This is a genomic window from Caballeronia sp. SBC1 (genome assembly GCF_011493005.1).
Lineage (GTDB): Bacteria > Pseudomonadota > Gammaproteobacteria > Burkholderiales > Burkholderiaceae > Caballeronia.
Genome location: NZ_CP049156.1, coordinates 228,927 through 459,612 on the forward strand (window position 1 = coordinate 228,927; position 230,686 = coordinate 459,612).

Below are 230,686 nucleotides of genomic sequence, written 5' to 3' on the forward strand. Positions count from 1 at the left end.
AAGGAAAGTCAAAATAACCGTAATAGAGTTCGCCAATATTGCGTTTTTGTGATTCCCGGTATTGCCGATGCCTGCTTTTTGCCTAGAGTAAGGGCGCCAGTGCGCGTTCTGCGTCGTTCTTCGAAATTGCCATGCGTTGCGCGAAGCTTTCCACCTGATCGTCGGCGATCTTGCCGACCGAGAAGTACGTGCTCTCCGGATGCGCGATGTAAAAGCCCGACACACTGGCCGCCGGCAACATGGCCAGCGACTCGGTCACCGTCATGCCGATCTCGTTGGCTTGCAGCACGTCGAACATGTCCTGCTTCACCAAATGATCTGGGCACGCCGGATAACCCGGCGCCGGACGAATCCCCCGATACTTTTCTTCGATCATCGCGGCGTTGTCGAGTGATTCGCCGGCCGCGTAACCCCACAGTTCACGACGCACGCGCGCGTGCAGTGCTTCGGCGAAGGCCTCGGCGAAACGATCGGCCAGCGCTTTCAGCATGATCGCGCTGTAGTCGTCGTTATCGGCTTCGAACTGCTTCTCTCTCTTGTCGACGCCCAGGCCCGCTGTCACCGCGAACATGCCGATGTAATCCGCCACGCCCGAGTCCTTTGGTGCGATGAAATCCGCGAGCGAGCGGTTGGAACGCTGTACGCCATCCACGATCGGACGCACGGTTTGCTGGCGCAAGTTACGCCATGTCATGGCGACTTGCGTGCGGGTATCGTCGGTATAAATTTCGATGTCGTCGTCGTTCACCGTGTTCGCCGGCAGCAGCATCACCACGCCGTTCGCCTGCAGCCAGCGGCCCTGGATGATGCGCGAGAGCATCGACTTGCCATCGGAGAAAACGCGCCGCGCGGATTCACCCACGATCTCGTCGTTGAGAATGGCCGGATATGCGCCGGCGAGATCCCAGGTCTGGAAGAACGGCGCCCAGTCGATGTAGTTCGCCAGCTCCGCGAGATCGTAATTCTTGAAAATGCGCCGTCCGATGAACGTCGGTTTTTTCGGCTCGTAGCTTGCCCAGTCGAGTTTCGTTTTGTTCGCGCGCGCTTCGGCGTACGTAACCATGGGCGTCGCCTTGCGGTTCGCGTGCTGCGTGCGAATGCGTTCGTAGTCCGTCTTGAGGTCTTCGAGGTATTTCTTCGCGCCATCGTCGGAGAGCAGGCTCGACGCCACCGATACCGACCGCGACGCATCCGGCACATAGACCACCGGACCATCGTAATGCGGGGCAATTTTCACTGCTGTGTGCACGCGTGAAGTGGTTGCGCCGCCGATCAGCAACGGCGTTTGCTTGTCGCGGAAATAGGTGTCGCGCTGCATTTCTGACGCAACGTAGGCCATTTCTTCGAGGCTTGGCGTAATCAACCCCGACAAGCCGATGATGTCCGCGCCTTGCTCCTTCGCCATTGCGAGGATGGTGGCGCAGGGCACCATCACGCCCATGTTGACCACTTCGAAGTTATTGCACTGGAGCACGACCGAGACAATGTTCTTGCCGATGTCGTGCACGTCACCCTTCACGGTCGCGATCACGATCTTGCCCTTCGGCCGGACGTCTTCGCCGGCGTCGGCCATGCGCTTCTTTTCTTCCTCGATATACGGAATCAAATGCGCCACGGCCTGCTTCATCACGCGCGCCGACTTGACCACTTGCGGCAGGAACATTTTGCCCGCGCCGAACAGGTCGCCGACGATATTCATGCCGTCCATCAACGGCCCTTCGATCACGTTGATCGGCCGGCCGCCTGCGGCTTCAATGCGCGCGCGCACTTCCTCGGTGTCTTCCACGATGAAGTTCGTGATGCCGTGAACGAGCGCATGAGCGAGGCGTTGATCGACGGGCTGGTTGCGCCACTCGAGGTTCTCTTCTTTCTTCGCGGCGCCGGTTTTGAATTTATCGGCGATTTCCAGCAGACGGTCCGTGCCGTCCTCACGACGATTCAGCACCACGTCTTCCACGCGTTCGCGCAGTTCGGGATCGAGATCCTGATATACGCCGAGCTGACCCGCGTTCACGATGCCCATGTCCATGCCCGCCTGAATCGCATGGTAGAGGAACACGGTGTGGATGGCTTCACGCACCGGGTCGTTGCCGCGAAACGAGAAGGACACGTTCGACACGCCGCCGCTGATCTTTGCGTACGGGAGGTTTTCCTTGATCCAGCGCGTGGCGTTGATGAAGTCGACGGCGTAGTTGTTGTGCTCTTCAATGCCCGTGGCGATCGCGAAGATGTTCGGATCGAAGATGATGTCTTCCGGCGGGAAGCCCACTTCGTTCACGAGGAAATCGTACGAGCGCTTGCAGATTTGCGTCTTGCGTTCGTAGGTGTCGGCCTGGCCGTCTTCGTCGAAGGCCATTACGACCGCGGCGGCACCATAGCGTCGGATCAGCGTGGCGTGATGGCGAAACGCGTCTTCGCCTTCCTTCAGCGAGATCGAGTTCACGACCGCCTTGCCCTGCACGCATTTCAGGCCCGCTTCGATCACTTCCCACTTCGACGAGTCGATCATGATCGGCACGCGCGAGATATCCGGCTCGGACGCGATCAGGTTCAGGAACCGGACCATGGCCGCTTTCGAATCGAGCATGGCCTCGTCCATGTTGATGTCGATGATCTGCGCGCCGTTCTCAACCTGTTGTCGCGCGACGGCGAGCGCCTCGTCGAACTGGTTGTTGAGGATCATGCGTGAGAACGCCTTCGATCCCGTCACGTTGGTCCGCTCGCCCACGTTGATGAAGAGCGAACCGTCGGTGACGTTGAACGGCTCGAGGCCGGAAAGGCGCATGGTGTGATCGGTCATGGTGTCTCTGGGCGTTGCAGCGTGATTGTCTTGTCGAGGGGCTTGGGTGTCGTATCTGGCAGTCAGGCTGCTTCACGATAATGCGACGGCCACTTCCTTGGCTTCACGTCCGCCAGTGCCTTCGCGATTTCCGCGATATGTTCCGGCGTCGTCCCGCAGCACCCGCCCGCCAGATTCACGAGCCCCGCCTGCGCAAATTCCTTCAGCAAGCTGGACGTGACATCGGGTGTTTCATCGAAACCTGTATCGCTCATGGGATTCGGCAAACCCGCATTCGGATAACACGATACGTATGTATCGCAGAGCTTCGACAACTCGGCGATATACGGCCTCATCAGCGCCGCACCCAACGCGCAGTTCAAACCAAACGTCAATGGCCGCGCATGACGCAGCGAGTTCCAGAACGCCTCGACCGTCTGCCCCGACAAGATGCGCCCAGAAGCATCGGTGACCGTGCCCGAGATCATGATGGGCAGCAGTTCACCCGTGTCCTCGAACAACTGATCGAGCGCGAATAACGCGGCCTTTGCATTCAAGGTGTCGAAGATGGTTTCAACCAGGAACAGATCGCAGCCCGCATCCATCAGCGCCTTCGCCTGCTCGTAATAGGCCTGGCGCAGTTCGTCGAAGGTCACGTTGCGCGCGGCCGGATCATTCACGTCCGGCGAGATGCTCGCAGTCTTTGGCGTCGGTCCGATCGCGCCCGCGACAAAGCGCGGCTTGTCCGGCGTCGAGTACTTGTCGCAAGCCTCGCGCGCGAGTTTCGCCGACTGCATGTTCATTTCGACCGCCAGCGATTCCATGCCGTAATCGGCCTGCGCCACGGTCGTCGCGCCGAAGGTATTCGTCTCGAGAATGTCCGCGCCGGCAGCCAGATACTGGTCATGAATCTCACGAATCACATGTGGTTGCGTGATCGACAACAACTCGTTGTTGCCCTTGATATCGCGGGGATAATCAGCAAAACGTTCCCCACGATACGCCGCTTCGTTGAGCTTGTAGCGCTGGATCATGGTGCCCATCGCGCCGTCGAGAATGAGAATGCGTTGTTGCAAAAGAGCAGGCAACACGGCGCCGCGCGTGTATGGGCGGCGTTCTGCGGCAGATTTCGGGGCGACAGTTTCGCGGGACGGATTCATGATCGACATGGCTCCAAACAGGCTGAAATAACCTGACATTGTATCTGTAGTAGGGCACGACCGCTTTCTTATGGCGCTTTGCAAAACACCGGCAATCAAGCGCCATGAACAAAAAACCCCGCCACTTTCGTGGCGGGGTTTTTAGGGGTGTGTCGCTGGGTGTTTCTTACCGCTTGGCCAAGCTACAGCGCGGAGTACAGCGCTTAATGGAGGATCACCGGCTGGTTCATCAAGATGTCGAACTGGCCGAGAAACTCGTCCACGTCCTCCAACGATTGTTCTTCCTGCATCAACTTCTGGACATGCTCGCGAAAACGCGCCGCGAGTGCGCCGTCAATGAAGATTTCACGCTGCATGGTCTTGTCCACGATCTCGTAACCCCCCGCTTTCATCGCGAGATGATTGTCCTGCGGCGGGAATTCGACTACACAATAGTTAGGGCTGTTGTAGATCATTTGCATGGCGACACTCCTTATTCCTGTTTGCCCGTAAGGCGTTTCACCGTCTTACATTGAGCGTTTGGGTTGGAATTCAAGGGGTGGCCTCGACGTTGAGACCGAAAGCCCATCGAGGACCTTTGTTAGACATTCTCTCGCAAAAATGTTTCCAGAAGTGCCGTGAAACGCTGTGTTTCTTCTACTGGGGACAGATGTGGCGCGTAAAGTATTGCGAATCTTGCATTCATGATCGAATCCGCCACCGTTTTCGTCTGCATCGGCGGCAATGACCCGCTGCGGCGTTTTAATCGATGTCAATTGGCCTCTCGGATCGAAATCGCGGATCGCTTCGGCGACCTTGGCGAAACCTTCAACCGATGTACTTACAACCACTTCACCCCGTGCATGGCGGCTTGATCGGTACGTTCATACTGGCCCTGTTGAGAAGCAGCATCAGTTCGGGATCGAACTATCCTCACACATCCGCGCACGCTCTCGCATCACCTGTTTAACGGAGTTTTTCGTCAAATCTTTACCTTCTTCACATTACCCGGCCTGACTTAAGCCTGCGTTAAAACGAGCAGGCATCAAGGTTTATCGGATCCAGGCGCGGCGGGTGTTGCATTCGCTGGTGTTGCATCTTCAGACGCATCCGGCGTGCCTGCACCGGATTGGCCCTGCGTGGCGGATGGCGGCTGCAGCTTGCCGCGCCAGAGCATTTCGATCTGCATGCCGTTCGGCTCTGTCTGCAGAATACGCACGGGCAACCAGCCCAATGTGGGCGCAAGCCAGATGTCCAGGCGCCGGCGATCACCTTCGCGCCGTGGCAGGCGGGTGAAATGGCGAGCCTCTACGTTGCCGTCAGCAGTCTGGACGTTTTCATCGCCGACGGTTTCTATCGGCCAGATCTCGTTGCTGTCGTTATCGGCAACACTGAATTGACGTACTACGCCGGGCTTGTAGGTATCGGGCGAGCCGCGCACCAGACTCGACAACTGCATGACAACGCTGAAACGGTCTTCCGCGCCATCGGCGAGCGGCTGGTTGTTCGGTGTGCGTGTGTAGACCAGTTGCTTCGTGGTGCGATCGAAGACAGTGATGTCGGCGGCGCGGCGGCCACGCTGCTCCGAGTATTGCTCGGGTGCAATGCCGAAACCGTCAATATGGCCTTTGCTGGAATACACATACGGTCCGACGAACGGCAAGGGGATGGACACGACCATCTCGTAGTGCTGGCCGTCGTTGATCCAGTGGATATTGCCGACCTGGTTCATCACGCCGTTGATCCGCGTGTCGTAACGAAGCTCGCCCGAAGGCGGGACGTTGAATTTATCGCCGGTTGCGGCGGCTGCGGCAGCGGCTGCTTGAGAGGCTGCAGCGTCACTTGCTGCTTTCGCGGCTGCTTGGGCTGCTGCTTGGGCCGCTTGAGCTGCTTGCTCGGCCTGAGCTGCTTGTGCTGCCTGCACCGCTTGTGCCGCCTGCACCGCTTGTTCAGTTTGCGCTGTCGTGATGGCGTGCGTCGGTCGGGGTTGCGGCGCCGGCTTGGGCTTGACCACGGGCGGAGCCGGCGCGACAGGCTTCGGCGTTTGCGCTATCGGCTTGGGCGTCAGCAACTCGACTTGCACCGGCACATGTTCAGCCGGCTCCGGATTCGACGCGCTCCTGTTCCTGTCCACCCATCGCCCCGCGACCCAATGCAGTGCCAGAACAACCAGAAGCACGGCCAGCCACACCACCCATCGAAGGGAATGGTCGGCGGATGAATTGTCGGACGATGCGCCGGAAAGGGCGCGACGGCGGCGAAGCAGGGAGTACGGCATCGGCTAGCTCGGAAACGCGCGTGGTCGGGCAGGCGGTAAAACACTGCCCGGGGAACAATCGGCAACGATCATGACAGAACGCGAATGATCAGATGGACAAGCTAAACGCGCACGAAAGCGAAACGCGCACGAAACGCATATGACTCCCGGGCACGCGACGATGTTCCGCGCTCGCGAAGCATCGTGCGATCCTCAAGTCTTACCGTTCGCCCGGCTTATACCCGAGTTCGTAAGAAAGTTGTCCAGCGCATTCTCGCAAGGCGGTGTCAATTTCGCCGCCCCAGCGGGTATCGAATGATCCTTCGTGGCCAAGCGCAATCAACCCGAGCGCGAGATCGCCTGTTGAGTCGAACACCGGCGTGCAGAACGCATGGATGGTCGGCAGCAACATGCCCTCCACCCGCGCCGCGCCGTGTTCGCGAATCTCGGCGAGCACCGGTTCAATGTCCGCCATTGACTGTCGCGTGGCGGCGAGTTCGCGATCGAGCATAGCTTGCGTCTTGCTGCGCGGCAGCCACGCAGCAAACAGCAAACCCGTCGCCGATGACAACAGCGGCATGACATCGCCCAGTTTCAACGAAGCCTTCGCGGGATAGCTCGACTCCATCCAGTGCACGACCGTCGGCCCCTGATTGCCCCATACCGCGATCCCCACCGTCATATCCAGGCGATCGCGCAATCCCGTCAGCGCGATGCGTGCGAGCTTTACTCCATCGACACGAGCAAGCCGTGCCAAACCCATCTGCAACGCGAAACCACCAAGCTCATAACGCCCGGACACCGGGTCCTGCGAGACTGCGCCAAGCCGCAGGAAACTCACCAGGTAACGATGCGCCTTCGCCGGACTCATGCCGGCGCGCTGGGCGAGATCGCGCAGCATCATCGCGCGCGGCTCGTTCGTCAGCACGTCGAGCAAGCGGAAGCCGACTTCGATCGACTGGATGCCGGAGCGGGATTTTTCCTCGGCGATGTCGGTAGTGTCGGAGGAATCTGCGAGGCCGAGGGCATCGTCGGCTTCCGCCTGTTCGGATAAGGGCAACGCGGACGAACCGGGACGGCTGGGAGAGTGCATGGAGAAATCGATAACGGCGCGAGCCGGTTCACAAAACAAGGTTAGGTCGGAGGCGCGCGAGCGGCCTGAGTGGCGGCAGTCAACCGCTGAGGGAACGGCGGGTGCGACCCCATGGAAACGGCAACCGGCAAAAGCCGTCACCGCTCAAAACGGCCGTCCATCAACTCTGCAAACGAACCGGCAAACGCAGCGAACCATTCCACCGCCTCAGCCCGAATCATCCCAAAACCTCCCCGACATGATTCACCATCGTAAAATAGATTTCCTCCATCGTCACTAAACGTACAAAACGGTTTATGAAACTTGCCACGCTGAAGGACGGAACCCGTGACGGCCAACTGGTCGTTGTATCGCGTGATTTGCGCACGGCGGCCATTGCCGAAGCGATCGTGCCGACGCTGCAACGCGCGCTGGACGACTGGACTTTTTACGCGCCGCAGTTGCTGGACCTCTCGGATTCGCTGAACCAGGGCCGCGCGCGCCACTCGTTCGCCTTCGACCCCAAAGCCTGCATGGCGCCGCTTCCCCGCGCGTTTCAGTGGGCCGACGGTTCCGCTTACGTGAACCACGTCGAACTCGTGCGACGCGCCCGCAAAGCGGAAATGCCGCCTGAATTCTGGACCGATCCCTTGATGTACCAAGGCGGCGGTGACGATTTTCTCGGACCCACGGACGATATTGTGTGTGCATCGGAGGCCTACGGCATCGACTTCGAAGCCGAAGTGGCCGTCATCACGACCGACGTGCCGATGGCCGTCAAACCCGCCGACGCGCTCAGGCACGTGCGCCTGCTGATGTTGGTCAACGACGTCTCGCTGCGCAATCTGATCCCCGCGGAACTCGGCAAAGGTTTCGGGTTTTTCCAGAGCAAGCCGGCCACGGCGTTCTCGCCGGTCGCGGTCACGCCGGACGAACTTGGCGAGGCGTGGCGCGAGGGCCGTGTGCATCGGCCGATGATCGTGCACTGGAACGGCAAGAAAGTCGGCCAGCCCGATTGCGGCACCGACATGGTGTTCAACTTCGGCGAGCTGATCGCGCACGCGGCCAAAACCCGCAATGTGCGCGCGGGATCGATCGTCGGTTCGGGCACGGTGTCGAACAAGGATACGAAGCGGGGTTACTGCTGTATCGCCGAGAAACGCTGCCTGGAGACCATTGAACACGGTGTGCCCACAACGGAGTTCATGAAGTTCGGTGACAGCGTCAAGATCGAAATCTTCGACGAAGCGGGCAAGTCGATTTTTGGCGCAATCGATCAGTCGGTCGTGGCGCTGAACGAGTAACCGACGAATTAGCGACGCCGCCAGTAAGGGGTTTCGCCCGATGCGCTCACATGCTGCGCCGCCCTACACTTAGCCGCATTGCGCCGAAACGCTTACAAAAAACTGCGTCGGCGCACCCATAACAAGGAGACTTCGATGCAGTCAGGCGGCAGATGGGGAACGGCGTTCAGGCAGTTGGCGGCGGGTGTTTTGATCACACTTTCAACGGTAGCCTGGGCGCAGACGCCGCATGTGAAGATCGGGCTGGTGTTGTCGTTGACGGGGCCGGCGGCGTCGCTTGGCATTCCGGCACGCGACACCGTCGCGCTGCTGCCGAAGGAAATGGGCGGGCGCCCGGTGGACTACATCATTCTCGATGACGCCTCCGACACAACGCAGGCCGTCCAGACCACGAAGAAGCTGATTTCCGAAGATCACGTGGACGCGATCATCGGTTCATCGATTACGCCGAACTCGCTTGCCATGATCGATGTGGTCGCCGACGGCCAGACGCCAATGATCTCGCTCGCGTCTTCATCGAAGATTATTGAACCCGTGGATGCCAAGCGCCACTGGGTCTTCAAGACGCCGCAAACCGACGCGATGATGGCGTCCGCCATTGCCGAACATGCCAGCAATCACGGCGTGAAAACGATGGCGTACATCGGCCAGGCCGACGCGCTCGGTGAGACCTTTTATGCAGAGGTAGCAAAGTTCGCGCAGCTCCACCACATCACAATGGTGGCGAACGAGCGCTTCAACCGGACGGACACGAGCGTGACCGGACAGGTGCTGAAAATCATCGCGGCGAAGCCGGACGCAGTGGTGGTCGGTGCAGCGGGAACGCCCGCCGCGCTGCCGCCGAAAACATTAAGAGAACGCGGTTACAAAGGCACGATTTATCATAACCACGGCACGGGCAATCGCGACTTCCTGCGCGTGTGCGGCGCGGATTGCAACGGCACGTTCTTGCCGGCGAGCCCGGTGCTGGTAGCGTCGCAACTGCCCGACGATCATCCTGCGAAACATCTCGCGCTCGAGTACATCAAGCTGTATGAAACGAAGTACGGCGCGGGTACAGTTTCGGCATTCGGCTCGTATGCTTGGGACGCGGGCATGTTGCTGAACCGCGCGGTGCCGATTGCGTTGAAGGCGGGCGCGCCGGGCACGCCCGAGTTCCGTGGCGCTTTACGCGATGCGCTCGAAAACACGAAGAATTTTGCGGACTCGAACGGTCTCGTCAACATGACGCCGAACGATCATATTGGTCTCGATCAACGCGCCCGCGTGATCGCGGAGATCGAGAACGGCAAGTGGATCTATCAACCGCGTTGATTTTCGTTTAGCTGAGGCACGGCCATGAGCGACCTTTCCCTGTACTCACATTACACGTCGCTGGAATTACGGCGGCACGACCACGGTGTGCTCGAAATCGTGATGAACGGCGCGGGCGCGAACAAAAGCGGACTCGCGACGGCGGACGCGAACATGCATCGCGAACTGGCGGATATCTGGCGCGATATAGATCGCGATCCGGACACGCGCGTGGCGTTGATTCGCGGCGAGGGCAAGGGGTTTTCGGGCGGCGGCGACCTGGATCTGGTCGAACAGATGGCCTCTGACTTCGAGGTCCGCGCGCGGGTCTGGCGCGAGGCGCGCGATCTCGTTTATAACGTGATCAACTGCAGCAAGCCGATCGTCTCGGCGATGCACGGGCCGGCGGTTGGCGCGGGACTGGTTGCAGGTCTTCTCGCCGATATTTCGATTGCGGCGAAAACCGCGCGCATTATTGATGGACACACGCGGCTTGGCGTGGCCGCTGGCGATCACGCGGCAATCGTGTGGCCGTTGCTGTGCGGCATGGCGAAAGCGAAGTATTACCTGCTGTTGTGCGAACCGGTGAGCGGCGAGGAAGCGGAACGTATTGGGCTGGTGTCGCTCGCGGTGGACGAGATCGAACTGATGCCGAAAGCCATTGAAGTCGCGAATCGTCTGGCGCAAGGGTCGCAGACGGCCATCCGCTGGACGAAATACGCGCTGAACAATTGGTTGCGAACGGCAGGACCTGCCTTCGATACGTCGCTGGCGCTCGAATTCATGGGCTTTTCCGGGCCCGATGTGCAGGAAGGCGTCAAGTCGCTGCGTGAGCGGCGCGCGCCGAATTTCCCGGGCGGATCGCCGTTTTAGATCTGCATCGACCAATTTGTGGTTTCCCCTCTACCCGATACGTACCCGCAGCATCAAGGAGAAAGTCTCATGGCCGATACGCCCGGTGGTACGCCGCCCTTTGGAAGCTTCCCAGGCATGACCGGTTTCCCTCAGGGCGACATGATGGAAAAGATGTGGGACATGATGAAGCTGAACCCGTTCGCGGCCGCCGCGACACCGGGAGGGTCTCCGTCGCTGTCCATGATGTCCGACATGCTCGCGCCGCTTACGAACGTGGAAGAGCTCGACAAGCGCATCAAGGATATGCGCGCGGTGGAGCAATGGCTCAAGCTCAACCTGAACATGCTGCAATCGGCTATCCAGGCGCTGGAAGTGCAGCGCGCGACGCTTGCCACGTTGCGCGCGTTCGGTGCGTTCGCGCAGTCGTCGGTGGAGAAGGCTTCATCGCCGGCGCCATCATCGGTTACTTCCGGGTGGCCAGTGCCGCCAGCGGAAAAGCCGAAGGCGGAAGCGCAGCCGCAGCCGGACACTGACGCGCCAAATGAAGCCGGCGTGAACGACGCTTCATTCGATCCTTCGGGCTGGTGGAACATGCTTCAGTCGCAATTCAACAGCCTTGCGACCTTGGCGATGGCGCAACAACATGCCGGCGCGGCGACGCCGAGCATGAGCACGGATGAAGACGAAAACGGCGATGACGACGATAACGATGTAGAACCGCCCGAAGCCGACGCGCCGCCAGACACTGACGCGCCACCAGCGGCCAAGAAAGCCGCAGCGAAGAAAGCGCCTGCCAAGAAAGCGGCACCGCGAAAGAAGCCGCTTTGATCCTTGCTATCCATGCTTCAAGCGGCGTGGCGATACGGTTGAAACGCTAACCTATTGCGCTGCGCCGTTGGCGAGCAACTGGTTGCGCAAGCCCGGCGCCGATGTGCGCGGATCGAGCCAGATCGAGAAGAATGCGCGAGCGAAGTCGTCGCCGGGAATAGTGCCGATGACTTTATCGTCGGCATAAAACGTCGTGCCGCGTTCGGGCACGAATACGCCAATGACATGATCTCCCGGCTGCACGTCCGGGAAGATCTTTTCCATCTGCTCTTGCCATTGCGCCGTCTGTGCCTTGCTGGCGACCTTCAGGTCGTCCATTTCCTCGCGGCCTCTTTTGGCGATCGCGGCGCCCTTGAACGCACGCCCATATTCGATATCCAGCGCAAACGGCCGCGCGGTCAATTCCTTGCTCGACAGACCCGTCGGCCCAACAAACAGCTTGGCGTCGTAGATATGAAAACCGTACATGCGCAACTCGCCTTCGCCCTGCACGCGCGCTTGCGGAATCGTCTGGCGTACGACCGGCGCGGCGTCAAAGGCAAACGCCTGCAGCGGCAAGACGATCAGGATCAGCGCGAGCGCGGCGGCTCTCGCAATCAGGCGTGCTCCAGCGTGAACTGGATGACGTCGGTGTTCGAGTGCGCGAACGCGGCCTCGCAATAACATAGGTAAAAGTCCCACAAGCGGATGAATCGTTCGTCGAATCTTTGTGCGCGGATCTCGTCGAGCCGCGCAACAAACGCGTTGCGCCACATCCTGAGCGTGCGTGCATAGTCGCGGCCAAAGGAGAACTGGTTGACCACTTTCAGCCCGTGGCGTTCCGCCGATTGCACGAACACGGCAGGCGAAGGCAGCATACCGCCTGGAAAAATATACTGCTGGATAAAGTCGGTGCTCGTCCTGTAACGCTCGAACAGCGCGTTGTCGATGGTGATCGTCTGCACGCATGCGCGCCCGCCACGCTTGAGATTGCGCTTGATGCATTCAAAGTAGCTTGGCCAATATTCCTCGCCCACGGCTTCGAACATTTCTATCGATGCAATCGCGTCGAACTGGCCGTGGGTATCGCGGTAATCCTGCAGGCGAAGATCGGTCTGGCCGCTGAGCCCCGCGTCTGCCAAACGCTGCTGCGCGTAAGCCAGTTGTTCCGTGGACAGCGTCAAGCCGGTCACGTTTGCTTTCGCCTCGCTTGCGGCGAGTTGCGCAAATCCGCCCCAGCCGCAGCCGATCTCCAGCACGTTCAGGTTGACGCCATCGAGCTCCAGTTCGTTCAACAACCGCCGGTATTTCGCACGTTGCGCATCGTCGAGCGTCTGGTCCGGCGAGCCGTCGAAGAGGGCGCTCGAATAGGTCATCGTGCTGTCGAGCCAGAGCTTGTAGAACGCGTTGCCGAGGTCGTAATGCGCGTGGATATTGCGCCGGCTGCCTTCCTTTGTGTTCGCATTGCGCAGATGCCGGAAGCGATTCGTCAACTTGCCGAACCACGAGCCGTAGACTACGGCCTCGATCGTCGTGCGGTTACGCACCATGATGTCGAGCAGCGCGGCGAGATCGTCGGTATGCCAGTCGCCTGCCAGGTAGGTCTCGGCAAAACCTATATCGCCACTCTTCAGCGCCGCTGCGCACACGTTCCAGTTGGTCAGCACAACACGCGCGTAGGGAGGGTTGCCGGGGGCGTCGGCGGCTTGTCCGAAGCGGCGCGTGGTGCCGTCGGGGAGGTGGACATCGAGCACGCCGTATTGAAGCTGGCCCAAGAGGCTGAGCACCATGCGCGCCGCCGCGGGTTTGCGCCACGCGCGATGAGTCCGCAGCAAGGGCCGGATGAACCACGATGCAACCGGACTGCGAAGCGATGAAGAAGAGGAGGGCTGTGTCGACATTTGCAAGTCACCTGGTCGGCAATTCGGCCCGCTCGTGCGAGACGTTCGCAGCCGGCGGAGTGGGTTTGCTCATGAACGGCACGCGCTTGAAGAACAGCTTCAGCGCCTGCCAGTGAATTTTCGCGACGACGCCGAACGTCATCAGCGGATAGCCGAAGAACACGCGCAGCACGTTGTGGGCGTCGAGCGGACGTGCGCTCCCCGCAATGCTGGTCAGCAGCAGCGGACCGTCGCCGTCGTCATAGTCGATGCGCGCGAGGGAGCGCAGCGGCTTACCGCGTTTCGGCGATGCAAACATGAAGCGGAACGTGTAATGCCCTTGCACCTTGCAGAACGGCGACACGTGGAAAACCTTGGTGACGGTGAGCGGCGAGCCGTTCAGGACGCCGCTGCCTGGATCGAGCAGATAGCAATGGCGCTCGCCGAAGGTGTTGTTCACTTCGCAGACCACGGCGCGCAACGCACCGTCTGCACGCTCGCAAAACCAGAAGCTCACCGGATTGAACACGTAGCCCAGCACGCGCGGGAACGTGTGCAGGAAGATCTCGCCGGTGGCGTCGTGGATGCCGTTTTCATGCAGCATCGATTCGATCCATTGAAGCGATGTTTGTCCATCGGCACCGTGGTCGCTATCGTAAAAGCTTAGTAAGCCGAATCGATTGGTCGCGAACAGGCGCGAGTCGCGTTGAGTACCTTGGGCCAATCTTGCAGCGCGAGCGCGCAGCGGTAGCCGTAACGTGTAGACGCCGTAGGAGAACGCGTTGCGTGCTGGGCGCAGCCGCTTGTGTCGCACGGACCCGACGAGCAGCAGGTCGGGGGCATCGAAGGATTGGGGGGCGGGCGTACTCATGCTGCAAGCGCCTGTGCGTTGTGGCTCAATGCCGCGATGGCGGTCAGCTTCGCGGCCGCTTCAAGCCCCGACTTCAGGCCGTCCTCGTGGAAACCGTAACCGGTCCATGCACCCGCGAACCACGTATTGCGTACGCCTTGCATCGATGGCAAAGCGCGTTGAGCCTGGACGGCGGCTTGATCGAAAACAGGGTGGCTGTAGGCGAACTCGCGCATCACTGTTTCGCGGCGCGGCTCACGCACCGGATTCAGCGAAACGATGACTGGCGTCTTGAACGGCAACGGTTGCAGCTTGTTGATGAGGTAATGCACGCATAACTGCGGCTCGCCCCCAAGCTCGCCGGTGCGGCTCTCGTAGTTCCATGCCGACCATGCGCGTTGCGCCGGCAACAACGAAGCGTCGGTATGCAATACCGCGCGATTCGGTTCATAGCCGATCGCGCCGAGCGTCGCCGATTCGTCGTGCGAGGGATCGGCGAGGAGGGCGAGCGCTTGATCGCTATGACACGCGAGCACGACGTGATCGAAGTGTTCCAAACCCCGCGCGCTATCGATCTCCACGCCATGCGCGCTGCGTCTCACCGATGTCGCGGGCGCACCGACGCGGGCATCGCGGATTACGGGCAGCATGCGCCGCACATATTCGCGCGCGCCGCCGTTGACGGTGTGCCATTGCGGCCGGTCGTTGACCTGCAGCAAGCCGTGGTTATGACAAAAGCGAATCAGCGTGCCAATGGGAAACGCCATCATCTGCGATGTGGAGCAGGACCAGATCGCACCGATCATCGGCAGCAGGTACCAGTCGCGGAAAGCCGTCGAAAACTTTTCGCGTTCGAGAAAAACGCTCACCGGCTCGGCGAGTTGAACGTCCTTGCCAGCCAGAGCCAGCGCGGTGGTCGTGCGGTTGAAGCGGAGGATATCGGCCAGCATGCGCAGGAATGACGGGCGCAGCAGATTGCGGCGCTGCGTGAAGACCGTATTCAGGTCGCTGCCCGCCCATTCCAGCCGACGGTCCGTCAGCGAGACGGAAAACGACATATCGGTCGCGGTGGTTGGGACGTCGAGTTCTTCGAACAGCTTCACCAGGTTCGGATAAGTACGGTGATTGAAGACCAGGAAGCCCGTATCCACGCCATGCGTGATGCCATCGAGTGTCACGTCCACCGTGTTCGTGTGACCGCCAAAGTAGCCGTTGGCCTCGAACAGCGTCGCGTCGATACCTGCCTCGGCCTTTGCCAGCCGGTACGCGCACGCCAGCCCAGAAATCCCCGCTCCAATTACCGCAACTTTCATGACGTTGCTCCGTGTGTCTTTGTCTTTTGTGTCGACTGCCTGATGGCTCTGACGGCTCTTTGTCTGGAACTACCGGCGGCGGCTCATGCCGCGTTCAAGGTGATTTACGCAATCCCGGTCGCGATGGATGCACGTGGCCGGAATTAAACGATCACTCGTTGACGACGTTTTGTCCAACATAAATAAGAATTTTCGTCTATATTTAATAATGTTTCGAATTGCCGGTAAAGTCCATAGATATACGGCTTGTGGCGATTTTTAGTCCATTTGTGAATCTATTAATTCAAGAGTTTGTCCATGACAAATACATCAGAAACCGGTCTACCCTTGAACGTTGCGGTGGCTGGCGGGACAGAAACCGGAAGCCCAGCGCCGGTGAATCCCGACCCAGCGGGCACGGCGGAGGACAGTGATGTGACGGGCATCGCGGGCGTCGGCATTGGTATTGGAGCGATTGCTCACGAGATCGGGCTCACGAAGGACACGTTGCGGGTCTGGGAGCGGCGTTACGGTTTCCCGCAACCGTTGCGATCTTCAGGCGGCGAGCGGCTCTACCCGCAGGAGCAGGTGACCAAGCTGCGTCTGGTCAAGCGTTTGCTGGATGCAGGGCACAGGCCGAGCAAAGTTTTGCCGCAATCCATCGCGCGGCTGCGGCAACTGGCTGAAGATTCAGGCGTGGGGCAGGATGCGCCGGACGTTGAACTCGACCGGCTCGTTGAGTTGCTGCGTGTAGGCCGATACGACGACTTCCGCTTCGAACTGCTCAAGCGCGCCACGCGCGAAGGGCTCGCGCGCTTCGTTCTCGACGTGGCCGCGCCGCTGTCGGCGAGGGTGGGCAATGCATGGGCTGCAGCCACGCTGCAGGTTTATCACGAGCATCTGTTCAGTGAAGCCATGCAGGTCACGCTGCGCTCGCTGATGCGCCCGCTATGCGAGGCTTTGCGCGGGCGCGGCACGCACCCGCGGGTGCTGCTCACCACGCTGCCGGGCGAGGGGCACGGGCTAGGCATCCTGATGGCGGAGGCCATGCTCGCGCTCGCCGATTGCGAGTGCATGGCGCTAGGAACGCAGACCCCGCAGCTAGACATTGTGAACGCCGTTACGGCCCATGAAATCGAGATCGTCGCGCTGTCGTTCGCTGCTTCCATGCCTGTGCAGGCCGTGATCAACGGACTCACGGAGTTGCGTGCGGCGTTGCCGCCGAAAGTGGCGATCTGGGTCGGCGGCAGCAGTCCCGCATTGCGGCGCAAGCTCCCTGACGGCGTGTTGAGCGTCGCGGGACTTGAGCCGATTGAAGCGGCTGTAGCGGAGTGGCGTCATAGCGCCATGCTATGATCGATGGGCAGTTTGCTGCATCGTCCCTGCATTGTCCCCTTCGCATAAGGGTTGACATCAAGGTTGACGCAGAGGTTGATGCAGCGAGGCCACTCAGGCGTGACCAGGGGCACAATTTATGGTCTCGCCGAGGTGTGGCGTAAAACATGTTGCGCCTTGCGCCTGTCACGTGCAAAAGGCATGCTTCACGCGGCGCACGCAGCAGGTTAGCCGCTGAGGGTTGGCAAGAGCCTCGCCAAGGAGCAGGGTTTACAAAGTATCAAAAAAGGCTTTAAACGAGCTTCATCACAGCTCGCGCTTCGTACTTACCTCAGGCACAGGGTTCGCTCCTCACCCACGGTAGACATTGCAATGCGGCTTGCGCTGCGCGTTTGCAACGGGCAAAAAGTCGCAGAGGGACGCGACAGGCGCTTCTTTACCGTTTTTGCATCTAAGCGCCTGATTCCCGCGTAAAATTGAAAGCTTCGCTGCTGGCCGCGCGGATTTCCGCGCGTAGCCGGCTAAAGTTACAACAGACAGAACTGTCGCACTACGTTGCAAACCAGGGGTGGACTATGAACACGATGCTTTATCCGGAACTGTATAAATCGCTGGAATCGGTTCGTTGGGACATGGAGAAAGATATTCCCTGGGACAAATTCGACTCGGCGCTGCTCACCGACGAACAAGCCAAGACCATCAAGATGAACGCGATCACCGAATGGTCCGCGTTGCCCGCCACGGAAATGTTCCTGCGCGACAACCACAACGACAGCGATTTTTCGGCGTTCATCAGCGTGTGGTTTTTCGAAGAGCAAAAACATTCGCTCGTGCTCATGGAATACCTGCGCCGCTTCAAGCCTGAAATGGTGCCGACCGAAGCAGAACTGGATGCCGTTCGCTTCGAGTTCGATCCTGCTCCCCCGCTCGAAACGCTGATGCTGCACTTCTGCGGCGAGATCCGCCTGAACCACTGGTACAGGCGCGCGGCCGAATGGCATACGGAGCCGGTGATCAAGCATATCTACGAAACCATTTCACGCGACGAAGCACGTCACGGCGGCGCGTATCTGCGTTACATGAAGAAAGCGATGACGCAGACCGGCGATATCGCGCGTGCCGCGTTCGCGAAGATCGGTGTCCTGATGGCTTCAGCACGGCGCACGGAAAAACCGTTGCATCCGACCAATCTCCACGTAAATCAGGCGCTGTTTCCGCGCGACACAATCCAGTCGCGTTTGCCGGACCCGGAGTGGCTCGAACACTGGCTCGACGAACAAATTCGCTTCGACGACAGTTGGGAAAAGAAGGTTGTCGAACGGATCCTGCATAACCTTTCCATTCTGTTCGAACGCTCGTTTGCCACGGCGCAGGAATTGAACAGGTATCGCAAGGAAGTCGTGCTGCGCCTGCAAGCTGCGCAAGGAACTGCACAAGGCGCGTCGCAACTGCCGGCCTGACGGGAATTCCAACTTGTTGTTCTGAACAGCCCGCTGGCTTTTGACCGGCGGGCTGTTTTGTTTGTGAAGGGGGCGTTTCATGCGCAACGCGCTTGAATATGCTTGTGCGCCGCTGTGCGTATAAACGCGCGCCGGCACGCGTGGCACACTACGGTCCTTCTGAATCCCTCATCGTTGACAGACATGCCCGCTCCTTTCGAACGCAAGATCATGACGCGCGACGCGCTCGCTGCTGTGCGCCCGCAATTCACGTCGCCGGTAGTTTTCACGAACGGCGTTTTCGATATCCTGCATCGCGGCCATGTGACCTATCTCGCCGATGCGAAAGCGCTAGGTGCAACGCTGATTGTCGGCGTGAACAGTGACGCGTCGGTGCGCATGCTCGGCAAGGGCGACGACCGGCCGATCAATCGCGAAGACGACCGCATGGCGCTGCTGGCCGCGCTCGAAAGCGTGGATTGGGTGGTGAAGTTCGAGGAGTCAACGCCGCTGGAGCTGATCGGCGAACTGCATCCGGACGTGCTGGTGAAAGGCGGCGACTACGACATGGACAAGCTGGCGGAATCGGCGTTGGTGCGGAGCTGGGGCGGCAAGGCGCTGGCCATTGCGTTCGAGCACGATCGCTCGACGACCGCGTTGCTCAAGAAAGTGCGCACGCAGGGCGCAGAGAAATAAGCGCGTCGCTGGAAAACAGTTTATTGCGTGAGTGGCGCCGCCTGCACGGCAGCCGCGGGCGCGGGACCACCGACCACGGCCTGATCCGCGGCTTCTTCGGGGCTGATCGGGCGAACCCGTACCAGTTCCGGGTGGACTTGCCGGTCGAGATGTTGCGGTTCGCGTCCGCCGGCCGCCGGAAGCGGTCCGAAAACGCCTTGCACGACAACGAACATCAACAGGTTTGCCAAAAATAAAAGGGCGAGCAGCCAGCGCAACATGGAAAGCGCTCCATCAATCAAGTGAACGGGAAACGGCGGCTTCGCGAGCGATCAATGCAAGCCCCGCGAGCACGAGGGAGTCGTGGCGAGTATGCGGCACCTTGAGCGCGCCCGCCACTTCGCTGGCGCCACCGCCGCTGAGAATCAGGCGTACGTCGTTGTTCCAAAGGGCGCGCAGATCGTGCCACGCACGTTCTATCAAACCGGCCTGCGCGAGCAGGCATCCCGATGACAACGCCGTACGCGTGTCGGTCGCGAAAATACCCTGCGATGAACTGATCGCGCGGCGGGCGGTGTCGGGCAACAGCGTGGGCAATTGCGCCGTGTGGGTGCCGAGCGATTGCATCATCAGCAGCCAGCCGGGGGCGATCAGACCGCCGGTGAAGGTGCCATCGGCGAGCAACGCTTCGAGCGTCGTCGCCGTGCCGATGGTGGCAATCAGCAAGTTTTCCCCGGGATACGCCGCGTGCGCGCCGATCATGCCGCACCATCGGTCGCTGCCGAGCGCCGCTGGTTCCGTGTAGCGATTCGTTACGCCCGATTGTTGCGCCTGCGCGCGTACGATCGTGCGGGGCAAGCCGGGCCAGCGCGCATCAAGAAGCGTTGTAATCCGCTCGCCCACGCGCGGCCCCGCCACGTTCGAAATCCACACGCCTGCGGGTGTCGGCAAGCTGGACCAATCGGCTATATCCGTCAGAACGGTTTCGACGTCAACGTGTTCAAACGCGCCGCCGTTCAGCGTTTCATGGGCGGCGCTTACCAGCGACCACTTGATCCGGCTGTTGCCTGCATCGATAAGCAGAAACGGTGCACCACTCACGGCCGCTGCTCCGCGAGCCGCAGCGAGACGTCGCCAGTGGTGGCGGTCCTTAGACCCGTCGGCGTGTCGATCTGCAACTGGCCGTTATCGTCAATACCAACCGCCAGGCCACGCGCCACTTCCACGCCCTGCTCAAGCAGCACCACCTCGCGTCCCGCGTAGGCGTGCGCGGCGAGCCACTGCTGGCGGAAGGGGCGGAAGCCATCGGCGGCAAAACGTGCGAGGGTGGCATCGAGCGCGTTCAGGACGGCGGCGAGGGTATCGGTGAGATTCGCTTCGGGCCACGCCCGTGACAACGAGGCAGGTGTATTACCCGGCACGGGAAGGGCGTTCCGGCGTTGGGCTTCATCGAGTTCGGCCGCCAATTCCGCCGCGCCGTGCAGATTGATGCCAATACCAATCACGACCGCGCTCGCTCGCGGCGTATTCCACGCGGTTTCGATCAGGATGCCGGCGAGCTTGCCGTCGTCGAGCAGGATGTCGTTCGGCCATTTCAGCGCGAGTCTCGCCGATGCCGCCAGCGGCAAGCCGTTCAGCGCTTCGAGCACCGCCGTGCCTACCGCGAGGCTCAGGCCCGCGAGCCCTTCAAGCGGCCGTGGCAGCACGCAGGCGATGGAAAACAGCAACGCGTTGCCCGGCTGCGCAACCCACGTGCGGCCCCGGCGGCCCCGGCCGGCCGTCTGCAAGTAAGCAACACGCACGAAAGGCGTGCCATCGGCGGCCTTCAGCGTCGAACGTGGCGAGAACGAGTCGGGCGCCGACGATGACGCTGACGTCTTGTTGCGAGGCTGCTCCTTGAGCTGCGCCATGAGGTCAGCATTCGTGGAGCCCGTTTCATCAACGATCTCGATCGGCCAGTCGCGCACCGGCCGCGCGGCGAGCGACATCAGCCGGTCGCGGTCGATACGCCAGGCGGCGTCGAGCGGGAAAGACGAGTTGGATGAGTTCATATCCGCATTGTAGCGATCTGTCGACCGGCAGCCTTGACGGGGAAACACCCACCCCGATCGTTGCACCGTGCCCGGGCGCCGAAACCCTGGCCGCTTGGCTAACGCCCCACCTGGTCGAGATTCCATCACGTACCTTCGCTACAATGGCTTCTCCCTCCCCCTTACCCGGAGCGTTTTCACGCCTTGAACTTCGACACTCCGCCCGGCCTGTTGGTCGAGTCCGGCCAGCAGGGCAAGCTTGTCCGGCTTTCCGGCCAGTGGACGGCGTTCGCACTGGCGCGTGATCACGCGAGCACCAAGCGCGGCGCGGTGGACCGGCTGCGCAGCGTCGGGCAGGAAGCAATCAGGCAGTGGGACCTCCTGCCTATCGAACGGCTCGATCACGTCGGCGGACAGGCTCTGTGGCGCGTGTGGGGCAGGAAGTTGCCGGAGCGCGTCATGCTCTCGGACACGCAAAGGGAAATCTTCGAAAGGGTCGCGTTGCTTGACGCGAATCGTGAAGAGCCTGAACAGATTGATCGTAGCGATCCCATCACGCGCCTCGGCCTGATGCTGTTCTCGTTCTTCGAGCATCTGTACGGTGGCCTCGCCATGTTCGGCGGCTTTGTGCTCGACCTGATCGGGCTGGTGCGACGCCCGAAGCGCATTCCGTGGACCGAAATCTCCGCGAACATTTATAGCGCGGGCACACAGGCGCTCGGCATCACGGCGCTTGTGGCGTTCCTGATCGGCATCGTGCTGAGTTACCTGTCCGCGCAACAACTGCGCATGTTCGGCGCGAACCAGTACATCGTGAATATTCTCGGGCTTTCGGTAATACGCGAACTTGGGCCGGTGCTGTCCGCCATCCTGGTCGCCGGCCGCTCCGGTTCCGCCATTACTGCGCAGATCGGCGTGATGCGTGTGACGGAAGAGCTCGATGCCATGCAGGTCATGGGCATTCCGCACGGCCTGCGGATCGTGCTGCCGCGCGTGCTGGCCCTCGGCATTGCCATGCCGCTGCTGGTCATGTGGACCAACATGGTCTCGCTGCTCGGCGGCGCGCTGGCAGCGAAGCTGGTATTGGGTATCGATCTGTCCTTCTTTGCGCGCTCCCTGCCCTCGGTCGTGCCGATCGCCAACCTGTGGATCGGGCTCGGCAAGGGCGTGGTGTTCGGCATGCTGATCGCACTGGCCGCGTGCCATTTCGGCTTCCGCATCAAGGCGAATTCGCAGAGCCTGGGCGAGGGGACAACCACCTCGGTGGTGTCGTCCATCACCATCGTGATTCTCGCCGACGCCGTGTTCGCCATCCTCTTCCAGTCGGTGGGGCTCTGATGTCGGCTACTCTCGCATCCGCCGTTCGCGATAAACCGATGCCCGTCACCGCCGAGCCGGTGATCGAAGTGGTGGACGTGACAAAGCGCTACGGCCGTACGGTGATCCACGAGCATCTGAACCTCGAAGTGCGGCGCGGCGAGATCCTGGCGTTGCTAGGCGGGTCGGGCTCCGGCAAGACCACGCTCGTGCGGCAGATGCTCGGGCTGGAGTCGCCCACGTCCGGCACGATCCGCGTGCTCGGCGACGAGTGGGCGAACATGAACGACGAAACCGCGCGCATCCTGCGCACGCGTTCCGGCATGATGTTCCAGCAGGGCGCGCTGTTCTCGTCGCTGTCGGTGTACGACAACATCGCGCAGCCGTTTCGCGAACTGGGCAAGATTCCGGAGGACCTGATCCGCGAGTTCGTGATGCTCAAGCTCGAGATGGTCGGGCTGTCGTGCAAGAACATGAGCAAGATGCCGTCGGCGTTGTCGGGCGGGATGGTCAAGCGCGTGGGGATTGCACGGGCCATCGCGCTCGAACCTGAACTGCTGTTTCTCGATGAACCCACGGCGGGGCTGGACCCGAAGGCGTCGGACGAATTCGTCGACCTGATCGCCACGCTGCACCGGGCGCTCGGGCTGACCGTGGTTCTCGTCACCCATGACCTCGACACCATGGTCGCGCTGTCCACGCGCGTAGCAGTGCTGGCCGAGCGGCGTGTGCTGGTGGCAGCTCCCGTAGAAGAGGCGGTGGCTGTGGATCACCCGTTTATTCGCGAATATTTTCTCGGGCGGCGCGGCAGGCGCGCGTTGCAGGCGCTGCCGCCCGAGCGCCGTGCAAAATTGCCGGCCGTCGCGCTGGAAGACGCTCCATGCCGTCCCGCGCTTTAACCGTTCCCAGCGGTCTTGCGGACATGTTTCCGGGCGGCTCTCAGGTAAGAAAGCTCTGGAAGGTCGTAGTAAAAAAAGGAACCTGCTGATGGAAAACAAATCCCATGCGTTCTGGGCCGGTCTGTTCACTATCGGGCTGTTGGCCGCTATCGGCCTCGCGGTGTTCTTTTTCAATGTGGACCGCACCGTGCGCGTGCCGTACGACCTCGTCGCGCGCACCAACGTGACGGGTTTGTACACTGACGCCGACGTCCGGTATCGCGGGCTTGGCGTGGGCAAGGTGACGTCCATCAAGTTCGATCATGAAAATCCGGGGCAGATCCGCATCCGCATTGAGGTCGACAAGAACGCGCCGATCACGCAGTCCACGTTCGCTACGCTCGGTTTTCAGGGCGTGACGGGGATTGCATTCGTGCAACTCGACGATACCGGCAAGAATCCCGCGCCGTTGCCCTCATCCGCGCAGAAGGTGGCGTCGCTGCCCTTGCGTCCGGGCTTGTTCGACCAGTTGCAGCAACGTGGCGACATCCTGATCAAAAAGTTTGAACGACTTGCCGACGATGCAGACAGATTCATGTCCGACGACATGCGCGATCAGGTGCAGCAGACCGCCAAAAGCCTGCAAGGCGCGGCAGACAGCATTGCTGTGTTGAGCAAGCAGGTCGGCCCGGTGGCGCAGCAACTGCCCCGAACGCTGGATCAACTGGATCGCACGCTCGCATCGACCAATGCGCTCGCGAACAGCCTGAGCCGGGCGGACGGCCCGTTCGTGACCAACATGAACAAGGCGGGTGAGGCGGCTGAACGCGCCGGCCTGGTGATGAACGAAGTCAATGAGTCGTTGCAGGAGATGGCCGCGCGGGTGGGCTACGAGACCTTGCCGCGCGTGAATTCGCTGGCCGACGACGTGGGCAGTGCGGCGCGCTCCGTGGATCGTGCCGCCGAAACCTTTAACCGGAATCCGCGCAGCGTGCTGTTTGGCGCGCCGCAGCCGGCACCTGGGCCTGGCGAGCCGGGTTTCCAGTGGCCGTCGGCCCCATCGAAATGAAGCCGCGAATGAAGTCGCACAACATGGCGCAGAACCATCGGCATCGGGTTCGCTGCCCGCAGAAATTTGGCGGACTAGAGTTCGGTGTCCAAGCGCTTTTGATCATGAAATAGGGAACTGTGATGCCACACACGATCTTGCAGGCGATGCGCTTATCCAAGCGTGCTGCGCGCCCGCTGCCGCGGGCGCGCTCCGGTTTTATCAGCCTGGCCGCCGTCACCGTTGTTGCCGTACTCGCGGGTTGCGCGTCGGGACCGCCCGCGGCCGTGTCGAATATCCGCTACGACCTGGGCGCGCCCACGCCTCTTGGCAACACCATGAACATGCCGCCGGTGAAAGTGCTGGCGGTGAGCGCAGCGAAAAACCTGGATACCGACGCGTTCGTGTATCGCCTGAAATATGCCGATGCCCAGCGCACCGGCAGCTATGCGGACAGCCGCTGGACCATGTCGCCGGCGGAGTTGCTCACGCAGCGCCTGCGCGCGACGCTGGCCTCGCGCGGCCCGGTGCTCACGGGTGCAGACCCGGTGCGCGCGCCCACGTTGCAGGTCGATCTGACGGACTTCGAGCAAGTCTTCGATGCCCCCGAGCAAAGCCATGGCGAGGTCTCGGCGCGGGTGACGTTGTCGCAGCATGGGCAGGTGGTCAGCCAGCGCACGTTCATCGCGCGGGCGCCTTCGTACACGGCTGATGCCGCCGGTGGCGCGCGTGCGCTCGCCGCCGCTTCCGATGACCTGATCGCGCAAATGGCGGCATGGCTCGGCGTGCAGCCGCTGGTTGCTTCGCAGTGATAGCCGTGAACGCCTCGAACGTGTCCGGTACCGTCTAGTGATTGCTACGTATGTCGACGGGGCGCGCTGCGCCACACCGCAACAACGAGGGCGGCGCGCATGAGTCTCAAGCACTGGCAGCGCCGGCCGTCCGCGCTTTCGCGGCAGGCTCTGGCGGTTTACACAATGCTGGTGGTCTACGGATCGCTGTATCCGTTTTCGGGCTGGCGTTCGCAGGGAATCGGTCCGTTCGCGTATCTCACCGATCCGCTGCCGCAATATCTCACCGCGTTCGACGTCATCACCAACGTGCTCGGTTACATGCCGTTCGGTGCGCTGGCCGTGCTTGCGCTTTATCCGCGCTGGCGCGGCGCGCTTGCGGCGGGCGTGGCGTTTATCGGCGGGGCGATGTTGTCGGGCTCGATGGAAGCCGTGCAGACCTATCTTCCCACGCGCGTGGCGTCGAATCTTGATTTGGCCGCAAACGCCCTCGGCGCGCTGCTGGGCGCGGCGCTCACCGCGCCCGCCACCAGCATGCTGCTCGACCGGGGCTTGCTGCGGCGCATGCGTTTCATGTGGTTCGAGCGCGATGCCGCGTACATGATTGGTTTATCCGGGCTCTGGCCGTTTGCCGCCATGTATCCCGCGCCGTTCCTGTTCGCTGTTGGGGATTTGCCGCGCGTGCTGTGGCTGAGCATCGACCCGGTCATGCAGGACGCGCTGCTCGCGTGGACGCCTGCCGCGTGGAACGTCGCGGCCTGGCCGGCGCACCTGGGCGCCAAGCTCCCCGACGCCGCCTGGGAAACGCTCATCACCTCGCTCAACCTGTTTGCCGCGCTGGTGCTGGCCACGTTGCCAATGCGCACCCGCGCGCCGCGCGTGCGGCTGCTGCTCGGACTGGTGCTCGCGACACTGGGCGCGAAGGCCGGCGCGACGTTCCTGCAATCGCGCTCCGGGCTCACGCTTAACTGGGCCACCGACGGCGCCATAGCAGGCATTGCGTTCGGAACGCTGGCGGGTGTGCTGTCACTGCGATGCTCGCGGGCGTGGCGCGCGACGCTGGCCGGTCTTGCGCTTATCGTGGCGCTGGTGCTGGTGAATCTTCTGCCGGTCAATCCCTATTTCGATATCGTGCTCGCCGACTGGCGCCAAGGGCGTTATCTGCATTTCAACGGCCTTTCGCAGTGGCTTGCGTGGGTGTGGCCGTATGCCGCACTTGGCTGGCTGGCATCGACTGCGGAGCGTGCATTTCTGGCCCGGCGGCGTCACGGCGGTGAAAAGCGACGGTCGTTATAATCGGCTCAAAGCAACACAAAAATCCCACGACATCAAACATCTTCCGGCCAAGCTCATGGACCCGTTCTACAAGTATCACGTGTTCTTCTGCCTCAACCAGCGCGACCCCGACGCCGCACGCCCGAGCTGCGCGAATTGCAATGCCCAGTCCATGCAGGAGTACGCGAAAAAGCGCGTAAAACAGCTCGGGCTCGCGGGCGACGGCAAGGTCCGCATCAACAAGGCCGGTTGCCTCGAGCGCTGCGAACTGGGGCCCGTGGTCGTCGTGTATCCCGAAGGAACCTGGTACACGTATGTGGATGAAGCGGATATCGATGAAATTGTCGATTCGCATCTGGTCAACGGCAAGATCGTCGAGCGTTTGCTGATCGATCAACCCGTGGTCTGAGGACTCACGCAATGAACGCACAGACCGACAGGTTTCTGATCGACGGACCGGTGGGCAAGATCGAAGTCGCGCTGGATCGTCCCGCCGACGGCACCGCTACAAGAGGCATTGCGCTCGTTGCGCACCCGCACCCGTTGTTCGGCGGGACGATGGACAACAAGGTCGCGCAGACGCTCGCGCGCACGCTCGTGCAGCTTGGATACATCACGTATCGCTCGAATTTTAGGGGCGTGGGTGAAACGCAAGGCGAGCACGACAATGGCACGGGCGAACGCGACGATCTGCTGGCCGTGGTCGCTCATATGCGCGCGCAGCCGGGCCAAGCCGATGTCCCGCTGGTGCTCGCCGGTTTCTCGTTCGGCACCTTTGTGATGTCGCATGTGGCGAAGCACTTGCGCGAGTCGGGCGAGACCATTGAGCGGATGGTGTTCGTGGGGACGGCGGCGAGCAACTGGCAGGTGGCCGAGGTGCCGGACAACACGCTCGTGATTCACGGTGAAGTGGACGAAACCGTGCCTATCAGTTCCGTGTACGACTGGGCGCGGCCGCAGGAATTGCCGGTGGTCGTGATTCCCGGCGGCGAGCATTTCTTTCATCGGAAGCTGCATGTGCTGAAGAAGATTATCGTCGACGCATGGCGTTGAGTTTTCTTCGGTTTTACGCTTTACCGAAACAAACCTTCTGTTGAATCAACGCGCGGCGCGAGGCTTTCAAAGGCTTTGCGCCGCTGCCGATTTTATCCTTCTTTTCACGAATCCCCGGCACATCCAGCCACTTTCGCGGCAAAAGCGGTTTGGCGCACGCGTATAATGGCGCAGACTTTTGCGCGACCGACTGTCGGTTCAGCGCTCGCCGTAGCGCATGCGGCACGTGTCCGGCACTGAATTTTGCGGGCACGCAAAGCGCATGCGCCGCTCGAGTATCGAAGCGCGCGGAGGTCAGTCCAGCGAGCGTTTTATGTCGCGCCGGCGGATTAAGGATTCAACCGGGCATTCGCCGGGTTTGTCTTGGGTTTTAAGTGTTGCGTGCTTTATGTCGCGGTTTGAAGTTGCCCGTCATTCAGGGCAGTTCGAATGCGATTCAAAAGCGGTCAAACGAAAACCGATGCAACCCAAGCGGTCCCGATTGGTCCAATCAATCCGCTATCGTGCGACGTGCGCGACGTCCGACAATGTCGTCACTCAAAGCGCTCTACTGGACTGACCCTCCGCCTGTACAACCCGTGCGTTGCGTGTTTCCTTGAAGGGAATGCCTGACTCGCCGATGTTTTTTCTGCCGATCCGAACCTATGCGCTTTTCCCCTTCAAGCTTGTCCTTCGTCGCTCCTTCTGCCATTCACCGCGCTGTCACTGCCGCCATCGTTTTGCCCGCGACGCTTGTCGCGGCGACTGCGTTTGCGCAAGTGCCGCCGCCCGATGTCACGGCGCGTTCCTGGGTTCTCGTCGATGCCACCAGCAATCAGGTGCTTGCTTCCGGTAACCCGGACGAGCGCTCGGAGCCGGCGTCGCTGACCAAGCTCATGACCGCTTATCTCGTCTTCGACGCGCTCAAGTCGAAGAAGATCAACATGGACCAGACGGTCATGCCGAGCGAAGCCGTGCGCCGCGTGGGCACGGACGAGTCGCGCATGTTTATCGAGGCGAACAAGCCGGTGACCGTGCACGATCTCGTGTACGGCATGATCATCCAGTCGGGCAATGATGCGGCTATCGCGCTGGCTGAACTGGTGGGCGGCAGCGAGTCGAACTTCGTCGCGCTGATGAACGCGGCGGCGAAACAGATCGGTATGAAGAATACCCATTTCGCCGATGTGAACGGCATGCCCGACCCGCAGCACTACACCACGGCGGGCGATCTGGCCGTGTTGTCCACGCGCCTGATCCGCGATTTTCCCGAGTACTACAGCATTTTCTCGGTGAAGGATTTCACCTACAACAAGATCAAGCAGCCGAACCGCAACCGCTTGCTGTGGATCGATTCCACCGTTGACGGCTTGAAGACCGGTCACACCAAGGCTGCCGGTTATTGCCTGATCGCCTCGGCGAAACGTCCGCTGGATGGTGTACCCGACGCCAACCGCCGCCTGGTCGCCGTCATGATGGGCGAGCCGAAAGAGCACAACCGGGTGCAGGACAGCCTGAAAATGCTGAACTACGGCTATACGGCCTATGACGCATTGCGCCTGTACAAGGCGGGTCAGGTGATCGAGTCGCCGCGTGTTTACAAGGGCACCGAAAACCTGGTGCAGGCGGGCGTGGAGTCGGATCAGTACATCACCGTGCCGAAGGGCATGGGCGACAAGGTGAAGCCGACGGTTACGCACAACGACACCATCGTCGCGCCGATCAAGAAGGGCCAGCAGATCGGCACGGTGAAGATGATGGCGGACGGCAAGGAAGTTGCGCAGTTTCCGCTGGTCGCGCTGCAGGACGTGCCGCAAGCCGGTTTTGTCGGCCGGACGTGGGACTCGCTGCTGATGATGTGGCAAAAGAAGAAGTAAGCTGAAGAAGTAGGCAGTCAGGCAGGGCGGTGGTTGGATTTATGTGATCCGGCTCCATCTACGCCTGCTGTAAGACGCCCGGGTGGACCGGGCGTCCTGTGATGGAGAAACACCATGAGTTCACCCGATATCGACGCCCTGTTCGATTTTCCCTGCGATTTTCCGATCAAGGTGATGGGCGCGACACATCCGGAATTCCGAGATGCCGTCGTGACTGTGATCCGCGAATTCGATGACCAGTTCGACATTGAGCGCATTGAAACGCGCCCGTCCTCGGGCGGAAAATATACTGGCCTGACTATCACCGTGCGGGCGCAAAGCCGCGCACATCTCGACGATATCTATCGCGCGCTGACCGGTCACCCAATGGTCAAAGTGGTACTTTGAGCTTGAGTTGAGGCTCGGCCGCGAGTGGCTGCATAGGTGCATCGCAGGCAGCCGGCGTGCACTCGTAGAGTTGCTTGAAGCGTGCGATTTCGTCGAAGAGCCAAGTGCGAAAGACCTGCACGCGTTGCGTTCCCAGCAACGCGGGCGGGCAGACGAAGTAGTAGTTCCACGGGCTCGGCCCGTCAATATTGAACAGCCGCACGAGCCGGCCCGCCACGATTTCATGCATGGCAAGCGACCGGCGCACGAGCGCAATTCCCTGGCCTTGAATGGCCGCCTGCAGCAAATTCGACGAATCCTCGTATAAAACCCCGCGCTTTGGCTCAGGACAGTCCACGAGCCCGGCTGCATCGAACCACGGTTTCCAGAGTTCGTCGTGCGAGCGCAGCAGAGGCGCGTCGGCCATGTCGGCGGGCGTGCGGGGCAGTTTGCCACCGCAAAAATTCGGCGAACACGCTGGGAAAAACACTTCATCGAGCAATTCTTCCGAGTGCAATCCGGCATATTTGCCCAGGCTGCTGAATCGGATGGCGACGTCCACGTCGTCGCGGGTGAAATCGGTAAGTGTGTTGGTTGAGAGCAGTTCCAGGTTGATTTCCGGATGCTCTTCGATAAACCCGCCGATCCGCGGCGTCACCCAGCGTGCCGAAAACGACGACAACATTGACACCACCAGCCGCCGGTCCCGTTCACCCGAGCGCAGGCGACGCGTGGCTTCAGCGAGGGCGGAAAGCGTGGCGCGAACCTCGGTGGCGTATTGGCGGCCGATGTCCGACAGGCGTACGCGTTTGCCGTCGCGAGCGAAGAGCGTGACGCCGAGATCCGCTTCGAGCGCACGGATCTGGTGGCTGACGGCGCCATGGGTGACGAAGAGTTCGTCGGCGGCGCGTGAAAAGCTTTCGTGACGCGCGGCGGCTTCGAAGGCGCGCAGCGCGTTGAGGGCGGGGAGTTGTCGGAGGTCCACGATCGTTCACTCTCGAATTGCATATGTGAATTTATCTCACAAACCGAAGAAAATTGCTCGTTTTGCTGAAAGGCAAGCTGAGCCTAAGCTTTAGCCATCAAGACGATTTTTGGCGGAGGCTGTCATGCGAGAAATATCCACAAGCATCACGTTTGAGATTGGTGACGGAGAGACTGTGCCAATGAAGATTGGCCGCAGTGTCAGGTTGGTCGTTCAAGGTGCGCCGGTGTGGGCCACGCGTAGTAACGATACGGAAGATTACTGGCTTGTGCCGGGTGAATGCCTGAAGCTGCGTGAGCGCGAACGGTTGTGGCTCAGCACGGAGAAGGGGCGCACCGCGCAGGTGGTTTTCACGTTGGCGCCGCGGGCCGATCAGCGGGCGATTGGATGGCTGACGCGCCGGTTCGAGAAGCTTGCGGGGCGGTTCAGGTCGGGGTGGAGGACGGTTTAAGAGGGTTTTTCGTTCGCACTGGCGTTTATAGCGGTTTAGTTCGCACAGGCGGTCTGGGATTGGGCAGGCGGCTGGGTACGGGGTTTAGCGGTCGGAATTGATGCGGGTCGCTGGCTCCCCAGTCGCTAAGTCCCGAAACCATCCCCTCAAAAACCGTCCACCGGCGCGAGCTGCCGAACTTCGGTAAACTATCGGGACTATGTCCGCCCAGCCGGTAATAACTCTCCATTCAGCATCAATAGATCACTCCGTTCCTAGCGTTTTGGCCCCCTCGGTCATTTTCCGCTGGCGCGGCCTCGAGCCCTACACACAAAGTTTCGACGCCATGCGCGCTTTCACGGACACGCGCACGCCCGAAACGGTTGACGAAATCTGGCTCGTCGAGCATCCGCCCGTTTTCACGTTAGGACTGGCCGGCGATCCCGCGCATCTGCTTAATCCCGATAGCGATATCCCGCTTGTGAAAGTCGATCGCGGCGGTCAGATCACGTATCACGGGCCGGGACAAGTCGTCGCGTACCTGCTGCTTGACCTGCGCCGCCGCAAGCTCATGGTCCGCGAACTGGTACAGCGGATTGAGGCCGGCGTGATCGAAACGCTTGCATCGTATAATCTCGCAACGGAGCGCAAGGAGCGCGCGCCGGGCATCTACGTCGCGCCAACGCCGTCGCAGCTCGCCCACGCGGGCGCGAAGATCGCGGCACTCGGGCTGAAAATTCGCAACGGCTGCAGTTATCACGGTGTGAGCCTCAACGTGAAGATGGACCTGCAACCGTTCCTCGCGATCAACCCGTGTGGCTACGCCGGACTCGAAACCGTCGACATGGCAACACTCGGCGTGAGGGCAGAATGGAACGACGTGGCTCAAATGCTGGCTGAAAACCTCACTCACCATATCGGCGGCCATCGCGCGACCGCCGCCCAACCGCAGAACGGCGTGGCCGTCTGAATGGACCGACCGAATGACTGACGTAACCGGAAATCTGGCTGGCAGCACCGCTTCATCAACCGCCGCTGCTGCGCCCTACGACGCCACCGCCAAACAGAAAGCGCAAGCAAAGACTGCACGCATCCCGATCAAGATCATCCCGATCGAAAAGCTGAAAAAGCCGGAATGGATTCGCGTGAAGGCTGCAACGGGCAGTTCCCGATTCACCGAGATCAAGCAAATCCTGCGCGAACACAACCTTCATACGGTCTGTGAAGAGGCGAGCTGCCCGAATATTGGCGAATGTTTCGGCAAGGGCACCGCGACCTTCATGATCATGGGCGACAAATGTACGCGTCGTTGCCCGTTCTGCGACGTGGGCCACGGCCGCCCCGATCCGCTCGATGCGGACGAACCGCTGAACCTTGCACGCACGATCGGTGCGTTGAAGTTGAAATATGTGGTGATCACGAGCGTGGATCGCGATGACCTGCGTGACGGCGGCGCGGCGCATTTCGTGGAATGTATCCGTCAGGTGCGTGAGCATTCGCCCATGACGCGCATCGAAATTTTGACGCCGGATTTCCGTGGCCGTCTGGATCGCGCAATCGGGATTTTGACCGCCGCGCCGCCAGACGTGATGAACCACAATCTCGAAACGGTGCCGCGTCTGTACAAGGAAGCGCGTCCGGGTTCGGATTACGCGCATTCACTCAAGTTGCTGAAGGACTTCAAGGCGCTGCATCCGGAAGTCTCGACCAAGTCCGGCCTCATGGTCGGCCTGGGCGAAACGGAAGAAGAAATTCTTCAAGTCATGCGCGACCTGCGTGCACATGACGTCGACATGCTGACGATCGGCCAGTATCTGCAGCCGTCCGAGCATCATCTTCCGGTGCGTTCGTACGTTCACCCGGATACTTTCAAGATGTACGAGGAAGAAGCGTACAAGATGGGCTTCACTCACGCGGCCGTTGGCGCGATGGTGCGTTCGAGCTATCACGCGGATCAGCAGGCTCACGACGCGGGCCTGGTTGGCGCGATCTAAGTCTTCTGGCTTGGCTGGTACGAAAACCCACGGAAACGTGGGTTTTTGCGTTTTGAGACCTCTCCGATTGCCCGGAACGCGCGACTCTGCCAGAAGCGGTTTCGATGTGCCCAAAACCTCGGGAAAGCCCGTAGACAAAGCTTCTAAGGGATAACCCGAGTGCCGTCCGGATGGTCGGACGGTCCAATTCCCGAATTCCGGAAACGCGGATTTTCGCGGCTTCTTGCCTGCAAAAAACCCTTAAAAATCAACGCTCAACGCGAGTCAAAAACTGGCATCGACCTTGCAATATGAAGGGCTGGCCAGACAGGCCACAAAAAAGACAGGGAGACGATTCAATGCAACCCATCCCATCCAGCTTCGCCTGATTTTGCCGACGCCAGACGCGCATCGCCGCAGCCTAGCGCCGGCGCGTTTTTGTCTCACCCCTTTGCCATTCGCCGACCATGCCCGCAACCACCGTGACCACCGTGAAGAAACCCTTTTATAAAGTCCTCTATGTGCAGGTGCTGTTGGCGATTGCCATCGGCATCGCGCTCGGGCACTTCTATCCCGCGCTCGCCACCGAGATGAAACCGCTCGGCGATGGGTTCATCAAGCTCATCAAGATGGTGATCGGCCCAATCATCTTCTGTACGGTCGTCACCGGCATTGCCGGCATGGAAGATATGAAGAAGGTTGGCCGCGTGGGCGGCAAGGCGCTGCTCTACTTCGAAATCGTCTCCACTTTCGCGCTCGTGCTCGGCCTCGCTGCTACGCACATCTTGAAACCGGGCGTGGGCTTCAACATCGATCCGGCTACGCTCGACGCCAAGGCAGTCGCCTCGTACGCCGCCAAGGCGCACGGCCAGACGACCACCGATTTCCTGATGCATATCATTCCGGACACGATCTCGTCGGCGTTCGCACAAGGCGAAATCCTGCAGATCCTGCTGGTCGCGCTGCTGTTCGGCGCGGTGCTGGCGACCGCGGGTGAGAAAGGCCGCGTGGTGACGGGCTTTATCGAAAGCTTGTCGCATATCCTGTTCGGTATCGTGCGCATCATCACGAAGCTGGCCCCGATCGGCGCGTTCGGCGCAATGGCGTTCACCATCGGCAAGTACGGCATCGGCTCGCTGGTGCCCATGCTCAAGCTGATCGGTACGTTCTATCTGACGTCGGTCGTGTTCGTGGTCGTCGTGCTCGGCGCGATTGCACGGCTGGTGGGCTTCAACATCTTCCGGTTCGTCGCGTACATCAAGGAAGAAATGCTGATCGTGCTGGGCACGAGTTCGTCAGAAGCTGCGTTGCCGCAACTGATGCTCAAGCTCGAAAAGCTCGGCTGCTCGCGCTCGGTGGTGGGCCTCGTGGTACCGACCGGTTATTCGTTCAACCTCGACGGCACCAACATCTACATGACGATGGCCGTGCTGTTCATCGCCCAAGCGACGAACACCGACCTCACGTGGACGCAGCAACTGACGCTGCTCGCCGTGACCATGCTGACGTCGAAGGGCGCAAGCGGCGTGACCGGCGCAGGGTTCATCACGTTGGCCGCAACGCTCGCTGTGGTGCCGACCATTCCGCTGTCGGGCATGGTGCTGATCCTTGGTATCGACCGCTTCATGAGCGAGTGCCGCGCGCTGACGAACATCGTGGGTAACGGCGTGGCGACGGTCGTTGTATCGGCGTGGGAAAAGGAACTGGACCGCAACAAGCTGCGCGATCAGCTCAAGCACGGCGCGGTGGATACCGAAGCCGAAACCGTGTCCTGATTGGGCGAAGCAGCGGCTCATGCAAGCGCGCTGCTTTCCCGGCATTCGATATTCACGCGAAAGGGATCAACAGCAATGAAAGCGGCGAAGCATTCGGTGGCGGATGCTTCGCCGCATCCGTTTACGAAGAGTGCGGCGGAGGCGGCGGCGAGAGCGTCGGAGAAGGCGTCCACGGAAGCCGCGTTCGAAGCGGCGCGTGCCACAATTGGGGCTCCCTATCGTCTGGAACCCCTTCACGTGACGCGGCGTTTGGTCGTTTTCCTGCTTCTTCTCGCGGCGCTCGCCGGCGTGTGCGCGCTGACGTGGAGCATCGCGTGGCAACGCGGGCTCGACGCGTTGCGTCAAAACGCGGCGGCGCGCGTCGACCGCACGACGGCCGAGCTGAAAAGCACGCTCGACCGTTACGAATATCTGCCTTATCTGCTTTCGCGCCATCCGTTCGTGCAGGAGGTTCTCGCCGATCCGAACCCGCAATTCGCCGCACGCGCGGACCGTTATCTCGCCGACCTGAACACGCGCGCGCGTGCCACGGCGACGTACATCATCCAGGCGAACGGGCGCTGCGTGGCGGCGAGCAACTGGAATGGCCCGGATAGTTTCGTGGGCGCGGAATACTTGTTCCGGCCGTATTTTGTCGATGCCGTCAAAGGCGGCACCGGCCGTTTTTTCGGGCTCGGCACCATCTCACGCGAGCCCGGTTATTTCATCTCGCAGCCGGTATTCAAAGAAGGTACGCGGGACATTATCGGCGTGGCGGTGGTCAAGCTGAATCTGGAATGGCTGCAAGGCGCCGATGCCTCCGAGCCGCTGCTCGTCACCGACGATCACGGCGTGATCTTCCTGTCCTCAGTGCCGGCGTGGAAATATCACACGCTGCGGCCGCTGCCGAAGGATATCGAGGCGTCGGTGTATTCCGCGCGGCAGTACGCGCAGCATCCGATCACCGCGCTGCCGATCACCATCGTGCGCACGCTCGAAGGCGGCGCGCAAATCGTGCGCGTGGGAGGCGGCCGCGACGCGCCGAGTTTTCTCGCCACGCAGCGCGCGCTCGGCGAGCCCGATTGGCATTTGATGACGATGGTGTCTCTTGATCCGGCGGTCGATGCCGCGTGGAGCGCGACGATTGTGACGGCGCTGGTGTTCGTCTCGCTCTGTTTGTTCGCGTTCTACTGGCGCATGCGTCGTGTACGTGTGCGGGAAATGATTCGCAGCCGCGCGCTGTTGCAGACCGCCTATGCCGAGCTGAATGAGCGTGTGGCGGAGCGGACGGCGGATTTATCGGAAGCGAACGCGTTGCTGATCAAGGAGGTGAGCGAGCGCACGCGGGCTGAACAGGACTTGCGGGCCGCACACGACGAGCTGATCCAGGCGAGCAAACTGGCCGCGCTGGGGCAGATGGCGGCGGGCATTACGCATGAGTTGAACCAGCCGCTTGCCGCGTTGCGCAGTTTCTCCGACAACACCCGCGTGCTGATCGAGCGCGGCGATCACGTGGCGGCGCACGAGAATCTCGAGGCGATTGCCGCGTTGACGGAGCGCATGGGAAAGATCACGAATCAGTTGAAGTTGTTCGTCGCGAAGGCCCGTCCGAAAAACGCGCGCACCGATGTTGGCCGCGCGTTGCGTAACGTGCTCGCCATGCTGCAGCCGCGCATGAAGAACGTAGTGCTCGCCTTCGATGCCAACGAGCGCGCCGATTCCAGCCCGCCGCTGTATGTGCGCTGCGAGGATCTGCGGCTCGAGCAAATCCTGATCAACCTGATCGGCAACGCGCTGGATGCGGTCGCCGCGTGCGATGTTCCTCGTATCGAGATTGAGTTGGTGAGGCACGAAACAACCGTGAATATCGTGGTGCGGGACAACGGGCCGGGCATTCCACCCGATGTCCTGCCGCGTCTTTTCGAGCCGTTTTTCACGACGAAGGAAATGGGCCACGGATTGGGCTTGGGGTTGGCGATTTCATCGGCTATCGCGCGGGATTACGGCGGCACGTTGGTCGCGCGTAATCTGATCCCGCAGATGGAAGTGGATGGGCCGGAGGGCGGCACGCAGGCTGACGCGGATCGCTCGCACGGGGCAGAATTCGTGATTACGCTGCATCGAGCGTGACGAGAACGCGACCTTAAAGCGATCGGCGCAGCGGCACGCTCCACATGCTGAGAAAATGCCGTAACGCCCGGCGTTTCGCGCCGAAAGCGGCAACACGAAGCAATACCCCGCAGGAGTAGAAACCCATGACCGCAGGCCTTCAGGTGATCTTCATCGAAGACGATGAACTGGTACGCCGAGCAAGCGTGCAAAGCCTCCAGCTCGCCGGCTTTGATGTAACCGCGTTCGGCAGTGTGGAGGGGGCGTCACGCCTGATCGATGCCAGTTTCCCCGGCGTGATCGTGAGCGATATCCGTCTGCCGGGCGCGAGCGGCCTCGACCTTCTGGCTCAATGCCACGAACGGGCGCCCGAAGTACCGGTCATTCTCGTGACAGGCCACGGCGATATCTCGATGGCCGTCCAGGCCATGCGCGACGGCGCGTACGATTTTATCGAAAAACCATTCGCATCGGAGCGGTTGATAGAGGCAGTTCGCCGCGCGCTGGAGCGTCGCACGCTCGTGCTGGAAAACCGCGCTCTGCGGCGTGAGCTTGCAGGACAGAGCAGCGTGGCGCCGAGAATCATCGGACGCAGCCCGGCGATTGAGCAGGTGCGCAAGCTGATTGCGAACGTCGCGCCCACCGATGCCTCCGTGCTGATAAATGGGGATACCGGCGCCGGCAAGGAGCTGATCGCGCGGAGCTTGCATGACCTCTCGCCGCGTCGAGACAAACCCTTTATCGCGGTGAATTGCGGCGCATTGCCCGAGCAGATGTTCGAATCGGAAATGTTCGGCTATGAGGCCGGCGCGTTTACCGGTGCGCAGAAACGCCGTATCGGCAAGCTGGAACATGCATCAGGCGGCACGCTGTTCCTCGATGAAATCGAAAGCATGCCGCTCGCGTTGCAAGTGAAATTGCTGCGCGTGCTGCAGGACGGCGTGCTGGAGCGGCTGGGCTCGAATCAGCCGATTCGCGCGAACTGCCGGGTGATCGCGGCCGTGAAGGGCGACATGACGGAGCACGTCGCGGCAGGCACGTTCCGACGCGATTTGATGTACCGGCTGAATGTAGTGACGATCACGCTGCCGCCGCTCGCTGAGCGCCGTGAAGACGTAGTGCCGCTGTTCGAGCACTTTTTGCTCGATGCCGCTGTGCGTTACGAGCGCCCGGCGCCGTTGCTCAGCGACCGTCAGCGAGCTGAACTGATGCAGCGCGACTGGCCGGGCAATGTGCGTGAACTGCGCAACGCGGCGGACCGGATGGTGCTGGGTATCATCGATGAAACCGGTGTCCCGCTCGATGCAGCCACGCAATCGCTCAAGGAGCGTACGGAGCAGTTCGAGCGGGCGGTGATCGGGGAGGTGCTGGAGCAGTGCGGCGGTGTGGTGGCCGCAGCGGCCGACCGGTTGCAGCTCGGCAAGGCCACGCTCTACGAAAAAATCAAGCGCTATGGACTGGCGGCGAAGGGTGAGGTTGACCGGTAAACGGAGGCGCTGTTTCTGCGTATTTTTTTAGCTTCTGTCGGGTGTCACCAATACTGAAAAATGCGTCGTTGAATTTAAGGCGATTTTTCGGGAAGAGTGGCACCGAGCGGCCAGCACGTGCCGAGGAAAGTGAAATATCCGTCGCGCACGGCCGCAGTAAGTAAACAAACCGCCGTTTTCTCATTGGCGCGTTTGGACTCTATAGTCGGTCGCAAGCCAGCGGCCAGCTTGCCGCGGTCAGCGATGGGCACGGACCGGCCACTTTCAGCCATTCGACAACGACGCCTGAAGTGCCGACAATGTAGCGTTCATCGATTGCATCTTGCTACCACCGGTTTATCAACATACGCCGTAGCGAAAGCTGACTGGCCCTTGTGAATCGACTAATCCGAATTCCGTTTTTTTCGTAAAACCCGGACTAGAACCGCGTAAAGCAACAAAATGACCCCGAAAATTTTGGCTATTTCAAGTTCTATGCGAAATTCGCGCCAAGAAGATTCATGGCGATCTAACACAGAGTGCGCAGGGACTTCCGGATCATAGAAAGCTGATACGGTCGTACCATTAGACCTTGAGGTTGCGCTTTGTCTAGCCGCGTCCGCCGAATCAAACCATCTTTTCTCGTACCCAGTCGTAAACGTGCGGCTATCGCCTCGATACTGATGGCCATTGACACTATACGAATAAAACCAAAATGGGTACCACGACACGCGGCCACGAAGTCCCACAGCCTCCACATCTGATGAGATGATTTCGGCGTTGGTTTCCTTCCAGCCTTGTTCAGCGTTCGCCAGTGCGCGCCGTTGTTGGATGGGTACAGCGAGCAAAATAGAAAATAGTATGTAAAGCCCGATAATAATGAACGCAGGGATTAAAAATGTCTTCGTTCTTGGCTTGGTTTTCGGAGGACCGCCCTCGGGGCGAAGCTCGTTCGCGGTCGTTGATAGAGTCTTCGACCCATTCTCGATTCTTGGCTTAATAAATTTAAAATAAAATCCGGTCGCCGACAGCAAGCTCGCGCAGAGATAAATTGCCATGATAGACAGAGGGGCGAGATGATTCGCTCTTCCGTAGAACAGAATCGCTACTAGGGTAAATACGTTGCCTGAAAAAACACCGAAATACGCGAATTTCGTAATTTTATCCATATGTCCTAACGCGGAAACGAATCTAAATATGAATAACGGCTGTATTTCAAGAAACTTTACACAGGCAGATCTTGGAACGGTTGACTAGCGTGGCTGCCGTGGCAGCGAACGTCTGCAATTTAGAAAGTCAACCGTCGCCTGTGGGTCGATCAGCGACGGTGGCGGACGGCCGAGTCCTCGGGGAAAGTGTCGGTCGCCCGGATTTCTGCAAGAATTGTGGCAGAAGCTTTTCACTTACTTGGCACAGTTTTCACTTTCTGTGGCACCCGACAGCTCCCCACAAAACAAAACGCCCGCTGATTCATCAGCGGGCGTTTTGTTTTTAACCGTGTAACGCGTCAAGCCGAACCGGCCGGTCTCAGGCAGCCTTCAGCGCTTTATCGAGAAGCGCATCGAGTTCCGAGAATGTCGGCTCACCCACGTAACGCTTCAAGATCTTGCCGTCCTTATCCACGACAAACGTAGTCGGCGTCAATTGCACATTGCCGAACTGCTTTGCGGCGCTGCCGTCGTCCATTGCAACCTTGAAGGGCAGGTTGCGCGTTTGCGCGTAGTTGGTCACGTACATCGGCGCGTCGTATTTCATCGCCACCGCGACAAATTCCAGGCCACGGCCCTTGAAGCGGTTGTACGTGTCGACCATGGCCGGCATCTCTTTCATGCAGGTTTCGCAGTCGGTCGCCCAGAAGTTGATCAGGTAGACCTTGCCCTTGAGATCCGTGGATGTCGAAATCTTCTGGCCCGACAACAACGTGAACGTGGCATCCGGAACGCGTTGCTGACCGCCGAACGCAAAATAGCCGGTGCACGCAATCACGCCGGCGATAACCGCCATCACGATGTAGCGCAGCGGGCTCTTGCTGCGTCCCGGTGAAACCTGTGAATTCTCTGACATGGAAACCTCGAGCTTGCTCGGTTCTTACTTGGTTGGTACTCGGCTGTTGGTACTGGGCTTATTCGCAACAACGCCAGCGTGACTGGATGGACCGCATTTTAGCTCCAATCTCGAAAAAGCGTTCTGCGTGCGGTTTGCTGTGGGCCGTTTGCAAGGCAGGGCGCTATCTTCTTTGAAAGCCGCCGTTTTGGTCACCGCCAACGGTTTCAGCACCGGCAGCGGATAATCATGCTTTTTTCCCAGCTTTTCTCATGATCCGATCTTTTCACCGCGCCTTGAAATCCGCCGTTCTTTATACCGCCTATACCGCAGTGCGTTCCCTGCGCACGCTACTCAGGTCAGCCGCTTCGACCACTACGCTTTTGTTCACCGCCGCTGCGCTGCTGGCCTGCACGCCGGCCTACGACTGGCGCACGATCCAGAACAACGACGACGCGTACGAAGTTACCTTCCCGGCGAAGCCGCGCTCCGACGCGCGCGATATCGACGTAGCCGGCAAGCCGATGCATATGAAGATGCAGACGGCCGAGGCGGGCGACGCGGTATTTGCCGTCGGTACGGTTGATTTGCCTGATGCCGATCCGGCGACCCAGCGCGCTGCGCTTGATTTTCTTCAGCAAGGATTGGCACGCAATCTCAACGCCGCGCCCGCTGCGCACCCTGTTGACATTGAAGTGGCGGCGGGCGGACATTTGGCCGGCGCGGAAATCACTGTCAGCGGCACAAGCGCCAACGGCCAGAAGAGCGAAACGCGTCAGATCCGGGCGCGTTTCATTGCCAAGGGAACGCACGCTTACCAGGTCGCGATTGTCTCAACCAAGATGCCGCCGCCCGATCAAATCGATCAGTTTTTCTCCTCCTTCAAACTTTTTTAAGTATTTGCACCGAAGCGCAACCATTCGTTCGCCGGTATTTCTCAAATTGAACGACACCGCGCAAACGTTTCGGGCATGAGAAATCGCACAAGCATTTACAGCTAAAACTAGGATTTATCTCAGTTTTTTGAACTATCCACAGAGGCTGTGGATAACTTTGTGGAAAACATCGCCGCGACCTCGCCAAGCGCCCGTCCGACGCGGCTTTCCTTACTTTGCCTTGATTCAGTGCAGCCTAAAATAGGTAATAAAATCAATGGCCTGCCGATCATTGCCAAAACGGATGTTTGATCAGATGTTAGCGAAACCAAGAACGATGCAGTGTGCATAAGTCAAGTCTTGACAGGCGATTTTTCTTTTTTGGGGTCTCGGGATTTCGGTGGTGGTTTATGCAGTAGCAAATGCTCGTCGATATTGAATCGCTTCAGCGAGGTGAGTCGCGGTCGGTGAATCGGCCGCAGCGAGATCGGCGATCGTACGCGCCACCTTCAGAACCCGGTAATACGCGCGTGCCGACCAGCCAAAACGTTCACCGGCTTCGCGGAGCAGGGCTTCCCCAGTGGCATCGAGCCGGCAGACCGCATCCACTTCGCGTCCGTCCAGCTCGCGGTTCGTCTTTCCCTGCCGTTCGAGTTGCCGGTCGCGTGCGTCGGCGACCCGCCGTGCAACGGTCGCGCTGGTTTCGCCAATCGAGGCACTTCTCCCCGACAATTCCGCCGGAGACAACGCGGGTAATTCGATCTGGATATCGATGCGATCGAGCAGCGGCCCGGATAATTTGCGCAGATAACGCGTGGCGACGTCGGGTGTGCATCGGCAGCGGCCGTTCGGATCGCCACGCCACCCGCACCGTTTACATGACATGCCATGGACACACGGTAAGCCGTTGATTTGTTTAGGTTTGTACGGTCTTTCGGATGTCCACGCTTCGGGAGGGAAAGTGTGGACATTTCTTGATACGTCTGTCCATGGATTGATTGTCGACGCGCACCAAATGGTCAGGCGACTTCAACGGACAGAACAATTGTTGTCCGCTCGGACATCCGACTTTTGCGACCAAAGGATTGGCCGCCATATCCTTCTGCCACGCTGGAGTCGAGTCTCGCCTGCCCTTCAGAAACGCACCTGCGAACGCCATCATCGGCGAGCCGACCGCAGACATGTTCACTTTTGGACCCGCCTACTAGGGCGACCGCCCCAAGCAGGATGCGAAACTTGGTCTAAACCGTCCGGCCACCATTTTTTCGCAGAGTTTTTCGCGCGGGTTTTGGCGTAGTTTTACGGGCAGTCTTCCGCGCCGTTTTACCAGCGTTCGACTTCACAGCTTCAAAATTCAAAATCGCTGCCTCAAGGTCGCTGACTACCTTATCAAGCGTTAGGCCAAGCGCTTGCGACCAATTTCTTAATTCGATGGCGTCAAGTCGGCGTTCGCCTCGCTCACATTTCCCGACAAATGACTGGGTAAGGTCCAACCGTCTCGCCAATTCGACTTGCGACAGTCCAGCCGCTTTCCGTCCTTCCCGCAGCGTGGACAACAGGAGAGCGTAATGCTCCGTGTAAATGGACTTTTGCACGAGGGAGACCGAGGTGTCAAAACGGCGACAGCTTGCAGTCCATCTACGAATAGTCCAAAATCGACTATAGTCGAAAATCGACTATTTTCGCAGGACACCCTTGTCCAAGAGCGATACCTACGACGGATCGTCAGCATGCAGCGGAAGATCCATTTCACGCTATACGAGGCAATTATGGAATCCCGGAGCAATGCAAGGCGTAGGAGCCTGATGACGCGTTTGGAGGACAAAATGCGAACTAGCGTTAGCGAAACAGCACCCAAGCCCCCGCCCGGTATAGCGTCCCAGACGGCCGACGTCGAGTCGTTAGACATTTTGGAAGTGCTCTTTCTCCTCTGCAAGAAAGACGGACTCGAAGTAGCGGGCGACCCGAGCCGCGCATTTGCGCATTTTGATTTGGAAACCGGCAAGCTTCGCGTTTACGCAAGAGACACAACGGCGGTTGATGTTGCGTCCGACCCGGAGGCATCCATGCTCGCGGCGCTCGACTATGCGCAAGTGCAGGGGGCTAGCTTCGAGGCGAATGATAGAACTGCCGTGTGCACTATTAAAGGGGTCACAGCTCATGGCCACACCTATGGGGAAGCCGCGGTGCGAGCTCTTGCCAAGCTGAAGCTTTCGTCATAGTCCCGAGCACTGATGCGGAACGAAATGGCGCGAGCCTTTGTGTCAGCGGCAAAGTTCAAACCTTAAGTTCGACGGTTTTTAGGATCACGAGAACGACACCGGCCCCTAACTAATTCCTGCCACCATGAATGTAACCACGACCAAAGGAGCGTCAACGCCACGGCGGCCTCGCCGAAAGCGAGGCACTCTTTCGCCTGAAGAAGCGCGGCTCGCACAGATAGACCACGCGATTGATTGTGCTGTTGTCGCTGCTTTGTTGGTTGACCCTATAAGCTGGAACGCGCTTCTCGAACTCTCCGACGAGCAGCTCGGGCGCATGTTTAAGAACCGACTGTGGAAAGTCATTGGCACGTCGACGATACTGAACCTAGACCTACCTTCGATGCGTGATGAGGGCGAGAAACTGCGCAAGGGCGTTAGCCGCAAATCGAAACTAAGAACAAGTGAACACCCAATACGGAGCGCGTTGACAAACTCCGGGGGTTACGACCTCGTGCATCAAGGGAAGTTGCTCCGCGTGGCCGACTACCTTGGGGCTGCAGATGTCACAGAAAGGAAACTAAGCAAATCCCTCGCTTCTAGGAAAGTCTTTAGCATTGAGCTCGAAGGAGAGGTGTACATCCCCGGATTCTTTCTGTGTCCCATGATCCATCACAACGACTTCGCGAAGGTCATACGTGGCCTTGGTGATACGTCCGGTTGGGACAGGTGGAACTTTTTTACCACTCCGATAGAGTCGCTTAGCGGTTCGACGCCGCTTCAATTTCTCGCGGTTAACAAGGTCAAACCTGTGCAAAAGGCGGCCGATGAATTCGCGAAGGGCTGAACGCAACTTCTATCGGAGCCATGGAACAGATACTAGAACTCGTTCTCCAAAATCTACCGCTTCTGTATGTGCCAGCAATCGGTGCTGTTCTTGCTTTGGAAGTTTTGCGCATCAAAAAACATTACGTCAATCACGGATACATCTTCCGTCGCTCAGGGGCTTCATCGCACAAGCATCATCCTTCGTACTTTGCAACGAGCAACATGCCTACTGAAAACGTACTCGACTTGGAGATTGCTCTGCGCAAAATTCACGAACTCGCTCTCGCGGATGGGGACCTTGGCCATGAGTATTGGCACCAGGTGGGGCAACTCCTTCGCCGAGCGGCTGGCATGCAAGCGCAGATAGATGCGCTCAGCAAAGAACTAGAGCTTTGTCAGGTGAAGCAACGCAAGCGACACTGAGATGGATATTTTTTCATGGTAAAGATGCCCAATACTGATACGCAAATTCCGGCTGACGACATCGCCGTGAGCAGACTTCTCTCGAAGGTTTTGCGACACGAACCCGAGATGGTTGCGGATTGCGGCAACTCGCGGGGGAGCGCAGAGATGAGTGCACCCTAACGCAACATCCGGCCGACAGAAGTGCATCCGGTCGAAGCCTGCGTCCATTCGTCGGAACGCCGGGCACCTCGAAGAAAGTACGGGTAGTGAGCTGGAAACCCAAGGATACAGCCCAGGTCCGATGTTCCGAAATCTGGGCAATTCGAGGCGCGGGCTGCCGCGGTGTATCGAGAACCCCTGACATCTTGCGCAAGTAGGTCAGCCGTTACCGTTGCGCGCCCCACGCCTGAGGTCAGATTCGGTTTGAAGAAGCTCGGCGACGGTCCTCACCGGACAAAAGCTCGCCTACAAACAAAAAAAATTCACGCCGATAAAGTCCAAGCACAGACACGAGATTTTCAGATTTTTCGGATACGAGCTCTTTAAATATCCGACTTTGGCCATTTCATGCAGCCTCTTTTTGCTTATACGAACAAGTCTAGCAACTGCGGACACTGAGACATCCAAATTCTGGATTGCTCTCACCAAATTGTTTGGCGGCCTCAAAAGCGAAGTGCAACACCTATCTCGTATAAGGTGTCGCAATGCCCGAAAAAATTTCTTACCAACAACTTCAGCCTGAAGAACGCCTGATCATTGCAAGCTTGCATCTGCAGGGTTCAAGTATGCGAGCCATGGCTCGCATACTTGGGCGCTCGCCGGGAACTATCAGCCGCGAGTTAACGCGAAACAGCTCTCCTGTTGGCTATGCATCAGTGCCTGCTGCAGCGCTTTGCAGCGCGCGCCGCAGTGCGTCACGCCCTCGGGCCAAGCTTTGCCCGCAAAGTGTCTGCTGGCGCATCGTTCTCACCCTGCTTGAGTGGAAATGGTCGCCTCAGCAGATATCGGGCACACTGAAGCGCATGTATCCAACCGACTCGACCCAGCACGTCTCGCACGAAACCATCTACACGGCTATCTATGCTCAGCCGCGCGGTGAACTGCGCCGCCAACTCATTGCCTGCCTGCGCCATGGCCACAGCACGCGCATGCCACGCACGCGGGGCACCGACCGGCGCGGACAGATTCCCGACATGGTCAGTATCCACGTGCGCCCGCCCGAAATTGAAGACCGACTGCTGCCAGGTCACTGGGAAGGCGACTTCATCAAGGGTGCGAACAACCAATCCTCTGTAGGCGTTCTGGTCGAGCGCACCAGCCGCCTGGTGCTGCTTGCCAAGATGGAGGACGCCACCGCCGCTTCAGCGCTAGCGGGCTTCTCCGCCAAACTCAATTCGATTGTGGCGCCCTTACGGCAAAGCTTTACTTACGACCAGGGCAAAGAAATGTCGCGGCATAAGGAGCTGGCCGCCGCCACCGGCGTGAATGTCTACTTCTGTGACCCACATAGCCCCTGGCAACGTGGAACCTGCGAGAACACCAACGGGTTGCTGCGCCAGTATCTGCCTAAAGGCACGGACCTATCGGTCTACAGTCAGGAAGAACTCGACGCGATCGCCGACAGTCTGAACAGCCGCCCGCGCGCCACTCACGCGTTCCATTCGCCATTCGAGGTCTTCGCTGCGACACTTGCCTCAGCAAGCCAACCTCAAGGCTCTAAACACTAGCCCCTCCTGTTGCGCTTCGGTTTGAAACCGCCTTTCATATTCGAAGAGGCTACTTTAAATGACGTGCAGCTCGGAAATTACCATTGGCGGCTATGAACTGGATGTATGGAGACGTTCCTACACCTTGTGGGAGCGTTTCGAGAAACGAGACAGAATCATACGTTCGCGCAAGGGTTTCCTCAGTAATGGTGAAGAGAGAATCGTGGTGGACTTTGTATATTCGATAACCGCCGAGGTTCTTCGCAAACGTCTTGGACGCGCAGGTTTCTCATGGAAGACATTGGAACAGGAGTTCCTAACGTTTTACCAGGCTACTTGCCAGAAAGGGGGAACGTTGTTCTTCAATCCGTATCCTGACGCCGAAAAAGCACAGGCTCGCGCTGAAGCGTTCCGTGCCGCAACGCTCGACGATTGGCTCGAGGCTCTCGCCAAAGCGGTCAAGGGGAACGTCACACGCGTTCGACGGAACGCTGGGGAGGTCTTTCATCCCACAAATATCTTGGTCGACATCATCACGGGTTCGGACCGTCCGGATGAACGTGAACTGATGACGGAGCATTGTCTTCTTGGGTTTCCGTGCCGCTCAATCGACAACATGGCGACAGCGCTGCTGGAGGTCTTACCGGGAGACGCATTTTGCGAGCAGGAAGTAACGATGTTTGTTGAACACCAAGGTGACATCACTTTCGATGACATGCGAGTGCGGACACCGAAGTTAATCGTCACTCAGGATGTGTCTTACGACGACATCTAGCATCACGCATTTCAGCGATGTCATCCTGAATTCAGGACATGGTTCGACTCGTCAAAAGAACGAGAATTCAGAGCGCCGGCGCTTCAGACGATTGAGCACGGTCTTTCGCAAAAGAGCGCTCTTCAGCAATTGAACAAAAGGAATTTATATGCAATGTGTTGTAAACGCCACCATCGGCGGCTACCCTATCGCGAGTACCGCTGACAGCTACAACCAATGGTACTTTCTGCCAGAGGACCGACTCATCCGTTGCCGGCAACGGAGTTGCGACAGTGTCGATGTCGAGTGTGTGTATTCAGTAACGGCGGATACGCTTCGTCGGCGTCTCGGCCGTGCCGGCTACAACCGCGCTTCGTTGGAGGAAGAGTTCCGGGACTATCATGACCAGATTCGCTGCAGGCGAAGAGGCGATAGGGATAACCTGCATTTCACCGGCGAATTCGCTGAAGTTTACGCAGAAGCGTTCATATCGGCTTGGTCGCTCGACGATTGGCTCGATGCGCTGGCAAGGGCGGTTAAGAATGGAGTGACGCACGCTGGACGAGCGACGGAGGGGTTCAGGCCGACAGGTAATCTGCTGGTAAACATCATCACCGGTCCGGACCAACCGGAGCTTTACGGAATGGAACTCGAACACGGCCTCCTGGGATTTCCTTGCAGCAGCTTGAGGAACTTGGCAGTGGCATTGCTTGAGGTCACTGCGGGAAATGCAGCGTGTGAGCTCGACGTGACATCGTTCATCCAGCATTGCGACGATTCTACTTTCGATGACATGCTCGCGCGACGAGAGGGATAATTGGACTCAGCGTGCGCGATCAACATCGCGCACGTTTTTTCTTTGGTTGGAATGAAAGGTACATGGCCGAGCTTATGCAACTCGTAATAGTCGGGGTCGTCAGTCGGCGAGGCGAAACCCCAGATGCCATTTTCGCTAGACGTACCTCAACCATCGAAAAAATCGCTGGGGGCCAACCAGTGGCCAAGTCGCAACGAGGAGGTCTGCCGGGCCCCCTTGGGACGGAGCGTCAGTGACCTGCTAGGCAACGGTTTCGATAAGTCCGAGCAACATGGGTTGGAAGCCTCCAGAACTCGAGTCCAAATTTGGCTTCTTCGATGCAGTGTAAAATCTCAAATGCGCGCTCGCCACATCGCCAGCCACCCTGTTGTGCAAATCTGAGTTCCCGCTTGAGTTTCCTTTTCCGAAGTTCTGAGCAAATCCATTCGGAGGCCGCGTCTTCATCGCGCGGACGTGCCGTCAAGGGCAGAGCCATCATCATTTCAGCATTCGCTTCATCAAAGGCGTGACAGGCAAGCAGTTCCTCGACTTCACGCAATACATCGACGGCAGTCCGTTGGCGTGTTTCAGCCACTGCATGCCAATGAGGATATTGTCTCGTTACGGCCTCGATTACCGTCTTGAGTTCGAAGTCCCGCCAAAATCGCAGAAGCGGCCGATATGCGTAATCGAACGCGAATTGGAGGTTGCCTACATTGACGTGACCGTCATTCATTTGGCAGTCGACCATGAATCCGACAACATCTTGGGCAACTTTTTCGTAGAGGTTTTCGATAGCTTGCTGCGCTGGTTCTGCGGTTTGCATTTTAGTTCTGTTCATTTGCAACGTTTCGCTGACTTGAAGAGGAAAAGAAGTGACTTGTTGTGAAGGGCGCCGAAAGTATAGAAGCCGCATACCTGCATGATCCGTACACCGCATTGCGTGGCGCGCCCTCCTCGCGACACGAAAAGGCGCAACTCGACTAGGTGTCGAATTAACCTGATTTTGATGACGCTTGTTGTTTCGTCATGACCATCGGTGGAAAACGCAACCATCTCGCGCGGCGAACTCAAACATTGCTTGAGAATCCTTGTAGAAACCATAGAAGTCGTCGTCCTCTAGCGCTCGCGCCCGCTCGTCCCACTCAGCGAAATCCGCGACTAGCTTTGCCGAGGCAATTGGACCCATGGTCCCGTTCCCAACCCATCGAAACATTTCGCCAAACGGGTCCGGGTCATCCGAGCCGGGCATCCGCCAGTCGTATCCGACCAAACCTGCAAGCTTTTCCAAGTCTTCATTGAGGACTCTTTCCTTCCCGAATCCGAACCACGCATCTTCTTCGTACATATACGTGGCTCCGACTTCTAGGCCAGTGTAGAAGTAAGGCCATATAGTGTTTCCATCTGCCTCAACTGCATCATGGTCGAAGTGCAAGCTTCTGAAATCGTCGTCGAGGACGCCGGCGAATTTCTTAAGTCCACGACATGCCACAAAAAATACAAACACTATTTAGGCTCTTTTGAAAACTCAGTGGGTAATGCGGCTCAGCGGGCATGCGCGTTGAACGCGGTGAAGTTAAGTTTTCCGGCAATGAGAAACAAGACCGTGCGCATGGTTTCAAAGCGTGCATATCCACGAGCCTTGCGCTTTGCTGCCTGAAACAGGCCGTTGATGGCCTCGATGAAACCGTTGGTCTGACGGGTCTGGGTCCAGGCAACGATTCCATCGAAATGTCTGCGAACCAAACGCACGACATCCTTCATGGGCTCGACCTTGGAGCGCATGACGTTGGTGCACCACTGATGCAGCATCTCGGAGACGACGTTGATTTGTTTGCGCTCGAGAATGTCGCGCAATTGTTCTCGGTAAAGCCAGGCTCGGGCGGTGCGATTGGTCGTGTACTGACTGACCAACGCCTCAAGGTCGGTGAGTTGCGCAAGGTTCAGTTTGTCGGCGTCCTTGAGCAACGTCCAACGCATGCCTTTAAGCTGAGGGTCCAGTTTCTGCTGCTGCCGACGTACTGTGTCGAGCGCCTTGGACGCGTGAGCGACGACGTGGAACTTGTCAAAGGTCACTCGCGCTTCGGGGAGATGCTCATTGACGCCCTTGATGAAAGCCGGCGACATGTCGATGCTGACCGAGCTCACTTGCTCGGGCGAGCCGCCGTGTTCGCTCAGGTAGGTGGCCAAGCGCTCTATCGTGCTGGCATCCTTGCCTGTGGTGACGAACGCGACCCGCCGCGCCTGCATGTCGGCGACCAGCGTCAGATACTCATGACCGCGACGGTACGAGGTTTCGTCAATCGCCACGGCCGTCACACCCGACAGGTCGGCGGCCGCGAGTGCCAGCTCCACATACCGCGAACAGATGGCATGTACTCGATGCCACGACAGATTGACCGCGCGTGCAACGGCGGCGAACGGCATCTGCTGCGCGAGCATCAGCACTAACGCCTCGAACAACAATGTGAAGCCGCTGAGCTGGCCCACCCAACCTGGCTCAACCAAACGCACTGAACCATCGGGCAGGCGCACCCTGGGCACCCGCACTTCGAGGAAGCACTCGTGCTGAAAGAAATTCAGATGCCGCAGGCGCTTGATTTGCGTGTCGTGCACGGGATGCTCGCCGGCAACCCCGGCATAGCTAAATCGGCTGCCTGCAACGAAGTCAACGGCGATGTTGAGCTGCCGCTGAGCAGCATCGAAGTCAACACTTCGGACATACCAAGGAGCCGTGATACCGAGGGCGGATTCGAACAATTGATTCGTCATAGCTGATTGGCTTTACATGGGTGATTCCCGCATTCTGCCGCAATCACCCATGAATCATCTTACTGGGTGAGCGCGCCTCAAGGGTTCGCTGCGCCGGGCTCACGCCCGCCCTTGACCCGCCAAACCCACCCACTCCAAATTCAAAAGAGGCAAAAAAGCTAGATGACGAGAAGGCGCCGACAATTTGACGCCAGCTTCAAGCTGGAAGTGGTGAGGATGATACGAGACCAAGGGTTACCGGTCGGTGAGGTTTGCCGGTCGATGGAGCTTGGAGAGACGGCTGTGCAGCGCTGGGTGGCCCAGTACGATGCCGAGTGCAGTGGGGGTGCTGGCGTGGGCAAACCACTGACGGTCGAGCAGCAGCGTATTCGGCAACTTGAAATGGAGAACCGGCAACTGCGCGAAGACGTGAGCCTGCTAAAAAAAGCGTCGGCCTTCTTTGCGCGGGAACTGAAGTGAGTTACCGCGTGGTAGCTCGCTTGCAAGAGAAGGCCGTATCGGTCAGTCACGCTTGCCGCTTATTGCAGGTGAGCCGTTCGGGCTACTATGCTCACCGGCGTGCAACGCCCAGTCCAAAGCGCTTGCAGGAACGAACGCATGTCAGGGCCGCGTTCACCGCCAGCGGCGCGAGCTACGGCAGCCGGCGTGTGATGCATGCGCTACGCGGGCAAGGGCTGCGTATGGGCCGCTACCGGGTGCGTACGCTGATGCGCGAAGCGGGTTTGCGAGCGAGTTGGAAGCGCAAGTTCGTCTCGACCACCGATAGTAAGCACACGCTGCCCGTGGCCGAGAACGTGTTGAACCGGCAATTTGAGGTGGCGCAGCCCAATCGTGCGTGGGTGTCGGACATTACGTATATCCGTACGGCTCAGGGCTGGCTGTATCTGGCCGTCGTGCTGGACCTGTACTCACGCAAAGTGGTCGGTTGGGCAATGGCGCCCACCATGCCGGCCGGGTTGGTCATCTCAGCACTGAGTATGGCACTGCAGCAGCGCTGCCCACCACCGGGACTGGTCCTGCATTCGGACCGGGGCAGTCAGTACGCGAGTGTCGAATACCAGGCTTTGCTCAAACAGCATCACGTGGTTTGCAGCATGAGCCGCAAGGGAAATTGTTGGGATAACGCGGTGATGGAAAGATTCTTCCTGAACCTGAAGATGGAACGCGTGTGGCAGCGCCGGTACGCCAACCACGACGAGGCACGCAGCGACATCAATCAGTACATCGTCGGCTTCTACAATCCCGTGCGCCTGCACTCGACTTTGGGCTATCTGTCGCCCGCGGCCTATGAGGCAAAATCGACAGAGGAACAACCTATCTGCCTGTCTAAAATAACTTGACCACTACATTGAGCTCTCTGGAGGAATTTGCGGCTCAAGCAATGGGCAAGCGCTTTAATCAGATAGGCTTAGCGAAATTTCCCGGACGAAAGGAAAGTTATCGAAATGACCTTATGGAGCGAGTTCATGGCTACTTTGAGGGAACGACGCTAGAAGTTCCGAGTACCCGAGGAATTTACGAGATAAGCTCGATTCTGGTGTACGGGGGAAGTTGGGGCGCGGGAGATTGAAGGCGGTGGAGGTTTTAGCTGAGAATCTGATTGTCGAAGTCGGAAACTAGCAAACAACAAACCATCCACCATGAGCAAGTTTAAAGAAAAAGAAGTCGTTGGACTATCGGGAGTCGGTTTGGGGCTGGACGAATTGGTTCGGCACGGAGCTCGGCAGGTGATTCAGCAGGCAATCGAAGCGGAGTTGTCGTCGCTGCTGGAGCGGTTCGAGAACGTCAAGACACTGCACGGGCAGCGCGCCGTGGTGCGCAACGGTTATTTGCCGGAGCGCGAAGTGTTGACAGCCGCCGGACCGGTCGTGGTTAAGGTCCCCAAGGTTCGAGATCGTTCAGGATCAGGCGTGAAGTTCAATTCATCGATTGTGCCGCCCTATGTGAGGAAGTCCCCGCGCGTGAGTGCAGCGCTGCCCTGGCTGTATTTGAAGGGCATCTCGACGGGCGACATGAGCGAGGCGCTGAGCGTGCTGCTGGGTGAGGACGCCAAAGGCTTGTCGGCGAACGTGGTGAGCCGCCTGAAGGCGCAATGGGCCGAAGAGCATGCCAACTGGAGCCGGCGCGAGCTATCGAAGTCACGATATGTCTATTGGTGGGTCGACGGCATTCATACCGGTCTGCGCAGCGAGAATTCAGACGGCCAGTGCCTCTTGGTAATCATTGGCGTGACGCCTGAGGGCAAGAAGGAACGTGTGGCGATCGGCGACGGGTATCGGGAGTCGAAAGCCTCATGGCAAGAGCTCCTGCTGGATCTGAAGGCGCGTGGCTTGCAGGCGGGGCCATTACTAGCAGTCGGCGACGGCGCGATGGGCTTCTGGGCCGCGTTGGAGGAAGTGTTTCCAACGACGCGCGCTCAGCGCTGCTGGTTTCACAAGATGGGCAACGTGCTCAATGCACTTCCGAAGGCTCAACAGGGCCGCGCCAAGGCGGATCTGCAGTCAATCTGGATGGCAGCAACACGGGCCGACGCGTACGTCGCGTTCGACCGGTTCGTGACGATCCACGCGGCCAAGTATCCGAAGGCGACGGACACGCTGAAGAAGGATCGCGAAAGCTTGCTCGCGTTCTACGACTTTCCGGCTGAGCACTGGCAGCATTTGCGAACGACCAATGCGATTGAGTCGACGTTTGCCACGGTACGTCACCGTACTTCGCGTACGCGCAATTGCGTATCGCGACCCACCTTCCTCGGTCTTGCATTCAAGCTGATCGAGGAAGCCGAGAAAACCTGGCGCCGCATCAACGGCCCCGAACAGATCAAGCTGTTGTTGGAGGGCTTTGCCTTCAAAGACGGTGAACCGGTGCAAGACGATCGACCGGATCAGCAGAAACTCGCCGCTTGAAATCGCCGCTTATCAAACTGCCCGTACACCACTCTTGACCATATCTCGGAATTTACTTCTGCTCAGAGCTCATCACTGCAGCTTTCATTCATGTAGGGATAATTGAGCAATCAGCGGCTGTGGTATTTACGCCGGAAACATTCTCGCCTAGCGACATCGCCAAAGACAAAGCGTTTGGATTCTTCTGCGGTTACGTGAAATCCACTCCCGGGTACGTTGTTCCAGATGGGGACTTTTTCAGGAGCAACGTATAGTTAATTGCGTCATTGCGGTCAGAATGAAACCGTCAGCGGTTTCAAGCCTCTCCGGCGGCGCCATCACACCTGCGTTGTTGATCAATGCATGAAGGGGACGTTCCTCCGCAAACTCGCGGCGCGCGAACTCCCGAATCGATTCAAGAGAGGCAAGGTCTAGGGTTGCCAGCTCGGCACTGGCAGTGGGCACGTCGGTCCTCAGAAGGGCTAGTGCTGATTCTCCGCGACGCTGATCACGGCAGGCCAGGATGGCGTGCGCCCCCTTCTGCGCCAATACCCGCGCCGCGTGATAGCCGATGCCGCTGTTTGCTCCGGTCACCAGGACTCGTTTGCCGTCCAAGGATGGGATTTCTGCCGGCGTCCAAGTTCTTTTCATATGGGATTTGCTTCAGGCATCGTGGTTAGGAAAACCAGCGTAACAATGTCATAAGCCACCCGGTCTGTCGAACACGTCAACGTCGTCAATATCGTGCGCGACGTCGAGTTCGCTTCGCAAAATTTTTGCCGAGATTGGCCGCTCAGAGCAGCAAGCTTTTCAAGTGGATACCCAATAGCGGAGGATCATCGCCGCGATGCCATCGTATACTGAGTGCAGTTCTACTTCTTGGACTGCCGCGTGGTTGGTCGGGCAAACAACGGCAGCGACCACGGGATACCCCGGGACTGTGGGATAGTCTTGAGACCCCGGGCGGAGTGGCGAAGTTAGCGCTCCGAGGCGAACGGCTGACGGGCGACGCTGGCTTCAGGGTGCATCAGACGATGCTCGCGAGTTGGGTCTGAAGGCTCTCTGCAGGATGAGGGCTGGGCTCAACTCCACCAGGATGCATCTCTGAAAACGGAGCATGCATCTTAAGGGTAGATCTCAAACCTAAGATGGTGAAACAAGGGCGTAATAGCCATGGAGAAACAGAGGTTGTTTGTGCGGTTTCTGGTTGTCGTTCAAGTCGGTTCCTGAATTCTGCGCAGAGAGACTCTAATAAAATGGCCAAGTCGACCAAGGGCGATTGGCCGAGGCTATCTCTTAAGATGACTCGGCTGCGCATATAACAAGGGAACCACATGGGTAGGTCAGTTCATCAGTCGCTCGAGATCAGGGACACCCTCTCAGAACGTATCTCGTACGATTGCGAGAAATCAGAGGAAGGTGGTACGGATGTCTATTTTTATCTAATGCCGCCTTCAGGCCACGTGATCGAGCATGGGGCAAGGGCACGAGTGCTCCACGTCGCGCCGGATATGCTTACAATTTTCCCGTTCATGACATCGTCCTCGGGTTATGGTTACGAGCCTAAGTACAGTGGGCTCGACCGAGTGTGGCGCGACAATCTGGATGAGAGACGCGCGACAATCAAGTTGAGAATGTCGCGGCAGAAATGATGATGCCGATGTTGATTGACGCTGGCAAGCGTTTATTGATTGACGTGCGGCGTTGATTGACGCGGGCGAGTGGGTGTCGCGCGACAATCAAGCTGAAGCGATCAGTCGATGAGGATTGCTGTGTAATTGTGACGCCGCAGGTATTCTGGCTGCACGACAATCAGATGAGAATGTGGTGGCGTGGAAGGTGAATCCGGGGTTGATTGACGCCGGCTAGCTTTGCCTGCGAGCCGCGCGTCAATCAGGATGAGAACAGCGGGTCATTCGGTGAGGTCGATGCCGTGCTGATCCTCCTGTGTCGGTGGCACGCCAACGTTCTTTGGTGTCGCTCGACTGGCCGGGCGTCCCGGTCCCTGCTGCTTGCGCTGCAGGGCAGTACGGCGACGGTAGCTTTCGACGTTCAGCTCAAAGATGGTCGAGTGATGGACCAGCCGGTCGACGGCGGCCACCGTCATGGCCCGGTCGGGGAAAACCTTGTCCCATTCGCCAAACGGCTGGTTGGCCGTTATGCAAAGGGAACGGCGCTCGTACCTGGCGCTGATGAGCTCGAACAGCACTGACGTCTCTGCCTGATCCTTGCTGACATATGCGAAATCGTCCAGGATGACCAGGTCGAAGCGATCCAGCCGGTTGATGGCGGACTCCAGCGCGAGCTCGCGGCGCGCGACCTGCAACCGTTGCACGAGGTCGGTAGTGCGAGCGAAGAGGACCTTCCAGCCCTTCTCCAGCAGGCTCAGTCCGATGGCCGACGACAAGTGCGATTTGCCCCCTCCGCTCGGCCCCAGAAGAATCAGGTTGGTGCCGTTACGCAACCAGCCGTCGCCCGCGCAAAGCGCCGAGACGTGCGCGCGCGACACCATTGGCACCGCGTCGAAATCGAAGTTCTCCAGTGTCTTGCCCGGCAGGAGCTTGGCGTCCCTGAGGTGACGTTCGACTCGGCGTCGATCGCGCTCGGCGATCTCGTGTTCGGCCAGCGCCATCAGCAGGCGTGCTGCCGGCCAGCCTTCCGTGTCGGAGCGCTCGGCAAAGCTGGACCAGATCTGCTTGATGGCGGGCAGCCGCAAATCGTTGAGCAGCAGCGACAAGCGGGTGGCGTCGATGTCGAGATTCATGCCGTCACCTCCGTTGCCATGTCAAGCAGGGCTTCGTAGTCGCTCAGCGCGGCGAGCTGGATGTTCACCTCTGGCATGCTGCTCGTCGGCTTCGCTTCGAAGCGCGAACACAGTGCGTCGAGATCGGGTAACCGTCCATCGTCCAGGCACTGTTGCAGCGCCTTGGCCAGTTGGGCTTCGCAGTTGTGCTCGTGGGCCAGGCTGAGCAGTTCTACCATGGTCCTGCATGCCTGACGCTCCGGGAGCTGCTCGAGCAGGCGATCGAAGCTCAGGCGATACGCCTCGCGCGGAAAGATCTGATCGCGGTAGACCAGGTTGAGCAGTGCCATGGGCTTGCGGCGCAGCGCGTGGATGACGTGCCGGTAGTTGATGACATGGCCGTGCTTGCCCTTGGGACCCGCACGGCCGCGCTGCAGTGTCATCAGGGCCGTACTGCCCAGAAACAGCTCCAGCCGGTCGTCGTACAGGCGCACGCGCAGGTGATGGCCGATCAGCCGGGACGGGACGGTATAGAACACCTTGCGCAGGACGAAGCCGCAGGTGGTCGTGACGTACACGCGCGTTTCCTCGTAGTCACACGTACGCTGGGCCGGAAGCGGCTGAAGCAGTGCCCGCTCGAGCTCAATGCGTTTGCCATTACGCGCGTTGATTCGACCGACGATCTCGTCGATGAAGCGGCGATAGGAACCAAGATCGTCGAAGTCGTGACTGCCGCGCAGAAGCAACGCATCACGCGCTGCGCTCTTGAGGTGGCCATGAGGGCTCTCGATGGAGCCGTTCTCGTGGGCAACGCCACGGTTGTTGCGTGTGGGCTGCATGCCGTAGTGGGCGCACAGCGCATCGTAACGCGTGGTCAGATCCTTGCGCGCGTCGGCATCGAGATTGCGGAACGCCGCCGACAGGCTGTCGCTGCGGTGCTCGCGCGGCGCGCCCCCGAGTGCCCAGATGGCGTTCTGCAGCCCTTCGGCCAGCGCGACATAGCTCTCGCCGCCGAGAATGACGTGAGCGTGCTCAAAGCCCGAGCAGGCCAGCCGGAAGTGATAGAGGCGGTGGTCAAGCGCGACACCCGCCACGGTGACGCCCAAGCTGTCCATCTCGGTGAAGTCGGACAACCCGAGACGACCGGGTTCGTGTACCTGACGGAACATAACGTCATGCTCCTCGCCATGGAGTGCGCGCCAGTCGCGAATACGGCGCTCCAGTGTGCGGCGCACGTTGCCCGGAAGGTCGGGATGGCGCCGAAGCATCTCGTCCAGTACGGCTATCGGCCGGATGCCGGGAGCGCACTGGAGCAGCGGCACGATCTCTGTGTCAAAGATTGCCGCCAGGGGATCGGGACGGCGACGCGCACGTGGTGCCTTCTTCTTCGATGGCAGTCGCCGGTCCTGATCGATGCGATAACCCGTGGCGGCGCTGAACCCGGCGCGCGCAGCCGCTTGAGCTGGTCCTTCCTTGAGTCTGTACTTCATGAAGAGCCTCATCTGATGGTCGTTGATGTGTCGGCCGGGCAACTCAGCCTCCCTTCGCTACATGGAAGAGCTGTTCATACCCGATTTACCGCGACCACCGACAAGGCACCCCGGCAGCGGGGCGGACTCCTCGGCGCGGCGTTGCGGCAGCGGTTCTGGGCTACGCCCTCCACCGCTGCCGCAACGCCAGTACTCTCATCCTGATTGACGCACGGCTCTCATCTTGTTTGACGCGCGGCAACCGAGTATGTATCGCGCAACGCCGATCGGGTCCATATGAAGAGCCAACCGAGCACGGTGAGGTTGAGGCGCTTTTGGAAAGCCTTCCGGACTGGCTTGAGCGCAATCCGCTGAACGGCCTTGGCTTTACGAGCCAGGATCGATTTATACCCACCACCATTGCTGGGCTAGCTCGGCGCGTTGTCGTGATCATTGGCGGTGGCGACGCCCCGCCATCCTTTGAAGATGACCTTTACGTCATCACTGAGCTGTATCTGAAGCAGCTCGTTAGAAGCATGCGCTCGATCTCATCAAGGCACCAGCGACAGGCCCGCACGCAAAAGCAACTTTTCGCCCACAACGCGCTTCTGACTTCTGTCGATCGAGAGAATTTCCCGCCGAGAAAGCCGAAAGTCAGCGCGGAAATGATATTCGAGATGGTCAAGATTGGCCGGGTGAGCGCCGACATCCCGAAGGCAGCCCGACGCAACGTAATTAATCTCGTGGCAGACAACGCCCAGGCTATCGCAAAGGACTCACCTGAGACACTTTACGAACTGGTGAGCAGGATCGAGACCGCAACGCTTCAGGAGATGATCTCCAAATATGAAGAGAAGCTCGGGCAGGATCTGAACGAGACGAAATGGCAAAGCTTCTTTGAAGCCAACACCTTCATTCTTTCAATGGCCTTCGCGGTGCCGACCATCTTCGTACGCGCGACGCCATATGTCCATGGCAAGCGCGTCACTGGCCACGGAGGAAAATACTCCGACTTTCTGATGCGCGGTCAGGGCACAGGCAACGTGGCCCTCATCGAAATCAAGGCGCCGGGGACGAAGCTCCTTACACCTTATCGCTCTGAACAACAGGGTCCGTCGCCCGAGCTAACCGGGGCGATAACCCAGGTGCTTGGTCAGCGTCGTAGGTTGATTACCGGCTGGGCAAACCTGAAGCTCGACGACGACGGCACGCTCAAGGACACCGAGGTCTACTCGCCTCAAGCGGTAGTGCTCATTGGTACATTACCGGCGTCGAAGTTAGATCGAGAGCCTTTCGAAACGTTCAGGCAAGTCCTGAAGGACATCACCGTCCTAACTTTCGACGAACTACTGGCGCGGTTGAAGTACCTCCACGACGCTCTCACGGCAACGCCGATCGCCAAGGCACCATCGGATTCAGCTCCACCGTGGCAATCTTAGTCACACGTGGACTACAGCAGGCAGAGAGCTCACCCCCTCTGACTTTGTGACCTGTTTCTGCTTCAAGTCTGCATAGTGCTTGTGCAACGTTCGCCGGCGATCGTCGTAGAATTGTCACCTTTCGGCGTAATGGCGCCGGGCATTTTCGCCGTAATGACGCCACCGGAAACGAGCAATTGGAGGGTTCGAACGGGGATCAAGGTTGCTTGATTTTGCCTCCTTTTGCAAGCTCGGTTCTAGGTGACTCGACGCCCGGTTTTAGTCCGCGATAGCTCTCGCCGTCGAGGACGATTTTGTGGGCACCATGACGCAAGCGGTCAAGGGTTGCCGCGCCGATCATCTTGTTACCTGGGAATGCTTCACCCCATTCCGGGAAGTCCAAATTGGAAGTTAAGATCGTGGCCGTGCGCTCATAACGCTCGGCGATCAGGTCGTGGAAGTCTTCATCGTCCGGCGAACGCAGTGGCTTGAGTCCGAAGTCGTCAATGATCAGAAGTGGAAGCTTGGCGAGATACTGGAAACGGCGGTCGTAGGTGCCCACGGCCGCCGCGCTGCGTAGACTTGATAGCAATTGGCTTTGCGTAGAGAACAAGACATCGTGTCCTTGCCGCGCAGCTGCATGTCCCAGCGCTTGTGCGAGATGACTCTTGCCAGTCCCACACGGGCCGGCGATCAGAACGGCTACTTTCTCGTCGATGAATCGGCACGTGGCCAGATCGTGGATGGCGGCTCGATTCAAACCTGGCAGCCGATCGAAGTCGAAGCCTTCGAGTGTCTTCTGGCTACGGAAGTTGGCGCGTCGCATGCGCAAGCTGAGTTTCTTGTTATCGCGCCGGGCTACTTCATCATGGATGAGCAGCGAGAGGAATTCGGTGAAGGCGAGCTTGCGATCAATGGCCTCGCGGTTGCGCGCTTCCAGCGAATCGAGGATGCCAGACAAGCGCAGTTGTTTAAGCAGTGGAGTCAGTTCAGGAATGGGATGCATGGCCGGCCTTATTGGAGAATGGTTTGTGTATTGCGGCAGAAACGGCCCCCTTCGGTGTAGGTGCTCGCCAGCGCATCAAAGGCGTTTAACAGCGTCAGCTGATCCAATCCCTTTTGCAGAATGGTCTTAACTGCCGTGTAATGCGGCGTGCCGTAATGGTTGGCGCGCGAGCAAGCAGCTTCGAGTCGAATCGCGCCGTATTTCTGTTTGAGCCGCAACACGCCTTGCACCGAGCGCATCTTGATTAAGACTTTGTCGCCGAAGAGCGCATGAACCAGGGCGTAGCAGGCAGGCCCGATCTGCTCAGCAGTTGCCAGACACCATTGAGTGTCCTGCAGTTGCCACGCTTGAGCAGCGGATGGCAGATGATCGTCTACGGTGCGGCGGCCCCCCGGACGGGTAAGACGCACGTGGGCGGCAACCGATTCCTGCCCGCGATAGAGTGTCACCATAGTGTCGGTCGCCTTGAGCCACAACTCCTGGCCGACCAGTCGATACGGGACCGAGTAAAAACTCTGCTCGAACTGAACGTGAGCGTCGCGATGCACCTTCCCCTTAGCCCACACCGCAAGCTCTGGTGGGACGTCTGGCAAGCTGCTTAGCAGGCTTCGTTCGACTTCCGCGAAGCGTTTGAGCGGCATCTCGCGGGTGGTCCCGTGAATGCGGTTGCCGGCCTCGTTCATGACCCAAGCGTGTATCTGGCGGTTGGCGTCAGCCAGACCGCGGAACTCCCGCAGTGGCAAGAAGCCTCGCTTTACAAATTTGACGCCCGATTCCACGATTCCCTTTTTTTGCGGATCCCTTGGCGGGCATGCATCGATCTTGAAACCATATCCTTCTGCGCACTCGCCATACGCGCGTTGCACTTCGGGCTCGTAATAACACGCCCGGGTGATCGCACATTTGCAGTTGTCGATGATGACCCGGGCCGGCACGCCCCCAAATGCCTCAAAGGCGCGCCGATGACATCCCAGCCAGGTCGCTACGGTTTGGTCTCGAACAAACTCGACATATTGGTGGCGCGACCACGCCAGGGTCATGACGAAGAACCAAGTCTTATGGATCTCGCCGGTGAGCGCGTCGGTCATCATCGGGCCGGCGCCGAAATCAACTTGCGCGGCTTCGGCCGGCTTGAACTCCAGGCGCAGCGGCACGTCGGGCGTGTGCGAGGCGTCTATATGCAGAAGGAAACGATAGACCGAGGAATAGCTGCCGCTGTATCCGTGGTTGCGAACGAGCGTGGCGTGGATCGTGGTGCATTGAACGCCGGTTGCCCGCCACTTGCTGATCTGCTCGCGCCACGGTTCCAAGGTTGAGACGCAACTCGATGGTAGCGGCGCCTCTTTGCGATCCAGGAAAGCGGCCATTACGTGTTCGTCGGGTAAAGCCGCTTCACGCGCCAACCATCCGTTCTTGGCGGCAATCTCCCGCACCTGCGCAATCTTCTTGCGCCCCATGGTCTTCGATCGTGCGATATCCCGGTCAGAGTCGCCTCGGCGCATGCGCACCAGGATCTGTCGGTATTGGTACATCTCGAACCTCCGATTGGCCACGGCCTCTCCCGGCAAAAGGCCGGCAGTCTAGCCGATCAATGAAAGTTCGAACCCTCGTTGCTCGTCATCCGGGTGGCGCCATTACGCCGAAAAACGACTGGCGCCTTTACGCCGAAAACGTCGTGGCTCCATTACGCCGGAAATCCGGTGGCGCCATTACGCCGAAAACGAAATGGCTCCTATATGCCGGAAATTCACAAGAATACGGCAACATCATCCACCAGATGGCTACGCGACTGTTTTTTGTGGCGATTGCCCGGTCAAACATCGAAGCCCACTCCGTGTCAAGGTGCTAGGTGCTAGGTGCCGAACTCGTTCGAAGATTTTCCCTGAGGCCACATCAGCAATGAGTGGGGCGCAAGTCCGTGCGGGCCCGCTGGGTCATCACCATTTCGGCTCAAGGCCAAATATTTGGCCCTCATACGTGCCGTCGTCCTTGGGGGGGATGCGTTCCGACCTACGGAGGATTTTATGCGACGCCGCGCGCAGCTATGTCCACCTCCGAAACGGTGATCTGTACAGACACCGGTCCATTGACCGTGAACAAGCCACCGCGATGATGGACTTTCGCGGCCAGCGCCCCGAGCACCAAGGTCGGAAAAGCGATGCAGAACAATGAGATCTCAAAGTGGATACCCAAATGCGGGTCTCATGACCATGGCGTCGCCGTCCTCAAATCGAGACTGCCGCGCGGCTGGTCGGGCGAACAACGGCAGCGGCCACGGGATACCCCGGGACTGTGGGATAGTCTTGAGAACCTGGGCAAGGTGGCGAAGTTAGTGCCTTGAGACGAACGGCTGACGGGCGACGCCGGCTTCAGGGTGCATCTCGAAAAACAGATGATGCATCTTGAGGTCTGATGTCAAACCTAAGGTCGTGCGAAAAGAACGGACTATCCGTGGAGACGCCGAACGTACAAAAGTACCAGAACGGAAATGCAGGTCGTTGAGATAGGGCAATACAGTTTCAAGGAGGCGTATCGAAAAGCTTGCGCGCCCGAATTAGCAGGTGCATATCCTTCGCGAATGCGAAAAATGCTCTCTCGAGCGCCGCCATGTCACCGTTGCAGATTACCTGAAGAATCTCCGGGCTGACCTCGCGTCCGAATCGATGTTGTGAGCCATTCGGCGGATAAAGAGGTTCGTCCAACGCTAACGAGAGAACCCGCATGGACAGAAGCTGTTGTCGTGTGGGCGCTGCCGTCGTCGCCCATTCGTCCGCATGCCGTACGTTATTTGCCGACGCGACGATGACCTGCCCGAAAGAACAACTGCCGTAACGCGGCACCGCCTCATCCCATTCCGCCGATGTAGCTTCGAGATCGGCTCGCAAGGACTGGAGCGCGTTCGACATCGCAATTACGATGGCACCGGCATAGACGCCGCGCGCGACCTCTTCGGCACCCATCGCATCGTTGATACGGTGGAACTCATCGTAGTCAGAGCTGTTCATCGGATGCGGTGATTTCTTTGAAGCATCCTTGAATAGAGTCTCAAGCTCGCCTTCCAGCCGTTCACGGTCCGCAGCCGACGGGAACACAGCGTGGAACATCACGTGCATCACCGGATAGTTGAATCGCCACCAGTTGACCAACCGAAAGAGCGCACTGTATTCGGGGCTGTTGACCATGATGTCACCCCGGCGCGTGGTTGCAAGATCTCCGTCAACAATCTTCCAGTCACCCGGCGTCTGCAGGAAGCTGATGTCGTTGCGATCGATCACTTCGTTGTATTCAGGTACGGCAGCAGTAGGCAAGTGCTGTTCCGGCATGAGAGCGTTGCTATCCTGTTTTTTGAAGAACTAACGGGCCTCACGACATTTACCCGCCATTGAATCTGATGCGGATCAGGCTAGTCGCGGGTTAGCGTGGTTGCGCGCTGGTCAGGCCGGATTTCGGGAAAATTTCACGAGATATCCACGTTTTTTGGTGCTGGCTTCACGTTAGGAGGCTTCTATCGGTCAATATTTAGCCGCCTGTGGTTAGTCTCCCAGTCGCAGTGAGCAAGATCTCACCGCCTACGAACAGGCTGTCTCTTAGAAGCCTGCAGCTCTCGCGACTTGGCGATTATCGACGATTCGCACTTTAGCACCGGACGGCGTCTCGTGGCCGAATCCAGGTCCTATGCTGAACGGATAATCGATCCGCCGCTGGTCGTCGGCGTCCGGCTCAGTTCGACCCATCTCGGCCGTTGCAGGCGTAGCAAATGAACGACGAATTCCAAAAGTACAACGGCCATCCCTCGCGCCGCGCAAGCAGGTATTTCACTGTCATCGCCGGGAGCTAAGTTGCTTTCATACGGCTCTAATTGTCAAACCGGCAGCGCCAACTTTAGGCTTCTCCAAGTGACGGCAAGGACTGAGCCGCGCGGGTCAACAGGACGTTACCGTACACGCGCATTGCAAGGGAATACTGAGGGACGTCTCCAAAGTGTCGGGCAACAGCATCGTTCGCTTTTCTCGTAGCGTCAAGAACGGTGTCGCCCTCCTCCCAAGCTCTCATGAACGGATCGAGCCAGTTGTAAGTAACCAGCACGTTGAGCGGCCAAGGTGACGCGATTACCGCCTGGCTGCCTCCGTTCAAAAGTTGTTTCGGCAGGCTTGTGGTTGAGTTGTCCCACGGATTCTTGTCAATGCGCCCACCACTGCACACAAAAAGAATGACTAGCTCGACTCCCTCTAGCGCGCCAGCCAGTGCAGAAGGTGCCTCCACAAGCCCTTCGTCATCACGGATGCTATGTAGGTAACGTCCATCACTGCCGAGCCCCCCGTGCGCAGTCACCACGGCGAGCCCTGCATCTTTCATGTCACGTGGAAGCCGTTGGCCGGTGTCTACGGCGAAACCGAACGCATCAAAGCTTCCGCTGAGACGGCGTAGTGCCACGTCGAGCGTCTTTGCAGAGGCAGGCTCCTGTGCCTCGACGCCATTACGGCCGTCCGGTTTAAGGGCATCTTCGAGCTCAGAGTCCAGCCGCGCTGAAATCCAAGCCTTGTATCCAGTCTTCCGGGAACGCTGCGCCGCTCGAGCCGTGGCAAGCCAGGTCAGCGAAGGCACGGCACCGATGGAACTTTGCGTTCCTGCGAGGAAGCTGAAGCCACCATCGTCAGGCTGCATGACGACTAGGTTGGCCGTCAATTTTTGAAGCATAGGTTCCGCGACAACGATTAACCTTCGAGTTCGTGGAAGACGAATGTCCAGTCTTTCCATTGTGAGGTAGAAGATGTTGTTGCCGTCGCGGCGGTCGATCGTTCCATACTGCCTCGGAAACTCAGCCGACCACGTATCAAAGCGCCGCCGGAACGCTAGGTCGTGGCGCGGCTGGTCTATGACGCGAACTATGCGGTCGGCGACGTTGATGACTACGAGTTCGCCTTTGTCGTCCAAGGCCATGAACACAACGTCGCAGCCGGCGTCATTTACTTCACAGGCGTACTGCGTCGCCCAGTCCACCGTCATCACAGGGGCGTCGGATGGGCGCTTTACTGTTTGGTCTGCAAGCAACTCGATCGCGAACACCAACTCGGAAGCGACAGCAACGCCTTGAGTACCGGCGCCCAAGAGGCGTCTCGCAGCCAGCCCGATGTACGCATAGTCGCGAGCAACATCCGCGGCAAAGGCCGCGGGTTGCACTTCGTTAAACATAGCCAGAACGTCGGCGGCGGAGGGTTTCTCTGCAGACATGGTCTTGATTGTGCTGGCGTCCTTTCTCCCAACTTCTAGAAGCGCAGTATCAAGAGTTGCCCGTGTGGCCGACGGCACCACGCCGCCCGCAGCTTCGACCCTGGCGGCAGCTTGGCCGAGTAGCACTGCAAGGGGAAAAAGGCGATTCCTATCGCCGAGCGCATTCTCAGTTGCCTCGGCGACTTTCGCGAGAAGCTCTTGCAGTCCTTCCAGGGAGGCCTTGTGAGCCTGCATGAGCTGCAATCCGAGGTCGGCGGCAACAACACGGGAGTCGGTGACCGGGTCAAACCCAAGGTCTCCGAGAAGTTTCTTCATCGCGGGAAGGAAGTGCCGAGAGAGCTCGACGAGACCAAGATCACGCAGGATGCGGTGGATGGTGTACACCTCTTGCCACAGGTCCGCCTTCGGGACGGCGACGTCAGTCGCGAGCGCACAGGCCATGCCAACAAGCGCAGTGACGTGATTGCGGCAACGGTGATAGACATCGGCAAAAGCAGCCCACGCCAGCCGTTGGCGAAGCAACGAGGTCTGCCCCATCAGCAAAATTTGTTCTGCGAAATCCCGTGCACGCTGGAACTGACCTGCCGTCGCAAACTGCGACGCAAGCAATCGCATCAAGCGAATATCGTCGTCGCGCTCCTGCGTCGTGTGAGGACACATCGCGCAAGCGATAAAGACAAGCTTCTCCATAAAGTCTAGGTCAGCGTCCTCTCCCTGCTGTCCACTCGCTCGTTGAGTCAACTGCCCGATTGCGTGCACAACGTCGTCCGGGGACGCGATGATCAACTCTCGAGGAATGACGGTGACCCCGGGCTCACCACCACCGATCTCGCCCATCCAGTGGATTGCGTTGGCTATGGAAGCTTTCACCTCCTCGTTGGACAAGTCGGCTTTGGCCTCAGCTGGCATTGCCTCCGCGTATTCCAGCGCAACTCCGCGTTCTGCTAAGTCAAGCATGGTCAACGCAATGAGAGGTACGCCTTGATCTCCACAGGACTCGACGGACAAAAGAGACGTGAGGTTCGACCTGATGCCATCGTCGGACGGATGGCGACCCAAGAACTCGAATACGGACTGAAAGAGCCCCCGGTAGTAGTCGATCGCTTCCTTTGGCACCGACTCCCTGAGCATCATCGACCGAATACAGTAAAGCAGCACTTGGGTGGCTTGTCTTCCATAGACCTCTGACGAAGTTATGACGCTGGCTGCGTAGGCCGCCTCCCGGAACCGGCCGGCGCTTCTGGCGTGTACTGCACAGCAAACGACCGCGAGCTCCAGCCATTTTTGCCCCCAAGCTTGTGCTACCTCGATGGCCGCGTCGTAGTCTGGCTGGATTTCCGACAGTCGTTTCTGCAACTCTAGGTGATTTGCAGTGAAGCCCGCAGTTGTGAAGCGCTGCTCGTTCTCAGACTTGGCTTCTTGGCAGTTCATTAGAAGACGACGATCACGGTTCTCCTGGAGTCGTTCGGACCCCGGCACAAAGGCTTCCAAACGAGCATCGAACCTCGCGATGCGGTCGTTGTCTTCGAGCTGAGTGGCAACCTCCAGCGCCTCCTCGAGCCACATGTGGTCGCCAATACCATCAGGGCCGCCAGGCAAGAGTTCTTGCGCCAAGTCCTCGTCGCCGGCATGCACCGCGAATTGGGCGACTTGGATGGCGACTTCGGCCGGAAGTGACGGCAGGTGTGGCTGGAGTCGCCTGAGAACCTCCAGCGTGTCACCTTTTCGTCCCGTTCGGTTCACAAGCTGGACGAGCATATGCAGCTTGGTCCCCTCGGAAAGGTCTAATCCATCCAGTTCCGCGACCACCTCTTCAAGCCGACCTTGAACTGCCATGGATGTCCAGACCTCGCTACGGATGGCGAGGACCGCCTCCATGTCGCCTTCATAAGTCAACTCAAGGACGTAGCATTCGTCTACCGAGAGAAGCAGTTGCCTATTTGCTGACTTTTGCGCGGGAATTTCCCGCACGTGCACGAGGGCATAACTGCCCATACGTTGGACAGCTGAGACCAGTTGACTGCACAGCGAGGTCACGTGTGGTGTCCACCGGTCCTCAGGAAGCCGCGTGGCAGTTGCCCCGAACGCAACCGGCAAGCTAACCGTGGAGTCTCTAAAGCGGCTTGCTTCGGTCACCGCGATGAGTCTGCGCTCGCCCTGTTCCTCGACCATGCGAACCAAATCTGCGACAACGAGCGAGGGAGCGTGCTGCACCCGGACAATGCGCTCTAGTACCTTCTTCTCTTCGTCGTCGACAGGAAAGCCGCGCAGTTCTTCGGCTGCTGTCAGTAAAGCAGAGAACACCGATTGCTCGGTGACAGTCGTCGCTTCCGCAGGCGGAAGCAGGATGGTGGCGCCTCTGAATATTTGACGCCCCTCTTTGTCGGCTGCGCCCATGAGTAGGGTGGCAATGATGCGGCCAACGACCTCTCGCAAGGAGCCACCTATAACGAGGTCAGCGCAGCCCAGATTGAAACCTTTGCCGAACAGCACCGCTGGGTCAAAGCCTTGCAACGCACGCTCTCGAGCTTTTTTTTCAATCACCTGGGTTTCCTTATCCTTTTGTCTATGTCTGGATTGTTGTGGGCTACCCTCAGGCGCGGCGTCTTGGTGAGCCCTTTGCATTATTGGGAGCAACAAACCGGATCTGGACACTGGCCGTAGCTTTTTCAATAATCCGTTGCTTCGACGTGTTGAATCCGCAGTCTATAGCGGTCGTTCAGATTTTATCTTCAATGACGGTTCATGGCCGCTATGCGCCGGCCCGGTAAGAGCCGGCCTTCAGCGCATCGCTGCACCTTTGCCAGATGTGCCCGACGAGCGGGCTTTGATAGTTCAGCGTCAACTCGTTGGTAAATAGCGTAAGCGCATCCGATTGACGCACTGCGTGTGAAGCGGTCAAGTGCTCGCGGGACAACTTTAGCGCCATTTATCCAAGCATGAGCCGGTCAAGCCAGCTCGCCGACATCATGTTCCTAGCCAGCCAATACGTCCCGATTCGACGACGTGGTCGACGCGCCATGTTTTCGTCAAAGCGTGCGATCCCAGCGCACTCGTCACTAAATAGCAAAGTAGGTGGGTTCGCGCCGCTGGGCTAATCGACTGTCTTGGGCGTGGCATGTTTGATTCAGACTCCGGCGAAGGTGACGGGATAAGGTAGGAGCATGTTATCGACACTCGCGCGCGCGATCCACGACGACGTACGCAACAATGATGACCAAGAACCGAATTTATCGTCGCATCCTCTGACAATCGCCGTTCAGCGGGCTTCTACAAGCACATCGTGGCGGTCGTTCGCCCGGCATATGGAAAGGACCGGTGCGGCCATGAGCGAGCGGTCATGGCCGCACCGGATCCCCGATGACTCGCCGGAGTCGACCGAGAAGGGACTGTCGCGTCTCGCGAAAGCTGCGGTTCGGGCTCAATACGACTCGCCCCGTTTCAGGCATCGTCAAGGCTTACCCAACGGCGAGCAGCGCGCTGAACTGCACGCTGGTTGCTGAGCGTGGAAATTGAGGTAAAAAATTCTACGGCTTTCTCGTTCTCCCGTGTGATCTCAAATCCGAGCTTCCGATGGAAAGCAACGGACAATCGGTTGTGCCGAGCGCCGTTAGTCAACGATAAAGCGCAGCGGCGTCATGTCGCGTTGATGTGCGACCGACAAGCTCGTCTTCATCACCTGTAGGAAAGCTGACTCCATTCGTCATCACGGCACTGTCCCAGCGAACATTACGCGGTAGGCCCAGCTTAGCTGCCATCCGTCGGTCGCAACGGAAGTCGCGAGCGTGTCAAAATTGCCGTCGCAAATTTTCAGGTAGATCGACGAAAGGTATATCTGCAACATAGGGGCCTTCCAACACGACACACGGAGCACGACATGAAGAAGGCCCAGGCTCTCACTCAACAACAGCGCAACTATCGCGCCAATATGCTCAACGCAAACCCAGGTACGAGTGGCACCAATCTGATCAATGCCAAGGCGCATGGGAATCGTGGGAAGCAGTTAAACCCAAACCTGCAAGCCGGCGCCGACGGACAGGGACGTCCCCTTTTCCAGACTAAGCCCCGAAAGAAATGAATAACAGCAACGTTGGCTATCCAACGCAAGGCGACGTCATACGCTTTCTGTACAAGGCATTCGGCGTGCTCCCGGAAAAGCGCGATCCGGCGTCGGAGTTGGATGAGCGGCAGCGAAAGAATCTTCAGAAGGCGCTCGAACGTCTCGCTGCCGAAGATGGGACACTCGAAGAAAATTTCGGGGAGATGATCCGTCAACTTGCTTATTTGGTGGCAGGCTACGTTCAATCCGATGGGCTGAATCTTGCAATTGGCGAGGTGCTGTTTGATCTGCTAGACGGATATGCTCAAGTGTTTCGGGAGGACGGCACGTATCTCTCGAAGCGTGAAACCATGCGCTGGTTAGTCCTTGAGCGATGGGCTCCTGCAGCGGCGGTCGCTATCGCGAGACAGGTAACGCGATTTGGTCTTCGGTATTTCGCCGTCCTTTTTCCTGGCGAAGCGACTTGGTTCTTGCCCGATCTTGAGGGCGAAAAGCCGCTATCGCCGCTGACGAAGGTAATGCGCTGGATCTACGAAACGGAGAATGTGTCGCAGACGCGTTTCCACTATTCTCAGGGTGACGCCTGCGGAACCGAGATCGCTCGCGAGCGGGATTTGGAGAACGCGCAAAACTGGACCAGCGGCCGCAATTTGCCCTCAGCGGCGGCGTTGCGTTGGACGTTCGGCCGTGCGTTCGACGCGCTGCCCGACACGTCCGATGGCAGCGATTCAGCCCGAAATTCTGTACGCCGGGAAGGCGCGCAGATGGCGCTGTTTCTGGCACGGGGCGCAACCTATGTGACGTCAGAAATAAGCGACCACTTCGGCCGCGAGTTTCTACAGCGCGTCTGCACGGATTTCAAGCGCATATTGAGTCTTGCGCTTGAAGACAGCTTGCGGGCTGAGGCCTTCATCGCTGAACTTGCGCAGCGAGAGAGTATCTCTCCTCGCGATCCACAGTTGCGCGATTATGCGGTCGATTGCTGGAACAAGGAACTCGCGTTTCGCACGCGAGAGGCTAGCGCCGCACTGATAGAGCTTCAGGCAACCGAAAAACAGGGTAATGGGGATGTCGATAAACTTGTCCGCGAATATGGTGCATTGGCCGTGTTGCCCGCGATTGAGTACCTTCGCGCAGCACCGACCCACGAGGTGCCGCCTACATTCCTCCAAGCGCTGTTCGACGGTTTGACACTCACTGAAGACGCCGACCTAACTAACGATCGCATTGACGCTTATGCTGTTAAGTTAGAGGACTGGGGAGCGGCATTGATGTTGCCGTGGATGGTCCCGTGGCTGCGCTTTCAGGTTTTCTATCGCAAGGAAGATCATCCACAGGCGTGGGACTGGATCTCAAAAGCGTATGAAGCTGCCCGCTATCGGGCCGGTAAGCGTCAATATCAGATAGTTAACCACTATGTCGAGCTCGCAGCAAAAATGAACAAGAAGCGGGACTTCAAAAAAGGCGTGGGATGGGCGCGTTACATCGGCCTCTCAATTCGATGGTTGCGCGATAAGGAACTAACCGATGAAAATATCGATTTCGCGATGGAAGTTCTTAGACGCTCTCGATATAGCGGTTAGTGCAAACAGCCGGACGCTTGCGTCCAAGGAGGCTTTCGGTCGGGGTGGCCAAGCGGACTGAGTGGCGATTGGCCTTGCCGATAGGCGCTCAGTGCTCATCGCGGAACGGCAGCGCCGCCGATCATCGCAATTCGGTAGGGCAGCTTGACCGAGGACGCCTTGATAGCCGATAAAAAAACATGAAGGCTTCCCATCGAGTCATATAGGTGTACGTCGACTGCACATCACACCGATTACAGATCAAAGTTTGTGGGCATCAGAATAATGTCGCGGACGGGCAGACCTCGCTTTCGAGTCAACAGGACAACGATGGCGTCTGCCACATCGCTTGCTTCGATAAGACTTCGCGATTCTTGGTTTCCTTGAACTTCTCCTCCGGCCAGTCCGCAAGCAGTGACGATTGGCGAAACCCAACCCGTCCGTATCGGTGCTTGATAACTTGGCGGCGTACGGTTCGTACCAAGCAGTTGATGGCCCACTTCGACGATGCGTAAACGGGCTCCCAAGGCGTCGGGAAGTGGGCAGCCAATGAACTTGTGAAATTGATGTCGTCCATCATTCGCTCAATCATATGTGGCGGTGCATCGTGAACATTTTTTCATGATGACATTGACATGGAAACTTAGCATTCGGCAACAACCGCCAATGTAGCCGCATCAACCAGATTGCCACCCCACATATATGCCGGCGTTAGCGTGCTGAATATCGAACTGACGCGCCGTCTCAAGCACGCGCGGGCGAGCGTGGCACGGACCGGGGCGAGCAAATCGATGGCGAGCGATTGCCCCGTCATCATGGTTGTGACAAATCTTGCTCAGTGCTTGCTGACATGCGCCCCTTCTGCGCGAGCACCGCAGTCGAGACGACGTCTCGATAGGTATGTTCAAAAATAGGGACGGCACATCCTTAGAAGCGGTGCCGCTGTCCACAAGCTGACGACTCGTCGTCGGACTGCGCTCGATCGATCTCACGCTGCATTCCTGCGAATTACGACGGGCCCGATTCGGCGAATTCGCGCTTTCCATCAGTAGCATTTTGGCGGCGCGGGTTGTGCGTAACCTACCATTTTGCTATTCTGCGCAACACCCCGATAAATCAGGCAAATTATGGTCCGATGTCATTTGTCCGTCCTAATGGGCCGCGACAAGCTCCGCATCTCCGATGTCTCGCGACTAACTGGGTTGAATCGCAGCACGGTGAGTTACCTGTACAAAGAGACTGCTACGCGCCTGGATGTGGCCGCGATTGATGCCTTGTGCCGACTGTTTCAATGTCAGGTCGGGGACCTGTTTGAATACGTACCCGATTCCGACGGGAGTTCCGCATGACGCTCAGCGCATCTCGATGGCACGTCATTGCCGAATCCAACTTCTCTTGGGAACGCGAAGCTCTTGAATGGCTGCGGGCCAACCTACCTGACCGCGATTCGTGGCACGTCTGGACGAACTTCGAGTTCATTGACGACGAGGGCAAGGTAAGCGAGGTCGACGCGCTGGTCCTGTCGCCTGCGGGACTGTTCCTGGTGGAGATCAAGAGCCGGCCCGGGGTGCTCCGCGGTGACACTCATAGCTGGACGTGGACCACGGACGGACGGTCGTCCACTTACGACAATCCACTGATCCTCGCCAACCGCAAAGCGAAGCGCCTGGCCAGCTTGCTGCGTCGCCAGCCGGCCATCGTTAAGGCGAAGATCCGGTTGCCCTTTGTGGAGCCCGCCATTTTCCTGTCATCCAGCAGCCTGGCATGCCAGCTAGAGGGCTTGGCCAGGAGCGCCACGTTCCAACAAGGCCGGCCGGGAGCACTGGACGATCCCGGCATTGTCGGCGCATTGAGCAACGGCATCACCACGAAGCCGACCACGCCAGTCGACGCCACGCAGGCCCGCGCCATTGCCAGAGGCCTGGCTGAGGCAGGCATTCGCCCGTCCAACAAGCATCGCCAGGTCGGTGACTACAGGCTGATCAGACTCATCGCCGAAGGAGAAGGCTTCCAGGACTGGGAGGCCGGCCACGTCAGCATCAACACCGTGCACAGGCGTGTGCGCATTTACACGGTTGCCACAGCTTCCAGCCCGGAAATTCGTGCGGGCCGACTGCGTCAGGCTCGCCGGGAGTTTGAAGTCCTGGAGGGCATCGATCACCTAGGCATCCTGCGCGTCAAGGACTACAAGGAAACTGAACTTGGCCCGGCGTTGATTTTCGATCACGATCCGAAGGCGGTTCGGCTGGACCACCTGCTTCGTGAAAAGGGCAAATCACTCACCGTCACACAGCGGTTGCAGTTAGTTCGTGACATCGCCGAAACGCTGAAGTATGCCCACGCCAATCGTCTCTACCACCGTGCTTTGGGTCCGCAAAGCATTCTCGTGCACGGCGCGGACAGCGGTGCCATGCACCTGCGCCTCATGAATTGGCAGACTGCCTCGCGCAACATTGGCAGTTCTGCTGCGCCCGAGAACATTCACCACACAACTGGGACACGCCACGTTGAGGATTACGTCGAAGATCCAGGACTCATTTACCTAGCGCCTGAAACCACGCGGGCTGACCCTGCACAAGGCGCTAGCCTCGACGTGTTCTCGCTCGGCTGCATAGCCTTCTACATCTTCACCGGGCACCCTCCGGCGGAGTCAGCGCTGGATCTGTCAGAGAAGCTTCGCGTTCGTCATAGCTTGAGGCTTTCGGACACGATGGACGGTTGCGGCGCCAGGCAGCAGGACCTGATTCAGTTCGCCACCTCGCCTGATCTGCTGACGCGTTATGACACAATTCAAGGTTTCCTCGACGACCTCGACCTGGTCGAAGATGAACTGACCACGCCGGACCCGGAAGTCACCGTGGATGCGAGCATCGCCAGCACAGGCGACCGGCTCGATGGTGGGTTCACCGTTGTCAAACGCATGGGGCGTGGCTCCTCAAGCGATGCCTTGCTGGTGCGCCGCGACGGCACCGATGACGAGGCGGTCCTCAAGGTGGCTTGCGATGTCGCTCACAACGATCGCTTGGTTGCTGAGGGCGAAGTGCTTGGCCGCCTGCACCACCAGAATATCGTGGCTCACCGCGAGACACTCACGGTCGCCGGGCGGACCGCGCTGCTACTCAAAAGCGCAGGCGCCAGGACCTTGGCGGAGAAACTCAAAGACGAGGGGCGTCTGTCGCTCGACATGCTGCAACGCTTCGGCGAAGAATTAATCGAGGCCGTCAGCCATCTTGAATCCGAAGGTGTAGCGCACCGCGACATCAAACCCGAGAACATCGGCATCTCCGAGAACCGTAGCGGAAAGTTGCAGTTGGTCCTATTCGACTTTTCGCTGTGCCGCACGCCGGCCGACAACATTACGGCCGGCACCCATCCCTACGTCGACCCTTTCCTGTCGCTGCGCCGGCCGCCGCGTTGGGACCTCTACGCCGAGCGCTTCGCCCTTGCAGTCACGCTTTACGAGATGGCTGTCGGCCAGCTGCCGGTGTGGGGCGATGGCCAAACGTCGCCGGTTATGCTTGACGTGGAGGTCACGATCGAGAGAGATGTCTTCGACCCCGTCACGCGCGAAGGTTTTGCCAGTTTCTTCGAGAGGGCTCTCAAGCGCGACTTCCGCGAGCGTTTCGATAATGCCGAGGACATGCTCCGCGCATGGCGCGCTATCTTTTCGGAGCGGCAGACAGTCCACCCTAGCGAAGCAGCGTCCGCCAGCGTCCTGGCAGCGATTGCCCTGACAGCCACCCCGCAGACTACGATGGCAGAGTTGGGCTACAGCTTGGAGGCCCAAGATGTACTTGAGCGTATGGGCGTGCACAACTCTCGCGGGCTGTTGGCCGTGGACCGCATCCGCTTTCGATACCTCAGGGGCGTCGGCGACAGGATCCGCAAGGAAATTCAGCTGACGGCCAAAGAACTGGCGCGCCTGCGGCCCGACCTCACCCAAGGCCGAACCGCCGCGTACGACGCCGACGAAGAGGTCCAGGATGCGGTCAGCGTCAACGAACTGGCGGCCCAACTGATGCCCCGTCGCCCGGCGGGCGATGACCGGCCTGAAGAAGCGGCCTTGGCGCACTATCTGGGCCTGGACGATGCGGTGAGAGCCGGTGCCTGGCCAAGCCTTGGTGACGCCGCACAGGCCGGCGAAGTGGATCGCGGCACGCTGACGGCGACCCTGATCAAGGCCCGGGAACGGTGGCTCAAGAACCCGGCCTTCACGGAGCTGCGTCACCAGATTGAAGCGCTTGCGCGCGGCCAAGGCAATGTGATGAGTGCGCAAGAAGCCGCGCTTGCTCTGCTAGCTTTGCGCGGCTGCGCTTCACAGGATGACGCTGAGCGACTGCGTCAAGCCACCGCTGTCCTTCGTGGCGCGGTGGAAGCAGAGGCTCACCTCGATCGCCCTCGCTTCGAGGCGTTCGACCATCAACCGTCCATGCTGATCGCCACCGCCGCAGCGTGGGCCGACTACGCGCGTCAGTTGGGCACTGCAGCAGACGCCTGCGCACTGGCGGACCCTTTGTTGCCGCCCGCTCGTGTGCTTGAGATGCTGGAAGGCGTGACCCTGCCAGCAGCCGAACAGCTCGGCGGTACCGTTGCCACGCCGCTGACACCCACCCGCCTGCTGCGATTGGCCGCCTCGACGTCCCGTAAGGCCGCTGTCTCTAGCCGGCAAGAGATTTACGCTCGTGGCATGGCGCCTATCCAAGCACTGCGCCAGTCTCTGGGTGCCTTGGTGGGCGCTCCTGAGCTTCGTGTAAAGGACGTCCAGGATCGCGTCCGTGGCCGATACCCCGAGGCATCCCCATTGCCTAATCGTCCCGGTCTTGATCGGCTGCTGGAAGAGGCAGGCGCGCCCTTAACCTGGGATACCACCGCGGCAGATGGAGGTGGCGCATACAGGCTGGCCACCTTGGGGCGTGGGCAGACGGCAGGCACCACTACTCAGTTTTCTCGCCACACCACCTCGCTGACAACCCATGTAATGGGGGATGGCGATGCGGCCCTTGCCTTTGCCGTTGAGGAGCGCCTCGTGCGTTCACTGGACCAAGGCGGCATGCTGGCGCTGACGGTAGATCCGCGCATCGCGCGTCACGCGGAGGGCGAGTTACTGCATCGCTTCGGCAATGTTGCCAAATCTTCCATTGACGTGAAGCGCGTTAACTTCGACGCGCTCCTGCTCGCGTCCTTGCGTGAACAGGCTCAGGCCGCACGGGTGGACTGGAGCGTTGTTCTCGAAGCCGATGCCGCTGACCGCAGTAGCCGTCATTGGATTAACCTGCAACGCCTGGTGCAGCGTGCAATGCCGGCGGTAAGAGCCGCGTTGCTGAACAGCCCCTCGCCCATCCTGCTGGTGTGCGTCGGGCTCCTGGCCCGCTATGAGTTGATGAACATCATCACCGAGCTGGAAGAGCACGCCGGCCGGCCGGGTCACACGCCCAGCGCATGGGTGCTGCTGCCCTCCAGCCACGAGGGACTGCCTGTCATCGACGGCACGGCCGTGCCCCTAGTCAACAACATCAACAATTCCCGCGCCCTGGCATTGCCGAAAGCTTGGATCGAAAACAAACACCGGGCCAAGACGGGCAATCGTGCCAGCTTGTCCGCAGCTGGAAAAATTCCACAGTGATCAACGCTCCCCAACTGCTGTCCGACCTAACCAAGCTGCTCAAACGCCTAGAAGGCGATCTGCGGCAACGCATCCACGAGGTCCCTGAGCTCAAGATCAGCCTGCAAGCCGAATGGCAGGCTGCCCGCGATGCGGACCGCTCTGCCGAGACATTCGAAACCTGGGCTGACCAGGTCATCATCCAAGCGGGTGTGCATTGGCTTTTGAGCTGTGTGTTCTTACGCTTCATCGAGGACAACCAGCTGGTCGATCGACCCTGGCTGGGCGGTACGCCCGAATCAGGCCGTCTGGCGTTGGTACGCGATCGGCACGAGGCATACTTTCAGGCCCACCCGCTGGAAACCGATCGCGACTACCTACTGTCCGCGTTCCGCGAAGCGGGCGCGCTGCCGGGCCTGCACACGTTCTTTGATGAGGATCACAATCCGGCCTTCCGCATTGGCATCAGCGGCGATGCAGCCATGGCGCTGCGTCAGTTCTGGCAGCAGGTGGACCCGAACACCGGGTCGTTGCTGCATGACTTCACTGACCCGGCCTGGAACACCCGATTTCTGGGTGATCTTTATCAGGACCTGTCCGAGGCCACGCGCAAGCGCTACGCGCTGCTGCAGACGCCGGAGTTCGTCGAAGAGTTCATCCTTGATCGCACACTGACGCCGGCTATCCGCGAGTTTGGCTTCCGCGAGGTGCGCATGATCGACCCCACCTGCGGATCGGGCCACTTTTTGCTGGGAGGCTTTCATCGCCTGCTGGCAGAGTGGCAACGGAACGAGCCCGGCCGTAACCCGGTGGACCTCGTGCAAAAGTCGCTGGACGCCGTGGCGGGAGTGGACCTCAACCCCTTTGCGGTCGCCATCTCCCGTTTTCGCCTGTTTGTGGCTGCTTTGCAGGCATCTGGTGTGCAGCATCTAGCCAACGCGCACGACTTCAAGGTTTCGGTTTCCATCGGCGATAGCTTGCTGCATGGCACCCGTTTTGCCCTGAAGATGAGCCAGGACCTGTTCGATGCGGCCGAGAGTCATGCCGAGAGCGGCCTAGCCCATGCGTATGCCAGTGAAGACCTGAGCGAAGTGCAGCGCATCCTAGGTCGCCAATATCACGCGGTGGTGGGCAATCCTCCCTACATCGTTGTCAAGGACAAGGCGCTCAATGCGGCATACCGGCGACAGTACGCCAGTTGTCACATGAAGTATTCGCTTGGGGCGCCGTTCACCGAGCGCTTTTTCGAGCTGGCGGTATCGGCGGCGGATGGGTGCAATGCGGGCTATGTCGGCCTGATCACCGCCAACTCCTTCATGAAGCGCGAGTTCGGCAGCAAGCTGATCAAGCAGGTGCTGCCAAGGCTGGATTTGACTCACGTGGTGGACACTTCAGGCGCCTACATCCCGGGACATGGCACCCCCACCGTCATCCTGTTCGGTCGACACCGTCCGCCGGTGGATGAGAGAGTGCGCACAGTGATGGGCACCAAGGGCGAACCTGGCACACCGAATGAGCCGGCGCAGGGGCTGGTCTGGAGCGCAATCCTTGGGCAGATCGACCGGGTTGGCAGCGAGAGTGATTTTGTAAGCGTGGCGGACACACCGCGGGCAACCTTTGGAAGGCATCCGTGGAGTATTGGCGGAGGCGGCGCCGCAGAAGTAAAGGAACAACTTGAGGGCACACGATCAACGATGAGTGAGGTTGCAGAATCAATCGGATTCGCGAGTTTCACCGGCACCGATGATGTGTTCAGCGCATCGGCATCGGCCTTCAGGCGCAAGGGGTTTCCGGAAAAAGCCATTCGTTCGTTTGTTTTGGGCGACGCAGTACGTGACTACCAGACCGGATCTGACGACTTCGCCTTTGCCCCTTATCACGAAGATTTATCTCCCTTTTCACTGGAACGAGAAAGTCAATGGGGTAGAGCCATGTGGCCCTATCGGGCTAGCTTGGAGGGCGTTGTCTCCTTCGCGGGTAAGACAAGGAAGGAGTGTGGAGATCAGTGGTGGACGTGGTATCGCTGGGTGCCGTCTAAGTATCGTGACCCACTGGCAATTACCTTTGCTTTTGTCGCTACGCACAACCACTTTGTCCTCGTTCGTGGCGGAAAGGTGTTCAAGCAGTCAGCGCCGGTGATTAAGCTGCGTGATAACAGCAACGAGGCTCAATACCTTGGCTTACTTGGACTACTAAATTCATCGGCCGCGTGTTTTTGGCTAAAGCAAATATTTCACAACAAGGGAAGTACGGTAGACCAGCATGGAGCCAGACAACGTACCGATGCGTTCGAAGACTTTTACGAGTTCACAAGTACTGGACTAAAGAACTTCCCTGTTCCTGTCGACCCTCCAGTCGACATTGCCTCCCGTTTAGACGCGCTCGGCACGAGTCTGATTTCCATTCGACCCGGCAATTTCTTAACGAACACCTTGCAGCCCACTCGGGCTTCCCTTGATCAAGCTCGTAATCGAGCCTCCCAACAGCGTCGCCAAATGATCGCACTACAGGAAGAGTTGGACTGGCGCTGTTATCGTCTTTACGGCCTGCTTTCGACCGACGTTGCGGTGGACGATGTGTATTTATCCGACCCGGTGGAAGTAGCGCTGGGAGAGCGTCCCTTCGAAATCGTGCTGGCCCGCCGCGTGGCCGCCGGTCGTGAACAGACTACGTGGTTCGAGCGCCACGGTTCTACGCCAATCACCGAAATCCCAGCACATTGGCCCGAGAACTATCGCCGCGTGGTGGCCCGCCGCATCGAGCTGATCGAGCACGACAAATCCATCGGCCTGATCGAGCGGCCGGAGTTCAAGCGTCGTTGGAACTCCCCTCGTTGGGAAGACCAAGAACAAGCCGCGCTGCGCGACTGGCTGCTCGCTCGGCTCGAAGCACCAGCACTGTGGCCAGCCATTGCCAATCAACCGCCCCAACTTTGCAGCACCACCCGCCTGGCCGACGCTGTTTTGCGTGACGAGGAGTTCATGCAAATCGCCTCGTTGTACGCGGGCCATGCCGACTTCGACCTGCCTCAGTTGATAGCTGAATTGGTGGCTGAGGAAGCCGTGCCAGCGCTGCCGGTTCAGCGCTACACCGACACCGGCCTGCGCAAACGCGTCCAGTGGCAAGACACCTGGGTCCTGCAGCGCCGCGAAGACGCCATCGACGCCCAAGTCGTGGCCGACAACGCCGACAGCTGGCGTGCCGAGTTCGCCGACTCTGCCCGCACGAGCTTCGGAAGCGACACCACCGAAGAAGCACGCGCCTGGATCGAGAAGAAGCTGGCCGACGAGATCAAGCGCCGCCAGGACGAGCGCAAGGCCAACGAGGTAGGCACCATTCCCGTGCCACCTAAGTACCAGAACAAGGACTTCCTGAGGTCCGACTTCTGGCGTCTGCGCGGCGGCCTGGATGTACCCAAGGAGCGCTGGATCAGCTACCCCGGCTGCGAACGCGGCTCCGACGGCAGCCTGGTCATCGCTTGGGCCGGCTGGAACCACTTGCAGCAGGCCACGGCACTGGCCGGCTACTACATGGACATGAAAGACAGCGAAGGCTGGGACTCGACGCGGCTGCAGCCCTTACTGGCCAGCTTGCTAGAACTGGTACCCCTGCTTGAGCAGTGGCACAACGAACTGGACCCGGTGTTCGGCGAGCGCATGGGCGACTACTACCGGGGCTTCGTCAGCCAGGAAGCTCGTGAGATCGGCTTCACACTGGACGATCTGCGCGCATGGAAGCCCGTCGTGACGACGGCAAAGCGCGGTCGTCGCAAAGTCGCCTGATCGCTCGCAAGAACATAGAGGAATACAACAATGACGCTGCTTAAAGACCTCATCGCTATCCCTGAGCGCGTGCACCAGGGCGACTTCGTTTTGCAACTCTCCAAGGGCGTGACCGAGCCCGAGCAAACCCTGCGTGACTACGTCGTCACGCCGCAACTGGTAGATGCGTTTACGAACGCGCTGGGCTTCATCCAGCAAGCAGTGGAAACCGGTGGCAGCAAGGCTGCCTACCTGCATGGCAGTTTCGGTTCCGGTAAGAGTCACTTTATGGCTGTGCTGAACCTGCTCCTGGCAGGCAACGCCCAGGCCCGCGCGACCCCTGAACTTGCCGATGTAGTGGCCCGCCATGGTTGGACCGACGGGCGCAAGTTCTTGCTGGTGCCGTACCACATGATCGGCGCGCGCGACATGGAATCTGCGATTCTCGGCCAGTATGCCGAGTTCGTCCGCAAGAAGCATCCGGATGCGCCGGTGCCAGGCTTCTACCTGGCGGAAGGTTTGTTCAAGGATGCTCGCGAACTACGCGACCGCATGGGGGACGACTCCTTCTTTGCCAAACTTAACGAGGGAGCCGATTACGGTAGCGGCGGAGGCGGTGGCTGGGGCGCATTCGAGAGCGGTTGGGACGCCGTTGCCTTTGAAGCTGCAATGCTGGAGGCTCCCAACGGCGAGGAACGCTCGCGCCTGGTGGGCGACCTGATTACGCAGTTCTTCTCGGCCTACAGGTCCCTGGCAGGTAGTGGCGAGTCGTTCGTGTCGCTCGACGATGGCTTGGCCATTATGAGCCGTCATGCCAAAGCCTTGGGCTACGACGCCGTCATCCTGTTTCTAGATGAGCTGGTGCTGTGGCTGGCCAGCCATGCCGCCGACATCAACTTCGTTAGCCGCGAGGGCACTAAGCTGGTCAAGCTGGTAGAAGCCACAAATGCCGACCGGCCGATCCCGCTGATCAGTTTTGTCGCACGACAGCGTGACCTGCGTGACTTGGTGGGTGAGAACCTGGCGGGCTCGGTCCAGGTGCAGTTCAGCGATGTGCTAAAGCACTGGGAGGCACGCTTCCACCGCATCACCCTGGAAGACCGCAACCTGCCGGCTATCGCCGAGAAGCGGGTGCTGCGCCCGATGGATGAGGCTGCACGGCAGACGCTGCAGAGCACGTTCGACGACGTGCTGAAAATCCGCAAGGACGTGCTGGATACTCTGTTGACCACCACGGCGGACCGGGAGATGTTCCGCAAGGTGTACCCGTTTTCGCCGGCTTTGGTCCAGACCTTGATTGCCGTATCTGCTGCCCTGCAACGGGAGCGCACGGCGCTCAAGCTAATGCTGCAACTGCTGGTGGATCGTCGAGCAGATCTTGAACTTGGCCAGCTGATTCCCGTGGGCGACCTGTATGACGCCATCGCCGAGGGCGATGAGCCCTTTAGCGAAGGCATGCGCCTGCACTTCGAGAACGCCAAGCGTTTGTACAACCAGCGCCTGTTGCCCATGCTGGAACGGCAGCACAACGTCACCTGGGAGGCCATTAAGCTGGGCCAGGCCGACCCCGCAGCGGCGAAAAACCTGCGCAACGATGCCCGTCTGTTGAAGACGCTGCTACTCAGCGCTCTGGTGCCGGAAGTCGAAGCATTGAAAGCATTGACCGGCCCTCGATTGGCGGCTCTGAATCACGGTACGTTCAAGTCGCCGATTCAGGGACGTGAGGGTGCAGACATTATTCGCAAGTGTCGCGATTGGGCCAGCGAGATCGGAGAGATCAAGATCACCGAAGACTTGCAGCCAGTGATCTCGCTGCAGGTGACCGGCGTTGACATCGAGCCGATCCTGCGCGCGGCCGAGGCGAATGACAATCCGGGCAATCGCCGCAAGCGGATTCGTGAAGCGCTGTTCAAGGAACTGGAGATCGCGGACACGGGTGACCTGTTCAACACCTACGAGTTCAACTGGCGCGGCACGCGACGTGAAGTCGAACTGCTGTATGAGAACGTCCGCGAAATGACTGATGAGCGTCTGCGTGGTCGGTCGGGCACGTGGACGGTGGTGCTGGACTTCCCGTTTGACGATCGGAACTTTGGCCCGGCCGACGATTTGGCGCGACTCACGGAGTATCGGGGAGGGGACACCAAGACCTTGTTGTGGATTCCTTCCTTCCTGAGCAACAAGGCATTGGCGGATCTGGGTCGCCTGGTCGTGCTGGACTATATCCTTCAGGGTGAACGCTTCGAGACCTATGCCAGTCAACTGTCGTTCGTGGACCGGGTGCAGGCGAAGGCCTTGGCCCGTAACCAGCTTGAGCAGCTACGCATCAAACTGCGTTCGCAGTTGGAAGTGGCCTATGGTGTCAGCACCGAGCCCCGCGACGCCGTCACCAATCCTTTAACGGCAGACCAGCAGTTCCGTTCGCTGGACCCGACCCTGTCGCCGCGGCCACCGGTGGGCGCAGACTTCAAGTCGGCGTTTGACAGTCTGCTGGGCCAGTTGTTCGCCCACCAATATCCGGCCCATCCCGAATTCGACACGGAGATCAAGCCAAACGTTATTCGCAAGATCTGGCCAGAGGTGCAGAAAGCCATCGAAGCACCGGGCCGGCGCGGGCTGGTTCAGGACGCCGGCCTCCGCAAGCTGGTGCGTGCGGTGGTGAACCCCTGTCATTTGGGGCAGATGGGCGAGACGCACCTTTTGATCGAACCGCATTGGCAATCGCGCTTCTCGCAAAGCCATGCCCGCGACGGCGGCGGTCCCATCACCGTGGCCAAGCTGCGGCAGTGGATCGACGCTCCAGCGCCTATGGGGTTGCCGCTTGAGTTGCAGAACCTGATAATCCTCGCCTTCGCCGCTTCAACCAACCGTCGCTTTACGATGCGCGGTGGGCCGTTCGAGCCCTCGGTGGATAGCTTGCCTGATGAGCTGGAGTTGCGGGAGCAATCGCTGCCCAACGCCGACCACTGGCAGATCGCGCTGCAGCGAGCGTCCAGTTTGTTCGGCCTGACCTTGGGCCAGACGCTCAATGCAGCCAACGTGGGTAAGCTGGTGGACGAGGTGAAGCAGCAGGCCGGCGAAAAGCGGGATGTGGTGATGCGCTTGGTGGTCGAGCTGCGAGACAGGTTGGCCCGCTACACAGCCGGCGCCACGGGAGCTCGCAAACAAACCGCTGAGTCTGCTCAGGCGTTGTTAGCCGCGCTGACCCAAGCTAGTGAGGCTGACATTGTTGCATCGCTTGCGACGGCAGATCTGCAAACATCAGAGGCCGCGATCGGCCGTACCTTGGGGCAGGCGAAGCCCTGTGCTGATGCACTGACTTCGGGCAATTGGCAGCTCTTCGATGGGGTGCGAAATCTGCAAGACCATCGGGCTGAGGCAGCGCAGATTATCGCGAAGCGCCTAGCCGAAGTGCTGACCAGCGACGAGCACGTGATCGCCTTGAAAGGCCGGCTCGATGAACTGGGGCGCGATGCCATGCAACTGCTGACTGCTCCCGCCCCTGCGCCGACCCCAGTACCTGCCCCCAGTCCCACGCCGGGTGTGCCGGCAACCACAACGGCATTTGTAACGATCTCACCGCTATCAGGCAATTTGGAAGAGCAAGTGGTGGATGAGAAGCAGGAGTTGCACTTGAGCGGCGCGGATGCAGTGGCTGCGCTGGAAGAACTGAAAACCCGCGTGGCCAACGAACGTGACCTTGAGTTGACACTTAGCTGGCGCCTGCTGCGCAAGGGAACTCAGCTATGAGTTTATCAACGCCGCAGATCACGGCACAGCTCGAACGGGTATTGGCGAGCGATCCGACGGCCCAGGCCATCGCGATTCGCGCGGAGGCGAGGCAAGTTTGGCCCGATGTTGTCTCCCATCATGGCCGGCAATTTCAGCTGCGTTGGTGCGAGTCGTCGTTGGCCATCCGCGAAGCTCTGTGCAAATTCGAGCTTCAGGATTCGGTCGCCTTTGGTATGGTCGTCATCACACCTTTGTCGACGCACGAAGTTGGTGAAGACATCGCTGCGCGGCTGGCCCGAGCCCGGGTTTTCCAGCCGGAAGGATGGGACATCGTTCGATCGATGTTCGAGGCCAAGGATACCGATGCCCGGCTAGGCAGATTTGCGTGGATGCCGCAAGCATTGATCGATGGTGCGTCACAGGGGGCCTATCAGCCTGTAGCCAATGGATTCCTCGATCTGGAGACGGCTTGGCGAGAGGTGCTCACGCGGTTTCTCGGGATCGAGTCGGCACGGCCTGACGCCGTGGCTTTGCTCCGGTGGTCGATTACCCCGGACGCGGATCCGCGGCTGGATCCCTTGCCCGTATCGATGCGATCGGACATCGTTTCCTGGCTCGCAGAAACTGCCGGCGTGGCGGGCGCCATGGTGCTAGGTTGCGTTGAAGCGGCCCGCACAAGCGATGCGCTGCCTTTGGGACTAGTAAGTGGCGTCATCTTCGCCGCCGATGGTGAAGGACAGGCCGCACTTGGCCAGGCCGCGATCCGCCTTGAGCGCTTCGTCAACGACAGGCACGTTGGCGTCGCTGAAGGCCGGGCGTGGGCTGCCGCAGCGGAACAATCGGTTCGGAGCTTGGGCTTGGAGGCCTGTCGGGCCACGCTGGATCGTGCAGATGCCTTGTTGCGTGATCTTCGCATTTCCGAGTTTGCACAGCTGAGCGATGTGCTTCCGTCGGCGCTTGATCAGCGCCTGACGGACTTCGCTCTGGCGTTGAGCGCTCACGCGGTCGAGCCCAGTGAGGCGAATCTCCAGCAAGTGGAGGTTCAGGCCGATCGAGCGCTCAAGCATGCACAGATGAACGACCAGAAGACGCGCATGGAGCGCGTCGAGATGGCGCGACGCCTGGCGCGTTGGCTGCTCAGCCCGATGGCCTCTGGAAAAACACTGCCCGACTCGATCGAATGGCAAGCCGACCAGGGCGCCTATGTCGACTGGGCCAGGTTCAGGCTCTTGGGCGGCGACGAGCTGACTGAACTGTCTGACGCCTATGCTGCATGCCGCAAGGCGGTCATCGCGCGACGCGACGCGTTCGCCAAGCCATTTGCCCACGCTTTGGTGCAATGGAATACACATACGTCGACGGACAGTGGGCGCGTCGTTCCGCTTGAGCGAGTTCTGGACAGCGTGCTGGCACCGATCGCGGCAGCGCAGCCGACGCTATTACTGGTGATGGACGGCTTAAGCAACAGCATTTTTCGCGAGCTGTTCTCGCGGGTGGCCGGGCAAGGCTGGACAGAGCTGGTGCCGACGGCACTGGGCAAACCTTTGGTTGGCGTCGCAGCGGTCCCGACCGTCACCGAGGTGAGCCGCGCCAGCTTGTTGTGTGGTCGGTTGACGATTGGCACGCAAGGGCAGGAGAAACCGGGATTCGCAGCTCACGCGGCCTTGCTGGCACACAGTCGAGCTGAACAGCCACCGAAGCTCTTTCACAAGGGAGACCTCGCTGATGCTGGCAATCTGTCTCCAGAAGTCCGGGCCGCCATCTCGAATCAGCGCCAGCGCATTGTGGGCGTGGTCTACAACGCAGTCGACGACCACCTCAGCGGTCCCGACCAACTTAACCAGCGCTGGGCTCTGGAAGACCTTCGGCACTTACTACCCTTGTTGCGGGAAGCCCGGGAAGCCAGGCGCGTGGTGGTGATCACAGCGGATCACGGCCACCTGCTGGAGGATGGGACTACGCTAGTTCCTGGCGGTGAGAGTGACCGTTGGCGTCCGGGCAAGACCGCCGCGTCATCACAGGAAGTTGCTGTCAGCGGCGGACGGGTAGTCACCAGCGACGGTTCCCACGCGGTGGTCTGCCTGTGGGGAGAAAGCAGCCGCTATGCGGGTCGCAAGAATGGCTACCACGGCGGGTTGTCGCCGCAAGAGGTTACGGTCCCGCTGAGCGTGTTTGTGCCTGTGGGGGCCAGCCTTGCGGGTTGGAGCCCTGCGTCACCGAACCAGCCAGAGTGGTGGGAGCTTCCGCCCATCCTACAGCCCAGGAAGCCCGCAACTGCGGTGCAGCAGCCGAGACCTACACGAAAGAAGCCGGCGGAGATCGAGGCGCAGCCTGGACTGTTCGCACTGGTCGATTTGCTGCCGCCAGCGACGCTGGAAGCTGCCGCCTATGACTGGATCGGCGGGTTGTTGTCCAGCCCGATCTATGCGTCGCAACGGCAACTGGCAGCACGTGTGGCTTTGCCGGACGACAAGATGAGACTGCTGCTAGAGGCGCTCGCCGAACGTGGCGGGAAGCTATCCCGGACGGCATTGGCGAATCGGCTTTCGCTTGCCGAGGTGCGCATCGGCGGGCTGTTGAGCGCAGTTCGGCGCATGCTGAACGTAGACCAGGCAGTGGTACTCACCGTCGACGAGACTGCTGGCTCGGTCGAACTCAACATTGCCCTGCTGCAGCAGCAATTCAAGTTGCCCCGTCAAGGAGTCGCCCGATGATCAGTGATGCACGCAGAGAGGATATTGTCAGCGCGCTACGCCGCGGTACTGTGCCAAGCAGCGGCCTGGATGCCCTGGCCGTAGGCATTGAAACCTTTGGGCCAACGCTGACCGAAGAGCTTGAATCGGTGGCTTCCGGGCGCGGTGGGTTCAAGGCAGTGCGTGGCGAATACGGCACCGGCAAGACGTTCTTTGGCCGCTGGCTGCAAGAGCGCGCCCGCTCGCGAGGCTTCGCGGCGACCGAAGTTCAGATCAACGAAAGCGAGACGCCGCTTCATCGGCTAGAGACCGTCTACCGGCGCTTGGTGGAACACCTCGGCACTGCTGACATGGCCAGCGGCGCATTCAGAGGCGTGATCGACGGATGGTTCTACGCCCTGGAGCAAGATGTCCTGGCTGACTTAGAAGTGGACCCGGAGGATGCCCAAGGCTTGCTGCAGCGCACGGATGCGCTGATGGAAGCGCGACTCAACGTTATCAGCAAGACGGCGCCGGCATTCTCGGCAGTGCTGCGCACTTACCGGCAGGCATTGGCCAACAACGACGGCATGCTAGCCGACGGCCTTATCAGTTGGCTGGCCGGCCAGCCCAACGTGGCGGCCAGCGTGAAGCGCGCAGCCGGCATCAAGGGCGACTTGGATCACTTTGGCGCAAGCAATTTCCTCGTTGGCCTGCTCACCATCTTGCGGGACAGCGGCTTTGCCGGGCTTGTGATGGTACTTGATGAGGTGGAAACGCTTCAGCGAATGCGCACCGATACGCGCGAAAAGGGTCTTAATGCGCTGAGGCAATGGATCGACGAGATCGATGCAGGCCGCTACCCAGGTCTATATCTAATCATCACCGGAACCCCTGCTTTTTTTGATGGCCCGCAAGGGGTCCAGCGGCTTGCGCCGCTCGCCCAACGGTTGCATGTGGACTTCGGTACGGACCGCAGATTCGACAATCCTAGAGCGGTTCAGATCCGGTTGGCGCCTTTCGACCACAGCGCACTGCTGTCAGTGGGACGTCGCGTGCGTGACATTTACGCGGAAGCGCGCGAACACGAGCAGCGCCTTCGAGCCGTTGTCGATGATAGCTACCTGGATGCCTTGGCGCGAGCTGTGGCGGGTGGTCTTGGGGGGAAGGTGGGCGTGGCGCCGCGCCTGTTTCTGAAGAAGCTCGTCGCAGATGTCCTTGATCGCGTGGACCTGCATGCCGACTTCGACCCGCGCCAGCACTATTCGCTGACCTTAGCCGAATCTGAGATGTCTGCCATCGAGCGTGCGGCGGCGAGCGCCAGCTCCGTGGATGACATTGAGCTGTGAGCGAATTCGAGCAATTGCACCCATCCCTCCAGTACCACGTGGTAAACACCTTGGGCTGGAGCACGCTGCGCCCCACGCAGTTGGCTGCAATCCCGCCGATACAAGCCGGTTTGCATTGCCTGCTATTAGCACCGACAGCCGGTGGTAAGACAGAAGCGGCCGCCATCCCCATCCTGTCACGGATGCTGAAGGAGTCCTGGCCTGGTACGAGTGTCCTCTACATCTGCCCTATCAAGGCCCTACTGAACAACCTTGAGCATCGGCTGACCCACTACGCAGGACTCGTCGGTCGCACGGTGGAGGTCTGGCACGGCGACGTGTCGCAGTCACGCAAGAAGAAAGCGCTGAAAGAGGCCCCGGACATCTTGCTGACAACGCCGGAATCGCTCGAGGCGATGCTGATTTCCGTCAGAGTGGACCGCCCCAAATGGTTCGGCAATCTGCGTGTCGTGATTGTCGATGAGTTGCACGCCTTCGCCGCTGATGACCGTGGCTGGCACATGCGTTCGGTGCTGCATCGGCTAGAGCACTACATGGAACAACCGCTCCAGCGAGTCGGCTTGTCCGCGACCGTCAGCAACCCAGCCGAGTTGCTGGACTGGTTCGCACCCGTTGGTGAAAGGCGTGTGGTCGGTAGCGCCTCGGTAAGCACCGATGCCGATGTCACCATTGACCACGTGGGCACGCTTGAAAACGCCGCGACGGTGATTTCACGCTTGCACCGCGGCGAAAAGCGCCTGGTGTTCTGTGACTCACGCAGCAGCGCGGAGCAACTGAGCAGCATGCTGCGAGCGAAGCAGGTGCGAACCTTTGTTAGCCATGCGTCGCTCAGCGCGTCCGAGCGCAAGCAGGCCGAAGCTGCATTCGGTGAAGAAAAGGACTGCGTAATTGTTGCGACATCGACGCTGGAACTCGGCATCGATGTCGGTGATTTAGACCGCGTTATTCAGATCGACTCTCCCTCGACCGTGTCGTCGTTCCTGCAGCGAATGGGTCGCACGGGTAGACGAGCAGGCGGCCGGCGCAATTGCCTGTTCTTGACGACTAGCCGAGATGCCTTCATGTTGGCGCTGGGCATCACGCACCGCTGGTCTCAGGCGTGGGTCGAGGCCGCGAGGCCGCCAGAAGAGCCTTGGCACATCGCTGCGCAGCAGATTCTCGTGGCCACATTAGAACGAGGCGAATGGCCCGTTAATGAAATGATCGCGCTTTTGGCGCATTGTTTCCCTGAGCTGCCGCCAGATGGAATCAGATTGCTCGTCCATCACATGATCCACGAGGTTTATCTGGATAGTGCGCAGGGCCTTGTCCGCATTGGATCGCGTACTGAACGCGAGTTCGGCCGAGGCCATTATCGAGACTTGCTGGCCTCATTCAGCGGCGCCCAACTTTTGACCGGGCGGTTCGGCAGTGCGGAGGTCGGCTATATCGACCCGACGGTGCTGATAAGTGAGGCTCGTCCCCGCCTGCTCTTGTTGGCCGGTCGCAGCTGGCTTGTCAATGAAATTGACTGGGGCAAACGTACAGTCTGGCTGGAGCCCGCGAAAGAGGGTGGCAAAGCTCGGTGGATGGGCAGTGCGCGCAGCTTAAGCCAGATGGTTTGCCAAGGCATTCGCGCCGCACTTGCCAATGGCGCACCGCCTGCCGTGGTTTTATCTCAGCGGGCAAAGATCGAGTTCGCAGCCTTGGAGGAAGAACTGGCAATTTCGCCGGATGCGCATTTCATGTCAAGGCTTGAGGAAGGACAGGCGCGCACTTGGACGTTTGCAGGCACGAAAATAAACCGGACCTATGCCCGGGCTGCTGGTAATGGCGGAGCGCGCATCAAGTTTGATGCACTGAGTGTTCAAGCGCCAGTGGCGGCTTTGCAGCTTGGTCTCAGTCGGGACGCGGCCTTACCACTGACAGGTGAAGAGCAAAAAGCTTTTGCCGACGCGATCAAATTCGCCTCCGCTGTCCCATCCGACTTACTTCGCCGGACTATTCTTGCGCGAAATTTTACGATACCCGTTGCCGAACGACCAAGCGTGGAGGATTAGTCACAGGAGCCAGTCATGGGTTATGTATTCACGAGGAAGCAGTTGTACGAGCTAGTCTGGACCGGTCCAATCACAACGCTAGCAAAAACGCTTCTTATCTCCGACGTGGGTCTTGCGAAGGCGTGCCGGCGCGGCGACATTCCACTACCCCCGCGTGGTTACTGGGCGAAGCTGACCGCCGGCAAGTGCGTTGCACGCCCTCTGCTACCGCTGCGTGCGCCGGGCGCCTCCGATCGAGTGGAGGTGGGGTCTGGACAGCCTCGGTTGTTCCGGCCGGATAACACCGATGGCAACGATGACGGTGTGGAACGTGACGACCCGCCGCCCGAGCCCCCGGTCTACGACGAGGCCCTAGACGCAGTCGAGGCGCGGATCCGTCATGCACTGCCCGCTAAATTCAAGTTTGCGCGTGGCCTCGACAACGCACACCCGCAGATCGCGCGGCTGCTCCGCGAAGATGACGAACGCCGCGAGGCGATGACCAAAACCAGATACGCGTTTGACAAGCCGCGCTTTGAGAGCTACTTCGAGCAGCGCCGGCTGGCGTTTCTGAGCAATCTGTTCCTGCTGCTGGCCCGGGTCGATGTGCAGGGATTGGTTCGGGGACGGGAAGCCCGCGAGCTAAGCGCCCATGTCGGTGACCAGCACGTCAAGCTGAAGGTGGAGACGCTGGCAAGCCTGCGACCCCGCAAAAGCCACGCTCATGAAAAGAAGAATGAACCGATGGCGATCGAGGTCGAAGTCGCTCGCTGGCAGCATGGTGAGCGGGAAGAACGGCTGTTCTGGAGTGACGGCGAAGACGGCAAACTAGAAAACCGGCTGCAAGAGATCAGTATTGCGATCGTACTGGTCGGCGAGCGGCAGTACCGCAAGGCGCGGCAGTTCTCCTACGAATGGGACAGGCGCAGCTTTGAGGAAAAGATCGAACGGGCCCGGACAGCCCGGGAAGAGGCCGAGCGGCAGCAGCAAGAAGCGCGTCAGCAGGCCGAAAAAGACGCAATTTCCAGCTTGCTATCCAAAGTCAGCGCACATCACCAAGCGCAGCAGATTCGCGCGTATGTTGTTGCGACTACCACATCACCGCACGCAGTCCAAGGTCGGGCGTTTGACGGAGAGCGTGAAGCATGGGCGCGCTGGGCGCTGGCTGTGGCGGACCATCTCGATCCCTTGGCGCTAGCATTGCCTGTAGATTCCGGCGGCCGTGCGGGATCACTGGAATCGGACAATCCAGAGCACCAGACTCACGCGTCAGATGGTTCGGCTCCGAACGAGTGCGAGTGTCACTCAAGTAATCGAGCCGATACTGATCGGACCAAAACCGACTCTCGCAACCGATGAGAATTGTGCGTTCCATTCCAACTTTGAAAACGCTTGCCAACTACAAAGCCGCAGCTCAGAGTCCTAGAAAAAACCTAGCTAAGCAACACGGATATGGTGTCTAGCTCAAGGGAACACAATGGCAGCTAGGTGCGAGGATGAGTGTTTGGCGGTGAATTCGGTCAGATTTTCCTGCAGCCAAGGAGCGAGCCGGTTCGGTACGTCTCGGGTTGATTTCAGTACCCCCGTTCCGTCGTTATAGATGAAGTCCTTGTGGTTGCGGATCAGCCGACCTGAGCGAATGAGGTCCACGATGAACGTATCTCCAAACCAGCAACTGAGCAAGTGTTCCCGTGGCACGTCATAGACATCGATGTACGTCTTCTTGTGCGTCATGATCTCGTAAATCTCCGCCGCCATGAAGAGGAGGAAAATGCCGTCACGGCATTTGCGGTAGCTCAGCGGATCGCTGATGACCAAACGAAAGCAATCGACCTCGAAGTCATTCACCTTCGAGGCAACCAGAAAGAAGTGCTCGTAGTTGCGCCTTTTGTGGTCCACGACGTCGTCGATGGCGTCCAGCTCGCGCAGGCTGCGCCCGGCCGGAATGATTATGCTGAGCTTCTCTCCGCTCGCGTTGGCCCGCTTGACGAGTTCATAGGCTCCTCTCAGACTTCGGCGCCATTCGGTTCCCATCTCCGCACCCGGTCCGTTGTTATAGATGTGCGCGCAGGACCCGTCAATCCACTCGCCACTGACCCAGAACTGTTCGGCGACGTATCGAATCAATTCCTTGTCGGCGAACTCGGCAAGGCTCAAACTGTTCGAATAGATCGCGCGGCTCATGCCGAAAGGCTTGAGTGCCTGCACTGCATCGGTATTCCTCACGTCGTGCTCGGAGAAAAGACTACGTAGGTGCTGCCCTGGAACATCGGCGTCCAGCAGATAGGGCCGGATAGACGATCCAATTTCACTTTCTAGTCTCCTATAAAAAGCCTCAATCTTGGCGGAATCGGCCGCCGCAACAAGGATCTTGAACAGATCGCCTAGGTCATAAATGTCCTGATCAGGATCGAAGCTGAAAGCACCTTGTGTGCGGATAATTCGATGGCTATCGTAGGTGCCTTGCTTGTCGCCGAGGATGATGAATTTCAATTTGGAGTAGGTGCGTTCCAAGCCGTGCGCAAAGAACTTCTGCTGCGTCTCGACGATTTTTGTCGTGTGCGACGAGATCGTGACTTGAATGGCGCAATCCGCCCCCGACGAAGCGAGGTCGACGGCGGGAAAGCTGGTCTCCAAATTCAAATTGACGAGGTCCTTGTAGCCGAAGACGATCTCCGCGAGATCTCTTGCTAAGGGCTCACCAAAGATTGCGACATCCAAGAGACGAGCCTTCGACTTGAGCTCGATGTAATGTTTATAAGCGGCCAAATAGATCGCAAGGCGATCGGCAAGAGCTTGCGTGGAGTTCATCGGTGTAAAGGTGCTGATAAATGAAGCCTCGCCGAAGCGCTTCGATTCTTGATTGCTGAACAGGATCAAGCAGGACGTTCGACCTCGCAGACCCAACGGATTTTGACGCGGCAATTGTCCCTACGCCATTGCCTGATTGTAGGAAACTCCACGGGCCACCGCGTCACCGTCGCCTTCCCGGCTCTATGGCAAGCGTCTTCTGGCTAACTCATGCATTCAGACCTTCTTTTCTTCGGCGGTCGCCTACCTCTTTCAATCTAGCTGCCAGTCGGTCAACCGTCTTTCCTAGTGTCTCGATGTCCGCAACAAAATCGTCGGGCTCGGGCAACGGCGGCGGAGCCTCAGCGCCCCCCTCATGCGTGAAAGATGAGCAGCGCGACATCCCTTGGGATACGGCCTGAACATCCTCGTCGGCGACAAGGACGGAATTCAAACGTTGGGTCTCCACTGAACGACGGAAACGCTTCACCGCTTCGTTAAACAGAAGGTCCTCGACGACAAGCTCCCATGTGTCCCGCATTCGGCGGTACCCCTGTCTGACCAAACTGTTGTAAGCCTCGTGATCGTGATCTTTCTCAAGAGCCCTTCGGGCTTTTGCACCCAAAGCACGAAGGTCGTTAACCCTCGCGTCAAGCTTCTTTGCTTCAAACGGAAGGCTGTTGCTACTATGACCTTTGCTTTCGCCTGCAGCAAATACATGACGCTCAGAATACTTCGCGCCGTACTTTTTGGCGAAATCACGCAACGACCAGGCGAACGCGAGGTCGTGGGTAAAAACAATAACCTGTCGTGCTTTGGCCTCTTTTGCGAGACGTATTGCGATCCGATCTCTGCGGACGTGGTCGAGGGAAGAGACGGGGTCGTCAAAAACGATTCCTGAACTCTCTCCTTCAATACCTATCTCCGCCAAGAATGAAGCCAAGGCAATTGTTCGTTGCTCACCCTCGCTCAGAACCACAGAGGGTTTGAGCTTCGCAAAAGCCGCCGGCGCGGCGAGCTTAAGTTTTTGCATTCGCGCGCCGCGTTGCCCGGACATTTCAAGGCCAACCAGTGCGACGGGCAGTCCGAGCGCCTTGAATTCCTCCGCGAGACCAGCCTGCAACTCAGCAGTCACCGTCTTCTCGTAAAGCTCGTTCATCTTTTTTGTGACGCCAGCGGTTCCACATGCTCTGATGGTTTCGCTATAGGCGTGATCCCGCTTCATCGCAGCTATGCAATCAAGCACGTCGTCGAGAAGCTCCTGTAGTTTCTGACGGGCTTCAAGATCGGCAAGTCGAGCAGACTTTGACTTCCGCTCCTCCGGCGTAATAGCCTTCTCAAGCTTCACCGCCTGCTCAATCTTATTTTCCCGGAGAATTTTCACCGCGGCCAAAGGCGAAGGAGCAAGCGCAACGAGCGGGCTGAGCACGCGTTTGGGCGCCATTTCGATGACAGACTGCTTCCTGATAGCGAGGTCGGCAACCCATGTCCGTATAGCCGATGCCAGCTCAGGCACATCTTCCGTCAACTCATCGAGGAGCGCTGCGTCAGATGGGAATGCATCGAAATTGGTGGCCGCAATAGACTTATATAACGCAGCAGCTACTTGCCGGTGATCGCTATACTGCTTCTGTGAATCTGCCTCCAGAAACTGCACAAATCCTTTCAGACGCTCACTTGCTTCTGCAGAAAGCGACTGCTGACATAGCACACACTTCGCATCGTAGTGGGGGCCTGGAAATTCATGTCCCGGATACGCGGAATCGGCTGCGAATTTGATTGCGCTCCGGACCAAGACTTCCCACGGATCGGTGCCCGTCCCAGCGAGTGCGGCACCTCCCTCAGCGAGCGATGCCGAAGCAAGCTTCGAGGCTGTTTCCGCAGCGATGAGCTGCTCGAAAGCGAGACCGAGCTTGGCTAAGTGTCCATCCGAAAGAGTCCCCTGCAAAGCAGCGACCTCGTTCTCCAGCGTTTGCAGGCGGACTGCGAACCGGCGCAGTGCGACCGCTTGCTTTGCCGGGTCTTCATCGAGCAGGAGCTTTACGAGTAGTTGCCGCTCCAGTTCCTCTTCGGCATTGATGCCTGCTTGGTCCTCAACTGTTTTCACCGCGGTCGAGTGCTTGAGTGATGCGATTAGCTTTCCGACTACCGTGTCGCCTTGAAGGGTAGCGAGTCTTCGCATATCAAATTTTTCTCTCTGAGCCTCATCTTCAAGAAGTCTTTGAACGCGCTGAAGTCCTAATGCTAGGTCGCGTAAGACGTCGAGGCCATAGGGAATAAACGAAACCGCCGCCTGATCATCCACGAAAACGCGAGCGCAATGACTATCGAACACTGCAATTCTTGATAGAGCAGCCGGCGCCGGCCGCCCGTCGTCCACCCAGTCACCGAACTCCATCTTCCCGTTAATCTCCCACTCAAATTCCGCCTGAGCTGGGCCCGCTTTCCCTCCGGAGGAGAAAACATTGGGATGGATGCCCTCAGTGTTTCGGGCGCGACATGCCTTTTTCAAAGCACGGGCATATCCCGACTTCCCGGCGCCGTTGTAACCATAGACGATGGTTAAACCTAACGGCTCAAAACTTATTCCATCAGGCGATCCAATGGCGTTCAGATTCGTTGGCGAACGAATGGCGGTTAGGCTAACGGTCAATTCGTCCTTTGCTACCGCCGGCAGCGAATCTGGCTTGAGCGGTTGCGCCACACGCCCATGCGGATCTTTGAAGCCGTGCTTGGTTTTCAGTAGTGCAGCAAGGTCTGCGATGTCTTCGTCGCCAAGCGTTCCGTGAGCGAAGAGTCGACCTATCGCGTCCGACATCCAACCCGGCTGCTCGCTCGCCCACGCTGCAATTTCACCAATTATCAAAATTTGCCCCCGGATCTGTAGTTTTTTCTTATGACGATTCTGCCACAGCAAAGGGTAAGGAAAACGTACCTCTCAATCGGTGCGCACGGAGTTAAACATATGTATATGCCGATCGAGAACGAAGCCGCATCGATAGTCCGATGACTAACGTCCGCACGACCAGAGCGAAAAGGTAAGCGCAGACGTCACAGCCTAAGCTCGCCGCGAAGCTAACCACAACAAGAAAATGCGCGACCACCGGCCGCGCATCGAGAGAATTGAAACCTGTCCTCAGTGAATGATTGTCTGCCGGAAGACCGGTTGTATGAATATTCCACGCCAAAGTGAACAGGGATTCCACGGCAAAAAGAACACGAATTCCACGGCAAAGTTAATGCCGATTCCACGGCAAAAAGAACAGGGTTTCCACGCCATCGCGAACAGGAATTTGAGGTGGCGGCGACGCGGGTCAACGGTGGCACGATCGACAGTTTTGTCGGGAGTGCCGAATGGCAAATGTCAGGTTGACCATGCGCAAAATCAGGGAAGTGCTGCGGTTGCATTTCGAGTGTGACCGCAATCAGAGGGAAATCGCCGACGCGGTGGGTGCCTCGACGACGACGGTGTGGCATTACCTGCGCCGCACGCGGCTGGCAGGGCTGAGCTGGCCGCTGCCACCGGAACTGCTGACAGACGACGCGGCGCTCGAGGCAAGGCTGTATCCGCCGCCGGCGCGGCGCGAGCCAACGCGCGGCATGCCGGACTGGCCGACGGTGCATCGCGAGATCGGCAGGAAAGGCGTCACGCTCGATCTGCTGTGGCAGGAATACAAGGCGCAGCATCCGGACGGCTGCGGCTACAGTTGGTTCTGCAAGGCTTACCAGGAATGGGCACAGCGGCTTCCGGTCACGATGCGGCAAACGCACGTGCCGGGCCAGAAGCTGTTCGTCGACTACTCGGGCAAGAAGCTGGGCATCATCAACCCGGACACCGGTGAAATCCGCGAGGCCGAGTTGTTTGTCGCTGCGCTCGGCGTGTCCGGCTTCACCTTCGCGGAACTCACGTGGACCCAGCAGTTGCCAGACTGGATCGGCTCGCACGTGCGCGCCTTCGCGTTCTATAACGGTCTGGTCGAGATACTGGTCCCTGACAATCTAAAATCGGGCGTGCACAAGCCGGGGTTTTACGATCCGGACATCAATCCAACCTACCAGGAAATGGCTAGGCATTACTCCGTGGCCGTCATCCCGGCTCGCAGTAAAAAACCGAGGGACAAGCCGAAAGCGGAGCTGTCCGTCCTCCTGGTGCAGAGATGGGTCCTCGCCCGCCTGCGCAACCAGCGCTTCTTCAGCCTGGGCGAGGCTAACCGGGCGATCGCCGCGTTGCTGAGTGATCTGAACAACCGGCCCTTCAAGAAGCTGCCTGGCTCACGCCGTAGCGTCTTCGACGAAATCGATCGCCCGGCACTCAGGCCGTTGCCCGAGCAGCCCTATCAGTACGCGGAGTGGAAGGTCGCGCGTATCGGCCCGGACTATCACGTCGAGCTAAATCAGCACTATTACTCGGTGCCGTATCGCTACGCGCGCGAACAGGTTGACGTGCGCCACACGATCAACACCGTCGAGATCTTCCATCGCGGCCAACGCATTGCCGCTCACGGCAAAAGCGCTCGCCGTCGTTACCACACCACGATCGACGCGCACATGCCGCCGGAGCACTTGGCTGTTGCCAAGGGCTGGGATCCGGAGCGGCTGCGCAACTGGGCCGCCGACATCGGCCCGCATACGGCAGCCGTCATCCAGCACCTGCTGGGTGCCCGCAAGCATCCCCAGCAGTCGTATCGCACCTGCCTGGGTGTGCTGCGCATGGGCAAGGACTACGGGCGCGACCGGCTCGAAGCTGCTTGCCGCCGCGCCATCGATCTGAAAGCGCCGAACTACAAGTTCATTGACTCGACGCTAAAGAACGGCCTGGACCGGGAGCCCGAACCCACTACCGTGCAGGCCGACCTGCCGCTTGTGCATGCCAATGTGCGCGGGCCTTCGTACTATCACTGAAGCTGAAAGGGAGTCTATATGCTGCATCATCCCACTGTCGACAAACTACACGCGCTGCGCCTGCCCGGCATGGCGGCGGCGCTTGCCGAGCAACAGTCCCAGGACGGCATTGACCGGCTGGGCTTTGAAGAACGTCTGGGGCTGCTGGTCGAGCGTGAATCCAGTGAACGTGACTCGCGACAAACGGCGGCCCGGCTGCGTCGGGCCAGACTGAAGGTCCCCGACGCGTCGCCCGAGGACATCGACTATCGCACCCCTCGCGGCCTGGACCGGGCGCTCACCGCCCGGCTGCTGACCGGTGAGTGGCTTCGGGAGAGGCAGAACCTTATCCTGGTTGGTCCGACTGGTCTCGGCAAGAGTTGGTTGGGCTGCGCCTTCGCCATCCAGGCGTGCCGCCAGGGGTTCTCCGCCTGCTATCTGCGCGTGCCGAAACTAAACGACGAACTGGCGATTGCACACGGCAGCGGGCGCTATGCGCGATGGCTCGCACAACTTGCCAAGACGGATCTCGTGATTCTCGACGATCTGGCAATGGCGCCGCTGACCGATTCCGCGCGGCGCGACCTGCTGGAGGTGCTCGATGACCGGCACGGACACCGATCCACGCTGGCCACCAGCCAAATTCCAGTGGAGCACTGGCATGAGGCAATCGGCGAACCCACCGTCGCCGACGCGATCCTTGACCGACTCGTGCACAACGCTCATCGCATCACGCTCGCGGGCGAATCGCTACGCAAGACGCGCAGTCGATTGACCGCAAAGCCGCAGTCCGAGTAAAAAGGTAAAGGTCCCGCGTCGCTACGCTCCGCTTGTTCGCGATGGCGTGGAATCCTTGTTCACTTTGCCGTGGAATCACGATTCACTTTGCCCTGGAATGGCTGTTCACTTTGCGTGGAATACGCAGGTTGTACGCGCATCGGCATTTCCACCAAGTTATCGGCGTCGACGCAAAGCTTGAAGCGCGCCGTGAGCAATAGATTCACGAATACCCGATGCAAAGGGACTCCCTCAATGTCGGTTTCCGCTTGTCGCTCAAGAATCCCGCTCTGAGCCAAAGCTGCCATACCATCCCAAAGAGTCTCGCTTGACGGAGCTGCCGCATCCCGGAATTCCTCGTTGCGATAAGCGCCTTGCGGCACTCCTGGTTTGAGAAATACCGAGTGCCCCGGCTCCCCGGGCTGACCTCGAACGTTGAACTGAACCAAAGCTTGCTTTGCCTTTCTCCATTTCTCTATCGCAGCCCACACTTCCGGGTCCGTCATGTCAGTGAGCCAGTAAATCTGCACATCGTTCACTTGCACGCGGATGCTCTGTACCAAGCCTTGTCGTAGCCGGATGGTCCCGAATCCAAAGTTTCCTCGCCCCTCTTTCGTTGCGAAGCAATCCGCATCGGAGGATGCGACCGGGCACATCAGCACTGGCATGTCGCCGGGCAGACCGATTGCCTGGTTCGGTCTGGACTCGAACGATTGGAGGAGTTCCAAGCGTCCAATCGCGATGAGGCTGGGATTCATATCGAATACTTCGATGCCGTTCATTATGTGTTGCCTACCGTGTTTGATTAGCCTGTGGCACGACCGTCGTGCCTCCACTGCATGTCCGCCGCCCGCGAGTTCGGTCCTTTGGGACCTGCCGCGTTGACAGCTGATTGCTTACTCGTATAACGCGCACAAGCGTGGATGAAATCGCTCGGAAGCATGGCAGCACTACGAGAACCGCTGTTCAGACCAAAATTTGCTGTCTGACTAGAGAGATTTTATTTCTCGATGAGCGGCTGCGACCTTCAAGTTTTTGCTGCCCTTGGTGCGCGTGCGCTGCAATCGATACGGCGCGACACCAACAATCGACATACATAAAACGATCTGTGACCTCGGCGTACTTCCATGCGCGCATTTCAGAAGGCTCCGTTGCGTCAAGCCTAAATTTATTGTGAAAGTCAAGCGGAAATTAAAACTCAAGGCTAAAAGGCTTTGCCGCCAAAAGTTTTGTATATCAAGGAATGAATCTTTTGATTCGGTCCGGTTTGCAAGATGTGATTTCTATCTTATAAATTCCAACTCGATTTTAAATGACGGCAGATTTTTTTAATGAATGATTAAGGCGTACATCATTGTTTTTTATCGAATTTCGAGTTTAAAAATTTTTCGACGCCTATTACACATCGAACCTAACTAGCCATTGCTTGATATACGTTGTTTCAAAGACACGTCGGTCGAAAATATTGAAAAAATAGATTACTGTGTCTTTGAGGGTGGTGCATTGGGCGTTGCCGGTGGAAATGCTCTAAACTATTTTTAATGTAATAGGTGTCGAATTGAGAGGAAGTCAATGATGAAAAAACAAGCGAGATCTCGTTTCCCTGCTTCAAAGCGCTTTCGCGGCTTGTGCTTCGCGACGCTCAAGATGACAGCTGGGAAATTTCCAAGGAACCTGCCCTCGAATCAATGCATCGCCTTAGCACGGCCACTCCTACTTTCGTATGACATCGCGGGCATCGGTGAACGGGTTTGTGGATACCCAATTGCCTTCGGATCATGCGCGCCAGCCGCACTGCTCCGGGCACGACGTCTGAATACGAGTCGGTTGAAAGGAAACTCGGATTTGCTTGATACCACTGTGCGATGATTGACCAAAAAAATCGATATATAGAAAGATCCTAATGGCTCGTGTTATCTACATCAAGTATCAGCAGCAATGCGTTGCAGGCGTAACAGAGACAGACATCGATTGGCAAGACCTGAAGGAAGCGGCGGTCGACGATTTTCCTCAAATCTGTTGGGCAGATGGGGCGGTGTGGGCGGAAGCCAATCTTTGGGCTCTTCATATGGCTGCTCTCCAACGGAAGTTGAGGACAATTGTTAGCGCAATGACTAATTTGCTTACTTTTGCTAATTGGCTCGAGTCAACTAATCTTTCATGGTGGCACTTCCCAGACCTCGAAAAAGAGCGTTGCATTTTTAGGTACCGTAAGGCACTGACGGACATGCGTGATGACGGGCAATTCGCTCCAAGCACAGCGACTCAGCGGATGAATACAGCGCTTCGGTTTTATCTATGGATCTACAAGGTCGGTCTGATTTCCGAATCTGCACCTATGTCCGAGGTACCAGTCGTTGGCGTTCAGGTGGCCGATCGATTCGGCTTTGATGATTCGATGAAGCCCGATGTCGTTGCTGAGCTCGCGATTAAGAATAGGGGTGTCGTCGGTGGCGTCAAACTTGAGGACGGAGTGCTTCCTGTTAGCGCTGCTGACATGGCCGTTATATTGAAATGGGCAAAAAAGCATGCGTCAGAGGAGCTGTACCTAATCTTGTGGATTGGTTTCTGGACTGGACTCCGAATTGGGTCAATTCTCGATCTAAAAAAGCAAACTATTGAAAATGCAATCTTTGACCGCGAAATGGGTATCTATCAACTTTCAGTTGGGCCGAGAGCTCTCCCCCGCGTCGACACGAAGAATGATGCGGACGGACAAGTCCTCATTCCTCACGACTTGCTGCGAGCGCTACGAGCTTACATGTGGAGTGGTCGTCGTTTGTTGAGGGAGGGAAAGGCGAGTGAACAGGTCCGAAATCATCTATTTATTACTCGTTGCGGAAATGCCTACAACCAAGAAGCTTCCAAAGCAATCTGGGTAGAAATGCATCGACTGCGAAAGCTAGCTGACGCACAAAATTTTGTTCCGTTTTTTGGGTTTCACATCCATCGGACAAGGGCGACCTTCGCGACCGAACTTATGAGACTTGCTCTGAAACACATGGAGGTGGCAGATGCCGTGCAGTTTGTAAGAAATGCGCTGCTACACGTTGACGAAAAGACTACGTTTGATTACATCAATTTCATCCACACGCAAGGAGAGTTAGTCCACGTTTTTGACGAATTTAACCAGCAGTTTATGGGATGTTGGGGCGGTGCAAAAGATGCGGAAAGGTGAAGAAATTCAGAGTTTGGTTGTTCCGCTTCCGTTGGGCACGCACGGCGTACCATGGAACTTGCATGTCCTCTTATACATGGGAGCAGCAAAGCTGAAGAGAATGAAGGCAGAGGAATTTATCGAGTGCGCCGACGTCGGGCAGTTTCGCGTTAATCGAATGCCAATGGTTCGAGATTTTTACAGCGTGATCTTGGCCAAGATTCTTTTAAAATCCACCTCGACGGTCATAAAGTATCTAGAAGTGCTTTGGCACTTCTACGCTTGGTGTGATTCGGGCAACCAGGACGTGATATTTGATAATGTCATTCAATTATATCGCGAATACGCGGAAAAACTCTGGCATCGCCTGCACGTGAAAAAGGAAATTTCCGCTGGAGTGGCTTATGCGCACGCTCGGATGATGGCGGAGCTAATTGTTAGAGCTAGAAAAAATGACGACTATGAAAAGGGTCGTGATTTACTGCGTCGGACCAGGATAACGCCGCCAAAAGGAAATAAATGGGTCCTCGGTACCGAGGCACAGAAACAAAACCCATCAGAGGTGAACAAGTTTGGGCATGTGATAGCGACCATCGCACGTGCTTTGGATGTGCAAAAAATTCGGGGCGCCCTGCCATTGGAAATTACTTTGGAGGATGGCCGCCGGCTCACAATTAGGGGCGGTTTAAAGGACGACGACATAAATTGGAAATCGCGAGAGTCCAAAGGCGCGCGCCATCACGAACGATTTTCTGATAGGCGTGACGAGCTTGAGGACGGAATTCTTTTGACAGATGCTCGAGGAAGGGCATCAATCCTGAATCTCAGGGTTGATGTGGAACTTCTGATATTCATCTCACAGACCAGAATGCCGAAGAAGCAAGCCTCGATGCTGAGGCAGGAAGATTATCGATGGAAAAAATCGGCAGATGGGTTCGACGTCTACAGAACTTTCAAGGGCCGACGCCATGGCGAAGCCATTTTCCACTGCTATGGTGAATACCGTAGCCATTTTCAAACGTACATTAATTGGCTCAACGAGTCTGGCCTAAGTGAGGTAAGCGATCGGCTATTCCCCTATCTATACGACGGGAAAATCCCTTCTTCAGTAAAAGCGCCAAGCCTTGAATCAATTAAAAGCCTTCTTCGGCGGTACGGGATTCCGATGTTTGGGACGACCGTCTTGAAAACACACATTAATAACTGCCTTCTCCGCAAGAACGTACCGAGAAAGGTTGTCGCGTCTGGAGGTGCTCATTCGTTGCCTACCAATCTTCGTCACTATTCGAAGCCGAATCATCAAGAAGCTGCTGTTCAAATCAGTCGCTACTTTAAAAAAACAGATCCGTCGATAGTGTCACCCGCAGGTGCTCCATGCGAAAAAAATAAACATCTGCCGAAATCTATTCCTGACGTTGACCATGGTGCTATTGAAAGTGATTGCGTGAGTGCAGATGGTTGCTTATTTTGCTTTTACCATCGAGATATCCTAAACGCCGATTATTGCTGGAAACTTGCATCGCACGCAAAGTTGAAGAGTTTGGAGTTGAGTCTGTCAAAGGTCGCTGCGAAAGGAGTGGTACATCCCGCCGAGAGGGTAATTGAGCGCATTAATAAAAAGATACAGGAAATAAGTGACGCCTCGGAGGATGGCGCGCGCTGGGTAATTTCCGCACGCGATTCCATTCGTGCTGGTCGTTATCATCCATTTTGGAGTGGTTCAATTATTTTGGCGGAGACTTTATGAAAAGCGTCCCGGTATTGAGTGGTTTGAAAATAGAGTCGCTAATAGTTAAGGCGGATTCCGCAAATTTTTGCCCTCCCTCGTGGCCGATTTCCGACGACTTTCCTGTGATAATCGATAAAGACGAGAATGTGATCACTCGCTTTCGGGACCTCGTGTGGAATCTGACGCCTTGGACGGGTATAACAAAGACATTGAATTTTGGACCGGCATCCCGGTCCGGCAAGGGTGATGGAATTAATGCTAGAAATTCGAGAATCTTTCAGGACGTGGCCGGGTGGTGGCTATGGGGAGACAACCCGGTTCAAACTGGAAAGACCTTGGTTTACAGATTTGATCTAATTAAGCCGATTTTCGTGGGTTGCAGCAAAGCTGGAATTGACGCTACAGACCTATGGAAATACCCACTGGTTGTAAGAAAAATTGCAAAAAATCTGCCAGAAGCGGCGGTTCAGATTTTGATCCAAATTTGGCTGGCCCGAGAAAACTTGGGTTTCTCGATTGTTGATGATGATAGTCTAGCGGTTTTTGTTGAATTGGCGAAGCCGAGAGATTCTAGCCAAACTCCGTATATCCCGCCTCGGATTTGGGAATACCAAAATTTGCGCGTTCGGCAATGCTTGGATGAGTACCTCGAAAACAGGATCGCGATAGAAAAATGTTATGAATTTTGCTTGCGCGCATACTTGAGGAACTCAGATGGGTCGTTTTCAAACAAGATTTCGACGCATAATCTTCCTTTTCTTTCTGATAACCATGGAAAGAAGTCAAAATCGGGTTTTAAGTTTTTTGGTTCTTTTCGACGAGTGGCAAGAAAGTTTGGGATTTCGGATGTTCTCGATAAATGGGTGAACACAAGTGATAAGAACGGTGTTAAGTCGTTGGCGTCCTACCTTAGTTTGGTTAATGAAGTCGGTCTTATTTATGTGATGGATTCTTCATTTATGCGGTCGTATGAAGCGGAATTCCTTCGCACCGACTGTTATTCAGTTGAAACGGATGAGTTGGGGGACGAGGTGCATCTCTTGGGAGGAATTACCACGAAGACGGTCAATGATCCGAATGCAAAATGGATCGCTTCGCCGAGCGTGGCTATTGCCGTCGAGGCCTTGACTAGCGTAGCCAGGCTGCATATGTCTGGCGTGAAGCACTTTCCAAGCGTTCGAATCAATCAAACACTTATCGACAATCCTTATTTATTGTCGCCAGCGTATGCTCCGTGGTCGCCTTCTACGTTCAAAAGAAATTCTGCACGAAAGCAGTGTGTTGGTTATGAGCAAGTGATGAAGCGTTGGCCAAAACTTCTTGCGAAGGAACAGCTTAAAATTTCAAAGGAAGATTTTGAATGGGCTCGCAAGATGACTTTAAAATTAGATTCAAGGAAAATTGCGCTTGGTAAAACATGGCCTTTGGCGGATCATCAGCTTCGGCGTACCGGGGCAGTCAATATGTTGGCATCAGATATTGTTATGGAATCTTCCATTCAGTATCAGCTAAAGCATTCCTGTCGAATAATGACAAGATATTATTGTCAAAATCATTTCAAATTAAAATCATTGCTTGTTGATGAAGCGAAAGCGTTTTTTATGCAGGCGAGCCTGCAATCTCTCGTTCAGGAATTTCAGAAGCTTTCTTCAAATAATTTTATTTCGCCTTACGGTGAGAAACGGAAAGAGCAGATTTTATTGCCTCTCACTGAAAAGGATGCGATCGCGCTTATGAGAGACGCGAAAGCCGGAAAGATCAGCTTCCGAACGACATTCTTTGGTGGGTGCGCCAAAACGGGAGAGCCTTGTCCGATGGGGGGAGTAAGCAACGTTAGTTTGTGTATGGGATATGGCGATAAAAAGCCATGCAGCGACGTTTTGTTGGACAAACAAAAGACGCAGCGGATAGAAGAATTACTACGCAGCTTGCGTTCACGTAAGGCTGTCGCTGTGGAAGGGTCGGATCTGCACGCCGCTATCTCTTACAACATTGAGTCGACACGGAGAGCCCTCGATGCCATCGCCGCCAGTTGATGAAGGAGCAGCTAAGAAAGTCCCGAGCAAGGCTGAGACGCGCTTCCGGCAGGCTTTTGTGCGATTGCAAACAGGAAGCCCTGTCATCCTTCCAAAGGGTTCTCGGGTTTCACAAAACAACGTGGCGCGGGAGGCTGGGCTTGACTCCACGGCACTGCGTCGCAGCCGCTTCCCTGGCCTGGTCGATGACATCCAGGAATGGATTGACGCAAATTCCGATAAGCAGGCGGCAACATCGGTTCGTCAGCAGACCGTCGAACGCAGGGGGCGGAACAAATCGTTGAAAATTCAACTTAAGGAACGAACTGATGAGCGAGATCAAGCAGTTTCGAAGCTCGTTGACGCTCACCGCCACATTCTGACGCTCTTGATGAAGATCCAACGGTCGGCTGGAGAACTGCCTGACGAGGCTTCCGTTATTGAGTTGCGGTCTCGGCGGAAAAAGCGTTCCTGAAGTCCTGCCAATAAACCTGCGTTCTATTTTTAGCGCGTCAATAAGGAATTGAAGGCTAGTCGATTGACTGCGTTGAACCACTGGAATGTCATCGGTGATCCATGTAAACCGTGCTGTCTCAGATGCTTATGTAAACCGTACAGCCGCACGGGCAGGGATTCATGGCTGCGACCAATTGACACGCTGCCGGAAAATCGGCCTGATGCGCAGCGCGCGAAATAGTGATGCGGCCAGCCTCTAGCGGTTCGCGCAGCGTTTCGAGCACTTTTCGGTCGAATTCGGGCAGTTCATCGAGGAACAGCACGCCGAGATGCGCCAGCGTGATCTCGCCGGGTTGCGGCGGATTGCGTCCACCTACCAGCGCAACAGAACTCGACGAATGATGCGGCGCGCGAAACGGGCGCTGGCGCCATTGCGAGGGCGAAAATCCGAGCATGCTGGCGGAGAGAATGGCCGCGGACGACAACGCTTCGTCATCGGTCATGGGCGGTAGAAGGCTGGGCAGCCGCGCGGCGAGCATTGACTTGCCCGCGCCGGGCGGCCCGACCATCAGCAGATGATGCCCACCCGCCGCCGCAACCTCGAGCGCGCGGCGTGCGCCGGGATGGCCGATCACATCGACGAGATCGGGCAACGGCGCACGCCTGCGCAGCGGGGAATCGGGCGCCGCGCCGCGGATAGGCGTAAGACGGCCGTCGACCGAACCACTGAGGTGTGCGCACAAAGCGGGCAGATCAGCAGCCCCGAATACATCGATACCCGGTACCAGCGCCGCTTCCGCCGCGCTCCCCAGAGGCAGATAGATTTCGGGCATGCGGGGATCGTTATCGCGGATGGATCCGCCCTCGAGCGCCGACCCGGCGCGCGCATATTGCCGTGCCGCGCCGCAGGCCATGGCGAACGCGCCGCGCATTGGCCGCAGCGCACCGGTCAACGACAACTCCCCGGCGAATTCGCGATGCAGCAGCGCTTCAGCGGGAATCTGGCCGCTCGCCGCAAGAATGCCCAATGCGATCGGCAGGTCGAAGCGACCGGATTCCTTCGGCAGGTCGGCGGGAGCGAGATTGACGGTAATGCGGCGAACCGGGAAATCGAAGCCGCAATTCTGGAGTGCGGCGCGCACCCGATCGCGGCTTTCGCGAACTTCTAGATCGGGCAAGCCGACGATTGAAAACGAAGGTAATCCATTGGCGAGATGAACCTCTACGGTCACCTCGGGCGCGCGCCCAGGGGCGGGCGCGCGGCTGCGCACCACGGCAAGCGACATGATTTTTCCCCGCTGCCCTTGCCTCGCTGATTCGAGGCGCCGGCTTAATAATCCAACATCACGGCTCGCTTAGCCGATGACACGCTTTAGAACATATGGACGTCAGTCCTGGGCACTTGACGAACCGGACGACGGTCCGCCGCCCAGCTTCGCTTCAAGTTGCGCGACGCGTTGTTCCAGTTCCTCGAGCCGGGCGCGCGTACGCACGAGCACTTGCGTCTGGGTATCGAATTCTTCACGCGTCACCAGGTCCAGCTTCGAAAAACCCTGGGACAGCATGGCTTTCATATTCCGTTCAATGTCCTTCGCCGGCGAATTCTTGAGCAGCTCGCTCATTTTGGCCTGGAAGTCATTGAATACATCGTTCGGTTGTTTCATGCGGATTTCCTCTTGCGCACCATAAAAGTGCATTCATTGTTAGCTCAGTGCCCCGGCAAACCGGATGATCCATTTTGGTGCGCATCCTGACGCACCGCGAGAACCGCGACACATCCGCGCAGCATGATGCTGCGCTTTGAAACACACCTGCTTGCCTGAACCTTGCATGCACTCTAGCAACGTTCAACGGTGCGCGCCAGCGAACGCAGCCGTTGCTGGCCATCCGGTCTACGCTCGCGCATTGCATGCCCTGCGAGCCCGTCGACAGGTCGTGAACACGCGCATGGCACACGAGTTGCATATGTGCCCCGGGCCTTGTCCGTGCGCGCTTTTCCGGGCGGTCGGTAACGCGGCGTGGCGCATGAGTCGCCGCTCGCGACGGGCATGACGCAAGGAGGAATCAGGCATGGGACCAGATTAAGGCGCTAAAGCGCCAACCCTGTTCGACACACAGCGAGGGATACATGAAGCTCATTACCGCAATCATCAAGCCGTTCAAGCTCGACGAGGCACGCGAAGCGTTGTCGGCTATTGGCGTCTCGGGCATTACCGTGACCGAGGTAAAAGGCTTCGGCCGCCAGAAGGGCCACACGGAGCTGTATCGCGGCGCCGAGTACGTGGTCGATTTCCTGCCAAAAGTGAAGATCGAAGCGGCGGTCTCCGACGATCTGGTCGACCAGGCCATAGAAGCGGTTGAGCGTGCGGCCCGCACGGGCAAGATCGGCGACGGCAAGATATTCGTCACCCCGATTGAACAAGTCATTCGCATTCGCACCGGCGAGACCGGCGCGGACGCTCTCTAAGAAAAGACACGGCGATAAGAGGAAACAGCAGAATGCGTAAATTATTGATGTCCTTGTTGATAGCGGGGTCGCTGCTGGGAGTAAGCGCCGGCACCGTGATGGCGCAGGATGCATCCGCGCCGGCGGCTGCATCCGCCGCGGCTTCAGACACGACCGCAGCAGCGCCTGCAAGCGCACCCGATACAGCCAGCGCGGCAATGGCAGCATCGGCGGCCGCTCCGGCTTCCGGCGCATCCGAGGCTGCACCCGCTGCACCGACGGAACCGTTCTCTGTTGACTCGTCGAAGATCAATTCCGGCGATACCGCCTGGATGCTGACTTCCACCGCGCTCGTGCTGTTCATGACGATCCCGGGCCTCGCGCTCTTCTACGCGGGCATGGTCCGCAAGAAGAACGTGCTCGCGACCGTGATGCAGAGCTTCGCAATCTGCTGCCTGGTCACGATCCTCTGGACCGTGGTGGGCTACAGCCTTGCGTTCACGCCGGGTAACGCGTTCATCGGCGGCTTCTCGCGGGTGTTCCTGCACGGCATGAACTACATCCACGGCGACAAGGCGACCACCCTGACCGTCAGCCATCTGGCTCCGACGATCCCGGAATCGGTCTACTTCGTCTACCAGATGACGTTCGCGATCATCACGCCGGCGCTCATCGCTGGCGCGTTCGCCGACCGGATGAAGTTCTCGGCCATGCTGGTATTCATGGGACTCTGGACAATCATCGTCTACTCGCCGATCGCGCACATGGTCTGGGAACCGACGGGCTGGCTGTCGGCTGCTGGCATCCTCGACTTCGCAGGCGGCACGGTGGTTCACATCAACGCCGGTATTGCAGGTCTGGTGTGCTGTCTGGTGCTCGGCAAGCGGGTTGGTTACGGCCGCGAAGTCATGGCGCCGCATAACCTCGTGCTCTCGCTGATCGGTGCTTCAATGCTGTGGGTCGGCTGGTTCGGCTTCAACGCGGGTTCGGCAGTGGCGGCTGACGGCCGTGCCGGTTTCGCGATGCTCACGACGCAAATCGCTACCGCGTTTGCCGCATTCGGATGGATGTTCGCCGAATGGCTGGCCAAGGGTAAGCCTTCGGTGCTCGGTATTATCTCGGGCGCGGTTGCAGGTCTGGTGGCCATTACGCCGGCTTCGGGTTACGTCGGCGTGACGGGTGCAATCGTGATCGGTATTGCGGCTGGCGTGGTCTGCTTCTGGTCGGCAACGTGGCTCAAGACGAAGCTCGGCTACGACGACTCGCTCGACGCGTTCGGCGTCCACGGCGTGGGCGGTATTCTCGGCGCGCTTTTGACTGGCATCTTCGCGGTCAAGGACATTGGCGGCTCGGACGGCAGCATCCTGCTGCAAGCCAAGGGCGTGCTCACCACCCTGGTCTACAGCGGCGTGGTCAGCTTCGTCCTGTTGAAGGTTATCGACATGGTCATGGGTCTGCGTGTCACAGAAGAAGAGGAACGTGAAGGCCTCGACGTGACGTTGCATGGCGAACACGTCGAATAAGAAGTTTTTTCGATGGGGTGACGCCCGGCGCGAGAGGTCGCGGCGTCGTCCCCATAACCGAGCGCAAGCTATAGCAGCAAGGCTCCGAGACAAGCGCAGCGTTTTGCCCGCCCACTTACCGGCGGGCATTTTTTTGTCCCGTGTTTCGTCCCATTTTTGTGTGAGGTAACTGTTTCTGGTCGGCAGGATAGGTGCAAACAGCGGCACGAACCGTGCGAATAGGCTTGGGAAAAGGGAGTTCATACCCAAATACGTGGGGCGTTTGTTCTACAATCTTTCCTCTTAAGTCCGCGAGTCATCAATGGTTCCGCACCTCGTTACGGCTTTAAACGGCCCCTTGCTCGATCTCGAGCGGAAGATACTCGACGCGACGCCGTCCATCGAACGCTGGTTTCGGCTGGAGTGGCAAGAACACACCCCGCCTTTCTATTGCTCGGTCGACCTGCGCAACGCCGGTTTCAAGCTCGCTCCCGTCGATACCAACCTGTTCCCCGGCGGCTTCAACAACCTGCCGGTGGAAGTGTTGCCGCTTGCCGTGCAGGCCGCAATGGCGTCGATCGAAAAGATCTGCCCCGACGCGAAGAACCTGCTCGTGATCCCCGAGCGCCATACACGCAACGCGTTTTATCTTGAGAACGTCGCGCGGCTCGCCACGATCATGCGTCAGGCCGGGCTGAATATCCGCTTCGGCACGCTCGATGAAAACATTCACGGACCGGTCACCATCGCGCTCGCCGACGGGCAGAAGATCGTCCTGGAACCGCTTGAACGCACGCCGCGCCGGCTGGGCTTGAAAAACTTCGATCCCTGCTCGATCCTGCTGAACAACGACTTGTCCGGCGGCATTCCGCCCGTGCTGGAAAACCTCCACGAGCAATATCTGCTGCCGCCGCTGCATGCGGGCTGGGCCGTGCGCCGCAAGTCGAATCACTTCTCCTGCTACGACGACGTCGCGAAGAAGTTTTCGAAGCTCGTCGAGATCGATCCGTGGATGATCAACCCGTATTTCGCGCACGTTGAAGGCGTGGACTACGAGGCGCGTACCGGCGAGGAAGCGCTGGCGGATGCGATCGACGGCGTGTTGAAGAAGATTGCGAAGAAGTATAGGGAGTATGGGATCAGCGAGAAGCCGTATGTGGTGATCAAGGCCGATGCCGGCACCTATGGCAAGGGCGTCATGACGGTACATGATGCATCCGAGGTCGCCGCGCTGACCAAGCGCGAGCGCGTGAAGATGAACGACGCGAAGGATGGCCTCGAAGTCCACGACGTGATCGTGCAGGAGGGTGTGCATACGTTCGAGCGCGTGGAAAATGCAGTCGCCGAGCCGGTGGTCTATATGATCGACCGGTATGTGGTGGGCGGGTTTTATCGTGTGCACGATTCTCGTGAACGTGACCAGAATCTCAATGCGCCCGGCATGCATTTCGTGCCGCTCGGCTTCGAGCATACGGTCTTGCCCGACGCCCACGCGAAGCCCGGCGCTGCGCCGCCGAACCGCTTTTATATGTATGGCGTGGTGGCGCGGCTGGGGTTGCTTGCGGCGTCGGTGGAACTGGAAAAAACCGATCCCGAAGCCATTCAGGTCTAAGCTTCACCCCATCACGACGGCCGCACGAAATTGCGGCCGTTTGCACTTCAGGCGCGAACGCGCGCGACGTGTTAAAAATCGCGTATTGCAGACCGCTGTCTGCCGCCGCCTATTGAATAAACCAAGGCCGAACGGCCGCTCTGGACGCTTATGGATATCCTTTTTATCGCCGATCCGCTCGGTCATTTCAAGATCTACAAAGACACGACCTACGCGATGATGGCCGAAGCCGCGCGTCGTGGACACACGATCTACGCGTGCGAGCCGCAGCATCTGGCCTGGATTGGCGGCAAGGTGGAAGGGACTGTGCAGCGCGTGACAATCGTCGGCGACGAAGCTGATTCCGCGCGCTCGCCGTGGTACGAAGCCGCCGCGCCGGAGATCCTCGATCTCAGGCATTTCGGCGCGGTCGTGATGCGCAAGGACCCTCCGTTCGACATGGAATACGTCACGTCCACGTGGCTCCTCGAACTGGCGGAGCGTACCGGCGCACGTATCTTCAACAAGCCGAGCGCGATCCGCGATCACTCCGAGAAGCTGGCGATTGGCGAGTGGCCGGAGTTTGTCGTGCCCACGCTGGTTACCCGCGATGCCGCGCGTCTGCGATCTTTCCACGCAGAACACGGCGACGTGATCCTGAAGCCGCTCGACGGCATGGGCGGCATGGGCGTGTTTCGCGTGAAGGCTGACGGAATGAACCTCGGCACGATCGTGGAAATGCTCAGCGACAATGGCGCGCGTAGCGTCATGGCGCAAAAGTTCATCCCGCAAATTGCCGATGGCGACAAACGCATCCTGATCATCGGCGGCCAAGCCGTGCCGTATTCGCTTGCCCGGATTCCGCAAGGCAACGAAGTCCGCGGCAATCTGGCCGCGGGTGGATTGGGCCGCGCACAACCGCTCACGGAAAACGATCGCCGAATCGCAGAAACGCTGGGACAGACGCTCTTCGATCGGGGCTTGCTGCTGGTCGGCCTGGATGCCATCGGCGACTATCTGACGGAAGTGAACGTGACCAGTCCGACGTGCTTCCGCGAAATCATGGACCAGACAGGTTTCGATGTAGCCGGCATGTTTATCGATGCCTTGGAACGAGCGGCCGCAGCTCAGCAATAAGCTTGGCAATAAGCTTAGTAGGTGAGCGGGAAGCGAGAAATTAGAGGCGGCTGTCGAAGAAGGCAGTCCGGCCGTTGATTTCTCCCGGACTGTTACAATCTCCCCCTCATGAGATTCGTTTCGTGGTGCGATCCGGCCCCGAAATTGAAAGTGGAAACTTGCTGCAGTGCATAACGCTGCACATAGCGTGCGAAATCCGACTAAGCTTAGGTAGTGGCGTTTGTTGATATTTCTGCATACGGATCGATGTTGCTGTCGCGTTTTGCAGTGCGTTTTACAATGTTTGACATCGCAATTTGGCACATATAACAGCAAGTTCCCACAATTTCCGACGCATCTCGTCGTTTTGGGGCAGCACACTCTGACATGGCTGGCATTCTAATCATTGCGCACGCTCCGTTCGCTTCGGCGTTACGTGAGTGCATTACCCACATTTACGGCGGTTTGCCCGCACGCATTGGCGCGATCGATGTGAAGCCGGATTGCGACCCCGTCGAGGTCCGTGCGTTTGCACGCTCCGAAATCGACCGTCTGAAGGAAGAAAACGGTGCGATCGTCCTCACGGACGTGTTCGGCGCAACGCCTGCGAATATTGCGCAAAGCCTGGCAAGCGGCAGCGTTCGCGTGCTCGCCGGCGTCAACTTGCCCATGCTGGTGCGCGCGGTCTGTTACAGGACCACGCCACTGGACACGCTGGCTGAAAAGTCGCTGCAAGGCGGATCGAAGGGCATTCAGGAACTGGACGCCTCTACGCCCGCCAACCCTTGCGCAATGGCTAGCGCCGCAGCTGCTGCCGTGGCTAATTGCGCTGCGGGCGCCGCGGCGACCAGTTGCATGCCCGCCAAGGTGGCAAGTCACTAAGTCGCGGCTGGGGTGAGTTGCGTTGCCCCGCTGGCAGCACCGCTGCCGCACGTTAAGAAAACCGTTAAAAGCTTTGACCCAGCTGCATCGCGTCAGCCCTTTCATTTAGCGCCCGGAGCATCATGCTGCAACAGGAAACAACTATCGTGAACAAGCTGGGGCTGCACGCGCGTGCTTCGGCCAAGCTCACACAACTGGCAGGAAACTTTCAATGCGAGATCTGGATGAGCCGCAACGGCCGCCGGATCAATGCGAAAAGCATCATGGGCGTGATGATGCTCGCGGCGGGAATCGGCAGCACGGTGACAATCGAAACCGAAGGCTCCGACGAAGCCGAAGCAATGAAGGCCATCCTTGCACTCATCGCAGATAAATTTGGCGAAGGACAATGACGTTGTCCTGCCAGCAGCACTGAAAAGAAGCCGCGCATCGACGCGGCTTTTTTGTGCCTGCAGTCATGGCGCTGACATGGGTAACGCCGATACATCACGCCGGTACATCACGCTGACATACGGCGCAATAAATTGGGTCATTTTGTGACGAAAACTTGCTGCACCGCAAAGGGTGCCAAATCGCGTTCGAATTTATAATGGTGCGCGGATCGAATCGCCAGCCGGTGGTCGAGAAAACCGTGAACCACCCATAACTACAGAGAGGTGCGCGTGTCGTTCACGCTGCATGGAATTCCCGTTTCGCGCGGTATCGCCATTGGCCGCGCGTATCTGATCGCGGCGGCTGCACTCGATGTCGATCACTATCTGGTCGAACCGGATCGCATCGACAGTGAAATTGAACGCTTTCACGCAGCGCAAGCGCAGGTGCACGCGGAGCTGGACGCTCTGCGCGACGATCTGGCTGCAGATGCCCCCAGCGAGATGGGCGCGTTTATCAACGTCCACTCCATGATCCTGAACGACGCCATGCTCGTTCATGAAACCATCGACCTCATTCGCACGCGCCGCTACAACGTGGAATGGGCGCTGACCGAGCAGCTGGAAATCCTGAGCCGCCATTTCGACGATATCGAAGACGAGTATTTGCGCGAGCGCAAGGCCGATATCCAGCAAGTGGTGGAGCGCGTGCTGAAGGCGCTGGCCGGTGCACCGTCCACTGCCACGCTCGTAGTAGACGGCGCGGCGACCAATGGCCACAACGACATGATCGTGGTCGCCCATGACATAGCGCCCGCCGACATGCTGCAGTTCAAGACCCAGGCGTTCAAGGGTTTCGTGACGGATCTCGGCGGCCGTACCTCGCACACGGCTATCGTGGCACGCAGCCTCGGTATTCCGGCGTCGGTTGGCGTGCAGCAGGCGAGTACGTTGATCCGGCAGAACGACTTGATCATCGTGGATGGGGATCACGGCATTGTCATCGTCGACCCGGCGCCTATCGTGCTGGAAGAGTATTCGTATCGGCAAAGTGAAAAGGTGCTTGAGCAGCGCAAGCTGCAGCGCCTCAAGTTCTCGCCGACGCAAACGTTGGACGGCACCAAGATCGACTTGTGCGCGAACATCGAATTGCCTGACGACGCCAAGACGGCGCTGGACGCCGGCGCAATGGGCGTGGGCCTGTTCCGCAGCGAATTCCTGTTCATGAATCACAAGGACGAGTTGCCGGAAGAGGAAGAGCAGTTCGCAGCGTACCGGCGCGCGATCGAGCTGATGAAGGGCCGGCCGGTGACTATTCGCACGATCGACGTGGGTGCGGACAAACCGCTTGAATCCATGAGCAGTGGCGACGGTTACGAGACGGCGCAGAACCCGGCGCTGGGTTTGCGGGCGATCCGCTGGAGCCTCTCCGAGCCGCAGATGTTCATGACGCAATTGCGGGCTATCTTGCGGGCGTCGGCGTTCGGCCGCGCGAAGATCCTGATCCCCATGCTCGCGCATGCGCAGGAAATCGACCAGACGCTCGACCTGATTCACGAAGCGAAGCGGCAGCTTGACGACGCCGGTATTGACTACGATCGCAACGTGCAAGTCGGCGCGATGATCGAGATTCCGGCGGCGGCGATTGCCGTGCGTTTGTTCCTGAAGCGGCTGGATTTCCTGTCGATCGGGACCAACGACCTGATCCAGTACACGCTTGCAATCGATCGCGCCGACAACGCCGTCGCGCATCTCTATGATCCGCTGCATCCCGCGGTTTTGCACTTGATCGCGTTCACGCTGCGTGAAGCGAAAGCGGCGGGTGTTCCAGTCTCCGTATGCGGTGAAATGGCCGGCGATCCGTCCGTGACACGGCTGCTGCTCGGCATGGGTCTCACCGAGTTTTCGATGCACCCAAGCCAGCTGCTCGTGGTCAAGCAGGAGATCCTGCGGGCGGACTTGAAGGCGTTGCAAAAGCCGGTCGCGGACGTGCTCGCCGCGTATGAACCCGCGGAGTTGCTCGCCGCACTGGCGGTGCTTCAGAAGGTCTGAGCGAGGCCGCGCTCGGCGATGAGTTTATCGACGACGCGCATCACAAACTCAGGGGTGATCACCGCCGTACATTGAAACGGTTGTGTCTTGTCGAAGCGGCGGGGGCACCACCCGAAATTCTGGGCATCGAACTCGGTGGTCATGTCGTTGAAGCAGCTGTTGCAGCCGTGAAAGTTGATCACGCGATACGGCGTGCGGAACTCGGTCGACGGATGCGAAAAGCCGCTGATCATGACCACGGGCGTGCCTGCGGCCCATGCGAGCCACGATAGTCCACTTCCCAATCCGATAAAAAAATCCGCGTGATGCAACAGGCTCATGCGTTCCTGCAGCGGGCGGTTGCCGGTGAAATCCTCGGCGCCTTCCGGCATCAGGTTCATGTAGTCGGCGTTGCCGTATTGCTTGTCGCGGTCAATGCATAGCACTCTGTAACCGAGCGTTTTCAGATGCTCGATCAGCGTCGGCCAGCCGCGCGGATTGTTCCAGTACTTGCATTGCGCGGTGGACTGAGTCGCGATGCACACATAGCGCTCGGCAATCGTGCGCGTCTTGTCCGCGATGACCACATTCGGCCGGCGTTCCTCACACGGCACGCCCAGCAGATACGCCATCATGTCCTGCATGTTGCTCACGCGCGGATCGGTAGGCTGATGATCGCGTTCAGAGAATGGCTTTAGCAGGCCGAGGTAATACGTCGCGTAGTACGTGTCGTTCCGGCTATCGAGTTCGGCGTCTGTTGCAATATGCAAATGCGGATAACCGTCGCGATAAAGCGGCTGCAAATGCTGGCCCAGCGGCATATATAGTTCGCACTTGTGTTGTTCGCGGAATGCATCAATGACCGGCAGCCATGCGAGCGAATCGCCCAGCGCGAGTGGTTGCATGCGCAATCGAACTTTCTGGTTTGTTGCATCGAACGCGTGAGAGAACACGAGCCGATGGCCGTCGAATACTTCCAGCAGGAAACGCACGAAATACTTGCGCCGGCTGGTGATCACCTCGTTGGCTTCCGCGGCTTCGTCCAACAGGACATTGAACGTGTCCAGGTCGGTCATCCTGACGCGCCAGCCGTCTACAGGCACTTGCACGCGGCAGCCGTAATTGAAATCGTAGAGGATGCCTGCGGGTCCCGCGAGCACGGGGAGGCCGGGCCGAGCGAATTCGGTTTCGGTCCTGCCGCGTTGCGTGTGCCGGGTTTCGGTCTCGTTCATTCGTCTCTCCAATGGCGTCAAAAGCGTAGAGGCCAAGATAGGCTGGCCCGGTGCTTAGGAAAATTGGAGAACTCTTAAATTTGAGACGGCGGCGCGGATGGATCTTCGCGGTGTAAGTGGATGGGGCTTTTGGCATGGTCTGCCATCGACCTTGAACAGACTATTTCTGTGCGTGCGTTCCGCACACCGGGCACGTTGCCTGTCGTGCGATGCGCATCGTGTTCCATTCCATGCGCAACGAGTCGAGCATCATGAGACGGCCCTCGAGCGTCGTACCGAACCCGCCGATCACGCGTAGCGCCTCGGCCGCCTGCATGGTGCCGATGATCCCGACCGTCGGCGAGAAGACGCCCATTGTCGAGCACGCGACTTCCTCGAACGCTTCATCCGGCGGGAACACGCATGCGTAGCAAGGGGATTGCGGCGAGCGGAAGTCGAAGGTGCTGATCTGGCCGTCGAAGCGCAGCGCGGCGCCTGACACGAGCGGCACGCCGTGGGCGAAGCACGCGGCGTTGATCGCGTGGCGAGTGGCGAAGTTATCGGTGCAATCGAGTACGACGGTGGCATGTGGGACGTGGGCGTCGAGCCACGCTGCGTCGGCACGAACTGCGGCTGTAGTGACCTTCACGCCGGGATTCAGCGCGGCGAGTGTATGGCGGGCGGAATCCACCTTCGGTTCACCAACCGATGCGCTCACGTGCAGGATCTGGCGCTGGAGATTGGTGAGATCGACGGAATCGGCATCGACCAGCGTGATCTCGCCAACGCCCGCCGCCGCCAGATACATCGCAGCCGGAGACCCGAGCCCACCCGCACCGATGATGATGGCGTGTGCATCGAGAAAGCGCTGTTGCGCTTCAATGCCGATTTCATCGACGAGGATGTGTCGGGAATAGCGGAGAAGCTGATCGTCGTTCATCAAGCGCTCAAGTAGGCTACGACCGCAGCGCGTGACAGCATTGGGCCGGCACAGTCGCGCGGTCGCGAAGCCACTATTTTAATCGTGTGTCGAGAGGCGTTGGCGCTTTGCTGTCGATCAGGGTTCACGTGTTGGGTGGAGTTAGCGCTTACTCCAGCTCCATAACGCGCTGCTCCGGTCCCATGCAATCACAGGATGGTGGGGTCAGGCCGAGGGCGGAAGTGTGACGCGAGGGGGACGGGGGAGTACGACTGGCGGGGCACCTATGTTGTGCCGGAAGACGGTAACGAAAATTCCTTGCTACTTGCTACTGAATCAGTCGGCGCAGACTTAAGCCCGCGCCGACTGAAACCGAGACAAAACTTACTGTGTAGCCGAAGCGGGTACCGGTGCAGATGCCGGCGCCGGCGTAGCGTCGGCACCCGGCACACCTGACGCAGGCGTTGCATCCGCCCCGGGTGTAGCCGGCAACGCTGGCTTGACAACAATAGGGGCCGAAGCCGACGGAGCCGGTTTTTCCTCCGCCAGCTTCCTTTCGGAATAAGACTTCGATTCCTGCACTGGCTTGCCTTCGAGCTTGTTCAGCGCTTGCGTGAGCATGAAGTCATCGGCCGTGCCGAACTCGACAGGCTTGCGCTCGCGATCCTTACGGCGTTGCTCCGGCGTCTTCTTGTCGTTTTGCTCTTCAAGAATCCGCAGTTGCTCGAGCCGGTCCGCTTCGCGCGCCTCCTGTTCCTTCTTCTCGTTCGGGTCCTGCGTATTGGCCAAGTGGTTCGAATAATCCACTTCGCGTGTGACGAGCGCGTCGTCCGGATCACCCTCTGCGTATTGATCGACCGGAACATCCGGGCGGATGCCCTTGTTCTGGATCGACTTGCCGCTCGGCGTGTAGTAATACGCGGTGGTCAGGCGCAACGCGGTGTCTGCAGTCATTGGCCGGACGGTCTGAACCGAGCCCTTGCCGAACGTGGTTTTGCCGACAATCAACGCGCGATGATGATCCTGCAGCGCGCCCGCGACGATCTCGGACGCCGACGCGGAGTACGCATTGGTCAACACGACCATGGGCACCTTCTTGAAGATTTCCGGGAGGTTCTTCAGCGGATCGGAGTCGAAGGAGGGCAGGCGATAGTTGTCGTAGGTATCGCGGAAGGTCTGCTTCGCGTCCGCGATTTGTCCATTCGTCGACACCACCACGGCGTTATCCGGCAGGAACGCACCGGCTACGCCGACCGCGCTCTGCAGCAAACCGCCGCCGTTGTTACGCAGGTCGAGCACGAGACCCTTCAGGTCCGGCTGCTGGCGCGCGAGATCCTGCAGCTTCGCGGCGAGATCCGGCACGGTGCGTTCCTGGAAGCTCGTGATCCGGATGTAGCCGTAACCCGGCGCCGGAACCTTCATCTTCACGCTCTGCACGCGGATGATTGCGCGCGTGACCGTGACCGGGAAGGTCCGGTCGTCGGTCTTGCGGAAGATGGTCAGCGTGACCTTCGTGCCAGGATCGCCACGCATTTGCTTGACGGCGTTATCCAGCGTCATGCCGCGTACCGGCTTGTCGTTGATGCGCGTGATCAGGTCGCCCGGACGAATGCCGGCATGAAACGCCGGCGTATCTTCAATAGGCGAAATCACCTTGATCAAGCCATCTTCCGACGAAATCTCGATACCAAGGCCCGCGAAGCGACCCTTGGTCTGCTCCTGAAGCTCTTCGTAATCGGTTTTGTCGAGGTATGACGAATGCGGATCGAGGCTCGACACCATGCCCTTGATAGCCGCGGTGAGAAGCTTTTTATCGTCGACCGGCTCGACGTATTCATGCTTGATTTGCCCGAATACTTCGGCAAACAACCGCAATTGATCGAGCGGGAGAGGCGCGGTGGCGGCTTGCTGGGCGGATGCGGAGAGTTGCAGCGTTGCAAATACGCCGGTAGCAAGGCCCGCGGCGATCAGGCCGATGTTTTTCAGGTTCTTTCGCATAGAGTCTGTTGCGGTCGGAAGCGGATTAGGCTGCGTCGTGGTTGACTGGGCAGTATAACTGCAAGCCCCGGACCACGACTTAAACGCAGCTTAAAGGGCTTCGCAGGAAAATGAATGGGCGGGTTCTTTTTGTGTGCGGCGGTTTCCAAACCACTATTATCCGCCCGCAAATGTCGGGCCCAGTTTAAAGGTAATTCGCAAAGGGCGAAATCGGACGGCTTATTTTCGCGCGTTCGGACGATAAATGCTGGTGAGCCGGAGGAATCGAGAGTGCGCGCTCGCTTGGCCGGATGCCGGCCAAAACCTGGACTGTGCCGGCTGAGAGCGTGAAGTTGAGCGTTGCCACCGCGTTAAAGCCGCGCCGCGAGGCGCTCAAATCAACGGTACTGCAAGCGAACGGGCACGGCTAATCCCACTGTGCGATCCATCCGGTGAGCGCCACGAGCGACGTGTCAGCGAGGAAAACACCGGGCGCTGCGTCAAGCCAACGGTCATGAGTGCTGGATCAGCGCACCCGCAACCGTCGGTCATTCTCGAAATAAAGCCCTTAGCCTGCCTTCCCTTGTTTCGCCACCGCCGCTTGCGCCTTGGCGATTGCCTCAGGGTCGCCGAGATAATAGTGCTTGATCGGCTTCAGGTTTTCGTCGAGTTCATACACAAGCGGCACGCCGTTCGGGACGTTCAGGCCAACGATGTCGTTGTCGGAAATACCGTCAAGATACTTGATCAGCGCACGCATGGAGTTGCCGTGAGCGGCAATCAGCACACGCTTGCCCGACTTGATGGCCGGCGCGATGGACTCGTTCCAGATGGGCATTACGCGGGCGACCGTATCCTTCAGGCATTCGGTCAACGGCAACTGCTCGCGCGGTACTTTTGCATAGCGAGGGTCGTTGAACGAGGTGCGTTCGTCCGACGGATCGAGTGCAGGCGGCGGCGTGTCGTAGCTTCTGCGCCAGATCAGCACTTGCTCGTCGCCGTACTTCTTCGCGGTCTCAGCCTTGTTCAGACCGGAGAGTGCACCATAATGCCGCTCGTTCAGCCGCCACGAATGGACGACCGGCAAGTACATTTCGTCCATCTGGTCCTGCACGTGCCAGAGCGTGCGGATCGCGCGCTTGAGCACTGACGTGTACGCCAGGTCAAAGCTGAAGCCGGCTTCCTTCAGCAGCAGGCCAGCCTGTTGGGCCTCACGGTTGCCTTGTTCTGTCAGGTCGACGTCGACCCAGCCTGTGAATCGGTTTTCCTTGTTCCACGTGGATTCGCCGTGGCGGATGAGCACTAGCTTGTACATGATGTCCGTTGAAAGGTCGGTTAGTTAGGAAGCGGCAAAAAAGCTGGAAACTGGCATCGATTCTGTGCGGCAACGCGTTCTGGCGCAACTCGGCCGATTGGCCGAGGCCATCGCGGAGGATGGTTATTTTATAATGGCTGGATTGTCCCGATTTTTTTCGACCTTTCATTTTTCCACACTCCCAATCCGGCGGTCCCGACGTGAAGTTTTTCACCGATTACACCAACCTTGTTCTTATCGCCGTCGCCCTCATTTCTGGTGGGTTGCTGCTTTGGCCGACGATTGCCCGGCGCGGCCGCGGAAGTGTTTCCGCACCCGAGGCCATTCAGCTGATCAATCGGCGTAACGCTGCCGTGATCGACGTGCGGCCGGCCGCCGAGTATTCGAAAGGGCACCTGCCGGCGGCGCGAAACTTCGAGATTTCGGAGCTTCAAGCAAAAATTGGCCAGATCGCGAAGAATAAGAGCAATCCGGTCTTGCTCGTGTGTCAGACCGGCCAACAGTCCCAGAAGGCGAGCCAGATCGTGAGCGCCGCCGGCTATGCCGAAGTCCACGTATTGCAGGGCGGACTGGATGCCTGGCAAAAAGCCGGCATGCCGGTCGTGAAACAAGGAGCGGTAAAGTGAATAAAGTGATCATGTACAGCACGCAGGTGTGCCCGTATTGCCAGATGGCCGAACGTCTACTAAAGTCGCGCGGCGTGGAAAACGTCGAGAAGGTGCTGATCGACCGTGATCCGGCGCGGCGTGAAGAAATGATGACGCGTACGGGGCGCCGTACGGTGCCGCAAGTGTTCATCGGCGAGACGCATGTTGGCGGTTACGACGATCTGTCCGCGCTCGATCGCAAAGGCGGCCTGGTGCCGCTGCTCGAGGCCGCCTGAATACACGTTGCGGACGGTCGGGCCGGGCGCGTCGGCCCGAGTGCGTTCGCAGCACAATTAAGCAGCCCGCTGCTTTTAGCCGGAAAAACCGGAAAAGCCACAGGCAGCACATTAAATAATCAAGGGAAACAACCATGTCTGACGACAACAACCAACCGTTCTTCAACATCCAGCGCATCTACTTGAAGGACATGTCGCTCGAGCAGCCCAATTCGCCGGGCATCTTCCTCGAGCAGGAAATGCCGTCGGTGGAAGTGGAAGTGGACGTGAAGGCCGAGCGCCTGGCGGAGAGCGTGTTCGAAGTGCTGGTAACGGGCACCGTGACCGCGAAGGTGGCTGACAAGGTCGCGTTCCTGATCGAAGCCAAGCAAGCCGGTATTTTCGATATCCGCAACATTCCCGCTGATCAAATCGATCCGCTGGTCGGCATTGCGTGCCCGACCATCCTGTTCCCGTACCTGCGCTCGAACATTGCCGACGCCATCACCCGCGCCGGTTTCCCGCCGATCCACCTCGCCGAGATCAATTTCCAGGCGCTGTACGAACAACGTATTTCGCAGTTGTCGGCAGCCCAGGAAGGCGTGGCCAACGGCGCGACGCTGAACTAAATCCCGCATATTCCGGAGCCGGGCATGCAAGTAGCCGTTCTCGGCGCCGGTGCGTGGGGCACCGCACTGGCTGGCCATCTGGCCACTCGCCACTCTACGGTGCTCTGGGCGCGCGATCGCGCGCTCATCGAGTCACTGTCCCAAACGCACGAAAACGAGCGCTATTTGCGCGGCATAACGCTGCCCGCAGCGCTTCAGTACGACCCTGATCTCGCTTCGGCCCTGGCCCACGGCGCAGCCGAAGATGCTCTGTGCGTGGTTGCAGCACCGGTCGCGGGTTTGCGCGCGTTATGCCGCAACATGCGCGAACAGGGTATTGTTCCGGCGCATATCGTCTGGTTGTGCAAAGGCTTCGAAGCTGACACGCAATGTCTGCCGAACGAGGTGGTAGCGGCCGAATTGCCGCAGCACGCGAGCAACGGCACGCTTTCCGGGCCGAGCTTCGCGCGCGAAGTCGGGCTGGGTTTGCCGGTGGCGCTGACAATCGCGAGCACGTCGACAACCCTTGGTGAGCGGACCGTTGCCGCGTTTCACCACGGCGCCATGCGCATTTATACGGGCGACGACGTAATTGGCGTGGAAGTGGGCGGCGCGGTAAAGAACGTGCTGGCCATTGCAACCGGCATTGCCGACGGCCTTGGCCTGGGCCTGAACGCCCGGGCCGCGTTGATTACGCGCGGACTGGCCGAGATGTCACGCCTCGGCGTGGCTTTAGGCGGCCGTGCGGAAACCTTCACGGGCCTGACCGGGCTCGGCGACCTGATTCTCACCGCTACGGGCGATTTGTCGCGTAATCGCACGGTCGGCATGCAGTTGGCAACAGGCCGTTCGCTCACCGACATTCTCGCGGCCCTCGGCCATGTGGCCGAGGGCGTGCGATGCGCGCGTGCCGTGCTGGCGCTGGCGGAGTCTCACGGCATAGAAATGCCGATCACGCACGCGGTGTGTCACGTCTTATTCGAAAACGTGGCCCCGCGTGACGCGGTTCACGCGCTGTTGAGCCGTGACGCAAAAGCGGAGTGACGTTCTCCGGCGCGCGAAGACGGCACGAATGCGGCGCCAAGACTATTCACCGCCCTCGAACCCTGTCTGACGCCATGCTTCGAACGTCACGATCGCCACCGTATTCGATAAATTTAAACTCCTGTTCCCCGGTCGCATAGGCAAGCGCACGCGCCGGTCATTCGTGAACTGCGTGAGCACTGCATCCGACAGACCTCGGGTTTCGGCACCGAAGACAAACCAATCGCCTGCCTGGAATGTATGCCCGAAAAATGGCGTTGAGCCGCGCGTGGTGAACGCAAACATGCGACTCACGTCGGGCGCTTCCGTTTTGAGGAACGCTTCCCAGTTCGCATGCACATGCATCTGCGCGTACTCGTGGTAATCCAGACCGGCGCGGCGCATCTTGGCGTTGTCGAGGGGGAAACCGAGCGGTTCGATCAAATGCAGGCGGGCGCCGGTATTGGCGCACAGCCGGATCACGTTGCCGGTATTCGGCGGAATTTCAGGTTCGACCAGTACGACATTGAACATTAGCGATAACTCGTGAAAATTAGTCTTGCGGCGTGCGCAGCGCGACGAAGTTGGTGACGCGCCGCGCGCCAGCGGCTTTCAGCGCAAAGGCCAGCGCGTCGAGCGTGGCGCCGGAGGTCATGACGTCGTCGACGATTCCCACGTGCTGGCCGCGAATCTCTCGCAGCACCGTGAACGCATTGCCGACGTTTCTGCGCCGCGTATCAAGATCGAGCTTTGCTTGCGGTGCCGTGTCTCTAATACGCTCGATCAGCGTTGCGTCAGCCCGCGAGCCGAGCCGGCGCGCAAGCGGATTCCCGATCGACCACGCCTGGTTGTAACCGCGCGTCCTCAAGCGCCGTGGCGAGAGCGGCACCGGCGCGACGACATCCGGTGCTGCTGCGTCAGTGCTCTCAAATGCGGCCTGCAACTGGCGCGCAAACTCGTCGGCCGTTGCCAGCCGCGCGTGGAACTTGAGATCGAGCGCGAGTGTATCGAGTGGCGCGTGATAATCGGCCAGCGCGATGGTCGCGTCAAAATGCGGGGGCTCCGCAATACACCGCCTGCAAGGCAAATGCGCACCACTCGCTCCACGCTTAGCGCCAGTGGATGCGGCCGACGCCGCAGCAAGCACCGGCACGGGCAAAGCACAAATCGGGCACCGTGTGCGCGTCTGGTTCCAATACTGTTCATCGCAGCCGGCACACAACACTTTCTGCGACAAATTGCCACACAATGCGCACTGACTGGGCAACGCGATGTCGCGCATCTGGCCAAGCCGCCGCAGCGCCGTGGCAGAAGCCGCGCGTAGCGAGCCTGGACCGCACGATACGACACCAAACCGTAGCTTCATACGTTCGATCCAAAGAATGCGTGGCATCGTAAAAATCCACCCTGAGTGAGCGGACGAAGCGGACGACCGCGCAGAAGAACCGGCGGGAACCGTTGCGCTGCCTGGTTTGGCTGAACGTTTCAGGAATCGACCGAGTATACTTCGCACTCTTAGAAAGTAGGTTGTCATGTCCCCAACTCCCGCCAATGCTGGCCGTCCAGCCTACGATTCGCGCCGTTTGCAGCGAATTTTCGACCGTCGCGCCGCGACGTTCGATGACGTCGCGTTCCTGCCCCGCGAGATCGCGCAGCGCATGCGCGAGCGGCTCGACTACATCAAGGTAACGCCCGTGCGCGTGCTCGACGCGGGCTGCGGCATGGGCGCCGACCTGCCAGGCTTGCGCGAGCGTTTCGCCGACGCGTCGGTGCTCGGCATGGATTTGTCGGCAGCTATGCTGGCCCGGGCGAACCAGGCCGAGACGGCCGAATCCGAGGCCAACGCTGGCTGGCGGCGGTTTCTTCCCGCCACGCTGGGCAAGGCGTTCGGCGCGCGCGGCCCGCAACTGGCGCAGGGCGACTTCGCTCACCTGCCATTTGCTGCAAGCGCGTTCGAGATGCTCTGGTCGAATCTCGCGCTGCACTGGCACGCGCGGCCCGACCTCGTATTTCCCGAGTGGGCAAGGGTACTCAAGGTGAACGGCCTGCTGATGTTCAGCACCCTCGGTCCCGACACGCTGAAAGAGCTCAGCGGCGCGTACGCGCAGGCGGAAAAATCACTGGGCCTGGCGCCGCAGCGCCACACCATTGAATTCGTCGATATGCACGATCTCGGAGACATGCTGGTCGAGAGCGGTTTCGAGATTCCGGTGATGGATCAGGAGGTGCTGACGATCACGTACAAGTCGCCGGAATCGCTGCTGAAGGACGTGCGCCGCTGGGGTGCTTATCCGCGTGACGCTGCGCCGCAAACGCATGCTCGCGCGTTGCGCGACGCGCTTCACGCGGCGCTCGAAGCGCGCCGGCGCGAAGACGGCACGATCCCGCTGACCTTTGAAGTGATCTATGGTCACGCATGGAAGGCGGCGCCCCGAATGACGGCGGAAGGGTACGGTATTGTGAGGCTCGAAGACATAGGACGAGGCTCAAAACGGAGCAAGTAAACCAGTCAAAAAGGCCTTTCTCACCCCTCGAATACGCGCGTTGACAAGCATCCAAAAGGATGCGGCAAAAGGGCGCAGAGGCTTGTGCGGCTTGGCTTTGCGCGCGCGCCACCTTGCTTGTGGATGCTGGGCAACGCGCCTATAATGCGTCAGTTTGTCGCCGGGCTGGCATGAATTTGGGCGCATTCCTAGTGATTGGCAGCGGCAATAGGTGTACAGGCAGCGAGCAAGAAACTAGTTGGAAGCGGTCAATAAGCAGGCAATAAGCAGGCAATAAGCAAAGCAGGTGAAGAGCGGGTAAGCAGCACGCGGCGCGGGTGAGACAAATCTGACGCGGGAGACGGCGATGCAAGCAACGGATCTGCCGATGGACACCGAACCGGTCGTCAAGGACTGGTTGATCAAACGGAACTGTTCTGTCTCGCCACGGCAATTTGTGGCCTTCTACGTGTCGCTTGCACTGTTTTCGTTGCTGATCGCGAGTTTGCTGGTTTGGGCGGGCGCTTGGCTGGTGCTGCCTTTTACAGGTATCGAGTTGCTGGCGGTTGGTATCGCGTTCGTCATTTATGCGCGGCATGCTGTCGACTACGAGCGGATTCTGCTGTTTCACGACCGGCTGCTGGTCGAGCGGATGGATGCCGAAACGCTCACGCAGATGGAGTTCAATCCGCGCTGGGTGAGAGTCGAGCCGGGGGCAACGCCGAGAGATCCGGTGAGGCTGGTGTGGTGCGGGGAGTCGGTGCCGGTCGGGATACATCTGGCGCAGCATCGTCGCAAGCAGTTCGCCGCTGAGTTGCGCATGTGGCTGAGGCGCTGCGGCTGACGGTCTGAAAATGCGCCGTCTGAGCGCATTTCCGAGGTCCAGACTGCAGCGCTGCGCAAAAAAGCACGGAATCGGGAAGTACCCGGAAACTATGTAACGCAGGAAGCAAGCTGGAAATAAGCAGGAAGCGGCACGTAGCAAGCGGCACACGCATCGACACGCGCCGCCGAGTAGATCGTTTCCAGAGGAGGCGATGCATGCGTCGGACGGGTGCATACGGGGGTCGAGGGTCTGAATGGAAATTTTGGGTAAGGAAGCTATGAAAACAATCAAGCGAGCCCTGTCGGGCGTGCTGGCGTTAAGCGGACTCCTGTTCGCCGGCGCAGCCCTGGCGGTCAACGACAGTCCCGGCGGTCCTGGAGTGAACGAACTCAACTTCCAGACGCCGGTGACGAAGATCGCCGAAGAGCTCTACGGCCTCCATACGTTCATGCTGATCATCTGCACGGTGATTTTCCTCGGCGTGTTCGGCGTGATGTTCTATTCGGTCCTGATGCACCGGAAGTCGAAAGGACACAAGGCTTCGAATTTCCACGAAAGCACCACCGTCGAAATCATCTGGACGATCGTCCCGTTCGTGATCGTCGTGCTAATGGCGCTGCCGGCCACGAAAGCCGTCGTCGCGATGAAAGACACCACGAACGCCGACTTGACCGTGAAGGTCACCGGTTATCAGTGGAAGTGGGGCTACGACTACGTGAAGGGGCAGGGCGAAGGCATCAACTTCCTGTCCACGCTCTCCACCCCGCGTAGCGAAGTGAACGGCCAGACGCCGATCACCGACCTGTATCTGCAGGAAGTCGACAACCCGCTCGTGGTTCCGGTCGACAAGAAAATCCGCATCATCACCACCGCCAACGACGTCGTCCACTCGTGGTACGTCCCGGCGTTCGGCGTGAAGCAGGACGCGATCCCCGGCTTCGTGCGCGATACGTGGTTCAAGGCCGAGAAGACTGGCACGTTCCGCGGCTTCTGCACCGAGTTGTGCGGCAAGGAGCATGCGTACATGCCGGTCGTGGTCGAAGTGTTGTCGGCTGACGACTACACGGCGTGGGTCGATGGCCAGAAGAAGAAAATGGCCGCCAGCGCCGACGATCCGAACAAGACCTACACGATGGACGAGCTGAAGGCGCGCGGCGCGCAGGTCTATACGTCGAATTGCGCGGTTTGCCACCAGCCGACCGGCAAGGGCGCAGGCCAGTTCCCGGCGCTCGATGGCAGCAAGATCGCCAATGGCCCGATCGCGGACCACGTGAGCATTGTGCTGAAGGGCAAGGGCGCGATGCCGAATTGGGGCGCGACGTTGAATGACGTCGAGATCGCTTCGGTGATCACGTACGAACGCAATACCTGGGGCAACCATACGGGCGACATCCTGCAACCTCTGCAAGTCGCCGATGCACGTAACGGCAAGATGCCCGCAGGCGGTGATCATCTGGCGGGCGCAGGCGCTGCGGCCGCTTCGGATGTCGCGGCGAGCGGTGCGGCGGCTGGTGCGACGAGCGGTTCTGAAGCAGCAAGTGCGGCTCCGGCGGCCTCTGCTGCGCCGGCGTCGGCTGCGGCGTCGGACGCTTCGGCGCCAGCGGCTTCGCTGCCGGCGAGCGTGTATTTCGAGACGGGCAAGAATGCATTGCCAGCGGACGCCGCCAGCGCGATCCAGGCTGCAGCCGATTACGCGAAGGCGCATCCGGACGCAAAGCTGACGCTGTCAGGTTTCACCGACGCAACCGGCTCCGCCACGAAGAACGCCGAACTGGCGAAGACGCGTGCGCAGGCCGTTCGCGACGCGCTGAAGGCTGCGGGCGTAGCGGAAGACCGCATTATTTTGAAGAAGCCGGAAACGATCACGGGCGGTGCTGACGCGAGAGAAGCACGGCGTGTAGAGATCAGTCCGGCCGCCTGACGGTCGTACCCATTCGGCCAGCTTCTTTCTGAAAGGAAGCTGGCGTAGCGTAACGCCCAAGTGCCGCAGTATTCGCTTTAGGAGATTGTCATGTCTAGCATCGGACACGATGTAACCGCGGGCCACGAACATGGCCACGCTCATGATCACGATGAGCACGCGCACGAACTGCCGTACGGCTGGCGTCGCTGGCTATTCGCGACGAACCACAAGGACATCGGTACCTTGTACCTGTTGTTCTCGTTCATCATGTTCCTGTCGGGGGGCGTGATGGCGCTGATGATCCGCGCCGAGCTCTTCGAGCCTGGCCTGCAGATCATGCGTCCCGAGTTTTTCAACCAGTTGACCACCATGCACGGCCTGATCATGGTGTTCGGCGCGATCATGCCGGCGTTCGTCGGCTTCGCGAACTGGCAGATTCCGCTGCAGATTGGCGCGTCTGACATGGCCTTCGCGCGGATGAACAACTTCAGCTTCTGGCTGCTGCCGGTGGCCGCCATCCTGCTGATCACGTCGTTCTTCGTTCCCGGCGGCGCGACTGCTGCTGGCTGGACGTTGTATGCACCGCTCTCCACGCAGATGGGCCCGGGCATGGACTTCGCCATTTTCGCGATCCACTTGATGGGTGCGTCGTCGATCATGGGCGGTATCAATATCGTCGTGACGATCCTGAATTTGCGCGCGCCCGGCATGACGCTGATGAAGATGCCGATGTTCTGCTGGACCTGGCTGATCACCGCCTACCTGTTGATTGCCGTGATGCCGGTGCTGGCAGGCGCGATCACCATGGTGCTGTTCGATCGCCACTTCGGCACGTCGTTCTTCAATGCAGCGGGCGGCGGCGATCCGGTGATGTACCAGCATATCTTCTGGTTCTTCGGGCATCCCGAGGTGTACATCATGATCTTGCCGGCGTTCGGGATCGTGTCGCAGGTGATCCCGGCGTTCTCGCGCAAGCCGCTGTTCGGCTATAGCTCGATGGTGTACGCAACGGCATCCATCGCGATCCTCTCGTTCATGGTCTGGGCGCACCACATGTTCGCCACCGGCATGCCGGTGACGGGCCAGCTCTTCTTCATGTACGCGACCATGCTGATCGCGGTGCCGACGGGCGTTAAGGTGTTCAACTGGGTCGCCACCATGTGGCGCGGTTCGTTGACCTTCGAATCCCCGATGCTGTTCGCTATCGGCTTCCTGTTCGTGTTCACCATGGGCGGTTTCACGGGCCTGATCCTCTCCATGGCGCCGCTTGATATCCAGATGCACGGGACTTATTACGTGGTGGCCCACTTCCACTACGTGCTGGTGGCGGGTTCGCTGTTCGCGCTCTTCTCCGGGTGGTACTACTGGTCGCCGAAGTGGACCGGCTGGATGTACAACGAGACGCGCGGCAAGATCCACTTCTGGGCGTCGATGATCTTCTTCAACATCACCTTCTTCCCGATGCACTTCCTGGGCCTCGCCGGCATGCCGCGTCGTTATGCGGATTACCCGGCGCAGTTCACGGACTTCAACCAGGTTGCGACCATCGGCGCGTTTGGTTTCGGTCTGGCGCAGGTGTACTTCCTGTTCGCGGTGGCATTGCCGGCGTATCGAGGCGGTGGTGAGCTGGAGAAAGCCGAAGACAAGCCATGGGATGGCGCCGAAGGTCTGGAATGGACCATACCGAGCCCGGCTCCTTTCCACACGTTCGAGCAGCCGCCGCACGTAGAGTGAAATACCGGCAGCGTGTCCCGTTGCGTTGATATTGAAGCAAAACGGGACGCGCGCCACGCAGGACAATGACAGCGAAGCGCATGACTAGCGGAATAAAGCCTGAACGGATGACCCGGAATTCACAGAAGCAACGCACGCCCGAGCAAATTCGGGCGAGCAACAAGCGGCTCGGCCTGATCCTGATGGCAGTGGCCGCGGCGTTTTGCCTGGCCGCGATCATCGATCAGTACGTGCGTTCGAGAGGTTAAGGAACGTGGCGACGCCTGAGGAAACCAAGGAAGACCGCGCGTTCAACCGTTCGATGATGGTCAAGCTGATTGTGGTGGCGGTCGCCATGTTCGGTTTTGGTTTTGCGCTGGTGCCCATGTATCGCGCGATCTGCTCGATTACCGGCATCAACAATCTTGTGCAGCGCGACGTGGGCGCACGGGAAGCGAAGAATACGCAGGTGGACATGAGCCGCAAGATTTCCATCGAATTCGATGCAAACGCGCGCGGCCCATTGCAGTTCAAGCCGGAACAGAACACGCTGGACGTACATCCGGGTGAAGTCATGACGGTGATGTACGAGGTGACCAACCAGCAGGCACGTACGGTTCAGGCGCAAGCCATTCCGAGCTACGCGCCCATGCAGGCCACCGAGTACTTCAAGAAGATAGAGTGCTTTTGCTTCACGCAGCAGACGTTGAAGCCGAACGAGACCCGGCGCATGCCCGTGGTGTTCGTGGTGGACCCGAAGCTGCCCAAGGATGTGAAGACGATCACGTTGTCGTACACGTTCTTTGAATTGACCGCGCCTGAGTCGGTGTCGCGAAGCGGTACTTAGCCAAGGGCTGCGCTTCCGGCAAGCACGCGCGGCAGGTTGTGCATGAGCCGCGCCAAGCGGCGGAGATGTGAGATGGTTGAAACACAAAAGCAGGCGCCGAAGAACAGCTTTCTCCGGTTGCTGAAGGCGGTTTTCTGGTCGTTCTTTGGCGTGCGCCGTCGCCGCGACCTGGAAAGCGATGCCTCGCTGAATCCGCTGCATCTGATTGCAGCCGGGGTTATCGGGGCGGTGCTGTTTATCGTCGTGTTGCTGGTGGTGGTGCGGGCGGTGGTGGGATAAACGCCAGTGGCGTTGCTGCGGAAGGATCAAGCGGCGGCAGTGGCCGTAAAAAATTCAAGCAACTGGATCGAAGTGGAGAATCAATAATGAGCGGTCAAAACGAAAGCCCGTACTATTTCGTCCCGCAGCCGTCGAGGCATCCGATCATGGCCGCCACCGGCCTGCTGATCGCGATGGCTTCGCTGGCGTCGTGGGTCAATGGTGAATCATGGGCGCCGATCACGTTTGTCATCGGCCTGCTTTGGCTGCTGTACACGCTGTGGCACTGGTTTGGAGACTCCATCGGGGAATCCGAAGGCGGGATGTACGGCAAGAACGTCGATTTGTCGTACCGATGGAGCATGAGCTGGTTCATCTTCTCCGAAGTGATGTTCTTCGGGGCGTTCTTCGGCGCGCTGTTCTATGCGCGCGAGATTGCGCTGCACCAACTCGGCAGCCTCGATTACAAGCTGATCTGGCCGGATTTCACCGCCGTGTGGCCGAACAGAGGCCCGGCCGGACTGGTGTCGCACTTCCGTTCCATGACGCCGTGGCCGCTGCCGACGATCAACACTGCGCTGCTGCTGAGTTCAGGCGCGACGCTGACCGTTGCTCACCATGCGCTGCGCGAAAATCATCGGAACAAAACGATCATCTGGCTGGGCGCGACCATTCTGCTCGGTATGTGCTTCCTGTTCTGCCAGGGTTACGAGTATTTCCACGCGTACAACGAACTGAACCTGACGCTGACTTCAGGCGTGTACGGCTCCACGTTCTTCCTGCTGACGGGCTTCCACGGTTTCCACGTGTTTCTCGGTGGCACCATGCTCACCGTGGTTCTCGTGCGGGTGATCCGCGGGCACTTCACAGCGGAGCATCACTTCGCGTTTGAAGGGGCCGCGTGGTACTGGCACTTCGTGGATGTGGTGTGGCTCGGGCTGTACGTGGTCGTGTACTGGTTGTGAGTGTTCAGGCGGGACGGATGCGGCGGATTGATCCAGCCGTGTCCGGTCTGGCAGGATGGTTTGAAGTCGATTGAAAAAGATGCTTTGCAAAGCGCCGCCTCGACCTGACTCGGGCGGCGTTTTGTTTTTGAATGCGGCTTGGCGGAATGTTGAGGAAGGAGTTTCCTGCGCGGTTTTGTCGCAGCGTTGAGTGCAACGGCCCGCTAGTATTCCGCGATCGAGGGCGAACCTTCGCTCTGCCGGAAGGCCCAACCTACGCGTAGCCTCAGACGTCATCGAGACCTTACTTAGCGTCCGAGCGGAATTCCGGTGGACTGGATCCAGCCCATCCAGTGTGCGAACAGGATGAAGAGGAACAGCGAGATCGACAGCCCGACCCGCATGGCAAGCGACCACACCATGCGCTTGGTCTTGCCCTTGTCGGTCATCATGAAGTACAGCGCCGAACCCAGGCTCGCGATGATGAGAATGAATGCAATGGCGACGAATATGTGCATGAAAACAGCCAGTTGGCCTATGAAGTTCGATCTGTCAATTATCGCACCGCAGGTAACATGCCGCGTGGGCGTTCAGGTTTTCATCGGTGGAAACGCGGTATGAAAATTCGTTTCTGGCCGACGCTGATCATCCTGATCGTCATGGCGGTCACCGTGCGCCTCGGCTTCTGGCAGCGCGACCGCGCGCATCAGAAAGAGCAGTTGAACGCGCGGATTGTGGCGTTTGAAAACGCGCCCGTGCAGCGCGTGGGGGCGACGCCGGTGGCGTTGAAGGACATCGAGTTTCATCGTGTGCTGGCGCGTGGCACGTTCATGCCCGATCGGGTCGTTTATCTCGACAACCGGCCCTACAACGACCAGCCGGGCTTTTATGTCGTGATGCCGCTCAAGCTCGATGGCGGCGGGGTGGTCCTCGTGAACCGCGGCTGGTTGCCACGGAATCTGGCGGACCGCACGGGCATTGAGCCGTATGACACACCGTCCGGTGAAGTCGAAATTGAAGGCATTGCGCGGGCGAATGCGTCGCAGGCTTTCGAATTGGGGCACGGCGGCTCCGCTGCGCAGCAACAAATTCGGCAGAATCTTGACGTCGCTGCGTACGCCGCCGAAACAGGTTTACCGCTGCAACCGTTCGTGATCCAGCAATTGAACAATAGCGGTGACAAGCTGGTGCGTGACTGGCCGGCGCCGACCATGGGCGTAGATACCAACTACGGCTATATGTTGCAGTGGTGGGGCATGGCGCTTGCCGCGCTCGGGTTCGGGCTTTACGCGGCGCGGCGTGCGGCGAAGAATGAAGGGAAGAAGGACGAAGAAAAGAAGGACGAAGAAAAGAAGGACGGCGACGGGCAGAGCGCACCGGAAACGCTGGATGGGAAGGCTTGATCCGAAGGCTTGATCCACTAACCTAACAACCTCGAGCACGACGGACTGGGCCGGGAACGGACTGCCGTGTGTTCGCGTCAGGTGGGTTTAACCGAAAGTGACAGGCAGGTGCGCGCTCGGCCTGAGACCGGGTCCGGTCGCCAGCCACGAAGCAGGCGCCCCGCGCTTGAACGAACGCATCGCGCGAAAAGAAGTACGCGATGCCGCAAACGAATAGAGGCAACATTTTGTCCATGCAAACTCCCCGACCGTCCGCGTCTGCCATTCACAAGGCGCGTGCCCAGCAGCAGGACCGCACGCCCGGTTCATGGAACAAGGGGCGCTGGATGCTGATCCTGCTCGCGGCCGTCTGCGCGGCGCCGGTCCTCGCGTCCTACTTTATGTACTACGTGGTCAAGCCGACCGGCGGCACCACAAGCTATGGTGCGCTGATCGAGCCGCAACGGCCGATTCCCGACCAACTCGTCGTCACCGACGAACAAGGCAAACCAATGCCGCTCACCGCTTTGCGCGGCAAATGGCTAATGGTCACGGTCAACGGCGGTGACTGCAACGAGCAGTGCGTCACGCGCCTCTTCTTCATGCGGCAGGTGCGCGCACTGCAATCGGGGGAACGTGAACGGGTGGTCAACGTCTGGCTTCGTACCGATGACAAACCGGTCTCGAGCGTGATCCGCACGGCTTATCCACAGCCGGACACCCGCATGCTGGTCGCCGACCCCAAAGCCGTGGCGGCGTGGCTGCCGGCGGGCGCGGATTCGCAACTCACCGATCACATCTTCCTGGTCGATCCCAATGGCAATCTCATGATGCGGTTCCCGAAGAATCCCGAGCCGGAGAAGATCAAGGCGGATCTGGCGAAGCTGCTGAAGTGGTCGCGGATCGGTTGAGGACGAACTAAGGACGAGTTGAGGACAGTGCACGCATGACTTACGTTTTACAACTTGGATTGATCGGCATCTGCATTGCGTTGTTGCCGCTTTCGTACGTGTGGGTGAAAGCCGACGACAACAAATTTCGCAAGCTCGTCTGGCTCACCACATTCCTGACGCTCGATCTCGTGATGTTCGGCGGTTTTACGCGACTGACCGATTCGGGCCTCGGTTGCCCCGACTGGCCGGGTTGTTATGGCACGTCGTCGCCGTTTATTGCGCATGCGGCCATTAGCGCTGCCTACCAGGCGATGCCGACGGGACCGGTGAGCATCGGTAAGGCGTGGATCGAAATGATCCACCGTTATTTCGCCATGGCGATCGGCGTGTTGATCATCGCGCAGGTTCTGATTGCATGGACGGCGCGTTTCAAGCGCCGGCCGCTGCACGTGTCGCCCTGGTGGCCGACCGGGATCCTGATGCTGATTGTGGTGCAGGGCGCGTTTGGCGCCTGGACGGTCACCATGAAGCTGCAGCCGGTCATTGTGACCACGCATCTGTTGCTCGGGCTGGCGTTGCTCGGCTCGCTCGGCTGGTTGGCCGCACGCCTGACGCCGATTCCTGCCATCGATCCCGCCGCCGCTCGCTGGCTACCCGCCGCGCTCATCGGATTGGTGCTGCTGGTGGTTCAGATCGCGTTAGGCGGCTGGGTCAGCACGAACTACGCGGTGCTCGCCTGCACGGACTTCCCGCTATGCAACGGCGCCTGGATTCCGCCGATGAACTTCGAGCACGGCTTCCACCTGTGGCGCGCGCTCGGGATGACTGGCGACGGCGATGTCATCTCGCAGGACGCGCTCGTCGCGATTCACTGGACCCACAGGACCTTTGCGGTTGTCGTCGTGCTGTACACGTTGTGGCTCGCGGCGAAACTGCGGCGATTTGAGTCGTTGAGAAAACCCGCCAACGGCATCATGATCGTGATCGTCGTGCAGTTCCTGACGGGATTGTCGAACATCCTGCTGCAGTGGCCGCTGCCTATTGCCGTGGCCCACAACGGCGGGGCGGCCATCCTTTTGCTGCTGCTCGTTATGGTAAACTTTCGAATCTCTTCCAGCCGTCCCGGCCACGTTGTGGGGTCGTCTGCCACCGCTGTGCGCGACGCCGTTCCCGCATCACTCCCGCGCCAAGCTCCGTGAGTTTCTATGGACAGCACCACACTGATTTCCCCTTCCGGTAGCCGCCTCTCGCAGTACATCGCGTTGACCAAACCGCGTGTGACGCAACTCGCGGTTTTCTGCGCGGTCATCGGCATGTTCCTGGCCACGCCAGGCATGGTGCCTTGGACTGTGTTGATCGGGGGAACCGTGGGTATCTGGTTGCTGGCTGGGGCCGCGTTCGCCATCAACTGCCTGATGGAACAAAAGATCGATGCAATGATGCGCCGCACCGCATGGCGTCCATCGGCACGCGGTGAAATCACGCCCGCGCAGATCCTGCTGTTTTCGGCGGTGCTCGGCGGCGCGGGCATGTGGACGCTCTACACGTTCACGAATGCGCTGACCATGTGGCTGACAATCGCGACGTTTGTTGGCTACGCGGTGATTTATACGTGCTTGCTGAAACCTGCGACGCCGCAGAACATCGTGATCGGCGGTGCGTCGGGTGCCATGCCGCCAGCGCTTGGCTGGGCCGCTGTCACGGGTCATGTACCCGGAGACGCGTGGATTCTTGTCCTGATCATCTTCGTGTGGACGCCGCCGCATTTTTGGGCGCTGGCGTTGTATCGGCGCAAGGACTACGAGAACGCCGGCTTGCCAATGCTGCCGAACACGCACGGCGAGAAATACACGCGCCTGCATATCCTTCTGTACACGGTGATCCTGTTTGCCGTGACCATGATGCCGTTTATCTCCGGCATGAGCGGTCTGCTCTATCTCGCGTCCGCCGTCGTGCTTGGCGGCATTTTCCTGGGTTATGCGTGGAAGATTTATCGTGAATATTCCGATGCTCTCGCGCGCAAGACCTTTCGGTTCTCCATCGTGTATTTGTCGCTGCTGTTCGGCGCGCTGCTCGTGGATCATTACGTGCGGACGGTGATCGGTTTATGACGTTTTCAGTTCGGGGAATCGTTTTCTGGTTGGGATTGGTTTTGGCCGCCGCGCTGCTCGCAGGATGCGACAGCAAACCGGCGTTCACGAATCTCGACATCACGGGCAATACGCAGTTCGGCAGCGAATTTTCGTTGCCTGACACCAGCGGCAAAACGCGCACGCTGGGTGACTTCAAGGGCAAGGCCGTCGTGCTGTTCTTCGGCTATACGCATTGTCCGGATGTCTGCCCGACCACGCTCGCCGAACTTTCGCAGGCGCTGCAAAAACTCGGCGATGACGCCAAGCGCGTTCAAGTGCTGATGGTCACCGTTGATCCCGCACGCGATACCGCGCCGTTGCTGGGTGAATATGTGTCCGCGTTTAGCCCGACGTTCATCGGCTTGCGTCCCGCTGACACAGCCGAACTCGTCAAGATCACCAAGGATTTTCGCGTTTATTACGCGCAAGTTCCGGGCAAGACAGCCGGCGAATACACCATGGACCACACGGCTGCGAGTTATGTCTTTGACCCGCAAGGTCGGCTCAGGTTGTTCGCACGCGATGGGCAGGGCGTGGACACGTGGGTACACGATCTGAAGTTGTTGCTCGATTAAGCGGACGCTTGCTACCAGTGTTGCCAAGGCCGTTTCAACTCACGTTGAAACGGCCTTTCTCATGGTTGATTCCAGCTTCGAACCTTTCTGGAAGGCCGGCGGAGGATAGCGGCCCCGCTCACGGCGATGGCGGCAAATTCAGACCCGGTGCGAGCCGTGTGGCCTTGAACTCGATGATGTCGTAGTGCACGAGCCGCTGCTGCGAGAATGGGTCTTCCGCAATGATCGCGTCAAGCCGGTCACGCTCCATGGCCGCCGCCAGGATAACGCCGCCGTCGCGCGGCACTTGGGGTCCCGCGATAATAAACGCCCCTGCGTCGAACTGCCGTTCGAGATAGAGGCGATGAGCGTCGAGCGCGTCGTCGATTTCAGCGAGCGCGCCGGTGTAGCGTAGATGAATGACGTACATGGGCGATTTCAACCGATAGAGAACGGCCCTCAATCTTAATCCCACGCGGTCGGCCCAGTGCGCAGGCTTTAGAAGGCGCAGGGTTCTTTCAAGCATTTTCCCCATTCCCCTTGGCCACTCAATTCCTCGAAACCAAACGGTTTCAGAAGAGGTGCAATCGGAGCCGGGTTCAATTCGGTCGCGCAGACGATGCGGTCATACCCGGACTCTGTCGCAAAGCTTACGCACGCGCTGACCAAACGGCGAACGGCACCACGGCTGCTCACACCTGGTTCCACGAACAACGCCGCCAGCCGCGCGCTCCCGGCTGGCATCCCTATCAGCAGGCTCGCGCCTACGCCGACCCCGTCGCGCTCGGCGATCCAGCAGGCGTTGCGCAGCGGATCGGGTGCGGTCAGGTAATCCGCTACGACCATCGCGATGCGCGTTTCCCGCTCACGTTGCGCTTGTATTCCACCGGGAGCGAGCTGCGCCTCACGCTCGACAATCCAGCCAAAATCACCGGGCCGCGGACCGCGCAACCGGACGCGCGGTGCGTCGCCAGGAGGGGAGAGCAGGCGCTGGACGCATCCCATCGATTCGATCAGTTGCGCGCGTTCTTCCAGTGTCATTGCGTCCAGCGTGGCCGATACGTCGTCGCGCACGTGCGTACTTCCCGCAGCCAGCGCCGTCTCTCCGGTCGGGGTCAATGAAACCTGGTGACGGCGGGCATCGCCAGAAAATGGCTGCCGTTCGATTAATCCGGCGCACTCGAATTGCGTCAGCATCCGACTCAGATGACCGGTATCGAGCCCGAGCGTGCGCGAGATATCCGCCGCCGTGCACGTGCCGGCATGCATGACAGCAAACAGCACACGCATTTCTGTCAGCGACAGCGCGCTGTTTTCCACTAACTCATGTGGTGCCCTCACGTGGCACGCGTAAAACCATTGGAAGCGGCGTACCGCATCCGTCAGGCCGTCGCTCATGGAACTGCCCATATCCACCTCGCTCTCTCGTTTTTATGTCGTCCGCCGTTTCCCCCGGCGAATCGATCAAGACTATTGTGCCGATAAAAAGCATGATCGTGCCAAATAGGACGAACGACATCTCTTGCAGCGGACGAAGGGCGTCTATAGTGTGTAGACCAGTCGCGTCAAAGTGGGCTGTATTCAAGGGTAATCACTAATACGAACGAGCTCGCGAAATAAATTTGAGATGCGTTCAACCTATTGATAATTAACAAGTTTGTTCGATGTCAGGCAATTGATTTCTGAAATTGACTGGTATTATTTTGGTTATATAATGGGCTCGCCAAAGACATCAACTTTGTGACCATTCTTATGCACAATCGGTTAGCTGAACGATCGTAAAAATTGGTCGCAAAGTGTCAATCAAGGTGTCCGGCGGGCATCCTGTTCCAGTGCTGTTCGTGCGGTAAGCATCGCGCCAGAGTCCGGCCACTATCGGATCGGCGAGACGTCGAAACAGGCGTCGCAAAACAATTCCAGGGGCGAAAAGCGCCATCGCGGGGAATCGCTGAGGATTATTTCACCGGCGAATTCCGGCCTGCTCGCAGCGGGTGCGACGGTTGATTGAGCCTCATCACGCGCGCAGCGCGCGCCGCCAGACGCGCCTAATGCACGCTAAGCCGTACGTTTCACGAGAGAGATTCATGCTGAAAGGAAACATCCTGACGACCGACGGCTGGATATACGGCTCGGTCGCGTTTGCGAACGGACGGGTGACCGCGCTCGAAGGCGCGCGCGTGGACCCGAAGACTAATGACGCGCCGTATATCCTGCCCGGTTTCGTCGACTGCCACGTGCATGGAGGCGGCGGCGCGGACATCATGGAAGGCGGCGACGCTGCAAGCACGGTCGCGCGCGAGCACGCGAAGCACGGCACGACCAGCATGCTCGCCACCACCATGACCGCTCCACGCGACGAACTGATGGCGGTTGTCGCCGGTCTCGGTGAACAATCCATCCGCCGCGCGTCCGGTGGCGCCAGGGTGCTCGGCGTGCATCTGGAAGGTCCGTATATCAATCCCGGCAAGCTCGGCGCGCAGCCGGATGCCGCAGCGGTTGCCGTGCGTGACGAAGTGCTGAAGTACTTGTCGCTTGCGCCCATCCGCGTGGTCACAATTGCGCCGGAAATCTCCGGGCATATGGAAGTAATCCAGGAAATGGCGGCGCGCGGCGTACGCGTGCAAGTGGGCCATTCGCTCGCCACCTACGAAGACGCCGTCAATGCGCTAAAACACGGCGCTCGCGGCTTCACGCACTTGTTCAACGCCATGTCGCCGCTACATCACCGCAATCCCGGCGTAGTGGGCGCGGCGCTCGCGCATGCCGAATATGCTGAACTGATCCCCGACCTCCTGCACGTGCATCCCGGCGCAATCCGCGCTGCGTTGCGCGCCATTCCGCGCCTGTATGTGGTCACCGACAGCACCTCGGCTTCCGGCATGCCCGACGGCGAATATCGCCTGGGCAGCCAGCACGTCACGAAGTGCATGGGCGGCGTGCGTCTTGCCGACGGCACGCTCGCGGGCAGCACGCTGACCATGGATCAGGCGTTGCGCAATCTTGTCTCTATCGGCTTGCCGATGGCGGATGTTTCCAATCGCCTGTCACGTTACGCCGCCGATTATCTCGGCCTTGAAGACAGAGGCCGGATCGCGCGTGGCGCGTGGGCGGACCTCGTTGTATTCGATCGCGAACTTGCGTTGACAGCAACTTATGTAGAGGGTGAATCAATTGTCGAATATGCTTGATGAGGCGCTGGCTTCCGCCGACGTGGTGGTTGCCCAGCTAGCCGATACTTCCCACATTGAAGCACTCGCCGCACGGCTCGCCGAAGAGCCGCGCCACGTTGCATTGACCGTTGCGCGCGGTTCATCGGATCACGCCGCCAGTTACTTCGCAGGCCTGACCATGAGCCGCATTGGCGTGCCGGTCGCTTCGTTGCCCATGTCGGTTGCGACCTTGCAGCAAGCGCCTTTGCGCGTGAAAGGCCAACTGGCCGTGGCGTTCTCGCAGTCGGGCAAGAGTCCCGACCTGATCGGCACCATGCAGGCGTTGCGTGCCGCCGGCGCGCTGACCGTGGCTGCCGTTAACGCGCCCGGTTCGCCGCTCGCCGAAGCGTGTGAGTGGAATCTGCCGCTGCTGGCCGGGCCGGAATTATCGGTGGCCGCGACTAAAAGCTACATCGCAATGTTGTCGCTTTCGGCGATCGTGATTGCGCATGTGCAGAAAGACATTGAATTGCTGAGTGCCTTGAAAACGCTGCCCGACGCGTTGCGCGCGGCGGGCAAGCTCGACTGGTCGTACGCTGTCGATGAACTGAAAAACGTCGACCGCATGATCGTGATCGGCCGTGGACTCGGCCTCGCGATTGCCCAGGAAGCCGCGCTGAAGTTAAAGGAAACATCGGGCATTCAGGCCGAGGCGTTCTCCAGCGCGGAAGTGCGGCATGGACCAATGGAGCTTATCGGCGAGGACTATCCGTTGCTCGTTTTTGCACCGCGCGGTCCGGAGCAGGCTGGGTTGATCCAGCTTGCCCGCGACATGCGCGCGCGTGGCGCACGCGTGCTGCTCGCCGCGCCCGCCGATGTGCCCGAAGCCACGTTGCCGCTGGTCGAGACTGCCCATTTCGCGCTTGATCCAATCGCTGCAATCCTGTCCTTCTATGTGATGGCCGATGCCCTGGCGGCCGCGCGCGGGCGTAATCCCGACGCGCCGCGCCATCTGGCCAAAGTCACCGAAACCCGTTAATAGAGAGTCATCCGATGCGCCGTGCCGAGGAGTCCCTGTTGAATCATTCCCCTGAAAACCCGAACGATTTCGTGTTGCTCGCGCCCTTCACCGGCCCGATGGTGCCGCTCGCCGACGTCCCCGATCCTGTGTTTGCGGACGGCATGTTCGGCGATGGCATTGGTATCGATCCGCTGTCAGGCGAGCTGCTCGCGCCGTGCGATGGCGTCATCACGCATCTCGCGCGCACCCATCACGCGGTGACTCTGCGCACGCCGCAAGGCGCGGAAATCCTGGTGCACATTGGTATTGATACGGTCGAGCTTGCGGGTAAAGGTTTTACGCCGAAGGTCGAGCAGGGCGCCAGCGTGCGCACCGGCCAGGTGCTGATCGAGTTCGACGCCGACTACGTCGCGCAGAACGCACCAAGCCTCGTTTCCGTGATCGCGGTCGCCAATGGCGACGCGTTCGAGGTGGTCGACCGCGCTGGCCGCGGCATGCTGAAAGCGGGCGAAAGCCAGTTGCTCGTGCTGCGCGGCAAGGGCGGCGTGAAGGCAGACGCGGCCCGCAGCGACTCGAATTTTACCGACGAAGCGCGCCGCAACGTGACGCTCGCGCACGCCGGTGGTTTGCACGCGCGGCCCGCTGCGCGCGCCCGCGAAGCGGCGCGTGGTTTCGACGCCAAGGTGGAAGTGCGTTTCAACGGCCGCAAGGCGCCGATTGAAAGCGTGGTCGGTTTGCTCGGCCTCGGCGCAGGCGAAGGCGCGACCGTTGAATTGCTCGGTGTAGGCGCGCAAGCCGCGGCGGCGGTCGAAGCCGTCGCAGCGGAATTGCTGCGTGAAGCGCATGGCGAAGTGGAAGAGAAGCCGGCGCGTACGCAGTCTCCCGCGCCGCTCGCGGTCGCACGCGATCCCGGCAAGCCGCTCGATCCGAATACGATCGCGGGCGTGTGCGCATCGCCGGGAATTGCGGTCGGCAAGCTCGTGCGTTGGGACGACAACGACATCACGCCGCCCGAGCAGGCAACCGGAACATCGGCAGCGGAAAGCCGCTTGCTGGACAAGGCGATTGCGACCATCGACGCCGAACTGGATGAAACCGTCCGTACTGCTTCGCAACGCGGTGCGGTCGGCGAAGCGGGCATTTTCGCCGTGCATCGCGTATTGCTGGAAGATCCCACGCTGCTCGACGCCGCGCGCGACCTGATCAGCCTGGGCAAGAGCGCCGGGTTTGCGTGGCGTGAAGCGATTCGCGCGCAGATCGTGTTGCTGTCGACTATCGAAGACACGCTGCTGGCTGAGCGTGCCGCCGATCTCCGCGATATCGAAAAGCGCGTACTGCGCGCGCTCGGCTATACGAACACGGCAGCGCGCGAATTGCCTGACGAAGCGGTGCTCGCCGCCGATGAATTCACCCCCTCCGACCTGTCATCGCTTGATCGTACACGCGTCACGGCGCTGGTGATGGCACGCGGCGGCGCGACGTCGCATGCAGCGATCATCGCGCGCCAGATCGGCATCCCGGCATTGGTCGCGGTCGGCGACGCACTGCATGCGATTCCCGACGGCACGCAAGTCGTGGTCGATGCATCCGCCGGTCGGCTGGAGCACGCACCGACCCAACTCGATGTGGAACGCGCGCGCCTTGAGCGCCAGCGTCTCGCGGGCGTGCGGGAGGTGAACCGCCGCACGTCGCAGGAAGCGGCAGCAACACGCGACGGCCGCACGATCGAAGTGGCGGCGAACATCGCGACACTTGATGACGCAAAAACTGCTGTCGACAACGGCGCAGACGCGGTCGGCCTCTTGCGCACCGAGCTGCTGTTTATCCATCGCAAGTCGGCCCCCACGGCAGATGAGCACAAGGAAAGCTATCAATCGATTGTCGGCGCATTGAACGGACGTACGGCGATTATCCGCACGCTCGACGTGGGCGCGGACAAGGAAGTCGATTACCTCACGCTGCCGCCCGAAACGAACCCGGCGCTGGGCTTGCGCGGCATTCGCCTGGCGCAAGTGCGCCCTGATCTCCTCGACGACCAGTTGCGTGGTCTGCTCGCGGTGAAACCGTTCGGCACGGTACGCATTCTTCTGCCTATGGTCACCGACTCGGGCGAACTCGTGCGCTTGAGAAAGCGCATCGATGAACTCGCGGCGGAAATTGGCCGCACCGATCCCATTCAGGTGGGCGTGATGATCGAAGTGCCGTCGGCGGCGCTGCTGGCCGACCAGCTCGCTCAACATGCGGATTTCCTGTCGATCGGCACGAACGATCTCACGCAATACACGCTCGCAATGGACCGTTGCCAGGCCGATCTCGCCGCTCAAGCCGACGGTTTGCATCCGGCTGTGCTGCGCCTCATCAAGGCAGCCACAGACGGAGCAGCCAAACACGGCAAATGGGTTGGCGTATGCGGCGCGCTCGGCGGCGACCCGGTCGCGGTGCCCTTGCTCGTGGGACTGGGCGTGACGGAATTGTCGGTGGATCCGGTTTCGGTTCCCGGCATCAAGGCGCTTGTGCGCAAACTCGATTACCCACTGTGCCGTCAGCGCGCTGAGGACGCCTTGGCGCTCGAATCAGCACAGGCAGTAAGAGCAGCAAGCCGCGAAATCTGGCCGCTGGACTAACACGTCCGTCCGGCAGCCGGTCGTTGCGGTTATCGCGTTTATTAGTAAAAAAGCTTCGATCGACAACATGTTGTATCAACACGATCAACGACAAGACACTTATCTCTGGAGAACCTGATGGACGCTAACCTGTTTGCAAAAATGCAGCGTCTCGGCCGCGCGCTGATGCTGCCGATTGCCGTGCTACCGGTGGCCGGGCTGCTATTGCGCCTCGGCCAGCCGGATGTCTTCAACATCAAGATGATCGCCGACGCTGGCGATACGATCTTTTCGAACCTGCCACTCTTGTTCGCCATCGGCGTGGCAGTTGGTTTTGCGAAGGACAATAACGGTACGGCCGGTCTGGCGGGTGCGATCGGTTACCTGATCGAAATCGCGGTGATGAAGGACATCAACGACAAGCTCAACATGGGCGTGTTGTCGGGGATTCTCGCAGGTTGCGTGGCCGGGTATCTGTATAACCGCTATAAAGACATCAAGCTCCCTGAGTACCTCGCGTTCTTCGGAGGGAAACGCTTCGTGCCGATTGTCACGGGGGTGACCTGTCTGGTGCTCGGCATCATACTTGGCTATGTCTGGGCACCGGTCCAGGCGGCTATTGATGCAGCCGGCGGCTGGCTGACCGGCGCGGGCGCGCTGGGTGTCTTCGTGTTCGGCGTGCTGAACCGGATCCTGCTGGTGACGGGTCTGCATCACATCATCAACTCGCTTGCATGGTTCGTGTTCGGTTCGTACACGCCCCCGGGCGGCGGCGCGGCGGTGACGGGCGACTTGCATCGTTTCTTTGCCGGCGATAAAACGGCAGGCGGTTTCATGACGGGTTTCTTCCCGATCATGATGTTCGGCTTGCCGGCAGCCTGTCTGGCCATGTTCCACGAAGCACCGAAGGAACGTCGCGCAATGGTCGGCGGCTTGCTCTTCTCGATGGCGCTGACCGCGTTCCTGACGGGCGTGACCGAGCCTATCGAATACACCTTCATGTTCCTCGCACCGGTGCTGTACGCGATCCACGCGGTGCTGACGGGCCTGTCGCTCGCCATTTGCTCGGCGTTGGGCATTCACCTCGGCTTCACGTTCTCGGCCGGCGCGATCGACTACGTGCTGAACTATGGTCTCTCGCAGCGCGGCTGGCTGGCGATTCCGGTGGGCCTGGTCTACGGTGTGGTCTATTACGGCCTGTTCCGCTTCTTTATCCGCAAGTTCAACATGGCAACGCCGGGCCGTGAGCCTGCTACGACCGATGCAGAAGTCGAGTCCTATGACAACACGGGTTTCGTTTCCCCGACAGCCGGTGCTACCGTGCCGCGCGCAGTACGCTACATCGCTGCTTTGGGCGGTGCGTCGAACCTGACGGTCGTCGATGCCTGCACGACCCGTCTGCGTCTTTCGGTGGTGGATTCAGGGAAGGTGTCGGAACCCGAGTTGAAGGCGATTGGCGCGCGTGGTGTGTTGAAGCGCGGCGCGACGAGTGTGCAGGTCATCATCGGGCCGGAAGCCGATCTCATCTCCGATGAAATCCGCACCGAACTCGAACGGTCGTCCACACGCGGTGCAGCGCCGGTTGCGTCCACTGCGGCGGCTGTTGCGCCGCTGGCTGCGGTTCCAGCAAGTGAACAAGGTCCGCTCGATCCCGACCCGGTGCGCTGGCTTGCCGTGTTTGGCGGCGCGACCAACGTGGCGTCGCTCGATGCTGTCGCAGCTACGCGCCTGCGGGTGGTGGTGCGCGATCCTTCATCGGTTGATCGTCAGCGCTTGTCGACACTCGATGTTGCGTGGGTTTCCGCCGATACGTTCCACATTGTCGTGGGCAACTCGGCTGATCGTTATGCAGCCGCCATGGCGAAGCGTCTTTCGCCGGGCGGTGGCGCGTCACCATTGCCGGCGTAACTTTGTTGGCAGCAACGTGCTTATGGCGGCTGGGGTTTTGAAACCTTAGCCGCTGATCACGCGACTTTATCTGAACAGATGAGGTCGCGAGTTTCAAATTCCTTCGATTTACTTCAAGACCCGGCATGGCGAAAGTCATGATCCGGGTCTATTATTTGTTGCTCAAACATTGAGCAAACCTAATTAATTCATGTTGGGTAACGGATTTCGTATTCGTTTCTTTCTCATTGCGTATTGTATGCAGGAAACCTGGTTTTTGACTCCGTCGTTACTAATTGATTAACAATACTAATTAATTAACAAAAATCGAGAAACCGATTGCAACTTTGTTTCGCTTCTTCTACCCGGAGTCGTTCATGAAAACAAAAATCGTCGTGTGGATCATGCTTATGCTGGTTGGCAGCGTAGCTCACGCCAGCGCGTCGTTCTCGGTGCAATGTGCGTATTCTCATACGCTTCCAGACGATCCCATTGTTTATCCAGGAAGGCCGGGAGAAGCAATGGTTCACGATTTCTTCGGCAATACAAAATCAAATGCGTTCAGCACTTACGAGTCGTTGAACAACAATAAAGTGACCACCTGCAGTTCGAACGCAGACGTGTCGGCGTACTGGGCGCCGCAACTTAAGAGGGCGTACGGAGTGGTCTCCCCGATGTATCAGAAGACCTATTACAAGAATGACCAGCCGGTGGTTCCTATCCACCAAATTCCGCCAGGATTGGAGATGCTGGCAGGGAATCACATGGGCACTGCCCCCAATCCGCATGTCAACTTCTTGTGCGCGGGCACCGGGGGCTACACAACAACGATGCCGAAGACCTGCCCCGTGACAAGCCCCGGTGCGTCGTCGCAACTCAATATCTCGGTGCATTTTCCCGACTGCTGGGACGGCCACACGCTAGCGCCAATCCTTGGTGCCAACAAGAGCACGCGGATGAGCAACCTCATGAAAGCGGCGAACGGCGGGCTTAACTTCGCGTATCGAAACCCCGACGGCACTTGCCCCAGTGCGTATCCGGTGAAGATCCCCGAGTTGCAAATCAACCTGGCTTATGACCTCGGGACCGATCCGGATCTGTCGAACGCGCAATTGTCGCTGGACCCCGTCTTCGAGAACGGTAAATGGGTACCCCAATGGGGCAGCATGTATACCGCCCATGGCGACTTCTTCAATGCATGGCACGTAGAGACGATGAAATACCTCATCGATATGTGCATGAACAAACCCGAAGTCGGAGGGAGCTGCGGCAGCGGCATTCCCGTCTATTATTCGGCGGCCAGCGCGAACGTTCAGCTGGACAGCAAAGGCCCGGCTGATCCGTCGGGCACGACGTTCGTGTCTGATCCTGACAACGTGATCCTGATCAAATTTCCGATGCCGGAGCATCTCGATGACTATCCCTACGCCAAGTCATATTTGCAGACCCTGGGCGGGAATACGACCGATGACTCGGCCGTCATGCTCAATCTCTATGCCGCAACGACTGATTGGGACGACACGGAGCATTTGCCAAACGCGGCGGCCTGCAGTACGAGCCAGGGCATTGGCGGGATCTATCTTGATAACGTGCAGCAGGTGCGGACCAACGACATCAGTGGGTATATTGCAGCGCTAAAAGCCGCTGGGGCGAAGGAAGTGGGCCTCTGCATTCGCAACAGGACGGGCAAGACGGTCAGCTTCTCGTCGCGTAGCGGTTCATGGACACCGGGCCTTTACCTGAAGTAAGGGATTTCCAACGATACCGGAGCGTTTCGGGCAGCTTCAGGCCCGAGCCGCTCCGGCTGCCGTTTACAGCTGCGACGTTCAACGCCCTCGCATTGTCGCATCGTCAAATTCTCAATTAAATCCGATTATCTCAATAATAAGAAACCAAAGTATTTAAATAAATTAAACATTAATCTGCGACAACAAGACGCATCGAATAAACACAAAAGATTTTTCGAGAAAGTTGCATTAAATTGGCGCTTGAAATCGCGCTACCCTTCGCCCGAGGCTGATTAAAAGTCTAAACGTAATATCTCAAAAACGTTGAAATCGGGCAAGGTATGAAACAAAAATCCGGGTCGGGGTTTTGCAAGCGGTTAGCAATTTTCCCTGCTCTTCTTCTGTCGGGATGTGGCCAGATGGATCTACTCGATCCTAAAGGCAGCATCGGACTGGCTGAGAAGAATCTTATTCTTACGTCCACGTACGCCATGTTGATCGTGGTGGTGCCGGTGATCTTCCTGACGCTGCTGTTTGCGTGGAAATATCGGCAATCGAATACATCGGCTGAATATTTGCCGAAATGGGCTCACTCCACCAAGATTGAAGTGGTGATCTGGCTCGTTCCGAGCTTGATTATTCTTTATCTCGGCATATTGACGTACAAAAGCACGCACGCACTCGATCCTTATAAGCCGCTTGTCTCTGAGGTTAAGCCGATCAATGTTGAAGTTGTCGCGCTCGACTGGAAATGGCTTTTCATTTATCCGGATCTGGGTATTGCGTCGGTTAATCGGATTGAGTTTCCCGTTGGTACGCCGGTGAACTTCAAGATCACGTCAGATTCGGTGATGAACTCATTTTTCATCCCGCAATTGGGTGGTCAGATTTACGCAATGGCGGGCATGCAGACCAAGCTGCATTTGATCGCCGATGAAGCGGGCGATTACGCCGGTATCTCTGCGAATTTCAGTGGTCAAGGTTTCTCCGACATGAAATTCCGCGCCGTGGCAACCACGCCTGAAGAGTTTGCCGCCTGGGTGGCGAAGGTGAAGTCATCGCCGAGTCAGCTCGACGGCGTCAACTATGCAGCCGTTGCCTTGCCGACCGAAAAACACCCGGTCCAGTACTTCTCGAAGGTCGACGCGAATCTGTTCCAGAGCATCGTCGCGAAATACAACAACGGGCATGCTCGCAACATACCCGACCCGATCTGCCGCACGAAGGGATAAGCCATGTTTGGAAATCTGTTGGGAAAATTAACGCTGGCGGACATACCGTTCGACCAGCCAATCATCATGGCCGCGGCGGCGTTCATGGCCCTCATTGTGGTGGCCGTGGTCGTCGGGCTGACGTGGTTCAAGAAGTGGGGCTATCTGTGGAGTGAATGGCTGACCTCAGTCGATCACAAGAAGATTGGCGTAATGTACATCGTGGTGGCGGTGTTAATGCTGCTGCGCGGTTTTGTAGACGCGCTCATGATGCGCACGCAACTCGCGCTCGCCTCTAACGGGCCAGGATTTTTGCCGCCCGAGCATTACAACCAGATCTTCACGGCGCACGGCGTCATCATGATTTTCTTCATGGCGATGGCGTTCATGATCGGCTTGATGAACATTGTCGTGCCGCTGCAAATTGGCGCACGCGATGTCGCGTTCCCGTTCATCAACTCGCTTAGCTTCTGGATGACAGCGCTTGCCGCCATCCTGATCAATATCTCGCTGGTGATCGGGGACTTTGCGCAAACCGGGTGGCTCGCGTATCCGCCGTTGTCGGAGCTGCAATTCAGTCCAGGGGTGGGCGTCGACTACTACTTGTGGAGTTTGCAGCTGTCCGGCATAGGAACGTTGCTCACTGGCGTCAACTTCTTCGTGACCATCATCAAGATGCGCGCACCGGGCATGACGCTCATGAAGATGCCGGTGTTCACGTGGACGTCGCTGTGCTCGAACGTGCTGATTCTCGCCACGTTCCCAATCCTGACCGCGACGCTCGCGTTGCTGGCGCTCGACCGCTACCTCGGCATGCATTTCTTCACGAACGAGGCCGGTGGCAACGCCATGCTGTATCTGAACCTGATTTGGGCCTGGGGACATCCGGAGGTGTACATCCTGGTGCTGCCGGCGTTCGGCATCTACTCGGAAGTCGTGGCTACGTTCGCGAAAAAGCCGTTGTTCGGCTACAAGACGATGGTCTACGCCACGTGCTCGATCATGGTGTTGTCGCTGCTCGTCTGGCTGCATCACTTCTTCACGATGGGGTCCGGCGCGAACGTGAATGCGTTCTTCGGGATCATGACCATGATCATTGCCATTCCGACCGGCGTGAAGATCTTCAACTGGCTATTCACCATCTATAAGGGGCGGCTGGAGTTGTCATCGCCGGTGTTGTGGACAATCGGCTTCATGATCACGTTCACCGTTGGCGGCATGACGGGCGTGTTGCTGGCCGTGCCGGGCGCTGACTTTGTGTTGCATAACAGCCTGTTCCTGATCGCTCACTTCCATAACGCGATTATCGGCGGCGTGGTGTTCGGGTATCTCGCCGGCTTCACGTACTGGTTCCCGAAGGCGTTCGGTTTCAAGCTGAACGAAACGCTTGGTAAGTGCGCATTCTGGTGCTGGTTCGTAGGCTTCTGGACTGCGTTCATGCCGCTGTACGTGCTCGGTTTCATGGGTGCGACGCGCCGCATGAATCATTACGACACGCCGGGATGGCAGCCGTACATGGTTGTCGCGTTGATCGGTGCGCTGATCCTCCTCGTCGGCGTGGTGTTCCAGATCGCTCAGGTGGTTGTCAGCGTCGTGAAACGGAATTCGCCTGCCTACAAAGACGTCACCGGCGACCCGTGGAATGGCCGCACACTCGAATGGTCGACCAGTTCGCCGCCGCCTGTCTATAACTTCGCGGTCGTGCCGGTGGTCCATGAACTCGACGCGTTCGCACACATGAAGGAACGCGGCCGCACGCGCCACGCACGCGAGGATTACCGCGACATCCACATGCCGCGCAACACGAGCGCTGGTCTGTTTGTTGGGTTGTTCAGCCTGGCTGTCGGTTTTGCGTTGGTCTGGCACATCTGGTGGCTGGCAATCGCGGGGCTTCTGGGCGTGGTCGTCACGCTGATCCTTCGTAGCTATAACAACGACATCGACTACACCATTTCCGCTGAAACCGTCGCCGGCATGGACGGCTCGCCGACGCCGACGTCAGCGCGGACGCTGGACCTGCAGGAGGCACTGTAATGCTGCAAAAAACCATCCCACTTGATTTGCAGGGATCGCACGATGACCATGGCGCGTCGAATACCGTGCTGGGGTTCTGGGTGTACCTGATGACCGACTGCATTATCTTTGCGTCGTTGTTCGCAGTGTTCGCCGTCATGGGGCACCAGTTCGCGGACGGTCCTTCAGGTAAGGACGTGTTCGAGCTTCCGGGCGTCATGCTCGAAACAGCCATCCTGTTGGTGAGCAGTATCACGTTCGGCTTTGGCATGCTGGCCGCTCACAAGGGCAAGTCGACCGCACTGCTGGCGTGGCTCGGCGTGACGTTCTTGCTGGGTGCTGTGTTTATCGTGCTGGAAATCCACGAGTTCAGCATGCTGATCGCGCAGGGTTACGGACCCGATCGCAGTGCGTTTTTGTCGGCGTTCTTCACGCTGGGCGCAACGCACGGCTTGCACGTGACGGTCGGCCTGATCTGGATGGCGGTCCTGGCCATCCAGGTGATCGGCAACAAGAAAGTCACCCAACGCGATCTGACGCGCCTCACGTGTCTCAGCCTCTTTTGGCACTTTCTGGACATCGTGTGGATTTGCGTCTTTACCTTTGTTTATCTGACGAGCGTCGTATAAATGGCAAACGCACATTCAATCGATACCGGCGCGGGCCACGGCAGCGTGCGCTCGTATGTCATTGGCTTCGTCCTGTCGGTCGTGCTCACGGCCGCCGCTTTTGGACTGGTCATGCAGCAAGCGTTGGGGCCGACAGAGTCGGTCATCGCCATCGCCGTGCTCGCGTTTATCCAGATCCTCGTGCATCTGGTGTTTTTCCTGCATATGAACACGTCTTCATCGCAGCGATGGAACCTGCTCTCGCTCGGATTCGCCGTGCTGGTGGCGGTGATTCTGATCGGCGGGACGTTGTGGGTGCTGCATAACGTCGGCGCGCACATGATGTCGCGCTAAGTCGCAGAGGGTCTGCTGGCTGAACGCCAAGCGGCGCCAGAGGGAAACCTCTGGCGCCGCTTTTTCATTGGTGCGTGTCAGGTACGTCGCATATAAGCAAATCGAGCGAATCGCGCAGGCAAAGAAAAGCCCGCCGTCTTTCGACGGCAGGCTTTCAACTCTTCTCTACGCACCGCTTATGAATTTCTCACGAATCGCTAAAAACTCAAGCGGCGAATCTCCTGTGCTAATCGCTCAAGCGTACTCGTGCAGCGCCGTGCGCATTTTCTTCATTGCGCTGGCTTCGATCTGGCGAATCCGTTCCGCCGATACCCCAAACTCGTCAGCAAGTTCATGCAGCGTCTTGCCACCCGAGCCGTCGTCTTCCACTTCGAGCCAACGCGCCTGAACGATCCGGCGGCTGCGTTCGTCGAGCGATTCGAGCGCGGTCGACAACCCCTCGCTTTGCAGCTTGTCGAACTGACGCGACGCCAGCACGTTGGTCGGCTCATTGTGCGAGTCGGCCAGATATGCGATAGGCGCATACGATTCCTCGCCGTCGTCGATCTGACCTTCCAACGCGATGTCTCCGCCTGAAAGACGCGTTTCCATCTCGGAGACTTCCTCGCGCTTCACGTTCAGTTCTTTCGCCAGGCTATCAACCTCACCCGGCGTGAACGCGTTGTGGCCGGTCTTGTGGCTGCGAAGGTTGAAAAACAGCTTGCGCTGCGCCTTCGTGGTTGCCACTTTCACCGTGCGCCAGTTGCGCAGGATGTACTCGTGAATCTCAGCCTTGATCCAGTGCATGGCATACGACACCAGCCGCACGTTCTGTTGCGGATCGAAGCGCTTCACGGCCTTCATCAGGCCGATATTGCCTTCCTGAATCAGGTCGGCGTGGGGTAGCCCATAACCCAAATAATTGCGGGCAATCGATACCACCAGGCGCAGGTGCGACAGCACGAGCTGACGCGCGGCGTCCAGGTTGTCGTTCTCACGGAATTCGGTGGCGTACTGACGTTCTTCCGACGGCGTTAGCATCGGGATCCGGTTGACAGCCGAAATGTAGGCGTCGATGTTGCCGATCTGGCCAGTCAACATGGACGACTGCGCAAACGTCAGCGCACCTGCCGAAGCGGCCTTGGCCGGCGCCGAGTGTCCAGTATTCGGGAGGGTCATCGCATTGGTCACGCTTGTGTGCTCCTTATCAACAAAAAACCCGATGAGAAACCGGGTTAGCCACGATATTAGCACTCTGCCATTTCGAGTGCTAAGGATTAGAGAGCCCTTGTGTGTCCAAGTTCCCATACGCTATTAGAATCAACGCTCCAATAGCCAATAAGTGCTTTCCCGGACTGTTGCACACCGCGAAACGGTGTCACTGTCAAACTTACCGAAAGAAATTTGCAAGATTTCGCACGATTTACGCGCTAATCAGGATTCGACGAAACTTAACTCCGTGTTTCGCCCGTTCAGCAGAACTCTTCCGAGCAGTTTTTTGAGACCGTCTCTAAAATGACGGCTTGCTGCGTTGGTGGCGAGCCCATCTTGTGAGAATCCAGCCGCGGAGTATTCATGCAGAAAAACAAAAGTGTCTGGCAAAAGCGCTCTTTCTACGGTGCCTTGTTTGGTGCGCTGGTCTTGGCTTCGGCCGCTGCCCACGCTGATCAGTTCGGCGTACAGATTGCCGGCGGGGTTGCCGACCATGACGTCCGGAAGGCAGATGTCGGTGCGGTCTGGGACCCCAACTGGACCTGGTGGGAAATCGGCGGTTTCCACTTCACTGTTGTGGGCGAAGCGCACGTGGCCTACTGGGATATTCGCGAAAGTCAGGCTTCGAATCCGGGCATCTGGGAATTTGGTCTCACCCCGATGTTCCGCTTCATCAAGAGTTCCGGATGGTTTCGGCCCTACGTGGAAGCCGGTGTAGGCATACGGCTCCTGTCACATGTTCGCGAGACCGAGACGCGTACCTTCTCTTCGGCCTTTCAGTTCGCCGATGTCGTGGGCGTAGGGGCTCAATTCGGCGCACATCAAAACTATCAGGCAGGCTTCCGGTTTCAGCATTTATCGAACGGCGGTATCGAACACCCGAATCCTGGTATAAATTTCAGCCAGATATATTTGCAATACAACTTCTGACGGGGACCGCGTCCATCGGTTCCTCTAGCGCGAAAGGAATCGACAGATGCCGGCACAACCTATCGATACGCCCATCGAGGCGATCCGCGAACTCGAGCGCGAGCGTTTCCGTGCGATGGTCGACGGTGACGGCGAACTGCTGGACGCGCTGCTGTCGGAGAACGCCAGCTATGTTCACACCAATGGCAAGCGCGAGACGAAGCGTCAGTTTATTGATGCGATCATGGCGGGGCGCCGGCGCTATCGGCAGATCGAGATCCAGTCGCAGGATGTGATACCGGGCGGACGGGACACGTGGATCGTTTATGGGCGCGCGTTGCTCGAGATGGAGTCGAAGAACGGCGCCTTGCTGTTTCCCATCGCGTACACGGCCATTCATATTCAGGTCGATGGGCAATGGCAGTTGCTCGCGATGCAGGCAACACGCGTGGCGCTGGATTAGCACCGGTTCGACGCCGTTCGGTCGGGCGTCGCGGTTCGGCCGGCGGATCGGCGCCTTGTGAGCGCCGGTCGCCATGCTGATACCGGTTGTCGTGTTTTATCGCCTGCTTCGCAAATTTCTGCCGCGCTGATTCGGCTGGTTTGGGAAAGCGACGCTGGCACCATCACCGGGCATTACCTATTTTCCAAGCCAACTTCAGCGCGTCTCACCTCCTAGCTACTGCCCACTACTCGTTACTGGAAAGCCGCGGCCTCACGCCGCTACCGCTTCGCTTTCCACTTCCTTGCTCCCGGCCCAGCTCACGCGATTTACCGCGCTGACGATGGCATCGACGACTGCCTGAATCGCGTTCGCATTCACCGCGACGCCGAACCGCATCGCCTGATCGTCAATCCTGCAGCCGATGAACACCGCCGTCTCACCCTTCGCGGTCGTGGTGGTTTCAAACGATGTCACCTCGATCGCCACATTCGCAACGCTGGCTACCGTCGCAGCGATTGCCTGCGCGTGCGCCTCGTCGGCAACTGCGGAGACGGGCAGCTTCACGTGGCGTCCATCGAAGTGCAGGGTCGAGGCATCCGTCCGCGACGCCGGCCCTTGTGCGTCGAAGTATTCGCGCTTGAACAACGCGCAAATGGCATCGCCGGAGACTTCCGCGCCGGAGGCGTCGGCGACTTTCTGCACGACGTGGCTGAATTCGATCTGCACGCGGCGCGGCGGCGTGAAGCCCAGCCCGCGTTCGAGCAGATACGTCGCGCCGCCTTTGCCCGACTGGCTGTTCACGCGAATCACGGCGTCGTAGCTGCGGCCAAGATCGGCAGGGTCGATGGGGAGATACGGCAGGTCCCACACCGTGTCCGCTTCGCGCTGGGCGAACCCCTTGCGGATGGCATCCTGATGCGAGCCGGAGAAGGCCGTGAACACGAGATCGCCGGCGTACGGGTGACGCGGATGCACGGGAATCTGGTTGCAGCGCTCGACCACGCGGCGTACGCCGTCGATATCCGAAAAATCCAGACCGGGGTCGATACCCTGCGTGTACAAATTCATCGCGAGCGTGACGAGATCCACATTGCCCGTGCGCTCGCCGTTGCCAAAGAGGCAGCCTTCCACGCGATCTGCGCCGGCAAGGATCGCGAGTTCCGCGGCGGCGACTGCCGTGCCGCGATCGTTATGCGGATGCACAGAGAGCACGATGCTGTCGCGGAAACTCATGTTGCGATCCATCCACTCGATCTGATCGGCGAACACGTTCGGCATGGCCGCTTCCACGGTGGCCGGCAAATTCACGATCATCTTGTGGTCGGGCGTTGGGCGCCACATTTGCGCGACGGCGTCGCAGACTTCGCGAGAAAACGAAAGCTCGGTCATGCTGAACGTTTCCGGCGAATACTGGTAGATCCAGTGCGTGCCGGGGCGCGCGGCGGCGCACTCCTTGATGATGCGCGTGCCTTCCACGGCGAGCGCCTTGGTTTCTTCCTTGGATTGCGCGAAAACGATCTTGCGAAACGACGGTGCAATGGCGTTGTACAGGTGCACGATCACCCGGGGCGCGCCTTCCACTGCTTCAAATGTTCGCTCGATGAGTTCGCGGCGCGACTGCACGAGCACTTCAATGGTTACGTCAGCGGGAATGCGTTTTTCCATGATCAGCTTACGTACGAAGTCGAAATCCGTCTGCGATGCCGACGGAAAGCCCACTTCGATTTCCTTGAAACCCACCGCCGCCAGCATCTCGAAGAATTCGAGCTTGGCTTCAATGCTCATCGGGTCGATCAGCGCCTGGTTGCCGTCACGCAGATCGGTGCTCATCCAGATGGGCGCGCGCTCAATTGTGCGAGTGGGCCATCGGCGGCCGTTGAGGTTGACCTGGGGGAAAGGGCGGTATTTCTCGGAAGGGTTGCGCATCATCATCGTGGGCCTCGGCTGAACGCGTTGTACGCGTGAAAGCGCAGTCGTTGCGAGGCGGAGGAGTGGCCGGTGGCTTGCCGGCATCGTTCCGATGCGCGCTGTTCAGGTTCGCGACGTGCCATGGCGTGGGTGACGCCGGTGACGAACGTGAACGATGCAAATGCAGCGTGCATGTGATCCTCGCGTTTTCGATCCGTGGATGAACGGACGAAAGCAGACGACTACGGGTGGTGAAAAGGGAACTGCAAAAGGGGAACTACGAAACTGCGGGAGGGACCGCGCGAGGAACGCGCGGCGCCACGTTTAGCGACTTACGCTAGACGTAGCGATAGGGGCCGCGCTAGGCGACCCTGAGTAATTCGAAGGGAGGGGAATTGGGTAAAGCTCATTTCTGCACATTAGCGTAGGGCGCGCGCTTTTGTCAACAGAAACGCTTTCTCGACTGAAGAATGCTTTTGCGAATGCCCTACCGCCTGACGATATCCGCAATCAACTCCGCCTGACGCGCGAGCGCGGGCGGGATAGGCGCTTCACCGCGCAGCACGGTTTCGATCCAACGGGCGGTGGTCGCGGCATCGAGAGCCTCGGGCAACGCCACCACGGGCGCGTCCGGCGAGGAGCGCTCGGGCGATATGAGCGTTTCCGCGTGGCCGTCGTGGAACCAGTCCACCTGCACTTGCCGGCGCGTGTCCGCGACCGCTTCGCCCTCTGTCCCGCGTGCGAGCAGGGCGCCGCCAGCGGCTGCATCGGGATGCTCGGTGAACAGTCCCGTCAGGCTCTCGCGATACTCCGGATGCGTGTAGTTCACCAGCCGCAAACCGGGTTGCGCGAACGGTTGCAGGATCTTGACCAGCGTATGCGTGGAATTTCTCACGCCCATGATCCGCCGGATCGCGAGCAGGCGCGCGAGCTTGGGCGCGAGCACGGTGATCGGCGCGAACGCCAGCCGCCGAGAGGCGAGGTTGTCCTCGATTTCATCGTGGGAGGTGGATTCCGGAATGCCCAGCTCGGCGAAAATCGCGGCGCTCGTTATGCGCCCTGGGTCAGTCGTTACGCCATGCACGAGCACGGGCACACCGTCCCGCGCGAGCAGCATCGCGAGCAGCGGGGTGAGGTTCGGCTGCTTGCGCGCGCCGTTGTACGTGGGGATCGAGACAGGGCGTGCGTGGTCGCGGCCGTTCTGGATATGCAACGGTTCGAACGAGCAATGCGCGGCCGCCAGCATCGCAGCCAGTTCTGCGGCGGTCTCGCCTTTCACCCGATACGCGAGCAACACGGCGCCGAGTTCGAGATCGGAGACGCGATTGTCGAGCATGGCTTCGTAGAGGGCGTACGTGTCCTCGCGGGTCAGCGCTCGCGCGCCGTTCGGCCCGCGGCCGATTTCCTTGATGAAACGGGCGCACGGGAAAGGGGCTCTGTCGGTCATTGATTGGTTTGTCTGAGCGGCCTGCGTACGGGTAGCTGAATCGCCTCTACGCGATAGGCCGCTGCAATTCTGGAAATACAGGAATCACATTCAGTACCGCATTTGAGCCGGGCTTGCAAGTCGCCGAACGGTTTGGCGGATCGTTTTCGGGGCGCTTGCCGCTCATTTCGATGATCGTGGGCTTAGGACCGCCCAACGGGAATCGCAGACCGTGCGGCGCGCTCATGCTTGCTTTACTGCGCGACGCGTTGGGGCTCATAGGCCGTTCAGCCGAATCGCGATGCGCAACTGTGCACGTTAAACTTGAGGTTCAGGTCGATGCTTCATCAAACAGGAGAAAACGCAATGAGTCACGTATTTGCTCCGGCACCCGCGGTCGCAGTGCCTGTCGTCGGTTCCGGCGACCAGTTTCCCGTTCGCCGGATTTATTGCGTCGGTCGGAACTACGAGGCGCATGCGCGCGAGATGGGGCACGACCCCGATCGTGAACCGCCGTTTTTCTTTGGTAAGCCCGCTGACGCCGTGCTGTACGTCGCGCCCGGTGCGACCGGCGAATTCCCGTATCCGTCGCAGTCGAAGAACGTGCACTTCGAGATGGAACTCGTGGCGGCGATCGGCAAGCAAGGCAAGGACATTCCTGCCGATAAAGCACTTGATCACGTCTACGGCTACGCGCTCGGCCTCGACATGACGCGCCGTGACTTGCAAGCCGAAGCGAAGAAGCTAGGCCGCCCGTGGGATACGGCGAAGGGCTTCGATCATTCGGCGCCGCTCGGTCCGATTCATCCGGTAGCAAAAGTTGGGCATCTGGAAAAAAGCGCGATCTGGCTCACCGTCAATGGCGAAGAGAAGCAGCGATCGGACATCTCGCAACTGATCTGGTCCGTGGGCGACACGATCGCGTATCTGTCCACGCTATTCGAGTTGTTCCCGGGCGACCTCATTTTTACCGGTACGCCTGAAGGCGTCGGCGCCATTCAGAAGGGCGACCTGATGAAGGGCGGTGTCGACGGAATCGGAGAGTTTTCCGTGCGCGTGGTCTGACTATAAAAACGGAGGGGACCCATGAAGCTATACAGCTATTTTCGTAGCTCGGCGGCGTATCGCGTGCGGATCGCGCTGAATCTCAAAGGACTCGCCTATGAGTACGCGCCTATCCATCTTCTGCGCGACGGCGGGCAACAACTGAAGCCGGACTATCGCGAGCTGAATCCGGACGGCATCGTGCCCACGTTTATCGACGGTGAAAATGTGCTTACGCAGTCGCTTGCGATTATCGAATATCTGGAAGAGACGCATCCTGAGCCACCCTTGTTGCCGGGCATGCCATTGGATCGGGCGTTTATCCGTTCGGTCGCGCTTCAGATTGCGTGCGAGATCCATCCCGTCGACAACCTGCGCGTACTGAAGTATCTGAAGCACACGCTGAAGGTTGGCGACGAAGCGAAAGACACGTGGTACCGGCACTGGCTGGAATCGGGTTTTGAGTCGCTTGAAAAGCGGCTCGCGAACGACTCGCGCGTGGGCACGTTGTGTTTCGGCGATACTCCCACGCTCGCCGATCTGTGCCTCGTGCCGCAGGTGTACAACGCGCGACGCTTTAATCTCGATATGAGCCGTTATCCGACGATCGAACGTATCGCCGATCATGCAGCGCAAATCGATGCGTTCGCGCGTGCCGCGCCCGGACAGCAACCGGACGCCGAATGACGACAGCAGTTTTTCTATCCGGCGCCGGGCTTGGCGCAAGTCTGATTATCGCGATTGGTGCTCAAAACGCTTTTGTGTTGCGGCAAGGCTTGAAACGGCGGCACGTGGGCTGGGTCGTTTTTATCTGCGCGCTGATCGACGTATTGCTGATCGGGTTGGGTATTGCCGGGATGGGGGCGCTCATCGCGCGAGCGCCAGTGCTGCTTGGGGTGATTCGATGGGCGGGAGCGATGTTTCTGCTCTTGTACGGCTTGCGGGCTTTTCACGCGGCGTGGAAGGGACCGGGGCATTTGCACGCCGAGAACGGTGAATCACAGACGGCGTTAAAAGCGATATCAACGGTGCTCGCTTTATCGCTGCTTAATCCGCACGTTTATCTCGATACCGTCGTGTTGCTCGGCGGCATTGGTGCACGTTACGGCTGGCCGGGGAACGCGTGGTTTGCCGCAGGGGCAATGTGCTCGTCGATCATCTGGTTCACCGCGCTTGGGTACGGTGCGCGCTTGCTCCAGCCGTTGTTCGAGAAAGATATCTCGTGGAGGGTGCTCGATGTGATCGTGGGGATTGTGATGTGGTGGATTGCCGCGGCGCTGATAGTGTCCCGATAGCGCGTGGCCACGGTCTGGCTGAACGCCAGGCCGCGGCACCGGTTTAACTTCCGAGCAACGCGTCCGCGAATTCGTCGGCGCTGAACGGCTGTAAGTCCTCGACTTTCTCGCCCACGCCAATGAAGTACACCGGGATCGGCCGCTGCCGCGCAATGGCCGCGAGAATACCGCCCTTCGCCGTACCGTCGAGCTTGGTCACGATCAAACCCGTCAAGCCCAGCGCATCGTCGAAAGACTTCACTTGGGCGAGCGCGTTCTGGCCCGTGTTTGCGTCGATAACCAGCAGCACTTCGTGCGGCGCGTCGGGCTGCGCCTTTGCGATCACGCGCTTCACCTTGCGCAGTTCTTCCATCAAATGAAGCTGTGTGGGCAGGCGGCCCGCTGTGTCGGCCATCATCACGTCGATCTTGCGGGCACGCGCGGCGCCGACCGCATCGAAGATCACGGCGGCTGCATCGCCGCTTTCCTGCGATACCACCGTCACGTTGTTGCGTTGTCCCCATACCGTGAGCTGTTCGCGTGCGGCAGCACGGAAGGTGTCGCCGGCGGCGAGCAGCACGGACTGGTCGAAGCGCTGCAAATGCTTGGCCAGCTTGCCAATGCTCGTGGTCTTGCCCGCGCCGTTCACGCCAGCGATCATCATCACGAGCGGTTGGGCGCGACCGAGCATCAGCGACTTCTCGAGTGGCCGCAGCAGGTCTGCGAGCAGCGAGCGCAGTGCGGCCTTGACCTGCATCGAATCGGTAAGCCGTTCGCTGCGTACTTTTTCACGCAGCGCTTCAAGCAGATACTCGGTGGCATCGACACCGGCATCCGACATCAGCAGCGCTGTTTCAAGTTCCTCATACAAATCCTCATCGATCTTTGCGCCGATGAAAATCCCCGTCAGGCCCGAACTGGTCTTCGATAGCCCGGTTTTCAGCCGCGTGAGCCACGAACGCTTCGCGTTCGGTTCGGGTTCCGGCGGCGGCACGATCACGACGGTTTCTGCCGGCGCCTTCCATTGCGATGCCGTGCGGCCCTGCCAGTAGGGTTTGGCTTCTGGCGTGGTGGCTGCGGCGGGGCTCGCCGGAAGGGGTATTGCGCTCGCAGGCGGGGCTTGCGTCAGCGGCGCGGGCGTTCCTGCAGTCGCTACACCGGGGGCTTCCGTGTGCGTCGGCTGGACTACCTTGGTCGTTGACGCTACCGGCTGCTCTTGCGTAACCGGCGTTGTAGCGTGCGGCAGCGAAGCGCTCGATGCAGACAGGGGCGCGCCTGCGGGCGCTCCGTTATCTAGCGGAGAGTCTGAGGCGTGAGGCGCGCTCTGAGCCGAATTCGCCGATGAAGCTGAAACCGATCCCGATCCTGAACCCAATCCGCCAAGGTCAGCCGGACGCGCCGGCCGGTCAAGCGATTTCACAGGAGCGCTGGATGGCCCGTTTTCAGCCGTGGACCCCGTCCCACCCGCCGGTGCGTCCGGCATCCGCTGCGCACCGGCAGCGAATCCCGTACCCCGCAATGGCGTTCCCGAAGCCCGATCCGTCACCGCAGCGCCTTCCCGCGCGGTTTCAACCGGCTGCGCCGGCGAACTCGCGTGCCGAAGCCCTTCAGCGTCTTCGGTTTCGTTTTCCTCGGGCTTATCGGTATCGGTATCGGTCGATTTGCCTATTAATCGTTTGAAAAAGCTGAACATGGTCTGCAGTGGTGGGGGTGGCGCGTTCTATCGATGCCGTCGCAACCGCGTTCCTGCGTCGAGCGGACGCAAAACACAAACAATACGCGAACGCAAAGGTGGCGATGGCTGCCGTGCCGCGAAAAGCCGCCGGAAACAGCGGGAAGAGCCGGGCGTGTGCGCAAAACAAGCGAAAGACGCGTATTTTATCAGCCGCCACCGATCGTAGTGTCCGCGCCGACGGCGACCCCTGCATCGGGCACGGCAGGGCTGTGGTAACGTGCCCGCATCGGCGAATGCGAATTCCTGCAACCGATGACATTTTCACCCGGCCCGCGCGGGTCATCCCGCCGCCTATACCCACGATCCACGCGCCACGTACGTCCATGTCCCGTTCCTCGATCACCCGCACATTAGAGCGCAGTCCCGAGCGAAATCGCGAACGCAGCGCCGAGCGTACCGCCGAGCGCGCACCAAAAGTCCGCGAAGCAGCGCCATCGCGCGGCGGCAAGGCGCATTCCATCCGAATCATTGGCGGCGACTGGAAGCGCACACCGCTGCCCGTTCTGAGCCTGGACGGGCTGCGGCCGACGCCGGACCGGGTCCGCGAGACGCTGTTCAACTGGCTGGGCCAATCGCTCGACGGTAAATGTTGCCTCGATCTCTTCGCCGGCAGCGGCGCATTGGGCTTCGAAGCGGCGTCGCGCGGCGCGCTACGCGTGCTGATGGTGGAACGCAGCGGCCGCGCGGTCGCGCAACTGAAGGCGAACCAGACGCGCCTGGCCGCGAAAAACATCGAAATCGTGGAAGCGGACGCGCTGCGGCTCGCCGCGGGCCTCGCGCCGAATTCCTTCGATGTCGTGTTCCTCGATCCCCCTTTCGGCGATACCACCATGCTGCAGCGCGCTATTGAACTGGCCGTGCCACTGGTATCGCCGGGGGGCGCGCTGTATATCGAATCGGGTGAACCCGTCGATCCCGCGCAAACGCCGGCGTTGTCCGGATGGGCGATTACCCGCGAAGGCAAGGCTGGCGCGGTCCGCTATCATTTGCTGCAGCGCGAAAATGAGGAATAATGCGCGTTCCCAAATGTTGGCGGGCAATGTCCGGCCGACGGCGGACGGGGTCTGATGGACGTAGCGGGCGACGTGGTATCGGCGGTCTTGTCGATGCTGGCATCGGCCCAATCTGTAGCGAAAGACACACCAGAAGAAGTATCAGAAGAGGAGATGCCCCATGGTTGTAGCCGTTTATCCCGGAACGTTCGACCCGCTCACGCGCGGTCACGAAGATCTCGTGCGACGTGCATCGAGTATTTTCGATACGCTGGTGGTCGGAGTGGCAGATAGCCAGAACAAGAAGCCGTTCTTCAGTTTGGCGGAACGGCTGGATATAGCACACGATGTATTGGGCCATTATCCGAACGTACAGGTGATGAGCTTCAAGGGGCTGCTGAAGGATTTCGTGCGCAAGAACAATGCGCGTGTGATCGTGAGGGGCCTGCGCGCCGTCTCCGACTTCGAATACGAATTCCAGATGGCGGGCATGAACCGTTATTTGCTGCCCGACGTCGAAACGATGTTCATGACGCCATCGGATCAATATCAATTCATCTCGGGCACGATCGTGCGCGAGATCGCGCAACTCGGCGGCGATGTCAGCAAGTTCGTGTTTCCCTCGGTGGAAAAGCGCTTGCAGGACAAAGTTGGTCCGATCGCGCAAGACCCAACGGTGCCGTAAGCGTTTCAGACGCTCACTCATGTGCCCACTAAGGTGGACACTGAAGTGGGCACTAAGCGCGCTCATCCAGGGCGCGCGGGCACCGAAAAAGCCGGCTGAGATGCCGGGCGAAGAGAGTAAAGCATGGCCCTGTTCATTACCGACGAGTGCATCAACTGCGACGTGTGCGAGCCCGAGTGCCCGAACGACGCCATCTCGATGGGTATCGATATCTACGTGATCGACCCCAACAAGTGCACCGAATGCGTCGGCCACTACGACGAACCGCAATGCCAGCAAGTGTGCCCGGTGGATTGCATTCCACGCGATCCCGCGCATGAGGAAAACGCCATCCAGCTGATGGCGAAATATCACGCGTTGATGAAAGCGAAGGGCGCTTGATTTAACGTCAAGCGTCAGGCATCAAGCGCCCTCAACAAGCGCCGCCTCAGAGCAGTGCGCGCAGCCCTGCCAGCAACGTGTCGCAGTCGGCGTCAGTGCCGATCGTGATGCGCAAATGCTGGTCGATCCGCGGCGCCTTGAAATGCCGCACGAAAATCTCCTTCTCCTTCAAGCGCGCGGCCAGCGTGGCGGCGTCGTGTTCCAGATGGCGCGCGAATACGAAATTCGCAGCCGACGGCACCACATCGAAGCCTAAAGCCTGCAAGTCCGCCGTCAGCCGTTCGCGGCTAGCGATTACCTTTGCGCAGGTTTCGCGAAACCAGTCGTCGTCTTCAACGGCCGCGATTGCTGCGGCTTGGGCCAGCCGATCGAGCGGATAGGAATTGAAGCTGTCCTTCACGCGTGTCAGCGCCTCGATCAACGCCTCATGTCCTAGCGCAAATCCCACGCGCATGCCCGCCAGTGAACGCGCCTTCGACATCGTCTGCACGACCAGCAAATTCGGATTTTCATCGATCAACGTCACCGCCGATTCCGCGCCGAAATCCACATACGCCTCATCGATCACGACAACCGAATCCGGATTCGCCGCGAGCAGCACCTTGATTTCGGCGAGCGGCAACGCGCGGCCCGTCGGTGCGTTCGGATTGGGGAGCAGCACGCCACCGTTAGGCGCGCGATAGTCGTCCACATCAATACCGAAATCCGCGTTGAGCGGCATGACGTCGAGCGCTACGCCGTATAACTGCGCATACACGGGATAAAAGCTGTACGTGATATCGGGAAATCGGATGGGCTTGTCGTGCTTGAGCAGCGCCTGGAACGTGTGTGCGAGAACCTCGTCCGACCCATTGCCGACAAACACTTGCTCGACCCGCAGGCCGTGATGCTGTGCGATGGCCGCGCGCAACGCATGCGCTGTCGGATCGGGATATTTACGGAGCGAATCACCGTCCTCGCCGAGTTCGCGTCGGATTGCATCGACCACGCGCGGTGAGGGCGGATAGGGGTTCTCGTTCGTGTTGAGCTTCACGGGACGCTCTAGCGCGGGTTGTTCACCCGGCACATACGGCGTCAGCTTATTGACGATATCGCTCCAGAAACGGCTCAAGGTTCGCTCCTTAATTGTCCCTTACTTGTCCTTTCGGGACGGGATGATGCGAGTTCACTACTGCTTGCTACGTTGCGTTCAGCCGTTGCGATGCAGGTTCATCATCGCACGCTCCATCTCGTCGTTGATGGCGAACGGCATGACGGCGAGCGCGCGTTCTATCGATGCATCGATGACGTCCTGCTCCTCGCGCCGCGGCGGTTTCAGCACAAAATTTGCCACATCCGGTTTCGCACCGGCTCGGGAGGCTTCGGGAATGAGGTCACGCGGATGCCCGATGCCGATCCGCAACCGCCAATATTGCTGCACCGACAAATGCGCGGAAATGTCCTTCAGGCCATTGTGGCCGCCGCTGCCGCCGCCGAGTTTCAGCTTCACCGTGCCGGGCGGCAGGTCGAGTTCATCGTGCGCGACCAGGATCTCGTCCGGCAAAATCTTGAAGAATTGCGCCACCGCCACTACCGATTGCCCTGACCGGTTCATGAAGGTTTGCGGCTCGAGCAGATGAATCTCCTGGCCATTGAGCCGGCCGCGGCCGTAGTGCCCGTGAAACCGGCGTTCGTCACGAAGCGACGCACCGGCATCGCGCGCCAGTTGATCGACGAACCAGAAGCCGGCGTTGTGACGGGTCGCGGTGTATTCGGCGCCCGGATTGCCGAGCCCGACGATCAGTTTGATCATGTTCAATCTTGGCGGCGTAGTGATTTCAACCGCACCAGAAAAAGGCCAAAAAAAACCCGCCGGAGCAGAGCAACGGCGGGTCACTTCGTCCGCTCTTGTGGGCGGACCCGAGCGGACTCAAGCGGACAGGTTTCAGCCAGACTTATGCAGCCGGCTTGTCGCCTGTGCTCGGAGCAGCAGCGCCACCCGTAGCAGCTTCGTCGGACACGACGGCAGCCGGGATGGTCGCCGAAGCGATCACCGGGTTTTCCGCGTCGAGGTGAGCGACCAGCGCCACGCCCTTCGGCAAAACGATGTCCTTCACGTGCAGCGTGTGACCAGCTTCAATCTTCGCCAGATCGAGTTCGACGAATTCCGGCAGGTCAGCCGGGAGACATTCGATTTCGACTTCGTTCAGAACGTGCGAGATCACCGCGCCACCAATCTTCACAGCCGGATTCGTTTCTTGATTCAAGAAGTGGACCGGTACTTTGGTGTGCAGCTTCTTCTTCGAATCGACACGTTGGAAGTCAACGTGCAGAACCATTTGCTTGAACGGATGGTATTGCACATCGCGCAGCAGAACCTGTTGCGACTTGCCAGCGATTTCCAGGTCGAGAATCGACGAATGGAACACTTCTTTCTTCAGCGCGTGCCAAAGGGCGTTGTGATCGAGTTCGACAGCCTGTGCTTCAGCATTCGCGCCATATACGATACCCGGGGTCTTGCCCGAGTTACGCAGGCGGCGGCTCGCACCCGTACCTTGCAGATTGCGCTCAAAAGCGACTACTTTCATGATTCAACTCCATAATCTGCCCGCGACCAGGCAGTGAAAATGGGGCTGTCCGCGTGTTCGCGTTCAGCCCCAGAGCAGCGGTTCAGGCCTTCGTTCGCCTGAACCGATTACGCAGCCCAGCAGAGTTTTGACGCCCCGCTTAACCGCAAATACTTTTAACCTTCCGCGAATAGCGACATCACCGAGTCGCCGCGACGGATACGCGAGAACGTTTCGGCCAGCAATCCCGCGCTCGACAGAATACGCACCTTCGGGCACGCCCGGGCTTCGTCGGAGAGGGGAATGGTGTCGGTCACAACCAGTTCGTCGAGTTCCGATGCCGAGATCCGCTCTGCTGCGCCACCTGACAAAACCGGGTGCGTGGCATACGCGAAGACCTTCGTCGCGCCGCGTTCCTTCAAAACCTGTGCTGCCTTGCAGAGCGTGCCGGCGGTGTCGACCATGTCGTCCATGATCACGCACGTGCGGCCTTCCACTTCGCCGATGATGTTCATCACTTCAGCGACGTTCGCCTTCGGGCGACGCTTGTCGATGATCGCGAGATCGGTGTTCAGTTGCTTAGCCAGTGCCCGGGCGCGGATCACACCGCCCACATCAGGCGACACCACCAGCAGATTCTCGTAGTTCTGCTTGCGCAGATCGCCGAGCAGCACGGGCGTGGCGTAGATGTTGTCGACCGGGATGTCGAAGAAACCTTGAATCTGGTCGGCGTGGAGGTCCATGGTGATGACGCGATCCACACCGGCAATTTCCAGCATATTCGCTACGACTTTTGCCGAGATGGCAACGCGAGCTGAACGTGGACGGCGATCCTGGCGGGCATAACCAAAGTACGGGATGGCTGCAGTGATCCGGCCAGCGGATGCGCGCTTGAGCGCATCGACCATGATCATGAGTTCCATCAGCGTGTCGTTGGTCGGTGCGCAGGTGGACTGCAGCACGAACACGTCCTTGCCGCGCACGTTTTCCTGGATCTCGACCATGATTTCGCCGTCGGAAAAACGGCTAACCATTGCCTTGCCAAGCGGGATTCCAAGGATTTTGACGACTTCCTGTGCAAGCGCGGGGTTCGCGTTGCCAGTGAATACCATCAGGCCGTCACTGCTCATCGTGCACCTGTTCTGGCTGGGGGCGAGAGGAAAAACGCGAGAAATTTTGGCAGGGGAAGAAGGATTCGAACCTTCGCATGCTGGAATCAAAATCCAGTGCCTTAACCAACTTGGCGACTCCCCTACACTAACTTTGAGTCTTGTCGGGCAGCGTAGGACAAACCCGGCAAAACAAAACTTTACGACGCGAAAGCGAAGAGAGGATGCGAATCCAGGCTTTCGGTCACTGTGCTCTTCCAGCTTGCCGGGAGTTTGGCTTGCGCCATCTCAGCTTCGGCTTTGCTACGAAAAGCGGCAAACACGCTCGCTCCAGATCCGGTCATTCGCGCAGGTGAAAGATTCGAAAACCACTCCAGCACCTGGGCTACTTCCGCGTACTTCTCAACCACAACTGTCTGCATGTCATTTCGGCCGAAGCTGTCAGGCCAATCTGCGTCAGAACTATGTTGTGCAAGGAAGTCCGTAATTGTGAGGACTTTTGAGTCCCTCGTCAACCCTTTCTCTGAAAAAATCGCAGCGGTTGGAACATGCACCGCAGGACTCACCACCAGAAAAAACCGCTTCGGCAACTCGACGGCTTGCAGCGCTTCGCCAACACCTTCCGCAAAAGCATTCTGCCCGAAGATGAAAAACGGCACATCGGCGCCGAGCTTCAACCCCAGATCCTGCAACGCTTCCCGCGGCAAATCCACGCCCCACAAGCGATTCAGGGCGAGCAGCGTGGTCGCGGCGTCAGAACTGCCGCCGCCGAGACCGGCGCCCATGGGCAGTATTTTATCAATTTCTATGTCTACGCCAAGGGGGCTGCCCGTTATTGACTGCAGCAGACGCGCAGCGCGCACAACAAGGTCATCCTCCTCCGGTACGCCCGGAACATCGGTTTTACGCGTGATCACGCCGTCGTCGCGACGGGTGAAGTGCAGCCGGTCGCCCCAGTCGAGCAACTGGAACACCGTCTGCAACGCGTGATAGCCGTCCGGGCGGCGTCCCGTGATATGCAAAAACAGATTGAGCTTGGCCGGCGCGAGACAGTTGCGCAGCGAAGCATCGGCCAGCGGACGCGCTGAGCCCGGCGATGAACTCGATAAAGATGACTGCATGCGGTTGAACTAAAGCGTTACTGGTCGAGGACGAGCTTGATGTCGAGCGGCGGTTCGGCGCGCGACAGATTCAGGCGCTTTACGCCGGTCGCAGGGGCGTCGGCGTAGGCCAGGTAGTCGATGGTCCAGCCGTCCTGCTTGATTTCCTTCAGGCGGCCATTTTCCGACGACGAATCCATGGTCGTGCGCGCTCTTGAGGTTGGCGCGGGCGACGGCTGCAGCCAGTACCGCAAGCCTTCCACTGGCAGCGCAAAACCCAGTGTCTTGCTCATCAGCTCGGAGACGTTATCGGCGGTCTGCGGCTCGCGATTCGGTAGTTCGAGCGTGGCCGATGACGGCGACGACGTCACGATAGCCAGCGTTTGCCCAAGCGGATTACGCAATTGCAGCGTGACGGTGTCTCCGGTTTCCTGCCAGTCGAAGTTGCCGTATGCGTTGCGCTGCTGACCGGTCTGGTCGTTGTACTGGACCGCGAACCGGCCGTGATAAGCACGGCTGGTCTGCGCCGTGACTGCGGTAGCTGCATTCGATGTAGTCGGCACGCGCGGTTTGATCGCGCACCCCGACATCACCACCACACCTGCTGCCATCAGCGCCAGCGCGCCGCGACGCGCGCGCTGGCCGCTCAGGAAATTCGTTGCAATCAAGTTCAAAGGTCGTTCACCTGGAATCGTTTGAGCGTTTTCAACAATGTGTCGTTGCCGGGTTCGAGCTTCTGTGCCTGACGCCATGTATTGCGCGCCTGGTCCTGCTGCCCCGACTTCCATTGCACTTCGCCGAGATGAGCGCCAATTTCGGCATTCGGCTGAAGATCGTACGCTTTCTTCAGGATGGTGGCGGCTTCCGCATCATTGCCCATCCGATACTTCGCCCAGCCGAGGCTGTCCATGATGAACGCGTCATTCGGCGCAAGTTCCACCGCCTTCTCGATCAGCTTTTCCGCCTCGTCCAGCCGCTCGTTGCGGTCGACGAGCGAATAGCCGAGCGCGTTATATGCCTGCGCATTGTCCGGCTGCTCTTTCATCAGCTTGCGCAACTGCGCTTCCATGGTGTCGTAATGGCCGTTCTTCTCGGCCGCCATGGCATAGTCGTAGGCAATGTCCGGGTCATCGGGGAATGCCGTGGATGCCTTCGCCAACGCAGCTTCCGCCTCTGGATAACGCTGCGCCTGGAAGAGGATCGCGGCGTCCGTGCGCGCGAGCAGCGCCAGGTCGCGAGGATCCGATGTCTGCAGGCTGCCCAGCAACTGGCGCGCTTCGTCGACCTTGCCGTGCGAGGCGAGGATCTGCGCGCGCGTGACCTGTGCCGGCAGATACTGCTGGCTCGCACGCGGAATCTTGTCGAGCCACTGGTTCGCGGCCGCGTCGTCTTTCTTCTCCAGCGACAACTGCGCGAGATAGATATAAGCCTGCCCCGGATCGGCGCCCGGCGTGCTTTCAGCGGCCGCCGCGTATTGCTTCAGGTAATCCTGCGCCTTGTCCGGCTGTTTCTTCTGAATGTTGATCAGCGCGAGCGCCATCAGCGGCGTCAGATCTTTCGAATCATTCTTGCGCATGATTTCGAACTGCTTCTGGGCGTCGTCGAGACGATCCGACGACAGATACAGTTGCGCCAGCGCAAGCCGCGCGTCGTGCGACTTCGGATCCTTCTCCAGGTACTTCTCGAACGAAGCAATACCTTCGTTGCGTTCGTTCGGCCCCATGCGCGCAAGCGCCAACGCAGCAGGCAAGTAGTCGGGCTTCAATTTCAGCGCTTGTTCAAGCGATGCCTTCGCGCCCGGCTGGTCGTCGGCGGCAATTTCCTGCCGGGCAATTGCCAACTGCGTTTCCGGCCGGTCCAGATCGTTCTTGACCAGATCCTTCAGCACATTCAACCCGCCTACGCGATTCGGTCCGCGCGAAAGCAGGATTTGCAGCGAAAGGATTGCGTCACCACGTTGCTCGGCAGGTATTTTCGCGAGCTCGGTCGTGAGGATCGGCTTGGCGTCGTCGGGCTTGCCGGAGAGGATCAGCAGCGACGCGCTCAACTGCGCCGCGCGTTCCGAATTCGGTGAGAACTGCTGCCAGAGTTGGACGGCCGTCAGCGCGTCGTTGGGACTTTGTGCGGCAATCGCAATCTCGGTCGCGCGCTGCGCGAAGCGTGGATCGTGCGTGTCGCGAGCGAGGGCGAGATAAGTTTGATAGGCCGGCGCTGCCTGATTGCGTTGCAACGCGACCTCCGCCGCGAGCACCTGGAACACGATCTGGCTGGACGCAGCGACATTCGGCAAGTCCTGTACTTCCTTGCCCGTGGGCGGCGCGGTGATCAGGTCCGCTGCACTGATGGCGGACTGGTCGTCGTCAGACGCTGGAAGTTGCGCGGGGTCCTGCGCGTAGGCAGGCGCAAGCGCAAACGCTGCCACCGCGAGCGCCACCGCGGCCGCGAGTTTGCTCGGGTAGACCGGCTTACCGCGTGTAGCGCTCGTTCGAGCGGTCGCTGCACGCTGCTTCGAAAACAACTTTACGAAGGACAAGTTCATGGAAATCCGATCAATGTTTCAGTCGATTGTAACGCGCTCGCTACAATACGCGCACATCCCACAGCAAGTTACAGACCAGTAAAACATGCCAGAGTTGCCGGAAGTCGAAGTAACCCGACGCGGGATCGAACCGTTCGTCGCCGGACGCCGGGTTGAGCGTGTCGATGTCCGTACACCGGCGCTGCGCTGGCCAATTCCGCCGCATCTCGCAAAGACGATGAAGGCGCTGAAAATCGAAAAAGTCGAGCGGCGCGGCAAGTACCTGTTGTTCGAAACCTCCGAAGGTTGGCTGATCGTGCATCTGGGCATGACCGGGACGCTGCGGGTATTGCGTAACGTGCCGCGGCCGCCGGATGCGGCGAAGCATGATCATATCGACCTGATCTTCGATGATTTCATTTTGCGCTTTCGCGATCCGCGGCGCTTTGGCGCAGTCCTCTGGCATTCGCGCGCAGATGGCGACGTGCTCGACCATCCGCTGCTGGCAGGCCTGGGCGTGGAGCCATTCACTCCAGAGTTTTCCGGCGCGCTGATGTACCGGCAAACGCGGGGGCGCAAGGTGTCCGTCAAGCAGGCGTTGCTCGCGGGCACGATGGTCGTCGGCGTGGGCAACATCTATGCGTCCGAGAGCCTGTTTCGCGCCGGCATACGGCCCACGGTCGCTGCCGGGCGCGTCTCGCTCGTGCGCTACGATCTCCTCGCCGACGCCGTGCGTACAACGCTTGCCGCAGCGATCGAAAAGGGCGGCAGCACGTTGCGCGATTTCGTGGGCAGCAACGGCGAATCGGGCTATTTCCAGCTCGATTATTTCGTCTATGATCGCGCGGGTTTGCCGTGCCATGTTTGCGGAACGGCCATCAAACAAATCGTGCAAGGCCAGCGATCCACGTACTTTTGCCCGCGCTGCCAGCGCTAGCTCCATGCTCCAGCTCACTGACTTCTCCACGCGCCTGATCGCGTGGCAACGTGTTCACGGCCGTCACGACCTGCCGTGGCAAAACACGCGCGATGCCTATCGGATCTGGTTGTCCGAAATCATGTTGCAGCAGACGCAGGTATCGACTGTGATTCCGTACTACGCGCGTTTTCTCGACCGTTTCCCCGACGTCAACGCGCTCGCCGCCGCGCCGCTCGACGACGTCATGGCGCTCTGGGCTGGCCTCGGCTACTACTCGCGCGCGCGAAATTTGCATCAATGCGCGTGCGTTGTATCGATGGAGCATGGCGGCGAGTTTCCCCGCGGTGTAGATGAGTTGGCTGAACTGCCGGGTATCGGGCGTTCGACGGCGGCGGCTATTGCGTCGTTCGCGTTCGGCGCCCGCGCGACCATCCTCGATGGCAACGTGAAGCGGGTGCTCGCGCGGGTGTTTGGTATCGACGGATTTCCGGGCGAAAAGCGCGTGGAAAACACGATGTGGACACTCGCCGAATCGCTGCTTCCCGACGCTGCGCACAAGGACGAAGTCACCGCGTACACGCAAGGTTTGATGGATCTCGGCGCAACGCTGTGCGTGCGTGGCAAGCCGGATTGCGCGCGCTGCCCGTTTGCCGCCGATTGCGTGGCGAACGTGACCGGACGGCAAAAGGAATTGCCCGCGTCGCGCCCAAAAAAGACGGTGCCGACGCGCAAGACCTGGATGTTGGTGTTGCAGGACGGGGATAGCGTCCTGCTTGAGAAGCGTCCGCCGACGGGCATCTGGGGCGGTCTATGGAGCCTGCCGGAAGCAGAGAATGAAGACGCGCTCGCGGCAGTCTCACATAGCTTTGGCGGGTCGGCCGAGCTTCAGCGGTTGAGTCCCTTCACGCACACGTTCACGCATTTCAAGCTGGATATTGAGCCGCGTCTCGGGCGGGCGACCGGTGTGCCCGACGCTGCTGATAACCGGACCGTGTGGGCGCCGCTTGCGAATATCGATGCGTACGGCGTGCCTGCGCCAGTCCGCAAACTGCTTGATGCGCTGCAGGGTTCGCTGATTTGATATGACGCGCTTCTAAAGCCGCTTCAAAGTAGTTGATGCTGCTGCATATAGTGATGCACGACATCGATTCGCGCGGCCGCGTCTTCAAGCTCCATCAGCTTTTGCCGGGCGCGCATGGGGATCGGCAGGATCTCGGATAAACGGTTGGATACCCACGTCGGATCGTCGAGAAGGAAGGGCTCGGTGAATGGCAGGTCCTTCGGCTCGCGCGCTTTGATTGCATCGATGATCCGCTCCAGCACTTCCGCGCACGCACCGAACTTCAGCAACGCTTCCGCGTCGTCCATCGGCGTGTCGTCGCCAATGGTTTCCGCTACGCCCACGAGCAAATTGCTCGGCTCCACACGATGCGACAACAGTCGAAACCGTGTCGTGCCGCGCGCCTGCACCAACAACATGCCAAACGTGTCCACGTCGCACTGCGTGATCTCGGCCAGGCAACCGATGTTCTCAGGCACCGACGGGTCCCCCGGCGACGCGATCTCATTACCGCTCTTCAACAAGCACACGCCGAACGGCGTGCCTTCGCGCAAGCACGCACGCGCCATATCGAGATAGCGGGCTTCGAAGATTTTCAGGGGAAGGTGGCCGCCCGGAAACAACACGGTATGCAGCGGAAACAACGGCAGTTCGGCGAGAAGGGGATTGGTCGACATCGCGCGCTTCTTTAAAAAGGCCGCCCGAAGGCGATCAGGTTTGCATGGGCGCGACGTGTCCATCCACATCGATGGGCGCGTCGCGATGCCGCACAATCACATTAGCCTTGTCCCCGAAGCGCGCGGCGAGCGCCTGGGCGATGAATACAGAGCGATGCTGGCCGCCCGTGCAGCCGATAGCCACCGTCAGGTAACTACGGTTGTCGTCACGAAATTGCGGCAGCCATTTGGCGATGAACGTGCCCACGTCGTCAATCATCTGGTGGACCATCGGCTGGGCGGACAAAAAGTCGATAACGGGCTGGTCCAGGCCCGTCAGCGGTCGCAGTTCGTGGTCGTAGTAGGGATTCGGGAGCGTACGGACATCGAAGACGAAATCAGCGTCGAGCGGCACGCCGCGCTTGAATCCGAACGACTCGAACATCAGCGTGAGCCCGGCCGTTTCCTGCTCTATAAAACTTTTCACCCACGCGCGCAACACGTTCGCCCGCAGGTTGCTTGTGTCGATCTGATGGCCGAATTCGGCGAGTCCCGAGACGAGCTCGCGTTCACGTTCGATCGCTTCACCCAGCGACGTCAGGACGCCCACGTCGGCATCGTGACCCGGCGAACCCGACAACGGATGGCGGCGGCGGGTCTCGGAAAAGCGCTGGATCAGCGACTGCGTACTGGCGTTGAGAAACAGTACCCGCAGGTCGAACGCTTGCGACAGGTCCTTGATGATGGCAGGCACTTCGTCGAGCGAGCGGCTCGAACGTGCGTCGATAGCAACGGCCAGACGCGGCTGCCCCTGACTGCTGAGATACGCCGCGAGCTCGGGCAGGAAGCGCGGCGGCAGGTTGTCGACGCAGTAGTAGCCGGCGTCTTCGAGCGCGTTCAGGGCGACAGATTTGCCGGAGCCGGAAATACCGGTAATCAGAATGATGCGCATGAATAGGGACTCGTTCGCTCGAAGCAAAATACGCAAAAAGTTCGGGTCCTGGCGGCTGGGTGCTAGAGCCGCCGGCCTCACCAGCTCAATCGTTCAGATCAGCTTGCCGGGGAACTGGCTCTCGGGGTCCTGCATCGCAAGGCGCTGACGATCCATGAAGTCGCGGAGGGTATCGATACCCCGCAGTTGCAGGATCGTGTTGCGCACCGCCGCTTCCACCAGCACCGCCAGATTTCGGCCTGCAGCCACCTGGATAGTGACCTTGCTGATCGGCAAACCGAGCACGTCGACCGCCTGGCTTTCCAGTGGCAGCCGCTGAAATTCACCGTCTGGACGACGCACAAGCTGAACGATCAGCTTGAGTTTCATTTTCCGCCGAACGGCGGTTTCCCCAAAGATGGTCTTGATATCCAGCAGGCCGAGGCCGCGGACTTCCAGCAGGTTTTGCAGCAGCGGCGGGCATCGCCCTTCGACAAAATCCGGACCGAGGCGCACGAAGTCTACGGCGTCGTCAGCGACAAGACCGTGACCGCGGCTGATCAACTCGAGCCCGAGTTCGCTTTTGCCGAGACCGGAGTCGCCGGTCAGTAGCACGCCCATGCCGAGGATGTCGAGGAACACGCCGTGCAGCGTGGCGCGCGGAGCAAGAATCCGCGACATATAGAGGCGCAGGCTGTCGATCACCGCGGCCGCGGACATGCGCGTGGTAAAGAGCGGGGTGGACGAGCGAGTGCAGCGCAGAACCAGTTCCGGGGGCGCGCCGACCTCGCCCGCAACCACCAGGAACGGTGGTTCCAGCGCGATCAGTTCAGCCATGTTGCGCGACCGGTCTTCGTCGGACTGACGCTGGTAGTAGTTGATCTCGGCGTCGCCGAGTACCTGGATACGGTTGGGGTGAATCAGGTTCAAGTGCCCGACGAGATCGGCGCTGGACGTTGCATTGGCGACCGTTTCAGTCGAAAAGCCACGCTCCCAGCCTTCGTGACCCGTCAGCCAGCTGAGTTTCAGCGCGGCTGCGTTGTCGTCGAAAATGCTCTGGGCGTTGATGCTGGACGTATCCATGAGGGCCGGAACTCCGAGAGAGGCCGCGAGCATGGGGCAATTGAAGAGCCGGATTTGGTCTCTTCAATGCTCCGCTCAATAGGACTGATTGTGCGCTAGAAGGGCCGGCGGCGCGAGAGGGCCGTTCGGCCTGGTCTCACGCCGGGTCGGCTCAACTCCCCGGCTTCAAGTCCAGCACGAGGTCTGGCTCGGGAGAGCTCAGGGCTGCCATTGCGTGAGCACCTGATACAGTGCCTCACGGTTTTCTTCAGTATTCAGGCGTTCGCGTGCATCCCGGTCGGAAAGCAGTTGGGCTATTTCCGAGAGGATTTCGAGGTGCTGTTGCGTGGCCTGCTCGGGAACAAGCAGAAAGATCAGCAGCGACACGGGTTGCCCGTCCGGCGACTCAAAAGCAATTGGCTCAGCCAGGCGCACGAAGGCGGCGAGCGGATGCTTCAGGCCCTTGATGCGTCCGTGGGGAATGGCCACACCTTCGCCGAGACCGGTCGAGCCAAGGCGCTCGCGCGCAAAGAGATTGTCGGTGACGATACTGCGGCCAATGCCGTTCTGGTTCTCGAAGATCAGGCCCGCTTGCTCGAATACACGTTTCTTGCTGGTGACGGACAGTCCGAGGACGACATTTTCGAGGGGAAGAAATTTGGCTAAACGATTCATGTTGGCAGGCAGATGCGTGGCCTGAATTCTCCTCATCGTGGCGGCTGCAGAACCTGCACGAAACGCTCACGGCGATTTTGGTAAGGAATGCGCGGGAGATCAAAGTCTCGCTTCACTCCGATTAACAACCCCGGTACCCGGTACTAACCTCGGTACTAACCGGACCATTATAGAACAGCGCAATCAGCGATGGTGCGGCGCGCCATACGCTGGATACGTTTGTTACGCATAACGCAACGCTTGCTGTTTTGCTCCAACTCACCGCGGTTGTTGCAAAAAACTGCCCGAAACCGGTGGTGACAAAAAAAGCCGCCTGCTTTCAGGCGGCTCGTGCCGACTATCGGACTGATGGGCTCCGGCCAACATGGTTCCGGAATCCGGCGCATCGAAAAAACCTCCAGCCGATGCGCCGTTCAACCCATTTGAATCATTCCTCTAACCGTTCACAGTACCTTACGGCGCCGGAACTTCGCTTTCCTGCGGTTCGTGTCCGTACTTCATTGTGGCGTGTGCGTGGCCCTGGATCTTGTCCTTGTGGCGAAGCACCTGCCTGTCCAGCTTGTCGACCATCAGGTCGATGGCCGCGTACATATCAACGTCACAACTCTCGATGAAAATGTCCTTGCCCTTCAGATGCAGGTTGATTTCGACCTTTTGCCGCTTGTCCTTTTCCCTATGATTGTCGACCGAGAGGACCACACTGCCATCGATCACCTGATCGAAATGCCGAAGCACTCTATCCAGTTTGGTGATCACATATTCTCGCAACGCAGGCGTCAATTCGAGATGGTGTCCACTGATCTGCAGATTCATAGTTGCTCTCCAAGCTAATGGCCGCCTGGTCGTTATCACGCTGCTCAAACCGGTCGCTGCTTGCCCGTTCGTGCTCATTCAATTGAACGGCGGAACGGATCGGGACGCATCGGCCGGCTCGTTCGCGCTTTCGCGACGCGGCCGGTAAAGGCCCGCCGCAACATGCAGCGGGCTACAGAGACTTTCGCAAGTTCACTGCCGGAATTTTCAGAGCTTCGCGATATTTGGCGACCGTACGGCGCGCGACCACGAATCCCTGTTCTGCCAGCAACTCTGCGATGCGGCTGTCTGAAAGAGGAGATTTTGAGTCTTCGGCTCCTATCAGTTGCTTGATGAGTGCCCGGATCGCCGTGGACGATGCCGCGCCACCCGTGTCGGTTGAAACGTGCGATCCGAAGAAGTACTTAAATTCCAGCGTCCCGAACGGGGTCAGCATGTACTTACCGGTTGTCACACGTGAGACAGTGGATTCGTGTAAACCCAGCGTATCAGCAATCTCCCTCAAAACCAAGGGCCGCATTGCAATTTCGCCATGCGCAAAAAAGTTCTTTTGACGCTCCACAATGGCCTGCGCAACGCGAAGAATCGTCTCGAATCTTTGTTGAATATTCTTGATCAGCCAGCGCGCTTCCTGCAGCTGCTGACGCAACGAACCACTGCCCGGGTCGCCGCGATTGTTGCGCAAAATATTCGCGTAGAGGTGATTGATGCGAAGCCTTGGCACGATTTCCGGATTCAATTCTGCCGTCCAGCCGCTGGACATCTTGCGCACCAGGATGTCAGGAACGACGTAGTCAGCTTCGCTCTTTCCGAACACGGCGCCGGGGAACGGTTCCAGAGAGCGGATCAGCAAATGGGCGTCGCGCAGTGCGTCGTCCGAGGCTTTGAGCTGCTTGCGCAAACGCGTGAAATCGCGTGCCGCGAGCAGTTCCAGATGGTGCATCACAATATCGAGCGCCAGGGTACGAATAGGCGTTGGTTCAAGCCGTAACAACTGCAGCTTCAGGCATTCGGATGCCGAACGGCCGCCCACTCCCGGCGGATCGAAACTCTGCAGCAACGCGAGCGCCGCGCTCAGTTCGTCGACATCGACTTCCAGTTCATCCGGCAGATCCGCCTTCACTTCCTCGAGCGACGACGTGAGGTAACCGTCTTCATCGAGCGATTCGATCAGGAATGTGATCAGCGCACGGTCGCGCTGATTCGCCTTCGTCATGCGCAGTTGCGACGCCAGGTGATCGCGCAGGGTAGTGGTGGATTCGTGGATTTGCAGCGGCGGCAGGTCGTCGTCGTCCGAACCGCTATTCGAGCGGCCGTAATCTTCCAGATTCCACGAGCTCGAATCCGGTCCGTTGTCCGACGAACTCATGCCGTTGTATTCGTCTACGCCCTGGGGCTCACCGTTTTCGGAACGGTCAGTCGTGCTCGTGCTGCTGCTCGACGACGTGCCGTTGCTCATCATGGAATCGGGTGCGTTCACCGATGCCCCCGCCGAGGTGATCAGCGAGCCGTCCGCCGCCACGCGTAGCGGGCTGGTGGTCCAGTCGTCCTCGTTCTCGAGCAGCGGATTTTGCGCGACAGCCATCGCGACTTCCTGCTGCAACTCAAGCGTCGACAGCTGCAGCAGCCGGATGGACTGCTGCAGTTGTGGGGTCAGCGCAAGATGCTGCGACAGGCGAAGTTGGAGGCTGGCTTTCATGGCAAGGTTTTAATCATTGTAGAGAGTTTGCCACGGGCGCGACACCTCGCGGGGATCGACCAAAAACAAGTGCCGCCTCGCGGGCGGCACGTAAGATTTGCTGGCGGCGCGGGACGCCGTCCTCAGCGGTGTTGCAAGGGCCGAAAGACGCTTGGCCCCCGCCGTCACATGCGGAAATGTTCGCCGAGATAAACGCGCCGCACGCTCTCATTTTCGATGATATCGCTTGGCGCGCCCGCTGCGAGCACGCTGCCGTCGCTGATGATGTACGCATGATCGCAGATGCCGAGCGTCTCGCGCACGTTGTGGTCCGTGATCAGCACGCCAATGTTGCGCTGCTTCAGGAACTTCACAATTTTCTGGATTTCGAGCACGGCGATTGGGTCGACGCCGGCAAACGGTTCGTCCAGCAGGATAAACGCCGGATTGGTCGCGAGTGCGCGGGCAATTTCCACCCGCCGCCGTTCGCCGCCCGAGAGCGACAAAGCCGGGTTTTCACGTAGATGCGCGATCTGAAGTTCGTCCAGCAACGCTTCCGCGCGATCCGTAATGCCCTGTTTGGAGAGCGGCTTTTCGTTCTCGTCCGTCTGCAGTTCAAGCACAGCACGAATGTTCTGCTCGACGGTGAGCTTGCGGAACACGGACGCTTCCTGCGGCAAATACGAGAGCCCGAGACGCGCACGCTTGTGAATGGGCAGCAGGCTGATCGACGTGCCGTCGAGCAGGATTTCGCCTGCGTCCAGCGGCACCAGCCCGACGATCATATAGAACGACGTTGTCTTGCCTGCGCCGTTTGGTCCGAGCAATCCGACGACTTCGCCGCTTTTCACGTCGAGCGAGACGTCTTTCACGACCGTGCGCGAGCCGTAGCGTTTTTTCAGGTTGCGGACGGTGAGCGAACTGCTCGTGCCGGCCGGCTTACGGTGAGGCATGGCGGGCGAATTCACGGCTGCTGCGTTCCTTGCATCTTGGTGGACGGCGTCAGGGTGGCCGGTGCGCCGGTCAGCGGCGCGGCGCCGCCGTTGCGCGGAGCGAGCATGGCGCGCACACGGCCAGTCGGGTTGCCTGGACCGGCGACGTCAGGTCCGGCTTTCGCTGTATAGAAGTCTTTCTGGCCGTCGTAGGTAATCACGCTGCCGTGCACTTCGTCCTGGATTTTAGTAAGGCCCACGAGGCGGCGCACAACAGCGCGCGTGGTCAGCGTGGTGAGATCCTGCTTGCCGTCGTAGTCGATCCGCACCGCATTGCCTTCGATATATTCGTCGAGGCCGTCGCGTTTCTGGCGGAAATACGAGAGGTTGCCGCCGGTAGATGTGCCGGTTGCGTATTGATACCCCTGCGGATCCTGCGTCACGTCGACACGGTCGGCCTTGATGATGATCGTGCCTTTGGTCGCGACAACGTGGCCCGTGAAGATGTTGACCTGCTTCAGGTCGTCATAGGTCATGTTGTCCGCTTCAATATTCAGCGGCTTGTCGTTGTCGGCGCGTTCGGCGTGTGCGGCTGGGGCAAATGCCGCCAGCGGCAACGCTACGCATATTGCCGTGATCCCGAATTGCACGATACGTGCGGCGCGGCGCAAAAATGCAGCGCGCGCTGCGCACAGACGGCCGGATTCGGGTCGGAGAAACGGTTTGTTCATGCAGTCACACTTGAATGGATTAAGCGCAATTCGTCGGAACTGCCGGGGTTATTTGGATGAGGTGCCGAGGGTATCGGAAGCAGCGATCTGGCCGCGTACCGTCCCAAAAAGCTTCATTACCCGGGTCGCGTTGTTGTAGTTCATGCCGTCGCCCGTCATCACGGACGGACCGCGCTGAAGTTTAACCGGCTTTTCTGTTTCGATGACATCGTCGTTCACAAGGATGCGAAAGTGCTCGGAATCCGCTGTCATCTGCGGGTCGCCGTAGCCCGCCACGCGCAAAATGTGGGCATTCTCGTACAAGTCGACAATCGAGACGTCGCCGTTCACCGTGCCGCGCTCGGACGTTGCCGTCACGGTCGGCCGCAGCGGCTGGAACATGCGCATTGCGGGTTTCGTGAGGTCGCTGACTTCATCGTCCTCGTAATGCACCATCGAAATCGCGGTCAGCCGATACTGCGTTGTGCCCGTGGTGTCGAGTTCCGAAACCGAAAAGTTCGTCGCGAAATAGTCGGGCGTGTGCTCCTTCGGGCGCTCCGGTTCCTGGGGCTTGGGCAACGTGGCCTGCAGCAGCCAGTAGGTGATGGCTGCCAGCGCAGCCAGTGCGACCAGCGGCAGCGCCGACGTCAATTTTTTGGGTCGTTGCATGGGATTCAGGTTCCGATAGCCGCGGCAAGCAGGCCGTCGTAGCGATTCTGGGCGCGCAGGATAGCGTCGCAGACTTCACGCACCGCACCTTCGCCGCCGCGCTTGGTGGTGGCGAAATGCACGCGGTTCAGCACTTCCTCATGCGCGTTGGCGGGAGCGGCTGCGAAACCGCACAGCCGCATCACGGCGAGATCGGGCCAGTCGTCACCCATGTAGCCGCATTCGGTCGCTGGAATACCCGTGGTTTGCAGCAATTCGGCGAGCGCGATAGTTTTGTCTGCGACGCCCTGATGCAGGTGCGTAATGCCGAGTTCACGCGCCCGTGCCGCGACAATGCCGGAGTTGCGCCCGGTGATGATCGCTGTCTGCACGCCCGCCGATTGCAGCATTTTCACGCCGTGACCGTCGAGCGAGTTGAAGGATTTCATGGCGTCGCCGTCAGCGGTGAAAAACAGGCTTCCGTCGGTGAACACGCCGTCGACGTCGAAAATCATCAGTTTCACGCGGCTCGCGCGGTCGTGCGCGTTTTCCGTCACGGCAATGTCCGGCGTGAAAGACAAGGTCGACATCAGATTACCTTCTTGGAAAAGAGGTCGTGCATGTTCAGGGCGCCGATCAGGATCGCGTTTTCATCGACGACCAGCATCTGATTGATGCGATAACGCTCCATCAGTTCCACTGCTTCCACCGCGAGATGGTCCGGACCGATCGTACGCGGATGACGTGTCATGACATCGATCAGCGGCAGCGCACGGAAATCGCCGTCACGCTGAAGAATCCTGCGCAGGTCGCCGTCGGTGAAGATGCCTTCCACATGACGCTTTTCGTTGACCACAGCCGTCATGCCCATGCGCTTGGCGGTGATCTGGAAGAGGGCGTCGGAGACGGTTGCGGTCAGGGGCACTTCTGGCACTTCCGGCCCGATGCGCATCACGTCGCGTACATAAGTGAGCAGGCGCCGGCCGAGCGCGCCGCCCGGATGCGAGCGGGCGAAGTCGTCGGGGCCGAAACCGCGGGCGTCGAGGACAGCGACCGCGAGTGCGTCGCTCAACGCGAGCACGGCGGTCGTGCTGGCGGTTGGCGAGAGATTCATCGGGCAGGCTTCTTTGTCGACGTGCGCATTCAGATGCACGTCGGCCAGTTTCGCGAGGCTTGATTCCGGCCGCCCGGTGATGGCAATCAATTTTGCCCCGAGGCGCTTGATGATGGGCAGAATGGCAACGAGTTCCGAGGTTTCGCCCGAGTTCGACATGGCGATAAACACGTCGTCGGCGGTCACCATGCCGAGGTCGCCGTGGCTCGCTTCAGCCGGATGAACGAAGAAGCCGGGCGTGCCGGTGCTCGCGAGCGTTGCCGCGAACTTGCGGGCAATATGCCCGGATTTGCCGATACCCGACACCACCACGCGGCCCTTGCATCCGAGCAGGAATTCGACGGCGCCGGTGAAGTTATCGTCGAGTTGTGCGGACAGGCCGCGCACAGCGTCGGCTTCAATTTCGAGCACGGTGCGAGCCAGCGCGAGTGCCCGGTCGCCATTGATTTTCGCTATCATGCGCGAAGTATAACAAAGGCATCTTTGCGCCGCGCCGGACACGGGGCGGCTTTCAGCCGCTCATCCGCCCCCGAAAGGCCGTGTGTTTTGTTGCGCGCAGCGCTTCTGCGCGTTAAAAAACACAAGATCCGGATGTGCTCCTCGAGCCGCCATCCGGCAACAAACGAGGACGCTAGACGGATGACTTCCCCGCTTGAAATGACGTTGCTGTTGCTGCTGTGTTCAGTGGCAGGGGTCGTCGTATTCCGCTTTTTCAACCTGCCGCCCATGTTGGGTTACCTGGCGGTCGGGATCATTGTCGGACCGCACGCCGCCGGCATCGCGCCGGATAGCGACCGCGCGCAGCATCTCGCGGAATTCGGCGTTGTGTTCCTGATGTTTTCCATCGGGCTTGAATTCTCGTTATCGAAATTGCGTTCGATGCGACGCATTGTGTTCGGTCTCGGCGCCAGTCAGGTCGCCGGGACGATAGCGATCGCGGTCTTGATCGGCTGGATCGCGAGGTTCTGGACGGACATGTCGTGGGAAGCAAGCATTGCGCTGGGCGGCGCATTGTCGATGTCGTCCACTGCCATCGTTTCAAAAATGCTGGCCGAACGGCTTGAACTGGAATCCGAGCATGGCCGGAACATCTTCGGCGTGTTGTTGTTCCAGGATCTGGCCGTGGTGCCGCTGCTGATTATTATCGCGGCGTTCGGCAACGGCAATTCGAAGGAGCTGGCGTTTTGGCTGGCACTCGCCGCCATCAAGATCGTGGTCGCGTTGACGGTGCTGCTGTTCATCGGTCAGAAGTTCATGACGCGCTGGTTCAATATTGTCGCGCGCCGGCGTTCGCAAGAACTGTTCATGCTGAACCTGCTGCTGGTCACGCTGGGCGCGGCGTTCATTACCGATAAATTTGGCCTTTCGCTCGCGCTCGGCGCGTTTATCGCGGGTATGTTGATCGCGGAAACGCCTTACCGGCATCAGGTGGAAGAGGACATCAAGCCGTTCCGCGACGTGCTGCTCGGGCTGTTTTTCGTGACCACGGGCATGCTGCTCAATCCGCGCGTGATCTGGGAACACCCGTTTCTCGTGGCGTCGTTTTTCATCCTGCCAATTCTGCTGAAGGCCGTGATGATCACCGGCCTCGCGCGGCTGTTCGGCTCGCCGCCGGGCGTGGCAATGCGTACCGGCCTCAACTTGGCCCAAGCCGGTGAGTTCGGTTTTGTGCTGCTGAACCTGATTCTCGACAAACATCTGGTCGAGCCGGTGCTGCTGCAAGCCATTCTTTCGTCGATGCTCCTTTCCATGCTGGCCGCGCCGTTCATCATCCAGAACGCCGACCGGATCGTCCTGCGGCTTTCATCGACTGAATGGTTGCGGCAGTCGTTGCAAATGACGCGCATTGCGACGCAAAGCATCAAGCAGAGTGGCCACGTGATCATCTGCGGCTACGGCCGTGCAGGGCAAAACCTGGCGCGGATGCTGGAACACGAGGGGTTGTCGTACGTCGCGCTTGACCTGGACCCGGATCGGGTTTCGGCGGCCGCGGCGGCGGGTGAAAGCGTGGTGTACGGCGATGCCGGACGGCGCGAGGCGCTGGTCGCAGCCGGCATACATCGCGCGGCCACGGTCGCGATCACCTTCGCGAACACGCCGTCCGCGTTGCGCGTGCTACACAGCATCCACGAGCTGGAGCCCACGTTGCCCACCATCGTGCGTACTGTCGATGACGCCGATCTGGAAAAGCTGATTGCGTCGGGCGCGACGGAGGTGATTCCGGAAATCGTGGAAGGAAGTTTGATGCTGGCGTCGCACACGCTGGTGCTGATGGGCGTGCCGATGCGGCGCGTGGTCCGGCGCGTGGAAGAAATGCGCGACGAGCGTTACAGCATGCTGCGCGGTTATTTTCACGGCGCGGATGAAGACGACGATGAGCGGCGTGAGCAGGTCCGGCTACAATCGGTTCCCGTCGATGAAAACGCCGACGCGGTCGGCCGTACGCTCGACGAGCTTGGGCTGGTGGGCGACGGAGTGGAAGTGACGGCTATTCGCCGGCATGGGATTCGCGGCGTGGCGCCCGATCCGGACACCAAGCTGCGCGCAAGCGACATTGTGGTGCTGCGCGGTTTGCCCGAAGCGTTGCAGCAGGCGGAAGAACGGCTGTCGCGCAATCGCCGTGCGGGCGCGGTAGCTTGACGTTGTCCAGGAGCCATCATTCATGTCTGAGTTCGCAGTGCCCTCAGTACCGAATTTATCCAATCCAGCCGGTTTTATCCGGGAGCGGATTCGCACTGTGCCGGACTGGCCGCAACCCGGTGTGCAGTTCCGCGATATCACGCCGGTTTTGCAGGATCGGCGCGCGTTGCGTACGCTGATCGACATGCTGGTGCAGCGTTATATAGATGCACGAATCGACACGATCGCCGGGCTTGATGCGCGGGGTTTTATTATCGGGCCGATTCTCGCTTACGAACTGAGCCTGGGTTTTGTGCCGATTCGCAAGAAGGGCAAGTTGCCGTTCAGGACGTTGTCGCAGTCGTATGAACTTGAATATGGCAGCGCGACCGTCGAAATTCACGAAGATGCGTGCAAGCCGGGCGAGCGGGTGGTGCTGGTTGACGACCTGATCGCGACCGGCGGCACGATGATGGCCGGCAAGATGTTGCTCGAACGGCTTGGCGCGGTGGTGGTCGAGGGGGCCGCGATTATCGACTTGCCGGAGCTTGGCGGGTCGACACTTCTGCGTGAGTCGGGTTTGCCCCTTTATACGGTCTGCGAATTCAGCGGCCACTAATTTCTCTGAGCCATGCCCAATTTCCTTTTGTTTCTCGCGGCTTCCATTGCTATTACCGTGGCGCCCGGTCCGGACAATCTCCAGGTGCTTGCGCGCGGTATTTCGCAGGGGCGTGCGGCTGGGCTGGTGGCGGCGCTTGGATTTGCAGCCGGCATTTCGTTTCATACGACGCTTGCCGCGCTTGGGGTGGCAGCGTTGCTCAAGTCTTCCCCGATGGCGTTTGAAGCGGTCAAGCTGGCCGGCGCGGCTTATCTGGTCTGGATTGGCATCAAGGCGATTCGCAGCAAGGGTTTGTCGAGTGCGCACGAGCGGCCTAGCCAGCCGTTGGCTGTGGTGTTTCGGCAAAGTGTGATCGGCAATTTGCTGAATCCGAAAGTGACGCTGTTTTTCATCGTGTTCCTGCCGCAGTTCGTTAATCCGCATGGCGGGCAAAGCGTCATGTTGCAGATGTTCGAGCTCGGCGGCGTGTTCATGTTGCAGACGGTAGCGGTGTTCTCGGTTTTTGGCGTTGCCGCCGGGATGATTGGCGCTTATTTGAAGCGGCGTCCGAAGGTGGGCGTGTGGCTCGACCGGCTGGCCGGGGCGACGTTTATCGGGCTGGGGATTCGAGTGGCGCTGAAAGATTAAGAGGCGTTTCGTTCGCACTTGGGCGGGGGATTACTTCGGGGTGCTCGGGCCATTGACCCCGATCACCAAGCCTGAACCCCGGCCTGCTGAGAACGAAACCCCCTGTACAATTTCCGGCTTTCCGCCGCCGGAGCCCATCATGAGCTTGCCTGCCATCGTCGCCGCGCGTCGTTTCGATGCTTCGGCGCACCTGCCGTTTTACATCGACCGTGAACGGGTCGGCTGGATTCGCCGCACTGACGCGCCCGCGCTGCACTCGTGGCCGGATGTGTTTCATATCGATCAAACGTCGATCCGTCTCGCCAATACCTTCTCCGATCTCAACTCGCGCAGCGCCGCGCTCGGCGCAGTCATCGGCATGCTGGCCGCGGACGGCCGCATTCCCGGCTGGCGCAACGAAACCTACGCCATCCGCAATGCCTTCGACGCCGAGCCGCTTGCGTTCATCGAACGGGCGGCTTCGCGGTTCTTCGGCACAATGACGTACGCCGTCCATCTGAACGGTATTGTTGAAGAGCCAGGCCGGGCGCCGGAACTCTGGATCGCCCGGCGAAGCGAAACAAAAGCGACCGATCCAGGCATGCTCGATAACGTGGTGGCGGGCGGTATCGGCTGGGGAATGGGGATCGAGGAAACGCTCGTGAAGGAGTGCTGGGAAGAAGCGGGCATGCAGACGCAGCTTGCTGCCAAGGCCATTCGCGGGCGCGAATTTTACGTGCTGCAATCGCTGCCCGAAGGCACTCAGGCAGAGTTGATTTACGTTTTCGACCTGACCTTGCCCGCCGATTTCGCGCCACGCAATCAGGATGGCGAAGTGGGCGAACACCGGCTCGCCCGTATCGATGAAGTCGCCCGATGGATTGAGGAAGGCGCCATGACGGTCGACGCGAGTCTGGCCACCCTGGATTGCCTCCTGCGCCGTAACTGGATAGACGAAGAAGCGTGCGAGGGCATGCCGGCGATTTATTTACCGCCGCTGTTTTGAATACGCAGTGAACACGCGTTGAACGTGCTTTGAAACATCTCAAAGGAGTATCGGTTCATGTCGACCGAACATAGTTTTATCTTGAAGTTGTCGTGTCCGGATCGTCCCGGCATTGTGCACGCCGTGTCTGGATTCCTGTTCGATCTCGGCAGCAATATTCTCGATTCTGCGCAATTCGGCGACAGTCACACCGGCGAATTTTTCATGCGCGTGCACTTCCAGCAAGTTGGCGGCGACCCCGGCCTCGTTGCGTTGCGTACATCGTTCAGCACACTCGCCGATGAGTTCGGCATGAAGTGGGAACTGCACGATGCGTCGGTGAAACCGCGCGTGATGATCATGGTGTCGAAGATCGGGCATTGCCTGAACGACTTGCTGTTCCGGTATCGCACCGGTCAACTCGGAATCGAAATTCCGGCGATCGTTTCAAATCATCGGGACTTTTATCAACTTGCCGCTAGTTATGACGTGCCGTTTCATCATCTGCCGTTGATCGCGTCCACGCCCGAGGGGAAGGCTTCGCAGGAAGCGCGGGTGCTGGAAATTGTCGATCAGCACAAGATCGATCTTGTCGTGCTCGCGCGTTATATGCAGATTCTGTCGCCGGAAATGTGCGCGGCGCTCAATGGCCGGGCGATCAATATTCATCACTCGTTCTTGCCGAGCTTCAAGGGCGCCAAGCCGTATTACCAGGCGTTTGATCGCGGCGTTAAGTTGATTGGTGCTACTGCGCATTACGTGACAACGGACCTTGATGAAGGGCCGATCATCGAGCAGGAAGTGGAGCGCGTGGACCACAGCATGGCGCCGGATCAGTTGACGGCGATCGGGCGTGACGTGGAATGCGTGACACTCGCGCGGGCGGTGCGGTGGCATGTTGAGCACCGGATCGTGCTGAACGGAAGCAAAACAGTCGTGTTCAAGTAGGAGCGTTTTGGGCTTGGACTGAAGGGATTTTTCCGCTGACCTTCAAGCCCGAAGCCACTTGCTCCGCCGTCGGCCGGCGCGAGCAAAAATCCGGCCGTTAAACCAGCCTCAAATAAACCAGCTCGCGCTTGAGATAAGCATAAAAAATTGGCGCGGCAATGACCCCGGGCAGTCCAAAAGCGGCTTCCATTGCGAGCATGGCCAGCAGTAATTCCCAGGCGCGCGCCTCGATCTGCCCACCAATGATCCGTGCATTCAAAAAGTATTCGAGTTTGTGAATGATGATCAGGAAGGCCAGCGAAGCCACAGCGGTCCCGAACGACACCGACAATGAAATCCCTACAATAATCGCGTTCGAGACCAGGTTGCCGATTACCGGCAACAATCCGACGATAAACGTCACCATCACCAGCGTCTTCGACAGCGGCAGCCGCTCATGAAATACCGGCAGCGCAACCAGCAAATACAGCGCTGTGAACGTTGCGTTGATCGCGGAAATCTTGACCTGCGCGAAAACGATCCGGCGAAACGCCTCTGAGAAGCGCGTCACGCGCGTTACGAGCGCGGTAGAAAGCGGCAGCCGATGCGTCGTCCGCGGTACACCCACCGCGATAATCGCGCCCACGATCATGCCGATCAGCACATGCCCAAACCCACGCGCCGCGTCTTTCCCGCCTTGCTGCAACATGGCGGCGTGCGTTTGCATCAGTTGGGTCGCCTTGTCCTTCATCTGTTCTGCGTCGACAGGAAGGTAGTTCGCGATCCAGTCGGGCACCTGCAGGCGAGCATGCGACGTGAGCATCATCAACTGATCGAGAAGCTTCTGGACGCTCGGTACATCGCGCTGAAAATGATCGATGAGCAAGATCGTCCCGCCCGCCAGCCCCCACGATCACCGCCGCCACGATCACGACCGCGACCCAGCGCGCACGTCCACTGGTCATGGTCTTTTCGATCAGGGGCGCGATCATGTGCACGAGCTGATACACGAGCATTCCCGCCAGCAGCGCGCCGAGCAACTGCAAATGCAGCACGAAGAACAAACCGGCGAACGCGGCGATATAGCTGCCAATCTCGACCGCCGACAACTTCGGCATGCTCATGTCGCTCGTCAGCCGGACGGGCCGGACAGCGGGCCTGCTTTCGGCCGCTTCGTTGCGCTTTGCCATGAATCCTTCAGTCTCCTGCCGCTAACGGGTTATGGACTGCCGCGGCCCGGACGGCGCGCGGCTCATAGTGACGATGCGGGCGAATCTGTCACGCGGCCGATCTCGGCCTTTGCAGCAAAGGCGCAAGATACCGGCCTGTAAAACTGGCCTTCGACTGTGCGACGTGCTCTGGCGTCCCCTGCGCGATGATCTGGCCGCCACCGGCACCGCCTTCCGGACCGAGGTCGATGACCCAGTCGGCGGTTTTTATTACATCCAGATTATGCTCGATGATTACGACAGTATTACCTTGATCTCGCAGCCGGTGAATCACTTCGAGCAACAGAGCGATATCGTGGAAGTGCAGGCCGGTGGTCGGCTCGTCGAGAATGTATAGAGTCCGACCCGTATCACGCTTGCTCAGTTCCAACGAAAGCTTGACGCGCTGAGCCTCGCCGCCCGACAGCGTGGTCGCTGACTGACCGAGCCGGATGTACCCGAGACCCACGTCGAGCAAGGTTTTCAGCTTGCGCGCGACAATTGGCACGGGCTTGAAGAACTCGTACGCGGCTTCCACAGTGAGGTCGAGCACCTCGTGGATATTCTTGCCCTTGTACTGGACATCGAGCGTTTCCCGGTTGTATCGCTTACCGTGACAGACGTCGCATGGTACGTAGACGTCAGGCAAAAAGTGCATTTCGACCTTGAGCACGCCGTCGCCCTGGCACGATTCGCAGCGTCCGCCCTTCACGTTGAACGAGAAACGGCCGGGATCGTAGCCCCGTTCCTTCGACGCCGGCACGCCCGCGAACAACTCACGAATTGGCGTAAAGAGGCCGGTGTAGGTCGCGGGATTCGAGCGCGGTGTACGGCCGATCGGCGATTGATCTACGTTGATCACCTTGTCGAAGTGTTCCAGCCCTTCAATTGCCTCATAAGGCGCGGGTTCGGCGGACGAACCGTACAGATGCTGGGAAACGGCGTGGTACAGGGTGTCGTTGATGAGCGTGGATTTGCCCGAGCCGGACACGCCCGTCACGCAGGTCAGCAATCCGACCGGCAGATCGAGCGACACGCGTTTCAGATTGTTGCCGTACGCCTCCGTGATCCGCAGCCGCCGTTCGTCCGGCGGCGTGCGGTCGGTCGAATAGCTGATGCTCCGTTTGCCCGACAGATACTGTCCGGTCATGGAATTCGGGTCATTCTCGACGTGCTTCGCCGATCCTTGCGAGACAATCTCGCCGCCGTGCACGCCCGCTCCCGGCCCCATGTCGACGACGTAGTCGGCCATGCGGATCATGTCTTCGTCGTGCTCGACCACGATCACCGAATTGCCGATGTCGCGTAAATGCTTGAGCGTGGCGATGAGCCGGTCGTTGTCGCGCTGATGCAAGCCGATGGACGGTTCGTCGAGTACGTACATCACGCCCGTCAAGCCGGAACCAATCTGCGACGCCAGCCGGATACGCTGCGCTTCGCCGCCGGAGAGCGTCTCGGCGCTGCGTTCCAGCGACAAATAATCCAGCCCGACGTTGTTCAGGAACGTGAGCCGCGCGACGATTTCCTTGATGACCCGATCGGCGATCTCGCCCTTCGAGCCATCCAAGTGGAGCGTCTGGAAATAACCGAGCGTCTCGCGCAGCGGCCAGCCGCTCACTTCGTAAATGGCCCGCGCATTCTCGCCCGTGCCGAGCTTGACGTTGCGCGCCTCGGTCCGCAGCCGCGTGCCTTCGCACGCCGGGCAGGCCTGATTGTTCTGATACTTCGCCAGTTCCTCGCGGACCGCCGCCGAATCGGTTTCCTTGTAGCGGCGCTCCAGACTCGGGATGATCCCTTCGAACGCATGCTCGCGGACCGTCGTGCGGCCGCGCTCGTTGATGTACGAGAACGGGATGACCTCTTTGCCGGATCCGAACAGCAGGACCTTGCGGACGTTTTCGGGTAGATCTTCGAATGCGCCGTCGATATCGAATTCGAAAAACGACGCCAGGCTTTGCAGCATCTGGAAGTAGAACTGGTTGCGCCGGTCCCATCCCTTCACCGCGCCCGCCGCGAGCGACAGCGACGGATGCGCGACTACCCGCTTCGGGTCGAAGAATGTGATCTGGCCCAGGCCGTCACATTCAGGGCACGCGCCCATGGGATTGTTGAACGAGAACAAGCGCGGCTCGAGTTCCTGCAGCGAGTACGAACAGATCGGACAGGCGAACTTCGAGCTGTACAGATGCTCTTTCTCCGAATCCATTTCGAGCGCGATCGCGCGGCCATCGGCGAGACGCAGCGCCGTTTCGAAGGATTCCGCGAGCCGTTGCTTCATGTCCGGCCGCACTTTCAACCGGTCGATAACAACGTCGATAGTGTGTTTGTCGTTCTTCTTCAGCTTGGGCAGCGACTCGATCTCATAGATCTTCGCCACGCCTTCGTTCGCTGTGCCCCCGCCCGAACGCACGCGAAACCGGATGAAACCCTGCGCCTGCATGGCCTCGAACAATTCGAGATGCTCACCCTTGCGATCCGCGACCACGGGCGCGAGGATCATCAGCTTCGTTTCCTCGGGCATGGCGAGCGCGGCGTCGACCATTTGCGACACGCTTTGCGCTTCGAGCGGAATGTGGTGATCAGGGCAGTGCGGCGTACCCACGCGGGCAAACAGCAAGCGCAGGTAGTCATGAATCTCAGTGACCGTGCCGACGGTGGAGCGCGGATTATGCGAAGTCGCTTTCTGCTCGATCGAGATAGCCGGCGACAATCCTTCGATCAGGTCGACGTCCGGTTTCTCCATCAGTTGCAGGAACTGACGCGCGTAGGCGGACAAACTTTCGACGTAGCGGCGCTGACCTTCGGCGTAGAGCGTGTCGAACGCGAGAGACGATTTCCCCGAACCCGACAAGCCCGTAATCACGATCAGCTTGTGACGCGGCAAGTCGAGACTGATGTTCTTAAGGTTGTGGGTGCGAGCCCCACGAATACGAATTTCTTCCATGAACCGGGCGGAAAGTAAGGGGGCTAAACCTGCTACTATAACGACTTTTCGAGGGCGCGTTGCCCGCGCTCATCGGCGTCAATCAAGCGTGCGGCGGGGTTGCGAAGGGTGTTGGCGGATTGCCGATAGCCCATTTAAGCGGCGCTCGGGCAGTATCCGCGCGAGTTTTGCGGGTTGCATTGGCGCAGGGTTGAAGCAGGTCCAGGCGCTCAGCCACCCGTCTCATATAGTGCCGTTCTGGGCAACCACAAGGCGGCCGTGCTTGAGTTCCGCGTCCGCGCGCACGGCCAGACGCGTTTCCACATTACCTCGTCCCGATGTCCAATCCGTCTGCTACGTCCACACGTTTGAGCGCGCCAGAGTTGCGTGCAACCGTGTCGCTTGCCGCTATCTTCGCGCTGCGCATGCTCGGTCTCTTCATGATCATGCCGGTGTTTTCGATCTACGCGAAAACCCTTCCCGGCGGCGACAACGTGCTGCTGGTCGGCATTGCGCTCGGCGCTTACGGCGTGACGCAATCGCTGCTGTACATCTTTTATGGCTGGGTCTCGGACAAGCTCGGGCGCAAGCCGGTGATCACGTTCGGGCTGATCGTGTTCGCCATCGGCAGCTTCGTGGCGGCGGTCGGCCATTCCATGACATGGATCATTGTCGGCCGCGTGATCCAGGGCATGGGCGCGGTATCGTCGGCGGTGATCGCGTTTATTGCTGACCTGACCACGGAAGAAAACCGCACGAAAGCCATGGCCATGGTGGGCGCGAGCATTGGTGTCTCGTTCGCGGTGGCCATTGTCGGCGCGCCGATCGTGTTTCAGTGGGTCGGCATGAGCGGACTGTTCACGCTGATCGGATTTTTATCGATACTCGCGGTCGGCGTCGTGATCTGGGTCGTCCCGGACGCGCCCAAACCGCCCGTGCACGTGAAGGCGCCGTTCGCCGAAGTGCTGCACAACGTGGAATTGCTGCGCCTGAACTTTGGCGTGCTCGTGTTGCACGCCACGCAAACCGCGCTGTTTCTTGTTGTGCCGCGCATTCTGGAAGCGGGCGGTTTGCCGGTCGCAGCCCATTGGAAAGTCTATTTGCCCGTGATGGGCCTGGCGTTCGTCATGATGGTGCCGGCTATTATTGCCGCGGAAAAACGCGGAAAAATGAAGGCCGTGATGGTCAGCGCCATAGGTCTTATCCTGATTGGCCAGTTGTTACTCGGCGCCGCTCCGCATACCCTGTGGTCAGTGGCCGCAGTTTTGTTCGTGTACTTCCTGGGCTTCAATGTGCTGGAAGCGTCGCAGCCGTCGCTCGTCTCCAAACTCGCGCCTGGCACGAGAAAGGGGGCGGCGGCAGGCGTCTACAACACAACGCAGTCGATCGGCCTGGCCATTGGCGGGGTGATCGGCGGCTGGCTGCTGAAGGTAGACGGGCAAAGCGCTGTATTTTTCGCGTGCTCAGGGTTGGTTTTTGCATGGCTGATTGTGGCGGCGAACATGAAACCGCCGCCGCAGAAAGTCCGGCGCACCGCTTAAGCAGTTTTAGTTTCTAGTCGGGCGTGTTTCGCCGTGTTGGCGAAATTTTGCGCGCAGCGTGGTGCATGAGGTTTGCGGGTTTGCAGGTCTTGCTGAACAGGTCGACCGCAACCGCGTGTCGCGTTGTGAGCGCACCGCATCAGATCAAATTGAATTGAATCAACAGGAGAAATCATGGCATCCGTCAATAAAGTCATTCTCGTCGGAAATCTGGGAGCCGATCCGGAAACCCGCTATCTGCCGAGCGGCGACGCCGTGGCCAACATCCGTCTTGCCACCACGGATCGCTTCAAGGACAAGACGTCCGGCGAGATGAAGGAGCTGACGGAATGGCATCGCGTGTCGTTTTTCGGCCGGCTGGCCGAGATCGTCAACGAGTACCTGAAGAAGGGCTCGTCGGTGTATATCGAGGGCCGGATCCGTACGCGTAAGTACACCGATCAAGCCGGCGTGGAAAAGTACGCGACCGAGATTGTTGCTGAACAAATGCAGATGCTGGGTGGACGCAGCGGCGCAGGCGGCGCAGGCGGCGGTGGTGGCGATGAAGGCTACAGCCGTGCGCCTGCCGAGCGCAGCGGCGGCGGTGGTGCTAGCCGAGGCGGTGCTGCGGCCGGACGTCCGGCAGGCGGCGGTAGCGCTGGCGGCGCAGGCCGGCCGAGCGCGCCGGCGGGCGGCGGTTTCGACGAAATGGACGACGATATTCCGTTCTAGATCTGCGTACCGCAGTTTTCGCTGCGTTTGACTTAAAAGCCCGCCTCGTGCGGGCTTTTTGCGTTGTGCGCAGGCCGAGATGACGATCGACGGTCGGGGGCGTTCAGCGCACCTTGCCCGGGTCGATGCAGCTCGACAGTTGGTATCGGGAAAATAAGCGTTGCAATCGCGCCACGTGCCAGCGGGACAGCACGCTATCGCCGAAAAATAAAGACCAGGGAAATATGTCCGATATGGAAACCCAGGACGTCTCTGCGTTCACTGCGCATGGCACCAGCGCGCGATCTCGGATGAAGGTAGCTTCTAGTCTATTCGCCACCCGAAATAACCGGTGCGCGGACAGGTGATCGTGCCATTGCCGTGTCGAGTTTCAACTAAGCCCAATTTTGTTCACCACTCAATCAGCAGGTACATATTGCCGTAATCCGGGCGGTCGCTACATTGCGAATATAGAAACGAATTCGAGCATAGTTTCTAAAACCGAGAGGATTAGGATAATTCGTATAGAGCTGTCGGGTATTTGAAAACTACTCTGACCCACGTTGAAACCCGCGCGATGCAGCTTTTATCCACAAGCAATCCATTGCAGGAAACAGCCAGGCAACGCAGCGTGCCGACCCTCGTCGCAATAGGACAAGTCTTGTATTGCCGCGCTGCGCAGCGGGAACATTGAGAGTGTTCCTATATAGAGCGGCTGATCGCCGTGTTCTTATGTGCAACAGCGCATTACCAAATTGATCGTTGCCAGTCGGCGCGGATTCAACCCGAAGTGCAAACGAAAAAACTGAGAGGCGGCATTGAAACTGCGAATCGTTCTGGCAGACGATCATCCGTTCGTTTTGCTCGGCATTCGAGCGACGTTCAGCATGGATGAAAATCTGGAGGTCGTGGCCGAGGCTGCAAGCGCTGCAGAGTTATTGAGGCTGCTGGCGTACACCCCGTGCGACGTGCTGGTGACCGACTTCGCCATGCCCGAGCAAGGCCTGCAGGCGGAAGACGGCCTGCGGCTCATCAAGCGTTTGCGGCGAGACTGGCCGGCCATCAGCATTGTCGTGCTGACCAGCATGAGCAATGTCGCCATCCTCCGGTCAATCCTGGCGGCCGGTGCCATGAGCTTGCTCAACAAAGTCGAGTCCATGGACGAGCTTGCCGCGGCAGTCAGGTTTGCGGGTGTTGGACGCCGTTACCTGAGCACGTCGATTGTCTCAGCGCTGGCAGTAGCGGGCGCCGAAACCGACGCATTGGGAGAGGGTCCGCGCCTTTCGCCGCGGGAGATTGAAGTCGTGCGAATGTTCGCGAGCGGTTTGTCGATCACGGAGATCGCGCGTTTCATGAAGCGCGATGTCCGCACGATCAGCCGTCAGAAGCGCGACGCCATGAGCAAGCTCGGGGTTCAGAACGATCCGGGATTATTCGCGTTTGCACGCGCGCACGGAATGACGTGATGGTTGGGATTGCGAAAGGCTTTCGGAGGCATCTTATGTCGATGACGGCGCGGATCAACGATCCTTCAGCAGGCTGTGTAAGCACCGGTAAATTGAAACCCGCCGCGAGCGGACGCATCACCTGGGCGAATTTCAGGTTAAAAGAGGTTAGTAAATGATTGCGTTCACTCAACGAATCAAATTAGCGGTAGCGGACGATCATCCATTAGTTATTCTTGCCATCGAGCGCCTGATCGCTAATGTGCAGAACATTGAAATTGTGTGTCGCGCGCAGGATTCAACCGGGCTGGTGGAAGCACTCGAAACGCAGGAATGCGACGTCGTCATCATGGATTTTTACATGCCGGGCGGCGAGCATGGCGATGGTATCGACTTGATCAAATACATCGTCGAACATCATCCGAAAGCGGCAATCGTCGTGTTATCCATGACAACGGATGCGGATCTCATCGCGCGTGCACTCGATGCAGGCGCCAACGCGGTGGTCAGCAAGCAGGACAGGCTCGAGCTTATCTACGTGGCGATCGTGACGGTGCTCGCGCACGAGGATTATCTTGGACCGTCAGTGCGCATACTGCTCGCGGATGCGAATTCGGCAAACCGGGTGGATCTCATTCGACAGAAACTCACGCGCCGCGAGCTTGACGTCATTGCCCGCTATGCGCGCGGCGGCAACGTCACCGAAATCGCGCGCGAACTCGGCCGCAGCGTCAAGACAATCAGCGCGCAAAAATGCGCCGCCATGCGCAAGCTCGATTTATCGACGGATGCCGAGCTTTACCGGTTTGCATTTGACAGTGGCCTGGTGCAGGCACAACGACTGGGAGTTTAGCCAACGGCATTAGAAGCCGTCGCGATACAAGTAAAAATTGTATCGATCTGGCCCAGGAGACACGTGGGCCATCACGTACCAGGCGCATAAAACAAAAATGGATTCGAAAATCCGGATTATCGTGGCGGACGATCATGCGGTCGTGCGAGAGGGAATCCGCATCTGGCTTGAGCGAGATCCCCGAGTGGAGGTTGTGGCGACAGCCGACGATACCGAATCGCTCGCAGACCGAATAGACAGCTTTCCATGCGACGTCGTGATATCCGACATTGGCATGCGGGGCATCAACGGCGAAAACAATGCCATAGCGTTTCTACGACGTTTCTTGCGGCAACCACAGCGGCCGCGAGTGATCATTGTGACCATGATCGCGCAGCCCCAAATGCTGGCAGGGTTGCTGGACCTGGGCGTGGACGGCCTGGTCGACAAGCGCGATTGCATGGACGCACTGAACCAGGCGGTTATCGAGGTGATCGATGGCGGACGTTTCGTCTCGACGCACGCGGGAGCGCTTCTGGGCAACGAAATGGTCAATGTCACCGGCCGCGCCGGCGTACTGAGCGCCCGCGAGTGGGAGGTTTTACAGTTGTACGCGAGCGGCTTGTCGCTGATCAGCATTGCGCAGCGTCTGGCGCGCAGCGTGAAAACCATTGGTACGCAAAAGCGCAGCGCGATGCGTAAGCTTGGGCTGAGAAGCGAGCTTGAACTGATCGATTATTTGAGACAAATCGGCCTCGCTTAACGTCGGAACCACGTCGACATTTCCCTCTAAGCGCCACCGCCAGAACAACACCCGCACCGAACAAACGCCCACTGTTTCTCAGAAATGTTTAGGAATGCTCTGATTAAGTCGGTGTGCCTTTCACTCCAGACTTAAACGCTTTACTTCGCCAACGCGCGTGACCGAACCCACCTCTTTTGTGCGGTCCGGCGTGCATTGGCTGAGGGCGAATTTCAGACGGGGTGATGGCATGTTCAAGAAACTGATAGGCGAGTGCGTGGGAAGCTTTTCGCTTGTCTTCTTCGGCTGCGGCAGCACCGCGCTCGCGAGTGGTTATTTTCGCCCGGACATGGGACTCGTTTGCCAGGCTGTGGCCTTCGGCCTCGCTGCAACCACGCTTGTCTACGTTCTGCGCCCCGTTTGCTCCGCTCATTTCAATCCCGCGGTCACCGTGGGTTTCGCCATTGCCAACCGGTTTCCCGTGAGGGACTTGGGTCCAACCATAGCCGCTCAGGTCGTGGGAGCCACCGCCGGAGGGTGGCTCTTGTATGTCGTTGCAAGCGCACGCCCGGGAATCTCGCCCGATCTCATCGCGTTCGGCGCCAATGGTTACGGGGCTCATTCGCCCGCCGGATATCAGCTGCACGCCGCGCTGATCGTCGAGGCGCTGATGACCTTCGTGTTCGTCCTCGTGACTCTCTCGGTCGCATCCGGCAGGCGCGCGCGTTTCAACGACGCCGCGCTGATCGGGCTTTCGCTGACGTTGTGTTCCCTGCTCGCCATTCCGGTGACAAACGCGTCTTTGAACCCGGCTCGTTCCACCGGCGCCGCGCTCGTGGTGGGCGGCTGGGCCCTGGATCAACTCTGGCTGTTTTGGGCGGCGCCGCTCGCGGGCGGCGTTCTGGCCGGCCTCATCCATCCCATGCTCCAGCGCAGCGCTTCGAGTAAGAGCGAGCCGCAGACGCGCGTTGGCCGGATCGACAGCGCGCTCGACAAGCAGCTGTCGTAACGAGCGCGCACATCATGTCCTCCCCCTCCATTCGCCGTCTGATTCGCCTGATGACGCTGCTCGTGCTCGTATGGGCCACATCGAGCGTTTCGGCCGAGCCTTTGCGCGTTGACCGCGCGAAGGCAACTACCCAAGGCTATTCGACGCTGATCCGCGAAGAATTCCCGGCTCGCCGCTCAGAATCCATGCCAGCAAGCAGCGGCCCTAAACAGTCGCAGACGTTGAGTTTAAGCGCCGACGAACGCGCCTATTTGCACTCGCTGCCACCTCTTACGCTGGGCGTCGATGGCAGTTGGGCGCCATTCAGCTATGTGGATTCCCGCGGCGAGTCGAGTGGCATCGCAATGGCATACGCAACGTATTTATCGAAGGCGCTCGATATCGATTTCGAGCAGCGTGTGTATCCCGATTGGGCCGGTGTGTCGAATGCGTTTGCTCGTGGCCAGATCGACATGCTCACGACTACCGAGCGCGAGACGCCGCGTCTTGCTGGCGGAATCTCGACCGGATCGGTGGCGGACTATCCACTCGTCATGGTCGGGCGGTTGGGCGAACCTGTGACGAAGGGTATCGAGGAGGCGTTGTCGTGGCGGATCGTGGTGACGGCGCGTCTGGCGGCTAGCGGGCGGCTTGGCAACTTGCCGCCGAGCGCCGCGCTTATCATCGCTCCCACTCTGAGCGCCGGGCTGGATCGCGTGGCGCGGGGCGAAGCGGATCTGTTCGTAGGTGATCTCGTTGCCGCCGATATCGCGCTCGCCGCGCGTTACGAGGACGAACTGAAGATCATCGGGCCGGCCGGCAACTTCGAGCATATGAGCTTCGCGCTGCGTCCGGAATTCAGCCGGCTCGTGCCGTTGATCGACCGTGCGTTGAGCGCTATGCCTGACGCCGACAAACAGCGCATCCTCGCCGTCCGCCAGGCAGCGCTCGACCCGCCGGCAAGCGGCTGGAGCGTCAACGCAATGCGTCTTTTACCCGCGCTGATTGCTATTGGCGTGGTGCTGGCGGTCACGTTGCGGGCGTTCGTTCTCCTCCAGCGCGAAATGGCACGGCGAGTGGAAACGGAGCAGCGTCTCGCTACACAACTCAGTTTCCAGCAGACCATGATGGAGGTTGTGCCGTATCCGCTGATCGCGAAGGACCGGGAGAATCGCTACATAGCGGTGAATCGAGCGTTCGAAAAGACGTTGGGGCTGAGGCGCGAGGACATCATCGGGCGCACGACGCTCGAGGTTCAATCGTGGGGGCCCGATAACAGCCAGCGGCTGCATGATCTGGTGGGCATGAGTATCGCGCACGGGCGGCGCGAGCAGGTCGAAATCGACTTTTACAATCGCGACGGCGCGCCACGTCATGGGCTGTTCTGGACCGGCGCGTTCGCGGCGGCGAACGGGGCAATGGCGGGTGTCGTTGGCACGATGGTCGACATCACCGATATCCGCGACGCTGAAATGCGCGCGCGCGAAAACGAACGCCGCCTGCACGACGTCACGCGCTCGTTGCCGGCCGTCGTTTTTCAGTTGCGGCGCGCGAACGATGGGTCGTACAGCTTCCCGTACATCGGCGGCGATACGCGTCATTTATTCGGCGCCGATCTCGCTACGCTCAGCAACGACCAGGTGGCTGGTCTATCGTTGATTCACGCCGACGACAAACACCGTGTGCTCGACGCGATCGAACGCTCGGCGCTCACGCTTGAGCCGGTTCACACGGAGTTTCGGTCGGTAGCCGATAAGGGCCGCCGCTGGATTCGTGCAGATCTCGTTGCGCATCGCGAGGCAGATGGCGTGGTGGTCTGGAATGGCTATTGGGTCGACGCCAGTGTCGAGCGTGCGCGCGCTGACGAACTCGCCGCGGCGCGCGATGCCGCAGAAGCGGCCTCGCGCGCCAAGGACGATTTTCTTGCGATGATGAGCCACGAGATTCGTACGCCCATGAACGGCGTGCTCGGATTGGTGGAAGTCTTCGAGACCACGCCGCTCAATCCCGACCAGTCGCAGATGCTCGGCATGATCCAGGATTCGGCGAGCGCATTGCTGCAGATTCTCGACGACCTGCTCGACTATTCGAAGATCGAGGCAGGGCGTCTCACCATCGAGTCGATGCCGATCGACCTGCGTGAACTGGTCGATAACGCCATTGGTTTGCTCGCCGGACGTGCACACGAAAAAGGATTGCGCGTGCGGGTGGATGTATCGCCGGATATCGCCGCAAGTGTGCGTGGTGACAGCGTGCGGCTGCGGCAGGTACTTTTCAACCTGATAAGCAACGCCATCAAGTTCACGATGAAAGGCGAGGTCACGCTCTCGGCGAATCTGGTTAGTGATACGGACGGTGTTCAGACCGTGGAACTGATCGTGGAAGACACGGGCATCGGCATTGCGGCCGACGCGCAGGCGAGCCTGTTCGAGCCGTTCGTGCAGGCGGAATCGTCCACCACGCGCCGCTTCGGCGGCACGGGCCTCGGCTTGACTATCTGTAACAGGCTGGTCGAACTGATGGGTGGAACGCTGGAGCTGCAAAGTCAGGTAGGCGTTGGAACGCGAATGATCGTGCGGCTCGACATGCCGATAGAAACCACCAACTATCAGATCGATGGCTTGCGGGGCAAGAGCGGGATTATCGCTATCGACGATCAGCGGGTGGCGCGCGCGCTGGTCGACTATGGTCAGGCGCTCGGCCTCAAGCTGACAATCCGGTCTCGCGATGACGCAGCGCTGCGTGATCCGCATACCTTCGACGGCATCGATCTCGTGTTTCTCAGCGAAACTCATCCGGAAGCGCTGCCGCTGAAAACGCGGGTGATTCACGTCACGGAAAAACCGAAACCCACGGGTTATCGCATTTTGGACAACGACATTCGCGTAAGCGTCAATCCAATCTCCTGGCGCGGCCTGGGCGCTGCATGCGTGGCCGCGTTGACGGGGTTGCCGCAGCTTGTCTCGCGTGCGACCCGCGATATCGAGACGAACAACGAGCCTCCCGATCGCGAGCGCGCAATCCGCATGGGGCGGCTTGTGCTCGTCGCGGAAGATCATCCGGTGAACCAGGAGCTGATCCGCCATCAACTGGCGCTGCTGGGTTTTGCGTGCGACGTGGTGCAGGACGGCGTTGAAGCACTCACAGCGCTCAAGCAGACGCGTTACGGCTTTCTCATCACCGACTGCCACATGCCGAACATGACCGGGTATGAACTGGCGCGGCGCGTGCGCGCGAGCGAACTGGGGTTGTCGAAGAGATTGCCCATTCTGGGCATTACCGCGAGCACCGCGCCCGAGGAGTTGTCCATGTGCCGCGAAGCCGGCATGGACGACTGCTTCGTCAAGCCCACGCGACTCGTCACCTTGCGTGACCATTTGAACCGATGGCGTGTAATGGACAGCGGATCAGCGGCGCCGGAACCGGTTGTTATCGAGGAGCCGAATGTTGAGACCTTGGAGGTAGAAACCGATGAGGTCGATCTGGACTACATGACGCAACTCTGGGGCAGTGAGACCACGGTGAAGGCATTGCTTGACGCATTCGTGTCGTCGTTCCGCGATGATCTCGACACGCTGAGGGCTTTGCTCGACGGCGGCAGCGTCGCGCAGTTGCGCGAGTGGCATCACCGGGTGATCGGAGCAGCTAGCGTGTTGCAGTATCGGCCGTTGCAGATTGCGCTCGATGGGTTCCGGCGCGATCTCGTCGACAAACCGGACGGCCTTCGACGCCAGGATGGCGCCGCGCTGATCACGCGCTGTGAGGTTTTGCTCGAGCGGATTGAAGCGCAATGCGCGGAGCTGGCGTAATAGTTTGCGGATCGGGGTGAGGGCGGTTGGCGCAACACTGGTCTCTTGCTGGATGGCCAAAACGTATAATGATCGAGCGCTGAAGTTTCAATCAAGCGCTACATACAAAACGGGCCGGTTCCAACACATGTTGGAACCGGCCCGTTTGTTCGTTATGCCTGCGCTTTCCAGCTTGTCAAAACAATGCGTTCATGGCCGAGTCCTTCCTGAAATGCGCGAGCGCGAAATCAACAAACGAGCGTGTTTTGGCGGACACGTGACGGCGTCCTGGATATACCAGCGACACTTCTTTGTCCGCGTTACTCACCGCGTAATCAGTGAGCAAACGCACGAGCGCACCCTGTTCAAGATCGTCCGCGACATGGCTTTCCGGCAGTGCTGTGACGCCCATTCCTGAGAGCGCGGCTTGTCGAAGCATTTGCGAATTGTTGACCGTGTAATCCGGGTCGATAACGATATCTTCGTCCTCACCGGTCGGGCCTGTGAACGACCACGTGGACCCGTGTATGTCCGCTGATGGCGACAGGAACGCGTGGGCGACAAGATCAGCGGGCCGCAGCGGGACGCCGTGTTTCGCGAGGTAATCGGGTGCCCCCACAATAACCGGCGTCACCTTGAACAAGGGCCGGTTAATCAACGTGCCGCTGTTCACCATGCGCGGCACGACAATCCCGACATCGAAACCCTCATCCACCAGATCCACTGGCCGATGCAGCAGCGTTAGACGCAACTTCACGTTGGGAAACGCCTCGCGAAACTCACACAGCAGCGGCGTGAGTCCGAACAATGAGAACGACGCCGATGCCACGAGCTTCAGTGTGCCGGAGGGATCGAACGATGTTTGCGACACCGTGGATTCAATCGCCTCGACCTGCTCTATCACCGCCCGGCAGCCTTCGGCGTATGACGCGCCGGCTTCGGTGAGCGACACGCTTCGCGTTGTACGGTTGAGCAGTCGCGTATTGAGGTGCGCCTCGAGCAACGCGACGTAACGTGTGATGACAGCGTTCGATAGTTCGAGCGCTGCCGCAGCCCGGCCAAACGACCCGGTTTCAGCGACCTTCACGAACACGCGCATGGCTTGAAGATGATTCATTGACCGACCGATGAACAAAGAGTCGCCCCGCGTAAGTGACGCCTCGGGGCCGAAAAGACACGCGTGAGGACGGTCTTTGCCAAGCTCCCACTCGCGTGCGCGATTTTAATCCGGTGGGGCTACCGGTGAAATAGGAATAGGACTAAAGGGGAGCAAAGCGAGCTTGTGTCGTGCGGTTGCTACTGTCGCAACTCTGCAACGCGTGCAACTAATTAGGTATCCGGAGGTTAATTAGAGATAGCTGGAATGCCTGATGGAGCAAGCGTTTGAGCGAAAGGAAACCGTATTTTTCGACTTATTCAAAAAGCCTTTTGTGCGTGTGTTGATGGTTCGGTTAAAAGCCCGCGCCCTAAACTTTGGTTCAGCCGAATCACGGTGTCCGGTGAAGACCGGAAACGAGTCGCCTTGATGTCACGCAGGAAGGCTTCGCGTTATGCAACCAGTCGAGTCGTCAGACTCATTAAAGGGATCACACATGAAAAAGACTCTGATCGTCGCGGCCGTTGCCGCTTCTTTTGCGACCGCCGCAAGTGCGCAGAGCAGCGTTACGCTGTACGGCCTTATCGATGCTGGCTTCAGCTATGTGAACAATGAAGTTGCTCCGAATACTGCCAAGGGCAGCGCCGCAGCATTCCGCGTGTCGAGCGGCAACATCAACGGTAGCCGTTGGGGCCTGAGGGGCACGGAAGACCTCGGTGGCGGCATGAAGGCAATCTTCACGTTGGAAAGCGGTTTCACCATGGGCGACGGTTCGGCGCTTCAAGGTGGCCGGGAGTTCGGTCGTCAGGCATATGCTGGTATCTCAACTGCTCAGTTCGGTACCGTAACGCTCGGTCGCCAGTATGACTCCTTGGTCGACTATCTCGCCCCAATGACGGCTACCGGTAGCTGGGGTGGCACGTACTTCGCGCATCCGCTCGACAACGACAACGCGAACAACTCGTTCCGCGTCAACAACTCGGTCAAGTACCAAAGCGCGAACTACTCCGGCCTCACGTTTGGCGGCCTGTATGGCTTCTCGAACCAGGCTGGTGGATTCGGTAACAACCGTGCTTACAGCGCGGGCGCACAATACGCGAACGGTCCGTTCAAGATTGCAGCGGCTTACCTGCAACTGCAAAATCCGAACTCCAATCTCACCGGCGGTGCGATGACGGACAGCGGTGCTGGGACGAACTTGGTGGCGAACGCAGCGAGTGCGTCGGTGCAGACGCAGCGTACGTACGGTGTTGGCGCGAACTACGCGATTGGTCCGGTGACAGTCGGCGGTGCATGGACGCAAAGCCGCTTCCAGTTCGCAGTGGGCGATTCCACAGCGCGCTTCAACAACTATGAAGTGAATGCACGTTATGCACTGACGCCGGCATTGGCACTTGGCGCAGCGTATACGTACACCGACGTGAAGGGCTACACCACGGGCGCGAACAACAACGGCCACGAGAAATTCCACCAGTTCGGTTTGCAGACCGACTACTCGTTGTCCAAGCGCACGGACATCTACGCGGAAGGCGTGGTTCAGCTTGCTAAGCAGGGTGCCGAAGCACAGATTTACAGCACGGGCAACTCAGCCGCTCATGGCAACCAAGTAGTGGTTACGACGGGTATTCGTCACCGCTTCTAAATTGCTGAAAGTTTGACGTTGTAACGAAAAGGCGCCGAGAGGCGCCTTTTCGCATTTCCGGTCTCGTATCGGCTATCTGGATTCATGGGTAAAGGCGGGGCGCGCAAAATGCACTACTATGGCGCGTCGATGAGCCTGTGCTTATTACTCTCGTCCTTCGCGGCGGTAGGCAGACGATAAGCAGACGACTCGTCCACTAGTCAGTCACCCAAGGGAGAGCAAACATGTTCACGAGATTCAGTCTGCGTAACAGCGTGTTGGGTTTGAGCGTGGTGTTGATGTCGTCCGTTGCGTCAATGGCATCGAACTCAGCGTTCGCCGATACCGTCGCTTTGCAAGCGAACCTGCAGCCGTCGAGTGAAGTGCCGCCGCGCGTGAGCAAGGGGCACGGCGTGCTGAAAGCCACCTTCGACACCACGACCAAGACGCTGCAGTGGACCATCACGTACGCCGATTTGTCGGGTCCTGCGACCATGGCCCATTTCCACGGCCCTGCGCCCGTGGGACAGAACGCGAAGGTGCAGGTTGCTATCGACAAGAACGCGCTGCCTAGTCCTATCACCGGGCAGGCTACGCTTTCGGAGCAACAGGCCACTGATCTGTTGGCCGGCCAGTACTACTTCAATATCCATACCGAGCAGAACCCGACGGGAGAGATTCGCGGGCAGGTCATGCCGGCGAACTGAAGTCATCCGGCAAATAGCGCGGCTCTAGTGACACACGGCATGACATACAGCTTCCCGGGCGATCGTATGATCGACGATCACCTAAAAGAGGAGCCGCGATGAGTTGGCAAAGCGAGCTGGCGTGCTGGGTTTTACGGCGCTGGACGCGTCCCGAGACGGCGAAGCCGGGAATTGATGCCGCCCGCGCCCGCGCGATAACGTCAAAACGCGTATGGTCACCGAAGGTCCCCGCTGGCTGGCGCCTCGTTGAGCGGTATGGCGAGCATGATGCGCCGTTGCGCGGCGAATGGCTAACGCCTGAGAAGCCGTCTGATATCACGATGCTCTATCTGCACGGCGGCGGGTATTACTTCTGCTCGCCCGCTACGCATCGGGGGATCGTTTTCCCTTTTGCAAGGCGCTCAGGCGCGCGCACTTTTTCCCTCGACTACCGGCTCACGCCGGAACACCCGTTTCCGGCGGCGCTGGATGACGCGCTGGCGGCGTATCGAAGACTGGTGGCCGATGGCGTGTCGCCTGCGCGTTTGGTCATCGCTGGAGATTCAGCAGGCGGTGGACTTGCACTGGCCACGTTGCTCGCTCTACGCGACGCGGGCGACCCGCTGCCGGCCGGCGCGGTGATGTTTTCGCCATGGACGGACCTGGCGGCGACCGGCGCGTCGATCACGACCAACGAGGGCCGCGATCCCATGTTCCACGGCAGGGCGTTCGCGCCGGTGGGGAAGTTTTATGCGGGAGAAACCGACGTGCGTCATCCGTACGTGTCGCCGCTATATGGGCGGTTCGGCGGATTGCCGCCGCTATTTTTCCAGGTCGGCGATACCGAAGTGCTGTTCGACGACTCCACACGCGCAGCGGAGAAAGCCCGCGCGGCCGGCGTGCGTGTAGAACTCAACATCTGGCCGAAGATGCCGCACGTCTTCCAGATGTTCGCGCCGTTCGTGCCAGAGGCGAACCGCGCGCTGGAGCAGGCGGCGGAATTCGTGCGCCGGGTGACCGCTCCGCAGGCCGTGGAAACACCATAAACAAGCTAGCGGTTCACTTCCCGCTCGCTATATCGATGGTCTGAAAAGCGCGCTCGACCGCCAGTTGCCCGTATTGGCGCTCCAGCCGGCGCACGGTGAAATGTCCGTGCGCCATCTGCTGAAAGTGATCGATGAAGACCGTATTGACCATGGCGCCGAGCACTGCGCCGATTGCCGGGATTGACTTGGCGGCGACTTGCTCGCTCACCTGCACCGAAAACCGCGACGCCACCGTCTGCAAGAATTTGAGCAGCGCGGTCGAACCGTGTGCGCTCAATCCCTTCGACGCAATCTCGCTCGTCGCTTTCGATACCGACTGCGCGAGCGTCCCACGCACGATGAAATAGCCGATATCGGCGGCATCGTCGCTCGAACTCGGGCCGCCCATGCCGAGCACCATCAAACATTGCAACTGGGTATCGATCAGATGCACGTCTTCGCCCTCGCTGCGCGCAATGTCGCAAATCGAGCGAAACATCAGCGTCGTCGTGACGGGTAATTCCACCGGCAGCGCGAACAGTCCAAACGCGCCGCCGGCCGCTCCCGTGGTCGCGACCGCCAGCTTGTGCATCAGGTTGTGCGGTTTTTCGGGCGGCAGCACAACGCCGTCGACCGTACTTTTGCTGAGCGTGCGCAATGCGAGTTGCAGGCATTTCTTGAGCGCGGCCTGCGTTGCTTCGTCGACTTTTTCCTGAGCGACGTTCGGCATTTTCGACATCAGCTTTTCGATGGGCGAGCCGACCAGACTCGCGAGTTTCATCGTGAGCGAGGGGCTTTCCAGCGCCTCTTTGGCACGGCGCAAGGTCGCGAGATCTTCCTGCGAGAGGGGCGAAGCGGCGATGGGCGTCGGTTCCATGGCAATTTTAGAAAAGGTTAAGAAGGCGTCTGGCCTTGGATTAGAGCCTTTCGCCGTGCTATGATTCCCGTTCTGTTGACTAGTCAATCATTGCGGTATCAAAAAATGGCCGTCCATACTGCCGAGCATCACTCAGCGGGGCAAGTGCTCCCGTTTCGCGAATCGCTGATGGCGATGCTGGGCGTCTGCTTCGTGACCATGCTGGTCGCGCTCGATCAAACCGTGGTCGGCACAGCGTTGCCCACCATCGTCGCCGAACTCAGGGGTTTTGACCTCTACGCCTGGGTCGCCACGTCGTATTTGCTCACGTCCGTCATCACCGTGCCTATTTTCGGCCGGCTTGGCGACTATTACGGGCGCAAACCGTTCGTGATTGCGTCCATTGTCGTGTTTACCGTCGCATCCGCACTTTGCGGCCTCGCCAACAACATGCTTTTCCTCGTGCTCGCGCGCGGCCTTCAGGGCATTGGCGGCGGCATGCTGGTTGGCACCGCGTTTGCCTGCATCGCCGATCTCTTTCCTGACTCCGTCGTGCGCCTTCGCTGGCAGGTGATGATGAGTTCGGCGTTTGGTATTGCAAACGCGGTCGGTCCGTCGCTTGGCGGGATTCTGACCCAATATTACGGCTGGCGCTCCGTGTTCTACGTGAATTTGCCGGTCGGTTTGCTGTCGGTGTTTTTCGTCTGGCGCTTCCTTCCGCATCTTCGGCACGTCAAGCATGAAGGCAAGATGCGTCTGGACTGGCAAGGCGCGGGCCTGATCGCGATTGCGCTCGGTTCGCTGCAATTGTTTGTCGAAATGCTGCCGAAGCATGGGCTGTCGGCGCAGTCGCTGATGCTGCTCGTTGTTAGCGTTGCGTCCAGTTTCGCGCTTTGGAAGTGGGAACGGCGCTGCGATTACGCCATTCTTCCCATCGATATGTTCCGCAACAAGAGTCTGTCCGCGCTCTTCACGCTGGCGATTCTTGGCGGTTTCAGCATGTTTTCGCTGCTGTTTTACGCGCCTCTGCTGTTTCAGGGCGGTTTTGGCATGTCGCCGAAAGACGCCGGCCTGATGATCACGCCGCTGGTGGTGTTCATTACGATCGGCAGTATTGTGAACGGCCGGATCGTGACACGCGTCAAGAATCCCAACGCAATGCTGTTCGTCGGTTTCGCGCTGCTCGCGCTGGCGTGTCTCGGCGTGGTGATCGCCACGCGCTCAATGCCGCGTCCGTTGTTGATGACGTTCATGGTGCTGGGCGGAATGGGGCTGGGTTTTGTCATGCCGAACCTCACCGTGTTCGCGCAATTGACCGCGGGAAGGGAACATCTGGGGATTGCGACGGCGCTGCTGCAGTCGCTGCGCATGATTGGCGGGATGATCGGCACGGCGCTGACGGGCACGCTGATCAGCCACCTGTACGCGAGCGGCGTGCATCTTTCACTCGATAAAGACAACGCGACTCACTGGTTCAGCGATCTGAGCGATCCGCAGATTCTCATCAACCACGACGCTCAAACCACGCTGCTTTCGCAACTCGCGGCCGCGGGTCATAACGGCGCGATGCTGCTTGAATCGGCACGCGAGTCGCTGGTTGCGGCCATTCACATTGGTCTGGCGGTTGCGGCGGTTGTAGCGGTGCTGGCCGTATGGCAATCGCGTCGCGTACCGCCAATACGATTGAAGGGCGCGAAGATTGAACCGGCGGTCATGGCCGAATGAGCTCAATAGCAGACAGTAAGCACGCGAAGAGCCCCGCGGGTACAAACGACGCGCAAACGCGCAACACCGAAGCAATCAGCATTAAAGCAGTCGGCCCGGAACCAATCAGCATGGACGAAACGGAACGTATCGCCTTCATACAGCAGTTCGGGCGCACTTATCGTGCGTTCATGCAGGCGTTCGAAATGCAGGTCGGCCATCCCATGCCGCGCTGGCGCATCCTGCTCGCGCTGCACGATCACGCCGGTGAGTTGTCGCAGAAGCGGCTGGTGGAACGGTTGCGCGTGGACCCGGGCGCGCTCACGCGGCAGTTGAAGACGCTGGAGGCGCTGGGCTGGATTGCGCGCAGTGTTGATCAGCGTGACAACCGGGTATCGAACGTGGTCCTCACCGACGCCGGCCGTGCCGTCACCGAAGCCGGTATGCCGCGCCGCAATGAGTTCCTACACGAGACACTTTCAACGCTTCCCGACGACGCCGTCACGGCGCTCTCCGGCGCGCTGCGCGCGCTAGAGCAACGGATTCAGGAAGTTGCCGCTGGAACGGCCGAGGTGAGCGGCACGATGAGCGGCACCGACAGTGCCGCTCTTCCGGACGACGCCTAGAACGACGTTTCGATCACTTCCTTCACGCGATATTTTGTATCGAGGACCAGGATCTGGCGCCATTTGTCGAACGTCAGGCAGGGGTGCGATATGTCGAACGCGATCATGTCGCCGACCTTGATGTCGTCGCCCGGCTTGATCCGCAGATACGCGTGCTGGTCCATCATGCCGAAGATTTCCCAGCCTTCGTCCGTTGTGATGTCGCGCGGCCACTGCGTGCCGGGACGGAAATGCCGAGCGGGTTCGGGCATGCCGGAGTCGAAGGCGGCATCGCGTTTGCCCATGCCGATAATCACGCGATCCGGCTCCGGAATCGACTGCACGTAAGCCCACAATTGCAGCGCCGGTTTCAACCCTTCGCCCATTTTCTTCGCGATCGGGTTGCGCGCGAAAATCTCGTTCTGCGCTTTCTTGTACACACCCACGTCGTGCGTCAGATAGCAGCCCGGACGCAGGATGACCTCGATGGCATCGCTATTCGCTTTCGCGAATTCATCGGCGACCACGTCATACCACGCCGATCCCGCGCCCGAGAGAATGGCCGGCTTGCGCTCGATCTTGCCATCGGCGACCAGTGCGCGCGTCACGTCCACCGCGTTCTGCAGGAACGCCCGTACCTTCGGTTCGTCCTGCAGCACACCCTCATACAATTCCACGCCCGTGAGCTTCACGGCATTGGGCCAGCGTGCAATGGCGGCCAGCACCGCGTCGCGCTGCGCGTCGTCGCGAATACCCGTTCGGCCGCCCGCCACGCCTAGCTCCAGCAGCACGTTCACCTGCTTGTTCACATCGCCGAAAAACGCGCCGAGCTGATCGACGTTATCGGCAGAATCGACAAGACAATGGAACTCGAAACTGGGATCGGTGAGCAACTCCGCGATCATGCCCATGTTGCGCTTGCCGACCAATTGGTTGGCCATCAGCACGCGCTGCACACCGCCGCGATACGCCGCGCGCACTTGGTGCGCGGTGGCAAGCGTGATGCCCCACGCGCCCGCTTCCAGCTGGCGGCGGAACAATTGCGGCGCCATGGTCGTCTTGCCGTGCGGCGCGAGTTTGACGCCGTATTCGGCCACGAAGGCCTGCATCCACTTCAGGTTGTGCTCGATCCGGTCCGCGTACAGCACGGCGGCCGGCAGGCTCACGTCCTCGTCCAGCAGATTCCAGTCAAGGCGCGCGGCGTCCACGAGATGCACGCTGACGCCCGGCACCATGCCCAGACCCTTGCCGAAAGGGTCGATCGTCGCGCTTTGATAGTTTGTAACTTTCATGTGCTGCTACTCCATCGTTCGTTTGTATAGAGTCAGGGGCTTGTATGGATGCTATCGATTCAATATCGAGATTGACTCGACAATGGTACAGAAAGTACGATGCCCGAGACATTGTTATTTAGTACCACGCTTGGAAAAAAGGGTCTCAATGAACGTTTCGTCCGAACCGCCCGCCTTCGATATCGTTGCCCGGATTGCCGAGCGCGCGCCCGAATTGCGCACGGCGGAACGGAAGGTCGCGGCGCTTATTCTCGACGATTTGACCGGTGCATCGCGTGCCAGCATTGGCGCGCTCGCAAAAAAAGCCGACGTCAGCATTGCGACCGTGACGCGTTTTGCGAAGGCGGTCGGTTGCCAGGACGTGCGCGAGCTTAAATTGCGGCTGGCTCAGGCGGCGGCGGTCGGCCAGCGATTCTTGCGCGGCAGTTCGTACGACGAAACAGACAAAGACGATCCTGCTGATTCGCTCGCCGCCCGTATTTTCGACGACATCCAGACCACGCTCGCCCACAATCGCGGCGCGCTGCGAGCGGCGCCGATTGCCGCCGCCGCCGATGCGCTCGCCGATGCGCAGATGATCTACGTCTTCGGCATGGGCGGCGGGTCGACCGCTTTAGCCGATGAAATGCGCTTCCGCCTCGTCCGGTTGGGGCGGCCGGTGGCGTCATATCAGGACGGCTTATTGCAGCGGATGGTTGCCGCGACGCTTTCGCGCGAGCATGTGGTAGTGGCGTTATCGGTGACGGGGCAGACACCCGAAATGGTCGAAAGCTGCAGGATCGCGCGGGAATATGGCGCGCGTGTGATTGCGCTGACCGCTCCCGCGTCGCCGCTGGCGCAATTGGCCAACTGGCTGATTCCGATCATCGCGAACGAAACCGATTTTATCTACAAGCCGTCGACGTCCCGCTACGCCATGTTGATGGCGCTCGATCTGCTCGTCACCGAACTTGCCGTGAAGCAGGGCGAGACGAGCCGCGAGCTTTTGCGGCGCATGAAACACGCGCTGGATGCTTATCGAGGCGGCGGTGTCGATGAGCGTCAGCCTTTGGGCGATTGACCGGCTTCCGGGCAAAACGCGCGAATTTTTGGGAGATGAAGCATGGCATCGGAAGGTGGTGAACACGTCGATACGCTGATCAAAGGCGCACGGATGATCGACGGAACGGGCGCGCCCGCGTTTCAGGGCGATCTGGCCGTGAAGGATGGCCGGATTGTCGCGATCGGCGAGCTGACTGGCTGGACGGCGGAGAACGTCGTGGAGGCGGAGGGGCGGGTGCTGGCGCCGGGTTTTATCGATGTCCATACGCACGACGATACCCAGGTCATTCGATCGCCGCAGATGTTGCCGAAGATATCGCAAGGCATAACGACGGTGGTTGTTGGCAATTGCGGCATCAGCGCGTCGCCGGTGACGTTGAAGGGCGAGCCGCCTGATCCAATGAATTTGCTCGGCGCTCAGGGCGATTTTCAGTATCCAACCTTTGCGGCTTATATCGATGCCGTGAATGAGGCGCGTCCAGCGGTGAATGTGGGCGCGCTGATCGGGCACACGGCGTTGCGCAACAATCATATGGACCGGCTGGATCGCGGGGCATCGGCTGAGGAAATCGATGGCATGCGCGCGCAGTTGGAAGAAGCGTTGTCGCATGGCGCGCTTGGGTTGAGCAGCGGTCTTGCCTACGGTTCGGCATTCAGCGCACCGCCGGAAGAAGTGATGGCGCTGGCGGAACCGCTCGCCAACGCGGGCGCGTTGTACACCACGCACATGCGCACTGAATTCGACGCGATTCTCGACGCAATGGATGAGGCGTATCGGGTGGGAAAGCACGCGCGTATTCCTGTTGTGATCTCGCATTTGAAGTGCGCCGGACCGTCTAACTGGGGGCGCAGCGCCGAGGTTTTGAAGTCGCTTGAAAACACGCGCGAGGGTCAGCCGGTTGGATGCGATTGTTATCCGTACAACCGGAGTTCATCGACGCTCGATTTGAAGCAGGTCACCGGCGATATCGACATCACGATCACGTGGTCGGAACCGCATCCGGAGATGGCGGGCAAACTGATTTCCGCGATTGCCGCTGAGTGGGGCGTGACGCAGCAGGAGGCGGGCAAGCGCTTGCAGCCGGCGGGCGCGGTTTATCACAACATGTCGGAGGACGATGTGCGACGGATTCTGTCGCACCCGGCAACCATGGTCGGTTCCGATGGTTTGCCCAACGATCCGTTGCCGCATCCGCGTTTGTGGGGTGCGTTTCCGCGCGTGTTGGGGCATTACGCGCGCGATACCTCGCTGATTGCGCTCGAGGAAGCGGTGCGCAAGATGACGGGGTTATCGGCGCGGCGGTTTGGGTTGTCGGAGCGCGGCGAATTGCGCGTGGGGTATCACGCGGATCTGGTTCTTTTCGATGCCGACAAGGTCAGCGATACCGCCACGTTTGTTGAGCCGCGACAGGCGGCGGATGGGATTGATGCAGTTTGGGTGAATGGCGTGCTTTCGTATTTCGATCATGCTGTGACCGGATTGCGGGCGGGACATTTTGTGGCGCGTGGCGAGGGTTCGAAACTCGATGCGCTCGGGCAGTTTTGATTAACGTTGAGGATTTGAAATGAAACGATATGGCGTAGAAGGCGGGAAGGGGCAGGGCGGTGCGGTGATGCCGTTTTCGCGTGCGGTTGAAGCGGATGGATGGCTGTTTGTTTCAGGCCAGACGCCGATGGAAAACGGCGAAGTGATTGAAGGCGGGATTGTGGCCCAATCGCATAAGGCGATTCAGAATGTTTTCGCGATTTTGAAAGAAGCGGGGTATGGCGCTGAGCATGTCGTGCGCTGCGGGGTTTGGCTTGATGACCCGCGGGACTTCGCTTCGTTTAATAAGGTATTCAAAGAATACTTTGGCGAGCATCCGCCGGCACGCGCGTGCGTGGTTTCATCGATGGTGATCGATTGCAAGGTTGAAGTGGATTGCGTGGCTTATAAGAAGGCTGGCGCTTAAGCTTTGCGTGTGGTTCGCGCGGGCGATTGCCCGCGCGAACCGCTTTTACTGCCGCGCCAAGCGCGCGTTATCCGGCAGCGGCAGATTAAAGTTGGTACGGAACGGATTGATATCCAGCCCGCCGCGCCGCGTATATCGCGCATATACGGCTAGCCGTTCCGGCTTGCATTCACGCATTACATCCAGAAATATCTGTTCAACGCATTGCTCGTGAAACCCGGTATGTTCGCGGAAAGAAATGATATATCGCAGCAATCCGGCTTGATCGATCGGTGCACCGACATAACGAATCTGAACGCTGCCCCAATCCGGCTGCCCGGTCACCGGACAATTCGATTTCAGCAGATTAGAAAACAGCGTTTCATCAACCGGTGACTCGCCAAAAGACGCGCTCAATAACGAAGGATCGGGGGCGTAAATATCCGTATCCAGATCCAGCCTGTCCAGCGACAACCCTTCAAACTCTTCCATCTTCAGCTTCACGCCAAACTCATAAGGCGCGACAAGCTGCACAGAAACATTCGCACCAGCGACCGCCGAAACGTCCTTGCGAATCACGTCACGAATCTCATCGATAGAATCAAAAGCCGTTTGCGACAAAGATCCCAGATACAGCTTGAATGACTTCGACTCGACAATATTGGGCGATTCCGCCGGCACGATAAATGTTGCCACCGCAATCTGCGGTTTGCCTTTCTTGTTCAGCCACGAAAGCTCGTAGGCGTTCCAGATATCGGTGCCGAAGAACGGCAGCGGACCCGTGAGCCCAAGCGCGTCGCGCCCCGACTTGCGAGGGATGGGGAAAAGCAGCGCCGGATCGTACCGTTCGGAGTACTGGACAGGCTTGCCGAGGGGAGATTGTTCAGGTGTATGCATTATTGATTCGATATGCCACTTGGAACGTGCCCCGTCGCCGTCACGACGCGGGCCGACTCGCAATGGCCAATTTGATCGTCGAAGAAAAAATCGGGTTCGAACTTGCCCAGGAACGGGCCTTTGTTCAATCCACCGAGGAACATCGCTTCGTCGATTTCGATGTTCCAGGCCATCAATGTCCGGATCGCCCGCTCATGAGCCGGCGCCGATCGTGCCGTAACAAGCGCCGTGCGAATCCGCATCCGCGTTGTGTCATGGCTAAGTTTTTGCAGCTTGTGAAGCGCTTCCAGCAACGGTTTCAACGGCCCATTCGCCAACGCCAGATCTTTCTTGCCGACTTCATGCTCCACGAACGCGGGCAAGCCTTGCGCCTGGAAAACTTGCTCGGCTTCGTCGGAGAAAAGAACGGCGTCGCCGTCGAAAGCAATCCGGATTTCGTCAGGATACCGGCTTGCGGCAAGCGGCGCTCGCGGGACGACCGTCGCGGCAGGAAAACCGGCGGCGAGGGCGTCGCGGACATCGGCGGAATTCGCCGATAGAAACAGCGACGCCTGGAACGGTTCCAGATACCCGAACGGTGACCGGCCGCGCGTGAATACGCCGCGCTCGATCGCCAAGCCATGTTCCTTGCACGAACTGAACGCGCGCAGACCGCTGATGGGATCGCTGCGAGACAAAATCACGACTTCCACGCGCCGTTCGCCGTCCACATTCAACGCGAGCAACTTCTCGATCAGCGAGAACGCAATGCCGGGTTTCGCCGGCACATTCAGCCGTGAGCGTTGCAGCGCTTCGTAGTCGCGCAAATCGCCGGTCTCATAGACTTCGTTCTCTTCTTCGAAGTCAAACAGCGCCCGCGACGAAATGGCGACCACCAGCTTGTCCTTCAGCGTGAACGCCATGCGTGCGTCAGGCGAGGAAGAGCTTGTAGACGGGGTTCGCGCCTTCGTCCCACCACTGATAACCCAGCGTGGCGAGGAATTGCCCGAAGGCCGCGTTATCCGATGCCGGCACTTGAACGCCAACGAGAATCGAGCTCGTATCCGCGCCCTGGTTCCGGTAATGGAACAGGCTGATATTCCAGTTTGGCGCCATCGACGAAAGGAATTTCATCAGCGCGCCCGGGCGCTCCGGAAACTCGAAACGCAGCAGGCGTTCGTCTTGCGCGAGCGGAGAATGGCCGCCCACCATGTAGCGGATATGTTGTTTCGAGAGTTCGTCGTGGCTGAGATCGACCGTAGCAAATCCGTGTTCGATAAACGCGTTCGCCATTTGCACCGCTTCGCCGCGCGTCTTGATCTGCACGCCGACAAAGATATGCGCCGCGTTGGCATCTGCAATCCGGTAGTTGAACTCGGTCACGCTGCGTGTACCGACCAGTTCGCAAAACCGCTTGAAACTGCCGCGTTCTTCCGGAATGGTCACTGCAAATACGGCTTCGCGCGCTTCACCGACTTCGGCACGTTCCGCGACAAAACGCATCCGGTCGAAGTTCATGTTCGCCCCGGACGTGACGGCGACCAGCGTCTGCGCTTCCAGCCCGTCGCGCTCGGCATACAGCTTTGCACCCGCAACCGCCAGCGCTCCCGACGGTTCCAATACGCTGCGCGTGTCCTGGAAAACGTCCTTGATGGCGGCGCAGAGCGCGTCGGTATCGACGGTAATGACTTCGTCGAGCAGCTCGCGGCACAACCGGAACGTTTCCTCGCCGACGAGTTTCACCGCGGTGCCGTCGGCAAAAAGCCCGACTTCGGTCAGCGTGACGCGCTCGCCTGCCTCAATGGATTGCTTCATCGCGCACGAATCGATGGCTTGCACGCCAATTACTCGGATTTCCGGCCGCACGGCCTTCACGTAAGCCGCGACGCCTGCCGCGAGCCCGCCGCCGCCGATGGGGACGAAAATAGCGTGAATTGGCCCTTGGTGCTGGCGCAGGATTTCCATGGCAACCGTGCCTTGGCCGGCGATGACGTCCGGGTCATCGAACGGATGCACGAACGTCAGGCCGCGCTGTTCCTGCAACTTCACGGCGTGGCCGTACGCGTCGCTATAGGATTCACCGTGCTGGACGATCTCCACGGTCGGGCCACCGAACGCGCGCATGGCGTCGATCTTGACCTGTGGCGTAGTGACGGGCACCACGATCACCGCCTTGCAGCCGAGCCGCGTGGCCGAATACGCGACGCCCTGAGCATGATTTCCCGCCGATGCCGTAATCACCCCGCGTGCCAGCACGTCGGCGGAAAGCTGCACCATCTTGTTGTACGCGCCGCGAATCTTGAATGAGAACACCGGCTGGTTGTCTTCGCGCTTCAAATAGACCGAGTTGCGAAGGCGTGCCGACAAATTGCGGGCGTGTTCGAGTTCGCTTTCTCGCGCAACGTCGTAGACGCGAGCGGTCAGGACTTTCTTGAGGTAATCAGGGTGTGCCATGCCGGGAGTCGTTCGCGCCGTCGGGGTGCGCGCCATTTTGAGAGCGAAAACATCAATGATAGCGCCATCGGAACCCAAAACGCCGCCAATGCGTGCTGATCGCACCGCTTTGCTTGGTATTAACCGGCCGTCCGGTCGATACCAAAAATGCCAAAAACGCTTCCAAAACGGGCGTGCATAAAGCCCTTTAATCCGCTAGCCAGCGCGAACGGCGAATATCGCGATGAGTTAGAATTCGTTTTTCGATACAGGATCGGAAGATGCAACGGCAGTCCCGGACCGGCTTTTTGACGCATGTTCCCCGCGACCCTCTATGCGAGTGCTGCGCGCTCTGCTGCGCTATCCACGCGGCTTCGGAACGTCATGCGCGTCATCAGCGATCCTGGCGCTGATTCCGGTACCCCCGAAGGTTTTGCATCGTTCGCCAACCCCTGCCGGCGAGCACCTTCACAAAAAAGTATCACTCGAAAATCTGCGCGTCCCCGCGCAATGCCGGCTATAGCGCTGCTCGTGATCTCATCGTCAGCACAAAGCGCCGGCTCACCGAACTGTCGAATATGAACGCACCCCAAGCCTTCGATCCGAACGGCGCCGCGCATGCCGTGGCCCTGGATACCGAGCCGCGCCTGCGCGAAATTCCCTATAACTACACATCCTTTTCCGATCGCGAAATCGTCATTCGCCTGCTGGGCGAGGAAGCCTGGGCCGCCTTGGCCATCCTGCGCAGCGAACGCCGCACGGGCCGTTCGGCTCGCATGCTGTACGAAGTGCTCGGCGATATCTGGGTCGTGCGCCGCAATCCGTATCTGCAAGACGACTTGCTCGATAACCCGAAACGCCGTGCATTGCTGATCGAAGCGTTGAATCACCGCCTCGGCGATATCGAAAAGCGTCGTAAAGCGGATTTGTCGCAGCATCAGGACGACGCCGGCCGGGATCGCGCAGCGCGTGTTGAATTGTTGATCAGCGCCGCCTGCCGCGCGGTCGAAGATTTCAAGAAGGAATTCGAGCAGACCTACGACTTGCGTAAAAAGGCGTCGAAGGTGCTGGGGCGGGTGACGGAAAAGGACAACATCAAGTTCGACGGCTTGTCGCGCGTCTCCCACGTGACCGACGCAACCGACTGGCGCGTCGAATATCCGTTCGTCGTGCTGACGCCGGATACCGAGGCGGAAATCGCCGGCATGATCAAGGCGTGTTTTGAACTCGGGCTGACCGTGATTCCTCGCGGAGGCGGCACGGGTTACACGGGCGGCGCGATTCCTTTGACGCCGTTCGCGGCCGTTATCAATACCGAAAAGCTCGAACAGCTTGGACCCGTCGAAATGACGGATCTGCCGGGCGTCGATCACAAAGTCGCGACCATTTTCTCGGGCGCGGGTGTGGTTACGCGTCGCGTGACCGAAGCCGCCGAACAGGCCGGTTTCGTCTTCGCTGTCGATCCCACGTCGCTGGATGCATCGTGTGTCGGCGGCAATGTCGCGATGAACGCCGGCGGCAAAAAGGCCGTGCTGTGGGGCACGGCGCTCGACAATCTGGCCTGGTGGCGCATGGTCGATCCGCAGGGCAACTGGCTCGAAGTCACGCGCCTGGATCACAACTGCGGCAAGATTCACGACATCCCCGTGGCGCGTTTCCGGCTCGACTGGTTCGACGGATCGCGCGCGCCGGGTGAGAAATTGCTGCGCACGGAATCGCTCGATATTTCCGGCAGCAAGTTCCGCAAGGAAGGGCTTGGCAAGGACGTGACGGATAAATTCCTGTCGGGTCTGCCGGGCGTGCAGAAGGAAGGTTGCGACGGGCTGATTACATCGGCGCGCTGGATCCTGCACAAAATGCCGGCGCACACGCGCACCGTCTGCCTCGAATTCTTCGGCCAGGCGCGCGACGCGATTCCGAGCATCGTGGAAATCAAGGATTACTTGTTCGAGACATCGAAGAAGGGCGGCGCGATTCTCGCCGGTCTTGAACATCTCGACGAACGTTATCTGCGCGCCGTCGGTTACGCGACCAAAAGCAAGCGCAACGCGTTTCCAAAGATGGTGCTGATTGGCGATATCGTCGGTAACGATCCCGATGCTGTGGCCCAGGCCACCTCCGAAGTCGTGCGCATGGCGAACGGCAAGAGCGGCGAAGGGTTTGTCGCGGTGAACGCCGAAGCGCGCAAACGCTTCTGGCTCGATCGCTCGCGCACGGCCGCTATCGCGAAGCATACGAACGCGTTCAAGATCAATGAAGACGTGGTGATCCCGCTGAACCGCATGGGCGAGTACACCGACGGGATAGAGCGGATCAACATCGAGTTGTCGATCAAGAACAAGCTGCAACTTGTTGATGCGCTCGAAACGTTCTTCAAGACGGGCAAGCTGCCCCTCGGCAAGAGCGACGACGCCAACGAAATTCCGAGCGCCGAATTGCTCGAAGACCGGGTGCAGCAAGCCCTCGATCTGTTAAAACGCGTGCGCGAACGCTGGACGTTCGTTGGCGAAAAGCTGGATCTGCCGTTGCGCGAAGCGCAGCATTATATGGTTCAGCTCGGCTACGAAGGGTTGGCCGAAAAGATGGCCGATCGTGTGGATTCCCAGCCGGGCGTCCGCGTATTCGACGTCGCGCAGGACCGCACGATCCGCATCTCCTGGAAGCAGGAGATTCGCGCCGAATTGCGGCACATCTTCAATGGCGGCGAGTTCAAGCCCATCCTCGAAGAAGCGCAGAACATCCACAAAACGGTGCTGCGCGGCCGCGTATTCGTCGCGCTGCACATGCATGCGGGCGATGGCAACGTCCACACCAACATCCCGGTGAATTCCGACAACTACGAGATGCTGCAGGACGCGCACGTCGCGGTCGCACGCATCATGAAGCTGGCGCGGGATCTGGATGGCGTGATTTCGGGCGAACACGGCATCGGCATTACGAAGCTGGAATTCCTGACGGAAGACGAAATCGCGGAATTCCGCGACTACAAACAACGCGTTGATCCCGAAGGCCGCTTCAATGCGGGCAAGTTGCTCGCGGGCGCCGATCTGCGCAATGCCTACACGCCAAGCTTTGGCTTGATGGGCTATGAATCGCTGATCATGCAGCAGTCGGATATTGGCGCGATCGCGGACTCCATCAAGGACTGTCTGCGTTGCGGCAAGTGCAAGCCGGTTTGCGCGACTCATGTACCGCGAGCGAATCTGCTTTATAGCCCGCGCAACAAGATTCTCGCGACATCGCTGCTGGTCGAGGCGTTTCTCTATGAAGAGCAGACGCGTCGCGGGGTATCGATAAAACATTGGGACGAATTCAACGACGTCGCCGATCACTGCACCGTCTGCCACAAGTGCGTGACGCCGTGCCCGGTGAAGATCGATTTCGGCGATGTCACCATGAACATGCGCAACCTGCTGCGCAAGATGGGCAAGAAGAAGTTCAACGCGGGCAACGCGGCCGGCATGTTCTTCCTCAACGCCACGAATCCGCAGACCATCAATCTTGCCCGCACGGCGATGATGGGTGTCGGTTACAAGGCGCAGCGGCTGGGCAACGAGGTGCTGAAGAAGTTCGCGAAGAAGCAGACGGCGAAACCACCGGCAACGGTCGGCAAGCCGGCGGTGACGCAGCAGGTCATCCACTTCATGAACAAGAAGATGCCGGGCAACTTGCCTAAGAAGACGGCGCGGGCATTGCTGGACATCGAGGACAACAAGATTGTCCCGATTATCCGCAACCCGAAGACGACGACATCGGATACGGAAGCGGTCTTCTACTTCCCGGGCTGCGGCTCGGAGCGTTTGTTCTCGCAAGTCGGTCTCGCCACGCAGGCCATGCTGTGGGAAGCCGGCGTGCAGACCGTGTTGCCGCCGGGTTATCTGTGCTGCGGTTATCCGCAGCGTGGTGCTGGTCAATTCGATAAAGCCGAGAAGATCGTCACGGATAACCGCGTGTTGTTCCACCGTGTGGCTAATACGCTGAACTATCTGGATATCAAGACGGTGGTGGTGTCGTGCGGGACTTGCTACGACCAATTGGCCGGGTATGAATTCGAGAAGATTTTCCCGGGCTGCCGAATTATTGATATCCACGAATTCCTGCTGGAAAAGAACATCAAGCTGGAAGGCGTGACGGGGACGCGCTACATGTATCACGACCCCTGCCACTCGCCGATCAAGACAATGGACCCGATCAAGCTCGTGAATGAACTCATGGGCTCGGCCAACGATGGCTACAAAATCGAAAAAAATGATCGATGCTGTGGCGAATCGGGCACGTTGGCGGTTACGCGGCCGGACATTTCGACGCAAGTGCGTTTCCGCAAGGAAGAGGAAATCCGCAAGGGCGCGGCCAAACTGCGGGACATTCCGCTAGTGGGCGAAGCCGGAGCGAACGCTGTGAACATGGCGAACGCGTCTGCTGGAACGGCGGGTGCTGCACCGGGTTCAGTGTTAAAAGCAGGTGACGCTGAATCCACTGGCCCCGACGTCAAGATTCTCACGAGCTGCCCGTCCTGCCTGCAAGGTTTGTCGCGGTATAACGAGGACGCGAACATCGAAGCGGATTACATCGTCGTGGAAATTGCCCGCAAGGTGCTCGGCGCGAGCTGGATGGAAGATTACGTGGCGCGCGCTAACGATGGCGGTATCGAGCGCGTGCTGGTGTAATAGCGGAACCGGGGCTTGTTTCGCTAGAGGAAAATGATGGACTGTGTCTTTTGCCGTGAAGACGGCGGCGAGGTTTTGTGGTCGGACGACGCAGTGCGGGTCGTTCTCGCCGATGAGCCAGAGTGGCCGGGCTTTTGCCGGGTGATCTGGCACGCGCACGTGGCGGAGATGTCCGATCTCGACAATGCCGCCCGGCTCAAGATAATGACGGTGGTGAACGGCGTGGAGCGTGCGATCCGTCGCGTGCTCGCGCCGGCCAAAATCAATCTGGCGAGCCTCGGCAACCAGGTTCCGCACGTTCACTGGCACGTCATCCCGCGCCATTCCAACGATTCCCGTTTCCCGTTGCCCATCTGGGCGCCGCGCCAGCGGACGGTGTCGCTGGCGCTGCAGTCCAATCGCCGGGCTCAGGCCACGTTGCTGCGCGAAGCAGTGCGCGCCGAGATGGCGCTGGCGTTCGCCTGAGCCATTGACCCTCTGACCCTCTGACCCTCTGACCCAGGCCGCCCCGGGCTAACTGACCACCTGATTCAATAAAGGCTCACCATGAGCGGACTGACCAAACAAACGCCGATCCCGACGGGCATCGTCGTGCATTCGAAAACGCGCGCCCTGGAGTTGCAATATGGCAACGATCAGACGTATCGCGTGCCGTTCGAGCTGTTGCGCGTATATTCGCCCTCGGCGGAGGTGCAGGGCCACGGTCCCGGGCAGGAAACGCTGCAAACGGGTAAGCGCGACGTGCTGATCATCGCAATCGAGCCGGTCGGCCACTACGCGCTGCAGCTCAATTTCTCCGATGGCCACAATACCGGTCTCTATTCCTGGGACATCCTGTACGACCTCGCGGTCCGCCAGGATGAACTCTGGGCTGACTATCTCGCAAAACTGGAAGCAGCGGGCATTGACCGCGATACGCCAATGACGCCGAAAGCGTCCGGCGGACACTGCCACTGACCGACTTTTACCTTGTTGCGGCAATTTGTCGCGGCAACCGGCCAAAATTCCGCATTCGGACGCGGCCAACAACACGAACAAGATGAGGACGAACGCGATGAGCAAGACCCACTTCGGTTTTGAAACGGTCGACGAACAGGAAAAAGCGAAGAAGGTGGCGGGCGTTTTTGATTCGGTCGCGAGCAATTACGACTTGATGAACGACCTGATGTCGGGCGGGCTGCATCGCGCGTGGAAGTTCTTCGCGATCGGCCAAGCGAAGGTTCGTCCAGGCTACAAAGTGCTCGATCTGGCAGGCGGGACGGGCGATCTGGCGAAAGCGTTCGCGAAACAAGCGGGCGAAAAAGGCGAGGTCTGGCACACGGATATCAATGAATCGATGCTGCGCGTCGGTCGTGATCGCCTGATTGATCGAGGTGTGATCACACCTACTCTGATCTGCGACGCGGAGAAGATTCCGTTTCCGGACAATTATTTCGATATCATTACAGTTGCCTTTGGACTTCGTAATATGACGCACAAAGATGGTGCGTTAGCCGAAATGTATCGGGTGTTGAAGCCGGGTGGCCGAGTCCTGGTTCTGGAGTTCTCGAAGGTCTGGGAGCCCCTGAAGAAAGCGTACGATCTCTACAGTTTCAAGTTTTTACCGTGGCTTGGCGACAAGTTCGCGAAAGATGCGGATAGCTATCGCTACCTCGCCGAGTCGATCCGGATGCATCCGGATCAGGAAACTTTAAAAATAATGATGGAACGCGCAGGATTGGATCGAGTCGAATATTACAATTTGTCAGGTGGCGTGGTAGCTTTACACGTCGGGACCAAATTTTAATGTTCCACTTTTATAAGGATTCGAAATGTCCGATTCGCGCTTACCCCAAACTCGGGGTTTCCTGAAGTCGTTATTCAGGAAAGCCGGGGTCGTTGCGCTGGCTGGCGTAATCATGGCCGGTGCTTTGATTGCTGAAGATGCAGAAGCACGCCGCATGGGTGGCGGCCGCAGCATGGGTCGTCAATCAACGAGCGCCGCGCAACAGAATCAGGCCACACCACCCTCGCAGTCCATGCAGTCGGGCCAGGCAGCGAACGCACAACGTGCGGCGCCGGCAGCCGCACCTGGGGCTGCGGCTGCACAGCCGGCGCGTAACCGCTGGATGGGACCGCTCGCGGGTCTCGCAGCGGGTCTGGGCATAGCAGCGCTGCTGTCGCACTTTGGTCTTGGCGGCGCGTTCGCCGGCGCAATGGCAAATATGATCATGATCGCGTTGATCGTTATGGCCGCTGTCATGGTGTTCCGCTTCATCATGAATCGCAGGAAAAACGCCAATACACCGGCGTATTCAGCCGCTGGCGCGGGTTCGCCGTTCGGCGGATCGGCACGTACCGGGTTCAACTCGCAGGAGCCGAGCTATGTGCCGCAGTCGGCCCCGGGTGGTTATGGTCCGTCCGCCGCTGCGCTGAGCAACGCGAACACGATCGAAGCCGCACCGCAAGTCGAGGTGCCCGCAGGCTTCGACAGCGAAGCGTTCGTGCGTAACGCGAAGGTTTATTTCGTGCGCTTGCAGGATGCATGGGACCGCGGTAACTCCAATGACATCCGTGAATTCACCACGCCGGAAATGTTCGCCGAAGTGAAGCTGGATATAGATGCACGCGGCACGCAGCCGAATCGTACCGACGTCGTGCAGCTCAACGCCGACATCCTGGGCGTTGAGGAGCGCGGCACGGAAAGCCTTGCCAGCGTGCGTTTCCACGGCCTGATTCGTGAATCGGAAGGCGCCGCGGCCGAGCCCTTCATCGAGATCTGGAATCTGTCGAAGCAGAAGTACGGCAACGAAGGCTGGTTGCTGGCCGGGATTCAGCAGGTCAGTTAATTGGGCGGATAAAACGGTCGGATTTCGGTTGAGAAACCGGTCATCCGGGCGTTGAAGGACACGCCTTATGGCTAACGTGACGTTCGCGCTCCCAGGGCGCAAACGACAACGCCGGTTGCAAAGGTAGAATAGAAACCCGCGCGAGTGACCGCTTGCGCGGGTTTTTTCATCTCAGAGCCGATGACGCACGCAGACGAATTCGCCCACCCCGCAGCACCTTCCGCCACTCAGGCCGCAGCCAGAACCGCATCGAAAGCGTTCGCGGCCGCGGTGAACCACGTGCTCGCGCGCGAATCCTGGGCGCGCGAGCGTCTGACGCCTTACGCCGGCAAGACCGCGCGGCTGGCACTTTCGCCGTTCTCGCTGTTGCTGATGGTCCAACCGGACGGGCTGATTGCCGCCGTCGATGAAACCGAGGCCCGCGCTTTTGACGTCACCCTTTCTGTTCCCGCCGACGCCGTTCCTGCATTCCTGCAAGGGGGCCAGGCGGCTGTGATGAAACACGTCCGCATAGAAGGCGATGCGGAGTTTGCAAACACGATCGCGAAACTGGCCGAACACCTGCGCTGGGAGCCCGAAGAAGATCTGGCCCGCGTAATTGGCGACGGTCCCGCTCACCGCATCGGCTCGACCGTACGCAAGGTGGGTGAACAAGCGCGCCGTTCGGGACTCAATCTGCTTGAATCGGTGGCCGAATACCTGCTCGACGAACAACCTCAACTCGTGCGCCGCAGCGCCCTCGACACGTTTAATACTGAACTGTCGGTCGCCCGGGACGCGCTCGCGCGCGTCGAAAAGCGCATCGAGCGACTCGAACAAAAAGCCGAAGCCCGAGGCGCGTCGGCGTCCGGCGCCGCGTCAACGCGCGGCACGAGCAAGTAATGGGCTGAACCATGCGTCTTCTGCGTTTCCTCAAGATTTTTTTCACGGTAGTGCGATTCGGGCTCGATGAACTGGTGCTGAGCGGCATCCAGGACCGGCGCGTTCGTTTGCTGATGCGCCTCACCACGTTCGGCCGCAAGTTCGAGGTCGCACGCGGCGTGCGGCTGCGTCTCGCGCTCGAAAGCCTCGGGCCCATCTTCGTCAAGTTCGGGCAGGTGCTGTCAACGCGTCGCGACCTGTTGCCCGTTGACATAGCGAACGAACTCGCCAAGCTTCAGGATCAAGTGCCGCCGTTCGATTCGGACGTCGCTATCGCGATTGTGGAGAAGTCGCTGGGCGCCCCTATTGACGTTTTATTCGACGACTTCGAACGTGTGCCGGTGGCGAGCGCATCAATCGCCCAGGTGCACTTCGCCAAGATCAAGACTGGCGCGCATGCGGGCAAAGCCGTGGCGGTGAAGGTGTTGCGGCCGAACATGCTGCCAGTGATCGACTCGGATCTCGCGTTGCTGCGCGACATTGCGTACTGGACCGAGCGGCTGTGGGCCGATGGCAAGCGGCTGAAGCCACGCGAAGTGGTCGCCGAGTTCGATAAATATCTCCACGACGAACTCGACCTGATGCGCGAGGCTGCGAACGGCAGCCAGTTGCGTCGCAATTTCGCGGGCCTTGATCTGCTGATGGTGCCCGAGATGTATTGGGACTTTTCAGCGCCTACCGTGCTGGTGATGGAGCGCATGGTCGGCGTGCCGATTAGCCAGGTGGAGGTGCTGCGGGCGGCCGGCGTAGATATCCCGAAGCTGGCGCAGGAAGGCGTCGAGATATTCTTCACGCAGGTATTCCGCGACGGCTTTTTCCACGCCGACATGCATCCCGGCAATATCCAGGTGAGCCTCGCAGAGGAGACGTTCGGACGGTATATCGCGCTGGATTTCGGGATTGTCGGCGCGTTGTCCGACTTCGATAAAAACTATCTGGCGCAAAATTTCCTGGCGTTCTTCAAGCGCGACTATCACCGGGTGGCCACGCTGCATCTGGAGTCGGGCTGGGTTCCGCCGAGCACACGCGTCGAAGAACTGGAAAGCGCTATCCGCGCCGTCTGCGAACCGTACTTCGACCGGGCGTTGAAGGATATTTCTCTGGGCCAGGTGCTGATGCGGCTCTTTTCCACCTCGCGCCGCTTCAACGTGGAGATTCAGCCGCAACTCGTGCTGCTGCAGAAAACGATGCTGAACGTGGAGGGGCTCGGCCGGTCGCTCGATCCCGAACTCGATCTGTGGAAGACCGCCAAGCCGTATCTCGAACGCTGGATGAACGAGCAGGTCGGCTGGCGCGGCTGGTACGAAAGGTTGAAACTGGAAGCGCCGCAATGGAGCAAGACGCTGCCGCAGTTGCCGCGGCTGATCCATCAGGTGCTGGCTGACCGGCACGATCAGCCAGGCGGCGGCAACGACGATCTCATGCGCATGATCCTGATCGAGCAGAAACGCACGAATCGTTTGTTGCAGGCGTTGCTGATATTCGGGCTGGCGGTGGGCGCGGGCGCTGTGCTCGTCCAGTTCTGGCAGGTGTTGGCATCCGGAGGCTGAGGGCATCATGATCGACACTCGCAAACCCGCTGTGCCCCCCAGCTTCGACACGCGCGACCCGAATTCGCCCGAGTTCTGGAGCGAGCGCTTCGACCAGCGCTTTACGCCCTGGGATCAGGCCGGCGTGCCTGAAGGGTTCAAGGCGTTTGCCCTCGAGCATCGGAACACCTTGCCGAACGTGCTGATCCCCGGCTGCGGCAGCGCGTACGAAGCGCTGTGGCTTGCGAGGGAAAACTGGCCGGTCAAGGCGATTGATTTCTCACCCAGCGCGGTTGCAGCGGCGCGAGAGCAACTGGGCGAACACGCCGGCGTGGTTGAGCAAGCTGACTTCTTCACGTACAAACCGCCGTTTGAAACGAACTGGATTTACGAGCGCGCGTTCCTGTGCGCTTTGCCGCGCGACCGGTGGCAGGATTACGCCGTGCGCATGGCGGAACTGCTGCGGCCCGGCGCGCTGCTGGCCGGATTCTATTTCCTCGGCGAGACGCCCAAGGGGCCGCCGTTCGGTATGGAACGGGCCGCGCTCAATGCCTTGCTGACGCCGTATTTCGAACTGGTGGATGAGCGCGAAGTGACCGGCTCCATCGATGTTTTCGCCGGACGCGAACGCTGGCTCACTTGGCGTCGGCGTACGCCGGAAGCCAATTCTGTTGCCTGAGTCGCCGTATCGAGGGTGCCGCCTGCAGCAATCGAGACCCGGCTGATATAGCCCGTATCTGCATCTATCGGCCAGGGCTTGCATACCCTGTGTTTCGACAAAAGAAACCTGGGCAAACCTGCCGCGCCCCCTTGAAACCTGAGCCTGCGAGCCCAAAATTAAGGGTTCGCCGATGGTTTGCGGCTATAATTCAAGGCTTTGCAAGCGCCGAAACGTTAATCGTAGGAAGAGTGACATGCCGATCTACGCGTACCGCTGCGAGTCCTGCGGCTTCGAAAAAGACGCGCTCCAGAAAATGAGCGATGCACCGCTCACCCAGTGCCCGCAGTGCGGGAAGGAAACATTCGTCAAGCAGGTGACGGCCGCGGGCTTTCAGTTGAAGGGCTCCGGCTGGTACGTGACCGACTTCCGCGGTGGCAATAACGGCGCCGCTGCTGCCAGGAAGGAAGAGGGCGGTAAGAAGGACGAGGGCGCCAAAGCCGAAACGAAGAGCGAAGGCGCATCGGATTCGAGTAATTCGAGTAAAGAGTCGAGCAAGGATTCGGGCAATCAGTCGTCGAAGACCGATTCGTCCACTGCAAACGCACCAGCGGCAAGCAGCACGACATCGGCTGCGGCGTCATCGAGCAAACCGGCGCCGCCCGCATCGAATTGACGCTCGCCGTTTGTACAAAGCGCGAAGCCTGCAACGCAATCTTGCCCGGCCCGTGCCGCAAGCTCGCTCAGTTGCACGATCTGCTCGATCTGTCCGATCGCACGCAAGAAGATGACCGCTCGAAGCACATGAATGTGCGCCGGGCGGCGAACCAGCCAAACCGCGAAAGCCCACGCGGGGCGGCCTTCCGGCTGTGTAAATGACGACCAAAAAGACTACGTTGAAATCCGTGTTCGCAACCGGCCTGCTGGTGCTGGTTCCGCTCGCCATCACGCTGTGGGTGATCGGGCTCGTGATCGGGACCATGGACCAGACGCTCCTGCTGCTGCCGGAATCCTGGCAGCCCGAGAAGCTGTTCGGCTTCCATCTGCCGGGCCTCGGCGCTGTGCTGACGCTCGCCTTCATCTTTGTCGTGGGCTTGCTCACGCAGAACTTCATCGGCCAGAAACTGGTCGAGTGGTGGGATGTGATCGTGCGTCACATTCCCGTGGTCGGGCCGCTGTATACCAGCGTTAAACAAGTGTCGGACACGTTGCTCTCCAGCAGCGGCAACGCGTTTCGCAAGGCACTGCTGATCCGTTACCCGCATTCGGGGTCCTACACTATCGGTTTCCTGACGGGTATTCCCGGCGGCGACGTGGTCAATCACCTGACTGAAGATCATGTGAGCGTCTATGTGCCGACCACGCCGAATCCCACCTCGGGATTCTTCCTGATGGTGCCGAAAAGCGAAGTCATCGAGCTCGACATGTCTGTCGATGCTGCGTTGAAGTACATCGTATCTATGGGAGTAGTCGCGCCGTCCATGCCGCAAGCGCAGGCTGCGCCGCGCCGCCCCGTCGATCCGCCGCTGTAATGCCGGCGCGCTGCGCACAACGCTTTGGGCGTGTGCGCGCGCACCGTTGATCAATGAATAACGAAAGACACAACATCATGTCGATGAGATCTGAATACTGCGGTCTGGTGACCGAAGCTCTGCTGGGCCAAAACGTTTCGCTGTGCGGCTGGGTACATCGCCGGCGCGACCATGGCGGCGTTATTTTTATCGATTTGCGGGATCGCGAGGGCCTGGTGCAGGTTGTATGCGATCCGGATCGCGCTGAAATGTTCAAGGTGGCCGAAGGCGTACGCGGCGAGTTTTGCGTGCAGGTGAAGGGCTTGGTGCGCGCTCGTCCGGAAGGCACGGCGAACGCCGGGCTGACGAGCGGCAAGATTGAAGTGCTGTGCCATGAGCTGAATGTGCTGAACGCTTCGGTGACGCCGCCGTTCCAGCTCGACGACGACAACCTCTCCGAAACCACGCGCCTTACGCATCGCGTGCTTGACCTGCGCCGTCCGCAGATGCAGCAGAACCTGCGTTTGCGTTACCGCGTGGCTATTGAAGTGCGCAAGTACCTAGACGCGCAGGGTTTTATCGATATTGAAACGCCGATGCTCACCAAGAGCACGCCGGAAGGTGCGCGCGATTACCTGGTGCCGTCACGTACGAACCCGGGTCAGTTC

193 protein-coding genes, 1 tRNA gene and 3 pseudogenes (1 of these 197 running past the window's edge) are annotated in these 230,686 nt (G+C 59.3%); 124 read left to right on the plus strand and 73 right to left on the minus strand.

All coding sequences use genetic code 11. The features are described 5' to 3' along the window. Positions 1-82: 82 nt before the first annotated feature. From metH to SBC1_RS01080, 3 genes are all read right to left on the minus strand, one after another. Positions 83-2,800 carry a methionine synthase gene (gene metH / locus SBC1_RS01070; RefSeq protein WP_165986961.1) on the minus strand — a complete coding sequence of 906 codons (2,718 nt, stop codon included), beginning with the start codon at positions 2,798-2,800 and terminating at the stop codon, positions 83-85. A gap of 62 nt (positions 2,801-2,862) precedes the next feature. Beyond that, the gene (locus SBC1_RS01075; RefSeq protein ID WP_165085787.1) at positions 2,863-3,939 is read right to left on the minus strand and encodes a homocysteine S-methyltransferase family protein; all 1,077 of its coding nucleotides are present in this window, start codon (positions 3,937-3,939) and stop codon (positions 2,863-2,865) included. 203 nt (positions 3,940-4,142) lie between these two features. Beyond that, a complete protein-coding gene (locus tag SBC1_RS01080) occupies positions 4,143-4,400 on the minus strand; it encodes a DUF3567 domain-containing protein (RefSeq protein WP_056358215.1) in 258 nt (85 codons plus the stop codon). A gap of 222 nt (positions 4,401-4,622) precedes the next feature. Between SBC1_RS01080 and SBC1_RS01085 the strand changes: the two genes are divergently transcribed. Continuing rightward, positions 4,623-4,793 carry a hypothetical protein gene (locus SBC1_RS01085; RefSeq protein ID WP_165986964.1) on the plus strand — a complete coding sequence of 57 codons (171 nt, stop codon included), beginning with the start codon at positions 4,623-4,625 and terminating at the stop codon, positions 4,791-4,793. 170 nt (positions 4,794-4,963) lie between these two features. Here the strand turns inward: SBC1_RS01085 and SBC1_RS01090 are convergent, their stop codons facing one another. Together SBC1_RS01090 and SBC1_RS01095 are read right to left on the minus strand one after the other, a co-directional pair. After that, on the minus strand, positions 4,964-6,196 hold the full coding sequence (locus SBC1_RS01090; RefSeq protein WP_165986965.1) for a DUF3108 domain-containing protein: 1,233 nt from the start codon (positions 6,194-6,196) through the stop codon (positions 4,964-4,966). Between the two features lie 199 nt (positions 6,197-6,395). Beyond that, entirely contained in the window at positions 6,396-7,268 is an 873-nt protein-coding gene (locus SBC1_RS01095) for an IclR family transcriptional regulator (protein WP_165085796.1), read from the minus strand. A gap of 296 nt (positions 7,269-7,564) precedes the next feature. Between SBC1_RS01095 and SBC1_RS01100 the strand changes: the two genes are divergently transcribed. From SBC1_RS01100 to SBC1_RS01115, 4 genes are all read left to right on the plus strand, one after another. Beyond that, positions 7,565-8,551, plus strand: coding sequence for a fumarylacetoacetate hydrolase family protein (locus SBC1_RS01100; protein ID WP_165986967.1), 987 nt, complete (start codon positions 7,565-7,567; stop codon positions 8,549-8,551). 135 nt (positions 8,552-8,686) lie between these two features. Continuing rightward, positions 8,687-9,865 carry an ABC transporter substrate-binding protein gene (locus SBC1_RS01105; protein ID WP_165986969.1) on the plus strand — a complete coding sequence of 393 codons (1,179 nt, stop codon included), beginning with the start codon at positions 8,687-8,689 and terminating at the stop codon, positions 9,863-9,865. Positions 9,866-9,889: 24 nt separating this feature from the next. Then, on the plus strand, positions 9,890-10,717 hold the full coding sequence (locus tag SBC1_RS01110; RefSeq protein ID WP_165085802.1) for an enoyl-CoA hydratase/isomerase family protein: 828 nt from the start codon (positions 9,890-9,892) through the stop codon (positions 10,715-10,717). Between the two features lie 69 nt (positions 10,718-10,786). After that, on the plus strand, positions 10,787-11,527 hold the full coding sequence (locus tag SBC1_RS01115; protein ID WP_165986971.1) for a PhaM family polyhydroxyalkanoate granule multifunctional regulatory protein: 741 nt from the start codon (positions 10,787-10,789) through the stop codon (positions 11,525-11,527). Positions 11,528-11,578: 51 nt separating this feature from the next. Here the strand turns inward: SBC1_RS01115 and SBC1_RS01120 are convergent, their stop codons facing one another. Genes SBC1_RS01120 through SBC1_RS01135 form a run of 4 tightly spaced genes read right to left on the minus strand, consistent with a single transcriptional unit; the run spans position 11,579 to position 15,549 of the window. Further along, entirely contained in the window at positions 11,579-12,193 is a 615-nt protein-coding gene (locus SBC1_RS01120; protein WP_165085806.1) for a chalcone isomerase family protein, read from the minus strand. Next, positions 12,124-13,407: a cyclopropane-fatty-acyl-phospholipid synthase family protein gene (locus SBC1_RS01125; RefSeq protein ID WP_165085809.1), complete on the minus strand. Its 1,284-nt coding sequence runs from the start codon at positions 13,405-13,407 to the stop codon at positions 12,124-12,126. The genes SBC1_RS01120 and SBC1_RS01125 overlap by 70 nt, the downstream gene beginning before the upstream one ends. 7 nt (positions 13,408-13,414) lie before the next feature. Next, positions 13,415-14,257, minus strand: coding sequence for a DUF1365 domain-containing protein (locus tag SBC1_RS01130; protein WP_165986973.1), 843 nt, complete (start codon positions 14,255-14,257; stop codon positions 13,415-13,417). Beyond that, positions 14,254-15,549 (minus strand): NAD(P)/FAD-dependent oxidoreductase, encoded by a 1,296-nt coding sequence (locus SBC1_RS01135; protein ID WP_165986975.1) that lies wholly within the window; start codon positions 15,547-15,549, stop codon positions 14,254-14,256. Before SBC1_RS01135 ends, SBC1_RS01130 begins: the two co-directional genes overlap by 4 nt. Positions 15,550-15,846: 297 nt before the next feature. Here SBC1_RS01135 and SBC1_RS01140 point away from each other — a divergent pair, with 297 nt between their 5' ends. The 3 genes from SBC1_RS01140 (at position 15,847) to rfaE2 (ending at position 18,998) form a co-directional block, all read left to right on the plus strand. After that, positions 15,847-16,884: a MerR family transcriptional regulator gene (locus tag SBC1_RS01140; RefSeq protein ID WP_165986977.1), complete on the plus strand. Its 1,038-nt coding sequence runs from the start codon at positions 15,847-15,849 to the stop codon at positions 16,882-16,884. A 554-nt stretch (positions 16,885-17,438) separates the two neighbouring features. Further along, positions 17,439-18,323 carry a ferritin-like domain-containing protein gene (locus tag SBC1_RS01145; protein ID WP_165085819.1) on the plus strand — a complete coding sequence of 295 codons (885 nt, stop codon included), beginning with the start codon at positions 17,439-17,441 and terminating at the stop codon, positions 18,321-18,323. A 183-nt stretch (positions 18,324-18,506) separates the two neighbouring features. Continuing rightward, complete coding sequence (gene rfaE2 / locus SBC1_RS01150) at positions 18,507-18,998, plus strand: D-glycero-beta-D-manno-heptose 1-phosphate adenylyltransferase (protein ID WP_165085827.1); 492 nt, start codon at positions 18,507-18,509, stop codon at positions 18,996-18,998. Between the two features lie 20 nt (positions 18,999-19,018). On the opposite strand, the gene SBC1_RS01155 is transcribed toward rfaE2, so the two are convergent. Genes SBC1_RS01155 through SBC1_RS01165 form a run of 3 tightly spaced genes read right to left on the minus strand, consistent with a single transcriptional unit; the run spans position 19,019 to position 21,028 of the window. After that, positions 19,019-19,258, minus strand: a complete 240-nt coding sequence (locus SBC1_RS01155) for a hypothetical protein (RefSeq protein ID WP_165085831.1) — start codon at positions 19,256-19,258, stop codon at positions 19,019-19,021. Between the two features lie 13 nt (positions 19,259-19,271). Further along, positions 19,272-20,078, minus strand: coding sequence for a type III pantothenate kinase (locus SBC1_RS01160; RefSeq protein WP_165986978.1), 807 nt, complete (start codon positions 20,076-20,078; stop codon positions 19,272-19,274). Continuing rightward, positions 20,075-21,028 (minus strand): biotin--[acetyl-CoA-carboxylase] ligase, encoded by a 954-nt coding sequence (locus SBC1_RS01165; RefSeq protein ID WP_165085837.1) that lies wholly within the window; start codon positions 21,026-21,028, stop codon positions 20,075-20,077. Before SBC1_RS01165 ends, SBC1_RS01160 begins: the two co-directional genes overlap by 4 nt. Before the next feature lie 183 nt (positions 21,029-21,211). Here SBC1_RS01165 and SBC1_RS01170 point away from each other — a divergent pair, with 183 nt between their 5' ends. From SBC1_RS01170 to SBC1_RS01210, 9 genes are all read left to right on the plus strand, one after another. After that, a complete protein-coding gene (locus tag SBC1_RS01170; RefSeq protein WP_165986981.1) occupies positions 21,212-22,345 on the plus strand; it encodes an ABC transporter permease in 1,134 nt (377 codons plus the stop codon). After that, a complete protein-coding gene (locus SBC1_RS01175; RefSeq protein ID WP_165085842.1) occupies positions 22,345-23,223 on the plus strand; it encodes an ABC transporter ATP-binding protein in 879 nt (292 codons plus the stop codon). The genes SBC1_RS01170 and SBC1_RS01175 overlap by 1 nt, the downstream gene beginning before the upstream one ends. A gap of 88 nt (positions 23,224-23,311) precedes the next feature. Further along, positions 23,312-24,271 (plus strand): MlaD family protein, encoded by a 960-nt coding sequence (locus tag SBC1_RS01180; protein ID WP_165986983.1) that lies wholly within the window; start codon positions 23,312-23,314, stop codon positions 24,269-24,271. Between the two features lie 146 nt (positions 24,272-24,417). Next, positions 24,418-25,062 carry an ABC-type transport auxiliary lipoprotein family protein gene (locus SBC1_RS01185; protein WP_165093008.1) on the plus strand — a complete coding sequence of 215 codons (645 nt, stop codon included), beginning with the start codon at positions 24,418-24,420 and terminating at the stop codon, positions 25,060-25,062. 99 nt (positions 25,063-25,161) lie between these two features. After that, the gene (locus SBC1_RS01190) at positions 25,162-26,337 is read left to right on the plus strand and encodes a VanZ family protein (protein ID WP_165085847.1); all 1,176 of its coding nucleotides are present in this window, start codon (positions 25,162-25,164) and stop codon (positions 26,335-26,337) included. A 55-nt stretch (positions 26,338-26,392) separates the two neighbouring features. Then, positions 26,393-26,725 (plus strand): ferredoxin, encoded by a 333-nt coding sequence (locus SBC1_RS01195; protein WP_165986985.1) that lies wholly within the window; start codon positions 26,393-26,395, stop codon positions 26,723-26,725. 11 nt (positions 26,726-26,736) lie between these two features. Further along, positions 26,737-27,369, plus strand: coding sequence for an alpha/beta hydrolase (locus SBC1_RS01200; RefSeq protein WP_165986987.1), 633 nt, complete (start codon positions 26,737-26,739; stop codon positions 27,367-27,369). A gap of 644 nt (positions 27,370-28,013) precedes the next feature. Continuing rightward, complete coding sequence (locus tag SBC1_RS01205; RefSeq protein WP_165085851.1) at positions 28,014-29,225, plus strand: D-alanyl-D-alanine carboxypeptidase family protein; 1,212 nt, start codon at positions 28,014-28,016, stop codon at positions 29,223-29,225. Positions 29,226-29,339: 114 nt separating this feature from the next. After that, positions 29,340-29,612, plus strand: coding sequence for a DUF493 family protein (locus SBC1_RS01210; protein WP_165085854.1), 273 nt, complete (start codon positions 29,340-29,342; stop codon positions 29,610-29,612). On the opposite strand, the gene SBC1_RS01215 is transcribed toward SBC1_RS01210, so the two are convergent. Continuing rightward, the gene (locus SBC1_RS01215) at positions 29,596-30,576 is read right to left on the minus strand and encodes a transcriptional regulator GcvA (RefSeq protein WP_165085856.1); all 981 of its coding nucleotides are present in this window, start codon (positions 30,574-30,576) and stop codon (positions 29,596-29,598) included. The two genes, SBC1_RS01210 and SBC1_RS01215, sit on opposite strands and share 17 nt — an antisense overlap. A gap of 124 nt (positions 30,577-30,700) precedes the next feature. Between SBC1_RS01215 and SBC1_RS01220 the strand changes: the two genes are divergently transcribed. The 6 genes from SBC1_RS01220 to SBC1_RS01245 all read left to right on the plus strand — a co-directional run bounded on the left by SBC1_RS01220 (position 30,701) and on the right by SBC1_RS01245 (position 38,329). Then, positions 30,701-31,027 carry a DUF2917 domain-containing protein gene (locus SBC1_RS01220; RefSeq protein WP_165085860.1) on the plus strand — a complete coding sequence of 109 codons (327 nt, stop codon included), beginning with the start codon at positions 30,701-30,703 and terminating at the stop codon, positions 31,025-31,027. A 199-nt stretch (positions 31,028-31,226) separates the two neighbouring features. Beyond that, positions 31,227-31,976 (plus strand): lipoyl(octanoyl) transferase LipB, encoded by a 750-nt coding sequence (gene lipB, locus SBC1_RS01225; protein ID WP_165085863.1) that lies wholly within the window; start codon positions 31,227-31,229, stop codon positions 31,974-31,976. A gap of 13 nt (positions 31,977-31,989) precedes the next feature. After that, on the plus strand, positions 31,990-33,000 hold the full coding sequence (gene lipA / locus SBC1_RS01230; protein ID WP_165085865.1) for a lipoyl synthase: 1,011 nt from the start codon (positions 31,990-31,992) through the stop codon (positions 32,998-33,000). 470 nt (positions 33,001-33,470) lie between these two features. After that, complete coding sequence (locus SBC1_RS01235) at positions 33,471-34,754, plus strand: dicarboxylate/amino acid:cation symporter (protein WP_165085868.1); 1,284 nt, start codon at positions 33,471-33,473, stop codon at positions 34,752-34,754. A 75-nt stretch (positions 34,755-34,829) separates the two neighbouring features. Then, positions 34,830-36,863 carry an ATP-binding protein gene (locus SBC1_RS01240; RefSeq protein ID WP_165986989.1) on the plus strand — a complete coding sequence of 678 codons (2,034 nt, stop codon included), beginning with the start codon at positions 34,830-34,832 and terminating at the stop codon, positions 36,861-36,863. A 125-nt stretch (positions 36,864-36,988) separates the two neighbouring features. Next, positions 36,989-38,329 carry a sigma-54 dependent transcriptional regulator gene (locus SBC1_RS01245; RefSeq protein ID WP_165085873.1) on the plus strand — a complete coding sequence of 447 codons (1,341 nt, stop codon included), beginning with the start codon at positions 36,989-36,991 and terminating at the stop codon, positions 38,327-38,329. A 383-nt stretch (positions 38,330-38,712) separates the two neighbouring features. On the opposite strand, the gene SBC1_RS01250 is transcribed toward SBC1_RS01245, so the two are convergent. Both SBC1_RS01250 and SBC1_RS01255 read right to left on the minus strand, forming a co-directional pair. Continuing rightward, positions 38,713-39,477 (minus strand): DUF3592 domain-containing protein, encoded by a 765-nt coding sequence (locus tag SBC1_RS01250; protein WP_165986991.1) that lies wholly within the window; start codon positions 39,475-39,477, stop codon positions 38,713-38,715. Between the two features lie 358 nt (positions 39,478-39,835). Then, the gene (locus SBC1_RS01255; RefSeq protein WP_165085878.1) at positions 39,836-40,372 is read right to left on the minus strand and encodes a peroxiredoxin; all 537 of its coding nucleotides are present in this window, start codon (positions 40,370-40,372) and stop codon (positions 39,836-39,838) included. Between the two features lie 251 nt (positions 40,373-40,623). Between SBC1_RS01255 and SBC1_RS01260 the strand changes: the two genes are divergently transcribed. Together SBC1_RS01260 and SBC1_RS40390 are read left to right on the plus strand one after the other, a co-directional pair. Further along, complete coding sequence (locus SBC1_RS01260; protein ID WP_243830258.1) at positions 40,624-41,247, plus strand: hypothetical protein; 624 nt, start codon at positions 40,624-40,626, stop codon at positions 41,245-41,247. A 159-nt stretch (positions 41,248-41,406) separates the two neighbouring features. Continuing rightward, complete coding sequence (locus SBC1_RS40390; protein ID WP_255540302.1) at positions 41,407-41,538, plus strand: hypothetical protein; 132 nt, start codon at positions 41,407-41,409, stop codon at positions 41,536-41,538. A gap of 96 nt (positions 41,539-41,634) precedes the next feature. Here SBC1_RS40390 and SBC1_RS01265 read toward each other — a convergent pair. Together SBC1_RS01265 and SBC1_RS01270 are read right to left on the minus strand one after the other, a co-directional pair. Continuing rightward, positions 41,635-42,096: pseudogene (locus SBC1_RS01265) on the minus strand (ATP-binding protein); the annotation flags it as partial. 371 nt (positions 42,097-42,467) lie between these two features. After that, positions 42,468-42,821: a helix-turn-helix domain-containing protein gene (locus SBC1_RS01270; protein WP_165986995.1), complete on the minus strand. Its 354-nt coding sequence runs from the start codon at positions 42,819-42,821 to the stop codon at positions 42,468-42,470. Between the two features lie 135 nt (positions 42,822-42,956). On the opposite strand from SBC1_RS01270, the gene SBC1_RS01275 reads away from it, so the two are divergent. The 6 genes from SBC1_RS01275 to SBC1_RS01300 all read left to right on the plus strand — a co-directional run bounded on the left by SBC1_RS01275 (position 42,957) and on the right by SBC1_RS01300 (position 47,937). Then, the gene (locus tag SBC1_RS01275; RefSeq protein WP_165986997.1) at positions 42,957-43,448 is read left to right on the plus strand and encodes a hypothetical protein; all 492 of its coding nucleotides are present in this window, start codon (positions 42,957-42,959) and stop codon (positions 43,446-43,448) included. Between the two features lie 256 nt (positions 43,449-43,704). Further along, on the plus strand, positions 43,705-44,274 hold the full coding sequence (locus SBC1_RS01280; protein ID WP_165986998.1) for a hypothetical protein: 570 nt from the start codon (positions 43,705-43,707) through the stop codon (positions 44,272-44,274). 20 nt (positions 44,275-44,294) lie between these two features. Further along, complete coding sequence (locus tag SBC1_RS39720; protein ID WP_243830259.1) at positions 44,295-44,678, plus strand: hypothetical protein; 384 nt, start codon at positions 44,295-44,297, stop codon at positions 44,676-44,678. A 698-nt stretch (positions 44,679-45,376) separates the two neighbouring features. Beyond that, positions 45,377-46,387, plus strand: a complete 1,011-nt coding sequence (locus SBC1_RS01290; protein ID WP_241202253.1) for an IS30 family transposase — start codon at positions 45,377-45,379, stop codon at positions 46,385-46,387. 58 nt (positions 46,388-46,445) lie between these two features. Next, a complete protein-coding gene (locus SBC1_RS01295) occupies positions 46,446-47,141 on the plus strand; it encodes a HEPN/Toprim-associated domain-containing protein (RefSeq protein WP_165986999.1) in 696 nt (231 codons plus the stop codon). A gap of 148 nt (positions 47,142-47,289) precedes the next feature. Then, the gene (locus tag SBC1_RS01300) at positions 47,290-47,937 is read left to right on the plus strand and encodes a HEPN/Toprim-associated domain-containing protein (protein WP_165987001.1); all 648 of its coding nucleotides are present in this window, start codon (positions 47,290-47,292) and stop codon (positions 47,935-47,937) included. Between the two features lie 229 nt (positions 47,938-48,166). Here the strand turns inward: SBC1_RS01300 and SBC1_RS01305 are convergent, their stop codons facing one another. The 3 genes from SBC1_RS01305 to SBC1_RS01315 all read right to left on the minus strand — a co-directional run bounded on the left by SBC1_RS01305 (position 48,167) and on the right by SBC1_RS01315 (position 50,688). After that, the gene (locus SBC1_RS01305; protein ID WP_165987003.1) at positions 48,167-48,757 is read right to left on the minus strand and encodes a hypothetical protein; all 591 of its coding nucleotides are present in this window, start codon (positions 48,755-48,757) and stop codon (positions 48,167-48,169) included. 186 nt (positions 48,758-48,943) lie between these two features. After that, on the minus strand, positions 48,944-49,423 hold the full coding sequence (locus SBC1_RS01310) for a hypothetical protein (protein ID WP_165987006.1): 480 nt from the start codon (positions 49,421-49,423) through the stop codon (positions 48,944-48,946). Between the two features lie 38 nt (positions 49,424-49,461). Further along, entirely contained in the window at positions 49,462-50,688 is a 1,227-nt protein-coding gene (locus SBC1_RS01315) for an ISL3 family transposase (protein WP_165096086.1), read from the minus strand. 162 nt (positions 50,689-50,850) lie between these two features. On the opposite strand from SBC1_RS01315, the gene SBC1_RS01320 reads away from it, so the two are divergent. Continuing rightward, positions 50,851-52,028, plus strand: a protein-coding gene (locus SBC1_RS01320) for an IS3 family transposase (RefSeq protein ID WP_207958421.1) whose coding sequence is annotated in 2 segments (ribosomal slippage) — positions 50,851-51,118 and positions 51,118-52,028 — 1,179 coding nt in all. Because the reading frame shifts where the segments join, the coding sequence is not laid out codon by codon here. A gap of 300 nt (positions 52,029-52,328) precedes the next feature. After that, the gene (locus tag SBC1_RS01325) at positions 52,329-53,594 is read left to right on the plus strand and encodes an IS256 family transposase (protein ID WP_165987008.1); all 1,266 of its coding nucleotides are present in this window, start codon (positions 52,329-52,331) and stop codon (positions 53,592-53,594) included. Positions 53,595-53,831: 237 nt separating this feature from the next. Here SBC1_RS01325 and SBC1_RS01330 read toward each other — a convergent pair whose 3' ends face one another. The 3 genes from SBC1_RS01330 to istA (SBC1_RS01340) all read right to left on the minus strand — a co-directional run bounded on the left by SBC1_RS01330 (position 53,832) and on the right by istA (SBC1_RS01340) (position 57,818). Then, positions 53,832-54,224 carry an SDR family NAD(P)-dependent oxidoreductase gene (locus SBC1_RS01330; RefSeq protein WP_165987010.1) on the minus strand — a complete coding sequence of 131 codons (393 nt, stop codon included), beginning with the start codon at positions 54,222-54,224 and terminating at the stop codon, positions 53,832-53,834. Positions 54,225-55,485: 1,261 nt separating this feature from the next. Further along, positions 55,486-56,337, minus strand: coding sequence for an IS21-like element helper ATPase IstB (gene istB / locus SBC1_RS01335; RefSeq protein ID WP_122944000.1), 852 nt, complete (start codon positions 56,335-56,337; stop codon positions 55,486-55,488). Beyond that, positions 56,334-57,818 (minus strand): IS21 family transposase, encoded by a 1,485-nt coding sequence (istA, locus tag SBC1_RS01340; RefSeq protein WP_243830260.1) that lies wholly within the window; start codon positions 57,816-57,818, stop codon positions 56,334-56,336. Before istA (SBC1_RS01340) ends, istB (SBC1_RS01335) begins: the two co-directional genes overlap by 4 nt. Positions 57,819-58,120: 302 nt before the next feature. Between istA (SBC1_RS01340) and SBC1_RS01345 the strand changes: the two genes are divergently transcribed. Next, positions 58,121-59,224: a Shedu immune nuclease family protein gene (locus SBC1_RS01345; RefSeq protein ID WP_165987015.1), complete on the plus strand. Its 1,104-nt coding sequence runs from the start codon at positions 58,121-58,123 to the stop codon at positions 59,222-59,224. Positions 59,225-59,420: 196 nt separating this feature from the next. Here SBC1_RS01345 and istB (SBC1_RS01350) read toward each other — a convergent pair whose 3' ends face one another. The 4 genes from istB (SBC1_RS01350) to SBC1_RS01365 all read right to left on the minus strand — a co-directional run bounded on the left by istB (SBC1_RS01350) (position 59,421) and on the right by SBC1_RS01365 (position 67,985). Further along, positions 59,421-60,209, minus strand: coding sequence for an IS21-like element helper ATPase IstB (gene istB / locus SBC1_RS01350; RefSeq protein WP_165098394.1), 789 nt, complete (start codon positions 60,207-60,209; stop codon positions 59,421-59,423). An 8-nt stretch (positions 60,210-60,217) separates the two neighbouring features. Further along, positions 60,218-61,741: an IS21 family transposase gene (gene istA, locus SBC1_RS01355; RefSeq protein ID WP_165106248.1), complete on the minus strand. Its 1,524-nt coding sequence runs from the start codon at positions 61,739-61,741 to the stop codon at positions 60,218-60,220. A gap of 987 nt (positions 61,742-62,728) precedes the next feature. Next, positions 62,729-63,532, minus strand: a complete 804-nt coding sequence (locus tag SBC1_RS01360) for a hypothetical protein (RefSeq protein WP_165987017.1) — start codon at positions 63,530-63,532, stop codon at positions 62,729-62,731. 559 nt (positions 63,533-64,091) lie between these two features. Beyond that, a complete protein-coding gene (locus tag SBC1_RS01365) occupies positions 64,092-67,985 on the minus strand; it encodes a CHAT domain-containing protein (RefSeq protein ID WP_165987019.1) in 3,894 nt (1,297 codons plus the stop codon). A 1,333-nt stretch (positions 67,986-69,318) separates the two neighbouring features. Here SBC1_RS01365 and SBC1_RS01370 point away from each other — a divergent pair. Both SBC1_RS01370 and SBC1_RS01375 read left to right on the plus strand, forming a co-directional pair. Next, the gene (locus SBC1_RS01370; RefSeq protein WP_165987021.1) at positions 69,319-69,519 is read left to right on the plus strand and encodes a hypothetical protein; all 201 of its coding nucleotides are present in this window, start codon (positions 69,319-69,321) and stop codon (positions 69,517-69,519) included. After that, on the plus strand, positions 69,516-71,084 hold the full coding sequence (locus SBC1_RS01375; protein ID WP_165987023.1) for a hypothetical protein: 1,569 nt from the start codon (positions 69,516-69,518) through the stop codon (positions 71,082-71,084). Before SBC1_RS01370 ends, SBC1_RS01375 begins: the two co-directional genes overlap by 4 nt. 295 nt (positions 71,085-71,379) lie before the next feature. Here the strand turns inward: SBC1_RS01375 and SBC1_RS39725 are convergent, their stop codons facing one another. Then, complete coding sequence (locus tag SBC1_RS39725) at positions 71,380-71,655, minus strand: hypothetical protein (protein ID WP_371826745.1); 276 nt, start codon at positions 71,653-71,655, stop codon at positions 71,380-71,382. A gap of 562 nt (positions 71,656-72,217) precedes the next feature. Between SBC1_RS39725 and SBC1_RS01385 the strand changes: the two genes are divergently transcribed. The 8 genes from SBC1_RS01385 to SBC1_RS01420 are packed head-to-tail and all read left to right on the plus strand — an operon-like array spanning position 72,218 to position 91,556. Then, a complete protein-coding gene (locus tag SBC1_RS01385; protein ID WP_243830276.1) occupies positions 72,218-72,412 on the plus strand; it encodes a helix-turn-helix transcriptional regulator in 195 nt (64 codons plus the stop codon). Then, on the plus strand, positions 72,409-76,686 hold the full coding sequence (pglW, locus tag SBC1_RS01390; RefSeq protein WP_165987026.1) for a BREX system serine/threonine kinase PglW: 4,278 nt from the start codon (positions 72,409-72,411) through the stop codon (positions 76,684-76,686). Before SBC1_RS01385 ends, pglW begins: the two co-directional genes overlap by 4 nt. Beyond that, positions 76,683-80,447, plus strand: coding sequence for a BREX-2 system adenine-specific DNA-methyltransferase PglX (pglX, locus tag SBC1_RS01395; RefSeq protein ID WP_165987028.1), 3,765 nt, complete (start codon positions 76,683-76,685; stop codon positions 80,445-80,447). The genes pglW and pglX overlap by 4 nt, the downstream gene beginning before the upstream one ends. A 30-nt stretch (positions 80,448-80,477) precedes the next feature. Beyond that, a complete protein-coding gene (locus SBC1_RS01400; protein WP_165987030.1) occupies positions 80,478-84,176 on the plus strand; it encodes a phage resistance protein in 3,699 nt (1,232 codons plus the stop codon). Then, positions 84,173-86,872 (plus strand): BREX-2 system phosphatase PglZ, encoded by a 2,700-nt coding sequence (pglZ, locus tag SBC1_RS01405; protein ID WP_165987032.1) that lies wholly within the window; start codon positions 84,173-84,175, stop codon positions 86,870-86,872. Before SBC1_RS01400 ends, pglZ begins: the two co-directional genes overlap by 4 nt. After that, on the plus strand, positions 86,869-88,179 hold the full coding sequence (gene brxD, locus SBC1_RS01410; RefSeq protein WP_165987034.1) for a BREX system ATP-binding protein BrxD: 1,311 nt from the start codon (positions 86,869-86,871) through the stop codon (positions 88,177-88,179). The genes pglZ and brxD overlap by 4 nt, the downstream gene beginning before the upstream one ends. After that, positions 88,176-90,218 (plus strand): DEAD/DEAH box helicase, encoded by a 2,043-nt coding sequence (locus SBC1_RS01415; RefSeq protein WP_165987036.1) that lies wholly within the window; start codon positions 88,176-88,178, stop codon positions 90,216-90,218. The genes brxD and SBC1_RS01415 overlap by 4 nt, the downstream gene beginning before the upstream one ends. Positions 90,219-90,233: 15 nt before the next feature. Beyond that, positions 90,234-91,556: a hypothetical protein gene (locus SBC1_RS01420; protein WP_165987038.1), complete on the plus strand. Its 1,323-nt coding sequence runs from the start codon at positions 90,234-90,236 to the stop codon at positions 91,554-91,556. A 105-nt stretch (positions 91,557-91,661) separates the two neighbouring features. Here the strand turns inward: SBC1_RS01420 and SBC1_RS01425 are convergent, their stop codons facing one another. Together SBC1_RS01425 and SBC1_RS01430 are read right to left on the minus strand one after the other, a co-directional pair. Next, on the minus strand, positions 91,662-93,077 hold the full coding sequence (locus SBC1_RS01425) for an SMEK domain-containing protein (protein ID WP_165987040.1): 1,416 nt from the start codon (positions 93,075-93,077) through the stop codon (positions 91,662-91,664). A 139-nt stretch (positions 93,078-93,216) separates the two neighbouring features. Continuing rightward, positions 93,217-95,904 (minus strand): AAA family ATPase, encoded by a 2,688-nt coding sequence (locus tag SBC1_RS01430; RefSeq protein ID WP_165987042.1) that lies wholly within the window; start codon positions 95,902-95,904, stop codon positions 93,217-93,219. A gap of 437 nt (positions 95,905-96,341) precedes the next feature. Between SBC1_RS01430 and istA (SBC1_RS01435) the strand changes: the two genes are divergently transcribed. Both istA (SBC1_RS01435) and istB (SBC1_RS01440) read left to right on the plus strand, forming a co-directional pair. Beyond that, positions 96,342-97,889 (plus strand): IS21 family transposase, encoded by a 1,548-nt coding sequence (istA, locus tag SBC1_RS01435; protein ID WP_165987047.1) that lies wholly within the window; start codon positions 96,342-96,344, stop codon positions 97,887-97,889. An 18-nt stretch (positions 97,890-97,907) separates the two neighbouring features. Continuing rightward, complete coding sequence (gene istB / locus SBC1_RS01440) at positions 97,908-98,666, plus strand: IS21-like element helper ATPase IstB (protein ID WP_165987049.1); 759 nt, start codon at positions 97,908-97,910, stop codon at positions 98,664-98,666. A 59-nt stretch (positions 98,667-98,725) separates the two neighbouring features. Here istB (SBC1_RS01440) and SBC1_RS01445 read toward each other — a convergent pair whose 3' ends face one another. Beyond that, positions 98,726-99,427, minus strand: a complete 702-nt coding sequence (locus tag SBC1_RS01445; protein WP_165987050.1) for a hypothetical protein — start codon at positions 99,425-99,427, stop codon at positions 98,726-98,728. Positions 99,428-100,548: 1,121 nt separating this feature from the next. Here SBC1_RS01445 and SBC1_RS01450 point away from each other — a divergent pair. From SBC1_RS01450 to SBC1_RS01465, 4 genes are read left to right on the plus strand one after another with little or no spacing between them, the layout of a single operon-like run. Continuing rightward, the gene (locus tag SBC1_RS01450; RefSeq protein WP_165987052.1) at positions 100,549-101,823 is read left to right on the plus strand and encodes a tyrosine-type recombinase/integrase; all 1,275 of its coding nucleotides are present in this window, start codon (positions 100,549-100,551) and stop codon (positions 101,821-101,823) included. Further along, positions 101,762-103,549, plus strand: a complete 1,788-nt coding sequence (locus tag SBC1_RS01455; protein WP_165987054.1) for a hypothetical protein — start codon at positions 101,762-101,764, stop codon at positions 103,547-103,549. The genes SBC1_RS01450 and SBC1_RS01455 overlap by 62 nt, the downstream gene beginning before the upstream one ends. Beyond that, positions 103,546-105,567 (plus strand): hypothetical protein, encoded by a 2,022-nt coding sequence (locus tag SBC1_RS01460; protein WP_165987056.1) that lies wholly within the window; start codon positions 103,546-103,548, stop codon positions 105,565-105,567. The genes SBC1_RS01455 and SBC1_RS01460 overlap by 4 nt, the downstream gene beginning before the upstream one ends. Beyond that, positions 105,548-106,021 carry a hypothetical protein gene (locus tag SBC1_RS01465; RefSeq protein ID WP_165987058.1) on the plus strand — a complete coding sequence of 158 codons (474 nt, stop codon included), beginning with the start codon at positions 105,548-105,550 and terminating at the stop codon, positions 106,019-106,021. Before SBC1_RS01460 ends, SBC1_RS01465 begins: the two co-directional genes overlap by 20 nt. A gap of 142 nt (positions 106,022-106,163) precedes the next feature. Here SBC1_RS01465 and SBC1_RS01470 read toward each other — a convergent pair. After that, positions 106,164-107,288 (minus strand): annotated as a pseudogene (locus tag SBC1_RS01470) (YifB family Mg chelatase-like AAA ATPase); the annotation flags it as partial. A 102-nt stretch (positions 107,289-107,390) separates the two neighbouring features. Next, positions 107,391-107,666 carry an accessory factor UbiK family protein gene (locus SBC1_RS01475; RefSeq protein ID WP_165085883.1) on the minus strand — a complete coding sequence of 92 codons (276 nt, stop codon included), beginning with the start codon at positions 107,664-107,666 and terminating at the stop codon, positions 107,391-107,393. Positions 107,667-108,130: 464 nt separating this feature from the next. On the opposite strand from SBC1_RS01475, the gene SBC1_RS01480 reads away from it, so the two are divergent. From SBC1_RS01480 to ptsP (SBC1_RS01510), 7 genes are all read left to right on the plus strand, one after another. Further along, complete coding sequence (locus tag SBC1_RS01480; protein WP_165085886.1) at positions 108,131-108,469, plus strand: P-II family nitrogen regulator; 339 nt, start codon at positions 108,131-108,133, stop codon at positions 108,467-108,469. A 32-nt stretch (positions 108,470-108,501) separates the two neighbouring features. Further along, positions 108,502-109,971, plus strand: coding sequence for an ammonium transporter (locus tag SBC1_RS01485; RefSeq protein ID WP_165987059.1), 1,470 nt, complete (start codon positions 108,502-108,504; stop codon positions 109,969-109,971). A gap of 301 nt (positions 109,972-110,272) precedes the next feature. Next, complete coding sequence (gshA, locus tag SBC1_RS01490; protein WP_165085891.1) at positions 110,273-111,562, plus strand: glutamate--cysteine ligase; 1,290 nt, start codon at positions 110,273-110,275, stop codon at positions 111,560-111,562. 150 nt (positions 111,563-111,712) lie between these two features. Beyond that, entirely contained in the window at positions 111,713-112,678 is a 966-nt protein-coding gene (gene gshB / locus SBC1_RS01495) for a glutathione synthase (protein WP_165987061.1), read from the plus strand. A gap of 366 nt (positions 112,679-113,044) precedes the next feature. After that, positions 113,045-113,539: a PTS sugar transporter subunit IIA gene (locus SBC1_RS01500; RefSeq protein ID WP_165085896.1), complete on the plus strand. Its 495-nt coding sequence runs from the start codon at positions 113,045-113,047 to the stop codon at positions 113,537-113,539. Between the two features lie 122 nt (positions 113,540-113,661). After that, the gene (locus SBC1_RS01505) at positions 113,662-113,931 is read left to right on the plus strand and encodes an HPr family phosphocarrier protein (RefSeq protein ID WP_062090111.1); all 270 of its coding nucleotides are present in this window, start codon (positions 113,662-113,664) and stop codon (positions 113,929-113,931) included. Between the two features lie 270 nt (positions 113,932-114,201). Further along, a complete protein-coding gene (gene ptsP, locus SBC1_RS01510) occupies positions 114,202-115,962 on the plus strand; it encodes a phosphoenolpyruvate--protein phosphotransferase (RefSeq protein ID WP_206365988.1) in 1,761 nt (586 codons plus the stop codon). On the opposite strand, the gene SBC1_RS01515 is transcribed toward ptsP (SBC1_RS01510), so the two are convergent. The 4 genes from SBC1_RS01515 to gpmA all read right to left on the minus strand — a co-directional run bounded on the left by SBC1_RS01515 (position 115,950) and on the right by gpmA (position 121,363). Next, on the minus strand, positions 115,950-117,173 hold the full coding sequence (locus SBC1_RS01515; RefSeq protein WP_165987063.1) for an autotransporter strand-loop-strand O-heptosyltransferase: 1,224 nt from the start codon (positions 117,171-117,173) through the stop codon (positions 115,950-115,952). The two genes, ptsP (SBC1_RS01510) and SBC1_RS01515, sit on opposite strands and share 13 nt — an antisense overlap. Positions 117,174-117,333: 160 nt before the next feature. After that, on the minus strand, positions 117,334-118,092 hold the full coding sequence (locus SBC1_RS01520) for a molybdopterin-synthase adenylyltransferase MoeB (RefSeq protein ID WP_165085902.1): 759 nt from the start codon (positions 118,090-118,092) through the stop codon (positions 117,334-117,336). A gap of 363 nt (positions 118,093-118,455) precedes the next feature. Then, positions 118,456-120,069: a S41 family peptidase gene (locus SBC1_RS01525; protein ID WP_165085904.1), complete on the minus strand. Its 1,614-nt coding sequence runs from the start codon at positions 120,067-120,069 to the stop codon at positions 118,456-118,458. A 547-nt stretch (positions 120,070-120,616) separates the two neighbouring features. Then, positions 120,617-121,363: a 2,3-diphosphoglycerate-dependent phosphoglycerate mutase gene (gene gpmA / locus SBC1_RS01530; RefSeq protein WP_165085908.1), complete on the minus strand. Its 747-nt coding sequence runs from the start codon at positions 121,361-121,363 to the stop codon at positions 120,617-120,619. Positions 121,364-121,563: 200 nt separating this feature from the next. On the opposite strand from gpmA, the gene SBC1_RS01535 reads away from it, so the two are divergent. The 4 genes from SBC1_RS01535 (at position 121,564) to SBC1_RS01550 (ending at position 123,877) form a co-directional block, all read left to right on the plus strand. Then, complete coding sequence (locus SBC1_RS01535; protein WP_165085911.1) at positions 121,564-121,989, plus strand: rhodanese-like domain-containing protein; 426 nt, start codon at positions 121,564-121,566, stop codon at positions 121,987-121,989. Beyond that, the gene (gene grxC, locus SBC1_RS01540) at positions 121,986-122,246 is read left to right on the plus strand and encodes a glutaredoxin 3 (protein WP_158937140.1); all 261 of its coding nucleotides are present in this window, start codon (positions 121,986-121,988) and stop codon (positions 122,244-122,246) included. Before SBC1_RS01535 ends, grxC begins: the two co-directional genes overlap by 4 nt. Positions 122,247-122,380: 134 nt before the next feature. Further along, positions 122,381-122,854, plus strand: coding sequence for a protein-export chaperone SecB (gene secB / locus SBC1_RS01545; protein WP_165085913.1), 474 nt, complete (start codon positions 122,381-122,383; stop codon positions 122,852-122,854). A 24-nt stretch (positions 122,855-122,878) separates the two neighbouring features. Further along, the gene (locus SBC1_RS01550; RefSeq protein ID WP_165085916.1) at positions 122,879-123,877 is read left to right on the plus strand and encodes an NAD(P)H-dependent glycerol-3-phosphate dehydrogenase; all 999 of its coding nucleotides are present in this window, start codon (positions 122,879-122,881) and stop codon (positions 123,875-123,877) included. 42 nt (positions 123,878-123,919) lie between these two features. Here the strand turns inward: SBC1_RS01550 and trmL are convergent, their stop codons facing one another. Continuing rightward, on the minus strand, positions 123,920-124,390 hold the full coding sequence (gene trmL / locus SBC1_RS01555; RefSeq protein ID WP_165085918.1) for a tRNA (uridine(34)/cytosine(34)/5-carboxymethylaminomethyluridine(34)-2'-O)-methyltransferase TrmL: 471 nt from the start codon (positions 124,388-124,390) through the stop codon (positions 123,920-123,922). A gap of 19 nt (positions 124,391-124,409) precedes the next feature. Then, on the minus strand, positions 124,410-125,222 hold the full coding sequence (locus tag SBC1_RS01560; protein ID WP_165988760.1) for a ComF family protein: 813 nt from the start codon (positions 125,220-125,222) through the stop codon (positions 124,410-124,412). A gap of 166 nt (positions 125,223-125,388) precedes the next feature. Here SBC1_RS01560 and SBC1_RS01565 point away from each other — a divergent pair, with 166 nt between their 5' ends. The 8 genes from SBC1_RS01565 (at position 125,389) to SBC1_RS01600 (ending at position 132,851) form a co-directional block, all read left to right on the plus strand. Further along, positions 125,389-126,360 (plus strand): methyltransferase domain-containing protein, encoded by a 972-nt coding sequence (locus SBC1_RS01565; protein ID WP_165085921.1) that lies wholly within the window; start codon positions 125,389-125,391, stop codon positions 126,358-126,360. 346 nt (positions 126,361-126,706) lie between these two features. Further along, positions 126,707-127,183 (plus strand): DUF2244 domain-containing protein, encoded by a 477-nt coding sequence (locus SBC1_RS01570; protein WP_165987065.1) that lies wholly within the window; start codon positions 126,707-126,709, stop codon positions 127,181-127,183. 235 nt (positions 127,184-127,418) lie between these two features. Then, on the plus strand, positions 127,419-129,086 hold the full coding sequence (coxB, locus tag SBC1_RS01575) for a cytochrome c oxidase subunit II (protein WP_165085925.1): 1,668 nt from the start codon (positions 127,419-127,421) through the stop codon (positions 129,084-129,086). A 90-nt stretch (positions 129,087-129,176) separates the two neighbouring features. Next, positions 129,177-130,802 carry a cytochrome c oxidase subunit I gene (gene ctaD / locus SBC1_RS01580; RefSeq protein WP_165085927.1) on the plus strand — a complete coding sequence of 542 codons (1,626 nt, stop codon included), beginning with the start codon at positions 129,177-129,179 and terminating at the stop codon, positions 130,800-130,802. Between the two features lie 107 nt (positions 130,803-130,909). Beyond that, complete coding sequence (locus SBC1_RS01585) at positions 130,910-131,050, plus strand: cytochrome oxidase small assembly protein (RefSeq protein WP_241202065.1); 141 nt, start codon at positions 130,910-130,912, stop codon at positions 131,048-131,050. A 53-nt stretch (positions 131,051-131,103) separates the two neighbouring features. Further along, complete coding sequence (locus tag SBC1_RS01590) at positions 131,104-131,628, plus strand: cytochrome c oxidase assembly protein (protein WP_241202066.1); 525 nt, start codon at positions 131,104-131,106, stop codon at positions 131,626-131,628. A 72-nt stretch (positions 131,629-131,700) separates the two neighbouring features. Next, positions 131,701-131,907, plus strand: a complete 207-nt coding sequence (locus tag SBC1_RS01595; RefSeq protein WP_165085932.1) for a DUF2970 domain-containing protein — start codon at positions 131,701-131,703, stop codon at positions 131,905-131,907. An 86-nt stretch (positions 131,908-131,993) separates the two neighbouring features. After that, complete coding sequence (locus tag SBC1_RS01600; protein ID WP_165987069.1) at positions 131,994-132,851, plus strand: cytochrome c oxidase subunit 3; 858 nt, start codon at positions 131,994-131,996, stop codon at positions 132,849-132,851. A 287-nt stretch (positions 132,852-133,138) separates the two neighbouring features. Here SBC1_RS01600 and SBC1_RS01605 read toward each other — a convergent pair whose 3' ends face one another. Beyond that, a complete protein-coding gene (locus tag SBC1_RS01605; protein WP_047895574.1) occupies positions 133,139-133,348 on the minus strand; it encodes a twin transmembrane helix small protein in 210 nt (69 codons plus the stop codon). A 99-nt stretch (positions 133,349-133,447) separates the two neighbouring features. Here SBC1_RS01605 and SBC1_RS01610 point away from each other — a divergent pair, with 99 nt between their 5' ends. The 5 genes from SBC1_RS01610 to SBC1_RS01630 all read left to right on the plus strand — a co-directional run bounded on the left by SBC1_RS01610 (position 133,448) and on the right by SBC1_RS01630 (position 137,812). Further along, a complete protein-coding gene (locus SBC1_RS01610; protein ID WP_165987071.1) occupies positions 133,448-134,233 on the plus strand; it encodes an SURF1 family protein in 786 nt (261 codons plus the stop codon). 233 nt (positions 134,234-134,466) lie between these two features. Then, positions 134,467-135,123, plus strand: a complete 657-nt coding sequence (locus SBC1_RS01615; RefSeq protein ID WP_165085940.1) for a cytochrome C oxidase subunit I — start codon at positions 134,467-134,469, stop codon at positions 135,121-135,123. A 35-nt stretch (positions 135,124-135,158) separates the two neighbouring features. Then, the gene (locus tag SBC1_RS01620; protein WP_165085943.1) at positions 135,159-136,304 is read left to right on the plus strand and encodes a heme A synthase; all 1,146 of its coding nucleotides are present in this window, start codon (positions 135,159-135,161) and stop codon (positions 136,302-136,304) included. Positions 136,305-136,310: 6 nt separating this feature from the next. Continuing rightward, on the plus strand, positions 136,311-137,216 hold the full coding sequence (gene cyoE, locus SBC1_RS01625; RefSeq protein ID WP_165085945.1) for a heme o synthase: 906 nt from the start codon (positions 136,311-136,313) through the stop codon (positions 137,214-137,216). Continuing rightward, positions 137,213-137,812: an SCO family protein gene (locus tag SBC1_RS01630; RefSeq protein ID WP_165085947.1), complete on the plus strand. Its 600-nt coding sequence runs from the start codon at positions 137,213-137,215 to the stop codon at positions 137,810-137,812. The genes cyoE and SBC1_RS01630 overlap by 4 nt, the downstream gene beginning before the upstream one ends. Positions 137,813-137,930: 118 nt before the next feature. Here the strand turns inward: SBC1_RS01630 and SBC1_RS01635 are convergent, their stop codons facing one another. Further along, positions 137,931-138,221: a YciI family protein gene (locus SBC1_RS01635; RefSeq protein WP_165085949.1), complete on the minus strand. Its 291-nt coding sequence runs from the start codon at positions 138,219-138,221 to the stop codon at positions 137,931-137,933. A gap of 68 nt (positions 138,222-138,289) precedes the next feature. Then, on the minus strand, positions 138,290-139,201 hold the full coding sequence (locus SBC1_RS01640; RefSeq protein ID WP_165085951.1) for a bifunctional helix-turn-helix transcriptional regulator/GNAT family N-acetyltransferase: 912 nt from the start codon (positions 139,199-139,201) through the stop codon (positions 138,290-138,292). A 674-nt stretch (positions 139,202-139,875) separates the two neighbouring features. Here SBC1_RS01640 and nagA point away from each other — a divergent pair. The 9 genes from nagA to cyoD all read left to right on the plus strand — a co-directional run bounded on the left by nagA (position 139,876) and on the right by cyoD (position 152,364). Continuing rightward, entirely contained in the window at positions 139,876-140,979 is a 1,104-nt protein-coding gene (nagA, locus tag SBC1_RS01645) for an N-acetylglucosamine-6-phosphate deacetylase (RefSeq protein WP_165085953.1), read from the plus strand. After that, positions 140,972-141,979: an SIS domain-containing protein gene (locus SBC1_RS01650; RefSeq protein WP_165988762.1), complete on the plus strand. Its 1,008-nt coding sequence runs from the start codon at positions 140,972-140,974 to the stop codon at positions 141,977-141,979. Before nagA ends, SBC1_RS01650 begins: the two co-directional genes overlap by 8 nt. 14 nt (positions 141,980-141,993) lie before the next feature. Continuing rightward, a complete protein-coding gene (gene ptsP, locus SBC1_RS01655) occupies positions 141,994-144,585 on the plus strand; it encodes a phosphoenolpyruvate--protein phosphotransferase (protein ID WP_165085955.1) in 2,592 nt (863 codons plus the stop codon). Positions 144,586-144,702: 117 nt separating this feature from the next. Beyond that, on the plus strand, positions 144,703-146,472 hold the full coding sequence (gene nagE, locus SBC1_RS01660; protein ID WP_165085958.1) for an N-acetylglucosamine-specific PTS transporter subunit IIBC: 1,770 nt from the start codon (positions 144,703-144,705) through the stop codon (positions 146,470-146,472). A 356-nt stretch (positions 146,473-146,828) separates the two neighbouring features. Next, the gene (locus SBC1_RS01665; protein WP_165987073.1) at positions 146,829-148,199 is read left to right on the plus strand and encodes a DUF1996 domain-containing protein; all 1,371 of its coding nucleotides are present in this window, start codon (positions 146,829-146,831) and stop codon (positions 148,197-148,199) included. Between the two features lie 320 nt (positions 148,200-148,519). Then, positions 148,520-149,410, plus strand: coding sequence for a ubiquinol oxidase subunit II (gene cyoA / locus SBC1_RS01670; protein ID WP_165085965.1), 891 nt, complete (start codon positions 148,520-148,522; stop codon positions 149,408-149,410). Between the two features lie 15 nt (positions 149,411-149,425). Next, positions 149,426-151,423, plus strand: a complete 1,998-nt coding sequence (gene cyoB / locus SBC1_RS01675) for a cytochrome o ubiquinol oxidase subunit I (RefSeq protein ID WP_165988763.1) — start codon at positions 149,426-149,428, stop codon at positions 151,421-151,423. Continuing rightward, positions 151,423-152,031, plus strand: coding sequence for a cytochrome o ubiquinol oxidase subunit III (gene cyoC / locus SBC1_RS01680; protein WP_165987075.1), 609 nt, complete (start codon positions 151,423-151,425; stop codon positions 152,029-152,031). The genes cyoB and cyoC overlap by 1 nt, the downstream gene beginning before the upstream one ends. Further along, complete coding sequence (gene cyoD / locus SBC1_RS01685) at positions 152,032-152,364, plus strand: cytochrome o ubiquinol oxidase subunit IV (RefSeq protein WP_165085971.1); 333 nt, start codon at positions 152,032-152,034, stop codon at positions 152,362-152,364. 234 nt (positions 152,365-152,598) lie between these two features. Here cyoD and rpoH read toward each other — a convergent pair whose 3' ends face one another. Further along, on the minus strand, positions 152,599-153,534 hold the full coding sequence (rpoH, locus tag SBC1_RS01690; protein ID WP_165085974.1) for an RNA polymerase sigma factor RpoH: 936 nt from the start codon (positions 153,532-153,534) through the stop codon (positions 152,599-152,601). Positions 153,535-153,918: 384 nt separating this feature from the next. Between rpoH and SBC1_RS01695 the strand changes: the two genes are divergently transcribed. Then, positions 153,919-154,485: an acyloxyacyl hydrolase gene (locus tag SBC1_RS01695; RefSeq protein WP_165085977.1), complete on the plus strand. Its 567-nt coding sequence runs from the start codon at positions 153,919-153,921 to the stop codon at positions 154,483-154,485. Between the two features lie 46 nt (positions 154,486-154,531). Next, the gene (locus tag SBC1_RS01700) at positions 154,532-154,927 is read left to right on the plus strand and encodes a nuclear transport factor 2 family protein (protein WP_165085979.1); all 396 of its coding nucleotides are present in this window, start codon (positions 154,532-154,534) and stop codon (positions 154,925-154,927) included. A gap of 252 nt (positions 154,928-155,179) precedes the next feature. Here SBC1_RS01700 and leuA read toward each other — a convergent pair whose 3' ends face one another. Together leuA and ybiB are read right to left on the minus strand one after the other, a co-directional pair. Continuing rightward, positions 155,180-156,838, minus strand: coding sequence for a 2-isopropylmalate synthase (gene leuA, locus SBC1_RS01705; protein WP_165988765.1), 1,659 nt, complete (start codon positions 156,836-156,838; stop codon positions 155,180-155,182). Between the two features lie 466 nt (positions 156,839-157,304). Beyond that, positions 157,305-158,264: a DNA-binding protein YbiB gene (gene ybiB, locus SBC1_RS01710; RefSeq protein ID WP_165085981.1), complete on the minus strand. Its 960-nt coding sequence runs from the start codon at positions 158,262-158,264 to the stop codon at positions 157,305-157,307. A 345-nt stretch (positions 158,265-158,609) separates the two neighbouring features. Between ybiB and SBC1_RS01715 the strand changes: the two genes are divergently transcribed. From SBC1_RS01715 to SBC1_RS01725, 3 genes are read left to right on the plus strand one after another with little or no spacing between them, the layout of a single operon-like run. Then, entirely contained in the window at positions 158,610-159,308 is a 699-nt protein-coding gene (locus SBC1_RS01715; protein WP_165085983.1) for a fumarylacetoacetate hydrolase family protein, read from the plus strand. Between the two features lie 21 nt (positions 159,309-159,329). Next, positions 159,330-159,974: a maleylacetoacetate isomerase gene (maiA, locus tag SBC1_RS01720; RefSeq protein ID WP_165085985.1), complete on the plus strand. Its 645-nt coding sequence runs from the start codon at positions 159,330-159,332 to the stop codon at positions 159,972-159,974. Then, positions 159,971-160,582: a LysE/ArgO family amino acid transporter gene (locus tag SBC1_RS01725; protein WP_165085987.1), complete on the plus strand. Its 612-nt coding sequence runs from the start codon at positions 159,971-159,973 to the stop codon at positions 160,580-160,582. The genes maiA and SBC1_RS01725 overlap by 4 nt, the downstream gene beginning before the upstream one ends. Before the next feature lie 43 nt (positions 160,583-160,625). On the opposite strand, the gene ftsY is transcribed toward SBC1_RS01725, so the two are convergent. Next, on the minus strand, positions 160,626-161,690 hold the full coding sequence (ftsY, locus tag SBC1_RS01730) for a signal recognition particle-docking protein FtsY (protein ID WP_370469599.1): 1,065 nt from the start codon (positions 161,688-161,690) through the stop codon (positions 160,626-160,628). A 929-nt stretch (positions 161,691-162,619) separates the two neighbouring features. Here ftsY and rsmD point away from each other — a divergent pair. The 3 genes from rsmD to SBC1_RS01745 all read left to right on the plus strand — a co-directional run bounded on the left by rsmD (position 162,620) and on the right by SBC1_RS01745 (position 164,354). Further along, the gene (gene rsmD, locus SBC1_RS01735) at positions 162,620-163,309 is read left to right on the plus strand and encodes a 16S rRNA (guanine(966)-N(2))-methyltransferase RsmD (protein WP_165085990.1); all 690 of its coding nucleotides are present in this window, start codon (positions 162,620-162,622) and stop codon (positions 163,307-163,309) included. Positions 163,310-163,469: 160 nt separating this feature from the next. Next, a complete protein-coding gene (gene coaD / locus SBC1_RS01740; RefSeq protein WP_165085992.1) occupies positions 163,470-163,973 on the plus strand; it encodes a pantetheine-phosphate adenylyltransferase in 504 nt (167 codons plus the stop codon). A 123-nt stretch (positions 163,974-164,096) separates the two neighbouring features. Next, a complete protein-coding gene (locus tag SBC1_RS01745) occupies positions 164,097-164,354 on the plus strand; it encodes a YfhL family 4Fe-4S dicluster ferredoxin (protein ID WP_165085994.1) in 258 nt (85 codons plus the stop codon). A 46-nt stretch (positions 164,355-164,400) separates the two neighbouring features. On the opposite strand, the gene hisC is transcribed toward SBC1_RS01745, so the two are convergent. The 8 genes from hisC to SBC1_RS01785 form a co-directional block, all read right to left on the minus strand. Beyond that, positions 164,401-165,465: a histidinol-phosphate transaminase gene (gene hisC / locus SBC1_RS01750; RefSeq protein ID WP_165987077.1), complete on the minus strand. Its 1,065-nt coding sequence runs from the start codon at positions 165,463-165,465 to the stop codon at positions 164,401-164,403. Positions 165,466-165,543: 78 nt separating this feature from the next. Continuing rightward, complete coding sequence (pth, locus tag SBC1_RS01755; protein WP_062090360.1) at positions 165,544-166,146, minus strand: aminoacyl-tRNA hydrolase; 603 nt, start codon at positions 166,144-166,146, stop codon at positions 165,544-165,546. A gap of 142 nt (positions 166,147-166,288) precedes the next feature. Continuing rightward, positions 166,289-166,921, minus strand: coding sequence for a 50S ribosomal protein L25/general stress protein Ctc (locus SBC1_RS01760; protein ID WP_165085999.1), 633 nt, complete (start codon positions 166,919-166,921; stop codon positions 166,289-166,291). A gap of 155 nt (positions 166,922-167,076) precedes the next feature. Continuing rightward, on the minus strand, positions 167,077-168,030 hold the full coding sequence (locus tag SBC1_RS01765) for a ribose-phosphate pyrophosphokinase (RefSeq protein WP_031357608.1): 954 nt from the start codon (positions 168,028-168,030) through the stop codon (positions 167,077-167,079). 47 nt (positions 168,031-168,077) lie between these two features. Continuing rightward, positions 168,078-168,154 (minus strand) — tRNA-Gln (locus SBC1_RS01770). Positions 168,155-168,209: 55 nt separating this feature from the next. Continuing rightward, positions 168,210-169,130: a 4-(cytidine 5'-diphospho)-2-C-methyl-D-erythritol kinase gene (ispE, locus tag SBC1_RS01775; RefSeq protein WP_165086002.1), complete on the minus strand. Its 921-nt coding sequence runs from the start codon at positions 169,128-169,130 to the stop codon at positions 168,210-168,212. Positions 169,131-169,147: 17 nt separating this feature from the next. After that, positions 169,148-169,720, minus strand: coding sequence for a lipoprotein insertase outer membrane protein LolB (gene lolB, locus SBC1_RS01780; RefSeq protein ID WP_241202067.1), 573 nt, complete (start codon positions 169,718-169,720; stop codon positions 169,148-169,150). Positions 169,721-169,779: 59 nt separating this feature from the next. Next, the gene (locus SBC1_RS01785) at positions 169,780-171,648 is read right to left on the minus strand and encodes a tetratricopeptide repeat protein (RefSeq protein ID WP_165987079.1); all 1,869 of its coding nucleotides are present in this window, start codon (positions 171,646-171,648) and stop codon (positions 169,780-169,782) included. An 85-nt stretch (positions 171,649-171,733) separates the two neighbouring features. Here SBC1_RS01785 and mutM point away from each other — a divergent pair, with 85 nt between their 5' ends. Continuing rightward, complete coding sequence (gene mutM, locus SBC1_RS01790) at positions 171,734-172,564, plus strand: bifunctional DNA-formamidopyrimidine glycosylase/DNA-(apurinic or apyrimidinic site) lyase (RefSeq protein ID WP_165086009.1); 831 nt, start codon at positions 171,734-171,736, stop codon at positions 172,562-172,564. A 4-nt stretch (positions 172,565-172,568) separates the two neighbouring features. Beyond that, complete coding sequence (gene mutY, locus SBC1_RS01795) at positions 172,569-173,627, plus strand: A/G-specific adenine glycosylase (RefSeq protein ID WP_165987080.1); 1,059 nt, start codon at positions 172,569-172,571, stop codon at positions 173,625-173,627. A gap of 23 nt (positions 173,628-173,650) precedes the next feature. On the opposite strand, the gene SBC1_RS01800 is transcribed toward mutY, so the two are convergent. From SBC1_RS01800 to kdsD, 11 genes are all read right to left on the minus strand, one after another. Then, positions 173,651-174,283, minus strand: a complete 633-nt coding sequence (locus tag SBC1_RS01800) for an LON peptidase substrate-binding domain-containing protein (RefSeq protein ID WP_165086013.1) — start codon at positions 174,281-174,283, stop codon at positions 173,651-173,653. A 34-nt stretch (positions 174,284-174,317) separates the two neighbouring features. Continuing rightward, on the minus strand, positions 174,318-175,214 hold the full coding sequence (gene rapZ / locus SBC1_RS01805; RefSeq protein WP_165086015.1) for an RNase adapter RapZ: 897 nt from the start codon (positions 175,212-175,214) through the stop codon (positions 174,318-174,320). Positions 175,215-175,307: 93 nt separating this feature from the next. Next, the gene (hprK, locus tag SBC1_RS01810) at positions 175,308-176,276 is read right to left on the minus strand and encodes an HPr(Ser) kinase/phosphatase (RefSeq protein WP_047895605.1); all 969 of its coding nucleotides are present in this window, start codon (positions 176,274-176,276) and stop codon (positions 175,308-175,310) included. 198 nt (positions 176,277-176,474) lie between these two features. Beyond that, positions 176,475-176,966, minus strand: coding sequence for a PTS IIA-like nitrogen regulatory protein PtsN (ptsN, locus tag SBC1_RS01815; RefSeq protein WP_165086018.1), 492 nt, complete (start codon positions 176,964-176,966; stop codon positions 176,475-176,477). A 417-nt stretch (positions 176,967-177,383) separates the two neighbouring features. Further along, positions 177,384-177,743: a ribosome hibernation-promoting factor, HPF/YfiA family gene (gene hpf / locus SBC1_RS01820; RefSeq protein ID WP_031357598.1), complete on the minus strand. Its 360-nt coding sequence runs from the start codon at positions 177,741-177,743 to the stop codon at positions 177,384-177,386. Positions 177,744-177,915: 172 nt separating this feature from the next. Further along, complete coding sequence (locus SBC1_RS01825; protein ID WP_165086021.1) at positions 177,916-179,442, minus strand: RNA polymerase factor sigma-54; 1,527 nt, start codon at positions 179,440-179,442, stop codon at positions 177,916-177,918. Positions 179,443-179,606: 164 nt separating this feature from the next. Next, the gene (lptB, locus tag SBC1_RS01830) at positions 179,607-180,374 is read right to left on the minus strand and encodes an LPS export ABC transporter ATP-binding protein (RefSeq protein ID WP_165093015.1); all 768 of its coding nucleotides are present in this window, start codon (positions 180,372-180,374) and stop codon (positions 179,607-179,609) included. A gap of 11 nt (positions 180,375-180,385) precedes the next feature. Then, positions 180,386-181,084 carry a lipopolysaccharide transport periplasmic protein LptA gene (gene lptA, locus SBC1_RS01835; RefSeq protein ID WP_165086024.1) on the minus strand — a complete coding sequence of 233 codons (699 nt, stop codon included), beginning with the start codon at positions 181,082-181,084 and terminating at the stop codon, positions 180,386-180,388. Positions 181,085-181,132: 48 nt separating this feature from the next. Next, positions 181,133-181,732, minus strand: a complete 600-nt coding sequence (lptC, locus tag SBC1_RS01840; RefSeq protein WP_165086027.1) for an LPS export ABC transporter periplasmic protein LptC — start codon at positions 181,730-181,732, stop codon at positions 181,133-181,135. A gap of 5 nt (positions 181,733-181,737) precedes the next feature. Next, complete coding sequence (locus SBC1_RS01845) at positions 181,738-182,301, minus strand: HAD family hydrolase (RefSeq protein WP_165086030.1); 564 nt, start codon at positions 182,299-182,301, stop codon at positions 181,738-181,740. Continuing rightward, entirely contained in the window at positions 182,301-183,284 is a 984-nt protein-coding gene (kdsD, locus tag SBC1_RS01850) for an arabinose 5-phosphate isomerase KdsD (protein WP_165086032.1), read from the minus strand. Before kdsD ends, SBC1_RS01845 begins: the two co-directional genes overlap by 1 nt. 180 nt (positions 183,285-183,464) lie before the next feature. Between kdsD and SBC1_RS01855 the strand changes: the two genes are divergently transcribed. The 5 genes from SBC1_RS01855 to purU all read left to right on the plus strand — a co-directional run bounded on the left by SBC1_RS01855 (position 183,465) and on the right by purU (position 188,602). Then, positions 183,465-185,465, plus strand: coding sequence for a monovalent cation:proton antiporter family protein (locus tag SBC1_RS01855; RefSeq protein WP_165086035.1), 2,001 nt, complete (start codon positions 183,465-183,467; stop codon positions 185,463-185,465). Between the two features lie 22 nt (positions 185,466-185,487). Further along, positions 185,488-186,063 (plus strand): adenine phosphoribosyltransferase, encoded by a 576-nt coding sequence (locus SBC1_RS01860; RefSeq protein WP_165987082.1) that lies wholly within the window; start codon positions 185,488-185,490, stop codon positions 186,061-186,063. Between the two features lie 12 nt (positions 186,064-186,075). Continuing rightward, positions 186,076-186,690, plus strand: coding sequence for a LysE family translocator (locus SBC1_RS01865; protein WP_165987084.1), 615 nt, complete (start codon positions 186,076-186,078; stop codon positions 186,688-186,690). 139 nt (positions 186,691-186,829) lie between these two features. After that, a complete protein-coding gene (locus tag SBC1_RS01870) occupies positions 186,830-187,675 on the plus strand; it encodes an NUDIX hydrolase family protein (RefSeq protein ID WP_165987086.1) in 846 nt (281 codons plus the stop codon). 57 nt (positions 187,676-187,732) lie between these two features. After that, a complete protein-coding gene (gene purU, locus SBC1_RS01875) occupies positions 187,733-188,602 on the plus strand; it encodes a formyltetrahydrofolate deformylase (protein ID WP_089165233.1) in 870 nt (289 codons plus the stop codon). 97 nt (positions 188,603-188,699) lie between these two features. Here purU and SBC1_RS01880 read toward each other — a convergent pair. Then, positions 188,700-189,771: pseudogene (locus SBC1_RS01880) on the minus strand (AI-2E family transporter). Between the two features lie 88 nt (positions 189,772-189,859). Continuing rightward, the gene (gene uvrA / locus SBC1_RS01885; RefSeq protein ID WP_165086044.1) at positions 189,860-192,733 is read right to left on the minus strand and encodes an excinuclease ABC subunit UvrA; all 2,874 of its coding nucleotides are present in this window, start codon (positions 192,731-192,733) and stop codon (positions 189,860-189,862) included. Positions 192,734-193,050: 317 nt separating this feature from the next. Between uvrA and SBC1_RS01890 the strand changes: the two genes are divergently transcribed. The 7 genes from SBC1_RS01890 to SBC1_RS01920 all read left to right on the plus strand — a co-directional run bounded on the left by SBC1_RS01890 (position 193,051) and on the right by SBC1_RS01920 (position 202,759). Beyond that, positions 193,051-194,253 carry an MFS transporter gene (locus SBC1_RS01890; protein ID WP_165987088.1) on the plus strand — a complete coding sequence of 401 codons (1,203 nt, stop codon included), beginning with the start codon at positions 193,051-193,053 and terminating at the stop codon, positions 194,251-194,253. A 174-nt stretch (positions 194,254-194,427) separates the two neighbouring features. Beyond that, positions 194,428-194,964, plus strand: coding sequence for a single-stranded DNA-binding protein (locus SBC1_RS01895; RefSeq protein ID WP_165987090.1), 537 nt, complete (start codon positions 194,428-194,430; stop codon positions 194,962-194,964). 797 nt (positions 194,965-195,761) lie between these two features. Further along, a complete protein-coding gene (locus SBC1_RS01900) occupies positions 195,762-196,409 on the plus strand; it encodes a response regulator transcription factor (protein WP_165086052.1) in 648 nt (215 codons plus the stop codon). 154 nt (positions 196,410-196,563) lie between these two features. Then, positions 196,564-197,241, plus strand: a complete 678-nt coding sequence (locus SBC1_RS01905; RefSeq protein WP_165086055.1) for a response regulator transcription factor — start codon at positions 196,564-196,566, stop codon at positions 197,239-197,241. 97 nt (positions 197,242-197,338) lie between these two features. After that, a complete protein-coding gene (locus tag SBC1_RS01910) occupies positions 197,339-197,983 on the plus strand; it encodes a response regulator transcription factor (protein WP_165086057.1) in 645 nt (214 codons plus the stop codon). 229 nt (positions 197,984-198,212) lie between these two features. Next, positions 198,213-198,971 (plus strand): aquaporin, encoded by a 759-nt coding sequence (locus SBC1_RS01915; protein ID WP_165086060.1) that lies wholly within the window; start codon positions 198,213-198,215, stop codon positions 198,969-198,971. A 14-nt stretch (positions 198,972-198,985) separates the two neighbouring features. Then, positions 198,986-202,759 carry an ATP-binding protein gene (locus SBC1_RS01920; RefSeq protein WP_243830262.1) on the plus strand — a complete coding sequence of 1,258 codons (3,774 nt, stop codon included), beginning with the start codon at positions 198,986-198,988 and terminating at the stop codon, positions 202,757-202,759. Between the two features lie 175 nt (positions 202,760-202,934). Here the strand turns inward: SBC1_RS01920 and SBC1_RS01925 are convergent, their stop codons facing one another. Further along, positions 202,935-203,855 carry a LysR family transcriptional regulator gene (locus SBC1_RS01925; RefSeq protein WP_165987091.1) on the minus strand — a complete coding sequence of 307 codons (921 nt, stop codon included), beginning with the start codon at positions 203,853-203,855 and terminating at the stop codon, positions 202,935-202,937. A gap of 475 nt (positions 203,856-204,330) precedes the next feature. Here SBC1_RS01925 and SBC1_RS01930 point away from each other — a divergent pair, with 475 nt between their 5' ends. The 3 genes from SBC1_RS01930 to SBC1_RS01940 all read left to right on the plus strand — a co-directional run bounded on the left by SBC1_RS01930 (position 204,331) and on the right by SBC1_RS01940 (position 207,187). After that, positions 204,331-205,476 (plus strand): porin, encoded by a 1,146-nt coding sequence (locus SBC1_RS01930; RefSeq protein WP_165987093.1) that lies wholly within the window; start codon positions 204,331-204,333, stop codon positions 205,474-205,476. 278 nt (positions 205,477-205,754) lie between these two features. Beyond that, positions 205,755-206,162 carry a CHRD domain-containing protein gene (locus SBC1_RS01935; RefSeq protein ID WP_370469600.1) on the plus strand — a complete coding sequence of 136 codons (408 nt, stop codon included), beginning with the start codon at positions 205,755-205,757 and terminating at the stop codon, positions 206,160-206,162. A gap of 98 nt (positions 206,163-206,260) precedes the next feature. After that, entirely contained in the window at positions 206,261-207,187 is a 927-nt protein-coding gene (locus SBC1_RS01940) for an alpha/beta hydrolase (protein ID WP_165086069.1), read from the plus strand. 13 nt (positions 207,188-207,200) lie between these two features. Here the strand turns inward: SBC1_RS01940 and SBC1_RS01945 are convergent, their stop codons facing one another. Beyond that, a complete protein-coding gene (locus SBC1_RS01945; RefSeq protein ID WP_165086071.1) occupies positions 207,201-208,043 on the minus strand; it encodes an EcsC family protein in 843 nt (280 codons plus the stop codon). Between the two features lie 105 nt (positions 208,044-208,148). On the opposite strand from SBC1_RS01945, the gene SBC1_RS01950 reads away from it, so the two are divergent. Both SBC1_RS01950 and SBC1_RS01955 read left to right on the plus strand, forming a co-directional pair. Further along, positions 208,149-209,747 carry an MDR family MFS transporter gene (locus SBC1_RS01950; RefSeq protein ID WP_165987095.1) on the plus strand — a complete coding sequence of 533 codons (1,599 nt, stop codon included), beginning with the start codon at positions 208,149-208,151 and terminating at the stop codon, positions 209,745-209,747. Between the two features lie 110 nt (positions 209,748-209,857). Continuing rightward, positions 209,858-210,352: a MarR family winged helix-turn-helix transcriptional regulator gene (locus SBC1_RS01955; protein WP_165988769.1), complete on the plus strand. Its 495-nt coding sequence runs from the start codon at positions 209,858-209,860 to the stop codon at positions 210,350-210,352. Here the strand turns inward: SBC1_RS01955 and SBC1_RS01960 are convergent. After that, entirely contained in the window at positions 210,349-211,623 is a 1,275-nt protein-coding gene (locus tag SBC1_RS01960) for an amino acid deaminase (protein WP_165086076.1), read from the minus strand. The genes SBC1_RS01955 and SBC1_RS01960 overlap by 4 nt on opposite strands. 148 nt (positions 211,624-211,771) lie before the next feature. Here SBC1_RS01960 and SBC1_RS01965 point away from each other — a divergent pair, with 148 nt between their 5' ends. The 3 genes from SBC1_RS01965 to SBC1_RS01975 are packed head-to-tail and all read left to right on the plus strand — an operon-like array spanning position 211,772 to position 214,616. After that, the gene (locus tag SBC1_RS01965; protein WP_165086078.1) at positions 211,772-212,683 is read left to right on the plus strand and encodes a MurR/RpiR family transcriptional regulator; all 912 of its coding nucleotides are present in this window, start codon (positions 211,772-211,774) and stop codon (positions 212,681-212,683) included. A 42-nt stretch (positions 212,684-212,725) separates the two neighbouring features. Next, on the plus strand, positions 212,726-214,210 hold the full coding sequence (locus SBC1_RS01970; protein WP_165987097.1) for an amidohydrolase family protein: 1,485 nt from the start codon (positions 212,726-212,728) through the stop codon (positions 214,208-214,210). A gap of 19 nt (positions 214,211-214,229) precedes the next feature. Next, positions 214,230-214,616 carry a RidA family protein gene (locus SBC1_RS01975; protein ID WP_047895630.1) on the plus strand — a complete coding sequence of 129 codons (387 nt, stop codon included), beginning with the start codon at positions 214,230-214,232 and terminating at the stop codon, positions 214,614-214,616. A gap of 45 nt (positions 214,617-214,661) precedes the next feature. Here the strand turns inward: SBC1_RS01975 and queF are convergent, their stop codons facing one another. Genes queF through ilvA form a run of 3 tightly spaced genes read right to left on the minus strand, consistent with a single transcriptional unit; the run spans position 214,662 to position 217,925 of the window. Next, positions 214,662-215,492 (minus strand): NADPH-dependent 7-cyano-7-deazaguanine reductase QueF, encoded by an 831-nt coding sequence (queF, locus tag SBC1_RS01980; RefSeq protein WP_165086083.1) that lies wholly within the window; start codon positions 215,490-215,492, stop codon positions 214,662-214,664. Further along, entirely contained in the window at positions 215,492-216,394 is a 903-nt protein-coding gene (locus SBC1_RS01985; RefSeq protein ID WP_165086085.1) for a 5'-nucleotidase, read from the minus strand. The genes queF and SBC1_RS01985 overlap by 1 nt, the downstream gene beginning before the upstream one ends. Positions 216,395-216,401: 7 nt before the next feature. After that, complete coding sequence (gene ilvA, locus SBC1_RS01990; RefSeq protein WP_241201996.1) at positions 216,402-217,925, minus strand: threonine ammonia-lyase, biosynthetic; 1,524 nt, start codon at positions 217,923-217,925, stop codon at positions 216,402-216,404. 557 nt (positions 217,926-218,482) lie between these two features. Here ilvA and SBC1_RS01995 point away from each other — a divergent pair. From SBC1_RS01995 to aspS, 11 genes are all read left to right on the plus strand, one after another. Beyond that, positions 218,483-222,571: an FAD/FMN-binding oxidoreductase gene (locus SBC1_RS01995; RefSeq protein WP_165086090.1), complete on the plus strand. Its 4,089-nt coding sequence runs from the start codon at positions 218,483-218,485 to the stop codon at positions 222,569-222,571. A 36-nt stretch (positions 222,572-222,607) separates the two neighbouring features. Beyond that, on the plus strand, positions 222,608-223,036 hold the full coding sequence (locus SBC1_RS02000) for an HIT family protein (RefSeq protein ID WP_165093018.1): 429 nt from the start codon (positions 222,608-222,610) through the stop codon (positions 223,034-223,036). A gap of 81 nt (positions 223,037-223,117) precedes the next feature. Then, the gene (locus tag SBC1_RS02005) at positions 223,118-223,528 is read left to right on the plus strand and encodes a gamma-butyrobetaine hydroxylase-like domain-containing protein (RefSeq protein WP_165987099.1); all 411 of its coding nucleotides are present in this window, start codon (positions 223,118-223,120) and stop codon (positions 223,526-223,528) included. 97 nt (positions 223,529-223,625) lie between these two features. Next, positions 223,626-224,357 (plus strand): bifunctional demethylmenaquinone methyltransferase/2-methoxy-6-polyprenyl-1,4-benzoquinol methylase UbiE, encoded by a 732-nt coding sequence (gene ubiE, locus SBC1_RS02010; protein WP_031357560.1) that lies wholly within the window; start codon positions 223,626-223,628, stop codon positions 224,355-224,357. Between the two features lie 25 nt (positions 224,358-224,382). Further along, complete coding sequence (locus SBC1_RS02015; protein WP_165086098.1) at positions 224,383-225,399, plus strand: Tim44 domain-containing protein; 1,017 nt, start codon at positions 224,383-224,385, stop codon at positions 225,397-225,399. A gap of 180 nt (positions 225,400-225,579) precedes the next feature. Continuing rightward, positions 225,580-226,281: an SCP2 domain-containing protein gene (locus SBC1_RS02020; RefSeq protein WP_165086101.1), complete on the plus strand. Its 702-nt coding sequence runs from the start codon at positions 225,580-225,582 to the stop codon at positions 226,279-226,281. A gap of 11 nt (positions 226,282-226,292) precedes the next feature. Next, on the plus strand, positions 226,293-227,870 hold the full coding sequence (gene ubiB / locus SBC1_RS02025; protein WP_165086103.1) for a ubiquinone biosynthesis regulatory protein kinase UbiB: 1,578 nt from the start codon (positions 226,293-226,295) through the stop codon (positions 227,868-227,870). A 7-nt stretch (positions 227,871-227,877) separates the two neighbouring features. Beyond that, positions 227,878-228,528, plus strand: coding sequence for a methyltransferase domain-containing protein (locus SBC1_RS02030; RefSeq protein WP_165086106.1), 651 nt, complete (start codon positions 227,878-227,880; stop codon positions 228,526-228,528). A gap of 235 nt (positions 228,529-228,763) precedes the next feature. Next, positions 228,764-229,183 carry an FmdB family zinc ribbon protein gene (locus SBC1_RS02035; RefSeq protein WP_165086108.1) on the plus strand — a complete coding sequence of 140 codons (420 nt, stop codon included), beginning with the start codon at positions 228,764-228,766 and terminating at the stop codon, positions 229,181-229,183. Positions 229,184-229,382: 199 nt separating this feature from the next. After that, complete coding sequence (locus tag SBC1_RS02040) at positions 229,383-230,039, plus strand: DUF502 domain-containing protein (RefSeq protein WP_165086110.1); 657 nt, start codon at positions 229,383-229,385, stop codon at positions 230,037-230,039. 77 nt (positions 230,040-230,116) lie between these two features. After that, positions 230,117-230,686, plus strand: partial view of an aspartate--tRNA ligase gene (gene aspS, locus SBC1_RS02045; RefSeq protein ID WP_165086113.1) — the 5' end (the start) only. 1,233 nt of this gene lie beyond the right edge of the window; 570 of the gene's 1,803 nt are visible here — the first part of the coding sequence; it begins with the start codon at positions 230,117-230,119; its stop codon lies off the right edge, out of view.

What these genes read in the sequence shown, in the direction of transcription:
- metH (WP_165986961.1), bottom strand. Translation starts at nt 2,800, where the DNA reads ATGACCGATCACACCATGCGCCTTTCCGGCCTCGAGCCGTTCAACGTC.
- SBC1_RS01075 (WP_165085787.1), bottom strand. Translation starts at nt 3,939, where the DNA reads ATGAATCCGTCCCGCGAAACTGTCGCCCCGAAATCTGCCGCAGAACGC.
- SBC1_RS01080 (WP_056358215.1), bottom strand. Translation starts at nt 4,400, where the DNA reads ATGCAAATGATCTACAACAGCCCTAACTATTGTGTAGTCGAATTCCCG.
- SBC1_RS01085 (WP_165986964.1), top strand. Translation starts at nt 4,623, where the DNA reads ATGATCGAATCCGCCACCGTTTTCGTCTGCATCGGCGGCAATGACCCG.
- SBC1_RS01090 (WP_165986965.1), bottom strand. Translation starts at nt 6,196, where the DNA reads ATGCCGTACTCCCTGCTTCGCCGCCGTCGCGCCCTTTCCGGCGCATCG.
- SBC1_RS01095 (WP_165085796.1), bottom strand. Translation starts at nt 7,268, where the DNA reads ATGCACTCTCCCAGCCGTCCCGGTTCGTCCGCGTTGCCCTTATCCGAA.
- SBC1_RS01100 (WP_165986967.1), top strand. Translation starts at nt 7,565, where the DNA reads ATGAAACTTGCCACGCTGAAGGACGGAACCCGTGACGGCCAACTGGTC.
- SBC1_RS01105 (WP_165986969.1), top strand. Translation starts at nt 8,687, where the DNA reads ATGCAGTCAGGCGGCAGATGGGGAACGGCGTTCAGGCAGTTGGCGGCG.
- SBC1_RS01110 (WP_165085802.1), top strand. Translation starts at nt 9,890, where the DNA reads ATGAGCGACCTTTCCCTGTACTCACATTACACGTCGCTGGAATTACGG.
- SBC1_RS01115 (WP_165986971.1), top strand. Translation starts at nt 10,787, where the DNA reads ATGGCCGATACGCCCGGTGGTACGCCGCCCTTTGGAAGCTTCCCAGGC.
- SBC1_RS01120 (WP_165085806.1), bottom strand. Translation starts at nt 12,193, where the DNA reads ATGTTATTGCGAGGCCGCGTTCGCGCACTCGAACACCGACGTCATCCA.
- SBC1_RS01125 (WP_165085809.1), bottom strand. Translation starts at nt 13,407, where the DNA reads ATGTCGACACAGCCCTCCTCTTCTTCATCGCTTCGCAGTCCGGTTGCA.
- SBC1_RS01130 (WP_165986973.1), bottom strand. Translation starts at nt 14,257, where the DNA reads ATGAGTACGCCCGCCCCCCAATCCTTCGATGCCCCCGACCTGCTGCTC.
- SBC1_RS01135 (WP_165986975.1), bottom strand. Translation starts at nt 15,549, where the DNA reads ATGAAAGTTGCGGTAATTGGAGCGGGGATTTCTGGGCTGGCGTGCGCG.
- SBC1_RS01140 (WP_165986977.1), top strand. Translation starts at nt 15,847, where the DNA reads ATGACAAATACATCAGAAACCGGTCTACCCTTGAACGTTGCGGTGGCT.
- SBC1_RS01145 (WP_165085819.1), top strand. Translation starts at nt 17,439, where the DNA reads ATGAACACGATGCTTTATCCGGAACTGTATAAATCGCTGGAATCGGTT.
- rfaE2 (WP_165085827.1), top strand. Translation starts at nt 18,507, where the DNA reads ATGCCCGCTCCTTTCGAACGCAAGATCATGACGCGCGACGCGCTCGCT.
- SBC1_RS01155 (WP_165085831.1), bottom strand. Translation starts at nt 19,258, where the DNA reads ATGTTGCGCTGGCTGCTCGCCCTTTTATTTTTGGCAAACCTGTTGATG.
- SBC1_RS01165 (WP_165085837.1), bottom strand. Translation starts at nt 21,028, where the DNA reads ATGAACTCATCCAACTCGTCTTTCCCGCTCGACGCCGCCTGGCGTATC.
- SBC1_RS01175 (WP_165085842.1), top strand. Translation starts at nt 22,345, where the DNA reads ATGTCGGCTACTCTCGCATCCGCCGTTCGCGATAAACCGATGCCCGTC.
- SBC1_RS01180 (WP_165986983.1), top strand. Translation starts at nt 23,312, where the DNA reads ATGGAAAACAAATCCCATGCGTTCTGGGCCGGTCTGTTCACTATCGGG.
- SBC1_RS01185 (WP_165093008.1), top strand. Translation starts at nt 24,418, where the DNA reads ATGCGCTTATCCAAGCGTGCTGCGCGCCCGCTGCCGCGGGCGCGCTCC.
- SBC1_RS01190 (WP_165085847.1), top strand. Translation starts at nt 25,162, where the DNA reads ATGAGTCTCAAGCACTGGCAGCGCCGGCCGTCCGCGCTTTCGCGGCAG.
- SBC1_RS01195 (WP_165986985.1), top strand. Translation starts at nt 26,393, where the DNA reads ATGGACCCGTTCTACAAGTATCACGTGTTCTTCTGCCTCAACCAGCGC.
- SBC1_RS01200 (WP_165986987.1), top strand. Translation starts at nt 26,737, where the DNA reads ATGAACGCACAGACCGACAGGTTTCTGATCGACGGACCGGTGGGCAAG.
- SBC1_RS01205 (WP_165085851.1), top strand. Translation starts at nt 28,014, where the DNA reads ATGCGCTTTTCCCCTTCAAGCTTGTCCTTCGTCGCTCCTTCTGCCATT.
- SBC1_RS01210 (WP_165085854.1), top strand. Translation starts at nt 29,340, where the DNA reads ATGAGTTCACCCGATATCGACGCCCTGTTCGATTTTCCCTGCGATTTT.
- SBC1_RS01220 (WP_165085860.1), top strand. Translation starts at nt 30,701, where the DNA reads ATGCGAGAAATATCCACAAGCATCACGTTTGAGATTGGTGACGGAGAG.
- lipB (WP_165085863.1), top strand. Translation starts at nt 31,227, where the DNA reads ATGTCCGCCCAGCCGGTAATAACTCTCCATTCAGCATCAATAGATCAC.
- lipA (WP_165085865.1), top strand. Translation starts at nt 31,990, where the DNA reads ATGACTGACGTAACCGGAAATCTGGCTGGCAGCACCGCTTCATCAACC.
- SBC1_RS01240 (WP_165986989.1), top strand. Translation starts at nt 34,830, where the DNA reads ATGAAAGCGGCGAAGCATTCGGTGGCGGATGCTTCGCCGCATCCGTTT.
- SBC1_RS01245 (WP_165085873.1), top strand. Translation starts at nt 36,989, where the DNA reads ATGACCGCAGGCCTTCAGGTGATCTTCATCGAAGACGATGAACTGGTA.
- SBC1_RS01250 (WP_165986991.1), bottom strand. Translation starts at nt 39,477, where the DNA reads ATGGATAAAATTACGAAATTCGCGTATTTCGGTGTTTTTTCAGGCAAC.
- SBC1_RS01255 (WP_165085878.1), bottom strand. Translation starts at nt 40,372, where the DNA reads ATGTCAGAGAATTCACAGGTTTCACCGGGACGCAGCAAGAGCCCGCTG.
- SBC1_RS01260 (WP_243830258.1), top strand. Translation starts at nt 40,624, where the DNA reads ATGATCCGATCTTTTCACCGCGCCTTGAAATCCGCCGTTCTTTATACC.
- SBC1_RS01275 (WP_165986997.1), top strand. Translation starts at nt 42,957, where the DNA reads ATGCAGCGGAAGATCCATTTCACGCTATACGAGGCAATTATGGAATCC.
- SBC1_RS39720 (WP_243830259.1), top strand. Translation starts at nt 44,295, where the DNA reads ATGGAACAGATACTAGAACTCGTTCTCCAAAATCTACCGCTTCTGTAT.
- SBC1_RS01295 (WP_165986999.1), top strand. Translation starts at nt 46,446, where the DNA reads ATGACGTGCAGCTCGGAAATTACCATTGGCGGCTATGAACTGGATGTA.
- SBC1_RS01300 (WP_165987001.1), top strand. Translation starts at nt 47,290, where the DNA reads ATGCAATGTGTTGTAAACGCCACCATCGGCGGCTACCCTATCGCGAGT.
- SBC1_RS01305 (WP_165987003.1), bottom strand. Translation starts at nt 48,757, where the DNA reads ATGAACAGAACTAAAATGCAAACCGCAGAACCAGCGCAGCAAGCTATC.
- SBC1_RS01315 (WP_165096086.1), bottom strand. Translation starts at nt 50,688, where the DNA reads ATGACGAATCAATTGTTCGAATCCGCCCTCGGTATCACGGCTCCTTGG.
- SBC1_RS01325 (WP_165987008.1), top strand. Translation starts at nt 52,329, where the DNA reads ATGAGCAAGTTTAAAGAAAAAGAAGTCGTTGGACTATCGGGAGTCGGT.
- SBC1_RS01330 (WP_165987010.1), bottom strand. Translation starts at nt 54,224, where the DNA reads ATGAAAAGAACTTGGACGCCGGCAGAAATCCCATCCTTGGACGGCAAA.
- istB (WP_122944000.1), bottom strand. Translation starts at nt 56,337, where the DNA reads ATGAATCTCGACATCGACGCCACCCGCTTGTCGCTGCTGCTCAACGAT.
- istA (WP_243830260.1), bottom strand. Translation starts at nt 57,818, where the DNA reads ATGAGGCTCTTCATGAAGTACAGACTCAAGGAAGGACCAGCTCAAGCG.
- istB (WP_165098394.1), bottom strand. Translation starts at nt 60,209, where the DNA reads ATGCATCCCATTCCTGAACTGACTCCACTGCTTAAACAACTGCGCTTG.
- istA (WP_165106248.1), bottom strand. Translation starts at nt 61,741, where the DNA reads ATGTACCAATACCGACAGATCCTGGTGCGCATGCGCCGAGGCGACTCT.
- SBC1_RS01360 (WP_165987017.1), bottom strand. Translation starts at nt 63,532, where the DNA reads ATGCCGGAACAGCACTTGCCTACTGCTGCCGTACCTGAATACAACGAA.
- SBC1_RS01370 (WP_165987021.1), top strand. Translation starts at nt 69,319, where the DNA reads ATGAAGAAGGCCCAGGCTCTCACTCAACAACAGCGCAACTATCGCGCC.
- SBC1_RS01375 (WP_165987023.1), top strand. Translation starts at nt 69,516, where the DNA reads ATGAATAACAGCAACGTTGGCTATCCAACGCAAGGCGACGTCATACGC.
- SBC1_RS39725 (WP_371826745.1), bottom strand. Translation starts at nt 71,655, where the DNA reads ATGATTGAGCGAATGATGGACGACATCAATTTCACAAGTTCATTGGCT.
- SBC1_RS01385 (WP_243830276.1), top strand. Translation starts at nt 72,218, where the DNA reads ATGGGCCGCGACAAGCTCCGCATCTCCGATGTCTCGCGACTAACTGGG.
- pglW (WP_165987026.1), top strand. Translation starts at nt 72,409, where the DNA reads ATGACGCTCAGCGCATCTCGATGGCACGTCATTGCCGAATCCAACTTC.
- SBC1_RS01400 (WP_165987030.1), top strand. Translation starts at nt 80,478, where the DNA reads ATGACGCTGCTTAAAGACCTCATCGCTATCCCTGAGCGCGTGCACCAG.
- pglZ (WP_165987032.1), top strand. Translation starts at nt 84,173, where the DNA reads ATGAGTTTATCAACGCCGCAGATCACGGCACAGCTCGAACGGGTATTG.
- brxD (WP_165987034.1), top strand. Translation starts at nt 86,869, where the DNA reads ATGATCAGTGATGCACGCAGAGAGGATATTGTCAGCGCGCTACGCCGC.
- SBC1_RS01420 (WP_165987038.1), top strand. Translation starts at nt 90,234, where the DNA reads ATGGGTTATGTATTCACGAGGAAGCAGTTGTACGAGCTAGTCTGGACC.
- istA (WP_165987047.1), top strand. Translation starts at nt 96,342, where the DNA reads ATGGCAAATGTCAGGTTGACCATGCGCAAAATCAGGGAAGTGCTGCGG.
- istB (WP_165987049.1), top strand. Translation starts at nt 97,908, where the DNA reads ATGCTGCATCATCCCACTGTCGACAAACTACACGCGCTGCGCCTGCCC.
- SBC1_RS01445 (WP_165987050.1), bottom strand. Translation starts at nt 99,427, where the DNA reads ATGAACGGCATCGAAGTATTCGATATGAATCCCAGCCTCATCGCGATT.
- SBC1_RS01450 (WP_165987052.1), top strand. Translation starts at nt 100,549, where the DNA reads ATGGCTCGTGTTATCTACATCAAGTATCAGCAGCAATGCGTTGCAGGC.
- SBC1_RS01460 (WP_165987056.1), top strand. Translation starts at nt 103,546, where the DNA reads ATGAAAAGCGTCCCGGTATTGAGTGGTTTGAAAATAGAGTCGCTAATA.
- SBC1_RS01465 (WP_165987058.1), top strand. Translation starts at nt 105,548, where the DNA reads ATGCCATCGCCGCCAGTTGATGAAGGAGCAGCTAAGAAAGTCCCGAGC.
- SBC1_RS01475 (WP_165085883.1), bottom strand. Translation starts at nt 107,666, where the DNA reads ATGAAACAACCGAACGATGTATTCAATGACTTCCAGGCCAAAATGAGC.
- SBC1_RS01480 (WP_165085886.1), top strand. Translation starts at nt 108,131, where the DNA reads ATGAAGCTCATTACCGCAATCATCAAGCCGTTCAAGCTCGACGAGGCA.
- SBC1_RS01485 (WP_165987059.1), top strand. Translation starts at nt 108,502, where the DNA reads ATGCGTAAATTATTGATGTCCTTGTTGATAGCGGGGTCGCTGCTGGGA.
- gshA (WP_165085891.1), top strand. Translation starts at nt 110,273, where the DNA reads ATGGTTCCGCACCTCGTTACGGCTTTAAACGGCCCCTTGCTCGATCTC.
- gshB (WP_165987061.1), top strand. Translation starts at nt 111,713, where the DNA reads ATGGATATCCTTTTTATCGCCGATCCGCTCGGTCATTTCAAGATCTAC.
- SBC1_RS01500 (WP_165085896.1), top strand. Translation starts at nt 113,045, where the DNA reads ATGGCTGGCATTCTAATCATTGCGCACGCTCCGTTCGCTTCGGCGTTA.
- SBC1_RS01505 (WP_062090111.1), top strand. Translation starts at nt 113,662, where the DNA reads ATGCTGCAACAGGAAACAACTATCGTGAACAAGCTGGGGCTGCACGCG.
- SBC1_RS01515 (WP_165987063.1), bottom strand. Translation starts at nt 117,173, where the DNA reads ATGAACGAGACCGAAACCCGGCACACGCAACGCGGCAGGACCGAAACC.
- SBC1_RS01520 (WP_165085902.1), bottom strand. Translation starts at nt 118,092, where the DNA reads ATGAACGACGATCAGCTTCTCCGCTATTCCCGACACATCCTCGTCGAT.
- SBC1_RS01525 (WP_165085904.1), bottom strand. Translation starts at nt 120,069, where the DNA reads ATGCGAAAGAACCTGAAAAACATCGGCCTGATCGCCGCGGGCCTTGCT.
- gpmA (WP_165085908.1), bottom strand. Translation starts at nt 121,363, where the DNA reads ATGTACAAGCTAGTGCTCATCCGCCACGGCGAATCCACGTGGAACAAG.
- secB (WP_165085913.1), top strand. Translation starts at nt 122,381, where the DNA reads ATGTCTGACGACAACAACCAACCGTTCTTCAACATCCAGCGCATCTAC.
- SBC1_RS01550 (WP_165085916.1), top strand. Translation starts at nt 122,879, where the DNA reads ATGCAAGTAGCCGTTCTCGGCGCCGGTGCGTGGGGCACCGCACTGGCT.
- trmL (WP_165085918.1), bottom strand. Translation starts at nt 124,390, where the DNA reads ATGTTCAATGTCGTACTGGTCGAACCTGAAATTCCGCCGAATACCGGC.
- SBC1_RS01560 (WP_165988760.1), bottom strand. Translation starts at nt 125,222, where the DNA reads ATGAAGCTACGGTTTGGTGTCGTATCGTGCGGTCCAGGCTCGCTACGC.
- SBC1_RS01565 (WP_165085921.1), top strand. Translation starts at nt 125,389, where the DNA reads ATGTCCCCAACTCCCGCCAATGCTGGCCGTCCAGCCTACGATTCGCGC.
- SBC1_RS01570 (WP_165987065.1), top strand. Translation starts at nt 126,707, where the DNA reads ATGCAAGCAACGGATCTGCCGATGGACACCGAACCGGTCGTCAAGGAC.
- coxB (WP_165085925.1), top strand. Translation starts at nt 127,419, where the DNA reads ATGGAAATTTTGGGTAAGGAAGCTATGAAAACAATCAAGCGAGCCCTG.
- ctaD (WP_165085927.1), top strand. Translation starts at nt 129,177, where the DNA reads ATGTCTAGCATCGGACACGATGTAACCGCGGGCCACGAACATGGCCAC.
- SBC1_RS01585 (WP_241202065.1), top strand. Translation starts at nt 130,910, where the DNA reads ATGACCCGGAATTCACAGAAGCAACGCACGCCCGAGCAAATTCGGGCG.
- SBC1_RS01590 (WP_241202066.1), top strand. Translation starts at nt 131,104, where the DNA reads ATGATGGTCAAGCTGATTGTGGTGGCGGTCGCCATGTTCGGTTTTGGT.
- SBC1_RS01595 (WP_165085932.1), top strand. Translation starts at nt 131,701, where the DNA reads ATGGTTGAAACACAAAAGCAGGCGCCGAAGAACAGCTTTCTCCGGTTG.
- SBC1_RS01600 (WP_165987069.1), top strand. Translation starts at nt 131,994, where the DNA reads ATGAGCGGTCAAAACGAAAGCCCGTACTATTTCGTCCCGCAGCCGTCG.
- SBC1_RS01605 (WP_047895574.1), bottom strand. Translation starts at nt 133,348, where the DNA reads ATGCACATATTCGTCGCCATTGCATTCATTCTCATCATCGCGAGCCTG.
- SBC1_RS01610 (WP_165987071.1), top strand. Translation starts at nt 133,448, where the DNA reads ATGAAAATTCGTTTCTGGCCGACGCTGATCATCCTGATCGTCATGGCG.
- SBC1_RS01615 (WP_165085940.1), top strand. Translation starts at nt 134,467, where the DNA reads ATGCAAACTCCCCGACCGTCCGCGTCTGCCATTCACAAGGCGCGTGCC.
- SBC1_RS01620 (WP_165085943.1), top strand. Translation starts at nt 135,159, where the DNA reads ATGACTTACGTTTTACAACTTGGATTGATCGGCATCTGCATTGCGTTG.
- cyoE (WP_165085945.1), top strand. Translation starts at nt 136,311, where the DNA reads ATGGACAGCACCACACTGATTTCCCCTTCCGGTAGCCGCCTCTCGCAG.
- SBC1_RS01630 (WP_165085947.1), top strand. Translation starts at nt 137,213, where the DNA reads ATGACGTTTTCAGTTCGGGGAATCGTTTTCTGGTTGGGATTGGTTTTG.
- SBC1_RS01635 (WP_165085949.1), bottom strand. Translation starts at nt 138,221, where the DNA reads ATGTACGTCATTCATCTACGCTACACCGGCGCGCTCGCTGAAATCGAC.
- SBC1_RS01640 (WP_165085951.1), bottom strand. Translation starts at nt 139,201, where the DNA reads ATGGGCAGTTCCATGAGCGACGGCCTGACGGATGCGGTACGCCGCTTC.
- nagA (WP_165085953.1), top strand. Translation starts at nt 139,876, where the DNA reads ATGCTGAAAGGAAACATCCTGACGACCGACGGCTGGATATACGGCTCG.
- SBC1_RS01650 (WP_165988762.1), top strand. Translation starts at nt 140,972, where the DNA reads ATGCTTGATGAGGCGCTGGCTTCCGCCGACGTGGTGGTTGCCCAGCTA.
- ptsP (WP_165085955.1), top strand. Translation starts at nt 141,994, where the DNA reads ATGCGCCGTGCCGAGGAGTCCCTGTTGAATCATTCCCCTGAAAACCCG.
- nagE (WP_165085958.1), top strand. Translation starts at nt 144,703, where the DNA reads ATGGACGCTAACCTGTTTGCAAAAATGCAGCGTCTCGGCCGCGCGCTG.
- SBC1_RS01665 (WP_165987073.1), top strand. Translation starts at nt 146,829, where the DNA reads ATGAAAACAAAAATCGTCGTGTGGATCATGCTTATGCTGGTTGGCAGC.
- cyoA (WP_165085965.1), top strand. Translation starts at nt 148,520, where the DNA reads ATGAAACAAAAATCCGGGTCGGGGTTTTGCAAGCGGTTAGCAATTTTC.
- cyoC (WP_165987075.1), top strand. Translation starts at nt 151,423, where the DNA reads ATGCTGCAAAAAACCATCCCACTTGATTTGCAGGGATCGCACGATGAC.
- cyoD (WP_165085971.1), top strand. Translation starts at nt 152,032, where the DNA reads ATGGCAAACGCACATTCAATCGATACCGGCGCGGGCCACGGCAGCGTG.
- SBC1_RS01695 (WP_165085977.1), top strand. Translation starts at nt 153,919, where the DNA reads ATGCAGAAAAACAAAAGTGTCTGGCAAAAGCGCTCTTTCTACGGTGCC.
- SBC1_RS01700 (WP_165085979.1), top strand. Translation starts at nt 154,532, where the DNA reads ATGCCGGCACAACCTATCGATACGCCCATCGAGGCGATCCGCGAACTC.
- leuA (WP_165988765.1), bottom strand. Translation starts at nt 156,838, where the DNA reads ATGATGCGCAACCCTTCCGAGAAATACCGCCCTTTCCCCCAGGTCAAC.
- ybiB (WP_165085981.1), bottom strand. Translation starts at nt 158,264, where the DNA reads ATGACCGACAGAGCCCCTTTCCCGTGCGCCCGTTTCATCAAGGAAATC.
- SBC1_RS01715 (WP_165085983.1), top strand. Translation starts at nt 158,610, where the DNA reads ATGAGTCACGTATTTGCTCCGGCACCCGCGGTCGCAGTGCCTGTCGTC.
- maiA (WP_165085985.1), top strand. Translation starts at nt 159,330, where the DNA reads ATGAAGCTATACAGCTATTTTCGTAGCTCGGCGGCGTATCGCGTGCGG.
- SBC1_RS01725 (WP_165085987.1), top strand. Translation starts at nt 159,971, where the DNA reads ATGACGACAGCAGTTTTTCTATCCGGCGCCGGGCTTGGCGCAAGTCTG.
- rsmD (WP_165085990.1), top strand. Translation starts at nt 162,620, where the DNA reads ATGTCCCGTTCCTCGATCACCCGCACATTAGAGCGCAGTCCCGAGCGA.
- coaD (WP_165085992.1), top strand. Translation starts at nt 163,470, where the DNA reads ATGGTTGTAGCCGTTTATCCCGGAACGTTCGACCCGCTCACGCGCGGT.
- SBC1_RS01745 (WP_165085994.1), top strand. Translation starts at nt 164,097, where the DNA reads ATGGCCCTGTTCATTACCGACGAGTGCATCAACTGCGACGTGTGCGAG.
- pth (WP_062090360.1), bottom strand. Translation starts at nt 166,146, where the DNA reads ATGATCAAACTGATCGTCGGGCTCGGCAATCCGGGCGCCGAATACACC.
- SBC1_RS01760 (WP_165085999.1), bottom strand. Translation starts at nt 166,921, where the DNA reads ATGAAAGTAGTCGCTTTTGAGCGCAATCTGCAAGGTACGGGTGCGAGC.
- SBC1_RS01765 (WP_031357608.1), bottom strand. Translation starts at nt 168,030, where the DNA reads ATGAGCAGTGACGGCCTGATGGTATTCACTGGCAACGCGAACCCCGCG.
- ispE (WP_165086002.1), bottom strand. Translation starts at nt 169,130, where the DNA reads ATGCAGTCATCTTTATCGAGTTCATCGCCGGGCTCAGCGCGTCCGCTG.
- lolB (WP_241202067.1), bottom strand. Translation starts at nt 169,720, where the DNA reads ATGGCAGCAGGTGTGGTGGTGATGTCGGGGTGCGCGATCAAACCGCGC.
- SBC1_RS01785 (WP_165987079.1), bottom strand. Translation starts at nt 171,648, where the DNA reads ATGAACTTGTCCTTCGTAAAGTTGTTTTCGAAGCAGCGTGCAGCGACC.
- mutM (WP_165086009.1), top strand. Translation starts at nt 171,734, where the DNA reads ATGCCAGAGTTGCCGGAAGTCGAAGTAACCCGACGCGGGATCGAACCG.
- mutY (WP_165987080.1), top strand. Translation starts at nt 172,569, where the DNA reads ATGCTCCAGCTCACTGACTTCTCCACGCGCCTGATCGCGTGGCAACGT.
- SBC1_RS01800 (WP_165086013.1), bottom strand. Translation starts at nt 174,283, where the DNA reads ATGTCGACCAATCCCCTTCTCGCCGAACTGCCGTTGTTTCCGCTGCAT.
- rapZ (WP_165086015.1), bottom strand. Translation starts at nt 175,214, where the DNA reads ATGCGCATCATTCTGATTACCGGTATTTCCGGCTCCGGCAAATCTGTC.
- hprK (WP_047895605.1), bottom strand. Translation starts at nt 176,276, where the DNA reads ATGGATACGTCCAGCATCAACGCCCAGAGCATTTTCGACGACAACGCA.
- ptsN (WP_165086018.1), bottom strand. Translation starts at nt 176,966, where the DNA reads ATGAGGAGAATTCAGGCCACGCATCTGCCTGCCAACATGAATCGTTTA.
- hpf (WP_031357598.1), bottom strand. Translation starts at nt 177,743, where the DNA reads ATGAATCTGCAGATCAGTGGACACCATCTCGAATTGACGCCTGCGTTG.
- SBC1_RS01825 (WP_165086021.1), bottom strand. Translation starts at nt 179,442, where the DNA reads ATGAAAGCCAGCCTCCAACTTCGCCTGTCGCAGCATCTTGCGCTGACC.
- lptB (WP_165093015.1), bottom strand. Translation starts at nt 180,374, where the DNA reads ATGCCTCACCGTAAGCCGGCCGGCACGAGCAGTTCGCTCACCGTCCGC.
- lptA (WP_165086024.1), bottom strand. Translation starts at nt 181,084, where the DNA reads ATGAACAAACCGTTTCTCCGACCCGAATCCGGCCGTCTGTGCGCAGCG.
- lptC (WP_165086027.1), bottom strand. Translation starts at nt 181,732, where the DNA reads ATGCAACGACCCAAAAAATTGACGTCGGCGCTGCCGCTGGTCGCACTG.
- SBC1_RS01845 (WP_165086030.1), bottom strand. Translation starts at nt 182,301, where the DNA reads ATGTCGACCTTGTCTTTCACGCCGGACATTGCCGTGACGGAAAACGCG.
- kdsD (WP_165086032.1), bottom strand. Translation starts at nt 183,284, where the DNA reads ATGATAGCGAAAATCAATGGCGACCGGGCACTCGCGCTGGCTCGCACC.
- SBC1_RS01855 (WP_165086035.1), top strand. Translation starts at nt 183,465, where the DNA reads ATGACTTCCCCGCTTGAAATGACGTTGCTGTTGCTGCTGTGTTCAGTG.
- SBC1_RS01860 (WP_165987082.1), top strand. Translation starts at nt 185,488, where the DNA reads ATGTCTGAGTTCGCAGTGCCCTCAGTACCGAATTTATCCAATCCAGCC.
- SBC1_RS01865 (WP_165987084.1), top strand. Translation starts at nt 186,076, where the DNA reads ATGCCCAATTTCCTTTTGTTTCTCGCGGCTTCCATTGCTATTACCGTG.
- SBC1_RS01870 (WP_165987086.1), top strand. Translation starts at nt 186,830, where the DNA reads ATGAGCTTGCCTGCCATCGTCGCCGCGCGTCGTTTCGATGCTTCGGCG.
- purU (WP_089165233.1), top strand. Translation starts at nt 187,733, where the DNA reads ATGTCGACCGAACATAGTTTTATCTTGAAGTTGTCGTGTCCGGATCGT.
- uvrA (WP_165086044.1), bottom strand. Translation starts at nt 192,733, where the DNA reads ATGGAAGAAATTCGTATTCGTGGGGCTCGCACCCACAACCTTAAGAAC.
- SBC1_RS01890 (WP_165987088.1), top strand. Translation starts at nt 193,051, where the DNA reads ATGTCCAATCCGTCTGCTACGTCCACACGTTTGAGCGCGCCAGAGTTG.
- SBC1_RS01895 (WP_165987090.1), top strand. Translation starts at nt 194,428, where the DNA reads ATGGCATCCGTCAATAAAGTCATTCTCGTCGGAAATCTGGGAGCCGAT.
- SBC1_RS01905 (WP_165086055.1), top strand. Translation starts at nt 196,564, where the DNA reads ATGATTGCGTTCACTCAACGAATCAAATTAGCGGTAGCGGACGATCAT.
- SBC1_RS01910 (WP_165086057.1), top strand. Translation starts at nt 197,339, where the DNA reads ATGGATTCGAAAATCCGGATTATCGTGGCGGACGATCATGCGGTCGTG.
- SBC1_RS01915 (WP_165086060.1), top strand. Translation starts at nt 198,213, where the DNA reads ATGTTCAAGAAACTGATAGGCGAGTGCGTGGGAAGCTTTTCGCTTGTC.
- SBC1_RS01920 (WP_243830262.1), top strand. Translation starts at nt 198,986, where the DNA reads ATGTCCTCCCCCTCCATTCGCCGTCTGATTCGCCTGATGACGCTGCTC.
- SBC1_RS01925 (WP_165987091.1), bottom strand. Translation starts at nt 203,855, where the DNA reads ATGAATCATCTTCAAGCCATGCGCGTGTTCGTGAAGGTCGCTGAAACC.
- SBC1_RS01930 (WP_165987093.1), top strand. Translation starts at nt 204,331, where the DNA reads ATGAAAAAGACTCTGATCGTCGCGGCCGTTGCCGCTTCTTTTGCGACC.
- SBC1_RS01935 (WP_370469600.1), top strand. Translation starts at nt 205,755, where the DNA reads ATGTCGTCCGTTGCGTCAATGGCATCGAACTCAGCGTTCGCCGATACC.
- SBC1_RS01940 (WP_165086069.1), top strand. Translation starts at nt 206,261, where the DNA reads ATGAGTTGGCAAAGCGAGCTGGCGTGCTGGGTTTTACGGCGCTGGACG.
- SBC1_RS01945 (WP_165086071.1), bottom strand. Translation starts at nt 208,043, where the DNA reads ATGGAACCGACGCCCATCGCCGCTTCGCCCCTCTCGCAGGAAGATCTC.
- SBC1_RS01950 (WP_165987095.1), top strand. Translation starts at nt 208,149, where the DNA reads ATGGCCGTCCATACTGCCGAGCATCACTCAGCGGGGCAAGTGCTCCCG.
- SBC1_RS01955 (WP_165988769.1), top strand. Translation starts at nt 209,858, where the DNA reads ATGGACGAAACGGAACGTATCGCCTTCATACAGCAGTTCGGGCGCACT.
- SBC1_RS01960 (WP_165086076.1), bottom strand. Translation starts at nt 211,623, where the DNA reads ATGAAAGTTACAAACTATCAAAGCGCGACGATCGACCCTTTCGGCAAG.
- SBC1_RS01965 (WP_165086078.1), top strand. Translation starts at nt 211,772, where the DNA reads ATGAACGTTTCGTCCGAACCGCCCGCCTTCGATATCGTTGCCCGGATT.
- SBC1_RS01970 (WP_165987097.1), top strand. Translation starts at nt 212,726, where the DNA reads ATGGCATCGGAAGGTGGTGAACACGTCGATACGCTGATCAAAGGCGCA.
- SBC1_RS01975 (WP_047895630.1), top strand. Translation starts at nt 214,230, where the DNA reads ATGAAACGATATGGCGTAGAAGGCGGGAAGGGGCAGGGCGGTGCGGTG.
- queF (WP_165086083.1), bottom strand. Translation starts at nt 215,492, where the DNA reads ATGCATACACCTGAACAATCTCCCCTCGGCAAGCCTGTCCAGTACTCC.
- SBC1_RS01985 (WP_165086085.1), bottom strand. Translation starts at nt 216,394, where the DNA reads ATGGCGTTCACGCTGAAGGACAAGCTGGTGGTCGCCATTTCGTCGCGG.
- ilvA (WP_241201996.1), bottom strand. Translation starts at nt 217,925, where the DNA reads ATGGCACACCCTGATTACCTCAAGAAAGTCCTGACCGCTCGCGTCTAC.
- SBC1_RS01995 (WP_165086090.1), top strand. Translation starts at nt 218,483, where the DNA reads ATGAACGCACCCCAAGCCTTCGATCCGAACGGCGCCGCGCATGCCGTG.
- SBC1_RS02000 (WP_165093018.1), top strand. Translation starts at nt 222,608, where the DNA reads ATGGACTGTGTCTTTTGCCGTGAAGACGGCGGCGAGGTTTTGTGGTCG.
- SBC1_RS02005 (WP_165987099.1), top strand. Translation starts at nt 223,118, where the DNA reads ATGAGCGGACTGACCAAACAAACGCCGATCCCGACGGGCATCGTCGTG.
- ubiE (WP_031357560.1), top strand. Translation starts at nt 223,626, where the DNA reads ATGAGCAAGACCCACTTCGGTTTTGAAACGGTCGACGAACAGGAAAAA.
- SBC1_RS02015 (WP_165086098.1), top strand. Translation starts at nt 224,383, where the DNA reads ATGTCCGATTCGCGCTTACCCCAAACTCGGGGTTTCCTGAAGTCGTTA.
- SBC1_RS02020 (WP_165086101.1), top strand. Translation starts at nt 225,580, where the DNA reads ATGACGCACGCAGACGAATTCGCCCACCCCGCAGCACCTTCCGCCACT.
- ubiB (WP_165086103.1), top strand. Translation starts at nt 226,293, where the DNA reads ATGCGTCTTCTGCGTTTCCTCAAGATTTTTTTCACGGTAGTGCGATTC.
- SBC1_RS02030 (WP_165086106.1), top strand. Translation starts at nt 227,878, where the DNA reads ATGATCGACACTCGCAAACCCGCTGTGCCCCCCAGCTTCGACACGCGC.
- SBC1_RS02035 (WP_165086108.1), top strand. Translation starts at nt 228,764, where the DNA reads ATGCCGATCTACGCGTACCGCTGCGAGTCCTGCGGCTTCGAAAAAGAC.
- SBC1_RS02040 (WP_165086110.1), top strand. Translation starts at nt 229,383, where the DNA reads ATGACGACCAAAAAGACTACGTTGAAATCCGTGTTCGCAACCGGCCTG.